The sequence below is a fragment of the Agrobacterium sp. RAC06 genome, assembly GCF_001713475.1.
In the GTDB taxonomy this organism is placed as follows: Bacteria; Pseudomonadota; Alphaproteobacteria; order Rhizobiales; family Rhizobiaceae; genus Allorhizobium.
In genome coordinates, this window is the sequence record NZ_CP016499.1 from 3053094 (window position 1) to 3279306 (window position 226213).

At 61.7% G+C, this 226213-nt stretch carries 210 protein-coding genes, 2 tRNA genes and 1 pseudogene (2 of these 213 only partly in view); 108 read left to right on the forward strand and 105 right to left on the reverse strand.

Going from position 1 to position 226213, the window contains the following annotated elements:
• Positions 1–1183 carry the 3' portion of an ABC transporter ATP-binding protein/permease gene (locus BSY240_RS14700; protein WP_236759259.1) on the forward strand. Its footprint begins 566 nt before the window's first position, so 1183 of the gene's 1749 nt are visible here — the last part of the coding sequence; its start codon lies beyond the left edge, outside the window; it ends in the stop codon at positions 1181–1183.
• 19 nt (positions 1184–1202) lie between these two features.
• On the opposite strand, the gene BSY240_RS14705 is transcribed toward BSY240_RS14700, so the two are convergent.
• The 4 genes from BSY240_RS14705 to BSY240_RS14715 form a co-directional block, all read right to left on the reverse strand.
• Positions 1203–3035 carry an ABC-F family ATP-binding cassette domain-containing protein gene (locus tag BSY240_RS14705; protein ID WP_069042793.1) on the reverse strand — a complete coding sequence of 611 codons (1833 nt, stop codon included), beginning with the start codon at positions 3033–3035 and terminating at the stop codon, positions 1203–1205.
• Positions 3036–3039: 4 nt separating this feature from the next.
• On the reverse strand, positions 3040–3693 hold the full coding sequence (locus tag BSY240_RS14710; RefSeq protein WP_069042794.1) for a thiamine diphosphokinase: 654 nt from the start codon (positions 3691–3693) through the stop codon (positions 3040–3042).
• A 123-nt stretch (positions 3694–3816) separates the two neighbouring features.
• Positions 3817–3954 carry a hypothetical protein gene (locus BSY240_RS24180; protein ID WP_171901578.1) on the reverse strand — a complete coding sequence of 46 codons (138 nt, stop codon included), beginning with the start codon at positions 3952–3954 and terminating at the stop codon, positions 3817–3819.
• Positions 3918–4208, reverse strand: coding sequence for a hypothetical protein (locus BSY240_RS14715; protein WP_054150233.1), 291 nt, complete (start codon positions 4206–4208; stop codon positions 3918–3920). Before BSY240_RS14715 ends, BSY240_RS24180 begins: the two co-directional genes overlap by 37 nt.
• 364 nt (positions 4209–4572) lie before the next feature.
• Between BSY240_RS14715 and BSY240_RS14720 the strand changes: the two genes are divergently transcribed.
• Positions 4573–5412: an AAA family ATPase gene (locus BSY240_RS14720; RefSeq protein WP_069042795.1), complete on the forward strand. Its 840-nt coding sequence runs from the start codon at positions 4573–4575 to the stop codon at positions 5410–5412.
• Between the two features lie 100 nt (positions 5413–5512).
• Here BSY240_RS14720 and bfr read toward each other — a convergent pair whose 3' ends face one another.
• From bfr to BSY240_RS24405, 5 genes and pseudogenes are all read right to left on the reverse strand, one after another.
• Complete coding sequence (bfr, locus tag BSY240_RS14725) at positions 5513–5998, reverse strand: bacterioferritin (protein WP_054150235.1); 486 nt, start codon at positions 5996–5998, stop codon at positions 5513–5515.
• Positions 5999–6223: 225 nt separating this feature from the next.
• A complete protein-coding gene (locus BSY240_RS14730) occupies positions 6224–6547 on the reverse strand; it encodes a (2Fe-2S)-binding protein (RefSeq protein ID WP_054150236.1) in 324 nt (107 codons plus the stop codon).
• 120 nt (positions 6548–6667) lie between these two features.
• A pseudogene (locus BSY240_RS14735) lies at positions 6668–10017 on the reverse strand (error-prone DNA polymerase).
• A gap of 16 nt (positions 10018–10033) precedes the next feature.
• Positions 10034–11452: a Y-family DNA polymerase gene (locus tag BSY240_RS14740; RefSeq protein WP_069042796.1), complete on the reverse strand. Its 1419-nt coding sequence runs from the start codon at positions 11450–11452 to the stop codon at positions 10034–10036.
• Positions 11453–11492: 40 nt separating this feature from the next.
• Complete coding sequence (locus BSY240_RS24405; RefSeq protein ID WP_069042797.1) at positions 11493–12422, reverse strand: hypothetical protein; 930 nt, start codon at positions 12420–12422, stop codon at positions 11493–11495.
• A gap of 159 nt (positions 12423–12581) precedes the next feature.
• On the opposite strand from BSY240_RS24405, the gene BSY240_RS14750 reads away from it, so the two are divergent.
• Together BSY240_RS14750 and BSY240_RS14755 are read left to right on the forward strand one after the other, a co-directional pair.
• Positions 12582–13025, forward strand: coding sequence for a metallopeptidase family protein (locus BSY240_RS14750; protein ID WP_054150240.1), 444 nt, complete (start codon positions 12582–12584; stop codon positions 13023–13025).
• 114 nt (positions 13026–13139) lie between these two features.
• Positions 13140–13889, forward strand: coding sequence for an SDR family oxidoreductase (locus BSY240_RS14755; protein WP_069042798.1), 750 nt, complete (start codon positions 13140–13142; stop codon positions 13887–13889).
• A gap of 28 nt (positions 13890–13917) precedes the next feature.
• Here BSY240_RS14755 and ftrA read toward each other — a convergent pair whose 3' ends face one another.
• Entirely contained in the window at positions 13918–14940 is a 1023-nt protein-coding gene (gene ftrA, locus BSY240_RS14760) for a transcriptional regulator FtrA (protein WP_069042799.1), read from the reverse strand.
• A 69-nt stretch (positions 14941–15009) separates the two neighbouring features.
• Between ftrA and BSY240_RS14765 the strand changes: the two genes are divergently transcribed.
• Positions 15010–15408 carry a rhodanese-like domain-containing protein gene (locus tag BSY240_RS14765; protein WP_069042800.1) on the forward strand — a complete coding sequence of 133 codons (399 nt, stop codon included), beginning with the start codon at positions 15010–15012 and terminating at the stop codon, positions 15406–15408.
• Positions 15409–15426: 18 nt separating this feature from the next.
• Here BSY240_RS14765 and BSY240_RS14770 read toward each other — a convergent pair whose 3' ends face one another.
• From BSY240_RS14770 to obgE, 10 genes are all read right to left on the reverse strand, one after another.
• Positions 15427–15960: an RNA pyrophosphohydrolase gene (locus BSY240_RS14770; protein WP_054150244.1), complete on the reverse strand. Its 534-nt coding sequence runs from the start codon at positions 15958–15960 to the stop codon at positions 15427–15429.
• A gap of 7 nt (positions 15961–15967) precedes the next feature.
• Positions 15968–17149, reverse strand: a complete 1182-nt coding sequence (locus BSY240_RS14775) for a divergent polysaccharide deacetylase family protein (protein ID WP_069042801.1) — start codon at positions 17147–17149, stop codon at positions 15968–15970.
• 83 nt (positions 17150–17232) lie between these two features.
• Complete coding sequence (locus BSY240_RS14780) at positions 17233–18552, reverse strand: S41 family peptidase (RefSeq protein ID WP_054150246.1); 1320 nt, start codon at positions 18550–18552, stop codon at positions 17233–17235.
• Complete coding sequence (locus BSY240_RS14785; protein ID WP_236759260.1) at positions 18542–20029, reverse strand: murein hydrolase activator EnvC family protein; 1488 nt, start codon at positions 20027–20029, stop codon at positions 18542–18544. Before BSY240_RS14785 ends, BSY240_RS14780 begins: the two co-directional genes overlap by 11 nt.
• 71 nt (positions 20030–20100) lie before the next feature.
• Positions 20101–20583, reverse strand: coding sequence for a 23S rRNA (pseudouridine(1915)-N(3))-methyltransferase RlmH (gene rlmH / locus BSY240_RS14790; RefSeq protein ID WP_069042802.1), 483 nt, complete (start codon positions 20581–20583; stop codon positions 20101–20103).
• Between the two features lie 104 nt (positions 20584–20687).
• Positions 20688–21047: a ribosome silencing factor gene (rsfS, locus tag BSY240_RS14795; RefSeq protein WP_236759261.1), complete on the reverse strand. Its 360-nt coding sequence runs from the start codon at positions 21045–21047 to the stop codon at positions 20688–20690.
• Positions 21048–21226: 179 nt separating this feature from the next.
• Complete coding sequence (locus BSY240_RS14800) at positions 21227–21823, reverse strand: nicotinate-nucleotide adenylyltransferase (RefSeq protein WP_054150429.1); 597 nt, start codon at positions 21821–21823, stop codon at positions 21227–21229.
• A gap of 37 nt (positions 21824–21860) precedes the next feature.
• Positions 21861–23144 (reverse strand): glutamate-5-semialdehyde dehydrogenase, encoded by a 1284-nt coding sequence (locus tag BSY240_RS14805; RefSeq protein ID WP_069042804.1) that lies wholly within the window; start codon positions 23142–23144, stop codon positions 21861–21863.
• On the reverse strand, positions 23137–24312 hold the full coding sequence (gene proB, locus BSY240_RS14810) for a glutamate 5-kinase (RefSeq protein WP_054150249.1): 1176 nt from the start codon (positions 24310–24312) through the stop codon (positions 23137–23139). Before proB ends, BSY240_RS14805 begins: the two co-directional genes overlap by 8 nt.
• Positions 24312–25400: a GTPase ObgE gene (obgE, locus tag BSY240_RS14815; protein ID WP_069042805.1), complete on the reverse strand. Its 1089-nt coding sequence runs from the start codon at positions 25398–25400 to the stop codon at positions 24312–24314. Before obgE ends, proB begins: the two co-directional genes overlap by 1 nt.
• An 87-nt stretch (positions 25401–25487) precedes the next feature.
• On the opposite strand from obgE, the gene BSY240_RS14820 reads away from it, so the two are divergent.
• On the forward strand, positions 25488–26351 hold the full coding sequence (locus tag BSY240_RS14820) for an endonuclease/exonuclease/phosphatase family protein (protein ID WP_069042806.1): 864 nt from the start codon (positions 25488–25490) through the stop codon (positions 26349–26351).
• A 33-nt stretch (positions 26352–26384) separates the two neighbouring features.
• Here BSY240_RS14820 and BSY240_RS14825 read toward each other — a convergent pair whose 3' ends face one another.
• The 4 genes from BSY240_RS14825 to rplU all read right to left on the reverse strand — a co-directional run bounded on the left by BSY240_RS14825 (position 26385) and on the right by rplU (position 28349).
• Complete coding sequence (locus BSY240_RS14825) at positions 26385–26972, reverse strand: GNAT family N-acetyltransferase (RefSeq protein ID WP_069042807.1); 588 nt, start codon at positions 26970–26972, stop codon at positions 26385–26387.
• Positions 26969–27607, reverse strand: coding sequence for a GNAT family N-acetyltransferase (locus BSY240_RS14830; protein ID WP_069042808.1), 639 nt, complete (start codon positions 27605–27607; stop codon positions 26969–26971). Before BSY240_RS14830 ends, BSY240_RS14825 begins: the two co-directional genes overlap by 4 nt.
• A gap of 124 nt (positions 27608–27731) precedes the next feature.
• Positions 27732–28001 (reverse strand): 50S ribosomal protein L27, encoded by a 270-nt coding sequence (rpmA, locus tag BSY240_RS14835; RefSeq protein ID WP_006724343.1) that lies wholly within the window; start codon positions 27999–28001, stop codon positions 27732–27734.
• 33 nt (positions 28002–28034) lie between these two features.
• The gene (gene rplU, locus BSY240_RS14840; protein ID WP_054150254.1) at positions 28035–28349 is read right to left on the reverse strand and encodes a 50S ribosomal protein L21; all 315 of its coding nucleotides are present in this window, start codon (positions 28347–28349) and stop codon (positions 28035–28037) included.
• Between the two features lie 274 nt (positions 28350–28623).
• Between rplU and BSY240_RS14845 the strand changes: the two genes are divergently transcribed.
• A tRNA-Ser gene (locus BSY240_RS14845) sits at positions 28624–28710 on the forward strand.
• Here BSY240_RS14845 and phnN read toward each other — a convergent pair.
• The 14 genes from phnN to phnG form a co-directional block, all read right to left on the reverse strand.
• Positions 28704–29297, reverse strand: a complete 594-nt coding sequence (phnN, locus tag BSY240_RS14850) for a phosphonate metabolism protein/1,5-bisphosphokinase (PRPP-forming) PhnN (protein ID WP_082347729.1) — start codon at positions 29295–29297, stop codon at positions 28704–28706. The two genes, BSY240_RS14845 and phnN, sit on opposite strands and share 7 nt — an antisense overlap.
• Positions 29297–30433 (reverse strand): alpha-D-ribose 1-methylphosphonate 5-triphosphate diphosphatase, encoded by a 1137-nt coding sequence (locus BSY240_RS14855; protein ID WP_069042809.1) that lies wholly within the window; start codon positions 30431–30433, stop codon positions 29297–29299. The genes phnN and BSY240_RS14855 overlap by 1 nt, the downstream gene beginning before the upstream one ends.
• A gap of 4 nt (positions 30434–30437) precedes the next feature.
• Positions 30438–31139, reverse strand: a complete 702-nt coding sequence (locus tag BSY240_RS14860) for a DUF1045 domain-containing protein (protein WP_069042810.1) — start codon at positions 31137–31139, stop codon at positions 30438–30440.
• Positions 31140–31191: 52 nt separating this feature from the next.
• Complete coding sequence (phnE, locus tag BSY240_RS14865) at positions 31192–32718, reverse strand: phosphonate ABC transporter, permease protein PhnE (protein ID WP_069042811.1); 1527 nt, start codon at positions 32716–32718, stop codon at positions 31192–31194.
• Between the two features lie 7 nt (positions 32719–32725).
• Complete coding sequence (phnE, locus tag BSY240_RS14870) at positions 32726–33688, reverse strand: phosphonate ABC transporter, permease protein PhnE (RefSeq protein WP_054150287.1); 963 nt, start codon at positions 33686–33688, stop codon at positions 32726–32728.
• 82 nt (positions 33689–33770) lie between these two features.
• A complete protein-coding gene (gene phnD, locus BSY240_RS14875; RefSeq protein ID WP_054150288.1) occupies positions 33771–34676 on the reverse strand; it encodes a phosphonate ABC transporter substrate-binding protein in 906 nt (301 codons plus the stop codon).
• Between the two features lie 78 nt (positions 34677–34754).
• A complete protein-coding gene (gene phnC / locus BSY240_RS14880) occupies positions 34755–35612 on the reverse strand; it encodes a phosphonate ABC transporter ATP-binding protein (RefSeq protein ID WP_069042812.1) in 858 nt (285 codons plus the stop codon).
• A gap of 121 nt (positions 35613–35733) precedes the next feature.
• On the reverse strand, positions 35734–36348 hold the full coding sequence (locus BSY240_RS14885; protein WP_069042813.1) for a DapH/DapD/GlmU-related protein: 615 nt from the start codon (positions 36346–36348) through the stop codon (positions 35734–35736).
• The gene (phnL, locus tag BSY240_RS14890; protein ID WP_069042814.1) at positions 36345–37052 is read right to left on the reverse strand and encodes a phosphonate C-P lyase system protein PhnL; all 708 of its coding nucleotides are present in this window, start codon (positions 37050–37052) and stop codon (positions 36345–36347) included. The genes BSY240_RS14885 and phnL overlap by 4 nt, the downstream gene beginning before the upstream one ends.
• 11 nt (positions 37053–37063) lie before the next feature.
• Positions 37064–37840, reverse strand: coding sequence for a phosphonate C-P lyase system protein PhnK (phnK, locus tag BSY240_RS14895; RefSeq protein ID WP_069042815.1), 777 nt, complete (start codon positions 37838–37840; stop codon positions 37064–37066).
• Positions 37837–38730: an alpha-D-ribose 1-methylphosphonate 5-phosphate C-P-lyase PhnJ gene (locus BSY240_RS14900; protein WP_069042816.1), complete on the reverse strand. Its 894-nt coding sequence runs from the start codon at positions 38728–38730 to the stop codon at positions 37837–37839. Before BSY240_RS14900 ends, phnK begins: the two co-directional genes overlap by 4 nt.
• Positions 38727–39833, reverse strand: a complete 1107-nt coding sequence (locus BSY240_RS14905) for a carbon-phosphorus lyase complex subunit PhnI (RefSeq protein ID WP_069042817.1) — start codon at positions 39831–39833, stop codon at positions 38727–38729. The genes BSY240_RS14900 and BSY240_RS14905 overlap by 4 nt, the downstream gene beginning before the upstream one ends.
• A 3-nt stretch (positions 39834–39836) precedes the next feature.
• Complete coding sequence (phnH, locus tag BSY240_RS14910) at positions 39837–40445, reverse strand: phosphonate C-P lyase system protein PhnH (RefSeq protein WP_054150295.1); 609 nt, start codon at positions 40443–40445, stop codon at positions 39837–39839.
• The gene (gene phnG / locus BSY240_RS14915; RefSeq protein WP_069042818.1) at positions 40445–40915 is read right to left on the reverse strand and encodes a phosphonate C-P lyase system protein PhnG; all 471 of its coding nucleotides are present in this window, start codon (positions 40913–40915) and stop codon (positions 40445–40447) included. Before phnG ends, phnH begins: the two co-directional genes overlap by 1 nt.
• 102 nt (positions 40916–41017) lie before the next feature.
• Here phnG and phnF point away from each other — a divergent pair, with 102 nt between their 5' ends.
• Complete coding sequence (gene phnF, locus BSY240_RS14920; RefSeq protein ID WP_054150297.1) at positions 41018–41737, forward strand: phosphonate metabolism transcriptional regulator PhnF; 720 nt, start codon at positions 41018–41020, stop codon at positions 41735–41737.
• 36 nt (positions 41738–41773) lie between these two features.
• Here the strand turns inward: phnF and BSY240_RS14925 are convergent, their stop codons facing one another.
• Positions 41774–46024: a hypothetical protein gene (locus BSY240_RS14925; protein WP_069042819.1), complete on the reverse strand. Its 4251-nt coding sequence runs from the start codon at positions 46022–46024 to the stop codon at positions 41774–41776.
• Between the two features lie 389 nt (positions 46025–46413).
• Here BSY240_RS14925 and BSY240_RS14930 point away from each other — a divergent pair, with 389 nt between their 5' ends.
• Complete coding sequence (locus BSY240_RS14930) at positions 46414–49119, forward strand: cation-transporting P-type ATPase (RefSeq protein ID WP_069042820.1); 2706 nt, start codon at positions 46414–46416, stop codon at positions 49117–49119.
• 30 nt (positions 49120–49149) lie between these two features.
• On the opposite strand, the gene BSY240_RS14935 is transcribed toward BSY240_RS14930, so the two are convergent.
• Positions 49150–49827, reverse strand: a complete 678-nt coding sequence (locus BSY240_RS14935; protein WP_069042821.1) for a GntR family transcriptional regulator — start codon at positions 49825–49827, stop codon at positions 49150–49152.
• Between the two features lie 157 nt (positions 49828–49984).
• Here BSY240_RS14935 and BSY240_RS14940 point away from each other — a divergent pair, with 157 nt between their 5' ends.
• Positions 49985–50671 carry a type 1 glutamine amidotransferase gene (locus BSY240_RS14940; protein WP_069042822.1) on the forward strand — a complete coding sequence of 229 codons (687 nt, stop codon included), beginning with the start codon at positions 49985–49987 and terminating at the stop codon, positions 50669–50671.
• Between the two features lie 6 nt (positions 50672–50677).
• Here the strand turns inward: BSY240_RS14940 and BSY240_RS14945 are convergent, their stop codons facing one another.
• Complete coding sequence (locus BSY240_RS14945; protein ID WP_069042823.1) at positions 50678–51589, reverse strand: LysR family transcriptional regulator; 912 nt, start codon at positions 51587–51589, stop codon at positions 50678–50680.
• A gap of 123 nt (positions 51590–51712) precedes the next feature.
• On the opposite strand from BSY240_RS14945, the gene BSY240_RS14950 reads away from it, so the two are divergent.
• Together BSY240_RS14950 and BSY240_RS14955 are read left to right on the forward strand one after the other, a co-directional pair.
• Complete coding sequence (locus BSY240_RS14950) at positions 51713–52642, forward strand: ring-cleaving dioxygenase (RefSeq protein ID WP_069042824.1); 930 nt, start codon at positions 51713–51715, stop codon at positions 52640–52642.
• A 61-nt stretch (positions 52643–52703) separates the two neighbouring features.
• Complete coding sequence (locus BSY240_RS14955; RefSeq protein WP_069042825.1) at positions 52704–53312, forward strand: alpha/beta hydrolase; 609 nt, start codon at positions 52704–52706, stop codon at positions 53310–53312.
• Between the two features lie 61 nt (positions 53313–53373).
• On the opposite strand, the gene BSY240_RS14960 is transcribed toward BSY240_RS14955, so the two are convergent.
• The 7 genes from BSY240_RS14960 to BSY240_RS14990 form a co-directional block, all read right to left on the reverse strand.
• Positions 53374–54390 carry a zinc-binding alcohol dehydrogenase family protein gene (locus BSY240_RS14960; RefSeq protein WP_069042826.1) on the reverse strand — a complete coding sequence of 339 codons (1017 nt, stop codon included), beginning with the start codon at positions 54388–54390 and terminating at the stop codon, positions 53374–53376.
• A gap of 81 nt (positions 54391–54471) precedes the next feature.
• The gene (locus tag BSY240_RS14965; RefSeq protein ID WP_054150306.1) at positions 54472–55443 is read right to left on the reverse strand and encodes an ABC transporter permease; all 972 of its coding nucleotides are present in this window, start codon (positions 55441–55443) and stop codon (positions 54472–54474) included.
• Between the two features lie 50 nt (positions 55444–55493).
• Positions 55494–57047 carry a sugar ABC transporter ATP-binding protein gene (locus BSY240_RS14970; protein WP_069042827.1) on the reverse strand — a complete coding sequence of 518 codons (1554 nt, stop codon included), beginning with the start codon at positions 57045–57047 and terminating at the stop codon, positions 55494–55496.
• Between the two features lie 100 nt (positions 57048–57147).
• Positions 57148–58134 (reverse strand): ABC transporter substrate-binding protein, encoded by a 987-nt coding sequence (locus tag BSY240_RS14975; protein WP_054150308.1) that lies wholly within the window; start codon positions 58132–58134, stop codon positions 57148–57150.
• 191 nt (positions 58135–58325) lie between these two features.
• A complete protein-coding gene (locus BSY240_RS14980; RefSeq protein WP_069042828.1) occupies positions 58326–58772 on the reverse strand; it encodes an RbsD/FucU family protein in 447 nt (148 codons plus the stop codon).
• 10 nt (positions 58773–58782) lie between these two features.
• A complete protein-coding gene (locus BSY240_RS14985; RefSeq protein ID WP_069043997.1) occupies positions 58783–59802 on the reverse strand; it encodes an aldo/keto reductase in 1020 nt (339 codons plus the stop codon).
• A gap of 28 nt (positions 59803–59830) precedes the next feature.
• Positions 59831–61336: a UxaA family hydrolase gene (locus BSY240_RS14990; protein WP_069042829.1), complete on the reverse strand. Its 1506-nt coding sequence runs from the start codon at positions 61334–61336 to the stop codon at positions 59831–59833.
• 250 nt (positions 61337–61586) lie between these two features.
• Here BSY240_RS14990 and BSY240_RS14995 point away from each other — a divergent pair, with 250 nt between their 5' ends.
• The gene (locus BSY240_RS14995; protein WP_054150312.1) at positions 61587–62474 is read left to right on the forward strand and encodes a GntR family transcriptional regulator; all 888 of its coding nucleotides are present in this window, start codon (positions 61587–61589) and stop codon (positions 62472–62474) included.
• A 3-nt stretch (positions 62475–62477) separates the two neighbouring features.
• Positions 62478–63566: a D-mannonate oxidoreductase gene (locus tag BSY240_RS15000; protein ID WP_069042830.1), complete on the forward strand. Its 1089-nt coding sequence runs from the start codon at positions 62478–62480 to the stop codon at positions 63564–63566.
• A gap of 12 nt (positions 63567–63578) precedes the next feature.
• On the opposite strand, the gene BSY240_RS15005 is transcribed toward BSY240_RS15000, so the two are convergent.
• The gene (locus tag BSY240_RS15005; protein ID WP_371418496.1) at positions 63579–64358 is read right to left on the reverse strand and encodes a helix-turn-helix domain-containing protein; all 780 of its coding nucleotides are present in this window, start codon (positions 64356–64358) and stop codon (positions 63579–63581) included.
• Between the two features lie 294 nt (positions 64359–64652).
• On the opposite strand from BSY240_RS15005, the gene BSY240_RS15010 reads away from it, so the two are divergent.
• The 10 genes from BSY240_RS15010 (at position 64653) to BSY240_RS15055 (ending at position 76993) form a co-directional block, all read left to right on the forward strand.
• Positions 64653–65885, forward strand: coding sequence for an ABC transporter substrate-binding protein (locus tag BSY240_RS15010; RefSeq protein WP_054150315.1), 1233 nt, complete (start codon positions 64653–64655; stop codon positions 65883–65885).
• 86 nt (positions 65886–65971) lie between these two features.
• Positions 65972–66880, forward strand: a complete 909-nt coding sequence (locus BSY240_RS15015; protein ID WP_054150316.1) for a carbohydrate ABC transporter permease — start codon at positions 65972–65974, stop codon at positions 66878–66880.
• Positions 66880–67731 carry a carbohydrate ABC transporter permease gene (locus BSY240_RS15020; protein ID WP_069042831.1) on the forward strand — a complete coding sequence of 284 codons (852 nt, stop codon included), beginning with the start codon at positions 66880–66882 and terminating at the stop codon, positions 67729–67731. Before BSY240_RS15015 ends, BSY240_RS15020 begins: the two co-directional genes overlap by 1 nt.
• Positions 67728–69833, forward strand: coding sequence for an alpha-galactosidase (locus BSY240_RS15025; protein WP_069042832.1), 2106 nt, complete (start codon positions 67728–67730; stop codon positions 69831–69833). Before BSY240_RS15020 ends, BSY240_RS15025 begins: the two co-directional genes overlap by 4 nt.
• The gene (locus BSY240_RS15030; protein WP_069042833.1) at positions 69826–70917 is read left to right on the forward strand and encodes an ABC transporter ATP-binding protein; all 1092 of its coding nucleotides are present in this window, start codon (positions 69826–69828) and stop codon (positions 70915–70917) included. The genes BSY240_RS15025 and BSY240_RS15030 overlap by 8 nt, the downstream gene beginning before the upstream one ends.
• Positions 70917–72848, forward strand: a complete 1932-nt coding sequence (locus BSY240_RS15035; RefSeq protein ID WP_069042834.1) for a beta-galactosidase — start codon at positions 70917–70919, stop codon at positions 72846–72848. Before BSY240_RS15030 ends, BSY240_RS15035 begins: the two co-directional genes overlap by 1 nt.
• A gap of 120 nt (positions 72849–72968) precedes the next feature.
• Positions 72969–73826, forward strand: coding sequence for an SDR family oxidoreductase (locus tag BSY240_RS15040; RefSeq protein ID WP_069042835.1), 858 nt, complete (start codon positions 72969–72971; stop codon positions 73824–73826).
• 42 nt (positions 73827–73868) lie between these two features.
• Positions 73869–74675, forward strand: a complete 807-nt coding sequence (locus BSY240_RS15045; RefSeq protein WP_069042836.1) for an alkaline phosphatase family protein — start codon at positions 73869–73871, stop codon at positions 74673–74675.
• Positions 74676–74744: 69 nt separating this feature from the next.
• Positions 74745–75461 carry an SDR family oxidoreductase gene (locus BSY240_RS15050; RefSeq protein WP_083229633.1) on the forward strand — a complete coding sequence of 239 codons (717 nt, stop codon included), beginning with the start codon at positions 74745–74747 and terminating at the stop codon, positions 75459–75461.
• On the forward strand, positions 75455–76993 hold the full coding sequence (locus BSY240_RS15055; RefSeq protein WP_083229634.1) for a cryptochrome/photolyase family protein: 1539 nt from the start codon (positions 75455–75457) through the stop codon (positions 76991–76993). The genes BSY240_RS15050 and BSY240_RS15055 overlap by 7 nt, the downstream gene beginning before the upstream one ends.
• 15 nt (positions 76994–77008) lie before the next feature.
• On the opposite strand, the gene BSY240_RS15060 is transcribed toward BSY240_RS15055, so the two are convergent.
• A complete protein-coding gene (locus tag BSY240_RS15060) occupies positions 77009–78754 on the reverse strand; it encodes a glucan ABC transporter ATP-binding protein/ permease (protein ID WP_054150324.1) in 1746 nt (581 codons plus the stop codon).
• A gap of 280 nt (positions 78755–79034) precedes the next feature.
• Here BSY240_RS15060 and BSY240_RS15065 point away from each other — a divergent pair, with 280 nt between their 5' ends.
• Positions 79035–79772, forward strand: coding sequence for a LuxR family transcriptional regulator (locus BSY240_RS15065; protein ID WP_069042838.1), 738 nt, complete (start codon positions 79035–79037; stop codon positions 79770–79772).
• A gap of 117 nt (positions 79773–79889) precedes the next feature.
• Positions 79890–83351, forward strand: coding sequence for a pyruvate carboxylase (gene pyc / locus BSY240_RS15070; RefSeq protein ID WP_069042839.1), 3462 nt, complete (start codon positions 79890–79892; stop codon positions 83349–83351).
• Between the two features lie 77 nt (positions 83352–83428).
• Here the strand turns inward: pyc and BSY240_RS15075 are convergent, their stop codons facing one another.
• On the reverse strand, positions 83429–91936 hold the full coding sequence (locus BSY240_RS15075) for a GH36-type glycosyl hydrolase domain-containing protein (RefSeq protein ID WP_069042840.1): 8508 nt from the start codon (positions 91934–91936) through the stop codon (positions 83429–83431).
• 358 nt (positions 91937–92294) lie between these two features.
• Positions 92295–92930 (reverse strand): TetR family transcriptional regulator C-terminal domain-containing protein, encoded by a 636-nt coding sequence (locus tag BSY240_RS15080; protein ID WP_054150328.1) that lies wholly within the window; start codon positions 92928–92930, stop codon positions 92295–92297.
• Positions 92931–93067: 137 nt separating this feature from the next.
• Between BSY240_RS15080 and BSY240_RS15085 the strand changes: the two genes are divergently transcribed.
• On the forward strand, positions 93068–94231 hold the full coding sequence (locus BSY240_RS15085) for a M20 aminoacylase family protein (RefSeq protein ID WP_171901579.1): 1164 nt from the start codon (positions 93068–93070) through the stop codon (positions 94229–94231).
• Here BSY240_RS15085 and BSY240_RS15090 read toward each other — a convergent pair.
• Positions 94213–95091, reverse strand: coding sequence for a DMT family transporter (locus BSY240_RS15090; RefSeq protein WP_069042841.1), 879 nt, complete (start codon positions 95089–95091; stop codon positions 94213–94215). The two genes, BSY240_RS15085 and BSY240_RS15090, sit on opposite strands and share 19 nt — an antisense overlap.
• A 201-nt stretch (positions 95092–95292) precedes the next feature.
• On the opposite strand from BSY240_RS15090, the gene BSY240_RS15095 reads away from it, so the two are divergent.
• The 3 genes from BSY240_RS15095 to BSY240_RS15105 all read left to right on the forward strand — a co-directional run bounded on the left by BSY240_RS15095 (position 95293) and on the right by BSY240_RS15105 (position 98624).
• On the forward strand, positions 95293–96486 hold the full coding sequence (locus BSY240_RS15095; protein WP_069042842.1) for an MFS transporter: 1194 nt from the start codon (positions 95293–95295) through the stop codon (positions 96484–96486).
• 130 nt (positions 96487–96616) lie between these two features.
• A complete protein-coding gene (gene ispG / locus BSY240_RS15100) occupies positions 96617–97882 on the forward strand; it encodes a flavodoxin-dependent (E)-4-hydroxy-3-methylbut-2-enyl-diphosphate synthase (protein ID WP_054150331.1) in 1266 nt (421 codons plus the stop codon).
• Between the two features lie 76 nt (positions 97883–97958).
• Complete coding sequence (locus BSY240_RS15105; protein ID WP_069042843.1) at positions 97959–98624, forward strand: OmpA family protein; 666 nt, start codon at positions 97959–97961, stop codon at positions 98622–98624.
• A gap of 56 nt (positions 98625–98680) precedes the next feature.
• On the opposite strand, the gene BSY240_RS15110 is transcribed toward BSY240_RS15105, so the two are convergent.
• The 3 genes from BSY240_RS15110 to BSY240_RS15120 all read right to left on the reverse strand — a co-directional run bounded on the left by BSY240_RS15110 (position 98681) and on the right by BSY240_RS15120 (position 101347).
• Positions 98681–99313 (reverse strand): LysE family translocator, encoded by a 633-nt coding sequence (locus BSY240_RS15110; protein WP_069042844.1) that lies wholly within the window; start codon positions 99311–99313, stop codon positions 98681–98683.
• A gap of 62 nt (positions 99314–99375) precedes the next feature.
• Positions 99376–100431 carry a histidinol-phosphate transaminase gene (hisC, locus tag BSY240_RS15115; protein WP_069042845.1) on the reverse strand — a complete coding sequence of 352 codons (1056 nt, stop codon included), beginning with the start codon at positions 100429–100431 and terminating at the stop codon, positions 99376–99378.
• 1 nt (position 100432) lies between these two features.
• Entirely contained in the window at positions 100433–101347 is a 915-nt protein-coding gene (locus BSY240_RS15120; protein WP_069042846.1) for a polyprenyl synthetase family protein, read from the reverse strand.
• A gap of 213 nt (positions 101348–101560) precedes the next feature.
• Between BSY240_RS15120 and mtgA the strand changes: the two genes are divergently transcribed.
• From mtgA to BSY240_RS15140, 4 genes are all read left to right on the forward strand, one after another.
• Positions 101561–102226: a monofunctional biosynthetic peptidoglycan transglycosylase gene (mtgA, locus tag BSY240_RS15125; protein ID WP_236759381.1), complete on the forward strand. Its 666-nt coding sequence runs from the start codon at positions 101561–101563 to the stop codon at positions 102224–102226.
• A gap of 72 nt (positions 102227–102298) precedes the next feature.
• Positions 102299–102946, forward strand: a complete 648-nt coding sequence (locus BSY240_RS15130; protein ID WP_069042848.1) for a glutathione S-transferase family protein — start codon at positions 102299–102301, stop codon at positions 102944–102946.
• A gap of 156 nt (positions 102947–103102) precedes the next feature.
• Positions 103103–103288, forward strand: coding sequence for a 50S ribosomal protein L32 (rpmF, locus tag BSY240_RS15135; protein WP_006724402.1), 186 nt, complete (start codon positions 103103–103105; stop codon positions 103286–103288).
• A gap of 133 nt (positions 103289–103421) precedes the next feature.
• The gene (locus BSY240_RS15140; protein ID WP_054150337.1) at positions 103422–103817 is read left to right on the forward strand and encodes a hypothetical protein; all 396 of its coding nucleotides are present in this window, start codon (positions 103422–103424) and stop codon (positions 103815–103817) included.
• Between the two features lie 39 nt (positions 103818–103856).
• Here the strand turns inward: BSY240_RS15140 and phaR are convergent, their stop codons facing one another.
• Positions 103857–104435 (reverse strand): polyhydroxyalkanoate synthesis repressor PhaR, encoded by a 579-nt coding sequence (gene phaR / locus BSY240_RS15145; protein WP_054150338.1) that lies wholly within the window; start codon positions 104433–104435, stop codon positions 103857–103859.
• Positions 104436–104659: 224 nt separating this feature from the next.
• Between phaR and BSY240_RS15150 the strand changes: the two genes are divergently transcribed.
• From BSY240_RS15150 to BSY240_RS15160, 3 genes are all read left to right on the forward strand, one after another.
• A complete protein-coding gene (locus BSY240_RS15150) occupies positions 104660–105841 on the forward strand; it encodes an acetyl-CoA C-acetyltransferase (protein WP_054150339.1) in 1182 nt (393 codons plus the stop codon).
• A 148-nt stretch (positions 105842–105989) separates the two neighbouring features.
• On the forward strand, positions 105990–106715 hold the full coding sequence (locus BSY240_RS15155; protein WP_069042849.1) for a beta-ketoacyl-ACP reductase: 726 nt from the start codon (positions 105990–105992) through the stop codon (positions 106713–106715).
• 65 nt (positions 106716–106780) lie between these two features.
• On the forward strand, positions 106781–107134 hold the full coding sequence (locus BSY240_RS15160; protein WP_069042850.1) for a YunG family protein: 354 nt from the start codon (positions 106781–106783) through the stop codon (positions 107132–107134).
• A 210-nt stretch (positions 107135–107344) separates the two neighbouring features.
• Here BSY240_RS15160 and BSY240_RS15165 read toward each other — a convergent pair whose 3' ends face one another.
• The 3 genes from BSY240_RS15165 to BSY240_RS15170 are packed head-to-tail and all read right to left on the reverse strand — an operon-like array spanning position 107345 to position 108802.
• On the reverse strand, positions 107345–107599 hold the full coding sequence (locus BSY240_RS15165; RefSeq protein WP_054150342.1) for a glycine zipper domain-containing protein: 255 nt from the start codon (positions 107597–107599) through the stop codon (positions 107345–107347).
• 41 nt (positions 107600–107640) lie between these two features.
• Positions 107641–107793, reverse strand: coding sequence for a DUF3309 family protein (locus tag BSY240_RS23710; RefSeq protein WP_076396891.1), 153 nt, complete (start codon positions 107791–107793; stop codon positions 107641–107643).
• Entirely contained in the window at positions 107726–108802 is a 1077-nt protein-coding gene (locus tag BSY240_RS15170; protein WP_069042851.1) for an alpha/beta fold hydrolase, read from the reverse strand. The genes BSY240_RS23710 and BSY240_RS15170 overlap by 68 nt, the downstream gene beginning before the upstream one ends.
• A gap of 354 nt (positions 108803–109156) precedes the next feature.
• Here BSY240_RS15170 and BSY240_RS15175 point away from each other — a divergent pair, with 354 nt between their 5' ends.
• From BSY240_RS15175 to BSY240_RS15190, 4 genes are all read left to right on the forward strand, one after another.
• Positions 109157–112195: a helicase-related protein gene (locus BSY240_RS15175; protein ID WP_054150344.1), complete on the forward strand. Its 3039-nt coding sequence runs from the start codon at positions 109157–109159 to the stop codon at positions 112193–112195.
• Positions 112195–112605 carry an RNA-binding S4 domain-containing protein gene (locus BSY240_RS15180; protein ID WP_054150345.1) on the forward strand — a complete coding sequence of 137 codons (411 nt, stop codon included), beginning with the start codon at positions 112195–112197 and terminating at the stop codon, positions 112603–112605. The genes BSY240_RS15175 and BSY240_RS15180 overlap by 1 nt, the downstream gene beginning before the upstream one ends.
• A 192-nt stretch (positions 112606–112797) precedes the next feature.
• Positions 112798–113136 (forward strand): ferredoxin FdxA, encoded by a 339-nt coding sequence (fdxA, locus tag BSY240_RS15185; protein ID WP_054150346.1) that lies wholly within the window; start codon positions 112798–112800, stop codon positions 113134–113136.
• Between the two features lie 383 nt (positions 113137–113519).
• Positions 113520–114092 carry a CarD family transcriptional regulator gene (locus tag BSY240_RS15190; RefSeq protein ID WP_054150347.1) on the forward strand — a complete coding sequence of 191 codons (573 nt, stop codon included), beginning with the start codon at positions 113520–113522 and terminating at the stop codon, positions 114090–114092.
• 137 nt (positions 114093–114229) lie between these two features.
• On the opposite strand, the gene BSY240_RS15195 is transcribed toward BSY240_RS15190, so the two are convergent.
• The 3 genes from BSY240_RS15195 to BSY240_RS15205 all read right to left on the reverse strand — a co-directional run bounded on the left by BSY240_RS15195 (position 114230) and on the right by BSY240_RS15205 (position 118400).
• Positions 114230–114967: a Bax inhibitor-1/YccA family protein gene (locus tag BSY240_RS15195; protein WP_054150348.1), complete on the reverse strand. Its 738-nt coding sequence runs from the start codon at positions 114965–114967 to the stop codon at positions 114230–114232.
• A gap of 176 nt (positions 114968–115143) precedes the next feature.
• Positions 115144–117690: an ABC transporter permease gene (locus BSY240_RS15200; protein ID WP_069042852.1), complete on the reverse strand. Its 2547-nt coding sequence runs from the start codon at positions 117688–117690 to the stop codon at positions 115144–115146.
• Positions 117687–118400 carry an ABC transporter ATP-binding protein gene (locus BSY240_RS15205; protein WP_150127478.1) on the reverse strand — a complete coding sequence of 238 codons (714 nt, stop codon included), beginning with the start codon at positions 118398–118400 and terminating at the stop codon, positions 117687–117689. Before BSY240_RS15205 ends, BSY240_RS15200 begins: the two co-directional genes overlap by 4 nt.
• Positions 118401–118474: 74 nt before the next feature.
• Between BSY240_RS15205 and BSY240_RS15210 the strand changes: the two genes are divergently transcribed.
• Together BSY240_RS15210 and thpR are read left to right on the forward strand one after the other, a co-directional pair.
• Entirely contained in the window at positions 118475–119122 is a 648-nt protein-coding gene (locus BSY240_RS15210) for an arylesterase (RefSeq protein ID WP_069042853.1), read from the forward strand.
• Positions 119123–119188: 66 nt separating this feature from the next.
• The gene (gene thpR / locus BSY240_RS15215; RefSeq protein WP_054150352.1) at positions 119189–119782 is read left to right on the forward strand and encodes an RNA 2',3'-cyclic phosphodiesterase; all 594 of its coding nucleotides are present in this window, start codon (positions 119189–119191) and stop codon (positions 119780–119782) included.
• Here the strand turns inward: thpR and BSY240_RS15220 are convergent.
• The gene (locus BSY240_RS15220; protein WP_069044000.1) at positions 119731–120189 is read right to left on the reverse strand and encodes a low molecular weight protein-tyrosine-phosphatase; all 459 of its coding nucleotides are present in this window, start codon (positions 120187–120189) and stop codon (positions 119731–119733) included. The two genes, thpR and BSY240_RS15220, sit on opposite strands and share 52 nt — an antisense overlap.
• A 28-nt stretch (positions 120190–120217) precedes the next feature.
• Here BSY240_RS15220 and BSY240_RS15225 point away from each other — a divergent pair, with 28 nt between their 5' ends.
• From BSY240_RS15225 to rlmN, 4 genes are all read left to right on the forward strand, one after another.
• Complete coding sequence (locus BSY240_RS15225) at positions 120218–120520, forward strand: 4a-hydroxytetrahydrobiopterin dehydratase (RefSeq protein WP_069042854.1); 303 nt, start codon at positions 120218–120220, stop codon at positions 120518–120520.
• A 69-nt stretch (positions 120521–120589) separates the two neighbouring features.
• Positions 120590–120970, forward strand: coding sequence for a YkvA family protein (locus BSY240_RS15230; protein ID WP_054150354.1), 381 nt, complete (start codon positions 120590–120592; stop codon positions 120968–120970).
• 265 nt (positions 120971–121235) lie between these two features.
• Entirely contained in the window at positions 121236–121739 is a 504-nt protein-coding gene (locus tag BSY240_RS15235; protein WP_054150436.1) for an invasion associated locus B family protein, read from the forward strand.
• A gap of 237 nt (positions 121740–121976) precedes the next feature.
• A complete protein-coding gene (gene rlmN / locus BSY240_RS15240) occupies positions 121977–123215 on the forward strand; it encodes a 23S rRNA (adenine(2503)-C(2))-methyltransferase RlmN (protein WP_150127479.1) in 1239 nt (412 codons plus the stop codon).
• Positions 123216–123248: 33 nt separating this feature from the next.
• Here the strand turns inward: rlmN and BSY240_RS15245 are convergent, their stop codons facing one another.
• Both BSY240_RS15245 and BSY240_RS15250 read right to left on the reverse strand, forming a co-directional pair.
• Positions 123249–123890 carry a LysE family translocator gene (locus BSY240_RS15245; RefSeq protein ID WP_054150355.1) on the reverse strand — a complete coding sequence of 214 codons (642 nt, stop codon included), beginning with the start codon at positions 123888–123890 and terminating at the stop codon, positions 123249–123251.
• A 74-nt stretch (positions 123891–123964) separates the two neighbouring features.
• A complete protein-coding gene (locus BSY240_RS15250) occupies positions 123965–124828 on the reverse strand; it encodes an SDR family NAD(P)-dependent oxidoreductase (protein WP_054150356.1) in 864 nt (287 codons plus the stop codon).
• A 101-nt stretch (positions 124829–124929) separates the two neighbouring features.
• On the opposite strand from BSY240_RS15250, the gene BSY240_RS15255 reads away from it, so the two are divergent.
• The 3 genes from BSY240_RS15255 to BSY240_RS15260 all read left to right on the forward strand — a co-directional run bounded on the left by BSY240_RS15255 (position 124930) and on the right by BSY240_RS15260 (position 126795).
• Positions 124930–125178 carry a type II toxin-antitoxin system ParD family antitoxin gene (locus BSY240_RS15255; protein WP_054150438.1) on the forward strand — a complete coding sequence of 83 codons (249 nt, stop codon included), beginning with the start codon at positions 124930–124932 and terminating at the stop codon, positions 125176–125178.
• The gene (locus tag BSY240_RS24610; RefSeq protein ID WP_082347715.1) at positions 125175–125351 is read left to right on the forward strand and encodes a type II toxin-antitoxin system RelE/ParE family toxin; all 177 of its coding nucleotides are present in this window, start codon (positions 125175–125177) and stop codon (positions 125349–125351) included. The genes BSY240_RS15255 and BSY240_RS24610 overlap by 4 nt, the downstream gene beginning before the upstream one ends.
• 220 nt (positions 125352–125571) lie before the next feature.
• A complete protein-coding gene (locus tag BSY240_RS15260; RefSeq protein WP_069042855.1) occupies positions 125572–126795 on the forward strand; it encodes an argininosuccinate synthase in 1224 nt (407 codons plus the stop codon).
• A gap of 54 nt (positions 126796–126849) precedes the next feature.
• On the opposite strand, the gene BSY240_RS15265 is transcribed toward BSY240_RS15260, so the two are convergent.
• Both BSY240_RS15265 and BSY240_RS15270 read right to left on the reverse strand, forming a co-directional pair.
• A complete protein-coding gene (locus tag BSY240_RS15265) occupies positions 126850–128040 on the reverse strand; it encodes a multidrug effflux MFS transporter (protein WP_069042856.1) in 1191 nt (396 codons plus the stop codon).
• A 108-nt stretch (positions 128041–128148) separates the two neighbouring features.
• Complete coding sequence (locus BSY240_RS15270) at positions 128149–128577, reverse strand: hypothetical protein (protein ID WP_069042857.1); 429 nt, start codon at positions 128575–128577, stop codon at positions 128149–128151.
• A 197-nt stretch (positions 128578–128774) separates the two neighbouring features.
• On the opposite strand from BSY240_RS15270, the gene BSY240_RS15275 reads away from it, so the two are divergent.
• The 3 genes from BSY240_RS15275 (at position 128775) to BSY240_RS15285 (ending at position 133507) form a co-directional block, all read left to right on the forward strand.
• Positions 128775–130838: a M3 family metallopeptidase gene (locus BSY240_RS15275; protein WP_069042858.1), complete on the forward strand. Its 2064-nt coding sequence runs from the start codon at positions 128775–128777 to the stop codon at positions 130836–130838.
• A 157-nt stretch (positions 130839–130995) separates the two neighbouring features.
• Positions 130996–132816, forward strand: coding sequence for a translational GTPase TypA (typA, locus tag BSY240_RS15280; RefSeq protein WP_054150361.1), 1821 nt, complete (start codon positions 130996–130998; stop codon positions 132814–132816).
• A gap of 184 nt (positions 132817–133000) precedes the next feature.
• On the forward strand, positions 133001–133507 hold the full coding sequence (locus tag BSY240_RS15285; RefSeq protein WP_069042859.1) for a GNAT family N-acetyltransferase: 507 nt from the start codon (positions 133001–133003) through the stop codon (positions 133505–133507).
• A gap of 11 nt (positions 133508–133518) precedes the next feature.
• Here the strand turns inward: BSY240_RS15285 and BSY240_RS15290 are convergent, their stop codons facing one another.
• Positions 133519–134145 carry a hypothetical protein gene (locus tag BSY240_RS15290; RefSeq protein ID WP_083229636.1) on the reverse strand — a complete coding sequence of 209 codons (627 nt, stop codon included), beginning with the start codon at positions 134143–134145 and terminating at the stop codon, positions 133519–133521.
• Between the two features lie 128 nt (positions 134146–134273).
• On the opposite strand from BSY240_RS15290, the gene ppa reads away from it, so the two are divergent.
• Entirely contained in the window at positions 134274–134810 is a 537-nt protein-coding gene (ppa, locus tag BSY240_RS15295; protein WP_054150364.1) for an inorganic diphosphatase, read from the forward strand.
• 4 nt (positions 134811–134814) lie between these two features.
• Here ppa and BSY240_RS15300 read toward each other — a convergent pair whose 3' ends face one another.
• Together BSY240_RS15300 and BSY240_RS15305 are read right to left on the reverse strand one after the other, a co-directional pair.
• Complete coding sequence (locus BSY240_RS15300) at positions 134815–135129, reverse strand: DUF167 domain-containing protein (RefSeq protein ID WP_069042860.1); 315 nt, start codon at positions 135127–135129, stop codon at positions 134815–134817.
• The gene (locus BSY240_RS15305; RefSeq protein ID WP_054150366.1) at positions 135126–135416 is read right to left on the reverse strand and encodes a YggT family protein; all 291 of its coding nucleotides are present in this window, start codon (positions 135414–135416) and stop codon (positions 135126–135128) included. The genes BSY240_RS15300 and BSY240_RS15305 overlap by 4 nt, the downstream gene beginning before the upstream one ends.
• 124 nt (positions 135417–135540) lie before the next feature.
• Here BSY240_RS15305 and BSY240_RS15310 point away from each other — a divergent pair, with 124 nt between their 5' ends.
• Complete coding sequence (locus BSY240_RS15310) at positions 135541–136776, forward strand: MFS transporter (RefSeq protein ID WP_069042861.1); 1236 nt, start codon at positions 135541–135543, stop codon at positions 136774–136776.
• Here the strand turns inward: BSY240_RS15310 and BSY240_RS15315 are convergent.
• The 6 genes from BSY240_RS15315 to hemC all read right to left on the reverse strand — a co-directional run bounded on the left by BSY240_RS15315 (position 136773) and on the right by hemC (position 142678).
• On the reverse strand, positions 136773–137507 hold the full coding sequence (locus BSY240_RS15315; RefSeq protein WP_069042862.1) for a glutamine amidotransferase: 735 nt from the start codon (positions 137505–137507) through the stop codon (positions 136773–136775). The two genes, BSY240_RS15310 and BSY240_RS15315, sit on opposite strands and share 4 nt — an antisense overlap.
• Positions 137497–137976, reverse strand: a complete 480-nt coding sequence (locus tag BSY240_RS15320; protein ID WP_054150393.1) for a tellurite resistance TerB family protein — start codon at positions 137974–137976, stop codon at positions 137497–137499. The genes BSY240_RS15315 and BSY240_RS15320 overlap by 11 nt, the downstream gene beginning before the upstream one ends.
• A 10-nt stretch (positions 137977–137986) precedes the next feature.
• A complete protein-coding gene (locus BSY240_RS15325) occupies positions 137987–139654 on the reverse strand; it encodes a heme biosynthesis protein HemY (protein ID WP_083229637.1) in 1668 nt (555 codons plus the stop codon).
• A 3-nt stretch (positions 139655–139657) separates the two neighbouring features.
• Positions 139658–140935, reverse strand: a complete 1278-nt coding sequence (locus BSY240_RS15330) for a mitofilin family membrane protein (protein WP_069042863.1) — start codon at positions 140933–140935, stop codon at positions 139658–139660.
• A 90-nt stretch (positions 140936–141025) separates the two neighbouring features.
• Entirely contained in the window at positions 141026–141745 is a 720-nt protein-coding gene (locus BSY240_RS15335; RefSeq protein ID WP_069042864.1) for a uroporphyrinogen-III synthase, read from the reverse strand.
• A gap of 3 nt (positions 141746–141748) precedes the next feature.
• Positions 141749–142678, reverse strand: coding sequence for a hydroxymethylbilane synthase (gene hemC, locus BSY240_RS15340; RefSeq protein WP_069042865.1), 930 nt, complete (start codon positions 142676–142678; stop codon positions 141749–141751).
• 73 nt (positions 142679–142751) lie between these two features.
• On the opposite strand from hemC, the gene tsaD reads away from it, so the two are divergent.
• Genes tsaD through BSY240_RS15365 form a run of 5 tightly spaced genes read left to right on the forward strand, consistent with a single transcriptional unit; the run spans position 142752 to position 146237 of the window.
• The gene (gene tsaD / locus BSY240_RS15345) at positions 142752–143846 is read left to right on the forward strand and encodes a tRNA (adenosine(37)-N6)-threonylcarbamoyltransferase complex transferase subunit TsaD (RefSeq protein WP_069042866.1); all 1095 of its coding nucleotides are present in this window, start codon (positions 142752–142754) and stop codon (positions 143844–143846) included.
• Entirely contained in the window at positions 143843–144832 is a 990-nt protein-coding gene (locus BSY240_RS15350) for an NAD(P)H-dependent glycerol-3-phosphate dehydrogenase (protein ID WP_069042867.1), read from the forward strand. The genes tsaD and BSY240_RS15350 overlap by 4 nt, the downstream gene beginning before the upstream one ends.
• A gap of 22 nt (positions 144833–144854) precedes the next feature.
• Entirely contained in the window at positions 144855–145148 is a 294-nt protein-coding gene (locus BSY240_RS15355) for a YciI-like protein (RefSeq protein ID WP_054150399.1), read from the forward strand.
• A gap of 5 nt (positions 145149–145153) precedes the next feature.
• Positions 145154–145585, forward strand: a complete 432-nt coding sequence (locus tag BSY240_RS15360) for an EVE domain-containing protein (RefSeq protein ID WP_069042868.1) — start codon at positions 145154–145156, stop codon at positions 145583–145585.
• Between the two features lie 7 nt (positions 145586–145592).
• Positions 145593–146237, forward strand: a complete 645-nt coding sequence (locus tag BSY240_RS15365) for a class I SAM-dependent methyltransferase (RefSeq protein WP_069042869.1) — start codon at positions 145593–145595, stop codon at positions 146235–146237.
• Here the strand turns inward: BSY240_RS15365 and BSY240_RS15370 are convergent.
• Positions 146234–146593 carry a hypothetical protein gene (locus BSY240_RS15370; protein WP_054150402.1) on the reverse strand — a complete coding sequence of 120 codons (360 nt, stop codon included), beginning with the start codon at positions 146591–146593 and terminating at the stop codon, positions 146234–146236. The two genes, BSY240_RS15365 and BSY240_RS15370, sit on opposite strands and share 4 nt — an antisense overlap.
• A gap of 286 nt (positions 146594–146879) precedes the next feature.
• On the opposite strand from BSY240_RS15370, the gene sdhC reads away from it, so the two are divergent.
• The 17 genes from sdhC to BSY240_RS15455 all read left to right on the forward strand — a co-directional run bounded on the left by sdhC (position 146880) and on the right by BSY240_RS15455 (position 164229).
• Entirely contained in the window at positions 146880–147275 is a 396-nt protein-coding gene (gene sdhC / locus BSY240_RS15375) for a succinate dehydrogenase, cytochrome b556 subunit (protein WP_069042870.1), read from the forward strand.
• Between the two features lie 11 nt (positions 147276–147286).
• Positions 147287–147667 (forward strand): succinate dehydrogenase, hydrophobic membrane anchor protein, encoded by a 381-nt coding sequence (gene sdhD / locus BSY240_RS15380; protein ID WP_054150404.1) that lies wholly within the window; start codon positions 147287–147289, stop codon positions 147665–147667.
• 6 nt (positions 147668–147673) lie between these two features.
• Positions 147674–149518: a succinate dehydrogenase flavoprotein subunit gene (gene sdhA, locus BSY240_RS15385; protein ID WP_054150405.1), complete on the forward strand. Its 1845-nt coding sequence runs from the start codon at positions 147674–147676 to the stop codon at positions 149516–149518.
• A gap of 15 nt (positions 149519–149533) precedes the next feature.
• Positions 149534–150313: a succinate dehydrogenase iron-sulfur subunit gene (locus tag BSY240_RS15390; protein ID WP_054150406.1), complete on the forward strand. Its 780-nt coding sequence runs from the start codon at positions 149534–149536 to the stop codon at positions 150311–150313.
• Between the two features lie 183 nt (positions 150314–150496).
• Entirely contained in the window at positions 150497–151021 is a 525-nt protein-coding gene (locus tag BSY240_RS15395; RefSeq protein ID WP_054150407.1) for a protease inhibitor Inh/omp19 family protein, read from the forward strand.
• Positions 151022–151082: 61 nt separating this feature from the next.
• Positions 151083–152258 (forward strand): cell division protein ZapE, encoded by a 1176-nt coding sequence (gene zapE / locus BSY240_RS15400; RefSeq protein ID WP_069042871.1) that lies wholly within the window; start codon positions 151083–151085, stop codon positions 152256–152258.
• 162 nt (positions 152259–152420) lie between these two features.
• On the forward strand, positions 152421–153383 hold the full coding sequence (gene mdh / locus BSY240_RS15405) for a malate dehydrogenase (RefSeq protein WP_054150409.1): 963 nt from the start codon (positions 152421–152423) through the stop codon (positions 153381–153383).
• Between the two features lie 31 nt (positions 153384–153414).
• The gene (gene sucC / locus BSY240_RS15410) at positions 153415–154608 is read left to right on the forward strand and encodes an ADP-forming succinate--CoA ligase subunit beta (RefSeq protein ID WP_069042872.1); all 1194 of its coding nucleotides are present in this window, start codon (positions 153415–153417) and stop codon (positions 154606–154608) included.
• A gap of 17 nt (positions 154609–154625) precedes the next feature.
• Positions 154626–155528: a succinate--CoA ligase subunit alpha gene (gene sucD / locus BSY240_RS15415; RefSeq protein ID WP_006724463.1), complete on the forward strand. Its 903-nt coding sequence runs from the start codon at positions 154626–154628 to the stop codon at positions 155526–155528.
• Positions 155529–155691: 163 nt separating this feature from the next.
• Positions 155692–158688 (forward strand): 2-oxoglutarate dehydrogenase E1 component, encoded by a 2997-nt coding sequence (locus BSY240_RS15420; RefSeq protein WP_069042873.1) that lies wholly within the window; start codon positions 155692–155694, stop codon positions 158686–158688.
• A 57-nt stretch (positions 158689–158745) separates the two neighbouring features.
• Positions 158746–159975, forward strand: a complete 1230-nt coding sequence (gene odhB, locus BSY240_RS15425; protein WP_069042874.1) for a 2-oxoglutarate dehydrogenase complex dihydrolipoyllysine-residue succinyltransferase — start codon at positions 158746–158748, stop codon at positions 159973–159975.
• Between the two features lie 12 nt (positions 159976–159987).
• The gene (locus BSY240_RS15430) at positions 159988–160401 is read left to right on the forward strand and encodes an MAPEG family protein (RefSeq protein WP_069042875.1); all 414 of its coding nucleotides are present in this window, start codon (positions 159988–159990) and stop codon (positions 160399–160401) included.
• Between the two features lie 8 nt (positions 160402–160409).
• Positions 160410–160904: a hypothetical protein gene (locus tag BSY240_RS15435; RefSeq protein ID WP_069042876.1), complete on the forward strand. Its 495-nt coding sequence runs from the start codon at positions 160410–160412 to the stop codon at positions 160902–160904.
• Positions 160901–161650 carry an SDR family oxidoreductase gene (locus BSY240_RS15440; RefSeq protein WP_069042877.1) on the forward strand — a complete coding sequence of 250 codons (750 nt, stop codon included), beginning with the start codon at positions 160901–160903 and terminating at the stop codon, positions 161648–161650. Before BSY240_RS15435 ends, BSY240_RS15440 begins: the two co-directional genes overlap by 4 nt.
• A gap of 25 nt (positions 161651–161675) precedes the next feature.
• Positions 161676–163082 carry a dihydrolipoyl dehydrogenase gene (lpdA, locus tag BSY240_RS15445; protein WP_069042878.1) on the forward strand — a complete coding sequence of 469 codons (1407 nt, stop codon included), beginning with the start codon at positions 161676–161678 and terminating at the stop codon, positions 163080–163082.
• Between the two features lie 128 nt (positions 163083–163210).
• The gene (locus BSY240_RS15450; RefSeq protein WP_069042879.1) at positions 163211–163711 is read left to right on the forward strand and encodes a cytochrome b; all 501 of its coding nucleotides are present in this window, start codon (positions 163211–163213) and stop codon (positions 163709–163711) included.
• A gap of 17 nt (positions 163712–163728) precedes the next feature.
• Entirely contained in the window at positions 163729–164229 is a 501-nt protein-coding gene (locus BSY240_RS15455) for a DUF2867 domain-containing protein (protein WP_069042880.1), read from the forward strand.
• On the opposite strand, the gene BSY240_RS15460 is transcribed toward BSY240_RS15455, so the two are convergent.
• Together BSY240_RS15460 and BSY240_RS15465 are read right to left on the reverse strand one after the other, a co-directional pair.
• A complete protein-coding gene (locus BSY240_RS15460) occupies positions 164210–165301 on the reverse strand; it encodes a TraB/GumN family protein (RefSeq protein WP_069042881.1) in 1092 nt (363 codons plus the stop codon). The genes BSY240_RS15455 and BSY240_RS15460 overlap by 20 nt on opposite strands.
• Positions 165302–165391: 90 nt before the next feature.
• A complete protein-coding gene (locus BSY240_RS15465) occupies positions 165392–166315 on the reverse strand; it encodes a tyrosine recombinase XerC (protein WP_069042882.1) in 924 nt (307 codons plus the stop codon).
• Positions 166316–166457: 142 nt separating this feature from the next.
• On the opposite strand from BSY240_RS15465, the gene BSY240_RS15470 reads away from it, so the two are divergent.
• The 8 genes from BSY240_RS15470 to BSY240_RS15505 all read left to right on the forward strand — a co-directional run bounded on the left by BSY240_RS15470 (position 166458) and on the right by BSY240_RS15505 (position 175356).
• Positions 166458–167354 carry a 1-acyl-sn-glycerol-3-phosphate acyltransferase gene (locus BSY240_RS15470; RefSeq protein ID WP_069044004.1) on the forward strand — a complete coding sequence of 299 codons (897 nt, stop codon included), beginning with the start codon at positions 166458–166460 and terminating at the stop codon, positions 167352–167354.
• A 60-nt stretch (positions 167355–167414) separates the two neighbouring features.
• Positions 167415–169628: a primosomal protein N' gene (locus tag BSY240_RS15475; protein WP_069042883.1), complete on the forward strand. Its 2214-nt coding sequence runs from the start codon at positions 167415–167417 to the stop codon at positions 169626–169628.
• A gap of 112 nt (positions 169629–169740) precedes the next feature.
• Entirely contained in the window at positions 169741–170124 is a 384-nt protein-coding gene (locus BSY240_RS15480) for an AGROH133_08824 family phage infection protein (RefSeq protein WP_069042884.1), read from the forward strand.
• A 263-nt stretch (positions 170125–170387) separates the two neighbouring features.
• Positions 170388–170954, forward strand: coding sequence for a F0F1 ATP synthase subunit delta (locus BSY240_RS15485; RefSeq protein ID WP_054150422.1), 567 nt, complete (start codon positions 170388–170390; stop codon positions 170952–170954).
• Positions 170954–172483, forward strand: coding sequence for a F0F1 ATP synthase subunit alpha (gene atpA / locus BSY240_RS15490; RefSeq protein WP_006724478.1), 1530 nt, complete (start codon positions 170954–170956; stop codon positions 172481–172483). The genes BSY240_RS15485 and atpA overlap by 1 nt, the downstream gene beginning before the upstream one ends.
• Positions 172484–172512: 29 nt before the next feature.
• Entirely contained in the window at positions 172513–173391 is an 879-nt protein-coding gene (locus BSY240_RS15495) for a F0F1 ATP synthase subunit gamma (protein WP_006724479.1), read from the forward strand.
• Positions 173392–173415: 24 nt separating this feature from the next.
• A complete protein-coding gene (gene atpD, locus BSY240_RS15500; protein ID WP_054150424.1) occupies positions 173416–174879 on the forward strand; it encodes a F0F1 ATP synthase subunit beta in 1464 nt (487 codons plus the stop codon).
• Positions 174880–174948: 69 nt separating this feature from the next.
• The gene (locus BSY240_RS15505; protein ID WP_069042886.1) at positions 174949–175356 is read left to right on the forward strand and encodes a F0F1 ATP synthase subunit epsilon; all 408 of its coding nucleotides are present in this window, start codon (positions 174949–174951) and stop codon (positions 175354–175356) included.
• Between the two features lie 67 nt (positions 175357–175423).
• On the opposite strand, the gene BSY240_RS15510 is transcribed toward BSY240_RS15505, so the two are convergent.
• The 4 genes from BSY240_RS15510 to BSY240_RS15525 form a co-directional block, all read right to left on the reverse strand.
• Positions 175424–177043: a GMC family oxidoreductase gene (locus tag BSY240_RS15510; RefSeq protein WP_069042887.1), complete on the reverse strand. Its 1620-nt coding sequence runs from the start codon at positions 177041–177043 to the stop codon at positions 175424–175426.
• A 9-nt stretch (positions 177044–177052) separates the two neighbouring features.
• On the reverse strand, positions 177053–178270 hold the full coding sequence (locus BSY240_RS15515) for a mandelate racemase/muconate lactonizing enzyme family protein (protein ID WP_069042888.1): 1218 nt from the start codon (positions 178268–178270) through the stop codon (positions 177053–177055).
• A 42-nt stretch (positions 178271–178312) separates the two neighbouring features.
• Positions 178313–179737 carry an aldehyde dehydrogenase gene (gene aldA / locus BSY240_RS15520; protein WP_069042889.1) on the reverse strand — a complete coding sequence of 475 codons (1425 nt, stop codon included), beginning with the start codon at positions 179735–179737 and terminating at the stop codon, positions 178313–178315.
• 101 nt (positions 179738–179838) lie between these two features.
• Positions 179839–180765 (reverse strand): LysR substrate-binding domain-containing protein, encoded by a 927-nt coding sequence (locus BSY240_RS15525; RefSeq protein ID WP_236759262.1) that lies wholly within the window; start codon positions 180763–180765, stop codon positions 179839–179841.
• 168 nt (positions 180766–180933) lie between these two features.
• Here BSY240_RS15525 and BSY240_RS15530 point away from each other — a divergent pair, with 168 nt between their 5' ends.
• From BSY240_RS15530 to BSY240_RS15565, 8 genes are all read left to right on the forward strand, one after another.
• Positions 180934–181866 (forward strand): L-lactate dehydrogenase, encoded by a 933-nt coding sequence (locus tag BSY240_RS15530; RefSeq protein WP_069042890.1) that lies wholly within the window; start codon positions 180934–180936, stop codon positions 181864–181866.
• Between the two features lie 86 nt (positions 181867–181952).
• The gene (locus BSY240_RS15535) at positions 181953–182318 is read left to right on the forward strand and encodes an ArsR/SmtB family transcription factor (RefSeq protein ID WP_054147618.1); all 366 of its coding nucleotides are present in this window, start codon (positions 181953–181955) and stop codon (positions 182316–182318) included.
• Positions 182319–182346: 28 nt separating this feature from the next.
• The gene (locus tag BSY240_RS15540; RefSeq protein ID WP_069042891.1) at positions 182347–183285 is read left to right on the forward strand and encodes a LysR family transcriptional regulator; all 939 of its coding nucleotides are present in this window, start codon (positions 182347–182349) and stop codon (positions 183283–183285) included.
• Between the two features lie 66 nt (positions 183286–183351).
• Entirely contained in the window at positions 183352–183831 is a 480-nt protein-coding gene (locus tag BSY240_RS15545) for a formate dehydrogenase subunit gamma (RefSeq protein WP_054147620.1), read from the forward strand.
• Positions 183828–185396: a formate dehydrogenase beta subunit gene (locus tag BSY240_RS15550; protein ID WP_069042892.1), complete on the forward strand. Its 1569-nt coding sequence runs from the start codon at positions 183828–183830 to the stop codon at positions 185394–185396. Before BSY240_RS15545 ends, BSY240_RS15550 begins: the two co-directional genes overlap by 4 nt.
• A gap of 225 nt (positions 185397–185621) precedes the next feature.
• The gene (gene fdhF, locus BSY240_RS15555; protein WP_069042893.1) at positions 185622–188504 is read left to right on the forward strand and encodes a formate dehydrogenase subunit alpha; all 2883 of its coding nucleotides are present in this window, start codon (positions 185622–185624) and stop codon (positions 188502–188504) included.
• A complete protein-coding gene (gene fdhD, locus BSY240_RS15560; protein WP_069042894.1) occupies positions 188501–189331 on the forward strand; it encodes a formate dehydrogenase accessory sulfurtransferase FdhD in 831 nt (276 codons plus the stop codon). The genes fdhF and fdhD overlap by 4 nt, the downstream gene beginning before the upstream one ends.
• Positions 189324–189668 (forward strand): formate dehydrogenase subunit delta, encoded by a 345-nt coding sequence (locus BSY240_RS15565; RefSeq protein WP_069042895.1) that lies wholly within the window; start codon positions 189324–189326, stop codon positions 189666–189668. Before fdhD ends, BSY240_RS15565 begins: the two co-directional genes overlap by 8 nt.
• A gap of 18 nt (positions 189669–189686) precedes the next feature.
• Here BSY240_RS15565 and BSY240_RS15570 read toward each other — a convergent pair whose 3' ends face one another.
• The 4 genes from BSY240_RS15570 to rocF form a co-directional block, all read right to left on the reverse strand.
• Positions 189687–190532, reverse strand: coding sequence for an asparaginase domain-containing protein (locus tag BSY240_RS15570; RefSeq protein ID WP_069042896.1), 846 nt, complete (start codon positions 190530–190532; stop codon positions 189687–189689).
• A 128-nt stretch (positions 190533–190660) separates the two neighbouring features.
• Positions 190661–191137 carry a chemotaxis protein CheW gene (locus tag BSY240_RS15575; protein ID WP_006724495.1) on the reverse strand — a complete coding sequence of 159 codons (477 nt, stop codon included), beginning with the start codon at positions 191135–191137 and terminating at the stop codon, positions 190661–190663.
• Positions 191137–192921: a methyl-accepting chemotaxis protein gene (locus BSY240_RS15580; RefSeq protein ID WP_069042897.1), complete on the reverse strand. Its 1785-nt coding sequence runs from the start codon at positions 192919–192921 to the stop codon at positions 191137–191139. Before BSY240_RS15580 ends, BSY240_RS15575 begins: the two co-directional genes overlap by 1 nt.
• A 235-nt stretch (positions 192922–193156) precedes the next feature.
• Positions 193157–194092 carry an arginase gene (gene rocF, locus BSY240_RS15585; RefSeq protein WP_069042898.1) on the reverse strand — a complete coding sequence of 312 codons (936 nt, stop codon included), beginning with the start codon at positions 194090–194092 and terminating at the stop codon, positions 193157–193159.
• 122 nt (positions 194093–194214) lie between these two features.
• Here rocF and BSY240_RS15590 point away from each other — a divergent pair, with 122 nt between their 5' ends.
• Entirely contained in the window at positions 194215–194640 is a 426-nt protein-coding gene (locus BSY240_RS15590) for an Lrp/AsnC family transcriptional regulator (RefSeq protein WP_006724498.1), read from the forward strand.
• A 24-nt stretch (positions 194641–194664) separates the two neighbouring features.
• Here BSY240_RS15590 and BSY240_RS15595 read toward each other — a convergent pair whose 3' ends face one another.
• The 3 genes from BSY240_RS15595 to BSY240_RS15605 form a co-directional block, all read right to left on the reverse strand.
• Positions 194665–198825 carry a translocation/assembly module TamB domain-containing protein gene (locus tag BSY240_RS15595; RefSeq protein WP_069042899.1) on the reverse strand — a complete coding sequence of 1387 codons (4161 nt, stop codon included), beginning with the start codon at positions 198823–198825 and terminating at the stop codon, positions 194665–194667.
• A gap of 26 nt (positions 198826–198851) precedes the next feature.
• Positions 198852–200786 carry an autotransporter assembly complex protein TamA gene (locus tag BSY240_RS15600; RefSeq protein WP_171901580.1) on the reverse strand — a complete coding sequence of 645 codons (1935 nt, stop codon included), beginning with the start codon at positions 200784–200786 and terminating at the stop codon, positions 198852–198854.
• Between the two features lie 147 nt (positions 200787–200933).
• The gene (locus tag BSY240_RS15605) at positions 200934–201197 is read right to left on the reverse strand and encodes a glycine zipper domain-containing protein (protein ID WP_054149957.1); all 264 of its coding nucleotides are present in this window, start codon (positions 201195–201197) and stop codon (positions 200934–200936) included.
• Positions 201198–201515: 318 nt separating this feature from the next.
• On the opposite strand from BSY240_RS15605, the gene BSY240_RS15610 reads away from it, so the two are divergent.
• The 4 genes from BSY240_RS15610 to hemA all read left to right on the forward strand — a co-directional run bounded on the left by BSY240_RS15610 (position 201516) and on the right by hemA (position 206740).
• A complete protein-coding gene (locus tag BSY240_RS15610; protein WP_054149870.1) occupies positions 201516–202004 on the forward strand; it encodes a (2Fe-2S)-binding protein in 489 nt (162 codons plus the stop codon).
• A 118-nt stretch (positions 202005–202122) separates the two neighbouring features.
• Entirely contained in the window at positions 202123–204489 is a 2367-nt protein-coding gene (locus BSY240_RS15615; protein WP_069042900.1) for a xanthine dehydrogenase family protein molybdopterin-binding subunit, read from the forward strand.
• 14 nt (positions 204490–204503) lie between these two features.
• Entirely contained in the window at positions 204504–205304 is an 801-nt protein-coding gene (locus BSY240_RS15620) for an FAD binding domain-containing protein (RefSeq protein WP_069042901.1), read from the forward strand.
• 221 nt (positions 205305–205525) lie between these two features.
• Positions 205526–206740: a 5-aminolevulinate synthase gene (hemA, locus tag BSY240_RS15625; RefSeq protein WP_069042902.1), complete on the forward strand. Its 1215-nt coding sequence runs from the start codon at positions 205526–205528 to the stop codon at positions 206738–206740.
• 72 nt (positions 206741–206812) lie between these two features.
• On the opposite strand, the gene BSY240_RS15630 is transcribed toward hemA, so the two are convergent.
• Complete coding sequence (locus tag BSY240_RS15630) at positions 206813–207802, reverse strand: GlxA family transcriptional regulator (RefSeq protein ID WP_069044007.1); 990 nt, start codon at positions 207800–207802, stop codon at positions 206813–206815.
• Between the two features lie 69 nt (positions 207803–207871).
• On the opposite strand from BSY240_RS15630, the gene BSY240_RS23720 reads away from it, so the two are divergent.
• The gene (locus BSY240_RS23720; protein ID WP_083229639.1) at positions 207872–208186 is read left to right on the forward strand and encodes a DUF1272 domain-containing protein; all 315 of its coding nucleotides are present in this window, start codon (positions 207872–207874) and stop codon (positions 208184–208186) included.
• 190 nt (positions 208187–208376) lie between these two features.
• Here the strand turns inward: BSY240_RS23720 and dxr are convergent, their stop codons facing one another.
• The gene (gene dxr / locus BSY240_RS15635) at positions 208377–209561 is read right to left on the reverse strand and encodes a 1-deoxy-D-xylulose-5-phosphate reductoisomerase (RefSeq protein ID WP_069042903.1); all 1185 of its coding nucleotides are present in this window, start codon (positions 209559–209561) and stop codon (positions 208377–208379) included.
• Between the two features lie 108 nt (positions 209562–209669).
• Here dxr and BSY240_RS15640 point away from each other — a divergent pair, with 108 nt between their 5' ends.
• Positions 209670–211517 carry a heavy metal translocating P-type ATPase gene (locus tag BSY240_RS15640; RefSeq protein ID WP_069042904.1) on the forward strand — a complete coding sequence of 616 codons (1848 nt, stop codon included), beginning with the start codon at positions 209670–209672 and terminating at the stop codon, positions 211515–211517.
• Positions 211518–211524: 7 nt separating this feature from the next.
• Here BSY240_RS15640 and BSY240_RS15645 read toward each other — a convergent pair whose 3' ends face one another.
• Complete coding sequence (locus BSY240_RS15645) at positions 211525–212121, reverse strand: BON domain-containing protein (protein WP_069044008.1); 597 nt, start codon at positions 212119–212121, stop codon at positions 211525–211527.
• Between the two features lie 312 nt (positions 212122–212433).
• Between BSY240_RS15645 and BSY240_RS15650 the strand changes: the two genes are divergently transcribed.
• Positions 212434–212934, forward strand: a complete 501-nt coding sequence (locus BSY240_RS15650) for a YciE/YciF ferroxidase family protein (RefSeq protein WP_054149877.1) — start codon at positions 212434–212436, stop codon at positions 212932–212934.
• Positions 212935–213014: 80 nt separating this feature from the next.
• Here BSY240_RS15650 and BSY240_RS15655 read toward each other — a convergent pair whose 3' ends face one another.
• From BSY240_RS15655 to BSY240_RS15665, 3 genes are all read right to left on the reverse strand, one after another.
• Positions 213015–214112 (reverse strand): DNA topoisomerase IB, encoded by a 1098-nt coding sequence (locus BSY240_RS15655; protein ID WP_150127482.1) that lies wholly within the window; start codon positions 214110–214112, stop codon positions 213015–213017.
• On the reverse strand, positions 214109–214636 hold the full coding sequence (locus BSY240_RS15660) for a sigma-70 family RNA polymerase sigma factor (RefSeq protein WP_069042905.1): 528 nt from the start codon (positions 214634–214636) through the stop codon (positions 214109–214111). The genes BSY240_RS15655 and BSY240_RS15660 overlap by 4 nt, the downstream gene beginning before the upstream one ends.
• 98 nt (positions 214637–214734) lie before the next feature.
• Positions 214735–214998 carry a hypothetical protein gene (locus BSY240_RS15665; RefSeq protein ID WP_069042906.1) on the reverse strand — a complete coding sequence of 88 codons (264 nt, stop codon included), beginning with the start codon at positions 214996–214998 and terminating at the stop codon, positions 214735–214737.
• 156 nt (positions 214999–215154) lie between these two features.
• Between BSY240_RS15665 and BSY240_RS15670 the strand changes: the two genes are divergently transcribed.
• Both BSY240_RS15670 and BSY240_RS15675 read left to right on the forward strand, forming a co-directional pair.
• The gene (locus BSY240_RS15670; protein ID WP_069042907.1) at positions 215155–215487 is read left to right on the forward strand and encodes a hypothetical protein; all 333 of its coding nucleotides are present in this window, start codon (positions 215155–215157) and stop codon (positions 215485–215487) included.
• Positions 215488–215606: 119 nt separating this feature from the next.
• Positions 215607–215795, forward strand: coding sequence for a hypothetical protein (locus BSY240_RS15675; RefSeq protein WP_069042908.1), 189 nt, complete (start codon positions 215607–215609; stop codon positions 215793–215795).
• A 288-nt stretch (positions 215796–216083) separates the two neighbouring features.
• On the opposite strand, the gene BSY240_RS15680 is transcribed toward BSY240_RS15675, so the two are convergent.
• From BSY240_RS15680 to BSY240_RS15690, 3 genes are all read right to left on the reverse strand, one after another.
• The gene (locus tag BSY240_RS15680; protein ID WP_069042909.1) at positions 216084–216311 is read right to left on the reverse strand and encodes a hypothetical protein; all 228 of its coding nucleotides are present in this window, start codon (positions 216309–216311) and stop codon (positions 216084–216086) included.
• A gap of 131 nt (positions 216312–216442) precedes the next feature.
• Positions 216443–216519 (reverse strand) — tRNA-Arg (locus BSY240_RS15685).
• A gap of 66 nt (positions 216520–216585) precedes the next feature.
• Positions 216586–217749, reverse strand: a complete 1164-nt coding sequence (locus tag BSY240_RS15690; protein ID WP_054149884.1) for a M20 aminoacylase family protein — start codon at positions 217747–217749, stop codon at positions 216586–216588.
• 187 nt (positions 217750–217936) lie between these two features.
• Here BSY240_RS15690 and BSY240_RS15695 point away from each other — a divergent pair, with 187 nt between their 5' ends.
• Positions 217937–219028: a D-alanyl-D-alanine carboxypeptidase family protein gene (locus tag BSY240_RS15695; protein ID WP_069042910.1), complete on the forward strand. Its 1092-nt coding sequence runs from the start codon at positions 217937–217939 to the stop codon at positions 219026–219028.
• Positions 219029–219036: 8 nt separating this feature from the next.
• Positions 219037–220182 carry a CobW family GTP-binding protein gene (locus tag BSY240_RS15700; RefSeq protein WP_069042911.1) on the forward strand — a complete coding sequence of 382 codons (1146 nt, stop codon included), beginning with the start codon at positions 219037–219039 and terminating at the stop codon, positions 220180–220182.
• Here BSY240_RS15700 and BSY240_RS15705 read toward each other — a convergent pair.
• The 5 genes from BSY240_RS15705 to BSY240_RS24185 all read right to left on the reverse strand — a co-directional run bounded on the left by BSY240_RS15705 (position 220179) and on the right by BSY240_RS24185 (position 223970).
• The gene (locus tag BSY240_RS15705) at positions 220179–220421 is read right to left on the reverse strand and encodes a sulfurtransferase TusA family protein (RefSeq protein WP_054149887.1); all 243 of its coding nucleotides are present in this window, start codon (positions 220419–220421) and stop codon (positions 220179–220181) included. The two genes, BSY240_RS15700 and BSY240_RS15705, sit on opposite strands and share 4 nt — an antisense overlap.
• A gap of 4 nt (positions 220422–220425) precedes the next feature.
• On the reverse strand, positions 220426–221664 hold the full coding sequence (locus BSY240_RS15710) for a L,D-transpeptidase family protein (protein WP_054149888.1): 1239 nt from the start codon (positions 221662–221664) through the stop codon (positions 220426–220428).
• A gap of 182 nt (positions 221665–221846) precedes the next feature.
• Positions 221847–222800: an acetyl-CoA carboxylase carboxyltransferase subunit alpha gene (locus BSY240_RS15715; protein WP_054149889.1), complete on the reverse strand. Its 954-nt coding sequence runs from the start codon at positions 222798–222800 to the stop codon at positions 221847–221849.
• Positions 222801–222862: 62 nt separating this feature from the next.
• Complete coding sequence (gene xerD, locus BSY240_RS15720; RefSeq protein ID WP_069042912.1) at positions 222863–223804, reverse strand: site-specific tyrosine recombinase XerD; 942 nt, start codon at positions 223802–223804, stop codon at positions 222863–222865.
• Between the two features lie 13 nt (positions 223805–223817).
• Positions 223818–223970 (reverse strand): hypothetical protein, encoded by a 153-nt coding sequence (locus BSY240_RS24185; protein ID WP_006724525.1) that lies wholly within the window; start codon positions 223968–223970, stop codon positions 223818–223820.
• A 144-nt stretch (positions 223971–224114) separates the two neighbouring features.
• On the opposite strand from BSY240_RS24185, the gene BSY240_RS15725 reads away from it, so the two are divergent.
• The 3 genes in view from BSY240_RS15725 to BSY240_RS15735 are tightly spaced (each overlapping or abutting the next) and all read left to right on the forward strand, a layout consistent with a single transcriptional unit that may run on beyond the window.
• Complete coding sequence (locus BSY240_RS15725; RefSeq protein ID WP_069042913.1) at positions 224115–224705, forward strand: shikimate kinase; 591 nt, start codon at positions 224115–224117, stop codon at positions 224703–224705.
• The gene (aroB, locus tag BSY240_RS15730; protein ID WP_054149892.1) at positions 224702–225829 is read left to right on the forward strand and encodes a 3-dehydroquinate synthase; all 1128 of its coding nucleotides are present in this window, start codon (positions 224702–224704) and stop codon (positions 225827–225829) included. Before BSY240_RS15725 ends, aroB begins: the two co-directional genes overlap by 4 nt.
• A protein-coding gene (locus tag BSY240_RS15735) for an HlyC/CorC family transporter (protein WP_054149893.1) crosses the window boundary here: on the forward strand, positions 225826–226213 show its 5' end (the start). 917 nt of this gene lie beyond the right edge of the window; the window shows 388 of its 1305 coding nt (coding positions 1–388); the start codon lies at positions 225826–225828; the stop codon falls past the right edge of the window. The genes aroB and BSY240_RS15735 overlap by 4 nt, the downstream gene beginning before the upstream one ends.

Here is a 226213-nt window from a genome sequence, read left to right on the forward strand (position 1 = left end):
CCCCGGCTACATGGTCTGGGGCGCGCTTATCTACGCGCTTCTCGCATCGCTGCTCAGCCAGGTGGTCGGGCGCAGCCTTTCGAACCTGAATGCCGAACGTTATGCCCGGGAGGCCGATCTGCGTTTCTCGCTGATGCGTGCCAATGAAAACCTGGAGGCGATTGCGCTTGCGCATGGCGATGAGACCGAACGCCGCCACATTCATCAGTCGCTCGACGGGGTCCTCATCTCGATCCGTCACCTGGCTCTGGCCTTGACCAATCTCACCTGGGTGACAGGAGGCTTCGGCTGGCTTGCCATCATCGTGCCGATCCTGATCGCCTCGCCCGCCTATTTCGCCGGCACCATCACGTTCGGCGGTCTGATGATGGCGGCCGCGGCCTTCACGCAAGTCTATTCGGCGCTTCGCTGGTATGTCGACAATTTCGGGGCCATCGCCGACTGGCGGGCGGCGCTGATGCGGGTGACGGTGTTTCGCGCCGCCTTGACCAGCATGGGCGACAGACAGAACAGCGCCGGTGAAGTGGAGCTGACGCGCAGCGAGGATGGCACGCTGAGACTGGAAGACCTGGAAATCCGCACCCGTGTCACCGCAGAAGGCTCCGAAGCGGCGTTTCGTTTTCGTGAGCGCGCGGTGATCATCGCGGCGGGGGACCGCGTGATGATCAATGGCGATCAGGGCGTCAATCGCAAGCTATTGTTCCATGCCATGGCCGGGCTCTGGCCCTTCGGCAAAGGTAGGATCGCCCTTCCGGCCGAGTCGGACATCATCTTCGTGCCGCAATCGGGTTATCTGCCGGAGGGCAGGCTGCGCAGCCTGCTCGCCTATCCCGTCGCCTCGGCGCGTTTCACCGATGCAGACATGACGGGCGTGCTTCAGCTCGTGGGACTGGCCGAGTTGGCCGACCGTCTCGACGAGCGAGCCCGGTGGGAGCGAATCCTGGACAAGGACCAGCAGATGGCGCTGTCCTTTGCCAATATCCTGCTCAGAAAGCCGCGCTGGCTGGTCTTGCATGATGTGCTGGAAGGTTTGGAGCCGGAAACCGAGAGCCGGCTCATGAACATCCTGTCGACGGAACTTGCGGGGACGACCCTGATCTACCTGGGACGTTCCATGGCTTTCGCCACTGCCACCGGTGCGCGGGCGTTGCATCTGGAGAGATCAGGAGAGATGCGGGCCTGAAGCCGAAAGCCGGAGAGCCTCAGCCCTCCAGTTCTTCACGCAGCATTTCGAGCTCCAGCCATTCCTCTTCCATGCGCGTGATGTCGGTACGCAGCTTTTCCATTTCGGCGGCGAGCTTGTTGAACGTCGCCGGGTCCTTGGTGAAGAGGTTGGGATCGGCCATCCTGGCTTCGCGCGCGGTGATCTCCTTCTCGGCCTTTTCCATTTCCTTCGGCAGATTTTCGAGCGCGAATTTCTGCTTGAAGGAAAGCTTGCCCTTGCCCTTCGATCCGCCATCGGCGGACTTGCCGCCCGAGGCTTCCTGCGCCTTGGCTTTTTCGGCCTTTTCAACGCGTTTGCGTTCGTCCTCGACGCCCTTGCGCTGGGCGAGCATGTCGGAATAGCCGCCTGCATATTCGATCCAGCGACCGTCGGGCGCGTCGGGGTTGGCCGGTGCGATGGTCGAGGTCACGGTGCGGTCGAGGAAGTCACGGTCATGGCTGACGAGGATGACCGTACCGGTATAGCCGGCGACAATTTCCTGAAGCAGGTCGAGTGTCTCGATGTCGAGATCGTTGGTCGGTTCGTCGAGGATCAGGAGGTTCGAGGGCTTTGCCATGATCCGCGCTAGCATCAGGCGTGCGCGTTCGCCGCCCGAGAGGTTGCGGATCGGGGTGCGAGCCTGTTCCGGCTGGAACAAAAAGTCCTTCATGTAGCCGGTCACATGCTTCTGCTCACCATTGACCAGAAGGTTGTCACCCCGGCCGTCGGTCAGGTAGTGGGCGAGCGTATCGTCGGGATTGAGATCCTCGCGCTTCTGGTCGAGAACGGCTATCTCCAGATTGGTGCCGAGCTTCACCAGGCCTTCGTCCGGTTCCAGCTGGCCCGTCAGCATCTTCAGAAGCGTCGTCTTGCCCGCGCCGTTCGGGCCGATCAGACCGATGCAATCGCCGCGATGGACACGGATCGAGAAGGGCGCAACGATTGCCCGATCGCCATAGGTCTTGATGATCTTATCGGCCTCGATGACCAGCTTGCCGCTTTCCTTGCCTTCCGTCGCCGATGCCTGAATCGTGCCCTGTGGACCCTTGTGTCCGCGGTAGTTGGCGCGCAGAGCTTGCAGATTGCCAAGGCGGCGCATATTGCGCTTGCGGCGTGCGGTGACGCCGTAGCGTAGCCAGTGTTCTTCGCGCTCGATCTGGCGACCCAGCTTGTGCTGTTCGATCTCTTCCTCTTCGAGTACCTGGTCACGCCATTCCTCGAAATGGGCAAAGCCGCGATTGAGCCTTCGCGACTGGCCGCGATCGAGCCAGACGGTGGCGGTCGAGATCTTTTCGAGGAAACGACGGTCGTGTGAAATCAGGACAAGCGCGCTGCGGCTCTTCGACAATTCGCCTTCCAGCCATTCGATGGTCGGCAGGTCGAGATGGTTGGTCGGCTCGTCGAGCATCAGGATGTCTGGCTCGGGCGCGAGCACGCGGGCAAGGGCTGCGCGGCGGGCTTCCCCACCAGAGAGACGGGTCGGATCTTCCTGGCCGGTCAGGCCGAGATGTTCGAGCAGGTAGGTGACGCGATAGGGATCGTCGCCCGGTCCCAATCCCGCCTCGGCATAGGCCTGGACCGTTGCATAACCCGCAAAATCAGGCGCCTGCTCCAGGTAGCGGATGGTCGAGGACGGATGGCGGAAAACTTCGCCGGACTGTGCTTCGACGAGGCCGGCGGCAATCTTCATCAGCGTTGATTTGCCAGAACCGTTGCGGCCGACGAGGCAGATGCGGTCGCCAGGCTCCACCTGCAGGCCGGCACCGGCAAGCAAAGGCGTTCCGCCGAAGGAGAGTTGGATATCGTCAAGTTTCAGAATGGGAGGCGCCAAGGCTTCAGGCTCCGGAAAGATCGTAGGGGCGGGCAAGCAGGATCGCCCGGCCGCGGGACAGTGAGACCGAGATCGGTCCTTCGGCGATGTTGGATATCGTGCGCGATGAGCCGAAGGGCAAACTGAAGTCCTGCAAAGGATAGCGTGCGTTGCGGATCGTCAGTCCTTCGAGCGTGGTGAAGCCGAGCACCGAGAAAAGCGCGCCTTTGGGCATTTCGAGAGCCAGTTCGCTGTCCTCGGCGAAGGGATAGGCCTCTTCCTCGCCAGAGGTCAGGACCACCTCGTAACCGTCTTCGACCAGGCCGAGGGCGTTCAGATAGTGTTGCAGCGCGTGATCGGACCGTTCGCCGCCGAGTGCGCCGACGAAGATCAGCCGGCTGGCGCCCCGCGCGATCGCTTCCGCGACTGCGATCTCCCCGTCAGTGACGGCCTTTGCCGCCGGATAGCTGCGGCGTTCCACGGTCGGAAAACGGGCGATCAATTCGCTGTCGCTGCTGTCGAAGTCTCCGACCCAGAGCTCTGGAGTGACGCCGAGGTTCACTGCATGGCGCATGCCGCCATCGGCCGCGATCACGCGGCTTCCTTCGGTCAGCGCCCGCAGGCGGTCGGTAACGGCGAGGCTTCCGCCGAGAAGAAGGGTGAAAGAGGTCGAGGTCATGCGCCAGCCCTTAGCGCATCTTCGCCAAAAAGGGAAAGGCGAATGCGTCGCAGACTGCGCTTGGCTGCTTGTCGAACGGCTCCCCGGACCAGCCGTTTCAGGCACGGTCCGGGTCGAGCGATTTCAGCGCTTCTTGGGAGAAGCGGCCTCTGCACTCTTGATCTGCGTGGTGAAGGTCGAAACCGGGGTCGCCGCCGGCTTGGACTTGTCCTGCTTCGGCTTTCTTACTTCGCGGTTCGAACGCTGTTGGCCTTTAGCCATGATGTGCTTTCCTTTTTCGGGGTGTTTGCAGGAGCCGTCGTCCGGGCGGATGCCTTGCTGCGGCTGGGATCAATATCCGTTTCTGCGATGCAGCGATCAAAGCTCTCGCTCTCGAAGCGGACGCGGTACTGGCGGCTTCCCCCGGTCTCGGGAAGGGTCGCGAGCACCTTGCAGGAGCCATTGCTGCGGGCGAGGCGGACGGGGCCATCTTTCAGCGTCACTGTGTCGCCGATGGAATACAGGTGTCTGGTCATGGGGATCTCCTGCAGCTGGGAGGCTGCGGTCGGGACAGACATCCTTGTGACTTGCGGGTCGGACAAAACGTCCCGCCGGTCTAAAGGAGCCTGCCGTTATACGAGGCATTGCGGCCGGACCAATTGGTCCAGACTGCGAATATGGGGTCGAGGAGAAGGTCGGTGATGTCCGGAGCCCGAAATTCCGTCCTTGCGGATGGGGCACTTGCAGACGGACACGCATCAGCGTTCATGGAATACAGCCTGTCAGATTGCCGGGAAAATACAAGCTATTTCTGGTAAACGGGCTAAAGCCGCACCTGTGCTTGCACCCGGTCAGATGCGTCATTACTTTGCCGCCGAAGATGAACGAGGCTCAGATACGATGCAGTTTCAGGGTACCGCAGACTATGTGGCAGACAAGGATCTGATGATTGCGGTCAATGCCGCGATCCGGCTGGAGCGGCCTTTGCTCGTCAAGGGAGAACCGGGAACCGGCAAGACCGAGCTTGCCCGACAGGTGGCTGCGGCGCTCGGGCTCGATATCCTGGAGTGGAACGTCAAATCGACCACCAAGGCGCAGCAGGGGCTCTATGAGTATGATGCCGTCTCGCGCCTGCGTGACAGCCAGCTCGGCGATGAGCGCGTCAATGACGTGAAGAACTATATCCGGAAGGGCAAGCTCTGGCAGGCTTTTGCCACGGACACAAAATGCGTGCTGTTGATCGACGAGATCGACAAGGCGGATATCGAGTTTCCCAACGATCTGCTGCAGGAACTCGACCGGATGGAGTTCCACGTCTACGAGACCGGGGAGACGGTCAGCGCAAAGATCCGACCGATCGTCATCATCACCTCGAACAACGAGAAGGAACTGCCGGACGCCTTCCTGCGGCGCTGCTTCTTCCACTACATCCGCTTCCCCGATGCAGAGACGCTGGAGCGGATCGTCGAGGTTCACTATCCCGGGATCAAGAAGACGTTGCTGCGCAACGCGCTGACCCAGTTTTACGAGATCCGCGAGACCCCTGGGCTGAAGAAGAAGCCGTCTACCTCGGAGGCGCTCGACTGGATCCGGTTGCTCGTCGCCGAGGACGTCGACCCAGCCGATCTGCGCGGTGAGGCGAAGAATGCCTTGCCGAAGCTGCATGGCGCGCTTCTGAAGAACGAGCAGGATGTGCATCTGTTCGAGCGCCTCGCCTTCATGGCCCGCCGGGATCGCTGAGTTCGCGGCTGCGCGGAGACGCTGAGAGCCGCGGTAGTGTAAATTCGCACAAACGAAAAAAGCCCCGCAAGCGGGGCTTTCTGGAAGAGTAGGTGGCGGTTTACTCGGCAGCGTCTGCGGAATCCGCGTTGAGCTGGCCGTATTTTTCTTCGCCGATCTTGGAGAGAAGCTCGAGTTGGGTCTCGAGGAAATCGATATGGCCTTCCTCGTCGATCAACAGCTGTTCGAAGATCTTCATCGAGACATAGTCGCCTGCCTGATAACAGATGTCGCGCGAGGCCTTGTAGGAGGTGCGGGCGTCGTATTCGCCGGCGAGGTCAGCTTCGAGCACTTCCTTGACATTCTGGCCGATGCGCAGCGGTGCAACCGTCTGGAGGTTGGGGTGACCTTCGAGGAAGATGATCCGATCGATGATCTTGTCGGCGTGCTGCATTTCCTCGATCGACTCGGCCCGCTCCTTCTTGGCGAGCTTCGTGTAGCCCCAATCGTTCAGCAGGCGGTAGTGCAGCCAGTACTGATTGACCGCACCGAGCTCGAGGAACAGCGCTTCGTTGAGCCGTTCAATGACCTTCGGATCACCCTTCATGATGTTCGTCCCTTGTATGAATTGAATGACGCAACTCTAGCGCCAGCGCTGTCGCCTGTCGAGCCTTTTTTAGAAGTATTCTAATTCTTGGTGGTGACGCGCAGGTTTCAGCGACCGGATCGACAGGGCAGATTCCCATCTGCATGGTGTCTGAGAACTGGGGCGTGACGGGTAGGGAAATGGTTCTGGCGGCCTAGGTGGGCAGCCGATGCCGATGCATGCGTCTCAGCCGGCAGCGTGTCGGGCCGTCAGTGTTGCCTGGCGCCGTTCGGCCAGCGCTGCCTTCTGCTCCTCGTGGAACTGCTTGAGGCGTTCCATGAAGTTGATGACCTTGGTTTCTTCGGTCTGACGAAGGGCGTGATATTCTTCGGTGGTGCGAATGATCAGGTCGACGACATTCGGAAAACAGCCGCAGCAGCGGCCGCGCTTGTTCATGGCGTGGTAAACCTTGCCCGGAACAATCAACTGCCAACAGTCTTCATCCAGCATCTCGTTGATGACTGACTTGATGTCTTTGTCGGTGATGTAATTGCAGCTGCAGACCAGCATGGACGGGGCACTCGTCAAACATGACATTCACTGTCGCCTTTGTCGTAAACCAGATGGCCTTTGTCAAGAAAAATCGCGGATAGGGCATCAGATGTGATCGCTCCTCGAGGTGTCGTACCGTCAATGGAAGTTGCGTCCTTTCGGCATCAGGTCCGCCATGGCGCTGCGGCGAGGATGGCCGGGCGGAGGGGCGGCCGGCGGAGGGAGACGCGGGACCTTTTCCCGTTTCGCCTGTCGCTGATCGACGCCCGGGCGACGAACTTCATCCGCATGGGCGAGCGTGTCGAAGGTCTTGAGCTCTTCGAGCAGCAGACCGAGCCTGGAGCTTGCGTCGACCAGATGGTCTGCGACCACATGGATGACGCCATGCGCCTTCTGCAGGCGTCCGCGCAGGGCGACCAGCCGCGCGCCCATGACGATCGGCCGGTAACGTTCGAACACCTTCGGCCAGACAATGACATTGGCTGTGCCCGTCTCGTCCTCCAGCGTCATGAAGATGACACCCTTTGCCGAACCCGGCCGTTGGCGGACAAGGACTAGGCCTGCAATCTCAACCTTGGCGCCATGGGGAAGACCTTCGAGATCGGTTGCCGATTTGAGGCCGGCCCGCTGCATGGCATGGCGGAGGAATGAAACGGGATGTGCCTTCAGGGAGAAGGTCAGGCTGCGGTAATCACTCAAGACCTCTTCGCCCGGCAACATGCGGGGGAGGATCATTTCGGCCTCGTGCTGCAGATTTTCCTGTGGGGCTGCCTCGAAGAGCGGCAGGACTTCGACGGCCGCCTCTCCATCCAGGGCCTGAGCCGCCCAGAGTGCCTCGCGACGCGACAAGCCAAGAGAGGAAAAGCAGTCGGCATCGGCGAGTTTCTCGATGACGGGGCGGGCAAGTCGCGTGCGTAGCCATAAGTCGCGAACGGAATCATAACCGGCACCCCGTCTTGCAACGAGGATATCCATGGCCTCCTTCGGTATGCCCTTGATCTGGCGAAATCCGATGCGAACTGCCTTATTCGACCTGATGACGCCGGCCATGGACCGATGACGGCTGGCGATGCGGGCGGGATCGAAATCGTCCGCCTCTTCCCCTTCTAGCAGGCAGTCCCAGGTCGAGTGGTTGATGTCGACCGGGCGGATATCGACGCCGTGATCACGGGCATCGCGCACGAGCTGAGCGGGGGCGTAAAAGCCCATGGGCTGGGAATTCAGGATCGCGGCACAGAAGACATCCGGATAGAAGGCCTTGAACCAGCAGGAGACATAGACGAGCAGGGCGAAGGAGGCGGCATGGCTTTCGGGGAAGCCGTATTCGCCGAAGCCTTCGATCTGGCTGAAGCAGCGGGCGGCGAACTCAGGGTCGTAGCCATTGGTCACCATTCCCTCGATCATGCGTTTCTGGAAGCTGGAGACCTGGCCGGTGCGGCGAAAGGTAGCCATGGCACGGCGCAGCTTGTCGGCTTCTCCCGGGGTGAAGCCGGCAGCGGTAATGGCGATCTGCATCGCCTGTTCCTGGAAAAGGGGCACACCCAGCGTGCGCTCCAGCACGGTGCGCAGTTCATCGCTCGGATAGTCGATCGGCCGGCCGGCCAGCAGGTCTTCGCGCCGCTTCAGGTAAGGATGGACCATGTTGCCCTGGATAGGGCCTGGCCGGACGATCGCCACCTCGATGACCAGATCATAGAACTTGCGCGGCTTCAGCCGCGGCAGCATGCTCATCTGGGCGCGGCTTTCGATCTGGAAGACGCCGATCGTGTCGGCGCGGCAGATCATGTCATAGACCTCCGGACATTGGTCCTGATTGACCGAGGCCAGCGTCTCGTGACGATCATAGTGAATGGCCAGCAGCTTGAAGGCCTTGGCGAGGCAGGTGAGCATGCCGAGTGCGAGAACGTCGATCTTCAGGATCTTCAACGTGTCGAGATCGTCCTTGTCCCATTCGACCATGAAGCGGCCATCGGCCGTGTTCATGATCGGAACGACCTCGTCGAGGCGGTCGCGGGTGATGACGAAGCCGCCGACATGCTGGGAGAGATGGCGGGGAAAGCCCTGCAAGGCCTGAGCGTAATCAAGCACGCGCCGGGTCGTGGCATCCTTGAGGTCGAGGCCGGCAGCCTTTGCCTGCTCCTCGGTGAAATCGCTGGTCCACCAGCCCCAGATCGAACCGGCAAGCGCGGACTGCACATCCTCGGACATGCCGAAGGCCTTTGCCACTTCGCGGCCTGCGGACCGGGCGCGATAGCTGATGACTGCCGCTGTCAGGGCGGCATGCTGGCGACCATAGGTTTCGTAGATGAAGCGGATCACATCCTCCCGCTTCTCATGCTCGAAATCGACATCGATATCCGGCGGCTCGTCGCGTTCCGTCGAGATGAAGCGGTCGAACAGCAACGTCGTCTTCTGCGGGTCGACTTCCGTGATGCCGAGGCAGAAACAGACGGCGGAATTGGCGGCCGAGCCCCGGCCCTGGCAGAGAATGCCTGCCTCCCTGGCGTGGCAGACGATCCGGTAGACGGTCAGGAAGTAGGGTTCGTAGCGCTTCTCCGCGATGAGCTTCAGTTCGTAGTCGAGGAGACCGAGGACCTTTTGTGGAATGCCCTCCGGATAGCGGTTGCGCGCGCCTTCATAGGTCAGCCGCCGGAGGGCCAGAGGCGGGGGTTCTCCGTCGAAGATCTCATCGGGGTACTGGTGCGACAATTCATCGAGAGAAAACTGAAGCCGGCTAAAGAAGTTGATATTGTTGTCCAGGGCCTCCGGCCAGGCCCTCAGCAGCCGGGCCATTTCCTCTGGGCTTTTCAGGTGTCGTTCGGCATGCGCGTGCAGCCGGAGCCCGGCTTCGGCAATCGTCACATGCTCGCGGATGGCGACGACCACATCGGCAACCGGCTTGCGCTCGGGGCGTGGTAAAGGGCGTCGTTGGTGGCGATCAGGGGAAGACCGAGCCGCCTTGCTATTCCGTCAAGCTCAGCGAAGTTCCTCTGGTCGGCGCCATCATGACGGGGAACGAGGGCGAGATACAGACGATCCGCCAGGCGAGAGCGGAGAGAGGCGAGCCGGGTTTCGAAGGTTTCGACATCGGCATGGCTTGCCAGCGGGGGTGGCATGGCGATGAACAGAAGATCCTCGCACCATGCCAGAAGATCCTTTTCCCATAGCGTGCAAACGCCCTTTTTCGAGCGCAGATTTCCCTCGCTCAGCAAACGACAGAGATTTCCCCATCCCTTGCGGTTCAAGGGATAGGCGAGAAGTTCAGGCGTTTCGTCATCGAAGACGAGGCGGGCGCCGGGGCGGAATTCGAGACCATTCAATTTTGCCGCGGCATGCAGACGGACAACACCAGCGACCGTGTTGCGATCGGCGAGGCCAAGGCCCGATAGGCCCAGAAACAGCGCGCGCTCCACCAGTTCCTCGGCATGGGATGCGCCGTCGAGGAAGGAGAAGTTGCTGCGCAATCCGATTTCGTAAAACCTCTGCATCGTCACGGCTCCTGCCTCACGCGAAGAAGCCCTGAAGGAACCAGCTCGGCGTCACGGTCCGCCGCTCATAAAGACCCTCGCGATACAGCCAGAAGCGCTGGCCGTCGCTATCTTCGATACGGAAATAATCGCGTGGCGGAGCATCCTCGCCATCGGACCACCATTCCGGCGCCAGGCGCTCCGGGCCTTCGGCCCTGAGGATACGCCGTTGGACACGGCGCCAGCGAAAGCTGGCCGGTGGACCATCCGGGACCACGGACATGACCTCGACCTCTTCAGGTCGATGGAGGAGGCGCAAGGGACGCGCCGATCTCGCCGCCGTTCGGGATCGAGGCAAAGAAAGATCTGCCGCCTTGAGCGCATCGGCGGCCGGGGCATGTACCGATGCTCTCTCCGGCCAGTGGCTGGCCAGCGGTACGGGCAGACGCAGCGCCCGCTCACCCAGGCGGGCGGCCACCTGATCGAGGAAGCGTGTGAGATCTTCGCCGCTGTCCTCCTCGTCGGCAAGGGCGGACTGGCGGACTTCAAAGGCCTCGCTCAGGAGGACATTGAGACGAACGAGCTCGAAGCCGAAACCGGCATCAAGCTCGTCATGGATGACGGAAAGGCGTTCCTCGAACAAGGCCCGGATGCGGCCTGGGTCACGCAAGGGGGCGGAGGCCCCGACCTCGATCCGAAAGACCTTGCCATCGACCCGAAAAACCAGAAGTTCGAACAGCCGGCCCCCCTCGCCGCGGGCTTCAAGCGAGGTTTTCAAGCCCGCAGCCAGACGACCCGCGAGATCAAGGACCTGATCTTCGGTCATGATCGGTTCTGCGAGACGCCTTTCGGCCGACAAGAGCGGCAGATGGCGTCGCGGCGAAATGGGCTCGCCTTCCCGTCCAAGCGCCTGATCGAGACGCAGGATCGGACCTGCGCCGAAGCGGCGGGTGATCGGCGCGCGCGGGGCTGCGAGCAGATCCGCTATTGTCTTCAAGCCGACCCGTGCGAGGTTCATGACGATCTGCGGTTCGAGCCTGAGGGCCGCGATCGGCAGGGGGGCGAGTGCTGTTGCGGCCTCGCATGATGCGACGCGCCGTGGGCCATCAAAACGGCTGCAGGCACGGGCGAGACCAGGGGTCGGGCCGACCGCGATCTTGACCGCAAGGCCGAAGGCGGTCATGCGGCGATCAACGTCCTCGATCAGCCTTTCCTCGCCGCCGAAGAGATGGGCGCAGCCGGTGATATCCAGCATCAGTCCGTCATCGCCGTCGAGAGCCACCAGCGGCGTGTAGCGGTCACACCAGTCGGCGATGGCATCAAGAAGAGCGCGGTCTGCGGCCGGATCCGCTTCGATCACGTCGAGGTCTGCACAGATGGCGCGGGCTTCCGCCAGTCCTTGTCCGATCCGCAGGCCGTAGCCTTCGGCCATATCATCCAGTGCGGTGATCCGCATGGCATTGGCGGAACGACCGGCGCAGGCCAGTGGCGCCCGATCAGGATGCGCGGTCGAGCCGGGGTGCAAACGCCACGAGAGACCCCAGCGCCGCCGGGCGATGCGATCGGTCGGGAGCCTTGGGAAAAAGAGCGACAGAATGCGGCGATCCGAGGCTTGCGGGTTCGGACTGTTCGAAAAGTTGAAGGCGGCGGTCATCGGAATTCCACTCCAGAATGAGTTCGGGCGAGCCCGGAATGCGGGATTTCTCAGGGGTTATGCGAAAGACTGGTGACCCGATGCTGCCGCCCAGCAGGGACCCGTCGGCGAGAGATCGCGCCGCCGCCGGCGCGGGTTCGACAAACAGGCGAAGAAGGGCGCTTGACGCCTCTTCTTCGCCCGCCTGGCGGAGGATCAATAGCCTGCCACCGGTGGCGCGCGCCTTGAGGCTCAAGCGCCGGCTCTCGGTGAGGCCGAATTTCTTCGGATTGCCCTGTACTTCCAGGAGCACGGTGGAAAAGGCCCGGGAGGCAAGGGCTGCCTCGGCCAGCCAGAGCGCGTCCTCGACCCTGCGAGGCAGGGCATGCACCAAGGCGGTCGACGACAGGCCGAAATCGAGGAGGCCAGGGCCATAGGCGAGACCCGCTTCCCGGACGACCTGGGGATCGGCGATGAAGAGGAGGCGCTGCCTCTGCCTCTGGTTTTTCTCCGCCGCCATCAGAGCAAGCGCCACTCCGAAACCGGTCACGGTTCCCGCCTGTTGCAGCCTCTGTCCCCTCACTTCGATCAACGTTCCCAGGGCGAGGCTGTCACCCACAATGCTGCCGAAGAGATCCTGGTGTTCGAGCCTTTCATTCACAGCCCTCTGTTTCGTTTCCGGGCCCGTAGTCTGGACCGTCAGACGCGCGGCATGGTCGGGCTTTCCCTCGATCCGGGCAATCGCCTCTCGCAAGGCAAAAAGCGTCTCGCGCGCCTGAGGGCTCTCGCCCATGACGATGTCTCCTGATGAATTGTTCTCTATTTGTTCCTATGGATTCCAGAGCTTCATAAAAGAGTCAACCGGATTCAGATGAGAATTTATTCCTTGGTTGAATTCACTCTCGAAATACCGTCGCAAACATCCTATATCTCCGGGCAGTAAGGAGTATTCATGGCCCGCATAGACCAGAGCGAGGATTGGCGCGAACGACACGCCCCGACGATCAGCACATTCGAGTCGCTGGCGATCGAGGCTTATGGGCACCTGCCGCAGGAGTTCCGCGACCTGAGCCGCGATCTCATTATCGAGATCGCCGATTTTCCGACCGATGAAGTGTTCGAGGATATGGCGCTCGAGACGCCCTTCGACCTGCTCGGCCTTTTCGAAGGACGCGGGATTTCCGAGCGTTTTTCGATGGAAACCGGCATGATGCCGAACCGCATCATCCTCTATCGCCGCCCCATCCTCGACTACTGGGCCGAAAACGAGGAAACGCTGGGCGATATCATCACCCATGTGCTGATCCATGAGATCGGCCATCATTTCGGCCTCTCCGATGATGACATGGAGCGGATCGAGGAAAGCGCCGAAGAGGCCGCCGCTGCTGAGCGGTAAAGCCAGGTTTTTGCTTTTGTGACGGAATGAGCCCTGGACGGCCCGGCAAGAAACGGGTGGGCCGGGCATATCCCGATTGCCTATGACCGACCTCCATTCAAGGAGGTTCTCATCATGCAAACACTTCACGGCCAAGTCGCGATCATCACCGGTGCTTCATCGGGTATCGGGCTGGCGACAGCACGTCTTTTCGCTGAACATGGGGCTGCTGTCGTCCTCAATGCACGGGGTGCAGATGCGCTCGAAAATGCCGCCGCCGAGATCCGGCAGGCTGGCGGGACGGTTGTTGCCGTGGCCGGTGACGTCGCTCTTCCAGAAACGCATGCACGGCTCGTGGATACGGCCCTGCAGCGTTTTGGCCGGCTCGATATCGCCATCAACAATGCCGGTACCGTTGGACGGATTGCGCCTCTCGCTTCTCTCGAGCCCAATGACTGGCATGATGTGCTCATGGGCAATCTCACCTCGGCCTTTCTCGCGGCCCGCGCCCAGATCCCAGCCATGCAGGCGCGTGGAGGGGGTGCGTTGGTGTTTGTCTCCAGCTTCGTTGGCACAAGCGTCGGTCTGCCTGGAATGTCTGCCTATGGTGCGGCCAAGGCGGGGCTGATGGGGCTCGTCAAAGGGATTACGGCCGATTATGCCGCCGAAGGCATCCGAGCCAACGCCTTGCTGTCTGGTGGAACGGATACGGCCATGGCTGGCGATCAGGCTCAAAAGGATTGGGCTGCTTCGCTGCATGCGCTGAAGCGGATCGCACGGCCGGAGGAAATCGCGGCTGCAGCTCTTTTCCTTGCTGGTCCCATGGGCAGTTTCGTTGCGGGGTCTGCCCTTTACGCCGATGGCGGCAACGCCGCCGTCAAATAAGCGGTCAGTGCCCCGATTGTGCCATGCCTCACGCGCTTTGCCCGAAGCGGGCCCGGTAGGCGGCGGGGCTGGTTTGCAGTCGGGTGCGGAAATGATGGCGTAGGGTCGCCGGTGTGCCGAAGCCCGATGCGACCGCGATGTCGTCGAGTGACAGGCTTGCCCTGCGCTCCAGCAGGTCGCAGGCATGGCGCAGCCGGCGGGTCAGCACGAATTCGCCGGGGCTGTGACCTGTCAGGTCGCGGAAGCGACGCTGGAAGGTCCGGCTGCTCATCCCGGCCCGTGCTGCCATTTCGGCCAGTGTCACCTCGCGCTGCAGATTGGCCTCGATCCAGTCGATCAGCGGCCCCATCCGCTGTCCTTCGCGTTCCTGCGGTACCGGCCTCTCGATAAACTGCGCCTGTCCGCCTTCCCGATGCGGTGGAACCACAAGGCGGCGGGCAACGCTGTTGGCGGCATCCGCGCCGAAATCGCGGCGGACGACATGCAGGCACAAATCGATGCCCGCAGCACTGCCTGCAGCCGTCAGGATCTGACCCTCGTCGACATAGAGTACATCGGGATCGAGATGGATTTCGGGATGCCTTTGCAAAATTGTGTCGGCATAGCGCCAGTGGGTCGTGGCTTTCCGGCCGTCAAGCAGCCCGGTCGCGGCCAGCACCGCTACGCCGGAGCACAGCGACATCAGACGCGCACCCCGGGCATGGGCCGCCCGCAGCGCCTCGATCAAGGACAGCGGAACAGGCTCATCGATCCCGCGCCAGCCTGGCACGACGATCAGATCTGCTTCCTTGAGGAGTTTCAGTCCACCTGAAGCGCTGACCGTCAGGCCGCCAGCAGCGCGCAGAGGGCCCTGCTCGATCGCCGCCGTTGCGTGACGATACCAGCCCTCTCCCATTTCCGGTCGCGCAAGGCCGAAGACCTCAACGGCAACCCCGAATTCGAAGGTGCAGAGGCCGTCATAGGCGAGGGTTACGACGCGTGGTCCCGTCAGCGGCGAGGATGTGAAAGGCGATGCCGGCGTCATTGGCGTGATCTTTACGCATGTTGTCATTCACGCCAGTTTTCCGAATTCCCGGGAAAAGGCAAGGTCTTGTAATCAACGACCGAACAGGAGCCTGCCATGCCAAGCCTCGTCAGTGAAATTCCCGCCGCCGATCCGGCCCTTGTCGCTCAGCATTATCAGGCGCGGCTCGCCTTCGAGACCGACTGCTGGGATGTGCATGAGGTGATGAGCCGCGGCGAGGCGGACTTCGTGCTTCTCGACGTGCGCGGACCGAAGCTTTACGAAAGGGGGCATGTGCCCGGCGCGATCAACCTGCCGCATGGCAAGATGACCGAGCGGAAGATGGCGGAATGGCCCGAAGATACGCTGTTCGTCGTCTATTGCGCCGGACCGCATTGCAACGGAACCGATCGCGCCGCACTGCGGTTGGCGAGGCTCGGGTGCCGGGTCAAGGTGATGATCGGCGGCATGACCGGCTGGGCGGATGAAGGTTTCGAGATCGAAAGCGGGGCCTGATCCTGGCTACCGGTTCGCTCATCCTGCCAGATGGGCGAATTCGGCGACGACCTCTTCGTAAACCCGGCGCTTGAAGGGCACGATGAGACCCGGCAGGTCCTGCATCGGTTTCCAGTCCCAGGCGTCGAATTCTGCCTCATGGCCACCCGGCGGAGGGTTGATGGCGATTTCGCTTTCGTCGCCTTCGAAGCGGAACGCGAACCAGCGCTGGGTCTGGCCGCGGAACTTGCCGCGCAGGCCAATCCCGATCAGATGCGCCGGCAGGTCGTAATTGATCCAACGGCCGGCTTCGGCGAGCAGGGAGACGGATTTCATGCCGGTCTCCTCATAAAGCTCGCGCATGGCGGCCGGTAGCGGATCTTCGCCCGGATCGATCCCACCCTGCGGCATCTGCCAGAGCTGGGGCGAACCGTCATATTCCGAATTGCCTTCGGAAAGGCGGCGTCCCGCCCAGACGAGACCCTCGCGGTTCAACACCATGATCCCGACACAGGGGCGATAGGGCAGATCTTCAGCCTTCACCTGGGGCTTGGTCGATTGGGGCTCGGTCATGATATCCTCAGGGGCTGTTGTCGTTGGCGAGCACCGAAACGCCGACGAATTCGATGCCGCGGGCGACTGCTTCATTACGCCATTCGGCGACCGCTGCAATGGTCTCGTCAAAAGCCGCACCGACGCCGATCGCCTGGCCGTTGCGCCGCGCAATACGCTCCAGTTCGTCGAGCTTCGCCAGGATCGCCTGGCGATCCACCTGCGCGTCGATCATCACGTCCGCATAGGCATGCGGGAAGCCGATCGCCTTGGCGAAATCACCCGACAGCGAGCGCGCGGTGGAGCCGTCGTCGAGGAACATCAGCCCGCGCTTGCCGATATCGCGCATGACAGGGTCCATGGCCTTGTCGTCGGCGAGGAAGCGGGCGCCCATATAGTTCATGATGCCGGTGTAGTTGGTGATCTGCGCCATGGCCTGGTGCAGGTTGGCGATATTGGTCGCTGCCGTCTTCTCGGCCAGCAACGCGCCGCGCCCCGGATCGTTGGCCGGATAATCGAAGGGCTCCATCGGCACCTGAAGAACGATCTCGTGTCCCTTGCGGCGCGCCTCCTGCATCCAGCGCTGCAGGCTGTTGCCCGTTGCGGCGAAAGCGAGGGTGATGTCCTCGGGCAGTTCGCGGATCGCCTTCTGGCTGCCGGTCTGGCTGAGGCCGATGCCGCCAATGACGATCGCGATCCGTGTGCCGCGTGCGCCGGACCACGGCCTCGCATAGAAATCGACGGGTCGGAGGCCGGAGGCAGACACGACAGGAAGTTCGCCCGCATCGGTGAGTTCGATCAGGTCTTCATTGGGCTGGCCGGCCAGTCGCGGATCCTGGGTCGACGCGGTGCCGATGATTACCGGCCCCTGTCGACCCGTCGGGCTGAAGGTCGTGACGACATTGCCGTCTGCGGTGGTGGTGCGGCGGAGCAGGGCTCCGTCGTTCGGACCGCTCCTGACGATGCCGGCTGCCTCATTCTGCGGTTCACTGCTTGCCGGGGTGTCTGGAGCCTGGGCCGTTTCCGGTGGTGCAGGGGCGAGATTGATCGGCGGGACCATGCGCAGGTTTGCCGGGGACAGGGCCGTCCATGCGGAAAAGCCTGCAAGGGAGACAACGGCAAGAACAGCCGCAAGACTGGACAAAGCAGAACTGCCTTTGCCTGGCTTCTTGTCCTTGCGCTCCTGTCCGAGCGGTGCATGAAGATCCATGCGATACTTCCAGTGATGTCGGCAGTCCGGATACAGAAAGACCGCCCGCGCATCTGTGATACGCGGGCGGTCAGATCAGATGCTTACTGCAGAGCGGCCTTCTGCGGATCGGCGGGGAAGGCCGGATCGGTCTTCACGCCACGCAGCAGATCGAGTGCATGGTTGAGCTGGACGTCGTCCTTGGCTTCCGGCGGCACATAGGCAACCGAGCCGGAGCCTTCCTCGTTCTCGTTCTGGCCCTTGATGTGGCCTGGAAGAGAGGATTCGCCTTCGGTCCGCACCTTGCCCTGAAGCTCTTCCGGAAGCGGCTGCTCGACCTTGATGTCGGGCTCGATGCCGGTTCCCTGGATCGAACTGCCGGAGGGTGTGTAATAGAGTGCCGTTGTCAGGCGCAGTGCGCCCTTGTCGCCCATCGGGATGATGGTCTGCACGGAACCCTTGCCGAAGGAGCGGGTGCCGAGCACGGTCGCACGCTTCAGATCCTGCAGCGCGCCGGCCACGATTTCCGATGCCGATGCCGAACCGCCATTGATCAGTACAACCACTGGCTTGCCGTCGGTCAGATCGCCTGCGGTGGCGTTGAAGCGGCGGGTATCCTGCGGATCGCGCGAACGGGTCGAAACCACCTCGCCACGCTCCAGGAAGGCGTCGGAGACGTAGATTGCCTGATCGAGCAGGCCGCCCGGGTTGAGACGCAGGTCAAGGACATAGCCCTTCAACTTGTCTTCCGGGACTTCCTTCTTGATCTTCTCGATCGCCGCTTCCAGATCGTCATAGGTCTTCTCGGTAAACGAGATGACGCGCAGATAACCGACATCGCCCTCGACGCGCGACTTGACGGCGCGGATCGCAATGATCTCGCGGGTCACGGTGATGTCCAACGGCTTGTCGGCACCCTCGCGCAGGATGGTCAGCTTGATCGGGGTGTTGACCGCCCCACGCATCTTTTCGACAGCTTCCTCGAGCTTGAGGCCGCGCACGCTTTCGCCGTTGATTTCGGAGATGAAGTCGCCAGCGAGAATGCCGGCCTTGGAGCCGGGCGTGTCGTCGATCGGCGTGATGACCTTGACGAGTTCTTCCTCCATCGTGACTTCGATGCCGATGCCGCCGAATTCACCGCGCGTCTGGGTCTGCATGTCGGCCGCATCCTTGGCGTTCATGTAGACGGAGTGCGGATCTAGCGAGGTCAGCATGCCGTTGATGGCACTTTCAACCAGCTTGTTCTCGTCCGGCGGTGTCACGTATTGGGCGCGAATGCGCTCAAAGACATCGCCGAAGATCGACAGTTCACGATAGGTGGAATTGCCCGCAGCCTGCGCCGGAACACCCGCCGAATAAATGACGCTCATCGCGGTTGCGCCCATCAATGCGCCGACGAGGAGAAGAGAGACCCTACGTATCATTCTGTGCCTTTCCAGAATCGCCTCCGACCCACCAGGGACGGGAATCAACCGGTTTACCGTCTTTCCGAAGTTCAATGTAAAGCGTCGGCCGATCGGTTTCCAGCGCCAATACTGTCGCGCTTGCCACTCTTTTCTCACCCATGGTCGCCAGAGGCTCCCCAGAGAGGACGAACTTGCCTTGGCTCGTGCTGATCCGGTCCATGCCAGACAGCACCATATGATAGCCGTCGCCCGTATTCAGAATGATCATCTGGCCGTAGCTTCGGAAATTTCCAGCAAACACTACCCATGCATCGGCCGGTGCGGTTACCAGCGACCCGGGCTGTGAGGCAATGACGATGCCCTGCGCCTGGTGGCCTGTCCCGTCCGGATCGCCGAACTGTCGCAGGGTTTCGCCGGCAACCGGCAAGTCCAGTTTCTGCTTCAGCTCAGAGAACGGATATGCTGGCGCAATGCGGTTTTTATCGGGCAGTCCAGACTGGGCGAGCTCCAGCGCGCGGGCTCTCTGCTCCTCGCTCATCTGGCTGCGCCTTGCCTCTTCGGCGCGGGCAAGTTCGGCCGCCTGGCGCACCGAAGTGATCTCGCTTTCGAGCGACCGGATCAGGGCCTCCATCGTCGAAGCACGTTCGGCAAGTGCCTCCGATTGCTTGCGTTCTGCCTGCAGCTGCAGCGAATTCGTGCGGGCAAGCCGATCGTTTTCGACAAGGAGAAGATCCATCCGCCGCTCTTCTTCCTGGCGGTTGGCGATGGCCGCGACGAGGCTGTCCATCTCCTGCTTCCCGGCATTCCGGAGTGCGATCAACTCTTCGAGATCAGCGGCCAGCTTGTCCGTTTCACGGCGAATACCGGGAACCACAGCTCCCAGCAGAATGGCGGTGCGTACGGAGCCGAGTGCGTCCTCGGGACTGACCAGCAGGGCCGGCGGCGGATTGCGACCCATCCGCTGGAGAGCGGCCAGGACCTCCGCCAGCGTCGCCCGACGCTCCCGGAAGGAGCCGCGGATCTCATCCTCACGCAGGCCGATATCGGCGAGCCGCTTCTCGCCCTGGTTGATCCGATTTTCGATGTCCTTGCGGCGTTTGGCCGATTCGATCAGCGCCGTCTTCAGGCTCTCCGAGGTCTTTTCCAGCTCTGCGATGCTGTTCTCAAGTTCGGTCGCCTTTTCTTCCGACAGCTTCATGCTGGCGGCGATTTCCTGCAACTCCGAGCTCACCTGATCGCGTTTGGAACGCAGTTCGAGGGCTGGATCAGGCGCCGGATCCGGTATGATACGGTCACCCGTTGCTGCCGGCGCCGGCGGCAGCGCGCCAGTGGTGGTATGAGTATCCGCAGGCGTGTTCTGTTGCGCATGGGTCGGAAGCGGGGATGCCGACGCCAGGAGTGCCGCCAGAACAAAGGCCGCCGCCAAGCCAACCTTGCGGCGGCTGCCGTCGATCAGACGTGCATTGTCATTGGCTGCAGTGGGCAAAGGCTTCATCCGGTTCGGCGGGAAAATACGCTGATTTGCGAACAAGGCAAAGGTATGCCGCGCCGATCGTGATCGGCGCCTCAAACGCGGTGATAGGGATGTCCCGTCAGGATGGTCACGGCCCGATAAAGCTGCTCGGCGATCAGGATGCGGACCAGCTGATGTGGCCAGGTCAGTTTGCCAAGATTGAGGACGAGGCGGGCACGATCACGCAGGTCGGGGTCAATGCCATCGGCGCCGCCGATGACCAAGGCCATGTCGCGCTGGCCGTTGTCGGCAGCGTCGCCGACGAATTTCGCAAATTCGGCGCTGTCAAAGGCCTTGCCGCGCTCGTCGAGGACGACGATCAGCGCGCCGTCGGGGATCTGACGGGAAAGCTCCTGGGCTTCCTCGCGCTTTCTCGTGTCGGCATTGCCGGCGCGGCTTTCATTCAGCTCCACGGAGCGCGTGAATTCCAGGCCGCATTGCGGTCCGGCCTTGGCGAAGCGGTCCAGATAGCGGGACGCGAGTTCCTTCTCCGGACCGGCTTTCAGCCGGCCCACGGCATAGATGCCAATTTTCATGCGGGCAGTCCCAGTTTCAGGTCACAAAACCATCTCTATCGGCAGGAAGTGACCCGCCGTGTCAATCCGGCTTCGGGACCGTCCTTGAAGACGGCCGGCCGTTTTCAGTGCAGGCGATCCTCGATATCCGGCGTGGCCCACATCCTTTCCAGGTTGTAGACCTCACGAATTTCGGGTCGGAACACATGCACGATGATGTCTCCCGTGTCGATCAGGACCCAATCTCCATTCTCAAGGCCTTCGACGCGGGCGGAACCCAGGCCTTCGTCCTTCAGGTCGGAAATGAGGTGTTCGCTGATCGCCGAGACATGACGGTTCGAGCGTCCGGATACGACCACCATGTAGTCGCCCAGCGCCGATTTTCCGGCAATGTCGATAGAGACGATGTCTTCTGCTTTCGAGTCCTCGAGGCTTGCGAGGACCAGCTCAAGCGCACGGGCTGCAGCATCGGCGCCACGTTCCATGCTCTTCGGGATAGCGCGGGAGGCGCGTCCCTTGGTGTGTACTGTTGTCAGAGTTCGTCCTTTCCTTGGCAAAACAGAACAGCACGTCTGCGATTCTCATAACTTCGATCGCAGACAAAAGGTGGCATCGATCCATTAAACTTTCAAGGCATGGTCGCAGATGCGGGGGCTTTGCGTCGTCATTGTCGCACGGTGCCGGCGGCCGCTCGGATCGCCGACGAGCTCAGCGTCGAACGTGGCCCATGAATGAAGGTCCAGGCCGGCGCCCGCTTCTGCCACAGCACGCCAGCATCCTCCTCATCGACACGCGCATAGTCGAAGGTGCGGGCCATCTTCGAGGAGAGATAGGCGAGCGTCGAGCCGGGTCGGTCGATCACGGCGATCGGGAAGGTGGTGGCGATCTTCTGCCAGCGCTGCCAGCGATGGAAACCGGCGAGATTGTCGGCCCCCATGATCCAGATGAAATGGGCATGTGGATTGCGAGTGCGGATGAACTCGAGCGTGCGTGCGGTGTAACTCGTGCCGAGCGATTTCTCGAAGGCGGTGACCTTGATGCGCGGATCCGTGGCCAATTGCTCGCACGCCTTCAGGCGCTCTGCGAGAGGCATCAGCTCCGTTCGGCTCTTCAACGGGTTGCCCGGTGTCACAAGCCACCAGAGCTGGTCAAGACCAAGGCGACGCAAAGCGATCTCTGCGACCAGCAGGTGTCCCGGATGCGGCGGGTTGAAGGAACCGCCGAAGAGGCCGATCACCATGCCGCGCTCGACATGCGGCATCACGAGATGGCGATGGGCGAGCGTCGTTTCCGCCACGTCAGGGACGGACCTGGCCGGTGCCGCGGACGCGGTACTTGAAGGATGTCAGCTGCTCGACGCCCACGGGCCCGCGCGCATGCATCTTTCCGGTCGCGATGCCGATCTCGGCGCCCATGCCGAATTCGCCGCCATCAGCGAACTGCGTTGATGCGTTGTGCAGCAGGATGGCGGAATCGATCTCGTTGAAGAAGCGTTCGACGACGGCGGGGTCTTCGGCAATCACGGCTTCGGTGTGGTTCGACGAATAGCGAGCGATATGATCGATCGCACCACCAATGCCGTCGACAATGGCAACGGAAATGATCGCGTCGAGATATTCCGTGCGCCAGTCCTCCTCCGTTGCCGGCTTGAGGCCTGGCATGACCCGGAGCACTGTCGCGGAGGCGCGGACTTCGCAGCCCGCTTCGGTCAGCGCCTCGATCAGGGGCTGCAGATGGGTACCGATTGCGGCGCTGTCGATCAGCAGGGTTTCAGCCGAACCGCAGATGCCGGTGCGGCGCATCTTGGCGTTGACGACGATCTTCTTCGCCATCTCCAGATCGGCGGAGCCGTCGACATAGACGTGGCAGAGACCTTCGAGATGGGCAAAGACCGGGACGCGTGCTTCCTGCTGCACGCGCGCGACGAGGCTTTTTCCTCCGCGCGGCACAATCACGTCGATCGATCCCTCGAGGCCGGAAAGCAGAGCGCCGACGGCGGCACGATCCGTGGTCGGCACAAGCTGGATGGCGTCAGCCGGCAGGTCGGCGGAGAGAAGGCCCTTGACCAGGCAGGCATGGATAGCGCGCGATGAATTGGCCGAATCCGAGCCGCCGCGCAGGATCACGGCATTGCCGGCCTTCAGGCAAAGTGCGCCGGCATCGGCCGTCACGTTGGGGCGGCTTTCGTAGATCACGCCGATGACGCCAAGCGGCGTGCGCACGCGCTCAATATGCAGGCCGTTCGGACGGTCCCATTCGGTGATGACAGTGCCGACGGGGTCGCGCAGTTCGGCGATCTCGCGCATCGACCGGGCGATCGCGGCGATACGATCAGAATTCAAGGTGAGCCGGTCGATGAAGGATGCGGCAAGGCCCGATTCTGCCGCATTCTTCAGGTCAATCGTATTGGCCGCGAGGATGTCGGACTCGGCGGTCATCAAGGCGTCGGCCATTGCGAGAAGTGCCCGGTTCTTCGCTTCGGTCGATGCGATCGCCAGTGGTCTTGCTGCCGCGCGGGCGCGGCGGCCGATGTCGAGCATCAGGCCTTCGACGGAGTTCTGGTTCGACACGGTATCATGCATGGGCGGCATCCTTCCGGTCACCGGCTGCGGCTTCGCGCTGGCCGAGTTCGGTCATGACGAGGTCGTCGCGATGGATCATCGCAGCGCGACCGGCATAACCAAGGATATTCTCGATCTCGTTGGATTTGCGGCCGCAGATGCGGCGCGCCTCATCGGCGTCGTAACCCGCCAGACCGCGGGCGATCTCGCGACCCTCGATCGTGACGATCGAAACCGTATCGCCGCGATGGAAGGCGCCGGAGACGGAGCGGACACCGGCCGGGAGCAGGCTCTTGCCCGAGCGCAGCGCGCCTTCGGCGCCGTTGTCGACCTGAAGCGTGCCCGCCGGCTGGAGCTGACCTGCGATCCAGGTCTTGCGTGCCGTAACGGGCGACTTGGATGCCGCAAACCAGGAATGGCGGGCTCCATTCTCGATCGATGACAGCGGGTTCATCGTCTTGCCGGAAGCGATGATCATGGCGCAGCCAGCGCTGGTTGCGATCTTGCCGGCATCGATCTTGGTGCGCATGCCTCCACGGGAGAGCTCGGAGGCTGCGCCCCCGGCCATGGCTTCGATTGCGGGCGTGATTTCCTCGATCGTATCGAGAAACTGCGCCTCAGGATCGAGGTGCGGCGGGGCGGTATAGAGGCCGTCGATATCGGAGAGCAGCACAAGCAGGTCGGCGCCGGCCATGGTTGCCACTCGGGCTGCCAGGCGGTCGTTATCGCCGTAGCGAATTTCGGTGGTGGCGACCGTGTCGTTCTCGTTGATGATCGGGATGGCGCCGATCTTCAAGAGCTGGCTGAGGGTGGCGCGAGCGTTCAGGTAACGCCGGCGCTCCTCGGTGTCGCCGAGCGTCAGCAGGATCTGTCCAGCGACGATCTGGTGGCGAGACAGGCTTTCCGACCAGTGGCGGGCAAGCGCGATCTGGCCGACGGCAGCACAGGCCTGGCTCTCCTCAAGCTTGAGGGCACCGGAGGGCATGTCGAGCACGGTGCGGCCGAGCGCAATCGCGCCCGAGGAGACGACGAGAACGTCGGTCCCACGGGCTTTCAGAGCTGCGATATCGTCACAGATTGCATCGAGCCATTGCTTGCGGATTCCGGAGCCGCGATCGACCAGAAGGGCGGATCCGATCTTGATGACGACCCGCTTGACGCGGGAGAGCGAGCGGAGCCGGGTGGACATCAATCGTCGCCTTCTCCGTCGAAACCGGTTTCCAGATTTCCGTCGTCATCCCGCTTGCGGCGGTTCTTCTCGCGCTTTTCGGGCAGGGGCTGGTTTCCCTGGGCAGCGACGATGATATCGCGCAGGGCACGCAGCGCATCGGTCATGCCCTTGCCGGTGATGGCCGAAAGCAGAAGCGGTGTCTGGCCGCAGGCCTTCTTCAGTTCCGCCGCTTTCTTCTTCAGTTCCGCTTCGTCGAGGACGTCGATCTGCGAGAGGGCAACGATTTCCGGCTTGTCATCCAGGCCTCCGCCATAGGCATCAAGCTCGTAGCGCACCGTCTTATAAGCCTTGCCGACCTCTTCTTCCTGGGCGGAAACGAGATGCAGGAGGACACGGGTGCGCTCGACATGGCCGAGGAAACGGTCGCCGATGCCGACACCTTCATGGGCGCCTTCGATCAGGCCCGGAATATCGGCGAGGATGAATTCGCGTTCGTCGACGGTGGCCACACCCAGGTTCGGGTGCAAGGTCGTGAATGGGTAATTGGCGATCTTCGGCCGGGCACGGGTGACCGATGCCAGGAATGTCGACTTGCCGGCATTAGGCAGCCCGACGAGACCGGCATCGGCGATCAGCTTCAGCCGCAGCCAGACGGTCTTTTCTTCACCTTCGAGGCCCGGATTGGCCCAGTCCGGTGCCTGGTTGGTCGCGGTCTTGAAATGGGCGTTGCCGAAGCCGCCATTGCCGCCCTTGGCGATGCGGAAACGCTGGCCCTCGACCGTCATGTCGACGATCAGGGTTTCGTTGTCTTCCTCGAAGATCTGGGTGCCGACAGGCACCTTGAGTGTCACGTCTTCGCCGTTTGCGCCCGTGCGGTTACGGCCCATGCCGTGGGTGCCGGTCTTCGCCTTGAAATGCTGCTGGAAGCGAAAGTCGATGAGGGTGTTCAGGCCGTTGACGGCCTCGACCCAGACGTCACCGCCCCGGCCGCCGTCGCCGCCGTCAGGTCCGCCGAATTCGATGAACTTTTCGCGCCGAAATGAGACAGCACCGCCGCCGCCGTCGCCCGAGCGAATATATACCTTAGCCTCGTCGAGAAATTTCATCTTGCTGCCGTCAATTCTTCTGTCAGGTTCTGCGCGGAGAGTTGCGGCCATCGATATAGCCGCTTGGCGCGGAGGTCAAAGAGTATCGTGAAGTTCGTCAGCTACAACATCCAGTATGGCTTCGGCCAGGACGGGCGTTTTGACCCTGATCGGATCGCCGACAGCATCCGCGATGCGGACGTGATTGCGCTGCAGGAGGTGACCCGTGGCTATAGCCGGAACGGTTACGCCGATCTGGTCGAGACCTTTTCCGCATTGTTTCCAGACTACTTTACATCCTTCGGTCCGGCTTGCGACGTACTGGTCGATCACGCGATGACCGATGGTCGCCTCCGTGAGCGGCGTTTCCAGTTCGGCAACATGGTGCTGTCGCGCTTTCCGATCCGGGCCAGCCGCAACCTGCTCCTGCCGCGCAACCGGACCTTCGACAAGCTCAATCTTCAGCGCGGGTCGCTGGAGGCCGTCATCGAGGCACCTGATAGGGCGCTGCGGGTCTATTCCGTCCATTTGGATCATGTTTCCCCGGACGAGCGGCTGGCGCAGATCGCCTATCTCAAGGAACGTGTCTGTGGCTACCTGTCTGAGGGCGGGGCGCTCACTGGCGCCATCGAATTCGCCGTCACTGATCCGCCGTTGCCGGAGGATTTTCTTGTCATGGGTGACTTCAACATGGAGCCGGAAAGCCCTGAATACATCGCCATGGTCGGGCGAAACGACGCCTATTATGGACGTGCGCCGAGAGCGGGCTATCCTGTCGATGTCGAAGCTCAACTCAAATCGCGGCCTGCGGATGGCTATAGCTGGATCAGCGAGGACGGATCGCGGCGCATGCATCTCGATTACTGCTTCGTCAGCGGCGGGCTCGTCGATCGGCTGAGGGGCTGCCATGTGGATCGGTCCGCCGTCGGATCTGACCATTTCCCGGTCTGGGTCGAACTGGCGGAAGGTTGAACTCCGGGCGGCTGGCGCCCGGAGCATTGTTGGCTATACAAGTCTCTTGCGGGCGGCGAAGTCTGGCTGGGCGAGACGGAATTCGACCAGCGGCGCCATGGCGTTGCGCGCCTTGGAGAACACGTCACTCACGCCGACCGTTTGGAAGCCGCGGGCTTCCAGCAATCGGAGCGATGCCGCGTTGTCGGCAAAGGCGCCGCCGAAGATTTCGGCACCGCCCATGCGCCGGAAGAAGCGGTCAAGGGCTGCCTCGACGGCCTCGGACATCAGGCCGCGTCCCCAGTAGAAGCGGTTCAGCCAGTAGCCGATGTGCCAAAGGCCATGGCGGAGCTCCAGGGAGACCACGCCCACATGGACGCCATCGAGCGTGATCGCGAAGTGCCAGTCTGGCTTCAGGCCTGACGTCACCATGTTCAACCAGTCGCGTCCGTCCTCGCGATCGTAGGGAACCGGCACGCGCGTCAGCATGCGGGCGACCGCGAAATCACTCAGCGAATTCGCAATCGCTTCCGCGTCCTGCATGCGATGCGGACGAAGCACCAGGCGATCCGTTTCGATGACCGGGCAGGGTCCGGGCATGGACGTTTCGAGCACCGGTCTTTCTGCAACAAGCGTGCTCATCGCATTTCCCCCCAGCTCTTCAAGGACAGCCAGATCTTGCGGTCAAGCCGGTACCATTCGACCGGGACTGTTCCGCCCATGGCGAGGTTGCCGACCATGCCTGTTCCCTGGAACTGGAAGCCGCACTTCTGGATGACGCGGCGCGAGGCGATGTTCGTCACCCGGCAGCGCGCATCGATGCGGCTCACCCATTCACGGGTGCGGAAGGCCATGTCGATCAGTGCATGGGCCGCTTCCGTAGCGTAACCCTTGTTCCAGTAGGGTTCCCCCAGCCAGTAACCCATTTCCAGGATGGTATCGTCGGCCGGATTGGGCTCCAGCGCGCAGCAACCGAGGAACTCGCCGTTGTCCGCTTTGGTGATGGCATAGACGCACTTGCCGATCTCGCCGATATTCGTGCGTCGCACGAAGTCGGCCGCGTCTTTTGCCGTGTAGGGATGCGGCATGCGCGCCACCATGGTGGCGATGGCGGCGTTGTTGGCGAGATGGGCAAGGGCGTCGATGTCTTCGATGTGGGGTGCGCGCAGGACGAGCCTTTGCGACAATAAGACAGGGCAATCGCTCCTCGGCCGATCGGGCCTTGGCTGCTCTTCGGGTGACCGTGATTGGTCATCCCTCAACATCAGACTTTGCATGGTTCAGTCTCCTTCGTTGGACAAGAAAAAAGGGGAGATGGCGCCCCATCTCCCCTTTTTTCTAGACTGAACCTGATGCGGTCAGCCGGGTCGATGAGACGCCGGCTGTTAAACGCTACCGGCTTTATTCTGCTGCTTCGGCTTTCGGCATTACGGACACGTATACCTTGCCGTTCGCCTTGGTACGGTAGTTCACATTGCCAGCCGTGAGTGCAAAGAGGGTATGGTCCTTGCCCATGCCGACGTTTGCGTCCGGATGCCACTGGGTGCCGCGCTGACGCACGATGATGTTGCCCGGAATGACGACTTCGCCACCGAACTTCTTCACGCCGAGGCGCTTGGAATTGGAATCGCGACCGTTGCGCGAGGAACCGCCAGCTTTTTTGTGTGCCATTGGATTGCTCCTTTAAACCTAGTTATCAGCGTTTCAGGCTGCGACGATGTCGGTGATGCGCACCACGGTGTGGTGCTGACGATGGCCGCGCGAACGCTTGGAGTTCTGACGACGACGCTTCTTGAAGGCGATGACCTTCTTGCCGCGGGTCTGTTCGACCACTTCGGCCGTAACCTTGGCGCCAGCCACGAAGGGCGCGCCGATGGTTGCGGTTTCGCCTTCGCCGACGACGAGGATCTCGGTGAATTCGATGGTTGCGCCAGCTTCGGCTTCCAGCTTTTCGATGGTCAGCACGTCGTTGGCGTTAACGCGGTACTGCTTACCGCCGGTCTTGATGACTGCGAACATTTTTTATCCTTTCATGTTCGTTCCGGCTCTCCCCTTGCGAGGGGCCGTCTTTTTGCCAGTCGGAGGAGCAGGATGTTGATCCCGCCGGTTCACTTCGCAGATAGCGAAGAACGAAAGGCGCACGTCACGCACGCTTTTAGTCGAGCGTCGCATACGTGAGGCCCTGCGGGGTGTCAAGACAAAAGCCGGAAAAACCGTCACATTCGCTCTTGCATGGGGGGTGAGTTGCCGCTATGAGACAGCCCGCGCCATCGAGCGCCGACCAATGTGACCGGAGAGGTGGCTGAGTGGTCGAAAGCACCGCACTCGAAATGCGGCATACTCGCAAGGGTATCGTGGGTTCGAATCCCACCATCACTCACTGTGCAACAATCCCTCGATCAATTGCACAAGCTCGTTGCCAGCCAGTTCCAGATCACCACTGTTGTCGATGTTGATGACTTTCAGATCTGTGGGGAGGGGGGCAGTGGTTCGGGTGAGGCGTGCTTCGATTTCCGTGGTCGTCTCGCGCCCGCGGGCTGCGAGGCGCTTTGCGAGAACGTCGGCGCGTGCGGTCACGTTGACCACCACGAGATTGGGGAAGGCCGCGTGGACGCTTGCAAGGGCGGAGCGGGATCCGTTGACGATCAAGGTGCGTCCTTGAGCGAGGTCCGTACGGACATCGAGCGGAATGCCGTAGCCAAGGCCGTGGGCGTTCCAGCTCACGGCAAATGCTCCGGAGCTGACAAGCCGATCGAAAGTTTCGGGGCTGACAGCGTCATGGACTTCGCCGCCGGTGTCTTCGGGGCGCGTAATGGTCCGTCGCACAAAGCGGACGTCATCCCGGTCGGTGAAGTGTCGGCGGGCAATGTCCAGGAGGCTGTCCTTGCCCACCCCGCTCGGGCCGACGACGACGACGAGAGTTCCGGTGGCTTTCTCCAAAGATGCGTTTGCTACGGCATGCGTCATCATGCGACCCGCCGCCCTTCTCGCCACACGGCGCGGATCACCGGCACGCCTTCGTCACGGCGCACACGCACGAGATCTGCGCGAAGGCCCGTGGCGATCCGCCCCCGGTCGTCAAGGCTCACCGTCCGCGCCGGCGTCGCCGTCACCATGGCGATCGCCTGGGGCAGAGAGATGCCGTCTATCTCATCGGCCAGCACGAAGCTCGCATGCAGCAGGCTCAGCGGCACGTAATCGGACGAGAGGACGTCGAGCACACCGCGCTTGGCAAGATCACGGGCTGCGATGTTGCCGGAATGCGACTTGCCGCGGACGACGTTGGGGGCGCCCATCAGCACGCTCATGCCTGATTGGTGCGAGGCTTCCGCGGCTTCGATGCTGGTCGGGAATTCGGCGAGCTTGACGCCATGACCCTTGGCTTCCTCGACATGGGCGAGCGTCGCGTCGTCATGGCTTGCGACCGTGATTCCGCGCTCGGCGCAGGACCTCGCGAGAGTGTCGCGATGCAGGGCTGAGTAACGCTCGGAGAGCGAAAGCCGGCTTTCGACGAAGCGGGCGAATTGCTCGTCGGTCAGGCCGCGTTTGGTCTTGTAGTACAGCGTGTACTGTTCCATCGTCTGGAACTGACGCTGGCCCGGGGAATGGTCCATCAGCGAGACGAGACGCACATGCGGATCGTTCTCGAAGTCAGCGAAATGCTCGAGCACGTTGTCGGAGGCAACTTCGCAGCGCAGGTGGATCAGGTGCTCCGCCCGCAGCCGGTCGTCGCGTTCGGCCGCCTGTATGGCATCCGCCATGTCGCGCATCTCGCCCTTGTCGAAGCCGCCATCCTCGTCGGAGCCCATGCGCAGGCAATCGAAGACGGTGGTGATGCCCGAGGTGACGATCTGCGCATCATGGGCCTGAATGGCCGAGGTCATGTGCCAGCGCACGCCGGGGCGGGGTGAATAATGCGATTCCAGGTGATCGGTGTGAAGCTCGACCAGGCCGGGGATCAGGTAATCGCCGCCAAAGTCCTCGCCGCTGCGGCTCGAACCTTCGTCGATCGCGGCGATACGACCGTTACGGATCACCACGCTGCCGTCGACAATCCGGTCTTCGAGAACGATGCGGGCATTGGAAAAGATCTGTTCGGACATGGGATCAGCCGTTTTGTTGGGCGGCCTTTAAAGGCAGCCATGAATGGACAAGGAAGGGGGCGCCACGCTCAGGCTCAACAAAGAGCGCGAGGCCATCGATCCGGAGGGGGCGGCCGTTGAATTCGGCGAAGCGGAGGTTGAGCACATTGGCCATGGCAGGCGACTGGGCGTCGGATACAGGCCCGGTCAACGTCATGTGGAAACGGAACTCGTCAAAGACATAAGGATAGCCCCAGCGCATCAGGTTTTCGCGCTGGCGCGGAGGCAGGCCGTCCGGCTTGCGCCTTTCGATATCTGCCTGCGAGAGCGGCGCGCGGAAGGGCTCGAATGCCTCGACGACACTGGCAGCGAACGTCTGCAGAGGCGCATGCTGCCGTTCCGGAACCAGGGCGAAGAATGGCCCAAGCTGGCCGATGATAACGGAGGGGACTTCCAAGGACGCGGTTTTCGCGGCGAACGCGGCAAACTCGGCAAGCAAATCGGCTTCGCTCACGCCTTCGGCCAGGTGAAAGGGCGCCTTGAGCGTCGCGTGAAAGCCGTATCGCCGGGGATCGGCCGTCAGGGCATCCAGGTCTTCCGCCGGAAAATCCGTTTCGGCCGTTCTTGGATGCTCAATCCCGGTGAAGGCATCGCGTCCCAGCCAAGCCGCTGCCGTCTGGCTCAGCGGTGCGTCGGCGCAGGGTGCGAAGTATAGGGCGTAACGCAAGGGTATGTCTTTCGTGTGTAGTGGCGCGGAAACGGACCCCGCGCCCTAAGAATCAGTGGCGGCTCTTTCCCATCAGGCGTGAGCGCAGGCTATTGGAGATGGCATCGAAAATGAACACCACGATCAGGATCAGGAGCACCATGTAGGCGACATTTTCCCAGTCGGAATTGGTGCGCATGGCCTCCCAGAGTTTGAGGCCGATGCCACCTGCGCCGACCGCGCCGATGATGGTTGCCGATCGGGTGTTCGATTCCCAAAAATAGAGGGCCTGGGAGGCGAAAACCGGCATCACCTGCGGCAATACACCGAAGCGCTGGACGGCCGCTGCCGGTGCTCCGACCGACTTCACCCCTTCGCGCTGCTTGTCGTCGATGTTCTCCAGCGCCTCGGCATAAAGCTTGCCGAGCGTGCCGGTGTCGGTGACGAAGATTGCCGAGATGCCGGCAAGCGGCCCAGGGCCAAAGGCGCGGGTGAAGAACAGCGCCCAGATCAGCATGTCGACCGACCGGACGAAGTCGAAGAAGCGCTTGGTGATCTGGTTCACCGGTCGATTGCGGGTGATGTTGCGCGCCGCAATGAAGGACAGCGGGAAGGCGACCAGCATGGCGAGCAGCGTACCCATGAAGGCCATGACGATGGTCTGCAAGAGCTTGGTCCAGACGTCCAGATGCTGCCAGGAGGCATTGTAGAGGATGTTGTTCCAGGCGAGTGCCAGGTTGCTCATCTTCGGATCGATGCGTTCGCCGGATGTTATTGTCTGCCAGACTTCACCCGAAGAGAGACCGAAGAAGGGCGAGTTGGTATCAAAGATGAAATTCTCCCAGCCGAAGAACCGCTTGCGGACGCGGACGCGATCCGAGGAGACGTCGAGCCAGCCGGCCGAGCCGAAATAGGCGATCACGCGGCCGCCTTCGAGGCGCTGCTCCACCCAGTCGGGACGTGCGCCTTCGACCGTCACGGTGTCCCTGGCGGGATCGAGCAACAGGGTCACTGTTTCTTCGCCGCGAACAAGTGTGACGCGATCACCGGCAATGTCGATACGGGCCGTGCCGGAGAGTGCCACCTGTGCTTCGGTGATCACTTCCTCGGAGGTTGCTTGAGCTGCGGCGACATTGGTCTCGATGCTCGCGGCCCCAGTTGATGCCTGCGGCGTGGGAGACGTCATGAAACTGAAGGTCGAGCTCGGCGTGGCGGTCGCCGGGGCCGGCGCCGCGGCTGCAGGGGCCTGCGGCTCGGCCCGGGTGATCGTTTCGCGTTTCGTCTCGATCCAGTCCGGGTTCGGGTTTGGTCCGATGGGATCGAAGCGCGGATAATTGATCGTCAACGCTCCGTCGCGGTCGATTTCGAATTCCGGGCGTATCTCGTAAGAGACCCAGTCGGCAAGGTAGTTGCCGGCGATGCCCCAATTGGCCTCCGACATCGTTTTGCCAATGGCGAAGAACCACCAGCAAAAGAGGAAGTAAAAGGCCAGGATGCCGAGCGAAGCCGGAATGCGATAGCGTTGCCAGAGGCTGCGCTCCAGCACCTGCGGATAGCGTTCGGCCAGACGGTTCAGTTCGGCAGCGTTCATCATGGACATCGAAACCTCACGTGACCGACTGGAAAGACTGCTCGCCGACGAGCTTGCGGCGCAGCCATGCGGAGAACTGGTCGACGGCGATGACTGTCGACAAAAGGAGAAGGATGATTGCGAGGGTCTTTGCCTCGTGGCCCTGACCGATCGACAGGCGCAGGGCTTCGCCGATGCCGCCGCCGCCGACAGCGCCGATGATCGTGGAGGCGCGCACGTTGATTTCTATGCGCAGCAGGAAGTAGCTCATGAAGTTCGGCATGACCTGAGGCGTGATGGCAAACCAGACGCGCTCGAACCAGTTAGCGCCGACGGCACGCAGCCCTTCGTCAGGCCGCATGTCGGCATTCTCTATGACTTCGAAGAACATCTTGCCGAGTGCGCCGATGGTGTGGATCGTCACCGCGATGATCGCAGGGATGGGACCAAGCGAAAGGATGGCCAGGAAGAAGCCTGCGATGACCACTTCCGGAAAGGCGCGCAGGATCTCCATGAAACGACGAACCGGCCAGCGGATCCAGGCGCTCGGCATGGTGTTCTTGGCTGCAAGGAAGGCAAGTGCATAGCCGAAGATCATCGCGATCACAGTGGACAGGAGCGCGATATTCACCGTCTCCAGCATCTTGTGGAAGTATTCGGGGATGTAGAGGCTGTCGGTGATGTAGAACCGACCCTCCGGATAATTGTATTTCAAGCTGCCGTCGTCATAGGGGGAGGGCAGGTCGAACAGGGCCCGCCATATCTCCCAACCGTCGCGGGGGACGAGTTCGCCCACGAAGTCAAAAAGGTAGGGCAGGCGGTCGAAGAACTTGCCGGCATTGGTGTCGTTGGCGAACCAGAGCGAACCGGTCACGGCGAGGAGCAGGATCACGGCGCCAAGGCCGGTATAGATGCGCCGTTTCGCCGCCAGTTCCTGCCAATGGCGCTCGACGACCGCGCCGCGCTCGCTCAGGGTGGGCTGTGTCGCCGTCATGGCCATCACCGCAAATCCTTTGGAAAAGACTTCAAGGAAAGACCGCCGGCGGTGTCCCGGCCGGCGGTCCTATTGGTTTCGTCAGCGATCAGCCGCCGATGGTTGCCTTGCGGGCATCGATGATCGGCTTGTAGAAGTCGACGGTGACGTCGGTGTAGCCCTTGAAATCGCCGCCCTGGACAGCCGAGAAGCAGGCCGGGTCGGAGGTCGGCAGTTCCATCATGAACTGCTTGAACTTCATCTTCATGTCCTCGTTCATCGAGGTGCGAACGACGATCGGGCCGTTCGGGATCAGCGGGGACTTCCAGACTTCGACGAGGTCGTCCATGTTCAGGACGCCCTTGTCGACCATCTTGCGCAGGTTGCCAGAAGAGTAACCGTCCTTGAAATCGCCAACGCCCGAACCCCAGGTGGTGCCGACGTCGAAGGTGCCCTTGACGACTTCGAGAACAAGGTTCTCATGGCCGCCGCCGAAGCCGGTGGAGGCGACGACCTGATCAACCGGAGCGCCGAGGGCTTCCGGCAGGGTGACGAGGGGGACGAGATAGCCGGAGGTCGAGTCCGCATCGGCATAGCCGAGCTTCTTGCCCTTGATGTCTTCGATCTTGGTGATGCCCGAATCCTTGCGGGCAACCATGATCGAGTAGTAGCCGCTGGAACCGTCGGTCTGGACGGTGGTCAGGATCGGCTCGACGGCGTCTTCCTTGGCGAGGTAGACCTTGGCGAAGGCCGAGGCGCCGAGTTCGGCGTAATCGAGCGTGCCGCCGAGCAGGCCCTGAACGACGCCATCATAATCGGCGGCCGGGAAGAGCGAGACCTTCTCGACGCCGAGAGCGGCCGGGAGCTTTTCGGTCATGCACTGGAAATTGCGCAGACGGTCGGCTTCGTTTTCGCCGCCGAGAATACCGATGCGGAATTCCTTGAGGTCTTCGGCATGGACGCCGGAAGCCAGAGCAACGAGAGCCGCCGTGGCGAGCAGGGTCTTCTTCAACATGAGTGCATCTCCTGTTTCGTAGGATGAGGGAGTGTCTTTCGGTATTGCCCTTGTCGCAGGGCCAGCGATCTTCGTGGCTCAGGCCTCGGCTACGGCGAGAGGGCGCAGGCCAGCGGATGGGATCTTGCGTTGTTCGTTGTCCTGATGCGCAATGTTGATGCTCGTCGAGGTCATCGTTTCATCGATGCCGGCACCATGCTGGTCGGCGCCGTAGATTTCGTGCACTGCCTCGGCCGTGAGTTCTGCCGGCGTGCCGTCGAAGACGACGCGGCCCCGCGCCATGCCGATGATGCGCTCGCAGTAGTTGCGGGCCGTATCGAGCGTGTGCAGGTTGGTCATGACGGTGATGCCTTCGCGCTCGTTGATGTCGCGCAGCGCATCCATGACGATCTTGGCGTTCAACGGGTCGAGCGAGGCGATCGGCTCGTCGGCGAGGATCATCTTCGGTGACTGCATCAGGGCGCGGGCGATCGCCACGCGCTGCTGCTGGCCACCGGAAAGCGTTCCGGCTGCCTGCAGGGCTGTCTGCTCGATGCCGAGCCGCTCGAGGGCGGCGATTGCCATCAGGCGCTCTTCGCGGGTGAAGACGTTGAGGATCGAAAGGGTTGTCGACCGATGGTTCAGGCGGCCAAGCAGTACATTCGTCAGCACGTCGAGACGTGGCACGAGGTTGAACTGCTGGAAGATCATGGCGCAGTCGCGCTGCCAGTTGCGCAGGGCCGTGCCATGAAGATTGGAGATCTCGAGATCGTCAAAACGGATGCTGCCCGAGGTTGGGTCGACCAGGCGGTTGATCATGCGCAGCAGTGTCGACTTGCCGGCGCCCGAACGGCCGATCACACCAACCATCTGGCCGGCGGGGATCTCGAGGGTCACCGAGTCCACGGCCTTGGTTGTCCCGAACTGGCGGGTGAGATTGTCCAGCCTGAAGAGCATTATCTTTCCTTCGCCGTCATTGATTGCGGTGCTGGGATTGCAGTAACGCGGGTCCGTGAAGCCGGAATGTCAGATTTGTGTAGGATTTGTTAAACTGTGTAAGTCTCTGAAAAATTTGCGATTAGGCGTATTCTTCGAGGAAAGCTTCAGTGTCCATGTGACGAAAATCGTCGAGTGCGGCGAACAGCCGGTCGTGATCCCAGTCCCACCAGGCGAGCGCCTGCATGCGTTCGGCAACTGACTTTGGAAATCGTTCACGGATGAGCCTGGCCGGGACTCCACCGACGATTGTGTAGGGGGCTACATCGCGTGACACGACGGCGCCGGCGCCAATCACCGCACCGTCGCCAATGGTGACGCCTGGCAAGACGGTTGCCCCGTGACCGATCCAGACGTCATGGCCGATCACGACGCGGTTTTCGCGACGCCAGGCGAAGAAGTCGTGATCGTTCTCGGCGCCGTCGAAATAGTCTCCCGCGCGATAGGTGAAGTGGTGCAGCGTCGGGCGCCAGGTCGGATGGTTGGTGGCGTTGATGCGCACGGCAGCCGCGATGTTGGCGAACTTGCCGACCGTCGCACACCAGACGGCGCCGTCCTGCATGATGTAGGAGTAGTCGCCCATTTCGACTTCATCCAACCGGCAGCGATCGGCGACTTCCGTATAGCGGCCAAGCGTCGAATTCACGACGCGTGCGGTGTCGTGGACGAGGGGTTCGAGCCCGAGCTTCTTCGTCATGCGGCTGCCTTTCGCGGCGAAAACAGCATGACATCGAGGATCCGGTCGGCCACGGCTTCGCGGACTTCCTCATCGTGGAAGATGCCGAGCAGCGCGACGCCTGCCTCTTTCTTGGCGCGGATCATCGAGACGACCACGGCCCGGTTGGCCGCGTCGAGCGAGGCTGTCGGTTCATCGAGCAGCAGCACGGCATGGTCGGTGATGAAGCCGCGGGCGATGTTGACGCGTTGCTGTTCGCCACCGGAAAAGGTGGAGGGTGGCAGCTGCCAGAGATCGCGCGGCAAATTTAGCCGGCTTAGGAGTTCGCTCGCGCGTTCGCGCGCTTCGTCTACAGATATACCGCGTGCAACGAGCGGTTCAGCCACCACGTCGAGTGTCGAGACACGCGGGACGGTGCGCAGGAACTGGCTGACATAACCCAGCGTGCCACGGCGGACTTCAAGCACCGTGCGCGGGTCGGCGCTGGCAAGGTCGACGATGCGGCCGCAGTGATTGACCAGGATCTGGCCCTGGTCGACGGCGTAGTTGCCGTAGAGCATCTTGAGGATCGAGCTCTTGCCGATGCCAGAGGGGCCGCCGAGCACGACACATTCTCCGGATGCGACAGAGAAGGAGACGTTGGAGACGACCGGCAGGACGAGCCCGCCGCGCAGATGCATGGTGAAGCTTTTCGCGACTTCCGAAACGATGAGGGGCGTGGCCATTGATATCTCCGTCAGACCTGCAGGATCGAGGATACGAGCAGCTGAGTGTAGGGTTCGCGCGGGTCGTCGAGGACGCGGTCGGTCAGGCCGTGTTCGATGACATGGCCGTCCTTCATCACCATCATCCGGTGGGACAGCAGGCGGGCGACCGCGAGGTCATGGGTAACGACGACGGCCGAGAGGCCGAGGTCGTTGACGAGGCCGCGGACGAGATCGAGCAGGCGGGCCTGGACCGAGACATCGAGGCCGCCGGTCGGTTCGTCCATAAAGACGAGGCGAGGGCCGGTGACGAGATTGCGGGCGATCTGCAGGCGCTGGCGCATGCCGCCGGAGAAAGCGCGCGGCTGGTCGTCGATGCGATCGGTCGAGATCTCGACGCGCTCCAGCCATTCGCTCGCCGTCTGGCGGATGCGGCCATAGTGGCGATCGCCGACGGCCATCAGGCGTTCACCGACATTGGCGCCGGCAGAGACCGTCATGCGAAGACCATCGGCGGGGTTCTGGTGCACGAAGCCCCAGTCCGTGCGCATCAGGAAGCGGCGTTCGGCTTCACCCATGTGATAGAGCTCGCGGTACTGGCCGTCGCGCATGTGGTAATCGACGCTGCCGGTCGTCGGCATCAGCCGGGTCGAGAGGCAGCTCAAAAGCGTCGTCTTCCCCGAGCCGCTTTCGCCGACGATGGCGAGCACTTCGCCCGGCCAGAGATCAAAGGAGACGTTCGAGCAGCCGATCCGGCTGCCGTAGAACTTGGAGAGGTTGCGAACTTTCAGAAGCGGCTGGTCGCTCATTCGGCGGCCTCCTTATTCTTCGCGAGCATTTCGCCGACATGGCCCTCGGCCTGGCGCGTCTCGCAATGGTCGGTATCGGAGCAGACGAACATCCGGCCGCCCTTGTCGTCGAGTACAACCTCGTCGAGATAGACGTTGTGGGCGCCGCAGAGCGCGCAGGGCTTGTCGAATGTCTGGATCTCGAAGGGGTGATCCTCGAAGTCGAGGCTGACGACTTCAGTGAAGGGCGGGACCGCATAGATGCGTTTCTCGCGGCCGGCGCCGAAGAGCTGAAGCGCCTCCGACATGTGCATCTTGGGATTGTCGAACTTCGGCGTCGGCGACGGGTCCATGACGTAGCGGCCCTCGACCTTCACCGGATAGGCATAGGTCGTTGCGATGCGGCCGTGCCTGGCGATGTCTTCGTAGAGCTTCACATGCATTAGGCCGTATTCTTCCAGCGCATGCATCTTGCGGGTCTCGGTCTCGCGCGGTTCGAGGAAACGCAGCGGTTCCGGGATCGGCACCTGGTAGACCAGCACCTGGCCTTCCCTCAGCTTTTCTTCGGGAATGCGGTGACGAGTCTGGATGATCGTCGCTTCGCTGGTCTTGGTGGTGACGGCGACGTCTGCGACCTTCTGGAAGAAGGCGCGGATGGACACGGCATTTGTCGTGTCGTCAGCGCCCTGATCAATGACCTTCAGCGTGTCGTCGCGGCCAATGATCGAGGCTGTCACCTGCACGCCGCCGGTACCCCAGCCATAGGGCATCGGCATTTCGCGGCTGGCAAACGGCACCTGATAGCCGGGGATGGCGATCGCTTTCAGGATCGCGCGGCGGATCATGCGTTTGGTCTGTTCGTCCAGATAGGCGAAATTATAGGTCGCGAGTTCGGTTGCCGGCGCGCTCATTCTGCGGCCTCCTTCAGGTCGGTCAGATCTGTCTTGTTGGCGTCGTGCTTTGCCCGCATGCGGCGGACGAGATCCAGTTCGGCCTGGAAGTCGACGTAATGCGGCAGCTTCAGGTGTTCGACGAAGCCGGTCGCCTGGACGTTGTCGCAATGGGAAATCACGAATTCCTCGTCCTGGGCGGGGGCGACGACATCCTCGCCGAATTCGTCGGTTCGGAGCGCCCGATCCACCAGTGACATGGACATGGCCTTGCGTTCGCTCTGGCCGAAGACGAGGCCATAGCCGCGGGTGAATTGCGGTGGAGCCTTGGCCGAACCCTTGAACTGGTTGACCATCTGGCATTCGGTGACGCGGATCTCGCCGAGTGAAACCGCAAAGCCGAGTTCCGGCACGTCGAATTCGACTTCGACCAGCCCCATGCGGATTTCGCCGACGAAGGGATGGGTGCGGCCATAGCCGCGCTGGGTCGAATAGCCGAGTGCCAGAAGGAAGCCTTCGTCGCCGCGGGCAAGCGCCTGCAGACGCAGGTCGCGGGGCATCGGAAATTCCATCGGCTCGCGGGTGATGTCGCCGGCGATATGATCCTCGGGCATCTCGCCATCCGGCTCGATCAGGCCTTCGCCATCGAGGATGTCGGAGACCCGCATGACTGGATCGAGACCTTCCTCGCGCTGCTCGCCCATATCCACCGTCTCGTCATCGAGCAGCGAGGGATCGAGCAGGCGATGGGTATAGTCGAAGGTGGGGCCCAGCAGCTGTCCGCCGGGCAGATCCTTGTAGGTGGCGGAGACACGGCGCTCGACGCGCATCTCGGCCGTTTCGATCGGACGAGACGTGCCGAAGCGCGGCAGCGTTGTGCGGTAGGCGCGCAGGAGGAAGATCGCCTCGATCATGTCGCCGCGCGACTGCTTCAGGGCGAGGGCTGCGAGCGTGCAGTCGTAGAGCGAGGCCTCGGCCATGACCCGGTCGACGGCGAGACCGAGCTGGGCCACGATCTGATCGATCGTCACCGACGGCAGCGACCTGTCACCCCGGCGGCGGTCGGCGAGAAGCTTGTGGGCGTTGGCGATGGCTTTTTCGCCACCCTTGACGGCTACATACATGGCTCAGGCCTCCATCTCACGGATCTTGGTCGTGCGCGGCAGCGCGATGAAACGGCGACCCGCGGTCAGCACCATGTCGACACCGCGCGGGAACAGAGCACCATTGTCGGCCCATTGGCGCAGGAAGGTTTCGGGCAGACCTTTCGGAGCGATGACGGCGGTGTCGCGAATTCCAGGGCCTGACAGTTGCAGAGGCTTGCCGCCCTCGAGCGATGGGACCTCGACGACCAGCGTCGTCGAACGATCAGGGTATTCCTGGGTTCCCAGCGCAAATTGTGTCAGCGACGGGACAGGCGCGCCTGCTTCGACGAAGGCGAACTTGGCATCCGTCTTTGTGGACGTCAGGCTGGCGCCGGTGTGGAAGCCGATCCAGCCTGAAAGGGCGGACTTGGCGAGAACAGGCGTGACCCAGATCGGCGTGTCGTGGTCGCACAGAGTCAGCAGCAGGGCGCCAGCCGCGATACCGAGCGGGGCGGGTGGTGCAACTGCCACGTCGACCACACCGACGCTGCCGGGGCGGGCCATGGCGTCCATGATGCTGCGGAAGACCGTCTGGGCATGGGTAACGGCATCCGGGAAACCGCCGTCGAGGCTTTCAGTCACTTCGAGCATCAGTCTTCTCCGCGAACCATGGTGAAGAAATCGACCTTCGTGGCGGCCGTTTCGGTTTCGAGCTTTGCGGCTTCCGCCGCGACGCGTGCTTCGAGCGGTGCCAGGAGGCGTGTTTCAGCCAGGGCTCGGCCGGCTTCGTCCTGCGCCAGCGCGTCGAGCACGGCCGAAAGCTGTGCTGACTTGCGGTCAGTTCCCAGGCGGTAGCCATGACCGATCCGGCCGTCAGAGAGCCGAATGCTCGCGCGGCTGACGGTCGCTTCGCCGAGATTGAAGGGGGCACCGCCGCCGCCGATGCGGCCCTTGACCATCACGAGACCAGTTTCGGGTCCGCGCAGGGCGGTGTAGACCGGTGCCGGGTCGAAGGCGGTGAGGGCGTCTTGAAGTTCGGCGAGCGTGGCCCTGGCAAGCAGATCGACGATCCGCTTCCTGGCGGTCTGGGCGCCGCGATCGATGTCGGTGGCTTTTTCCATTGTCAGTCCTCGAAATGTCTAGTAATATAGACAACCATACAAGTTACTTTATGAGTAACGCGTGGTCGTGACAAGCTTGTGACAGGGGGCGGTGTTTCCGTGATGCAGAGACAGAAGGGCGTGGCCCTTTGGCGCCAGATTTCCGATCGGATCCGCGCCAATATCCTGACAGGTCTCTATGACAAGACGGGCATGGTGCCGGCGGAAACCGCGCTGGCGGAGGAATTCGGCGTCAACCGCCACACGGTGCGCGCGGCACTGGCGGCGCTTGCGCAGGAGGGCATCGTGCGCGCGGCCCAAGGGCGCGGCACGATGATTACCCAGCGCGACAAGTTCGACTTTCCGATCGGGAGGCGTACCCGCTTCAGCGAAGGCATTGGCGAGCAGGCGCGGGATCTCAAGGGGATCCTGCTGTCGTCCGCTCGCGAAATTGCCTCCGCCGATCTCGTCAAGCGCCTGAAACTCAATCCAGGCGACGAGGTCTTGCGGCTCGATGGCATCAGAAAGGCCGACGGTCGTGCCGTCTCACGGTCAACCATGTGGTTTCCGGCAGAGCGGTTTGCTGGCATCGACACGGCATTTGCTGAAACGGGTTCGATCACCCGGGCGCTCTCTCGCTGTGGTGTCGATGACTACGTCCGTGAGGTCACCGAGATCTCGGCCGTCCACGCAGAGCCTGATGACGTCGTTCATCTCGAGTTGACGCCGGGTGCGATCGTACTGGTGACCCGTGCGCTGAATACCGATCCGGCAGGCTGCCCGATTCAGTATGCGGTCACCCGTTTCCCGGCAGATCGCGTTCAGTTCACGATCCGAAACTGAGCTGAGGCCGACCGCTGGCCGACCTCAGCCAGGTCTTCAGGATCCAGCCGCCTGGTAAGCCGCGAGCACGGCGGCTATCTGGTCCGGGCTCAAGTAGTTGGACTGTGTCGTCGTGATCGCCTGAAGCTGCGCCGACGTCATGTTGGAAATCTGACTGACTGTCAGCCCGGGGATCGCCTGCTGACTGATGGCTGCCAGATCCTCGGTCGAGAAGGTCCGCAGGTTGTTCGCACCCATCGCCGTCAATTGTGCCGAACTGAGCCCCGCGACCTGTGCAGGCGTCAAGGCTTCCGCCTGGGCGGCCGTCAGGGCGCTGACCTGGGCCACGCTCAGACCACCAATCGCCTTGGGATCCATGGCCGAGATCTGGTCCGTCGTCAGCCAGCCTACCCTGTCCGTTCCCAGTGTTGCCAGTTGGACGGCGTTCATCGCCCCGATCTGTGCCGTCGTCATGGCACCGATCTGATCCTGGGTCATCGCTCGAAGCTGGTGATAGCTCAGCGCCGCCACCTGACCCGTTGTCAGGGACGCGATCTGCTCTGGCTGCAGGGTGGCAAACACTGTCGGCGAGAGCCCTCCTACCGCGCTCGGCGAGAGGGCCGCAATGTCGGCGGAGGTCAGCGTTTCGAGTGCCGTCGGACTGAATGCCGACAACTGGGTCGCATTCAAGGCACCGAACTGCGCCGAAGTCATCGCGTCGATCTGGCTGGCGGTCAGCGTTGCGATCTGCGCCGTGCTCAAGCCGGCGATGGCCTTGGTTGAAATGGCTGCGATCTGGGTGGCGGACAGACCGGAAATGGTTCCTGCCGAAAGCGAGGCGAGTTGGGTCGCCGTCAGGGCTCCGATCTGGGTCGGGGTCATGACGCCAAGCTGATCCGGACGCAGGGCGTTCAATTGGTCGAAGGTCAAGGCGCCGATCTGGGCGGCGGTAAGAACACCGATCTGCTCCTGGCTGAGGCCCGCGATGTTGGCTGCCGACAGGCCGGGAAACGCTGTGGGGGCAATCGCGGCGAGTTCGGCGTTGGAGAAGGTCGCCAGCTGTGCCGACGAAAGTGCTCCGATCTGCGTCGAGGTGAGCGCGGCAATCTGGGCCTGGCTCATGCTTTCGATCTGCGTGGTCGACATCGAGGCGATCTGTGTCGCCGTCAGGCCAGGGATCGCCTTGACCGTCAGTGCCGCGATCTTTTCGCTCGTCAGAGTGGCCAGGGCGTCGTTGGTCAATGCGGCGACCTGAGTGGCGCTCAATGCTGCGATCTGGGTGTTGGACAGGAGCGTGACCTGCTGGGGCGTCATCGCGCCGATCTGTGCCGGGGTCAGTCCCCCGATCTGTGCGGCCGTCAAGGCGCTGATCTGATCCGCTCCCAGACCGGCGATCTGCTGCGTGGTCAGCCCGGCAATGCCGGTTGCACTGATCGCGGCAAGTTTCGTGGCCGGCAGGTTGCTCAGCTGGGTCGGCGTCAGGGCGGCCACTTGTGTGGCCGTCAGGGCACCTATCTGTGCGGTGGTCAGGGCTTCGATCTGGATTGTCGACAGGGCCGCGATCTGGGTCGTCGAGAGCGCGGCAATCGCGGCCGTGCTGAGGCCTGCGATCTGATCCGGCGTCAGGGCGCCCAAGGCCGCCGTCGTCAACGCTGTCGCCTGCGTTGCGCCGAAGCCTGCCAGCTGTTTTGCACTCATGGCGTCAAGCTGGGTTGGCGTCAGGGCTGCGACCTGGTCCGTGCTCAGGGCGCCCAGTTGTGCCGGGGTCATGGCGGCAATCTGGTCAATGCTGAGGGCCGCGATGGTCTCTGCATCGAGGCTGCTCAACGCAGTCGTGTTGATGGCTGCGATTTCTGCCGGCAGGAAGGCGAGGATGTCTGCCTTGCGCATCGCGCCAAGCTGACTTGCCGTGAGGCCCGAGATTTGGGTCGCCGTCATGGCATCGATCTGATCGGCGGACATGGCCGCGATCTGTTCGTTGCTCAGAGACGCGATGCTGCGCGCGGAGAGGCTGGCAATCTGCTCGCGTGAAAGCGATGCGATGTTGCTCGGTGAAAGGGCCGCGATTTGCGCGGAGGTCACGGCCTGCAGCTGGGTGGAAGTCAATGATGCAAGCTGCGTGGGCGTGAAGGCGACCAGTTGCTCGCTTTTCATGGCGGAAATCTGAGCCGTGGTCAGCCTTGCGATCTGCTCGAGGCTCAAACCGTCGATCTTGTCCGCGGAAATAGATGAGATGGCGCTGGCGGAGATCGACGCAATTTCGGTCGGAAGGAAGGCTGCAAGCTGCTCCTTGGACAGGGCGCCGATCTGCGGCCCGCTCATCCGTGAAATCTGTGCCGCGGTGAGACCATCGATCTGGCTGTCGTTCAGCGCGGTGATCTGATCGGTCGTCAATCCGCTGATCGAGGTCGGTGAGACCGCAGCAAGCTGCGACGGTGACCAGACCTTCACAGCGTCGACCGACAGTGCCGACAGCTGCGCCGCCGTCAAGGCGGTGATCTGACTGTTGGTCATCGATTCGGTCTGGAACGCCGTCAGGCCGGAGACCTGGTCGGCCTTGAGGCCTCTGATCTGGGTGACAGTCAAGGCGGCGATCTGGGCCGGTGCGAGCGACGCCAGATTCTCCGATGTCAGACCGGTGATCGCCTTTGCGCTAATGGCTGCGATCTTCGCCGGGCTCATCGCCTCAATGGCCTCTTGCGGCAATGCTGCGATCTGAGTGGCATTCATCGCGCCGATCTGGCTGGTGCTCAATGCGTCCAGCTGATCCATCGACAGCCCGCCAATCTGCTCGGCCGTCAGACCGGCGATGGCGCGCGTGCTCAAGGCTGCGATCTGTTCGTCCGAAAAGCCCGTGATGACGTTCTCGGGCATCGCAGCGAGCTGTGGACCTGTCAGGCCGCGGATCTGCGTTGGCGTGAGGCCCGCGATCTGGTCTGCCGTGAAGGCTGCGACCTGCGTGGTCTTCAGCGCCGTGATCTGCGCGCTCGACATTGCCCCAATCTGACTAGGGGTCAGGGCGGAGATCTGCGAAGGCGTAAGGCCCGTGACGGCAGACGAACTCAACGCACCGATCTGGGCAGCCGAAAGACCAGCGACCTTGTCGCTCGACAGGCTTCCGATCTGGGTTGCGGTCATGGCCGCGATCTGAGAGGTGCTGAGCCCCTTGAGCTGATCGACACTCATCGCGCCGAGTTGCTCGGCATTCAGGCCAGCGACGGCCTTTGGTGTGAGTGCTGCGATCTGTGTTGCGGTAAAGCCCGCGACGGTCGCTGGCGGCATGGCTGCGATCTGTGTCGCGCTGAGCGCCCTGATCTGGGTTGCGGTGAGTGCAGCCAGCTGCTCTTCGCTGAAGGCTGACATCTGGGTGCGGGTGAGAGCGGCAATCTGAGCGCCGGTGAGGCTCGCCATCTGATCCGGCGACAAAGCCGCGATCTGGTCTACCGAAAGACCCGACATGGCGCGTGGATTGATCGCTGCAATCTGGCTTGTCGAAAAATTGGCCACCTGTTCGGTACTGAACGCGGGCAGTTGCTTCGAGGTCAGCGTTGCCATCTGCGCCGTGGTCAACGCACCGACCTTTTCATTGCCCAGACCTGCAATCTGCGTGGTCGAGAGGCCAGTGATCGCACGCGGCGAAATGGCCGCAACTTGCGTCGCGGAGAGCGCGCCAAGTTGGTCGGAGCTCAGCACTGCAACCTGGGTTGCACTCAGGGCTGCCATCTGCTGGGTCGAGAAGGCGCCGACTTGCGCGGGGGTGAGCGCTGCGATCTGGGTCGGCGTGAGCGTCGCGATCTGGTTCGGCTTCAAGGCCGCGATCTGGGTGGTGCTGAACCCGGCCAGTCTCTCGGCAGATTGCCCGCGCAAGGCAGCCGTGTTGATCGCCGCCATGTCTTCCGGCGAAAACGTCGCGAGGTCTTCCGCGCTGAAAGCGCTCAGTTGCGTTGCGGTCAATCTGGCGACCTGTGCGGGGGTCAAGGCTTCGGACTGCTCGGAAGACAACCCGCCGAGCTGGCTTGCCGACATCGCCGCAATCTGCGAGGCAACCAGACTTGAAACATCTTCGGTCGACAGGGCGGTGATCTGGTCCAGCGTCAGGCCGGTGATCGAACGGGGCGCGATTGCCTTCAACTGCGACGTCGACAGGCCTGCGACGGCTTCCGTCTGCAGCGCCGAGATCTGGGACGACGTCAGGGCGCCTACCTGCGTGCTCGACAGCTGGCTGATTTCGTCGTCTGACCAGGAGCTAACCGTCGAGTTGGGGAGCGCCCGGATCTGGGCTGGGCTGAGCAGGGAAATCGACGTCATCGCTATCGGCCTCTTGTTCTGAAACGAATGTGCTCAAATGTGTTCCACCGGTTGGCATGCAGCCGATCGAGGCAATGCGTCTCAACCTTTTCAACACCTTCCGGCACAAAGTCTTGTCTGGCGGGTCTGAGGACATCGCGCAGGACCACCTGCTTTTAAGCCGCAAGGCTTGCCTGAGCCTGTGCTTCCACACCTCCCGGTTGGTTGTCGCCGACAGGCGTCCGAGGCGCGAAGCCGAGGCCGGCATCGTCCAGAATTGTCATAGATCAAGGCGAGAGGCCTATCATGACGACATTCTCCCGCACGTCAGCAGATGCAGTACCCGCAAGGGCTGCCGAGGCCATTCTTCAGCGGGCCTGTTCGAGAATCGAAATGCGCAGAGGACTGGGATGAACGACAGAACCGCAGATTTTATGCCGCATGCCCTGCCGCCGCAGGTGGTGCTCCAGGCGATGGATACGGATGTCGCGGGGCTCGGGGCAGAGGAGGCCAAGCGAAGGCTGGAGGTCCATGGTGCCAATCGTCTGCCTGTAGCGCCAAAGCGCAGCCCCGTCGTCCGCTTTCTGTCGCAGTTCCACAATGTCCTGATTTATGTCCTGCTGGCTTCCGCAGCGGTCACAGGTTTCATGCAGCACTGGATCGATACGGGCGTCATCCTCGCGGTTGTCTTCGGCAATGCCGTCGTCGGTTATCTGCAGGAAGGTCGTGCCGAAGATGCGATGAATGCGATCAGGGTCATGCTGGCGCCGCATGCCGCGGTGCTGCGTGACGGCCGCCGGACTTCGGTCGATGCCGCCGATCTCGTGCCGGGAGACATCGTGCTGGTCGAGGCCGGCGATCGCGTTCCCGCGGATCTGCGACTGCTGGAAGCGCGAAGCCTGAAGGTCGAGGAGGCGGCCCTGACGGGGGAATCGGTGCCTGTCGACAAGACCCACGAAGCCGTCTCAGCCGATTCCGTTCTGGGTGATCGCAGTTCGATGCTGTTCAGCGGAACGCTGGTTGCCACGGGGACGGGCAAGGGTGTCGTGGTCGCGACTGGCATGGCAACGGAGATCGGCAAGATCAGCGGGATGCTGGAGGCAGTGGAGTCTCTCTCGACGCCGCTCGTTCGGCAGATGGATGTCTTTGCGCGCTGGCTTACCCTCTTCATCCTCATCATATCGGGCATGCTGCTCGCCTACGGGCTGGTTGTCAGGCATCTGCCTTTCGATGAACTGTTCATGACCATTGTCGGTCTTGCCGTCGCAGCGATCCCCGAAGGTCTCCCGGCGGTCATGACGATCACACTTGCCGTCGGTGTCCAGGCGATGGCTGGTCGCCATGCGATCGTCCGACGACTGCCGGCGATCGAGACACTGGGTTCGGTGTCCGTGATCTGCACGGACAAGACTGGTACGCTGACGCGCAATGAAATGGTCGTGGCAAGCCTCGTGGCTGCGCGCCATGTCTATGCCGTTGATGGAGAAGGCTATACACCGGAAGGTGCCGTCCGCTGGAACGACGCCGATGTCGATCCGCAAGACCACGCCGTTCTCTCCGAATTCGCGCGTGCCGCCGGGCTCTGCAATGACGCCGTGCTGCATTCGGCTGATGGCGCCTGGCGCGTGGAAGGCGACCCCATGGAAGGGGCCTTGATGGCGCTTGCGGGCAAGATCACCGGGGGCGGCAGTGATCCCTTCACCGCAGGTTGGCGACGGATCGATGCCATCCCCTTCGATGCCGCGCATCGCTACATGGCCGTTCTTCACGTCGATGACGAGAACAACAGGCATGTCCATGTAAAGGGTGCGCCAGAGGCCGTTCTCGAGCTTTGCGCCACCCAGCGCATGCCGGATGGCTCGTCGGCAGCGCTCGACGCGCCATACTGGGAACACATGGTCGAGGTTCTTGCCTCCGAAGGCCAGCGCGTGCTCGCTGTTGCCGTCGGCGCTCCACCAAGCGGCGGGGCGCATCTTGTCCAGACCGACCTTCCCGGCACGCTGACGCTGATTGGACTGGTGGGCCTGATCGATCCGCCGCGCCCGGAAGCGATTGTCGCTGTGGCCGACTGCCATCAGGCAGGCATCCGGGTGAAGATGATCACCGGCGACCATGCTGCGACGGCCCGGGCGATCGCTGGAATGATCGGGTTGAAGAACACCGATCGGGTGCTGACCGGAGCGGATCTCGACCGCATGGACGATGTCACGCTATCGCTTGCCGCCGCCGAGACCGATATCTTTGCTCGAACCTCGCCGGCTCACAAGTTGCGGCTGGTCACCGCGCTCCAGTCCCAGGGCTTGACGGTCGCGATGACCGGTGACGGTGTCAACGATGCGCCGGCCCTCAAGCGGGCCGATGCAGGGATCGCGATGGGCGTGAAGGGCAGCGAAGCGGCGAAGGAAGCCGCCGAGCTGGTTCTGGCGGACGACAACTTCGCCTCTATTGCCGCCGCCGTTCGTGAGGGGCGCACCGTCTACGACAACATCAAGAAAGTGATCAGTTGGACCCTGCCGACGAATGCTGGCGAAGCGGGAACTATCATCGTCGCGCTCTTTGCCGGCCTGGCGCTCCCGGTCACGGCCGTCCAGATCCTTTGGATCAATCTGGTCACGGCGACTACGCTCGGATTGGCGCTTGCCTTCGAGCCATCGGAAGAGGGTACCATGCGGCGACCACCGCGCCGGCGGGACGAGCCGCTTTTGACCAGCGACCTCATCTGGCATGTTCTGCTCGTTTCCGTGCTCTTTGCCGCTGCGGTTTTCGGAATTTTCTTCTACGCCCTGGACAGGGGTTATCCGATTGAGCTCGCACGCACGATGGCGATGAACACCCTGGTCGTCATGGAAATCTTCCACGTCTTCTTCATCCGCAATATCTACGGAACATCGCTCACCTGGCAGGCCGTGCGCGGGACGAAGGTCGTCTGGATCTGCGTGATCTCCGTATCGGTTGCCCAGTTCGCCGTCACTTATCTGCCCTTCATGCAATCCCTGTTCGGGACGCAGAGCGTTCCCCTGCAGGACGGGTTGCTGATCGTCGGGATCGGGGCCGTGTTCTTCGCTCTGGTGGAAATCGAAAAGCAGATGCGTTTGGCATTCCGCAATCGGGGCTGACGCTCGTCCCGGTGCATCAAGCACGACAGGTCATCGGGCGGCGACAGTTGCTTCGCTTAGGAAGTGCCGCCCGAGGTGGCCGACCCCATCCTGTATGTCTGCTTCGATTGCGGCCGACAGCGCATCAGGATCCCTTGCGCGGATCGCGTCCAGTGCCTCGGCATGCCGGTCAATTCGGTAGCTTTCTTCCAGCTTGGCCGTGGCCAGGCGCATGAACGGGCCGAGACGTAACCAGACGGACTCCGTCAGATCGAGAATGACACCACTCGCTCCGGGCTCGTAAAGCGTGCGATGGAAAAGGAAGTTGAGTTCCGTCGAGCGCAGCAGATCGTTCGCCGCATATGCGTCGTCGATCGCGGTATCGATCACCTGCAGACGTTCGAGCCGTTCGGCGTCGATATGCGGCAAGGCCCTGGTCGCTGCCAGTGTCTCGAGCGCGATGCGGGCGGCAATGATCTCCTCGAATTTGGAAAGCGTCATTTCCGGCACGCGCACGCGGCGATTGTCGAGATATTCCAGGGCTCCGTCGGCCACGAGACGATGCAGCGCTTCGCGCACCGGCATGGCACTGACGGCCAGATCTTCGGCCACACCGTTGATGGTGATCGGCAGGCCTGGAGCGACCGCGCCTGACATCACACGGCTGCGCAAGGTCCGGTAGACCCGCTGCTTCAACGATTTCTCTGCCTTGCCTTCTTCAAATGCCATGGTTCAGATCGAGATCCCGCCTTTTCGCTGCTATCGTGGACAGGGCGCGCCGAATAGCCGTGCACCCTCTTGAAATTTGATCAAACTAGCATTTGGTATAGATGGACGGAGTGCAAGGCCCAAAGGCCGTTCTTTTCGCATGTTTCAGGAAGCCCACATGACCGCCAAGACCATCGGCATTCTCGTTACGGGTCACTCACCCGCCGAACTCGCGACCGAGTACGGCAATTACGCCGATATGTTCGCCGCGCTGCTGGGCTATTTCGACTTCTCGTTCAAGCGCTACTTCGTCGTTGACGGCGAGTTCCCGCAAAGTCCGACCGAGGTCGACGGATGGCTGCTGACCGGCTCCAAGTTCGGCGTCTACGAGGACCATGACTGGATCCGCAAGCTTGAGGACTTCATTCGCCAGGTGCATGCGGCCAAGGTGCCCATGGTCGGGATCTGTTTTGGACATCAGGTGATGGCCAAGGCACTCGGTGGGCATGTCGAGAAGTTCAAGGGGGGCTGGTCTGCCGGTCCGGTGACCTACAAGCGGTCCGATACGGGCGAAGAGCAGGTGCTGCTTGCCTGGCATCAGGACCAGGTCATCAAGGTACCCGAGGGAGCCGAAGTCGTCGGCAAGACCGACACCTGCGAGAACGCCGTCATCCGCTACGGCGATTGGGGTCTCTCCTATCAGCCGCATCCGGAGTTTTCGCCGCGCTTCTTCGAGGGGCTGGCGGAGGCCCGCAAGGCTGCCATCCCCGAGCCGCTCTTCGAGAAGGTGAAGAAGGTCGACGTTCCGATCGCGACGGACCGTATCGCTCAGGAAATCGGCGAGTTTCTCGGACGCGACCGCTGACTGCAGTCACACGGTCTGTCCACCGTCCCAGCTTTCCTTGATGAAGGCTTCGAAGAAATCCGAGAAGGTTGCTACCCTCAGCGGCAGCTGTTCGTAAGGCGGGTAGTAGAGCGTCAGCCAAATTTCCGGTGTGCTCCAGTCGGGGAGCACCTGGACCAGTCGACCGGCATGCAGATCCTCTTCAACGATGAAACGCGGCAGAAGGGCGATGCCCTCGCCTGCGACAGCGAGCCGGCAGAGGAAGTCTCCGTTGTTGATCGAGAAACGGCCCTTGGCTTCGATCGTTCTCGTCTGCCCTGGCCGGCTGAGTGCCCAGGTCTCCGTCTTCAGCTGATCGTGATAGCTCAGGCATTCTAGCCCGCTCAGGTCCTCGGGCATAACAGGCATGCCATGGCGGGCGATGAAGGAGGGCGCGGCGACCAGCAGCCGAGGCACGGGGCGGATCTTGCGCCAGATCGTCGACTTGTCGGTCGGCGGACCGGAAATGCGGATCGCGAGGTCGTAGTTCTCCTCAACGATGTCGATGAAGCGGTCCGAGAGTTCGATCGCCACGCTGGTGCGTGGATGAATGATTGCAAACTGTGACAGGACCGTCGGCAGGACTTTCATGCCGAGCGACATCGGGGCCGAGACGCGAAGCGAACCGGCGGTCACTTTCTGCAGATCCCGGGTTTCCTCCGTGGCGCGGGCGAGGCCCTGGACCAGCGGTGCGACACGCGCGGCATAGGCGGCACCCGCCGAGGTCAGCGATACCTTGCGCGTGGTGCGCAGCAAAAGCTGGACGCCGAGCTGTTCCTCCAAGCTAGAGATCGTGCGCGTGACCGAGGCGGGCGTCATGCCGAGCAGGCGGGCTGCGGCGCTGAAGCTGCTCTGGCTGGCAACCGTCAGGAACGTTCTGATCGCTTCGAGCTCGCCCATCTGATTATTGCTCCCAGTGAAATAATATCCACAACATTACAACGGTTCACATCAGAAAAGCCATGGCCCATATTCCGTTCAACAGAACAAGGCCGGCGCGAGTGCCGGGAAAGGATCAGAGCCATGCTTACCCAGATCAAGGGCCTGCATCACGTTACCTCCATGGCTGCGGATGCCCAGGAAAACAACGACTTTTTCACCAAGACGCTTGGCCTTCGCCGGGTCAAGAAGACCGTCAACTTCGACGCGCCGGATGTCTATCACCTCTACTACGGCGACGAAGTCGGCAATGCCGGATCGGTCATGACCTATTTTCCGTTTGCCAATATGGGCAAAGGTGGTCGCGGTGCCGGCGAAGTGTCGGAGACCGTCTTCTCCGTGCCGAAGGGCACGCTCGGCTTCTGGCAGGAGCGCCTGTCGAAGGAAGGCGTGAAGCAGCTCGGTTCCTATTCGCTGTTCGGTGAAAATCGTCTGCGCTTTGCCGGTCCCGATGGCGATGGCTTTGCTCTTGCCGAAGTCGATGGCGACAGCCGCGTGCCCTTTGCCGGCCCGGTTGCAGTCTCGGAAGGCATTCATGGCTTCCGCGGCGTCACCATGCGGCTGCGCGACGAAGGGGCCACGGGTGAACTCCTGAAGTTCATGGGCTATCAGCCGGTCGACAGCCAAGGTGACTTCGTGCGCTACGCAGTCCCCGGCGGTAATGGGGCCGACTATATCGATCTCGAAGTGCTGCCGGGTGCATCGCATGCCCAGCAGGGCGCCGGATCGGTTCACCATGTTGCCTTTGCCGTTGAAGACCGCGCCGCCCAGCTCGAGGTGCGCAAGGCGCTGCTCGACACGGGATATCAGGTCACGCCGGTCATCGACCGCGATTACTTCTGGGCGATCTATTTCCGCACACCGGGTGGTGTGCTGTTCGAAATTGCCACGAACGAACCTGGCTTCAACCGTGACGAAGATACCGCACATCTCGGTGAGGCGCTGAAGCTGCCGACCCGCTACCAGCAGTATCGTTCGCAGATCGAAGCCCATCTGACCCCGATCCAGGACTGAACGCACAGCGAGGACGGCGCCTGAACTGTCAGGCGTCGTCCCTGTTGCGGAGGAAAGCATCATGGCACTCGATAGCTACATCCACCTCTACCAGGCGCCGCAGGGTGCCGCACCGCTGGTCTTCACATTCCACGGCACCGGCGGCGACGAACATCAGTTTCCCGGGCTCGTGAACCGGATCCTGCCCGAGGCCGGGATCGTCTCGCCACGCGGCGACGTGTCGGAATACGGGGCCGCCCGCTTCTTCAAGCGCACCGGTGAAGGGGTCTATGACATGGCCGATCTCGCAGCGAGAACGGCGAAGATGGCGGCCTTCATCCGCGCTCACAAGGAGAAGAACCCGGATCGACCGATCTACGGGCTCGGTTATTCGAACGGCGCCAATATCTTGGCTTCGGTCCTGTTCGAGGCCCCTGATCTCTTTGAGCGCGTGATCCTGATGCATCCGCTGATCCCCTTCGATCCGCCGTTACAGCCGGGGCTTGGCTCCCTTTCGGCGCTGGTCACGGCAGGACAGCGCGACCCGATCTGCCCGCTGCCGCTCACAGAGCTTCTGGTCTCCTACTTCGAGGCGCAAGGGGTGTCTGTCGAAACCTTCCTGCATCAGGGCGGCCACGAGGTTTCGCAAGGCGAGGTCGATGCGATCGCCGCCTTCCTGCAGAAGGCCTGAGGCCAGGAACACTCAAATGAAAAGCCCGCGTCAGAACCGCGGGCTTCTTCATATCCGGATTTCAGCCAATCCGGATCAGAGCCTTGATCAGGCCGGATTTTTCGCGCGCCCAGCGCGGCAGGTCTTCCGCCAGGTCGCTAAGCGTCGTGCGGTGGGTAATCAGCTGGTCGATCGGCACAAGCCCGTCCGCAATCGACTTGCGGACATGATCGAAATCGACGCGGGTCGCGTTGCGGCTGCCGATCAGCATCATCTCGCGTTTGTGGAATTCGGGGTCGGAGAAGGTGATGTCCTCCTTCACCACGCTGACCAGCACCAGGCTTCCGCCGTGGGCGACAAAGCGGAAGGCGCGTTCCATCGAGGGGCGATAGCCGGTGGCATCAAAGACCACATCGAAGCCGTCTCCCCCGGTCAAGTCCGCGACCGCAGACTCGAGGCTGTCATCGGCGATCAGCCCTGATGTGAAGCCGAGGCGATCGGCTGCCATCCTCAGGCGTTCCTGGCTGGTATCGAGGAGGGTTACCTCGTGGCCAGCGATACGTGCGAAGATCGCCGTGCCGAGGCCGATGGGACCGGCGCCGATAACCAGTGCTTTTGAGCCTGCGGGAGCCATGGAGCGACGCACGGCATGCGCGCCGATGGCCAGAAATTCGACGGTGGCCGCCGCTTCCGGGGAAAGGTCGTCAGCGGGATAAAGGTTGCTCGAGGGTACCGTGATCTCCTCGCACATTGCGCCATCTGTGTGCACACCGAGCACGCGAATGTTGGTGCAGCAATTGGGCTTGTCCTTGCGGCAGGCGATGCAGGTGCCGCAGGCGATGTAGGGATTGACGATGACCTTCGTGCCGGCCGGCAGATCGACCCCCTCTCCAGCCTCCACGACGGTTGCCGAGATCTCGTGGCCCATGACGCGAGGATATTCGAGGAACGGGTGCTTGCCTTCAAAGATGTGGTAGTCGGTCCCGCAGATGCCGACATGGCTGATGGCAATGCGGGCTTCGCCTGCTTTAGGACGTGGCGCCGGATCGTGATCGACGATTTCGAGACGGCCCGGTTCGACACATAATGCGGCCTTCATGCTTGTTCCTCTTGGCTGCCCGGCAAGGTTTGACGAAAAAAAAGGGGATGCCATTCGCGGCACCCCCACCTTGGGAAATTCTCAGCGGCTGCCGCGGCGGCGCAGCTGGTCGAAATAGACGATCAGGATGATCAGGGCGCCGGTGATGATGCGCTGCCAGAAGGAGTTCACGTTCATCAGGTTGGCGCCGTTGTTGATTGTCGCCAGAATGAAGGCGCCGAGCAGCGGGCCCTGGACTGAGCCGACGGCGCCGAAGAGGCTGGTGCCGCCGATGACCGAGGAGGCGATTGCCTGCAGTTCCCAGCCTTCCGCCTGGGTGGCGTTGCCGATCCCGATGCGCGAGGCAAGCAGGATGCCGACGAAGGCCGCACAGGTGGAAGACAGGATATAGGCCATGTAGATCGTGCGGTTGACGTTGACGCCAGACAGGCGTGCCGCCTCGCTGTTTGAGCCGACCGCGAAAAGATAGCGGCCCCAGCGGCTCAGGTGCAGGAAGATATAGGCCGGCACGGCGACGACTATGACCATCCAGAAGAGGCTCGGTACCCCGAGGAAGTCGGCACGGGCGAAGTTGGTGAACGCCTCGTTGGAGATCGAGATCGTCGAGCCGTTGGTGATCAATAGGCCGATACCGCGCAGCGAGGTGAGGGTTGCGAGCGTGATGATGAAGGCGGGAAGACCCATGCGTACGATGCCAAAGGCGTGGAAGCTTCCGATTGCCACACCCATCAGGAGGGTGAGGATGATCGCCAGCCAGACCGGCAGGCCGGCGGCCAGCAGCCAGGCGAGGATGACGCTGGCAAAACCGACGACTGCGCCGACCGAAAGGTCGATGCCGGCGGTGATGATGACGAAGGTCTGACCGACGGCGAGGATTGCTGTCATCGAACCCTGTCGCAGCAGATTGCTGATGTTGTTCGGCGTCCAGAAGCTGTTGGTGGCAAAGCCAAGGAGCAGCCAGAGGAAGAGCAAGAGGCCGAGCAGCGTGAGGCTGAAGAGGATGCTCATGCCCCTCTTCGGTGCGACCTTGGTCTCGGTGGTGTCGGTGCTCATCTTTGTCCTCCCAGTCGTCTTTTCATATCGGTGTTTTCGGGGATCTCGTCTCAGACGCCGATCGCCTCGGTCAGCACGTCTTCATGCGATGCGGTTCGATAGTCATGGCTCGCCACCAGTTTCCCCTGACGGAAGACATGCAGTCGGTCGGCCAGTTCGTAGACCTCGGGCAGGTAGGACGAGATCAGGATGATGCCGGCGCCCTGCTTCAAGAGCTCGGCAAAGAGGCGGTAGATTTCCGCCTTGGTGCCGACGTCGACGCCGACGGTCGGCTCATCAAAGATGAAGAGGCGTGCACCGTGGCTCAGCCACTTGCCGATGACGATCTTCTGCTGGTTACCGCCGGACATGGCAGACGCTAGAACTGCCCGGGTCGGCGTCTTGATCTTCAGGTCGTTGATCTGCTTGTCGGCGTTTCCGGCTTCCAGCTTTGGGCTGATGGTGAGGCCACGGCTCAGGCGGCCAAAGACCGGCAGGTTGATGTTGAGGCCGATCGGCAGATTGAGGCAAAGGCCCTGATCGCGGCGGCTTTCGGGGGCGAGCGCAATGCCTAGGTCCATGGCCTTGCGCTCGGTGTCGATGACGACTTTCTTGCCGTCCCAGAAGACTTCGCCTGCCGTCAGTTTGTGACGGCCATAGAGACCCAGCGCAAATTCGCTCCGACCGGCACCGATCAGGCCATAGAGGCCGACGATTTCGCCCGAGCGGACCGAGAGCGAGACATCCGAGAAACCCGGTCCGGAAAGGCCCTTCGCCTCAAGGATGGTCGCGCCGATCGGCAGCTTTTCCTTGTGGTAGATCTGCTCGATCGAACGGTTGATCATCAGTGAGATAAGTTCGGCGTCGTTGGTCTCGCCGATCAGGCGGGTGCCGACATGGGTGCCGTCGCGCAGGACAGAGACGCGGTCGGCGAGTTCGAAGACCTCTTCCATGCGGTGGCTGATATAGACGATGGTGACGCCTTCCGACTGCAGGCGGCGGATGAGGCGGAAGAGCTGGGCGGATTCCTGACGTGTCAGATAGGCGGTCGGTTCGTCGAAGATTATGAAACGGATACCGCGCATCGCTGCTTTGGCGGTGGCGATCAGCTGCTGTTGACCGATCGTCAGGTTGCCGAGGATCTCGCCGGCGGGAAGATTGAAACCGAGGTCGTCGAGGACGTTTTGCGCAGCCTGCGTCATGGCGCGCTGGCGCATGATTCCACCTGATGACATCTCGTCGCCGAGGAACATGTTGGCTGCGACGGAGAGATGCGAGCAGAGAACGACTTCCTGGTGCACGGCATTGATGCCGCGCTGGATCGCCTCGTTGGGGGTCGCGAGCGCAACCGGCTTGCCGCACCAACGTATTTCGCCCGAAGTGCGTGGAATGACACCGGTCAGAAGCTTGATGAGCGTGGATTTGCCGGCACCGTTTTCGCCGACGATGGCGTGAATTTCTCCAGCGAGGAAGGTGATGGTCGCGGGCTTCAGGGCCTCGACGGCGCCATACTTCTTCTGCAGGCCGATGAGCTCGAGGATCGGCGTTCCCGGCGGGATGCGATCGGTCTCAAGCAGTTCCGGCGCGTCATCGTGCCGGTGGCTCACATCGTGCAGCGAAGTCATATCATTCCTCCCGTAAATCAGTGGAAGCGGCCGACGCCTCCCGCGTCTGCCGTTTCCGGTTCGGCACGCGCGACGAGCGCCGCGCGTGCCGAAGTCTTGATCAGTTGACCTTCGGGTTCAGAAGGGCGTCGATCTTCGGGTCGGCCATATTGGCCTGGGTCACGAGGTTGGCACCGGTATCGACGAAGGTTTCGACCTTCTCGCCCTTGGAGACGGCGAGTGCCGTCTTCACGCCGTCATAGCCCATGCGATAGGGATCCTGGACGACGAGGCCGGCGAGCACGCCTTCCTTGAGGAAGCCGACGGTCTTTTCATCCGAGTCGAAGCCGATGACCTTGATCTTGTCGCCGAGCTTGTTTTCGGCGATCGCCTGACCGACGCCCTGCGCCATGATCAGGTTCGAGGCGAAGACGCCAACGATGTTCGGGTTGGCGGTGATCAGGTCGGTCATCATGTTGAGGCCGGTCGTGGCCTGACCATCAGCAAACCGGTCAACCACCACGGTGATGCCCGGATACTTGGTCTTCATCTGGTCGAGGAAGCCTTCACGGCGCTGGTCGAGCGAACCGACGCCCGGCAGACTGGTGATGATGGCGACTTCGCCTTCTTCCTTGCCGGTCGCGGCCTTGATGGCGGCTGCCAGGCCGTCAGCTGCAATGCGGCCACCCTGGACGTTGTCGGTGGTCAAGAACGATGTGAAGGCCTGGGAATCCGCACCAGAGTCGATGCCGATGATCGGAACCGCCTTGGCGGCTTCATCGATCGGCTTGCCGAGGGCCTTGAACTCGGTCGGCGAGATGACGACTGCGGCCGGGCTTCCAGCGACTGCGTTTTCCAGGATGCTAATCTGACCGTTGATGTCGGATTCCGACTGAGCGCCGAGTTCAGGCACGTTGACGCCGAGGTCCTTGCCGGCCTGACGGGCGCCGGCGAGCACGATCTGCCAGTAGAAGGACGTGGTGTCCTTGACGATGATCGGAATGGTCACGTCCTGTGCAAAGGAAGCGGCCGGCATCATTGAGGTCATCATTGCAGCGCCTGCAATCCCCATCAGGGCGCGGCGAGTCATGCTCTTCAGAATGGTCATTTGGGTTCTCCTCTCAACGCGTCCTGTTCCTCCGGTGAGATCGATCCGCAGAACGCAACCAGATCGATCTTTTATCGATAAAAAACATTTTATCGAGCACGCTACTCCAGCATTCTGGAGAATGCAAGCGGGCAAAAATGAGCTCCTCCAAACTCGATTTTGCCTTGAAATCCAGGGCTTCCGGGGTCTCCTCAGACCCGATGAACCTCTTCCGGATAGACGACACCCTTCTTCAGGATGACGTTGCCGTAGATCCGCAATTCCGTCGTCGCGACGATGTACGCTGCTGTCTGTGCGCGCTGATAGAAGGCGAAGCGCTCAAGGCTTTCCAGCTGGACGTCGCCGGCCAGTCTCGTGATCACCGACTGGAATTCGGCGCAGATTTCCGGAACCGCATGCGGATCGCCGACGACCTGCATGCGCCAGGCCGAATCGTCCACGAACTGATCGAGCGGCATATGGGCGAGGATCGCTTCGAGGATCTCGACGGCACCGACGCCGTCTGCCCGGATCACCGGTGGACCCATGGTCGAGGCCGGGAAATTGCCATCGGCGATGACGATCTCGTCGCCATGACCCATAGTCGCAATGGCGTGCAGCAGGTCAGGTCCCAGCAGAGGATGGATGCCCTTCAGCATAGTGCGCTCCCTATTCCCGCACCGGCGCGTCGCCGAGCGGCGGTGCGACCAGCGTATGCGCTTCGAAGGGAGCAAAGGCGGAAGCCGGCAGTTCCTCTGATGTCAGCGCCATGTTGCGATGAAGGCTTTCCGGCTTTGCCGTGCCGATGATGACAGAGGCAACGGCCGAATGGTGCAGCGGGAACTGCATTGCAAACTGGGCGAGCGGCTTGCCGGCCTGTTTCGCCAGGTCTTCCATCGCGCGCACCTTGCCAAGTACCTCATCCGTTGCGGGGGTGTAGTCGAAATGCGCGCCCGGAACGGCTCCTGTCGCCAGAATGCCCGAATTGAACACACCGCCGGCGGTGATCGAGGTGCCACGCTTTTCGCAGAGCGGCAGCAGTTCCTCGACGGCGGAGCGATCGAGCAGCGAATAGCGCCCGGCCATCAGGATGACGTCGATATCGATGTCCGCCATCATCTCCAGGCAGGCGGGTACCTCGTTGACGCCGAGACCGAAGGCCTTGATGGCGCCTGATGATTTGAGTTCGTCGAGCGCCTTGTAACCGCCATCACGGAGCTGCTTCACATAGCGATCGTTGGCCTCGCGGCCATGTGTGTAAACGCCGATATCGTGGACATAGAGGATGTCGATGCGGTTGAGGCCGAGGCGGGCATAGCTGAAATCGACCGAACGCATGATGCCGTCATAGCTGTAGTCGTAGACCAGCTTGAACGGGAGCGGATCGACGAAGCCGACATTCGGGATCTGGTCCTTCGGTACTGGTGCGAGCAGCCGGCCAACCTTGGTCGAGAGCACGTAACTGTCTTCCGGCTTGTCGCGCAGGAAGTCGCCGACATAACGCTCGGCCTGGCCAAAGCCGTAATGCGGCGCCGTATCGAAATAGCGGATGCCGTGATCCCAGGCCGCCTGCAGCGTGGCGATGCCGACATCACGCGGGCAGGGACGGTAGAGGCCGCCAAGCGGGGCCGTGCCGAAGGAGTATTCGGTCACTTCCAGGGCGGTCTTGCCGATGCGTCTCGTCTTCATGCGGATATCCGGTTCCCAGTTGTCGAGGTCAGAGCGTGGCACCGAGGTGCCACGGCACGAATTCGTTGTCGCCGTAGCCGAAGAGCTCGCTCTTGGTCTTCTGGCCCGAGGCGGTCTCGATGATCAGGTCGAAGATGTCGCGGCCAAGCCCGGAGACGCTGGCATCACCCGTGGCAATGACGCCGCAATCGATGTCCATGTCCTCTTCCATCGACTTGTAGAGCGCGGTGTTGCTCGTCAGCTTGATGGAGGGCACGGGACGCGAGCCGAAGCAGGAGCCGCGGCCGGTGGTGAAGGCAATCACATTGGCGCCGCCTGCCACCTGGCCGGTCGCCGAGACAGGATCGTAGCCGGGCGTGTCCATGAAAACGAGGCCGTGCTCGGTGACGCGTTCCGCGTAATTGTAAACGGCGGTCAGCGGCGAGCGTCCGCCCTTGGCGACCGCACCGAGCGACTTTTCGAGAATGGTGGTGAGGCCGCCCTTCTTGTTGCCGGGCGAGGGATTGTTGTCGAGGGAGGCGCCGTGCTGGGCGACATAAGCCTCCCACCAGGAGATCAGCCCGTCGAGCTTGACTGCGACCTCTTCGTTCACGGCGCGGCTGCGCAGCAGATGTTCGGCGCCATAAATCTCCGAGGTTTCGGAGAGGATCGCCGTACCGCCGGCGCCGGCCAGAATGTCGACAGCGACGCCGAGTGCCGGATTTGCGGTAATTCCGGAAAGGCCATCCGAGCCGCCGCATTGCAGGCCGACGATGATCTCGCTGACGGAGATCGGTTCGCGGCGCATTATGCCGACTTCAGCTGCGATCTCTTTCAGAATCGAAAGGGCGTTCTCGACCGCGCGGCGCGAGCCGCCAGCGTCCTGGATGTTGAAGTGACGCTTGGAGGCGCCGGCGCCGCTCTGGCCATAGAGGGTGAGCTGGTTCACCTCGCAGCCGAGACCAACCATCAGCACGCCGCCGAAATTCACATGCCTCGTGTAGCCGGCTATTGTTCTGTGCAGCGTGCGCATGCCGTCGCCGGTCGAGCTCATGCCGCAGCCCTGATCATGGACGATCGGCACGAAGCCGTCGATGCCCTCGTAATGCGGCAGGATAGTGCGGTTGGCGGCATCCGCGATCGCCCGACAGACGGTGGTGGAACAGTTCACGCTGGCGATGATGCCGATATAGTTGCGGGTGGCAGCGCGTCCGTCGGCGCGGCGATAGCCCATGAAGGTGCGGCCCTTGTCGGCAGCCGTCGCCGTTTCGGGCTGGGCGAGGCCGCTGACCGAGAGGCGATCTTCATCGAAGGCGAGATTGTGGGAATGGACGTGGTCGCCGGCTGCAATGTCCGTGGTCGCGCGGCCGATCGCCTGGGCATATTTGACGACAGGCTCGCCTTTGTGGATGGCACGGACCGCCACCTTGTGGCCAGGATCAATTTTCGCCGCTGCCGGCGCGCCGCCCGGCAGGACATGCCCGGCGTCGATTGCAACAGTGGTCACGGCAACATTGTCGTCCTGCGACAGCAGGATACAGGCTGGTTTCGACACCCGATGTTTCTCCCATGCGTCCGGCGATACCGGATCCTGTGTTTTGTCTTTTATCGGCAATAGACAGTTTCTCGTCAATGGGTATGATATCGATAAAGAACAATTTGCTCCAGCTCGGAGCGGGAGGAACACATACCCTTGTCGAAGGAGAGGAAGCCCGCCGCAATCGGTGGTTTTCATTGCGCGGGTTCGCATCTTGCGCCAAGAGGCAAAAGACCGAAGCGCCAGATAACATCAACCAGGCAGATCCATGGCCAAGCAGAACACCGTCTTCAAGGATGCTTACAACCGCACGCTGAAGCTGATCGAGGAAACAGATACGCTTCCCTCGGAGCCGGAGCTCGGCGGTCTGTTAAGCGTCAGCCGGACCACAGTGCGGGCCGTTCTGACGCGTCTCGGTGAGGTCGGGCTGGTGGCCTGGGACAAGCGGTCGAAGACGGTGTTGCGACGGCCGGTCGAGAACGACTATTTCCCCGACGAGGAGACGAACTCGTTGTCGGAGATCATCGAGCGAAGCTTCATGCGCCGGATCCTGGCAGGGGGCGCACAGCCGGGCATGCAGATCAACGAGCTGGAACTGGCCCGCGAGATCGGCATTGGAACGACCAGCGTGCGGGAATTCCTTATCCGCTTCAGCCGGTTCGGGCTGATCGAGAAACGGCCGAACAGCCATTGGGTGCTGAAGGGCTTTACCCGTGAGTTTGCGCTCGAACTCACCGAAGTCCGCGAGATGTTCGAACTGCGCTCTGCGGCTGCTTTCGTGCATCTGGCGGCGGATCATCCGGCCTGGGCGGAGTTGAAGACCGTCGAGGCACAGCACCATGCATTGTTGGCCGAGATCGACACCCGCTATACGGAGTTTTCGGAGCTCGACGAGCGGTTCCACCTGCTCGTCCAGAAGGCCTCGAGCAACCGCTTCATCATCGATTTTTACGACATCATCGCGATCGTCTTCCACTACCACTACCAGTGGAACAAGACGAATGCGCGGGCGCGCAACCAGCGAGCGCTGGAAGAGCATCTCGACTACATCAGCGCGCTCTTTTCCCGCGATCCGGCGGCGATCCAGAAGGCCTGCCGGCAGCACCTGAAATCGGCGCGCGAAACATTGCTGCAATCCATCCAGGAGCCTGCCTGAGCCATGACGACGCCCATCCTGCAATTCGGCACGAGCCGATTTCTCCAGGCGCATGCCGATCTCTTCGTCAGCGAAGCCATGGAGGCGGATAAGGCGCTGGGACCGATCACCGTGGTGCAGACGTCGGGTGATCCCACCCGAGCCGGACGGATCGGGGCGCTGTCTGCCCCGGATGGCTTTCCGGTGATCATCCGGGGGCTGGAGGAGGGGCAGCCTGTCGAGCGAGAGCTCAGGGTACGATCCGTGACGCGGTCGCTCTCGACGTCCAGTGACTGGGCCGAGGTGAGGCGTGTGTTCATGGAGGAGGCGAGGGTCGTGCTGAGCAATACCGGAGACAAGGGGTACGCCCTCGTCGAGGGGGACAGTGTCGACGGGGTTCCGCGCTCCTTTCCGATGAAGCTACTGGCGCTCCTTCACGCGCGCTTTCGCGGCGGCGCGATGCCGTTGACGATATTGCCCTGCGAGTTGATCTCGCGAAATGGCGAGGTGCTGCGGGACCTGATCGTCGATCTTGCGAGCCGCCATGTTCCCGACGCGACCTTCGTGTCCTGGCTTTCGGAGCGGGTCATCTGGGGCAACACGCTGGTCGATCGCATCGTGTCCGAGCCGATCGAGCCGGCGGGGGCGATCGCGGAGCCGTATGCGATCTGGGCGATCGAACGCCAGGCAGGGCTGACGCTGCCCTGCGAGCATCCCTGCATCAAGCTCGTTGACGACCTGACGCCTTATGAGCGGCTGAAGCTGCATATCCTCAACCTTGGCCATACTGTGTTGGCCGATCGCTGGCTGAAGGACGGTCGCCCCGGCGGGGAATGCGTGAAAGATATTCTTGCCGATCCCGCGATCCGGTCGGAACTCGAGTTGATCTACCGAGAAGAGGTTGTCCCTGGTTTTCGCCGGCATGGTCTTGGCGACGAGGCCGAGGCCTATGTCGCGACCACGCTCGAGCGTTTTCTCAATCCCTATCTGGACCACAGATTGTGCGATATCGCTGGCAACCACGCAGAAAAGACCGTCCGCCGCATCATCGGTTTCAAGGACTGGTGCCCTGACGTCGCCATGCCGAAGCTTTCGGCGATTGCCGCTCGATAACGGCATGGCTGCTCAGGTCGGCGGCGCCCCTTTCGAGCGCATGCGACGACGGAAGGCGGTCGGCTTTTCGACAAAACGCTGGCTGAAGGCCTCGTAGAAGCGAGAGACCGATCCGAAGCCGCTTTCGAAGGCGACGTCGGTGATCGAGAGGTCGGTCGAGATCAGCAGGGACTGTGCGGTGTCGAGGCGGTGGCGCACGATCGCCTGGTTGATCGTGTGGCCCACGGCGCGCTTGAAGATCGACATTGCGTAGTTCGGGTGAAGGCCCACCGCATTGCCCACGTCATCTGCGGAGATGTTTTCGAGCGCATGTTCGGCGATGAAGCGCAGCATGCGCTCGATGTGTTCGACGCGCTCGCTGTCATTGGCGCTGAAGCTGGCAATCGCCGAGCCTTCTTCGCGCAGATCCCGCCAGCCGTCGCGCTCGATCCTGAGAACGCGTGCCGTCAATTCGTTTCGCACGATTTCGGTCAGGTTCTCGTCGCCGGCCAGAAGTTCCTCGCGCCAGCGCTGAAAGATATCACGGTCCCAGGAACGGATCTCGAGCGCTTCAATCATCGCGCCGCGAAACACGGCATCGCGGAAACGGCTCAGATTGGCGAGGCCGAGGAAGACGGACATCGGCACGTAAAGGCAGACGAAGCGTGTGCCTTCCTGTCTGTCGATCACTTGATGCGGGATCATGCCCCAGAAGAGGCAAAGGCGACCCTCGTCCACCGTCAATTCACGGCCATCGAACCAGTAGGTCATGTGGCCCGATAGAACGAAGTTGAGCTCGATCTGGCTGTGCATGTGCGGGCCTGCCATCCGCTGGACCGTCAGATTTTCGCCAGCACAAAACCGGTGATCGCCGAAGATGACGAGCGGGTGTCGCGGGTCATGATCCGGATGGACCGGGACGGACTCGTCCTCCAGAAGCGGCTTCACATGTTCCAAATCTTAGGATCCCGGAAAAGTTCGGTGAAAACTCGGTAGATTATTACGGGTTTGAATCGGATGATCAAGCAGAGCTGAGAAATCCGCTCCGGTGGGATCCGGGGCTAGAGCTCCGGAAATGCCAAGCATAACGGTCATAGGGAGGAAAACATGACCTTTTTCAAAAGCCTGAGCGCGATCGCTCTGGGTGCAGTCCTGCTGTCGTCCACCGCGTTTGCCGGTGAAATCACCCTCAACTCGAACCATTCCGACCCGGCGCCGAAAAAGGCGATCGAGGATCTGATCGCGGATTTCCAGGCGGCCAATCCGGACATCACGGTCAAGTGGAACAATTTCGACCACGAGGGCTACAAGTCCGCGATCCGCAACTTCCTGACCGCCGACGCGCCTGACGTCGTTTCCTGGTTCGCCGGCAACCGCATGGAGCCCTTCGTCAAGGCGGGTCTCTTCGAAGACGTGACCGACGTATGGGAAGCCAATGGCCTCAACGACCAGCTGAAGTCCGCTGCACCTTCGATGACCATCGACGGCAAGAAGTGGGGCGTTCCCTATACCTATTACCAGTGGGGTATCTATTACCGTAAGGATATCTTCGCCGAGCAGGGTATCGAGCCGCCGAAGACCTGGGCCGAGTTCCTGGCGGCCAGCGAAAAGCTGAAGTCGGCCGGCATCACCCCGATCACCATCGGCACCAAGGCACTCTGGCCGACGGGCGGCTGGTTCGACTATCTGAACCTGCGCGTCAATGGCTACGAATTCCACATGGAGCTGACCTCGGGCAAGGTTCCCTACACCGACCCGCGTGTGAAGGCCGTGTTCGAAAAGTGGGGCGAACTGGTCAAGGCCGGCTACTTCAATGAAAACCATGCCGCGATCGACTGGCAGGATGCAATCCCGCAGATGGTCCAGGGCAAGGCTGCGATGTATCTGATGGGCAACTTCGCCGTTGCCACGATGAAGGACGGCGGACTGAAGGAAGAGCAGATCGGCTTCATGCAGTTCCCGGAAATCACTGCCGGCATTCCGATGGCAGAGGAAGCGCCGACCGACACCTTCCACATCCCGTCGGGTGCGAAGAACAAGGAAGATGCGAAGAAGTTCCTCGCCTTCGTTGCTTCGCCGGCTGCGCAGTCGAAGATGAATGCCACGCTCGGCCAGCTGCCGGTGAACAACCAGTCGGAAAAGCCGGCTGATCCGTTCCTGCAGGCCGGTTTCGAGATGCTGTCCAACGCCTATGCGCTGGCGCAGTTCTACGATCGTGACGCCGATGCCGAAATGGCAAAGGCCGGCATGGAAGGCTTCCAGGAATTCATGGTCAAGCCTGAGCGTCTGGACGCCATACTGGAGCGCCTCGAAAAGGTTCGCGCCCGCGTCTACAAGTAAGCCATAGAGCTCCCTGCGCCGGGTGCTGTGGGTCTCCCTGGGCCCATGGCATCCGGTTGCCGTTCCCATTCCTCAGAGGTGCCGCCATGAGCAACACCGTTTCCCCGGCTTCCGGTTTCTGGAAGCGCAATCAGCAGACGCTCGCGCCGCTTCTTTTCCTCGCGCCCGGCATGCTGATGTTCGTGATCTATGTTCTGGTCCCGATCTTTCAGTCGATCTGGATCAGCTTCCACGACTGGGACGGCCTGGGCGCAATGACATGGATCGGCGTGGGCAATTACGTCGAATTGCTCGATGACGATTCCTTCTACGTCTCGCTCGAAAACAATCTCATCTGGCTGGTTCTCTATCTTCTTGCGATCCCGGCGGGTCTGGCGGTCGCGCTGTTCCTCAACCAGACGGTCACCGGCATTCGGCTCTACAAGTCGTTGTTCTTCTTCCCCTTCGTGATCAGCCAGGTGGTTGTCGGCCTGATGTTCACCTGGTTCTACGCGCCCGACTTCGGTCTGTTCTCCAAGCTCTTGGAAATGGTCACCGGCGAACAATTCGCCGTGCTCGCCGACGAGCGCTTCGTGACCTATGGTATCATCGTCGCCGGTCTCTGGCCGCAGACGGCCTACTGCATGATCCTCTACCTGACGGGTCTCAACAACATCAATCCAGAGCAGGTCGAAGCTGCCCGCATGGATGGCGCCAAGGGCCTGAAGCTCCTCTGGTATGTGATCCTGCCGCAGCTTGCGCCTGCAACCTTCATTGCCATGGTGGTGACGGTCATCGGTTCTCTGCGCTCCTTCGACCTCGTGTCGATCATGACCGCCGGCGGCCCTTACGGATCGAGCCAGGTTCTCTCCTACTTCATGTATGAGCAGGCGCTCTCCGAATATGGCTTCCGCATGGGTTACGGTGCATCGATCGCGGTCGTGCTGTTCCTCATCATGATGGTCTTCATCTCGCTCTTCATCGTCCGCATGCTCGCTCAGGAAAGGAACGCCTAATGTTCCCCACTCCGATCCAGAAGGCCTCGCCATTCGCGCAGACGGCCTACAAGATCCTGCTGCCGGTGGCGCTCGTCCTCTGGCTGTTGCCCTTGATCGGCGTTGCGATCACCTCGGTTCGTCCGGCCGGTGACTTGGCTGCCGGCAACTACTTTGGCATTCCTTCGGGCTTTGCCGGTTTCGAGAACTATTCGGCCGTCTTCAACAACTCGCCGATCGGCTACTACATCCTGAATTCGTTCAAGGTCACGATCCCGACGGTGATCGGCGCGGTGGCGCTCTCCTGCCTCACCGGCTTTGCGCTCGCGGTCTACAAGTTCAAGGGCAATCTGATCCTGTTCTTCATGTTCGTCGCCGGCAATTTCATCCCGTTCCAGATCCTTATGGTTCCGGTTCGCGACATGACTCTGCGCGCGGGTCTCTACGACACCACGATGGGCCTCGTACTCTTCCATGTCGCCTTCCAGACCGGATTCTGCACGCTGTTCATGCGCAATTTCATCAAAGGGCTGCCCTTTGCGCTGATCGAATCGGCGCGGGTCGAGGGTGTCTCCGAATGGCGGATTTTCCGCTACATTGTGCTGCCGCTGATGCGGCCGGCGATCGCTGCCTTGTCCGTTCTGATCTTCACCTTCGTCTGGAACGACTACTTCTGGGCAACCGTGCTCGTGCAGGGCCAGCATGCCATGCCGGTGACAGCAGGTCTCTATTCGCTGAACGGCCAGTGGGTTGCCGCCTGGCATCTCGTCTCTGCCGGTTCGATCGTGGCAGCGCTGCCGCCGGTCGCCATGTTCTTCCTCATGCAGCGCCACTTCATTGCCGGCCTCACACTCGGAGCGACCAAGGGATGAGTGAAATCGTCATCATCGATTCAGGCCAGCTGGCGCTGAGCCTCCGCCTGCCGGCGCTTGGCATGCCGGAGATCCTGTCCTTCGGTGCGGAGCCTGTAGACGCTGATCCGCTGTTCGAGATCGAGCGCTCCAGCCGGGTCAACGGCATGGACGTGGCCGTGCCCTCGAACGTGCTCCTGCCGACGGGTGGCATGGGCTTCTTTGGCTGGCCGGCGATTGCAGGTCACCGCGGGGGCCGCGATTTCGTGGCGCAGTTCGGCGGCTGGACGGTCATTCGCGACGGCAATCAGACGGTGCTGAAAGCTGTCGATTCGGTCGCCCGGCTCGGCATTGCCATCACGCTCACCGCGCATAACTCCGGCCTGATCTCGATGGCGCCGGAACTCAGGAATCTGGGCGATGCGGATTACCAGCTTGATCGCTGCATGGCGGCGACCTTCCTCGCGCCTGCCGGGGATTTACAGGTGATGAGCTTCACCGGCATCTGGGGGCGCGAGTTCCAGACGCGGCGGGAGCTTCTCGGTAATGGCGCCTGGATCCAGGAAAACCGTCGCGGTCGCACCTCGCATGACCGTTTCCCGATGCTGTTTATCGAAAGCGAGGCCCAGATCTTTGGCGTCACGCTCGGCTTCAGCGGCAACCACCAGATGGTGATTGACCGGACCGATGACGGACGGCGCCTCGTGCATCTCGGTGAGCTGTTCGAGCCGGGCGAAATCATCCTCGGACCGGGCGAGAGCTATGAAAGCCCGATTGCCTATGCAGGCGCCGACACGGAAGACTTCCATGCCTTCGTGCGCGAAGAACTTACCACCTGGCCAGGCGGTAAGATGAGCCCGCGCCCGGTGACGCTGAACACCTGGGAAGGCAACTACTTCGACCACCGGATGGACAGCCTGAAGGCGCAAGCGACCGCGGCAGCCGAACTTGGCATCGAGCGATTCGTGCTCGACGACGGCTGGTTCGGCAAGCGCGACAACGACACCACGAGCCTCGGCGACTGGGATATCGATGCGCGCAAATATCCCGATGGCCTGAAGCCGCTGGTGGATCACGTGACCGGGCTCGGCATGCAGTTCGGCATCTGGTTCGAGCCTGAGATGGTGAACCCGGTTTCGGAGCTCTACAAGGCGCATCCCGACTGGGCGCTGACGATCGAGGGCCGTCCGGTCCTCGAATCGCGCACCCAGCTGGTGCTGGATCTGACGCGTCCCGAAGTCTCCGACTATCTCTTCGGCAAGATCGACGCGGTGCTGTCCAACCATGCCGTCTCCTACATCAAGTGGGACATGAACCGAGATCTGACGCATGCGGCCGGTCGCGACGGCAAGGCGAAGACTGCCGCCCAGACGCGTGCCGTCTATGCGCTGATGGACCGCATCCGTGCCGCTCATCCCAATGTCGAAATCGAAAGCTGCGCTTCCGGTGGCGGACGTATCGATTACGGCGCCTTGAAGCGCACCCATCGCGTCTGGACGTCCGATTGCACGGATGCGCTGGAACGGCTGGAAATCCAGCGCGGCGCTTCGGTCTTCGTGCCGCCGGAAATTCTCGGCAGTCACATCTCGGCCTCGCCGAACCATCAGACAGGTCGTCGCCACACGCTTGCCTTCCGGGCGCTCGTGGCCATCGCCTATCATCTCGGGGTGGAGCTCAACCCGCTCGAACTCACCGATGAGGAGCGCGACGAACTCAAGGTCTATATCGAGACCTACAAGCGGCTGCGCGATCTCTTCCATGCACCGGGCGCCAGCTTCCGCATGGAGCCGCTCGACGGTCGCTATGTCTGGGGTGCGGCTTCGGCCGAGAAGATCGTGGTCATCGTCGCCCAGGGACCGCAGATGGTGGGCGAACAGCCAGCACCTCTGCGTCTGCCCGATGAGGTCACCCAGTTCGGTGGCCAGTGGCGGATCAAGACCGTGCTGCCGGCAGAACCGCAATTCATCCGTATCTCCGAGGGCCAGAAAGCGCTGCTTTCCGGTGCCGTCACCTTCGCGCTTTCCAGTGCCGGACTTGCCGGCCTGCCGCTGCCGATGCTGACGCCCGAAAGCGCGCTTCTCCTCGAACTCGAACCGATCAAGGGAGGCAAGACCCATGGCTGATGTAAGCCTGCGTGGCGTCAAGAAACAGTTCGGCGCGCTCAGCGTCATCAAGGGGGTGGATCTCGACGTCAAGGACGGTGAGTTCTGCGTCTTCGTCGGCCCCTCCGGCTGCGGCAAGTCCACGCTTCTGCGCATGATCGCCGGCCTTGAAGACATTACCGCCGGTGCTCTGTCGATCGCTGGCCAGGACATGACAAGCATCGGCCCGTCCGAGCGCGGCGTTGCCATGGTTTTCCAGTCCTATGCGCTTTACCCGCACATGACGGTCGAGGAAAACATTGGTTTCGGCTTGAAGATGACCGGTCATCCGAAGGCGATGATTGCGGAACGTACGGCCGTTGCCGCCAAGATGCTGCAGCTTGAGCCGCTTCTGCAGCGCAAGCCCGGACAGCTTTCCGGTGGCCAGCGCCAGCGCGTCGCCATCGGCCGCGCCATTGTCCGCAATCCGGAAGTCTTCCTGTTCGACGAACCGCTGTCGAACCTCGATGCGGCGCTGCGCGTCCAGATGCGCACGGAGCTTTCCAAGCTGCATCAGGACCTCAAGGCGACGATGATCTATGTGACGCATGACCAGGTCGAGGCCATGACCATGGCCGACAAGATCGTCGTGCTGTCGGCGGGCCAGATCGAGCAGGTCGGTTCGCCGCTCGAGCTTTACCATCGCCCGAACAATCTCTTCGTTGCCGGCTTCATCGGCTCGCCGAAGATGAATTTCCTCAAGGTTCAGGCCTCGACTGCCGACGGAGCCGCGGTGGTGCGCCTGCCGGGCGCCGACATCTCGATCCCGACGCATGGTGCGAGCGTTCCGGCCGGGGAGCTGACCTTCGGCCTGCGTCCCGAGCATATCGACGCGACCGGCAAGGGCGATGTCGTGATCGAAGCGACCGTTAAGCTCGCCGAATATCTGGGTTCGGAGACGCTGTTCTTCGTCACACTCGCCGACGGCTCGGAGCTTTCAGTGAAGGCCGACGGCCTGGCCAGCGAGAAGCCCGGCCAGACGCTGCGCCTCGGTATCAATGCCAAGGCCTGCCATCTGTTCGACAAGGACGGCAAGGCCGTCATCAATGGGGATCTGACACGATAATGCTGGGCGTTTGCTACTATCCGGAACACTGGGACGAAAGCCGGTGGCGAACCGACGCGCGCCGGATGCGCGAACTCGGCATTTCCTTCGTGCGTATCGGTGAGTTTGCCTGGTCTCGACTGGAGCCCTCGCGCGGCACTTTCACCTTCGAATGGCTCGATCGGGCGATCGACGTGCTGCACGAAGCGGGCCTCAAGGTCGTTCTCGGCACGCCGACCGCAACCCCGCCCAAGTGGCTGGTGGACGAATGCCCCGATATCATCCCCTATGACGAACAGGGCCGCCCGCGCGGTTTCGGGTCGCGTCGCCATTACACCTTCTCGTCGGAGACCTGGTGGAAGGAAAGCGCCCGGATCGTCGAGATCGTCGCCAAGCGCTACGGGACCCATCCCGGCATCGCCGGCTGGCAGACCGATAACGAATATGGCTGCCATGACACGACGCTGTCCTGGGGGCCTGAGGATCTGAGGAGTTTCAAGCGCTGGCTGCGGCTGCGCTACCAGTCGACCGATCAGCTCAACGAAGCCTGGGGTTCGGTCTTCTGGTCGATGGAGCTGACCAGTTTCGACGACGTCGCCCTGCCGAACCTGACGGTGACCGAGCCGAACCCGGCGACGCGTCTCGATTTCTGGCGCTTCCATTCGGACCAGGTCGCGGCTTACGACAAGATGCAGTGCGAGATCATCCGCAAGCATTCGCCGGATCGCTGGATCACGCATAACTTCATGGGCTTCGTCTCCGATTTCGATCACTTCAAGGTCGGCGACAATCTCGATCTCGCCTCCTGGGACAGCTATCCGATCGGCTTCGTTGAGAAGTTTCCCTTCACGGAAGAAGAGCGCAATCGCTGGGCCGAAACCTCGCATCCCGATATCGCGCCCTATCACCACGATCTCTACCGCGCCGTCGGCAAAGGGCGCTTCTGGGTGATGGAGCAGCAGCCGGGGCCGGTGAACTGGGCGCCGTGGAACCCCGTGCCGAAGCCCGGCATGGTGCGTCTGTGGACCTGGGAGGCGCTCGCGCATGGCGCTGATGTCGTCAGCTATTTCCGCTGGCGTCAGGCACCGTTTGCGCAGGAACAGATGCATGCGGGCCTGAACCTGCCCGGCCTCGACGAATGGTCGCCGGGCGGCAAGGAAGCCATGCAGGTCTCGGACGAGTTGGCTGCGCTCGGCGCGCTTCCCGAAACGAGCCAGGCACCTGTCGCGCTGGTCTTCGACTACCAGAGCTATTGGTCGACGATGATCCAGCCGCAGGGCAAGGATTTCCGCTACGAGGAACTCTGCTTCCGTTGGTACGAGGCCCTTCGCCATCTGGGTCTCAACGTCGATTTCGTCCGTCCGGGTGCCTCGCTCGAGGGCTATCCGCTGGTCGTGGTGCCCTGCATGACGGAAGTGACCGAAGCGGCACGGGCCGAGCTCGAAAAGGCTGGGGGTGTCGTGGTGATCGGCGCCCGTACGGGTTCGCGCGACCGCAATTTCCGCATTCCGGAAAACCTGCCGCCGGGTCCGCTCGGGAGCCTGACGGGCAATCGCGTCACTCAGGTTTCCTCCATGCGGCCGGGGCTCTCGGATGGCGTTTCCGGTGCGGTTTCGGGTCATGCGATCCGTTGGCGCGAATATGTGGAGACCTCGACCTCGGTGCTGGCGACCTTCGAAAACGGCGATCCGGCTCTGACCGAGAAGGGCAATGTACTCTATCTCGCCTGCTGGGCGGATGCTGGTCTCCTGGCCGAGGTGCTCCAGCTTGCAACGAAGAAGGCTGATATTCCGACAATCCGGGTTCCAGATTCGATCCGTATCCGTCGCCGCGGCGATCTCGTCTTCGCCTTCAACTACGGAATGGAAGACTGGGCGCTCCCTGAAGGCGCCGATCCGGTGCTTGGCGAGAGCGTGCTGAAACCGCAGGCTGTCGCCGCCTGGCGCGGGTGATCCCGAATGTTTCAAAGGGCCGGCGTCACGCCGGCCCTGTTCATTTGCCGGTACCGATTTCCGGAACTCATCCATGGCTCACCGGTTTGACCCTCGACATCAGCAACGAGGAGATGACCCATGGCCGATTATCCGACGCCCCCATTTTCGCAGAAGAAAGTCCCGATGCCGGGCCGCACCTCGGACATGGACCCGAGGCCTGATCACGGCGAAGAAAGCTACAAGGGGTCGGGCAAGCTCGAAGGGCTGAAGGCGATCATCACCGGCGGCGACAGCGGGATCGGCCGGGCGGTGGCAATCGCCTATGCGCGCGAAGGCGCCGATGTGCTGCTCTCCTATATCGAGGAGGACGAGGACGCGCAGGATACCGCCCGTTGGGTGGAAAAGGCGGGGCGCAAGGCCGTGCTGGTCCGAGGGGATATCCAAAACGCTGATCATTGCAGAGAGATTGTCGACACAGCGGTTCGTGAACTCGGCGGCGTCGATATTCTTGTCAACAATGCAGCCCATCAGGCCAGCTTCGATGACATCACGGAGATCCCGGACGAGGAGTGGGAACTCACCTTTCGGGTCAACATCCATGCGATGTTCTACCTGACCAAGGCGGCCGTGCCGCATATGAAAAATGGCGGTTCGATCATCAACACGGCGTCGATCAACTCGGATAGCCCCAGCCCGCACCTTCTCGCCTATGCGACCACCAAGGGCGCGATCCAGAATTTTACGGCCGGTCTTGCGCAGATGCTGGCGGAAAAGAACATCCGGGCCAATGCCGTGGCACCCGGCCCGATCTGGACGCCGCTCATCCCCTCGACCATGCCGGAAGAGAAGGTCAAGAACTTCGGCAAACAGGTGCCGATGAAGCGGCCTGGGCAACCGGCGGAATTGCAGACAGCCTATGTGATGCTGGCAGACCCGCTGTCGAGTTACGTGTCCGGCGCGACGATCGCTGTCACAGGCGGGAAGCCTATAATCTAAGTCGGCCTTGCCTTTGGCGCGCGGCGTGGCAAGTTGCGCGCCATGAACAAAGTGATCCTGATCGTTCTCGACGGGCTGCGTTACGATGCGGCCCGTACCTGTCTCGGCTACATGGAAGGTCTCGTGGCTGCGGGCCGCGCCGATGTGCGCAAGCTGACCTGCGAGCTGCCGGCCATGTCACGTCCCCTCTATGAGACGCTGATGACTGGGCGGAAGCCCGTGGACCACGGTGTGGTCAGCAATGGCGTCGTGCGCCGCTCGATAGGGGATAATCTCTTCGCGCGAGTTCGCGCACAGGGTGGAGTGACGGCTGCGGCGGCCTATCACTGGGTGTCGGAGCTCTATGTCTCCTGCCCGTTCGACCGATATCGCGATCGCATTCTTGTCGATGGCACTGGAGATATTGCACACGGCCTGTTCTACTGGGACGACGCTTATCCAGACAGCCATCTCTTCGCCGATGCCGAATGGCTGATCCGCGCCAAGGCACCGGACTTTCTCCTGCTCCATCCGATGAATGTCGACGATGCCGGCCACAAGCATGGGGGTGACAGCATCGGCTATCGCAATGCAGCGCGCCTGCAGGGGGATTTACTTGCGCGACATCTGCCGGGCTGGGTCGAGGCCGGTTACACGGTGATCGTCACCGCCGATCACGGCATGGGTGACGACGGCAATCATGCCGGGCCGACGCCACAGGAGACCGAAGTGCCGTTCTACACGGTCGGTTTCCGGCTTGGTCTCGATGTTGCGCTCAAGCAAACCGAGATTGCGGGGCTGATCTGCTGGTTGATGGAGATCGATCCTGGCGCGATGCCGTCTTTCGACGGCGCCATCGAACGCCCCTGAGACAATCTGTGCCTGATCCGGTCTGGCTGCCTGCCGTATTGGGTAGCACAGACCTGCAGGAGTTTTCAGATGACCGACTTTTCCGGAATGACGTCCCTCAATCCCGGCTACCGTGCGCTCGTGCTTGGGGCAAGTGGCGGTATCGGTGGCGCCTTTGCCGCTGCGATCAAGGCCGATCCGAATTGTGGCAGTGTGATCGAACTGTCGCGCAGCGTTGACGGGTTCGACATCACGGATGATGCGTCCGTCGCCGCTGCGGCTGCGCGACTTTCGGAAGCGGGCTTCAAGTTCGACCTGATCCTCTGCGCAACGGGTGCGCTCGTGATCAACGGCAATGGTCCAGAGAAGACGATCAAGGCGATCCAGGCCGATGTGATGGCAGCGCAGTTTGCCTTGAACGCGATCGGCCCGGCACTTGCGCTCAAACACTTCGCGCCGCTTCTCTCCAATGAAGGCAAGAGCGTTTTTGCGACGCTTTCGGCACGGGTCGGCTCGATCGGCGACAACAAGCTTGGCGGCTGGATCTCCTACCGCTCCGCAAAATCGGCGCTGAACCAGATCACCCGCACATGTGCTATCGAAATCGCTCGTCTTCGACCGAAGAGCGTTGTGGTGGCGCTGCATCCGGGTTCCGTCGATACCGGCTTTTCCGGCGGTTTCTCCAAGACGCATGACAAGATCCAGCCGGCAGACAGTGTCGCCATGATGCTCTCGGTCCTTGATGGGCTGGAGCCGGCACAGACCGGTGGCTTCTTCGCCTATGACGGCCAGCCGATCGAATGGTGATGGCCTCGCGCATCCATCTCGTTCTCGGCGATCAGCTCAGTCACTCGCTGTCAGCGCTTGCCGATGCCGATCCTGAAACCTCGCTCGTGTTGATGGCGGAAGTCATGAGCGAGGCGACTTATGTGAAGCATCACAAGAAGAAGATTGCCTTTCTGTTTTCCGCCATGCGGCACTTTGCCGAGGAGTTGAGAGAAAAGGGTCTTGCCGTCCGTTATGTCACTCTGGACGATCCTCAGAACACGCAGAGCCTGAAAGGCGAACTTGCCCGCACTCTTGCCGACACCGGCGCAGCCTCCGTCGTCGTGACGGAATGCGGGGAGTGGCGTCTGGCGGACGAGATGCGCGGATGGGAAGCGTCCCTCGGTGTGCCGGTCGAGATCCGGGAAGATGATCGCTTTCTCTGTTCGATCGAGGACTTCCGGGAATGGCGCAAAGGGCGCAAGCAGCTGCGCATGGAGTATTTCTATCGCGACATGCGCAGGCGTCACCGGGTGCTGCTGGAGGGCGAGGAGCCTGTCGGCGGCAAGTGGAATCTCGATGCCGAGAACCGCAAGCCACCGGCGGAGGGGTTGAAGGGACCAAAGCGGATCAGCCACCGAAAGGATACGATCACGAAGTCCGTACTGGACTTGGTCGAAGAGCGCTTCACCGGCCACATGGGTTCGCTCGCCAGCTTTCATTTTGCAGTGACTGCTGCCCAGGCGGAGATGGAGCTTCAGCAGTTCATCGAAGAGATCCTGCCCACTTTCGGCGACTATCAGGACGCGATGGTGAAGGGCGAGCCTTATCTCTACCACTCGCTGATCTCATCCTACGTCAATGCCGGCCTGCTTCTTCCGATTGACGTCATCCGGCGAGCGGAAGCGGCGTGGTTCGACGGGCGGGCGCCGCTCAATGCCGTCGAGGGCTTTATCCGGCAGATCCTCGGTTGGCGCGAATATGTGCGCGGTATCTACTGGACCGAGATGCCCGACTATGCCGGCCTCAATCATCTTGTTGCGTCGCGTCCCCTGCCGCAGATGTACTGGACGGCGAAGACCGACATGGCCTGCATGCGGGGTGCGGTCGGCGACACGATCGAGCATGCCTATTCACATCATATCCAGCGGCTGATGGTGACGGGCAACTTCGCGATGCTGGCCGGGATCGATCCGGTGCAAGTCTGCGACTGGTATCTTGCCGTCTATTCCGATGCCTATGAGTGGGTTGAACTGCCGAACACACTCGGCATGGCGCTTTATGGCGATGGCGGGATCATGGCGAGCAAGCCCTATGCGGCGAGCGGCAAATACATCGACCGGATGAGCAATTTCTGCGGCGGCTGTCGCTACGATCCAAAGCTGACGACGGGATCGAAGGCCTGTCCGTTCAATGCGCTTTACTGGGATTTCCTCGACCGCAACACAGAGAAGCTCGCGCGCAATCCGCGGCTTTCCAACATGTATGCGACCTGGCGGCGCATGGATCCCTTCAAGCAGGACGCCATCCGCAAGCACGCCACTGAGGTGCTGGACAGACTCGATAGCCTCTGAACGGCTTCGAAAGCCTCAGATTGCCGGGCTTGGCTCTTCCTTCAGAAGGCCACTGGTGCGCAGGAGTGAGGTGAAGCGACCACCGAGCGCGCTCAGCTGGTCGTAATTGCCCATCTCGATCACCTGGCCATGGTCGAGGAAGACGACAAGGTCGGCTTCGCGAATGGTCGAGAGGCGGTGGGCGATGATGAAGGTGGTGCGGTTCTTTCTGAGCCGGTCGATTGCCTGTTTGACGCGGGCTTCCGTTTCGACGTCAAGCGCGCTGGTGGCTTCGTCTAGCACGAGGATCGGCGCGTTCTTGAGGATCGCACGAGCGATGGCAATGCGCTGGCGTTCGCCGCCGGACAGGCGGTTGCCGCGCTCGCCGACATGGGTGTCGTAGCCGATCATGCGGCTTTCAATGAAGTCTGTAGCGGCGGCTGCTTCGGCCGCCTGGATGATTTCCTCCTCGGTCGCGTCCTCGCGACCAAGGCGGATATTCTCCTTGATCGAACGGTTCAGCAGGCCTGCATCCTGGAAAACAGTCGCGATCGAGTGGCGCAGCGACTTCCTGGTCACCTTGGCGATGTCCTGGCCGTCGATCAGGATCTGACCCGACTGGGGATCATAGACGCGCTGCAGGAGGTTTATGAGCGTGGTCTTGCCGGCGCCCGTTGGACCGACGATGGCAACCGTCTGGCCTGCGCGGGCATGGAAGGAAATATCGCGCACGCCCTGGGTGGTGGAGGCGAAATCGAAGGAAACGTTGCGGAACTCCACATCGCCGCGAACCGGCTCGAGGTCGGCCGAACCTGCGCGCTCCTCGCGTTCCTGCACGGCGTCCTCAAGCTTGTAAAAGTCTTCGAGTTTAGATCGCGCTTCGAAGATCTGGTTCACGAAGGCGATCATCTGATCGAGACGGGAGATCAAGAGGGTGGCAAAGCCTGTGAAGGCGATGATGTCGCCGACCGTCAATTCGCCTCGCTGAACCAGCAGTGTGCCGATTACGAGGATGACGAGCATAGACAGTGTCGAAGCGATGCGGTTCAGGGCGCCTGCCAGCGCCCACCAATCGAGGACCGGATACTGAGCGGAGAGCAGCTTGGTCGTGTATTCTTTCAGCGCGCGCGTCTCCGCCTCGATGCGGTTGTAGCTGTGCAGGACCGAGACGTTGCTGATCGAGTCGCTCACATGGGAAAAGACCGTGTGATAGTGGCTCTCCACCGAGGCCTGGCCTTCCTTGGTCCTGTTCATCACTGTCTTGCCGATGATGACATAAAGGACAGCCAGGATGATCAGGACCGATGTGAGCCGCACGTCCATCGAAAAGGCGGTCGGGATCAACAAGGCCAATGCAACGGCTGTCGCCAGATGGGTTCGCATGAATTCCAGCCATAGCCCGAACAGCGTCTCACCCGCGCGCAACAGCGTATGCAGGGCATTCGAGGTGCCGCGCGTGTGGTGCCAGCTGAGCGGCATGGAAATGATCTTGCCGAATGATTCGGTCAGCAGATCCGCGCGGCGGCCATGGGCCAGTCGATCGGCCTGGCGCGCGACAAGCACATAGGCGACCGTGTTGAATACGCCGAAGCAGCCCCAGGCGATCAGGATTCCCGTGGCGTCCCGCTTTTCCGAGATCGCATCAATGATGCGACCGAAAAGAATGGGCTCGAGGATCGTAATGACAGCGAGAACGACGTTCGCAGCGACGACGAGTGAAACTCTTAACTTGTAACTTGCAAGGTATTTCAGGGCCTTGAAATATACTTGTAGCAGGGACAACTGGGTTCACCTTTGCCTGATGTCGCGAAACTCGCCGAATTTTCCGCTCGCGCAGTCCGCCAGCCAGAAAGGATGCCTAATGCGACAGCCATGCCGCCGCAAGATCCCACCCATGCCAGACAGCGCTTCGTGGTCGGGCGAAGCTAGAATTCCGCACGCCGCCATAGGTTTCCAATAACCCATTTTGACGGTAAACGTTCAAATTGCTTCGCGTGGCCGAAAAAGCCGTCGCTCGTGGCTTTTTAATGGTAATTTTAGTAGCGCATTTTGGAGAGACTTTGTGAATATCAACCAATTGCTGCATTTCCTTGTCATCGTCGATGAATGCCGATCGGCAGCCGAGGTTGTTTCGGAGCTGGAGAAACTGGTTCGAGGCTATGGCTTCGAGTATTACGGGGTTGTTCGCCAGCCGAAGCCGGACGAGAACCCGATGAACCTCGTCCTGACCGGCCACTGGCCCGAGGGTTGGCCGCAGCTCTATATCGCTAAGAAATACGTTCTGATCGATCCGACGATCCGCTATCTCGGACAGGCCCATGCCGGGTTCCGTTGGCGCGACGCGCTGCACGCTTTCCGTGCCGATCCGCATCGCAAGCGGATGGAGCGCATGCTTGGAGACAGCCTGCGTTTCGGCCTGGCGGATGGCTACATCTTCCCCGTTCATGGGCGAACAGGCCTGCTCGGCAATATGACGGTCGGCGGACGTCCTGTCGATCTTTCGCCAACTGAGATCGCGCTTTTCGATGCGGTGGCGAAGAAGGCCTACTGGCGTCTGCTCGAGTTCAAGCATGCGAACGAGACAGAAGCGACGAAGCCGATCGATACGCGGATGACGCGCCGCGAAATGGAAGTGCTGAACTATCTGGCAGATGGGCTGACGTCCAACGAGATCAGCAAGATCCTGAAGATCTCCAACCATACGGTCGACTGGTACATGAACGGTATTCAGGACAAACTGAATGCGAAAAATCGCCAGCATGTCGTGGCCTTGTCGTTCCGTCTCGGCCTGGTGACCTAAGAAGGGACGGAATTTTCTCGAGGTCGACCAAGGCAAATTGAACTTCCTAAAACAACGCGCTATGACTTTTCTTCGCAGGTGCACAATGCCCTGGCATATCGTTTTGGGGAGATCGAATTGCCAATATCCAAGATCCTTGTCGCCAACCGTTCGGAAATCGCGATCCGCGTCTTTCGCGCCGCCAACGAGCTCGGTCTGAAAACGGTCGCCATCTGGGCCGAGGAAGACAAACTCGCGCTGCACCGCTTCAAGGCGGATGAAAGTTACCAGGTTGGCCGCGGTCCGCATCTGGAGAGGGATCTTGGCCCGATCGAAAGCTATCTGGCGATCGATGAGATCATCCGCGTTGCCAAGCTGTCGGGCGCCGATGCCATTCACCCGGGCTACGGCCTCCTGTCGGAAAGTCCCGAGTTCGTGGACGCCTGCAACGATGCCGGTCTGATTTTCATCGGCCCGAAAAGCGATACGATGCGCCAGCTCGGCAACAAGGTTGCCGCCCGCAATCTCGCCATCAGCGTCGGCGTGCCGGTCGTACCCGCCACCAATCCGTTGCCGGACGACGAGGCCGAGATCCATCGGCTTGCCGCGGAGATCGGTTATCCCGTCATGCTCAAGGCCTCCTGGGGCGGTGGCGGTCGTGGCATGCGCGCCATTCGCGATCCGAAGGACCTGCTGCGTGAGGTAACGGAAGGCAAGCGCGAGGCCATGGCCGCGTTCGGCAAGGACGAGGTCTATCTCGAGAAGCTCGTCGAGCGTGCGCGCCACGTCGAGAGCCAGGTGCTCGGCGACACGCATGGCAATGTCGTGCATCTCTTCGAACGTGACTGCTCGATCCAGCGCCGCAACCAGAAGGTCGTCGAGCGGGCGCCAGCGCCCTATCTCAACGAAGTGCAGCGCCAGGAGCTGGCCGACTACTCGCTGCGTATCGCCAAGGCGACCAGCTATATCGGCGCTGGCACAGTCGAATATCTAATGGATGCCAACACCGGAAAATTCTACTTCATCGAGGTCAACCCGCGCATCCAGGTCGAGCACACGGTCACAGAAGTCGTGACCGGCATCGATATCGTCAAGGCACAGATCCACATCCTCGATGGCCACGCGATCGGGACGCCGGAATCGGGCGTGCCCAAGCAGGCTGACATCCGCCTCAACGGCCACGCGCTGCAGTGCCGCATCACCACCGAGGATCCGGAACAGAACTTCATTCCCGACTATGGCCGCATCACCGCCTATCGTTCGGCTGCCGGTTTCGGCATTCGTCTCGATGGTGGTACTGCCTATTCGGGTGCGATCATCACCCGCTACTATGATCCGCTGCTGGTCAAGGTAACGGCGTCGGGCAGCACGCCGCAGGAAGCGATCAGCCGCATGGACCGCGCGCTGCGCGAGTTCCGCATCCGTGGTGTTGCCACCAACTTGACCTTCCTCGAAGCGATCATCGGCCATCCGAGCTTCCGCGACAATTCCTACACGACCCGTTTCATCGATACGACGCCGGAACTCTTCCAGCAGGTGAAGCGTCAGGACCGTGCGACGAAGCTTCTCACCTATCTCGCTGATGTGACCGTCAACGGCCATCCGGAAGTAAAGGGTCGTCCCAAGCCGCCGGCCGATGCCGCCGAGCCGGTCGTTCCCTATATCGACGCCGATATCAAGCCGGGCACAAAGCAGTTGCTCGACGAGCTCGGACCGAAGAAATTCGGCGACTGGATGCGCAACGAAAAGCGCATCCTGATGACCGACACGACCATGCGTGACGGCCACCAGTCGCTGCTGGCGACGCGTGTCCGCACACATGATATCGCGAGGATCGCGGATACCTATGCGCGGGCGCTGCCGAACCTGTTCTCGCTCGAGTGCTGGGGTGGCGCGACCTTCGACGTCTCGATGCGCTTCCTGACCGAAGATCCGTGGGAGCGTCTCGCTCTCGTGCGTGAAGGCGCGCCGAACCTGCTCCTGCAGATGCTGCTGCGCGGCGCGAACGGCGTCGGCTACAAGAACTATCCCGACAACGTGGTGAAGTATTTCGTCCGCCAGGCGGCCCAGGGTGGGATCGACCTCTTCCGCGTCTTCGACTGCCTGAACTGGGTCGACAACATGCGGGTGTCGATGGATGCCGTCATCGAGGAGAACAAGCTCTGCGAGGCGGTGATCTGCTACACCGGCGACCTCCTCAACTCGGCGCGTCCGAAGTATGACCTCAAGTACTATACCGCGCTTGCCGCGGAGCTGGAAAAGGCCGGGGCGCATATCATCGCGGTCAAGGACATGGCGGGCCTGTTGAAGCCTGCCGCCGCCAAGGTGCTGTTCAAGGCCCTGCGCGAAGAGACGGGTCTGCCGATCCATTTCCACACCCATGACACATCCGGCATTGCGGCTGCGACTGTGCTCGCCGCTGTTGAGGCCGGCGTCGATGCGGTCGATGCCGCCATGGACGCCTTCTCGGGCAATACCTCGCAGCCGTGCCTTGGCTCGATCGTCGAGGCCCTGCGCGGCTCTGAACGGGATCCGGGTCTCGATCCGCACTGGATCCGTCGTCTGTCCTTCTACTGGGAAGCCGTGCGCACGCAGTATGCGGCCTTCGAGAGCGACCTCAAGGGGCCGGCTTCGGAAGTCTATCTGCACGAAATGCCGGGTGGCCAGTTCACCAACCTCAAGGAACAGGCCCGTTCGCTCGGTCTTGAGACCCGCTGGCATGAAGTCGCCCAGGCCTATGCCGACGCCAACCAGATGTTCGGCGACATCGTCAAGGTAACGCCGTCGTCCAAGGTCGTCGGTGACATGGCGCTGATGATGGTGAGCCAGGATCTCTCTGTGGCCGAGGTCGAAAACCCGGCCAAGGACATCGCTTTCCCTGATTCGGTTGTCTCGATGCTGAAGGGCGATCTCGGTCAGCCTCCAGGCGGTTGGCCGGAAGCGCTGCAGAAGAAGGTGCTGAAGGGCGAGGAGCCCTATACGGCCGTGCCGGGCTCGCTTCTGCCGCCTGCTGATCTGGACGCCGAGCGCAAGGTGATCGAGGAAAAGCTCGGTCGCGAGGTCAGCGACTTCGAATTTGCCTCGTATCTTATGTATCCGAAGGTCTTCACCGATTACGCGCTCGCGGCCGACATGTATGGTCCGGTCTCGGTCATTCCGACGCCGCAGTATTTCTATGGCCTGCCTGCCGGCGAGGAACTGTTCCTCGACCTCGAAAAGGGCAAGACGCTTGTCATCGTCAATCAGGCGCTTGGCCATACCGACGACAAGGGTATGGTGACCGTGTTCTTCGAACTGAACGGGCAGCCACGCCGTATCAAGGTGCCGGATCGGGCCCATGGAGCTTCAGGCAGCGCCGTCCGCCGCAAGGCGGAAACCGGCAATACCGCGCAGCTCGGTGCGCCGATGCCGGGCGTCATTTCGCAGGTTTCCGTCTCTGCCGGCCAGACGGTCAAGTCTGGCGACGTCTTGCTTTCGATCGAAGCGATGAAGATGGAAACGGCGCTGCATGCCGACCGCGACGGGACGATTGCGGAAGTGCTGGTGCGGATTGGTGACCAGATCGACGCCAAGGATTTGCTGATCGTGTACTCGGCCTGACGGCCGGCACCATTGCGAAACAGCAAAGAGGCCCCGCCAGCGCTGGCGGGGCCTCTTTCGTTTGCTGCATTGGCTGCCTATTCGGCTGCCTTGATCTTCGGCTTGCGCGCCGGTTTCTTGGCCGGCGGCGGTGCAGGCGGTAGATCCTCACTGGTTGCCTGCAGCTTGCCATCGAGGGTCACATCGTAGCCTTCTGCGGTGCGTGTGACGGCGACAGCGACCTTTCGACCATCGACGTCGACCTTGGCCTTGAAGCCTTCCCAATGTTCGGGCAGGGCAGGGTTCACGACAAGCTCGCCGCCCTTGCGACGGATGCCGAGGAAGCCTTCGACCGCGAAACGATAGAGCCAGCCTGCAGATCCCGTGTACCAGGTCCAACCACCGCGTCCGGCATAGCCGTCGCCGCCATAGATATCGGCCGCAACGACGTAAGGCTCGACGCGATAACGCTCTGCCTCGTCTGCCGTTCTTGCATGATTAATCGGGTTCAACATTTCGAAGACGCGCCAGGCATCGGCGAGACGACCGGCCTGGATCAGGGACAGGCCGAGCCAGATCGCCGCATGGGTATACTGACCGCCGTTTTCACGCACGCCAGGCGGATAGGCGCCAATGTAGCCCGGATCGATTTCGGGTTTTTCGAAAGCCGGCGTGAAGAGGCGGACGATGCCATTCTCTGCGTCTACAAGCTTCGAGACGGCGGAATCGAGTGCCTTTCCGGTATGGGCGGGATCTCCCATTCCGGACAGAACGCTCCAGGACTGGGCGATGGAGTCGATCTGGCACTGGCGTGAACCATTCGAACCGAGCGGCGAGCCGTCGTCGAAATAGCCACGACGATAATACTCTCCGTCCCAGCCTGCCGTTTCCAGGGCAGCCTTGAGCTTCGCGACATGCTCGCTCCAGCGGGCACTGCGGTCTCGATCGCCACGCTTGTCCGCCTGCAGCCTGAAGCGTTCCAATGTGGCGGCAAGCAACCAGCCAAGCCAGACACTTTCGCCACGGCCTTCGATCCCGACGCGGTTCATGCCGTCGTTCCAATCGCCACCGAGGATCAAGGGCAGGCCGTGTTCGCCTGTGCGGGCAATGGCGAGGTCGAGCGCGCGAGCCGCGTGCTCATAGAGATCTGCCGTTTCAGCGGCGGTATTGGGCAGGAAGAAGCTGTCATGCTGACCCTGCGTAAGCTGCGGTCCGTCGAGGAACGGGATCTGTTCCGACAGGATCGCTTGGTCACCCGTCGCCGAGACATACTGGTCGACTGCATAGGCGAGCCAGACGACGTCGTCGGAGATCATGGTGCGGACACCCGCGCCTGTCTGCGGCAGCCACCAATGTTGAACGTCCCCTTCTACGAACTGACGCGCAGCGGCATTCAGGATCTGGCGGCGGGCGAGCTTAGGTTCGACGGTCAGGAATGCCAGCGTGTCCTGCAACTGGTCACGGAAGCCGTAAGCGCCGCTTGCCTGGTAGAATCCGGCACGGCCGAAGATGCGGCAGGCGAGCGCCTGATAGGGCAGCCAGCGATTGACGAGGTTGTCGAAGGCCTTGTCGCCGGTCTCCACCGAGAGCTTGCCGGTGAAGCCTGTCCAGAAGTCGCGGTTGGCCTTGAGGACCGTCTCGAACCCTGAGCCGCGAACCGTCTTCACAAGATCGACTGCGGCTTCCGCTGTCTCGGTTTCACCGAGCAGGAAGGTCATGTCGCGCGACTGACCGGGAGCAAGCTCGACATCGAAGGCAATTGCCGCACAAGGGTCGCTTTCGCTCTCGATCGAGCCCGTAAGACCCGAGGCACGGACTACGGCCTGTGGCAGCTTGATCGTGCCGTTGCGACCGATGAATTCGCGCCGGCTGGCCGTATAGCCATCCGGCTGTTCCGGTCCTGCCAGGAAGGCGAAGCGACCGGGATAGTTGATGTCATAGGGGTTCGACGCGAGCAGTGCGCCGGTTTCCTCATCGAAGGTCGACAGAACGAAAGGTGCGGTGCGGGCGGGATTGTTGCCGAGGATCCATTCTGCGTAGCCATAGATGCGGAATTTGCGTGGCTCCGGGCTCGCGTTCTTCAGCCGGATCTTCGTGAGCTTCACCGGGCGCTCGCGATCCACAGTCTGGGTCAGTTCGATCTCGAGATCGCCATGCTGGCTGACGAAGGTTGAGTAACCCATGCCATGGCGTGTCTCGAAGGTGGCCGCAGGATCGGTGTTCAGCGCGCTGACGGTCGCATAGGCGCGTCCGCTGCCAAGATCGGTGACGTAGAAGGCCTCGCCCGGACGGTTTACCACGGGATCGTTGGTCCAGGGCGTTACCTGGTAGTCGCGCGAGTTCTGGCTCCAGGTGAAGCCGGCCCCTTCTGCCGAGACGTGGAAGCCGAAGTTCTCGTTTGCGATGACGTTGATCCACGGCTGCGGCGTTGCCGCAGATCCGTCGAGACGCACGACATACTCCGAACCGTCTTTCGAGAAACCGCCGAAGCCGTTCCAGAAGTCGAGGTCGGAACCGTCGGTCACGCGGCCCGTTTTGGCGGGAGTCGACTGTACGGGCGGCAAGCCTGCCCATTCGAGCTCACCATCGATCGTGCGCGGAGTGGCGAAGAGCGAGACGGCGCGGTTCACCTGGTCGACGATCTTGCCGTTGCGGGTGTGGAGTACAACGCGGGCGGCTGCCAGGACTGCAAGTGTCGAGCCCTCGTCCTGCAGGTCGTCGCGGACCGTGAACACATGCTGGCGACCGCCGGGCAGGCGGTGGCGCAGATTGTCCGCCATCTGGTCGAGCGCATGCTGCATGTCCTGCGCATAGGAGGTCGCGCGCTCGTTAATAATCGCGAGATCGGCCACGACGCCGCGGCGACGCAGATATTCCAGTGCACTCATCGCCTCGCGGGCGATGTCCATGTCCATGTCGTCGTTGATGCGCAGCGCAAAGATCGGGAAGTCGCCCGAAATCGCCATGGGCCACAGCGCCGACTGCGACCTCAGCCCCTTGCGGACCGTTTCGGGATCCGCACGCAGGTGATTGTCGGGATAGGTCAGGTAACGGCCCAGATGCTGGAAGGCAGCCGCCTGCTGCGAGGTGATGCCGATGTGGCGAAGCTCGACCTGGGCACGCGTCCAGGCATGGATGAGCTCGTGGCTGAAGGCATCCGGATGACGGTAGCGTTCGATCGCCTGATCGATTTCCTCGCGGTTCGGGGCTGCCATGGTCCAGAAGATCACCTGGACCTTCTTGCCAGCCGGCACGCGCACCACGCGGCGGAGGCTGAGGATCGGATCGAGCGTAAATCCTTCCGAGCCGGAAAGGTTGGCGCCGGGGTCAAAGGCGGCTGCCTCGCCGAGGCTGCGGCCACGGCCGAGGAACTTGCGGCGGTCGGTTTCGAATTCCGTCGGGCGACCCTGGCCCGCACTGTCGACCACCAGATGGGCAACGCAGATATCCGGGTCGGACGGGCTGCGCTTGTTGCGCTCGGCGCGGATCACGTCGCGGCGACGACCGAATTCGGTCTTGACGAACATGCGCGAGAAGAGCGGATGGGCGTTGTCGCTGTCCTCATAGGCCAGTACCGGCTCGGTGTAGGACGTAACCTCGATGTAGCGGTCTTCCGTGCCGGTGTTCAGGATCGTCAGCCTGCGGCCTTCGGCATCATGCTCGGTGCCGACGATGCATTCGACCGAGGTCGAGATGTCGCCGACGGTCTTGAAGAATTCCGCCTTGTCGTCGCCGAAGATGACCTTGGTCTTTTCGTCTTCTGCGCGGCGCGGCGCCGATGTCGCCGACCACCACTCATTGGTGGCGGTATCGCGCAGGAAGAGGAACGTGCCCCAGCGGTCTTCGGTCGTGTCGGGTTTCCAGCGGGTGACGGACTGACCGTTCCAGCGCGAGAATCCGGAGCCGGTGGCTGTCATCATCACAGAATAGTGGCCATTCGAAAGGAAGACGACTTCGCGGTCCTTGGTCGCGGGATCCTCGATCGTGCGGACTTCGGCGCGCAGAAGGTCCGCCTGGCCCTTGCCCGGGGTCTGTGGCTCGTATTTCGCGCTCATGACCGGGATTTCGCGGGGCGTCTTCTCCTGCAGGAGAAGTTCTGCCGCTTCGATCACCGGATCGGCGTGGAAGAGCGCGCGCAGGCGGCCGTTGAAGGCGACATTGGCGATGGCTGCGATCGACATGCCATGATGGTGGGCATAGTAGTTGTAGACGACAGCGCATTTCTTGCCGTCTGGCAGGCGCGTCGGGGTGAAGTCGACCGCGTCGTGGAAACCGTAAGCCCCGAGCGCGCCGAGCTTGCGCAGGCGTTTGAGGTTCTCAAGCGCTGCCTCGGGGTAATACTGGCTTGCGAGGATCGAGGCATAGGGTGCCACAACGGCGTTCTGGCCGAGGCCGCGTTTCAGGCCGAGTGTCGGCACACCGAAGTTGGTGTACTGATAGTTCATCTCGTGGTCGCGGGCATTGAAGGCTGCTTCCGAAATGCCCCAGGGGATGTTCAGCCGGCGGCCGTGGTTCATCTGTTCGATGACCACGAGATTGTTCGTCTGGTTGAGAATGCCACCCTGTCGCTCCTGCATGACGAGCGGCGGCATCAGATACTCGAACATCGAGCCCGACCAGGAGATCAGCGCAGCGCGGGCACCGATCGGCACGACCTGGCGACCGAGGCGGTACCAGTGTTCCGTCGGCAGATCACCCTTGGCAATCGCAAACAGGCTGGTCAGACGGCATTCCGACGCGAGCAGGTCGTAGCAGGCCTCGTCCAGTTCGCGGGCGTCGACGCGATAACCGATCGACAGCAGGCGACGCTCCGGTCGGAAGAGGAAGGTGAAATCCATCGAGAAGGCGAGGTTGCGGGCGCGCTCGGAGAGCTGGCTCAGGCGCTGGCGCAGCGGATCGATGTTCGAGAGGTCGAATGCGGTGTCGGCAATGTGGGCTTCGCAAACCGACACCAGCGATTCCGTCCAGCGAACGACTTCCGCACTCGCCTCCGAGCGAATTTCGTGGTGGAGATTTGCCGCCAGTTTTTGTGCGTCACGCGCGAGCACGGCAAGATTGATGATGCGGATCGAGGCGAATTCATGCTCGCGCTTGACGGCGGCAAGCGCCGTGTTGAAGCCGATGATGCGTTCCTCAAGACGACGACGGAGCGGACGCACCGTCTTTCGGTCGTCCGGCAGCTCGCCGAGGACTTCGAGCAGGATGCCGCCGACATCGCCGATGCCGTCGAAATTGCCCTGAAGGTGTGCGGACGGCGCCTCCGCCCATTCGCGGCAGGCCGAGGAGATCGCGATCAGATGGCCGGCGAGATTGCCGCTGTCGACCGCCGAAATATACTTCGGGCCAAGCGTGTTGAGCGTGTCCGTGTAGTACCAGTTGTAGAGATGGCCACGATACTTCTCCATCCGTTCGACGGTGGAGATCGTCTGCTCCATGCGCTCAATGGTCTGTTCGAAGCTCAGCCAGCCGAAATGGCGAGCGGAGACGACTGAGAGCAGATAGACGCCGATATTGGTCGGCGAGGTGCGATGGGCGATCAGCGGTTCCGGCGTTTCCTGGAAATTGTCCGGGGGCAGATAGTTGTCGCCGGCGGTCGTGAAGTTCTCGTAGTAGCGCCAGGTGCGGCGAGCGATCTTGCGCAGTTCGTACGAGACGTTTTCTGGAACCTCGAGGCTGTCTTCCGTTTCGGCAGACTGGCTGACATACCAGGCGAGCAGAGGCGACAGTACCCAGAGGAAGGCGAACGGAAGGCCGATCAGATAGCCATAGCCGCCGGGTATGGCCGCGACGCCGACCGAGAGGATGGCGAGGATCGGCGCATGGCGCATGTTCTCGTAATATGAGGCGATCGAGCCCTGGGCTGCCGACTGGACGCTGGCGGCCGTGCGCCATTCGAGCAGCAGCTTGCGGCTCACCAGCATGCGGTAAAGCGAGCGGGCGATGGCATCGGCCATCATGCAGGCATTGTCGGCGATGAAGACGATGCGGAGCGCGACCTGGGCGTTGATCGAGCGGACTTCCGACCACAGCGTTTGGAAATGCGCGGCCGGCACGATATCGGTCTGACGCGGGACGATGCCCGACAAAAGCGATAGGGTCGGGGCGACGAAGAGGCTGAAGATCAGAAGCAGCTGCCAGATGGTGGCGCCCACCGGCTCCATGGTGGCCCAGCCGAGAACCGAGGCGCCATACCAGGCAATCGGGGTCAGCGAGCGGCGCAGGTTGTCGACCATCTTCCAGCGGCCGAGGCTGGTGATGCCGCGGCTGGTATCGCCGATATAGGGGATGAGCTGCCAGTCGCCGCGGGCCCAGCGATGCTGGCGCGAGATCTCGACCTCGTATCGGGTCGGAAAGTCTTCGACCAGCTCGACGTCGGTGACAAGCGCGCAGCGGGCGAAGGAACCTTCGAGCAAGTCGTGGCTGAGAACGCTGTTTTCGTCGATGCGCCCCTTGATCGCCGTCTCGAAGGCGTCGACGTCGTAAAGGCCCTTGCCAGTGAATGTGCCCTCGGCGGTGATGTCCTGATAGACGTCGGAGACCGTGAAGACATAAGGGTCGAGGCCGCGGTTCATCGAGAAGATGCGCTGGAAGACCGAGGCATCCTTGCCCGTGGTCAGAGAGGGCGTGACACGCGGCTGCAGGACGCCGTAGCCGCTGATCACGCGGCCGGTCTTCTCGTCATGCACCGGACGATTGATCGGATGGTGCATCTTGCCGACGAGCTTGGTGACGGCGTCGCGCATCAGGCGCGTGTCGGCATCGAGCGTCATCACGTAACGCACGTTTTCCGGCACCATATTGGCGCCCGGGAGATAGGAGGTGTCGCGATCGCCGCGCAGCAGCAGGTTCAGCTCGTGCAGCTTGCCGCGCTTGCGCTCCCAGCCCATCCAGCAGCCTTCGGCCTCGTTGTAGAGGCGGCGACGATGCAAGAGGTAGAAGCGGTTCCTGCCGCCGAAATCGTAGCGACCATTGAGCTGGGCGAGTTCGCGTTTGGCGTAATCGAGGACCTCCAGATCGGCAGGGGTCTCTTCCGTCTGGCTGTCCTTCCAGTCGCTCAAGAGCGCGAAATAAATCTCGCCATGCGGGTTGGTCAGGTAGTGGACTTCGAGATTGCGGATGAGTTCGTCGACGTCGTCACGCTTGGTGATCATGCAGGGCACGACGACGAGGGTGCGTGCTTCCTCGGGAATGCCCTGCTTGAACTCGTAGCCGGTCAGGCGGAACGGTTTGACGAAGAAGGTGACAAGCGTGTTGAACAGTCCCGTCGCGCCTTCGGAAACCGGCAGCGAGACCAGGACCAGCAGGACCATGATGAGCGAGGTCGGCAGGCCGGCCTGGTTGAGGAAGTAACCGATAACCGCTAGGGCTGCGACGGTGAGCGCAATGACGGGGATTGCGATGGAGAGCCAGTTCAGGCGCTTTATGCCGTCGGTCAGGATCCGGGAGAGAGGCTGGCTGTAGCCGATGGCGTTTTCCAGCTCGGTCCGTCTGTTGCCGACGAGATAGCTTCCAACATCGAGCTGTCCATCGGGTCCCGCCGATTGTGTCGCCAGATCGATCGCCGTCTGGGCAATCTCGATCTCGCTCTGGTCGCAGCGACGCGCCAGCCTTTCGATCGTGTTGCGATAGGCGTTGCGCGAGCCGAAATCGAGTTCGCGGTAATCGGTGTGCTGGCCGAGGACCCGGTCGACATGGCTGACCTCTTCGACCCAGACCGACCATTCCTTGTCGTCGATCTCGCGCAGGCCCCGCACGATGTTGCCCATCGTAACGTTGCCGGAGGAGAGACGGTTGTGTTCGGCGTCCATCGCCTCCTGGGCGGTGCGGCCGGCCGCTTCCAGTCGGCTTTCCAGCCATTCGACGGCAAAGCTCGTGTTCTGCGAGCCATTGCGCAGGCGGTACAGGAACTGTGTCGCGAAGGTGTTGTCGTCGGCCAGCTGCTCGATCTGGCTGAGATAGGTGGCGGCTGCGACCGGGTCGTTCAGGCGGATGATCTCGTCGGCGACCTCGTTGGCCCGGCGACGCATCCGGCGGGAGCGATCGACGCGGGTTGCGATGCGTCGGAGATTTTCGATGAGCACGAAGCGCGCGATCGACGGCAGTGCCCAGAGTTCACCGATCTCCAGCGTCCGGTGCTGCTGGTAGCCCTCGACAAGGGCCGTCATGCTTTCCTGGCTGACGGTCGAGTGGGTATGCGCGACGTAGAGCCATGCCATCGCCATGGTCCGCGGGATTTCACGGCTTCCCACCTTCATCGTCGGCAGCTGGCGATAGAACTTCTTCGGGAAGTCGCGGCGAACTTCCTGGATCGCTTCTTCGATGATGTAGTGGTTGTCGAGCAGCCACTCGGCCGCAGGCGTGATCGTGGCCCCGGCTTCGACGTCAGCCGCCGTCGCGCGATAGACGCGCAGGATCTCGCGCTCGTTTTCCTTGTGCCGGGCGAAGAAGTCGAAGTCCAGCAGGCCGGGTAGTTCATCGACGCCGTTCAGCGCCAGAGAAGCGGCGCTTTCCCGCAATTCCTCGATCGTAAAATAGGCAGATCGTATGGAATCGTTATGGTCGATCTGCTTGGTTTCGAGGTCGCGCGATGGGACATGCAGCGTCATGAAAAATAGGTTCTCGGTTCGATGGTTCAATAGAAAGCCGTTGTGGTCCGACCGTCCGGTCTTCGCCGCCGCGCCTCATTGCACAAAATTGGGTTGTTGACCAACAATCGAGGCAGAAAGAGGCCGTAATACGACGGCTAACAGAGGCGGTTGAACTCTCTTTGCGACTTTCGCATCCTGGCAGGTGAGTTGGCGTTTTTATGCCTTATTTCAAGCGGCTGGCCAAGGGGCTTGATCGCAGCCGCCGAGCATCGATCAAGCAGGTCGAAACTTCGCAGGTCAGCGATCTGTCGGTGCGGTTACCAGATCGCGAACGCGACGCGTACCGGATGCTTGTTTGCGATGCGGGTCTCATCGCTCAGTCCGCACCTCTCAAGGACAATCCGCCCAGCAGAGCCTCGACGGCATCCAGTGCGATCTGCGGCAAACGTCCCTCGTCGAAGAGGTCACTTGCGAGCGAATTCTCAAGCCACAAACCGTCGATGAGGCCGTTGATCGCGACCGCGAGATGCCGGACTTCGGAGAAGGGCGGGTTGTGTCGTCGCGCCGCCAAGACGGCTCCGACAAGGTCTTCGAGTATGCCGATGAAGACCAGATAGTTTTCTCGATGGATGCGGGCGAGTTCCTCGTCCGATCGCACCCGACCGATGAACGCTGCCCAGAGGGACAGTGCTTTCGGATCGGCAATCGGTGGGCTGACATTGGCAACGATGAAGTCGTGCAGGCGCCGCTGCGGGTTCGCCCCGGCTTCCGCCATGGCATCGACGGCGGAGCCGGTCATTCCTGCCAGCATTTCGCGATAGGCCGCCTGGACCATTTCGTCCTTGCCGGAGAAATAATGACGGATCAAACCGCCGGTCACGCCGGCTCTGGCGGCGATGTCGCGGACGGTCGCGCCTTCCAGGCCATGTTCCGAAACGCTGTCCAAGGTCGCCGCGATCAGATCCTTCCGGCGCTCGGCTTCACCGGCACGCTGGAACGTGCGTCGTGTCATGGTGGTCTCTCCGGCACGGATAGGGCAGCAGATTTTCGTCAGCGATGGACGTCTTTTTATACGGTTGAACAACTGGCCGGCAAGTGCCACAGTCTGCGCTTTCATGCTCATGCCCAGACGACCGAAAGGTAATTTCCATGACGATCCACGCGCCCAATGTGATGGCTGAAGTGCTTGCGACGCGGCATCATCTGCATCGGTTTCCGGAGATCGGCCTGTCGGAGTTCAAGACGTCGGATTATGTCGCCGAACAACTCACCGCTTTCGGCTATGAGGTGACGCGCGGGCTTGCCAAGACCGGTATTGTCGCCACCCTCAGAAACGGGTCGAGCGAGCGAAGCATCGGCATTCGAGCCGACTTCGACGCTCTGCCGATCCTCGAAGAGACCGGTCTTCCCTATGCCAGCGAGATACCGGGCGTGATGCATGCCTGTGGCCATGATGGTCATACCGCAATGCTGCTCGGTGCGGCGAAGATCCTCGCCGAACGGCGGAATTTCGATGGTGTCATTCACCTGATTTTCCAGCCAGCCGAAGAGAATTTCGGCGGAGCCCGGATCATGATCGAGGATGGCCTCTTCGATCGCTTCCCCTGCGATGCAGTTTTCGCGCTGCATAACGATCCGGAGATCCCGTTCGGCCATATCGCGCTCCGGGAAGGGCCGATCATGGCTGCCGTCGACGAGTGCAAGATCACCGTCAACGGCCGTGGTGGTCACGGGGCCGAACCGCAATCGACGGCCGATCCCATTGTGTGTGGCGCGTCCATCGTCATGGCGCTGCAGACGATCGTGTCGCGCAACATTCACCCGCTCGATCCGACCGTCATCACCGTCGGCGGATTCCATGCGGGTGCGGCGAGCAATGTCATTCCGGAGCGGGCGGAGATGGTGCTTTCGATCCGCTCCTTCGATCCCAAGGTCCGCGACCAGCTCGAGCAGCGCATTCGGGCGGTGGCCGAAGGTCAGGCGGCGAGTTACGGCATGGGCGTGACCATCGACTATGAGCGGGGATACGACCCGACCATCAACCACAAGGCCGAAACGGATTTCGTCCGCGATCTCGCGGTGAGCTTTGCTGGACAGGACAAGGTCTATGACCTGCCGCGCCCGATGATGGGGAGCGAGGATTTCGCCTACATGCTCGCCAAGCGCCCGGGCAGCTACTTCTTCCTCGGCACGCAACGGACACCCAACGATCCGCCGCTGCACCACCCACGCTATGACTTCAACGACGATATCCTGCCCGTCGGGACCACCCTCTGGGTGGAGCTTGCAGAGCGCTATCTCTCGAGGTCCTGAGCGGGCATTTTGCGCCGCTGGGCAAAGAGAATGATCAGGCCCGCGCCGGCGATCAATACGGCGCCGGCCCAGACATTCGGTCCCGGGATGTCTCCCCATATCGCGTAGCCAAGCGCGAAGGCCCAGACAAGCGCCGTGTATTCCAGGGGCGCAATCACCGAGATCGGCGCGCGGCGCAGCGCCTCGAAAAAGCTCATCTGACCAAGACCGCCGATGAAGCCGACGGCCAGCAACAGGATCTGCGTCGGACCGCTTGGGGTTGTCCAGGAGAGGATGGCCATGGGTGTCGTCAGGGCCAGGAAGAAGACATTCGTCATCGTCATCTGAACCATGCTGCTGGCGCTCTTGCTGGTGGTTCTGAGCAGCGTCGTGGCGATCGCCCAGCAGACGGCGGCGATGAGGGCGAGGTAGACGGGCCAGCCGGTCGCAAGGCCTGTCGGATTGCTGGCGACGACCACACCGACGAAGCCGGTGATGACGGCAATCCAGCTGCTCATGGGAACTCGTTCGCCCAGAATGGGGATGGCGAGCAGAATCGCTGCGATTGGTGCGGCGAAGTAGAGTGTCGTGAGATCGGCGAGCGGCAGATGCTTGGCCGCGTTGAAATAACAGAGCCAGGCGGCGAGCAGGAAAAGACTGCGCAGCATCATCGGGCGAAGCGCCGGCGACGTCACCGTCTCCCGCGCGAGTGAGCGGCCACCGAGGATGTAACAGCCAAGCAGGATCGCAATACTGCGGCAAAACAAGATCTGCCAGACGGTTGTCGTTTCCACGAGCAACTTGATCATGGCGTCGTGCATGGCAAAGAAGAGATAGGCGAGACTGGAGAGCAGGATGCCAGCGCCAACGGCGGTTTTCACGGAAGCGTCTTTCGGGTCGGGCGGCGCAAGCAGATGGCCGCAATGACTATCTGTGTCAGACGCCGGCTCGTCCCTGTCAATCCCCGTTCAGAACTCCCGACAATGTTGTCATGCGAAACAAAAATTTACAGTCGGGACGCGCGGGACATGTTGTCGTTTAAATCGATTTAATTACAGTGCGCCCGACTATGGGAGCAGGACATGAATGACATAGCCCACACCATCACTTCCCCGGCCGAACCAGCGCCGATCGTCACAAGGGAGAGGGCCGCTGTCGCCTTGCTCTTCTTCCTGAATGGCCTCGTCATCGGAGCCTGGGCACCGAAAATTCCGTTCTTCTCAGAGGCGCTCGGATTGTCGGAGTTGATGCTGGGCGTGATGATCTTCGTCTTCGGCGTGGGTTCGCTGGTGCTGATGCCGATCGCCGGCATGCAGATTGCCCGTTACGGCTCGCGGCGCGTCGTGGAAGTGACCACGCTCTTGTTCATCCCGACCATCGTGCTCGTCACGCTGGTTGACAATATCTGGACGGGAGCCATCGCCATCTTCCTGTTCGGTGGCCTGACCGGGGCGATGGACGTGGCGATGAATGCCAATGCGGTCGAGGTCGAGCGCAACATGCGCCGTTCGATCATGTCCTCCTGTCACGCCTTCTGGAGCCTTGGTGGGCTCTGCGGTGCGGCGACCGGCGGTTTTCTGATTGCCGCGCTCGGTGTCACTGGTCACGTGCTGCTTCTGGCAGCCGTCTGCGTCGTTCTCTTTCTTGTCGCCCGCCCGATGATCCTCTCGGACGCGCCGCATCCGAGTGACGAGCCGGCCAAGGCCAAGCTGCCGATGACGCCGCTGCCCTGGCTGATCGGCACGATCGCGCTGTTCTGCATGATCCCTGAGGGCACCGTGCTTGACTGGAGCGCGCTCTACCTGCGCAACGAGCTGAATGCTTCGACCGAGATGTCGGGCTTCGCCTTCGCGGCCTTCTCCCTCACCATGGCGGTCTGCCGCTTTGCGGGCGATTTCATCCGTGACCGCTTCGGTGCCGTGAATACACTGCGCTTCTGCGGTGTGGCTGCGATCATCGGGCTTGTCATGGCGGGCCAGTCTTCCAGCGTGACCTTTGCGCTGATCGGCTTTGCCATCACCGGAATCGGGATCTCGAACATGGTGCCGATCGCGTTTTCGGCGGGCGGCAACATTCCGGGGCTTGCACCCGGTGTTGGCCTCTCGGTCGTCACCACCATGGGCTATTCCGGCATCCTCTTTGCGCCATCGCTGATCGGGTTTGTGGCCGAGCACACGTCGCTGTCGAGTGTCTACACAGCGATCCCAGCGCTGCTGATCGTGGTTCTGGCTCTCTCCAGGCTCGCGCGTCATGCGGACCGGGCGACAGGTCACTGAAAGATGTGGGGACGTCGCTTTGGACAGACTTGCGCACGCGGGCATGTGAACGCGTAAAGGCGTCTTTCAGTTGACAAGCGATCGGCTTTGATCCACCTCCATGGCGATTGAGGCTTGCAGAGAAACAGCCATGACCGCACCCCTGATCCCGCCCGCCGATGCCTTTGACCCCAAACCGCGCCGTTCGTCGGTCGCGGTGGAAGTGGGTGGCGTCATCATCGGTGGTGGAGCTCCTGTCGTCGTTCAGTCGATGACCAATACCGATACCGCAGATGTCGATGCGACCGTTGCCCAGGTTGCTGCCCTCTACAAGGCAGGCTCCGAGGTCGTCCGCATCACCGTCGACCGTGACGAGAGTGCCGCTGCCGTTCCAAAAATCCGCGAGCGCCTGCTCCGGCTCGGCATGGACGTGCCGCTGATCGGCGATTTTCATTACATCGGCCACAAGCTGCTCGCCGATCACCCGGCCTGCGCCGAGGCGCTCGCCAAGTATCGCATCAATCCCGGCAATGTCGGCTTCAAGGACAAGAAGGACAAGCAGTTCGCCGAGATCGTCGAGATGGCGATCCGTTACGACAAGCCTGTCCGCATTGGGGTCAACTGGGGTTCGCTCGATCAGGAGCTCTTGACCCGGCTTATGGACGAGAACGCTGCCAATGGTTCGCCGCTTTCGGCGCGCCAGGTGACGCGTGAGGCGATCGTGCAATCCGCGCTCCTGTCGGCCGAGCTTGCCGAAGAGATTGGCTTGCCCCGTAACCGCATCATTCTCTCGGCCAAGGTCAGCCAGGTGCAGGACCTGATCGCCGTCTATTCGATGCTCGCCGAGCGCTCGAACCATGCTCTGCATTTGGGGCTTACCGAGGCCGGCATGGGCTCGAAGGGCATCGTCGCCTCGTCCGCGGCCATGGGCTACGTGCTGCAGCATGGTATCGGTGATACGGTTCGCGTGTCGCTCACCCCGGAACCGAATGGTGATCGGACCCGTGAAGTCCAGGTTGCCCAGGAACTGCTGCAAGTCATGGGCTTCCGTCAGTTCGTGCCTGTTGTCGCGGCCTGTCCGGGTTGCGGTCGCACGACATCGACGGTCTTCCAGGAACTCGCCCAGAAGATCCAGGACGACCTGCGCAAGAACATGCCGGTCTGGCGTGAAAAGTATCCGGGTGTCGAGGGCCTGAACGTTGCGGTCATGGGCTGCATCGTCAATGGTCCTGGCGAAAGCAAGCATGCCGATATCGGCATCTCGCTTCCGGGCACCGGGGAAAACCCGGCGGCTCCCGTGTTCATCGACGGCGAGAAGGCGATGACTCTGCGCGGCCCGAACATCGCAGCCGATTTCGAGGCGCTGGTGGCAGACTATATCGAGAAGCGTTACGGCCAGAAGTCGGCGGCTGAGTGAGCTTGCTGGCCAACTTTTTGTTGCCGCAATTTCACGGTTGACGGATTATCAGCCGAATCCTGGAGGGACACCGAGCATGATCAAGAAGATCGCCATTCTCGCGCTGTGCGCGACCTATCTGAGTTCCTGCACCACGACCGACCCCTATACGGGGCAGCAGAAGGTGTCCAACACGGCGGGCGGCGCGGCGCTGGGCGCTGCCGTTGGCGCGCTCGGTGGCCTCGCTGTCGGCGGTTCGCCGGAAGGCCGCCGCAACGCAGCCCTCATCGGTGCCGGTATCGGTGCGCTGGCGGGTGGTGCCATTGGCAATTACATGGACCAGCAGGAAGCCGAACTGCGCGCCCAGCTGCAGGGAACCGGGATCTCGGTCACCCGCGTCGGCGATCGCATCATCCTGAACATGCCGTCGAACATCACCTTCAACACCGATCAGGATGCGGTCATGCCGCAGTTCTACCCGACCCTGAACTCTGTCGCGATCGTGCTGCGCAAGTTCGACCGGACGCTGATCGATATCAACGGTCACACCGATTCGACCGGCAGCCAGGCCTATAACCAGGGTCTGTCCGAGCGCCGCGCCATGTCGGTTGCCGGCTATCTCAACAGCCAGGGCGTCGACCCGCGCCGTGTTTCGGCTGTCGGCTTCGGCCCGAACCAGCCGATTGCATCCAACGCGACACCGGACGGCCGTGCGCAGAACCGCCGCGTGGAAATCCAGATCTCGCCGCTTACCCAGGGCTGATCTGCCATTGAAACACTTTCGAGAGGCGCCGCAGCCCATGCGGCGCCTTTTTCGTTTCAGCGGAAGGTCAGCATCTTGACGCCTGCGGTCGCAAACAGGACCGCCAGCGTTCCATCGATGTAACGACGCGCCGCGCGGTAGATGCGCAGTGCCCCGGGCGTTGAGAACAACAATGCGTAGCCCATGAAGACAATGAAGCCGGTCATAAGGCAGCCGCAGACGATGATCGCAACGGCAACCGGTGTGGCATTGGCCGGCAGGCCGAGCGAGATGATGGCGAGCCAGGCAAAGATCGCCTTGGGGTTCGTCAGGTGGATCGCATAGCCCATCAGAAAAGTGCGTTTCAGGCTCGAAGCGGCCTTGGTCAGGGAAAGCGGGTCAATGCTGCTCGCGGCGGAGCGGAATGCGCGCCAGGCGAGATAGAGCAGATAGAGCCCTCCGAGGATCCGCATCAGGATCAGCGCCTGCGCATATTGCGACAGGACCGCGGCCAGCCCTAGGGAGGCGGCAATCGCCCAGGTCATCGATCCGCAAAAGATGCCCGCCGCAATCGTCAGGCCGTGCCTCCGTCCCTGGCCAAGCGAGGCGGAAGCGATCGCCATGGTGGCCGGACCGGGGCTCAAGACTGCCACGAGGTAGACGAGATAGGCGGTCACGACCTGAGGCCAGTGTTGCAGGATTTCAGTCACGGGCACGCTCCGGCTCTCACTAAAGTTGCAGGAGCGTAGCGCTTTCCGGCGCGGACGACACGTCAGATGATTTGATCGATCGCGTCCAGAAACTGATGGCATTCCTCTGTCGTGCCGATTGTCACGCGGAGGAAGTCCGAAATGCGCGGCTTGTTGAAGTGGCGAACTAGGACCGCTCGCTCACGCAGACCTTTTTGCAGAACGGCACCCTGATGCGCCGGATGGCGGGTGAAGACGAAGTTCGTCGATGACGGCAGGACCTCGAAGCCACGGGTCTCTAGCGCCTTTGTCACCATGTCGCGGTTGGCGATGATCTTGCTGCGTGCCTCGTCAAACCACATCTCGTCCTCGATCGCCGCGGTTGCAGCGGCCTGGGCCAGCATGTCGACGGGATAGGAGTTGAAGCTGTCCTTCATCCGCTCCAGCGCCTCGATCAGCGGCCGCTGGCCGAGCGCAAAGCCGACGCGCAGGCCTGCGAGCGAGCGGGATTTCGAGAAGGTCTGGACAACGAGCAGGTTGTCGTAGCGCGGAATCAGCGAAGCTGCCGTCTCTGCGCCGAAATCGACATAGGCCTCGTCGATCACCACGACCTGATCAGGGTGCGAGGCGACCAGCTTTTCGATCTCAGACAGCGGGAGAGCGATGCCGGTCGGGGCGTTGGGATTGGCAAGGATGATTGCACCGCAAGGGCGGTCGTAATCGCCGATACGCACGCGCAGGCCCTCGTCCAGCGGGATCTCCTCGACCTTGACCTCGAAGAGACGGGCATAGGTCTTGTAGAAGCTGTAGGTGATGTCGGGATAGAGGAGCGGCGCGTCGTGCTTCAGCAGGCCTGCGAAGGTGAAGGCCAGCACTTCATCAGAGCCGTTGCCGACGAAAACCTCGTCCATGGTCAGGTCGAAGCGCTTCGCGATGGCCTCGCGCAGGGCCGTGGACGCCGGATCGGGATAAAGGCGCAGACGCTCACCGGACGTGGCTGCGATCGCGTCCAGCACCTTCTGCGAGGGTCCGTATGGGCTCTCATTGGTGTTGAGTTTGACCAGACCCGGGATTTTCGGCTGTTCGCCGGCGACATAGGGTTCCAGTGCGTGGACGGCGGACGACCAGAAACGGCTCATGCTATTTCTTCCTGTATGCGATGAAATGGGCGGCTTCCTTGAGCGGCTCGGCCTGTTCGCCGTAGGGCTCAAGGAGTGCGTTGGCTTCGGCGACCAGCCGGTCGAGTTCGGCGCGGGCCCAGTCGGTGCCCTTGAGGCCGACCAGCGTCGCCTTGCCCTTGGCCGCGTCCTTGCCTGTTGCCTTGCCAAGGGTGGCGGCATCCGAGGTAATGTCGAGCAGATCGTCGGCCAGCTGGAAGGCGCGGCCGATGATTTCGCCAAAGCGGCGCAGGCGATCGCGGTCTTCCGCCAGGCGACCGGCGATGATGGCGCCTGCCTCACAGGCAAACCGCAGTAGCGCGCCCGTCTTCATGGCCTGCAGCGTCACGATGCCTGCTTCGTCGGGCTGATCCGTCTCGGCAGCGAGATCAAGCATCTGGCCACCAGCCATGCCGCCGATTCCGGCTGCTCGTGAGAGCTCGAGGACAAGGGCGAGTTTGGCTGTGTCGGGCAGGGGTGTTTCCGGTGAAGCGATGATGTCGAAGGCGTAGGTCAGCAGACCATCGCCGGCGAGGATCGCGGTTGCTTCGTCATACTGTCTGTGAACCGTCGGCTTGCCGCGGCGCAGGTCGTCGTCGTCCATGGCGGGCAGATCGTCATGGACGAGCGAATAGCTATGCAGGCATTCGAGCGCACAGCCGACCTGAAGGGCTGCCTCTTCGCTTCCGCCGAAAAGGCGTGCCGCCTGCATCACCAGATAAGGCCGAAGGCGCTTGCCACCGTTCAGGGCGCCGTAATGCATGGCCTCGATCAGCCGCCGGGGGCGAGCGACTTCCGCCGGACGCGGCGTTGCGTCCAGCAGGATGTCCAGCCTCGCCTCGACGAGTGTGGCGTGGGCGTTCAGGCTTTTTTCAAAGGCATCGGCGCTCTTGGTCATTCCGGCTATTTGGCACGCTACCCCTGGTCAGGCAACGGGAAATTGAGCCGGGGAAAGAGGCGGAAGCGCGCACCCAGACTGGTCATTTGCCAAGAGGGCGGCTATGAGGGGCCATCATCGATCACGGACCCCACTTCATTGACACTGGAAGTCGAGGCATTGGAGCAAGACGAGAAGTTTGCGCCCGAGAAGAAGCGGCGGCGTCGGCCCCGGATCGTCCGGGCCGTGCTCATTGCACTCTTCATCTTCCTCGCCGCGCCTTACCTTCTCATTCTGCTCTATCGTCTGGAGTTTGTCCGGCCGGTCTCGACGCTGATGCTGGCGGATCTCGCCACCTTGCAAGGCTACGATCGTCGCTGGGTGGAGTTCGAGGATATCTCGCCGAATGTCGTGCGGGCCGTCATGATGTCGGAGGACGGCCAGTACTGCAATCACGGCGGGGTGGACTGGACCCAGCTGCAGTCCGTGATCGACGACGCAATGGCGGGTGAGGCGACGCGCGGCGCCAGCACGATCCCGATGCAGACAGCGAAGAACCTGTTCCTGTGGAACGGTCGCTCTTTCATTCGCAAAGGCCTCGAACTGCCCCTGGCGCTGGCGCTGGATGCTGCCTGGCCGAAGGAGCGGACGATGGAGATTTATCTCAATGTCGCCGAATGGGGTCCGGGTATCTACGGCATCGAAGCGGCTGCGCAGCATCACTTCAAGACGTCGGCCGCGAAGCTCAGTCGCCAGCAGGCGGCCCTTCTCGCCGTCTCCCTCCCCAATCCGATCGATCGTGTCGCGAGCAAGCCGGGGCCGGGTCTGAGGCGTCTGGCCGGGGTCGTCGATCGTCGTGCGCGCGCCTCGGGTGATTACATCACCTGTCTTTATGGCTGAGATCAGAAGCTTTCGTTGGTCGGAACCACTCCCTCGCGTCTAGGATCGGTTCTCGACAACGCGGAGCGCGCCATGGACGACCTGATCCTCTACATCGCCAACAAGAACTACTCCTCCTGGTCGTTTCGGCCCTGGATCGCGATGACGGCCGCCGGCATACCGTTTCGCGAAGAACTGATCCCCTTCGGGCCGGGTGCCACGCATCCTCAGTTCCGTGAGCTTTCGCCGACGGGCAAGGTGCCTGTGCTGCATCACGGCTCTGTCCGGGTCTGGGAATCGCTCGCCATCATCGAATATGTCGCCGAGCTCTATCCCGATGCCGGGCTCTGGCCTGCGGATCGCGAGAGCCGGTCGCTCGCGCGATCCATCTCGATGGAAATGCTATCCGGGTTCCGAGCCTTGCGCAGCGCTTGCCCGATGAACCTGCGGCGGCCCGTGAGGGCGATCCCGTTGCCCGAGGGGGTGGCGGCCGATGTCGCCCGCATCGAGGCGATCTGGCGGGAGATGCGGAAACGGTCGGGCGGGCCCTTCCTGTTCGGCGCCTTTTCCGCGGCGGATGCCATGTTCGCGCCTGTCGTGAATCGCTTTGCAGCCTACGATCTGGTAGGAGATGCAGAGACGGCCGCCTATATGGATGCCATGCGAGCGCATCCGGCCTGGCGTAGCTGGGAGACGGCGGCACTTGCTGAACCCTGGATCGTGCCCGAAGACGAGGCCTGAGCGGGCCTCGGTTAGATTCGAAAAAAGTGGCCCGGGGTCTGGTCAAACCGACTTCGGGCATGTATAAGCCCGCCAAATTCCGAGTTCGAGACGTGTTCTGTCCGGTCTCATAGAGGCCGAATAAACCCGTCTTGCCCGTCACGTGGAGTAACGAAAATGGCTGTACCAAAAAGAAAAACAAGCCCGTCCAAGCGCGGTATGCGCCGCTCTGCTGACGCGCTGAAGGCATCGACTTATGTCGAAGACAAGAACTCCGGCGAACTGCGCCGCCCGCACCATATCGATCTGAAGACCGGTATGTATCGCGGCCGTCAGGTTCTGACGCCGAAGGAAAGCGCATAATTCCTGCGCTTTGACTGACTAGTTTGAAGGGCCGGCGCTTGCGCCGGCCTTTTCATTTGTCATTTGGCATAGTTAAATTGCGCCGCGCCCGCCGCGGAGCCGGACGGGATCGCAGTGCAAGGAAGGATTCCGCATGCTGATTGCCGTGCCGCTGATGATCGTTCCCTTCATCTTCTACAACGCCGTGATGCTCGGAAGCGGGATTGCCGCCTTCTCGACAGTGATCATGACCGTGCCGATGCTGTCGGGTGCCGTCTGGACGATGACGCTCGGCGATCTCGTCATCCTGTCGGCGCTGATCGCCCTGTTTTTCGAGGTGTTGAAAGCGACGCTGAGTACCCGGGGGTCGCTGATGAACCACATGTTTTCCATGGTGGTCTTTATCGGCTTTCTCGTCGAATTCCTGCTCGTGCGCGACGCAGCAACGCAGCTGTTCTTCAGCCTGATGGTCATCGCCTTCATCGATGTCGTTGCAGGCTTCACGATCTCCAATCGGGCCGCCGGACGGGACGTCTCGATCGGGCTCTGATCCCCAATATGAAAAAGGCCCCTTCCGGGGCCTCGCTCTTCAAAGATTGTCGAGTTTGTTCTGCAGGGAGCGCAACTGCTCCTTCAACTCGTCGATATCCTTGGCTTCCGCCTTCTTGGTTTCCTTGGCTGGCTGCTGGCCACCGAGGAAGGGCGAGAACATCTGCATGGCCTGCTGGAACATATCGGTGTTGCGTTTGACCTGCTCCTCCATCAGCTGGATCGGCATCTGCAGGTTCTTGGACAGTGGATGGTCACCGAAGGCCTTGGTCATCTGCTCGCGCATCTGGGTCTGCTGTTCGGTGAAGGCTTTCATCGAATGCTCGAGGAAGCTCGGGACGACCATCTGCATCTGATCGCCATAGTAGCTGATGAGCTGGCGCAGGAAGGAGATCGGCAGCAAGGTATTGCCGGTCTTGGATTCCTGTTCGAAGATGATCTGGGTCAGGACGGAATGCGTGATGTCGTCACCGGACTTGGCATCCTGCACAACGAAATCCTCGCCCTTCTTGACCATCTTGGCGAGGTCCTCAAGGGTGACGTAGGTGCTGGTCCCGGTATTGTAGAGGCGTCGATTGGCGTACTTCTTGATAACGATTTCGCCATCGGCTTTGGCCATTTCTGTCTCCTAACCCGTCGTTTTTCGATTGTTTTTGCTCTTCCCGAAGTCAAGTGTAAGCGCAAATTCAGTCCGGTGACAATCTCTTTGTGCGATGCAGGATCGGCATTTGACGAAAGACAGGAAAGCGCAACCAAAGAACGAGAATGTCGGGCTTATCTTGTTTGACACCGGCGGCAGTCTTTGTCAGTTTCTCCTCAATCACAAAACCCGAGGAGACCTCCATGAGCACCCCGTCCATCGTTATCGCGAGCGCTGCCAGAACCCCGGTCGGATCTTTCAACGGGGCGTTGTCATCCGTCGCAGCACATGATCTCGGCGCCATCGCCATCAAGGCCGTGCTGGAGCGCGCCGGCGTGGAGGCGGGTGAAGTCGACGAAGTCATTCTCGGGCAGATCCTTACCGCAGGGCAGGGCCAGAACCCGGCTCGCCAGGCAGCGATGAAGGCCGGTATTCCGCAGGAGGCGACAGCCTGGGGTCTCAATCAGCTCTGCGGTTCCGGCTTGCGTGCCGTCGCCATCGGCATGCAGCAGATCGCGACAGGCGACGCGAGGATCATCATTGCCGGCGGGCAGGAATCGATGTCGATGGCGCCGCACTGCGCGCACCTGCGCAACGGCACAAAAATGGGCGACCTGAAGATGGTCGACACCATGATCAAGGACGGCCTTACCGATGCCTTCTACGGATATCACATGGGCACGACCGCGGAAAATGTTGCCCGGCAGTGGCAGCTGACCCGTGACGAACAGGACGCCTTTGCGGTCGCTTCGCAGAACAAGGCGGAGGCCGCCCAGGTTGCCGGCCGTTTCAAGGACGAAATCGTTCCTGTCATCGTGCCCGGCCGCAAGGGCGACGTCACTGTCGATCAGGATGAGTACATCCGCATCGGTGCGACGCTCGAAAGCATGCAGAAGCTGAAACCCGCCTTCGACAAGGAAGGCACGGTCACCGCCGGCAACGCATCCGGTATCAATGATGGTGCGGCGGTCGCCCTGCTGATGACCGAGGCCGAGGCTTCGCGTCGTGGTATCGCGCCGCTCGCCCGTGTCGTCTCTTGGGCAACCGCAGGTGTCGATCCGAAGATCATGGGCACTGGCCCAATCCCGGCGTCGCGCAAGGCGCTTGAGAAGGCCGGCTGGAAGATTTCCGATCTCGACCTCGTTGAAGCCAACGAAGCCTTTGCCGCACAGGCCTGCGCCGTGAACAAAGATCTCGGCTGGGATACCTCGATCGTGAACGTCAATGGTGGCGCGATCGCGATCGGCCATCCGGTCGGCGCGTCCGGCGCCCGCATTCTCAACACGCTGCTGTTCGAGATGAAGCGTCGCGGCGCCAAGAAGGGCCTCGCCACGCTGTGCATCGGCGGTGGCATGGGTGTTGCCATGTGCCTCGAGGCATTCTGATCCGGCCTCTTCGAATGGCGGCCGTTCGCCCTTGACCCGACGAATTTCCATCCCGGCTCTTGGCCGGGATGGGCAAGTCATGCCGTTGCGACGGGAACGCGACGGTGATCCAGATGGGAACCCATAGAAGAAGAACGGGGAGGACAGCATGAGCAGAGTGGCTTTGGTAACCGGTGGCACGCGCGGCATTGGTGCTGCGATTTCGGTCGCCTTGAAGAATGCAGGCTACAAGGTCGCGGCGAACTTCGCCGGCAATGAAGAGAAGGCCAAGGCCTTCGAAGCCGAGACCGGCATTCCAGTGCTTAAATGGGATGTCTCCAATTACCAGGCCTGCGTCGACGGTATCGCTGCGGTTGAGGCTGCACTCGGTCCGGTGGAGGTGCTCGTCAACAATGCCGGCATCACCCGCGACGCGATGTTCCACAAGATGACGCCCGAGCAGTGGGGCGAGGTGATCAACACCAACCTCACCGGTCTCTTCAACATGACCCACCCGGTCTGGACCGGCATGCGTGACCGCAGCTTCGGTCGCGTCATCAACATCTCCTCGATCAATGGCCAGAAGGGCCAGATGGGGCAGGCCAACTATTCCGCGGCGAAGGCCGGCGATCTCGGTTTCACCAAGGCGCTCGCCCAGGAAGGAGCCGCCAAGGGCATCACCGTCAATGCCATCTGCCCGGGCTATATCGGGACTGAGATGGTGCGCGCCATCCCGGAAAAGGTGCTGAACGAGCGGATCATTCCACAGATCCCGGTCGGTCGTCTCGGCGAGCCCGAAGAAATCGCCCGTTGTGTCGTGTTCCTTGCCTCCGACGATGCAGGCTTCATCACCGGATCGACGATTTCCGCGAATGGTGGGCAGTTTTTCGTCTGAATTACGATGAGGTTTCGACTTCAAGGCCGGCCTTGCGCCGGCCTTGTTCGTTCCTGGGAAGCGCCATGATCCAATCGGCCGTCGATATGGTGCAATTTGCCGAGCGCCTGACAAAAGCTTGGTCGCGTGAGACCTCCAGCCTTTGGTCATCGGACAATCCGGCAAGTGGCCAGTGTGGTGTCACCAGCCTTGTTGTTCAGGACCTGTTTGGCGGCCAGATCTTAAAGACGCCCCTTCAGCAGGGACCGCACTTCTACAACCTGATTGCCGGTCGCCGCTTCGACTTCACGTCAGTCCAGTTCGCTGAGCCGATCGACTACGATGATCTGCCCTCGGACCGGGAAGAAGCGATGTCCGATACTAATGCGGTACAGTATCGCGCCTCGCGCGGAAGGCTCGGACTTCCTGTTAATGATTGAGCTCAGCAGCTGCGTGCGAAATTCTTAATATCCACCGCTGCATATGGTTAACTGATTGTTATTCCACCATATATAGCAGTGAACAAACCGGGAATACCAATGAGTCCGCGATTCGTCGTCGATTCGTTCCGGCTTTGGTCGACAGGTTAATGCAGGGCACGAAAAAGCCGCCGAACCCTGGGGATCGGCGGCTTTTGTGCAATATGCCTGTTAGCGGCAGCGTGCTTCGTAGGTCTCGCCGTAGCGGTTGCGGTAGACGCAGTAGCCGCGGCGTTCCTGCGAATTGCCGATAAGGGCGCCAGCAACGCCACCTACGCCTGCACCGATGGCTGCGCCACGAACATTGCCGGTCGCCACACCACCGATGACGGCGCCGGAAGCTGCGCCGATGCCGGCACCACGTTCGGTCGCCGTGCAGCCGGCGAGAGGTGCGATCAATGCGAGTGCCAGAAGGGTCTTTTTCATCGTCCTATACCTTTTCTCGTCGAGTTGGAGTTCAGTTCAGGTCAAATGCGACCCATCAACATCAGGATGATGAGGATGAGCAGTACGAGCCCCAGTCCCCCCGACGGACCGTAGCCCCAGCCGCGGCTATAGCCCCAGCTTGGCAGAGCGCCGACAAGAAGCAGAATTAGAATGACGATAAGGATGGTACTCATTTGGACCCTCTCCTGAGCCTGGATGAAAAACAGTTTGTTGTGCCGTCTGAACGCGAGCCGAGACGGTTTGTTCCGTTCGGCGAAGACGGAGACCCATCAGACGGAACAGATCAGCTGCGGGCTTCCCGGCTTGCGAGGTCATGTGGCGCGGCCGCTTCTCCGCGATCGTGGCCATGCCATCAACGAAAGCGCTGATGACCCTTGCCGTCAGGGTCTGGTGCTCGACCATCGGCAGATGACCGCAATTTCTCAGAAGAACCGTCTGCACCTGGGGCAGGAGCTTCGATACCCGCAACTGATGCGCCGAAGGAACGATGGCGTCCTCGGCTCCGACGATATTGAGCACCGGCCGCCGGATCTCGGATAGATCGCTGACCAGGCTTGTTGCCGACATGAAGCGAATGCAGGCTGCGATGTCCTCGGGCCGGGCTTGCTGCAACTGCAGCCGCACTTCTTCCATGGCCGCCACGGCGCGTTCGTTTTGCCAGGGACAACCTTTGTCGAAGACGCATTCTATCGATCCCCAGCGGAATTGCTCGCTGGTGGAGATCCAGCGCCGGAAGAACTGGCGAAACAGGAGAGGGCCTATGCGTGGTACTCGCAACAACTTGGCTGGAAGTCGTTCCTGGCCTTCGAAACGACCGCAGGCAAAGGCGCCGATCAGAACGATGGACTTCACGAGTTCCGGGTAATGCCGGGCGATCAGGAGAGACACGAAGCCGCCGGTCGAATGGCCGATCAGCGTCACCGGCCTGCCGCCGAAGTCTCGCTGGATCGCTTCGGCGTAGGCGGAAGCGACGGCTTCGGGCGTGATCGCCTGGCCTGGCTCCGTTAGTTTCCAGGGATGATGTCCTGGCAGGGCGTAAGCGGCACTGCGCGCCCTTCGCACGACGTCTGGGGAATAGGTGCGCCAGAAGGACGGGGCCATGACCATGCCGTGAATCAGGACAAAGTCCTGCGGCAGGTCGTTAGCTCCAATCCATTCGGCAGGCGGCGGGGACAGTGTCATCAGGTTTCACCTCGGCGGCGCAACGTGAAGCTGTTCGCAATTGTTCCATCTCCGTGTCGTCGTCTCTCGGTGCAGCTCCTTGAGGTCCAGCGTTAACGTAATCCCGCTGCGCTCCTGATTGCGGCTCAAGAACAAAGCCTGAATCTGCCGGAGTCATCGATTCGTCGCTGATTCGTTCCCAGCCTGTTCCGGGTGTGCAAGGCTCTGATCGGACTCAGCTTTCTGCCGAATTCTGGGATGAATGCATCAAGCGCCTTGCCTTTACCCTCCTTCGTCGCCATGTGTTGGCCGAGGGTGCCGGTGTGCGGAAAAGCGCGGTCCCGACTAGCGGAGCGGTCTTTGAATACGCAACCCATGATCCTGAGTGGCCGCGGCGTCAGTGCTGTGCTGGGGCCAACCAATACCGGCAAGACCCATTTTGCCATCGAACGCATGGTCGCGCACGGGTCGGGCATCATTGGTCTGCCGCTGAGATTGCTCGCCCGAGAGGTCTATACGCGCGTGGTCGAGCGTGTCGGCGCACAAAACGTGGCACTCGTGACCGGTGAGGAGAAAATCAGCCCGCCGAAAGCGCGCTTCTCCGTTTGCACGGTCGAGGCGATGCCGCGCGAAACCAAGGCGGCCTTCGTTGCCATCGACGAGATCCAGCTCGCGGGCGATCTGGAGCGCGGGCATATCTTCACCGATCGTCTGCTGCATCTGAGGGGGCGCGAGGAAACCCTGCTTCTCGGTTCGGCGACGATGAAGTCGATCCTCATTCAGCTCTTGCCCGGGATCACCATCGTCGAAAGACCCCGCCTGTCGCAGCTTTTCTATGCAGGCCAGAAGAAGATCACGCGTCTGCCGCAGCGGACAGCCATCGTCGCGTTTTCCGCGGAAGAAGTGTATGCGATTGCCGAGCTGATCCGCCGCCAACGGGGCGGGGCGGCTGTCGTGTTGGGTGCGCTCAGCCCACGGACGCGCAATGCCCAGGTCGGTCTCTACCAGGAAGGCGATGTCGAATACCTCGTGGCGACCGATGCCATCGGCATGGGTCTTAACCTCGACGTCGACCATGTCGCCTTTGCGCAGGATCGAAAGTTCGACGGCTATCAGTTTCGCAACCTCAATCCGGGCGAGCTTGGCCAGATCGCGGGTCGTGCCGGGCGTCACATCAAGGATGGCACGTTCGGTGTGACCGGACGGGTGGCTCCCTTCGATGAAGAGCTGGTCGACCGGCTGCAAACGCATCAATTCGATTCCGTCAAAGTTTTGCAATGGCGGACTGAAAAATTCGATTTCTCGTCGATTGCTGGCCTGCAGAGAAGCCTCGATGCGGTGCCGCGTGTCGAAGGATTGACGCGCGCGCTGCCGGCGACGGATCAGCAGGCGCTGGAGTATCTTTCGCGCTATCCCGAGATTGCCGACATCACCAATCGACCCGAGCGGGTGGAAAAACTCTGGGAAGCCTGCGCGCTGCCCGACTATCGGCGCATTACGCCTGCACAGCATGCTGATCTGATTCAGAGTCTGTATTTTGATTTGGTCAGGCGGGGCACCGTCAACGAGGACTTTCTCGCCGAGCAGGTGCGCCGAGCCGATCGCACCGACGGCGAAATCGATACGCTGTCGGCGCGGATCGCGCAGATCAGAACGTGGACTTATGTGTCGAACCGGCCCGGCTGGCTTGCCGATCCGACACACTGGCAAGAAAAGACGCGGGAAATCGAAGACCGATTGTCCGATGCGTTACATGAACGGTTGACGAAACGCTTTGTTGATCGCAGGACATCTGTGCTCATGAAGCGCTTGAGAGAGAATGCGATGTTGGAAGCTGAAATCAGTGTGAACGGCGATGTCTTCGTGGAAGGCCATGCCATGGGACAACTTGCGGGGTTCCGGTTCACGCCGATCTCCGGCATGGAGGGCCCGGACGCGAAGGCCGTTCAGGCGGCCGCCTACAAGGCGCTGGCGCTGGAATTCGAGGCGCGCGCCGCGCGCCTGCACGCTTCCGGCAATAATGATCTTGCCATCGGCTCGGACGGTCTCGTTCGCTGGCTGGGCGATCCTGTCGCGCGTCTGATCGGGACGGACCACATCCTGCATCCCCGTGTCATACTGCTGGCCGATGAACAGCTGACCGGCATGGCCCGGGATCACGTTGCCGCCCGCATCGAACGTTTCGTCAATCACCATATCTCGACGGTCCTGAAGCCGCTCGACGATCTGTCGCGCGCCGAAGACCTGCAGGGCCTTGCCAAGGGTCTGGCCTTCCAGCTGGTCGAAAACCTGGGCGTTCTGTTCCGCCGTGATGTCGCAGATGACGTCAAGACCCTAGATCAGGATGGCCGCGCATCGATGCGCCGTTATGGTGTGCGCTTCGGTGCCTACCACATCTTCATGCCAGCCCTTCTCAAGCCGGCGCCGGCAGAACTTATCACGCTCCTTTGGGCGCTGAAACATGACGGTCTGGACAAGCCGGGTTACGGCGATCTGATCCCGGTATTGGCTGCCGGCCGCACCTCCGTCGTCACCGATCCGAGCTATGAGCGCATGTTCTACAAGCTCGCCGGCTTCCGGTTCCTCGGCAAGCGTGCAGTGCGTATCGACATCCTCGAGCGTCTCGCCGATCTCATTCGTCCGCTCCTGCAGTGGAAGCCGGGTTCGCCGGCGCGTCCGGACGGTGCATATGATGGTCGTCGCTTCACCACGACGACTGCCATGCTGTCGATCCTCGGTGCGACCCCTGATGATATGGAAGAGATCCTGAAGGGTCTCGGCTACCGTGCGGATAGCGTTTCTGCCGAAGAAGCGGCCGCGTTCCTTGCGGCGCATAGTGGCTCGGCCCCCACGGAGGCCGCAGCTGCCGAAAAGAGCGAAGACGACAGCGTCGACGATGCCGATCAGGCTGGTGAAACGGCAAGCGAAGGCGAAGCCCCTGCGGCCGTTGCCGAAGAGCAGCCCGCAGCAGCAGCGGAAGATGTCGCCTCGGCGGAGCAATCTGCTGAAGCCACCGAGCCGAAGCCGGTACTCCTCTGGCGTCCAGGTGGCCGCAGCGACAACCAGCGTGGGACGGGCCGCCCCGGCGGCGATCGTCGTCCGCAGGGTCAGCGCAACCAGGCGCCGCGTGAAGGCGGCGAGGCTGGTGGCGAGAAGCGTGGCGAAGGTCGTCGTGACGATCGGCGCTCGGACAATCGTGGCGAGCGTCGTGATGACAATCGCGGCAAGTTTGCCGGCAAGGGCGACCGCCAGGATCGTGGCGACCGCAAGGACCGTGGTCCGCGGCCGGAGCGCGACAACAACAAGTCGCAGCCGGCACGCTTCGAGGCGAAGCCACCGCGCAAGGAGAAGCCGCTCGATCCGGATTCACCCTTCGCCAAACTCGCGGCTCTCAAGGAACAGCTGAAGAAGTAATGGACGACAAGCAGCCACCAAGCGGTTCGCGCCAGCGCATCGACAAGTGGCTGTTCTTCGCCCGTGTGGCAAAGTCACGCAGCCTCGCGCAAGAGCGGGTGGCTGCGGGCCATGTCAGCGTAAATGGGCAGAAGGTTCGTCAACCCAGTCATCAGCTCAAGGTCGGCGACCGTCTTGATATCGCCATGCCCGAGCGTGACCTGGTGCTGGTCGTGAAGTTGCCGGGTGAGAGGCGTGGTCCCTACCAGGAAGCGAGGCTCCTCTATGAGGATCTCACGCCGCCGCCCGAGAAGAAGCCCTTCAGTCCATCCGAGCCGGGCGTCCGAGCCCCAGGCGCGGGCCGGCCGACCAAGAAGGAGCGACGGGCGCTGGATGATCTGCGCGGCGAGCCGGATTGGTCTGCTGATTAGAAAATTTCTACAAAGGCGCCCGAATTGAGGGTGTTTATCCTTGCCTTGGCAGGGATTCCGCATTAGCTCACTTGCCGTCCGACAGAAATTTCCGGTAGGGCGCGGGCCGTTCCAAACGGGGTCGTTTTCCCGACGGAACCACCCACGTTCGTCTTTCTCCTGCCGTTCGAGAACGCCATCCTGGAGTGCCGCATGACCTATATCGTCACCGATAACTGCATTCGCTGCAAATACACCGATTGTGTCGAGGTCTGCCCTGTCGATTGCTTCTATGAGGGCGAAAACTTCCTCGTCATTCACCCGGACGAGTGCATCGATTGCGGCGTGTGCGAGCCGGAATGTCCTGCCGAGGCGATCAAGCCCGACACGGAGCCGGGGCTGGACAAATGGCTGAAGATCAATGCGGAATACGCAAAGATCTGGCCGAACATCACGGTCAAGAAGGAACCGATGCCGGAAGCCAAGGAAATGGATGGCGTCGATGGCAAGTTCGAGCAGTTCTTCTCGGACAAGCCGGGCTCCGGCGACTGAGGCCTTTCGGCGCGGCGTCGTGAGATGGAAGCCTGCCCAAAATTCCATCACTTGGCTGCGGATTCGCCGTTGCGTGCGCCATGATTGTGGCGCACTGCACTAAAATATTGATTTCCTCGTCTTTTTGTGATAGCGTCTCGGAACTGTTCCACTTTGCGGCATAGCTATGCCCTGAACCATCACGAAAGCAAACTCACTACCGCGCGATATACGTGACATCGGCGACACTTTTGTGTCGTGTCTCAGTCGCGACGAGGGTGGCGTTTGATTGTGTCGCGGACTGGATCAGGATGACAAGTCTCGCAACCTTGTCGTCTCATCCGGGCCTGACCGACCCGGCGCCGGCATCACGCCGGGAGCAAAACAGGGAGTATTTGAATAGAATGACGACCCAGCAGAAGAAGACTTCCTCGGCACGCCACGGCTTCAAGACCGGCGAGTCGATCGTATACCCGGCCCATGGCGTGGGTACCATCACCACCATCGAAGAGCAAGAAGTCGCCGGCATGAAGCTCGAGCTTTTTGTCATCGATTTCGAAAAGGACAAGATGCGTCTGAAGGTTCCGGTTGCCAAGGCCGTGAGCATCGGAATGCGCAAGCTGTCCGAGACAGATTTTGTCGATCGCGCGCTGAAGGTGGTTCAGGGCAAGGCTCGCGTGAAGCGTACCATGTGGTCGCGTCGCGCTCAGGAATATGATGCCAAGATCAATTCCGGTGACCTGATCTCCATCGCTGAAGTCGTTCGCGACCTCTATCGTGCCGAGAACCAGCCGGAGCAGTCCTACTCCGAGCGTCAGCTCTATGAAGCTGCTCTCGATCGCATGGCACGTGAAATCGCTGCCGTGAACAAGATGTCCGAGACGGAGGCCGTTCGCCTTGTCGAGGTCAACCTTGCCAAGGGTCCCAAGCGCGGCAAGACGATCGAAGAAGACGATACACAGGAAGAAGCGGCGTAAACCGCTTCGACTTTTGGTCATGAAAAAACCTCCGGCGAAATCCGGAGGTTTTTTTGTGCCTGCCGTCGGCCAAAGTCGATTGCCAGGCAAAGAAAAACCCCGCCGAAGCGGGGTTTCCCAGAGCCTGCCTTTAACCGTCAGTTCCGGTTTCCAAGGAAACGCAGGAGGAACAGGAAGAGGTTGATGAAGTCGAGGTAGAGACGCAGAGCGCCCATGATAGCGTTGCGGCCGGCCATCTCGCTCGAATTGCTCTCGTGATAGGACTCCTTGATCGACTGCGTGTCATAGGCGGTAAGACCGGCAAAGATCAGTACGCCGATCACTGAGATCGCGAAGTCGAGGGCCGAGGAGGCCATGAACAGGTTGACCAGCGAGGCGATGATCAGGCCGAAGAGACCCATCATCAGGAACGAGCCCATGGCCGACAGGTCACGCTTGGTGGTGTAGCCATAGAGCGACAGGGCACCGAACGAGGCGGCCGTGACGAAGAAGGTCTGCACGATGCTTGCGCCCGTGTAGATCAGGAAGATCGACGACAGCGACAGGCCCATCATTGCGGCATAGACCCAGAAGGTCGTCTGCGCGGCTGCGACGCTCATCTTGTGGATCCTGAAGCTCAGGAAGAAGACCATGGCGACCGGTGCCAGGATGACCACCCACTTCAGCGGGCTCAGGAAGATCGCCTGGCCGAAAGCCGTGAGTTCGCCGCCGGAAACCGCCAACTGAAAGGTTGCAAAGGCTGCGATACCGGTGATGGCGAGGCCCAATGCCATCAGGTTGTAGACCTTCAGCATATAGGCGCGCAGACCTTCGTCGATCATCGTGGCCGACTGGGTCTGACCCTGACGGCTCTGATAGTTGCGAAGTTCGGACATGTTTTCCTCTCTCAAAGCTTCGATATTGGACAGCAGAGCCCGGATGGCTCCCGCGCCGCTGCGAAGCCCAGCATGCGTGCTTTCAATATGAGAGGTTCCCCCGTCCACGACAAGGGCCACAATCTTAAATCGCGGTAATACTGCGGGCGGCGGGGCCTTGCCCGCCGCATCCGACCTTAAAGCTCGCGAAGGACAGGGGCTGCCTTCTGACCGAGGATGCGCCAGGTTCCGGCCAGACCGATACCGATCGTAACTACCAGCGCGATCACGAGGGTCATCGCTGCGACATCGGGCAGGAAGTTGGACGGCAGCTTCATGATCTGGCTGAGCACGAACCAGGCGATCCCGCCACCGGCTACCAGCGCAAAGAGCGCCGTGGCCGCGCCAAGCAGCATGTATTCGTAGGTGAAGGCGCGGATCAGCATGGCGCGGGTCGCCCCCAGCGTCTTCAGGATGACTGCATCATGGGTGCGTGCCCGGTTGCCGGCTGCCAGTGCACCCGACAGAACCAGGACGGACGCAATCAGCGCGATGGCAGCGGCCGCACGGATCGCCGTTGCCAGCTGTCCGACGAGGCGATCAACGACATCGAGGGCGTCCTTCACCCTGACGGTCGTGATTGTCGGGAACTGTTGTGTGACCGAGCGCAGGATCGAGGCTTCCTCCGCGGAGGTCGCGTCCTGGTCGATCAGCGTCGCCAGCCAGGCATGGGGGGCGCCGGCGAAGGTGTTCGGCGAGAACACCATGACGAAATTCATCGACAGGCTTTCCCATTCGACGGTGCGGAAATTGGCGATCTTCGCCGTGATGTTGCGGCCGAGGACATTGATGGTGATCGTGTCGCCAATCTTCAGGCCGAGCTCGCGCCCTTCCTGCTCTGCAAAGGATACGAGTGGCTCCCCGGTGTAGCCGTCCGCCCACCATTCACCCTCGGTGACGGTGCTGTTTTCCGGTATGTTCTTCGCATAGGTCAGACCACGGTCGCCGCGCAAAACCCAGCGGCCTTCCGGCGGCACCTCGACCTTGGCGACATCGGTGCCGTTGAGCTCGACGATACGGCCGCGCAACATCGGTACCTCGATCAGCTTGCCTTCGGGTGCCATGCCTTCGACGAGATTGCGGAAGCCGTCAATCTCACCGCTCTGGATGTCGACGAAGAAGAAGTTCGGTGCCCGTTCCGGCAGGTTGCCCGTCAGTTCGCGCCGCAGATTGCCATCGATCAGCGCGAGCGCCACGAGCAGGCTGAGACCAAGGCCGAGCGACAGTGTGACTGCAGGGGTCAGGGCGCCGGGGCGGTGGATGTTGCCGACGGCAAGCCTCAAGGCTGCGGAATGGATCGGAGGGCTGCGCTTCGCAAGCCAGGCGATGCCCATGGCAACCACACGGAGCAGCACGAAGCCTGCCGCCATGGCGGCCAGGAAGATCGTCGCGATCCGCTGTTGCTCCGAGGTGAAGATGGCAAGCGCCGCCAGGGCGCCGAGCGCCAACGCCATGGCAAACAGGTATGGCCAGGACGGAAGGCCCGACGCTTCGAAGCCCTGCTCGCGGAACAGTGCTGTCGCCGGCACCTTGCGGGCATGGCCCAGCGGCAGGATGGCAAAGGCAAAGGTGACCAGCATGCCGAAGACGGCCGCCAGAAGAAGTGCGCGCGGATAAAGCGTTGCTTCGGCGGAGATCGGCAGGATGCCGGAGAGATAATTTGCGACGATTGGTGGGGCGATTGCACCGAGCACGAGGCCGGCGAGGATACCCACGGATGCCACCAGAGTGATCTGGATCAGGTAGACCATGACAACGACCGAGGCCGGTGCGCCGACGCATTTCAGAGTGGCGATGACGGTTCGTTTGGAATCGAGGAAGGCGCGAACGGCATTGGCGACGCCGACCCCGCCGACCACGAGCGCCGTGAGGCCGACCAGAGTCAGGAACTGCGAGAAGCGCTCGACATTCTCCGTCAGGGCGGGAGCCGCCCGATCACTGCTGCGGATCGACCATCCTGCCGTCGGATGCTCGGCTTGAGCGCGCTCGCGAATGGCATCTGCCGTCGGTGCGGGCTCGTTATAGCGGATTTTGTAGGCGTGTTCGACGAGGCTGCCGGTCGCCACTAGGCCGCTTGTGAAGAGGCCTTCGCGGCTGGTCAGGAAGCGCGGGGCAAAGCCGAAACCGTCAGAGATCGAATCTGGCTCTGTGACGATCGTGCCGTTGATCCGGAACCGAGCATTGCCGACGAGCAATTCGTCGCCGACCCTCATGTTCATGCGTTCAAGCAGAAGAGGGGCGACAACCGCGCCATAGGCGCCATTGTCCGCAACGAGCAATTCGGAAAGTGGCTGGTCAGGGGCGGCGATCAGTCTGCCATAGAGCGGATAGGCTTCATCAACCGCCTTGATTTCGACCAGTGACTGATCCGATCCGTCCGGCAGGCGGGCCATGGAGCGCAGATTGGTGGTGACGGAGACCGTGCCGAAGCCTTCGAGGAAGGCCAGTTCGTCCGAGGTCGCCTCGCGATTGTCGAGTTCGAAACGAACGTCGCCCGCCAGAAGTGTCCGTCCCTCCGAGGAGATGGCATTTGTGATTGCCGTCGATACGGAGTTCACGGCTGCGATCGCACCGGTTCCCAGCGCAATGCAGGCGAGGAAGATGTAGAAGCCACTTAGGCCGCCACGCAGTTCGCGCAGGGCGATACGGAAGGCAATGGACAGACGCGTGCCGAAGGATGTCATGCGGACACCGAAGCGAGACGGGTCTGCTCGGTTCGGCTGTCTCCGGCGATGCGGCCGGATGCCACCTTGATCTGCCGGGTGCAGCGGGCGGCAAGCGCCGTATCGTGGGTGACGAGGATCAGTGTCATGCCACGTTCCTGCTGCTTGGAAAACAGAAGGTCAGCGATCTGGCGGCCGGTCTCTGTGTCGAGATTGCCGGTCGGCTCGTCTGCGATCAGGACAGCGGGAGACGGCGCGAGCGCTCGGGCGATCGCCACGCGCTGCTGTTCACCACCGGACAATTGGCCGGGATAGTGGCTGAGACGCTCGCCGAGGCCGACGGACTCCAGTTCCTTGCGTGCGATGTCAAAGGCGCCCTTCACATTGGCGAGTTCCAGAGGAACTGCGACGTTCTCGAGCGCCGTCATGTTGGCGATCAGATGGAAGGACTGGAAGACGATGCCGATGTTCTTGCCGCGGAAATCGGCGAGCCGGTCTTCACTCAGGGTGTGAAGCGGCGTGTTGCGAACGTGGATCTCGCCGCTGTCGAGGCGTTCCAGTCCGGCCAGCACCATCAGAAGCGTCGACTTGCCGGAGCCGGATGGCCCGACGATGCCCACGGCTTCACTTTCAGCGATCGAAAGATCGATGCTCTTCAAGACGTGAACGGATGCTGCGGCGTTGCCAAGGGTGAGATCGGCGCTTTTCAGTTCGATGATGCTGTTTCTCACACTCATCCATCCTATATCTGCGGGACTGAAGCTTCGCCGCACTGCGGCATTCTTGCCAATCTAGGGAAGCCACCATGACATTTAAAGCAGTGCTCCTTCATTTCGCCGTGATCCTGCTGGCCACCTTTGCCGGTCCGCGGATTGCTGCGGCCGAACCGCTCCAGCTAGTGGGCCTCGGTGACAGCCTGATGGCAGGCTATCAATTGCCACAGGAAGACGCTTTGCCGGCCCAGCTGCAGCGCGAGCTTGTGGCCAAGGGACATGACGTCGTGATCAGCAATGCCGGCGTTTCTGGCGATACGACCTCCGGCGGGCTGTCACGCGTCGACTGGTCGGTGCCGGAGGGGACCGATGGCGTCATCCTCGAACTGGGCGCCAACGACGCACTGCGCGGTATTCCGCCGGAGCAGACCGAGAAGAACCTGGAGCAGATCATTATCCGGCTGAAAGAGCGGGATATCCCGATCCTGCTCGTGGGTATGCTGGCGCCGCCGAATATGGGTGATGACTACGGCAAGAGGTTCAATGCGATCTATCCACGGCTTGCCGAAAAACATGATCTGCCGCTCTACCCCTTCGTGCTCGACGGCGTGATCACCGAACGCAGCCTGCTGCTCGAGGACGGGATGCACCCGAACACGGAAGGCCTGAAGCTTATGGCAGAACGCATCCTGCCTCTCGCCGAATCTTGGGTGGCAGGCATCAAGGGGCAGTCAAACTAAACGCTTGCGCCTGATGTCATTGCATGATTCGCTGTGAGCACCTGCAAAAGATTCGGGGAGCGCTCCATGCCGAGATTGTTCACTGCCCTCGAAATTCCGCGCAGCGCTGCAATGAGCCTTTCATTGCTGCGCGGTGGTCTCCCCGGGGCTCGCTGGATCGATGTGGAGAATTACCACATCACGCTGCGCTTCATCGGTGATGTAGATGGCCGAACGGCAGACGAAGTCGTCGACAGGCTCGACCGGATCGACCGCCCCGAATTCTCCCTGACCCTGAATGGTATCGGTTCCTTTGGTTCAAAGAAGCCGCATTCGATCTGGGCAGGCGTCTCTCCTGCGCCCGAACTCTTCGCGCTGCAGAGCGAGATCGAGCGCATCTGCCAGCGCATCGGCTTGCCGCCGGACCCGCGCAAGTTCACCCCGCACGTGACACTTGCCCGCTTGAAGGCCTCGCGCGTCGAGGACGTCGTGCACTACCTGAGCGGTCGTGGCAACTTCCACACCATGCCATTTTGCGTTGGACGCTTCGTGCTTCTGTCGTCCCGGGAATCCGTCGGCGGCGGTCCCTATCTCACCGAGGAGATCTTCCCTCTCTACGAGACGGGTGGTTACTCGAATTTCGAGACGACCGCGCAGCAGCCCGAAAAAAGCATGCTGTAGACCCGCTCGAAATCTTCGGTTTCCCCGTAGTAGGGGTCGGGCACATCTTCTTGCCTCCCGAATGCGAGCTCCGCGAAGAGATGCAGGCTGGCTGTCGCGTGCTGCGGCCGAAGCGCCTGCAGGCTTGCCAGATTGCTTCTGTCCATCGCGACCACCAGATCGAACCGGCCGAAGTCCTGGGGCTGCACCTGACGGGCGCGCTGTCGGGAGATGTCGATCCCGTTTGCCGCCGCGGCCTTGATCGACCGGCGATCCGGCGGATTTCCGATGTGCCAGTTGCCAATTCCGGCCGAAGCGATCACGGGCTTTTCGCTGGTCCCTGCGGTAAGGTGGCGGTAGATTCCTTCCGCCAGCGGTGACCGGCAAATGTTGCCCAGGCAGACGAAGAGAATGGATGGTGCCGGCATCGGTTGATCCAGAAGGAGGAGTTTCAGCATGAAATACGAGAAACTGGATACGACGTCCATCGCAGCGCGGTTGGAGGAGTTGCATGGCTGGGCGCTGGGGCGTGATGGTGCCGCGATCGAAAAACACTTCGTCTTCCGCGATTTTCGCCAGGCCTTTGGCTTTATGGCGGAATGTGCGCTGGCTGCGGAAAAGCTCGATCACCACCCGGAATGGTTCAATGTCTATAAAAAGGTCGATGTGACCCTCACCACCCATTCTGCCGGCGGTGTGACGGAACTCGATTTCATGCTCGCCGTTCTCATGGAACTGGCAGCTGCCCGGAACGGATGACGGTGATTGAAATTGCAGGCTGCCATTCACATATGATTGATCGGGTCCGAACGAAAGGATCGATGGGCTATGGATGACGTGAAGATCGGTGAGATCCTGCTTCCCGGCGACGAGGAAACCCAGGAGCGACAGGAAGCGAAGGTTCGTAGCCGTTTTTGGCCGACCTTCAAAAAGGCTGCCCGACAGATACCGTTTTCGCGGGATCTTGTGGCCGCTTACTACTGTGCCACAGATCGCGAAACGCCCTTTCGTGTCAGGGGTATCCTGTTGGCGGCTTTGGGCTATTTCGTCCTGCCAATCGATGTCGTGCCAGATATTCTCGCGGTTGTCGGCTTCACCGATGACATCGCGGTACTCACCACGGCGATCGCCCTGATCAACAGGCATATCAAGGATCGCCACTATGAGGCAGCCGACGTCGTCCTAGCGGACAAGGAGAGGCGGGCCTGAACTTTGCCCCAGGCTGCCTTGATGCCCAAAGCAGCCCAACTCTTGCCTTTTTCTTTCCTTCTACATCATCGGCAGGACCGAGGTCCCAAAACCGTTTTTTGCCGGATTTCGGGGCGCTAGACGGTATGCCGACACCGAATGTGACAACAAGGCGTGCGTCGTTCACCGTTTGGTAAGGTAAATTAAGTCAAACTGAACACAGGTTTTGACGATGAGCGCCCGGTCTTTTGGCTGGGTGATGGATGGAAACAACCGGCAGGAAGACATGTTCGTAAGAAGTAGCGTAACCGCACTGGCAATCCTCCTGGCGAGCAGCGGGCTCGCCAACGCGCAATCGCCCACGCGAATCGAGCAGTTCAGGGCCTGGGGTGCCTACTCCTACAAGTCGAATGGCGGCACCGTGTGCTACGTGCTTTCCGTTCCGACGGCCAAGGAGCCGGCGAGTGTCAATCATGGCGACATCTTCTTTGTCGTCTCGCAGCGCCCGGGTCAGAACATCTCGTATGAGCCACAGGCCATGATGGGGTACCCGATGAAGGGCGACTCCAAGGTGAATGTGACGATCGACAACAAGAATTTCGTGCTGTTCGTCAAGGACAGCTCGGCATGGGTCGAAAACGCAGCCGAAGAACCGGCACTCGTTGCCGCCATGAAGGGCGGCTCGACCATGACCGTCAAGGCGACGTCGGCTCGTGGCACGGCCACAAGCTACACCTACTCGCTTTCGGGGATCTCTGCCGCGCTGCAGAAGATCGAGAACTGCAGGTAAGCCTGCATTGCATGTTTGGTTTGGGGAAGGCCGGCGCAACATCGCCGGCCTCCTTCATTTCTGCATGACCGCCCTTCGTGAGGTCGGGGTGACGGAAGGCAAAAAAGCTGCTATTGGCCGCTGCAAACGAAAGCGATGGGGCCGTTCCCCTGTTCGCAAGGTCCACGAATCCATATCTGCCAGCCGGGAAAGCGCTCCATCCGAGCGTCCTTGTCCTGTGGTCCAGAGGTCCAGACGATGACTGTCACCGTGACGCTTCCAGAGCGTAGCCAGACTGCGGCCCCGCTTCGCCCGGCCGCTTCCCTTGAGAAACCGAGCCTCATCGGCCTCGATCGTGAAGCCTTGGGCGCTGCTCTGCGGGACAAGGGTGTGCCCGAGAAGCAGATCAAGATGCGCGTGGCGCAGATCTGGAACTGGCTCTACGTTCGCGGCATCTCCGACTGCGATCACATGGCGAATGTCTCCAAGGACATGCGTGAAATGCTGAAGACGCATTTCACGATCGCGCGCCCGGAAATTGTCGAGGAGCAGGTGTCCAACGACGGCACGCGCAAGTGGCTGCTGCGCTTTCCTCCGCGCGGTGCCGGCCGTCCGGTCGAGGTGGAAAGCGTCTATATCCCGGAAGAAGGACGCGGTACGCTCTGTATCTCGAGCCAGGTCGGCTGCACGCTGACCTGTTCCTTCTGTCACACCGGCACCCAGAAGCTGGTGCGCAACCTGACGGCCGAGGAAATCCTCTCGCAGCTTCTGCTTGCCCGTGACCGTCTCGGCGATTTCCCGGACCGTGAAATTCCCGTCGGCACGATGATGCCGTCGAGCGATCGCAAGATCACCAACATCGTCATGATGGGCATGGGCGAGCCGCTTTACAATTTCGAAGAGGTGAAGAAGGCGCTGCTGATCGCGACTGATGGCGACGGCCTGTCGCTGTCCAAGCGTCGCGTCACGCTGTCGACTTCCGGCGTCGTACCGGAGATCTACCGGACCGGCGAAGAGATCGGCGTGATGCTGGCGATCTCGCTGCATGCCGTGCGCGATGAGCTCCGCGACATGCTGGTGCCGATCAACAAGAAGTATCCGCTGAAGGAGCTGATCGAAGCCTGTCGCAACTATCCGGGCTTGTCGAATGCCCGCCGCATCACCTTCGAATATGTGATGCTGAAGGACGTCAACGACAGCCTCGAGGATGCCAAGGGGCTGATCCAGTTGCTCAAGGGCGTGCCGGCGAAGATCAATCTCATCCCGTTCAATCCCTGGCCCGGCACCAATTACCAGTGCTCGGACTGGGCGCAGATCGAGAAATTCGCGGACTTCATCAATCAGGCCGGTTTTGCCTCGCCGATCCGCACACCGCGTGGCCGCGATATTCTTGCTGCCTGTGGTCAGCTGAAATCGGAATCGGAGCGCATGCGCAAGACCGAGCGTCTGGCGTTTGAAGCGATGATGATCGCCAATCACGGCGAAGACGACGATTGAGGGTGAGGCGGGACGGTTGTCCCGCTTTCGATCCTACTTGGCCTGCGTCATGAAGATCTTCACCGCGAAGATCGAGAAGACGCCGGCGAAGGTATAGTCGATGCCACGCAGCACCTTGCGGTTCGTCTGCAGCCAGCTCGACATGAAATCCGCTCCATAGACGATGCCGACGCCGATCGGCAGCGACAGGATGATAGACCACATGCCGAGGAAGATCAGCTTGCCCGTCACGTTTGGGTCGGTGGCGGTGACGAATTGCGGCAGGAAGGTCATGAAGAAGATGATGACCTTGGGGTTCAGGAGATTGACCCAGAGCCCGTTCAGGAAGGCGCCCTTCTTCGAGACGACCGCATCACCATCCGCCTTGATGACGAAGTTCGAGCCGTGCCTGACAGCCTGCAGAGCGAGCCAGAGCAGATAGGCAGCTCCCCCGGTCTTCAGGAGCATAAATGCCGTCGGCGAGGCGACAATGAGGGCCGAAATGCCGAAGGCGACCAGCATGGTGTGGATCGAGATCCCGAAGCTGGTTCCGGCGAGCGTCATCAGGCCAATCGTCCGACCGTCGCGTAGGGAGCGGCTGATCCACAGCGTCATGTCGGGACCGGGCGTGATCGCTAGCAGCAGAAGTGCAAGACTGAAGGCAAGAAAGACGGGAAGGCTCGGGATAAAATCCATTGATGTCACCGCATGTCGAAGCACCCGCGACCTGCGGGTGCTTCATCCTTAGCGGCCTTCATCTACCTTGCCAATCAGCCTTTCGGGACGGAGAGATAGGTCTTGAAGGCGTCAGCATAATCGGGATGCCAACGCGACAGCGGCGGCCGGTTCTCGATGATGTCACCGGCAGCCCAGGCGATGCGCTTCTCGTCCAGCGCGCGGTTCACATCGTTATCCGGGCAGAGAATATAGAAGTCGCCACTGACAAGGCTTTCCAGCATGAACTCGACAGTCTCTTCCGGCGTCCATGCGCCGGACGGCTTCTCGGTGCGGCCGTTCGCCGTCAGGCCCGTGAAGACGAAGCCGGGGATCAGCAGGTGGGCGGTAACATTGCAGTCCGGCGTGTTGCGCAGCTCGTGCTGAAGCGCTTCGGTGAAAGCTTTCACGCCGGCCTTCGAGATATTGTAGGCCGGGTCGCCCGGGGGCGTCGTGATGCCCTGCTTGGAGCCTGTGTTGATGATGAGGGCCGCATCCTTGTGGGCGACCATGCCCGGGCCGAAGGTGCGGGTGCCATTGATGACGGCCATCAGGTTGACGCCGAGCACATTGTCCCAGTTGGCTTGCGGACCGAACAGCGCACTGCCCGGCTGGATACCCGCATTGTTCATCAGCACATGCACGCGTCCGAAACGCTGGATGACGGCGCGCTCCAGCGCTTCGAGTTCGTCCAGTTTCGACACATCTGTGCCTATTGCAACGACATCCGTGTCACCACTAGCGGAAAGTGCTGCAACCTCCAGGGCTGCCGCGGCCAGCTGGTCGCCTTCGAGGTCAACCAGAACGACGCAGAGACCCATGCCAGCAAATGCCTTGGCGGTGGCGAGGCCGATGCCCGAGGCGGCGCCGGTGATGACGGCGACATGACCTTTTTCGAGCGCGGGATGCTGGGTCGTCATGGCGAACTCCTTCAGAACCTGTAGTGTTGTGGCTGGTCGCGATATGGTACCCTGCCCTGACATCGTCAACGTGACAGCGCTCGATGGAGGCAATGCTGCCCATGAACAAGTTTACGACCGTCACGGTCTCGGGGGAACTGGCGGAGTTCATCGAAGCCAAAATTTCTGCTGGAGATTATGCCTCGGAAGCCGAGGTCATTGAGGCTGCCCTCGCATTGCTGCGCGATGAGGTGGATGGCCTGGCCGCTATCCAGGCTGCTATCGATGAGGGTGAGGCCTCTGGTCAGCCGCAGCCGTTTGACTTTGATGAGTTCATCGATCGCAAGCCTCGCCGCTCCGCCGCCGAATGAAGCCCCTGATTGTTTCGCCGCGGGCTGCTCACGACCTCGACGCGCTCTTCGACTACACCGAAGAGCGTTGGGGTTTGGATCAGGCGATTGCATACACGCTTGGGATCAGGCGCAACCTTCAAGAAATCTGCGAGGGACGACGCTATGGCCGGAAAATTCCCGGACTTAGGTAAGCCTATCTCAGCGTAGCGTATCAATCCCACTACCTCATCTATCGAGAGACGTCGCATTCCATAGTGCTGATCCGGATCCTTCACCGGCGCATGAATACTGGTCGCCATCTCTGACCCAGTTGCCTCCCGCCCTTGCACACCAGCGGAATCTCGCTAAAAGTGCCGCCATTCTTGATCCAGGCGGGGTTTGAGCCTCGCTCCTTCCAGACGGAACATCGACATGGCACTCCCCAAAGACGTGAAGAAAGTCGTCCTCGCCTATTCCGGCGGTCTCGACACCTCGATCATCCTGAAATGGCTCCAGACCGAACTCGGTGCGGAAGTCGTGACCTTCACCGCCGACCTCGGTCAGGGCGAAGAGCTTGAGCCGGCCCGCAAGAAGGCCGAGATGCTCGGTATCAAGGAGATCTTCATCGAGGACGTGCGCGAAGAGTTCGTGCGTGATTTCGTCTTCCCGATGTTCCGCGCCAATGCCGTCTATGAAGGCGTCTACCTGCTCGGCACTTCGATCGCCCGTCCGCTGATCTCCAAGCACCTGATCGACATCGCCAAGAAGACCGGCGCCGATGCCATCGCCCACGGCGCGACCGGCAAGGGCAATGACCAGGTTCGTTTCGAACTCTCGGCCTATGCGCTGAACCCCGACATCAAGATCATCGCACCCTGGCGCGACTGGGCGTTCAAGAGCCGCACCGATCTGCTCGCCTTCGCCGAGCAGAACCAGATCCCGGTTGCCAAGGACAAGAAGGGCGAAGCGCCGTTCTCGGTTGACGCCAACCTCCTGCACTCCTCGTCCGAGGGCAAGGTTCTCGAAGATCCGTCGGTCGAAGCGCCTGAATACGTGCATATGCGCACCATTTCCCCGGAAGCGGCTCCCGACAAGGCCACGATCATCAAGGTCGGCTTCGAAAAGGGTGATGCCGTCTCGATCAATGGCGTCCGTATGAGCCCGGCCACGCTCTTGGCTGAACTCAACACCTATGGCCGTGACAACGGTATCGGCCGTCTCGACCTCGTCGAGAACCGCTTCGTCGGTATGAAGTCGCGCGGCGTCTACGAGACCCCCGGCGGCACGATCCTTCTTTCGGCACACCGTGCGATCGAATCGATCACGCTCGACCGTGGTGCAGCCCACCTCAAGGACGAGATCATGCCGCGTTACGCCGAGCTGATCTATTACGGCTTCTGGTTCTCGCCGGAGCGCGAAATGCTGCAGGCTCTCATCGACAAGAGCCAGGAGCATGTCGAAGGCGAAGTGACGCTGAAGCTCTACAAGGGCAATGTCATGGTCATCGGCCGTGAATCGGCGAAGTCGCTCTATTCCGACCAGCTCGTTACCTTCGAAGACGACCAGGGCGCCTACGACCAGAAGGACGCCGCCGGCTTCATCAAGCTGAACGCGCTTCGGCTGCGCACGCTCGCCAAGCGCAATCTCGGCAAATAAGCCAGTTCAGGCATTCAAGATCGCCCGTCTCCCCCTCGGGGGAGGCGGGCTTTTTCATGCCTTGCGTTCGAGGTGGCGGAGCCAGAAGAAGCCGGCGACAGCGCTCAGCTCCATGAAGGGTATGATGATGCCGAAGGCGGTCAAGGGATCACCGATCGAGGCGGCTGCCACGCCGCCCGCAAAGCCCGCGCTCATCTGCAGGAAGCCTGTTAATGCAGATGCCGATCCCGCAATATGCGGGAAGGGAGCCATGCTCGTCATCACGACATGGGGGCTCAGGAAGGCCAGACCGAAGGTGCAGATGGCCACCGGGGCCATGACGGAAAGGAAGAAGGGCGGCACGAATGCGACCGAAAGCGCCATGATGACAGCGCCCAGGCCGCAGAGGGCTATGCCGATCCGCGACGCCGTAAGCCCCGAAATCCTTCGGGAGACGAGTTTCAGGGTGAGCGATCCTGCGAGGTATGCGCCTGATTGCATCAGCATGCCCAAACCAAACGCGGTCGGTGTCAGGCCGACCTCGTTGATCAGGACGAAGGGCAACATGGTCGACTGCGCATAGAGCGCGCCGATAGTGCCACTCAGGACGAGCGATGCTGCGAGGAATCGGGCATTGCGGGCGACCTCCAGGTAGTTGCGCAGCAACTGGGCGGGTCGAAGGCGTCCGAGATCCGGAACGATCGTTTCTTTCAGCAGCAGCACGGTAAAGCCTACGGCCATGGCGCCGAACCCCACCATCAGCAGGAACACCGCATTCCAGCCGAAGGCCGCCAACGTCAAGCCGCCAAGGGTCGGCCCCATGGCCGGCCCAACGGCGAGAAAGATACCGATGGTGTTGAGGATCCGGGCGGCATCCGCGCCGGTGTAGAGGTCTCGAACGATCGCGCGCCCGACGACAACGCCGACGGAAGCGCCGATGCCCTGAACGAGGCGCGCGGCGAGGATGAACTCGACGCTGGGGGCCAGCGTCGCGAGAAGTGATCCAACGAGATAGATTGCCAGAAAGATCAACGTCGCCTTCTTGCGTCCGAGCGCATCAGCGAGGGGGCCTGCGACCAGCTGGGCAAGCGCGAATCCGGCAAAGAACATCGAGAGGCTGAGTTTGATTGCTGCATCGGTCGTGCCGAAGGCGCGTACCAGCTCTGGCATGGCCGGTGTGTAGATGGCCATGGAGATTGGGCCGAGCGTGGTCAGGAAAGCACCGAGGAAGGTGGTGCGACGCTCGCTCATGCGCATCGGTGTCATCAGAACTCGTCCGGAATCAAGAAGAAAGGCGCCACTGCGGCGCCTCCTGCTGATGACTTAGTGCGATTGTGGTCCGGGATCGAGTGCCAATTGTCGCTTCCTGCGCGATCAGGTCGATTTCGAAAAGAAATCCAGAACCTTCGAATAGGAGCCCGCCATGTCCATGTCGCCGATCATCTCGGCAAGCGACTGCTGTGTCCGGTAGTATTCCGCATAGTCGAAATGGGAGTCGTCGGTCAGTGTGGACAGATCCATCATCCTGCCGTTGCGATCGACGATCTGCAAGGGCAGCTCCGTCGAGAGTTCGCGATAGGTGTCGGCGTCGATCTCTTCCCGCTGAAAGCTCTCCGACGCAATCTCGCGCAAGCGGCGGGGCGTCATGCTGGCGAAGACCGACAACGCCTCTTCGAAAACCTCGGTTTCTTTCGAGACCGCTACCTTCGGCGAAAGCTCAGGTAGGCCGACATTGGATTGCGGGCTGCTTTCTTTGACGCGAAGGGAGGATGCGCCTACCGGTTGGATCGGAAAGATTTCCATGGCCGTGACCGTCCTTTCATAGGATATATCGATCTATGTTCTTATTCGAAACTACGTCAATCAGCGCCTGAACCCGTGGTGGAAAAATTCTGCCTTGTTCACCGATTTTTGCGTGCTCACCCATATGTTGCCGGGATAACATGGAGGAAAATCAGTGCTTCGCTCCTTTGCAGCGCGAAGCTTCAGGAGGTTTTCGCATGGTCCAGTCGTCTGTTTTCAATCCCGCCGTCACCGAGTGGCAGGGGCCGCATGGCCTGCCGCAGTTCGAGAAGGTTGGCGACGACGACTATGCGCCGGCCTTTGACGCGGCGCTGAAAGAGCATGACGCAGAAATCGATGCGATCGCGAACAATCCTGAACCGGTGACTTTCGCGAACACGATCGTTGCGCTGGAAATCGCGGGCGACGCGCTCTCCCGTGTGTCGGCCCTGTTCTGGAACCGTGCCGGTGCCCATACCAATCCCGACATCCAGGCTCTGGAGCGCGAGATCGCGCCGAAGATGTCGCGCCACTATTCGAAGATCGGCATGAACGCGGCGCTGTTCCGCCGCATCGATGACCTCTGGACACGCCAGGCGGATCTCGGACTGACGGTTGAGCAGACCCGCGTTCTGGAACGCCACTGGAAGGGCTTCGTGAAAGCGGGTGCCAAGTTGCCAAAGGCCGAGCAGGAGCGGCTGGCGGCGATCAACGAAAGGCTCGCGAGCCTCGGTGCCAGTTTCGGCCAGAACGTCCTCGCCGACGAATCGTCGTGGACCCTGCCGCTTGTCGGCGAGGAGGATCTCGCTGGTATCCCCGCCTTCCTGCGCGATGCCATGGCGTCTGCGGCTGCCGCCCATGGCGGCGGACACAGCCATGTGGTGACACTGTCGCGGTCGATCATCGAGCCCTTCCTCACCTTCTCCGAACGTCGCGACCTGCGCGAGATCGCCTTCAAGGCCTGGACCTCGCGCGGCATCAATGGCGGGGCAACGGACAACCGGGAAATCGTCAAGGAAACCCTGGCTCTCAGGGCAGAGAAGGCGGCTCTGCTCGGCTACAAGGACTTTGCCTCCTACAAGCTCGACAACACGATGGCGAAGACACCGGAAGCGGTGAACGGTCTCCTGATGCAGGTCTGGGAAAAGGCAGTCTCTCAGGCGCGCGCCGAAGAGGCCGAGCTTGCCGCCTTGATTGCTGAAGAGGGAAAGAACCACGAGGTCGCGCCGTGGGACTGGCGCCACTTTGCCGAAAAGCTTCGGGCGAAGAAGTTCGATTTTTCCGAAACTGAACTGAAGCCCTATCTGCAGCTCGAAAAGATCATCGAGGCCTGCTTCGACGTCGCGGGCCGCATCTTCGGCATCCGTGCGGTGCCGCTTGCCAATGTCGTTGGCTATCATCCGGATGTGCGGGTCTTCGAGATCCGCGACCGGAACGACAAGCTGGTGGCGCTTTTCCTCGGTGACTATTTCGCCCGTTCATCGAAGCGCTCGGGTGCCTGGATGAGCAGTTTCCAGGCGCAGCACCGGCTGCCGCTGAAGAACGGCCGCCAGGGTGAGCTGCCGATCATCTACAATGTCTGCAATTTCGCCAAGCCCGAAGCCGGCAAACCGGCGCTGCTGTCACTCGACGATGCCCGCACACTCTTCCACGAATTCGGCCACGCCGCGCATGGCATGCTGTCGGATGTCACCTATCCTTCTGTCTCGGGCACGGGCGTATCACGAGACTTCGTCGAACTGCCGTCGCAGCTCTACGAACACTGGCTGACGGTGCCGCAAATCCTGAAGACCTATGCGGTCCACTACCAGACCGGCGAACCGATGCCGCAGGCATTGCTCGACAAGGTGCTCGCCGCCCGAACCTTCAACGCGGGCTTCAACACCGTCGAATTCACCTCGTCGGCGCTGGTCGATATGGCCTTCCACACACGCGGGGCGGTCGAAGACCCGATTGCGGTGCAGGCCGAGGTGCTCGAAAAGATCGGCATGCCTGCTTCGATCGTCATGCGCCACGCCACGCCGCACTTCCAGCATGTGTTTTCCGGTGACGGTTATTCTGCCGGCTACTATTCCTACATGTGGTCGGAAGTCCTCGATGCAGACGCCTTCTCGGCCTTCGAGGAGACCGGCAATCCCTTCGATCCGGAGATGGCGTCGAAGCTCAAGACCCACATTTATGCCTCGGGTGGATCGGTCGATCCGGAGGATGCCTACAAGGCATTCCGCGGCAAGCTGCCAAGCCCGGAGGCGATGCTGAAGAAGAAAGGGCTTGCCGCTTAAGGCTTGCAGTGCACCCGAAATTTGCCGTCGGCGGTAACCATCGCCGGCGCATCGGGCGTTTCCCCCTTTCGCAAATGCAAAAAACAAGGTATGAGCGCGCCAAAGTAAATCGGCGCCACTCTCCCGTATTGCGCCCCAGCTATCAGAGATCACAAACATGAAAATGCGCAACATCGCGATTATCGCGCACGTCGACCATGGAAAAACGACCCTTGTGGACGAGCTTCTGAAGCAGTCGGGCTCTTTCCGTGAGAACCAGCGCACCGCCGAGCGCATGATGGATTCGAACGACCTCGAAAAGGAACGTGGCATCACGATCCTGGCCAAGGCGACTTCGATCGAGTGGAAGGGTCACCGCATCAACATCGTCGATACGCCCGGTCACGCCGACTTCGGCGGTGAAGTAGAGCGTATCCTGTCGATGGTGGACGGCGCGATCGTTCTGGTCGACTCGTCTGAAGGCCCGATGCCGCAGACCAAGTTCGTCGTCGGCAAGGCGCTGAAGGTCGGTCTTCGCCCGATCGTCGCGATCAACAAGATCGACCGCCCGGACGGCCGCCACGAAGAAGTCATCAACGAAGTCTTCGACCTCTTCGCCAATCTCGATGCGACCGACGATCAGCTCGACTTCCCGATCCTGTACGGCTCTGGTCGCGATGGCTGGATGAACGTGAACCCGGAAGGTCCGAAGGATGCCGGTCTCGCGCCGCTTCTCGACCTCGTGCTCGAGCATGTTCCGGAGCCTAACGTCGAAGAAGGCCCGTTCCGCATGATCGGAACGCTTCTCGAAGCCAACCCCTTCCTCGGTCGCATCATCACCGGTCGTATCGCTTCCGGCTCGATCAAGCCGAACCAGGCTGTCAAGGTTCTCGCCCAGGATGGCAAGACCGTTGAAACCGGCCGTATTTCGAAGATCCTCGCGTTCCGCGGCATCGAGCGCCAGCCGATCGAAGAAGCCCATGCTGGTGACATCGTCGCCATCGCCGGCCTTTCGAAGGGCACGGTTGCTGACACGTTCTGCGATCCGTCGATCACCGAAGCCATGACGGCACAGCCGATCGATCCGCCGACCGTCACCATGTCCTTCCTCGTCAATGACAGCCCGCTTGCCGGCACGGAAGGTGACAAGGTCACAAGCCGTGTCATCCGCGATCGCCTGTTCAAGGAAGCTGAAGGCAATGTCGCCCTGAAGATCGAAGAATCCGACGGCAAGGATTCCTTCTTCGTGTCGGGCCGTGGCGAATTGCAGCTCGCCGTTCTCATCGAGACCATGCGTCGCGAAGGCTTCGAGCTTGCCGTTTCGCGTCCGCGCGTTGTCATGCACAAGGACGAGAGCGGCCAGACCATGGAGCCGATCGAAGAAGTCGTGATCGACGTCGATGAAGAGCATTCCGGTGTCGTCGTTCAGAAGATGTCCGAGCGTAAGGCCGAAATGGTCGAGCTTCGCCCGTCCGGCGGCAGCCGCGTTCGTCTGCGCTTCTACGCTCCGACCCGTGGCCTCATCGGCTACCAGTCGGAACTTCTCACCGATACGCGCGGCACGGCGATCATGAACCGCCTGTTCCACGACTATCAGCCTTACAAGGGTGCGATCACCGGTCGCGTCAATGGCGTCCTTCTTTCCAACCAGTCCGGTGAAGCCGTCGCCTATGCGATGTTCAACCTGGAAGATCGCGGCCCGATGATCATCGAGCCGGGTGAGAAGGTCTATGCCGGCATGATCATCGGCATCCACACGCGTGACAACGACCTCGAAGTCAACGTTCTCAAGGGCAAGCAGTTGACCAACATCCGCTCTGCCGGCAAGGACGAAGCCGTCAAGCTGACCCCGCCGATCCGCATGACGCTCGATCGTGCGCTCTCCTGGATCCAGGACGACGAGCTGATGGAAGTCACGCCGAAGTCGATCCGCCTGCGCAAGATGTTCCTCGATGCGAACGATCGCAAGCGCATGGAAAAGTCCAAGGCTGCCATCTGAGGCGCAAGTCTCTGAAAATATGTTTCGTTTTGAAACCCCGGTCCAAAAGGCCGGGGTTTTGTTTGTGCATCCTCCGCCTTCCGCCTTGCGAGTAATCTTAAAAAAGCGTTAAATTTTCTCGTTGGGCCGATGCAGGTCCAGGCTCCGCGTCTCATCAGGGGGCGCGCCAGAGTGGGTTTACGTTATGAAGACGTTGTCGATCGACATGCGCTTGGCAGGCCCCGGTGATGCCGCCGCGATCGCGGATGCTCATCGCAATGCCTGGATGCACGCCTATTCCGGTATCATTCCCTATCGTGCGCTGACCCGTATGGTCGAGCGCCGCGGCGAAAGCTGGTGGCGAAAGGCGACGCGTGGTCCCGCCACGATCCTTGTTGCCGAAGTGGCGGGTCAAGTCGCTGGTTATGCTTCCCTCGGCTACAACAGAGCGCGCGTCTTGCCGCATGAGGGCGAGATCTATGAGTTGTATCTCCGGCCCGAATATCAGGGTATCGGGCTCGGTTACCAGCTGTTCCACGAGGCGCGGCGGATTTTGAACTCGCTGGGCTGCAACGGCATGGTCGTCTGGTGCCTTGAAGACAGCGAGATTGCCGCAAATTTCTTCCGGACGAACGGCGGTACGGATGCCGTCGAGGGGATGGAAGACTTCGACGACGTGCACCTGAAGAAGCTTGGCTTCATCTGGAACTGACCGCGTTTGCCTCAGTCAACGACGTAACCCTCGGGCCAACTGAAGGTGCGCTCACTGGTCAGGTCGCCGCGCTTGCCATACCATTCCGGTGGCTGCATGCCGCAGTCGAAAGTGTCAGCAATATCGTCTGCCACCTGTCTGGCCACCCTGTTGGCGTCGGCGGTCGCCTTCGCATCCACCATCCCGACGAAGCAGGAGCCCGGATAGGCTGCCGTTCCGACGCGAGAAATGACAAGAGCCTGGCCTGTGCTTTCCGGGCTGGGTGATCCGCTGGGTCCCGGGTTTTCGATGAACCAGCGCAGGATTGCCGCCACCGGTGTGCCCGCCCCATTGAGTCGCCACTCGATCTTCGTATTGACCCGGTTGAAGGCAGAAAAGCTCTCGAAGGCGCCCTCGATGAGTTCCCGATCGACCTTGCCGAAGATCACGCTCTGCCGAAGGTCGCCCTCCTTGAAGTAGACGGGAAACTCGCCGTAACCATCGCACTTCAGCGATACGCTCATCGGGTCCTCTGCCAATGTCTCACAGGCATCGAGGTCAAGATCCGTATAGCTGCTGTCGTTTGCGGGAGCGGGGCTCGCAAGTGTCAGGACGGTCAGAAGCGACAGGCCCGACATCACTCCATTCTTCTTGCTCATGCTATCTGCACTCCCCGTCTTTTGGCGTCGTGCCCGGTGACCTGCGACTCAGCCGAAAGCCGTGTTGCATTGCGCCATAATTCGCATTAGGTAGCGCAGGAATTCAACACTCTACGGGGTCCAATAATATGCGTATTGATGCAATTGCCATCGGCAAGAACCCGCCGGAAGACATCAACGTCATCGTCGAAGTTCCTGTCGGCGGCCAGCCGATCAAGTATGAGATGGACAAGGACGCCGGCACGCTGGTCGTCGACCGCTTCCTCTACACCCCGATGACCTATCCGGGCAATTACGGCTTCGTGCCGCACACGCTCTGCAAGGACGGCGACCCGCTCGACGTTCTGATCTGCAACACGCGCCCGCTCGTTCCGGGCTGCGTCATCAATGTTCGCCCGATCGGCGTGATGATGATGGAAGACGATGGCGGCATGGACGAGAAGATCCTCGCCGTGCCGGTACCGAAGCTGACGCGTCGCTATGACAAGATCACCAACTACACGGATCTTCCGGAAATCACGCTGAAGCAGATCCAGCACTTCTTCGAGCACTACAAGGATCTGGAGCCCGGCAAGTGGGTCAAGATCGGCGACTGGATGGATGTCGATGCTGCCAAGCAGATCATTCTGGACTCGATCCAGCGCGCCAAGGACGAAGGCAAGTAAGTTCTCAGGCGGACGCGAGAGCGTCTAACCGCGATTTCAAATCCTCCGGGTCGCCCTCGATCCGGAGGATTTTTTGTCTTGAGGTTTCGCCGGAGACGACTGTTATCGTCGATTTCGGGACCTTCAAGGATTTTGAGAGCAGGGCGATGAGGGCCTTGTTGGCCTTGCCCTTTTCGGGCACGGCGGTCACGCGGGCCTTCAGATGTGACTGGCCGTCGGCGGAAACTTCCACCCCGTCAAACGCATCGCGCCCGCCGTTCGGTGTCAGCCGGACGGCGAGCAGGAGATGGTCATGGCCAAGACGGTAGGGGCTTGTCACGCCACCAGCGGGTAGATGCTGTTCCAGAGGAAGGAACGCAGGAAGAAGATGATCAACAGCAGGACAATCGGCGAAATGTCGATACCGCCGAGATCCGGCATGAAGCGGCGGATCGGGCGGAGGGCCGGTTCGGTGACGTTGTGGAGGAATTGTCCAAGCGTCGCCACGAATCGATTGCTGGAGTTGATCACGTTGAAGGCGTAGAGCCAGGAGAAGATCGCACTGCCGATCAGAATCCAGGTAAAGATGCTCAGGGCAAGGTCGATCGTCTGAAACAGTGCGTACATTCAGGTCTCCATTTCTCGGTTGACAGTGATGTAGACATTGGCGACTTAACGGACAAGTGGATGGGGCCCACGCAATCCGAATCATGTTTAACGGCGGGCCTGTCCGCAGCTTAAGGTCACTTCGATGCACCCGTCCTCGGCCGATGATCGTTTCGCCGCGTTTCGGCATTCCTCCTACACGCGTTTCTTCTTTGCCCGCTTCCTGGGAGCCTTCGCCACCCAGATCCTCAGCGTCTCCGTCGGCTGGCAGATGTATGACATGACGGGCAATGTCTTTTATCTCGGTCTGATCGGTCTGGTGCAATTCCTGCCGTCACTGCTCCTGATCCTCGTCACCGGTTCCGTCGCCGACCGCTATAACCGCCGGGCCATCGTCTCGATCTGCATGATCGTCAGCGCCATCTGCGCCGGAGCGCTGCTTGGGCTGACCATCGCCGATGCCTTCGAGCCGACGATCGTATTTGCCATCCTCGTCGTCTTCGGCATCGAGCGCGCCTTTGCAGCGCCCGCCGTGCAGTCGCTTGCGCCCAACCTGGTGCCGCAGAAGGATCTCTCCAACGCGGTCGCCTGGAATTCGTCCTCCTGGCAGACAGCGTCGATCGTCGGCCCCGTGGCCGGTGGTCTGCTCTACGGAGCGAGCCCTGTTGTTGCTTATTCCGTGTCCTTTGCTTTCTTCGCGGCTGCGGCGATCCTGGTCTTCCTCGTCAAGCGCCCGCCACAGCGGAAGTCGGAGAAGGCCGTCAGTCTCGATACGCTGTTTGCCGGCTTCCGCTTCATCTTCGGCGAGAAGGTGGTGCTGGGTGCGATCTCGCTCGACCTCTTCGCGGTCCTGCTCGGCGGAGCCGTGGCGCTGATGCCGGTCTTTGCGCGTGACATTCTCGATCTCGGCCCCTGGGGGCTCGGTCTCCTGCGCGCCGCACCCGGGATCGGCGCCATCATCGTTGCCATTGCGCTGGCGACCTTCCCGATCCGTCACAATGCCGGGATCTTTATGTTCATCGGTGTTGCGCTGTTCGGGGCCGGCACGATCGTCTTTGGGTTGTCCGAATATGCGTGGCTTTCGATCCTCGCCCTGATGCTGATGGGTGCCGCCGACATGGCGTCCGTCTATGTGCGTGAGACGCTGATCGCTCTCTGGACTCCAGACGAGGTGCGTGGCCGGGTCAATGCCGTCAACATGGTCTTTGTCGGAGCTTCCAACGAGCTCGGCGAATTCCGCGCCGGCACCATGGCGCATTTCATCGGGCCTGTGCCAGCTGTCGTGATCGGTGGTTTCGGCACGCTCGCCGTTGCGGCCGTCTGGGCGCTCGGTTTCCCGCAGCTGCGCAAGATCGACAGTCTCGAAGTGCCGGAGCGTTAGGAGGCGCGCTGATCACGCTCGAAGATCAGGTCGAGGAAATCCGACAGCCAGGCGCGCAAGGGGGCGTCGAAGATCATCCGGCCTTCCAGATGTTCCCGGCCTTGCTGGGCATTCGGTAGCACGAATCGATGTGCACCATGGACGACCCAGCGGTGCATCATGGCGCGGGTCAGTTCGGCATGGAACTGCACGGCCCAGGCGTTTTCGCCATAGCGGAAGGCCTGGTTCGGGTAGAGGTCGCCGGTCGCGAGCAATTTTGCACCATTGGGCAGGCTGAAACCCTCGCGATGGAAGTGATAGACCATCTTCGGCCAATGCATCAGCAGGCGGCCATGCTCCGTCGGCCGGATCGGATACCAGCCGATCTCGGTGCGTTCCTCGCGGTCGGCCTCCACCTTGCCGCCGAGATGGCGGACCAGCATCTGGGCGCCGAGGCAGATGCCGAGGAACGGCTTGTTTTCCTTGAGCGGTACATCGAGCCAGTTGATTTCGGTCTTGATGTAATCGTCGGGATCATTGGCGCTCATTGGCCCGCCGAAGACGACCGCGCCAGCGTGGTTCCTCAGGCTCTTCGGCAAGTCTTCGCCGAGCACCGGGCGGCGGATGTCCAGCGGGTAACCCTTTTCTTCCAGCATCTGGCCGACCCGGCCGGGGCTGGAACGTTCCTGATGCAGGACGATCAGGACAGGCAGCTTGCGATCGCGCGAACGCGACCGTTCCTCACGTGGCATCGTCGATCGCTCCAAGACCCGCACGTTCGGCTGCTTCCTGCCGCTGGACGATGCGTTCACGCCCGGAGACACCGAGCAGATCGGCAACCCGCCAGATCGCGTGGTCTTCCATTTCGCTTCGGGTGCCATCGGCATAGACAATGTCCCAGAGGATGCCCACGAGGTGCTGGCGCTCATCTTCATTCAGCTGGCGCTTCAGTTCCGTGGTGAAGCGGTAGTAGTCGACCGCCTCGCTTTCCGCGTCCTGACCGGCTTCGATCAAGGCGTCGAGGGCGCTATCTTCGAGCCCGTATTCTTCTTTCAGGATTTCCCGCAGTTTCATCCGCTCGGTATCGCGCACGACGCCGTCTGCCTCCATGACCTGGAGACAGAGGGCAGCGACGGCGATCCGGGGATCGTCGGGGGCGAAGACCGCCTTGGGGCGGTCCTGCATCACGGATTGGAAGAAGGCTTGCAAGCGGTCGAGCATGCGGATCCCGTCAGAAGAGTTTCAGGCGCGTTTTGGCTTCGGGTGCGGCGAGCGCCGGATCCTTGACCCCGGGGTCATCGGGCGGCCGGCCGAAGAATGGCTCGACCACAGCTGGCTCCTGCGCAGCGGCAGTGGCCTCTCTGGATGCGATCACCGCAGGTTTCTCCGGCTTTGTCGCTTTGGCCGGAGGTGCCTCCGGTTCGATTGCTTTTGCTTGAGGCTCGGCATCGATCACCCGGGCTTCCGGTTGCACGATTTTCGGCTTTGCCGTCTCGAACTGAGGTTCGGGCTGCGCAGGCGCTTCGGTCCTTGCAACAGGTGGCAGGGAGGCAAGTGCCTTTTCGCCTTCGGAGACGCTGCCTTCTTCGATCGGGCCGGCCAGTTGGTCGAAGGGCGTTTTCCATTCGAAGGCATCGAGACGACCGGTGACCGGCGAGATCGGCATCCAGCGTTCAGAGACATGGCCGTCGGCCACCCAGGCGGGGTCGCGCGGTGCCTTCAGGGCCTGACCCATCCAATGGCGGATACGGCCCTGGTCGCCGGTTTCGGCCTCTTCAATATCCGCAAGGAGCAGATAGACCCGTTCGCGCGAAGCGATACGCGCAGCAGCTTCCGCCTTTGTCCGAGCCTTCTTGAAATCCTGGGCATCGAGCGCTGCCTCGGCGACAACAAGCAACGACTCGTAATTGTTCGGCTTCAGGGCCTCAAGCTTCTCCGCCTTCTTGAGACGGTCCACGGCGCTGTCACCGCTGCGCGCCCGCACATAGGCCCGGGCAATTTCCGGGTGCGGTTCGATCTTCCAGACCTGTTCCAGCGTGTGTGACGCCTTGCGGAGGTTGTCTTCGCGCATATAGGCCTTGGCGGCCACGATCGCAGCCGGGACGAGACCCTTGGCGAGCTTCAGTGCCTTCAACGCGCTGTCGCGTGCGCCCGCCGGTTCGGCTTCGAGCTGGTCCTCGGCCTTTGCGGTCAAAAGCACGGCCTTCAGACGTTCGGCCTCATGGCGTTCCAGGACATGGGCGATCTTCTGCTGGTCGAGCAGTCGGATCGCATCGTCCCAGTGCCCGGCGCGGCAGCGGTGTTCGAGCGTCGCCTTGGCCGCCCAGGGCAGGTAGGGAGCAGCTTCCGCTGCGGTTTCGGCATATTGCCGGGCTGCCTCATGGGCCCCCAGACGATTTGCCTCGACATAAAGGCCGCGTAGGCCCAGCTCTCGGGTCTCCGGATCTTCGGACATCTCCTGGAACAGCCGGCGGGCCTCGTCATGGCGGCCTTCGATCAGAGCGGCCTGGGCATCCAGCACGCGGATCAGGGGCTCCTGATCCGCGCGTATCAGGCTTCTGGCGCGGGCGCTCATCTTGCGGGCCAGGATCGCGTTTCCAGCACCTGCGGCAATCAGACCGGTGGAGAGCGCCTGATAGCCGCGGTCGCGCTTGCGGGCGCGGAAGAAGCGGCGAACAGAGTGAGGCGAAGTCCAGAGCGTGCGCAGCAACCACCAGGTCACCATGATCACGGCGACGAGCCCGACGAGCGCCGTAACAGCCACGATGAGGTCGGTATTGTATAGCTGGCCTTCCCACTCCAGCGAGATGTTGCCGGGACGATCCGCGATCCAGGAGAAGCCGAAGCCGAGCGCCAGGATGAGAGCGAAGAAGAAGAGAACCTTGAGGATGGTTGTCATGCGTCAGCCTCCGTTTCCGGCCACGGTCTGAGACAGCGCCGCGGCTACCCGCTCCTCGGCCTCGATCCGGTTCCTCAGAGTTGTCGCAAACTCCGATGAGGCCGCCTTGCCGGCTTCAGGCAGTGTTTCCCATTCCAGGGCCGCGCCCTTGAGGTCGCCATTCTGCAGCTTGTTTTCAACGCGGGCGACGATGGCCTCCGGCGTATCGCCCTCTACATTGCCGACGGGCCTCACCTTGACCAGCGAGCGGGCGCTCGCCATCAGGCGATCGGTCCAGCCTTCGCCTTGCTCTGGCTGGTGGATGGCGGCGAGGATCTCTTCCGCCACCTGGTTGAACTGCCGTGTCAGATCCGACCGAGACGGTACGCCGTTGCTTGCAAGCGGTGTGAGTGCGGCAACCGCCGGATCCTCGGGCGAAACGCTTTTCAAGGCGTCGAGCTCCGACAGGAACGGGCCGCCGCGATCGATTGCGGTCTTCAAACCGGAAAGGGCGATGGCACGCGCCATTTCAACGTCGCTGCGTGGTTCGTCCAGCTTGCGCTCGGCTTCATCAAGTCGCGTGGCGCTCTGGTCGAGCGCCTGCTTGTTGCTGGCGATTTCCGCACGCAGGGACTCGATCGCCTGTTCAGCAGCGACCAGCTGCGTCTTGAGTGCTTCGACAGTGGCGGCATCGGCGGTCGGCTCGGAGCCCGCATTAGCGACGCTGGTTTCGAGCGCTGTTATCCGCTCGGCAAGTGCAGGGTCGGTGGCGGGCGCCGCGGGTTGTGCCGCCAGGCGCGCGACTTCGGCCTTCAACGCGTCAAGCTCTGCCGTGTCCACGGCTGGAGCCTGGACCGCCTGTTCCGGGCCCAGGCCGGGAACGATCCCGGCATATTGCATGCTGCCGGCCAGAGCGAGTGCCACGAGGCCGCCGAAGATGCCGGAGGCAACCAGGGTCGAGGTCGGAGGGGACTGGCGAACCGGTTCCCGGCTGGTGGTTGTCTCGCTTTTCGCTGCCGTTTCAGCACGCGTTTCCGTGTCATCGACAGGGGCGGTTTCAGCCGTCGGCTCCGGCGTGGGCGTCCAGGGATCTGCTGGCGTTTCAGGGGGAGCGTCGTTCGAAGCCGTGGCACTTGCGGTCGGCTCGTCGGGCACGGCAGACGAGGTAGGTGTATCCGATGGCAGAGCATCGGCCTCGGCATTGCCGGAATCCGCGGCGGACTTGGTTTCCTCAGCGGTCAGGTCGATTGTCACCGGATCATCGGTGGCTTTCGATCGACGGGGTGGCTTTCCGGAAACCATGGCAACCTCTTCATTTCGCGCGTGTGATTAAACCTAGTCAGTCCTCAAGGCGAAGGGAAGGCCCGAGGTTCCATTTCACGCGGCACTGCATCAAAGCAGAAGAAGGAGCAGATCCTCGCGAGGTTCCATAGGCCAACGGCTTCTGGCGTGAAAATCTGCCGGCAGGGTGTCTGCAATCTTTTCACTCAGGCAGAGAAAGCGTGTCCGCGGCCAGTCGAGCACTTCGCTCGTTCGGTCGTGCAGCTCCCCGAGACGCCTTGCCGTTTCGGAGGAGTAGACCAGAATTGCTTCCGGCATCGGGGTGAGCTTGTCGATTACCGCGGTGTCGGGATAGGTGGACGGAACCATCCGGTAACATTCTCGTACGTCCACCATGCGTCCCGCCTCTCGTAGCTTGGCTTCGAAGTCTGGAGAGCGTGGCGTTCCCGTCAAATAGAGGATCGATGCGCCCGGATTCTGGTCCGACTTCGCGATGAGCAGTCCAGCGAGGGAGTGTCCGTCACCGTCGGCAATCGAAACATCCTTGAAACCGGCCTCTCTTGCTGCACGGGCCGTGGCGCGACCGACGGCGAAGAGGGGCGGAGCCAGGAAGGGACGTCTTGCATCGTCCGGCAGCGTTTTCAGCACGCGCATCGCTTCGGCACTGGTCACGGCAAGGAAACCTGCGTCGGGCGCGGGAGGGGAGGCGAGTGCCTCGGGCTGTTGCATCGCCTGCATCAGGGGCAGGAGCACGGGCTCATGACCACGGCGTTCGAGTTCGGCGGCGGTTCTGGCCGAGGCCGGCTCCGGACGCGTCACGAGAACGCGCATGCCTCAATTCCAGCTATCGAAGAAGTCGCTGCCGGCCTTGCTGCGAACTGTGCCGCCGGCTCTCGCGCCGAGTACGGCAGCCTCTGTCCGGCTTCCCTCGATCTCCACGTCATGCCAGCGGCTTCCGTCGGGCGTCAGGATCATGCCGGCAAAGCGGATTGCGTCGCCCTGCACCGTTGCAAGGCCTGCAATCGGCGTTCGGCAGGAGCCATCGAGCGCGCCGAGAAAGGCGCGTTCGCAGCTGACAGCGTCAAAGGTATCGTGGTCATTGATCGCTTCGAGCAGGTCGTTGACCCTTGCATCGCCGATGCGGCTCTCGATGCAAATCGCGCCCTGCGCCGGTGCCGGGGGAAAGTCGCTCGGGTCGAGCAGTTCGGTCGGGATCTCGGGCTTGCCGAGACGGCGCAGGCCGGCATAGGCGAGCAGCGTCGCATCCACTTCGCCATCGGCAAGCTTGCGCAGGCGGGTGTCGACCAGGCCGCGGAAGGTGATCACGTTGATATCTGGGCGGATGCGGCGGATGAGTGCCTGGCGACGAAGCGAAGACGAGCCGACGGTTGCCCCTTGAGGAAGTTCCTTCAGCGTCGGAGCCGTGCGGCCAACGACGGCGTCGCGGACATCCTCGCGCGGCAGGAATGCCGAAAGGAAAAGGCCTTCGGGCAATTTGGTCGGCATGTCCTTCGAGGAATGCACCGCAAAGTCGAGATCGCCCGAGAGAAGTTGATCCTCCAGCTCCTCGGTGAACAGTCCCTTGCCGCCGATTTCGGACAGCGCACGATCTGTGATCCGGTCGCCCTTGGTGGAGAGCACCACGATCTCGAACATCTCCTCCGGCAGTCCATGGGCGACCATGAGGCGCGCGCGTGTCTCCGAAGCCTGGGCGAGAGCGAGCGGGCTGCCCCGCGTGCCGATGCGGAAAGGTTTTGTTTGCATCCGAACTTGTCCGTTGTTACCGACAGATTTCGTAGACCGGTTTCTCGGCGACCGCAATCAATGAACAGGCTCCATGACATCCAAACTGCGCATCCTCGGCATCGAAACGAGCTGTGACGAGACGGCAGCGGCCGTCGTTACGCGGCTTTCTGACGGCTCGGCCGTCACCGAGGCGGATGTCGTATTGAGCCAGCTCGACGAGCACAGCGCCTATGGTGGCGTGGTGCCGGAGATTGCCGCCCGCGCCCATGTCGATGCGTTGGACACGCTGATCGAGGAAGCGCTCACGCGCGCGGGCATCACGCTCGCCGAGGTGGATGCCATTGCCGCCACGTCCGGTCCAGGCCTGATCGGTGGTTTGCTGGTGGGTCTCATGACCGGAAAGGCAATCGCGCGGGCGACGGGCAAGCCGCTTTACGCCGTCAACCATCTCGAAGGCCATGCGCTGACGGCGCGGCTCACCGATGGCGTTCCCTTCCCATACCTCATGCTGCTGGTTTCGGGCGGCCATACACAGCTCGTCCTGGTCAAGGGTGTGGGCGAGTACGAGCGCTGGGGCACGACGATTGACGATGCTCTCGGCGAGGCCTTCGACAAGACAGCGAAGCTGCTCGGTCTTCCCTATCCCGGGGGGCCTGCTGTCGAGCGTGCAGCTGCCACCGGTAATCCCAAGCGCTTTGCCTTTCCCCGGCCTTTGGTCGGCGAGGCGCGTCTCGACTTTTCGTTTTCGGGCCTCAAAACCGCCGTGCGTCAGGCGGCAGAAGGCATCGCGCCTGTCACCGATCAGGACATTGCCGATATCTGCGCCTCCTTCCAGCATGCCATTTCGCGCACGCTGAAGGATCGCATCGGCCGTGGCCTGCAGCGCTTCAAGGAAACATTCCCCGAAGTGGCCGAGCCCGCGCTGGTCGTCGCCGGCGGTGTGGCTGCCAACAAGGAAGTACGCCAGACGCTCGACACGCTCTGCGGCGAGCATCGCTTCCGCTTCGTCGCGCCGCCGCATCATCTGTGTACTGACAATGCCGTCATGATCGCCTGGGCAGGCCTGGAGCGCATGGCGCTCGGCATGCCCTCGGATGATCTTGCAGTCGCCCCCCGCTCGCGCTGGCCGCTGGACCAAGATGCCAAGGCCTTGCTTGCCTACGGCAAGCGGGGAGCCAAGGCATGAGCGGGATGCAGCGTATCGCCGTGATCGGCGCCGGTGCCTTCGGCACGGCGCTTGCGGCCGTGGTGGCGCAGACGGGCAGGGCGGAAGCCCTGTTGGTCGGTCGCGATGCCTCGGTCATGGCTGATCTCGCCGCAAGCCGAATCCATGAGGCTGCATTGCCGGGCATTCAATTGCCTGCATCGCTGTCCTTTTCCGCACGGTCGGAAGATCTCGGCGAGGCCGATATCGTGCTCTTCGCCATGCCGTCCCAGGCGCAGATCGCGGCTGCAGAATCCTTTGGGCCACACCTGAAGCCGGGCGTGCCGGTCGTCATCTGCGCCAAGGGGATCGAGAAGCAGAGCTCACGTCTGCTCACCGACGTGCTGGAAACGGCTCTTCCCGGCCATCCGATCGCCATGCTTTCTGGCCCCGGCTTTGCGGCTGATATCGCCAAAGGCTTGCCGACGGCCATGGCGATCGCTGCAGAGGACCTGTTCCTTGCCGAACAACTCGCCAAGGCGATCTCCGGCCAGACCTTCCGTCTTTATGCATCGGACGACCGGATCGGTGTGCAGCTCGGCGGCGCGCTGAAGAACGTACTCGCCATTGCCTGCGGCATCGTCGAGGGCATGGGGCTTGGTGATTCGGCACGGGCAGCCCTGATCGCCCGTGGCCTTGCTGAGATGTCGAGACTGGTCGATGCGATGGGCGGGCGAGGCGATACGGTGCGGGGTCTGTCAGGCCTCGGTGACCTCGTGCTGACCGCGACCAGCCACCAGTCCCGCAATCTGCGCTTCGGTATTGCGCTCGGCAAGGGCGAACCCATAGGCTCCCAGCAAGGTTCGCTCGTCGAAGGTGCCTTTGCAGCTGCGGTTGCTGCCCGCCTCGCCGAAGGTCACCAGATCGAGATGCCGATCACGGAAGCCGTTGCTGCGATCATCGATGGCAGACTGGACATCCCGACCGCGATCACCCAACTGATGTCGCGACCGATCACCACCGAATAAGAGACCCTTGAGGAGAGAAAAGATGCTGTTTGCCGTCATCTGCGCCGACAAGCCTGGACACCTGAACCTTCGGATGGAAACGCGTCCGCCGCATGTCGAGTGGCTGAACGGGCTCAATGCCGCCGGCCAGTTGAAGATCGCCGGCCCGTTCCTCGACGCGGACGGCAAGCCCTGCGGCTCGATGCTGATCATCGCAGCCGACGACATCGAGGCCGCCAAGGCGCTGGCAGCACAAGACCCCTATGCCAAGGCCGGCCTGTTCGAGACTGTTGAGATCAAGCCCTATAACTGGGTCTTCAACAATCCGGAGGCGTGAACGGCATGGCATTCTGGCTCTACAAGTCCGAACCCTTCAAGTGGTCCTGGGAAATGCAGAAGGCCAAGGGCGATGTCGGGGAAGAGTGGACCGGCGTTCGCAATTATCTCGCGCGCAACAACATGCGGGCGATGAAGATCGGCGACAAGGGCTTCTTCTACCATTCCAACGAGGGTCTGGAAGTCGTCGGGATCGTCGAAGTCTGTGCGCTCTCTCATCCGGATTCGACCGCCGAGGGGGATGCCCGCTGGGACTGCGTCGACATCCGCTCCGTCTGCGACATGCCGAAGCCGGTCAGTCTTAAGGATGTGAAGGCAAACGAGAAACTGTCGAAGATGGCGCTTGTTACCTCTATGCGGCTCTCGGTCCAGCCTGTGACGGACGACGAATATTTCGAGGTCTGCCGCATGGGCGGTCTCGACAATCCGCCCGTCTGATCTCCTCGTGAAGACAGATCCTGATCGATTCATCCTCGAAAACACCAGCGTGTTGTCTCCGCCGCATGTGCCGGAGATACGTCTGCACCTTGCAAGCGAGGTGCATGATCTCTGGATGAAAACCGAGGAGGATCTGGAAGCGATCGGTCTGCCGCCGCCGTTCTGGGCCTTTGCCTGGGCGGGCGGCCAGGGGCTCGCGCGCTACATCCTCGATCATCCGGAAACGGTGAGGGGGAAACGCGTTCTCGATTTTGCCAGCGGTTCGGGAATGGTGGCGATTGCAGCTGCCCTTTCGGGTGCAGCCGCCGTGGTGGCCGCCGATATCGATCCCTGGGTGAAATGTGCGGTGCGGCTGAATGCCGCTCTCAATGGCGTGAGCATCGATTTCACCAATGACGACCTGATCGGCCGATCCGTCGATGTCGACGTGATCCTTGCCGGCGATGTCTTTTATGAGAGCGATTTTGCCAAGGCGCTGGTCGCCTGGTTCAGCGCCACTGCGAAGGATGGATGTCTCGTCCTGGTCGGAGATCCCGGACGCAGCTATCGCCCGATTGATAATCTCGAGCCGCTGGCGACCTATGAGGTGCCTGTCACGCGCGTTCTGGAAGACAGCGAGATCAAGAAGACGACCGTCTGGCAATTTCTCTAGTTTCTTGGCCGGATCACGCAGACACCGGCCTCGAACGAGCAGGCCTCATCCGGATTTTCGGTAGAAATTTCAATGATTTTTGCCTTGGGCGCACGATAGGCAATGACTTGCGGCCTCAAGCCCCTGTCGATGGCGAGGAACACCCCGTTGCCCTTGATGCGCAGCCCCGAGACGCTGCCAACGAAGGTGCCGATGCCGGGGATGACAGACGGAAGACCGTTGCTGCCGATCACCGCCTGGCCCTGGGATTTGTAATGGCCATGGCCTCGGTCATGCCGCTCCCCGGCGAGGCCGACATCGGCGGTGGAGATGAGCGCGATGGCCGCAGCTGTCAAAACGGAACCATACTTTAGCATGCGGCAACCTCCGGGACGCAGTTAACAAATCGTTAACCCAACATGCCGCAACTGGTTGCTAAAGTCATCCATCTCAACGCTTTTTTCGTATGGAAGAATGCGGTTCGCATGGACGCTAAAGGTCTGTTCACGCGAATCGATTAAATTGAAATCGTCAAGCGAATGTGCTTGTCGTCCGGGGTTTCGAGGATTAAACGTCCCCCTGATGCAATGCCACAAACGTTATGACGCATTGCAAACAATATGTCCGGACTCTCGGACCGCATCGAGACGCCGCGAGGTTTAGATGGCGAATGTGACTAAAAACCGGCCTCTGTCGCCGCACCTGCAAATCTACAAGCCTATCCCCACAATGATCATGTCGATCCTGCACCGTATCACCGGTGCGGCGCTTTATTTCGGCACGATCCTCGTGGCTTGGTGGCTTGTGGCAGCCTCAACGGGCGCCGAATACTTCGAGTGGGTCAACTGGTTCATGGGAACCATCATCGGCCGCCTGATCCTGTTCGGCTATACCTGGGCACTCATCCATCACATGCTCGGCGGTCTGCGCCACCTGATGTGGGATGTCGGCTACGGCTTCGACAAGCATTTCTCCACGAAGCTCGCCAAAGCAAACATCATCGCATCCGTCGTCCTGACGATCCTCGTCTGGGTCGTTGCCTATATCATTCGCACCTGAGGCACCATTCCATGGATATGCGCACTCCGCTCGGCAAGGTCCGCGGTCTCGGCTCGGCCAAGGAAGGCACCGAGCATTTCTGGCGCCAGCGCGTCACGGCCGTCGCCAACATTCCTCTGATCCTCTTCTTCGTCGGCTTTCTGGTCATGTACAACGGCCAGCCCTATGCCGAAGTGGTTGGCGCATTGTCGCACCCGCTTGTTGCCGTCGTCATGGCTCTGGTCGTGCTGTCGGCACTGATCCATATGAAGCTGGGCATGCAGGTGATCATCGAGGACTATGTCCATGCCGATATCGCCAAGCTTTTGCTTCTGATGCTGAACACGTTCTTTGCAATCCTGATCGGTGGCCTCTGTCTTTTCGCCATCTTGAAGATCGCATTCGTAGGGTAAATCAACATGGCAACCATTCATAACTTCGCCCAGACCGGCAAGGCCTACACCTATGTTGACCATTCCTACGACGTCGTGGTCGTCGGTGCCGGTGGCGCCGGACTGCGCGCGACGCTCGGCATGGCCGAACAGGGCTTCAAGACGGCTTGCATTACCAAGGTTTTCCCGACCCGTTCGCACACGGTCGCAGCTCAGGGCGGTATCGCCGCCTCGCTGAACAACATGACGCCCGACTGCTGGCAGTGGCACCTTTACGACACCGTCAAGGGTTCCGACTGGCTCGGCGACGTTGACGCCATGCAGTATCTCGCCATGGAAGCGCCGAAGGCGGTCTATGAGCTCGAGCATTACGGCGTGCCCTTCTCACGTAACGAGGAAGGCAAGATCTATCAGCGCCCCTTCGGCGGTCACATGCAGAACTATGGCGAAGGCCCGCCGGTACAGCGCACCTGTGCTGCCGCCGACCGTACCGGCCACGCCATCCTGCACACGCTCTACGGCCAGTCGCTGCGCAACAATGCCGAGTTCTTCATCGAGTATTTCGCGCTCGACCTGATCATGTCTGATGATGGCAGCCGCTGCACCGGCGTCGTTGCCTGGAACCTCGACGACGGCACCATCCATCGCTTCTCAGCGAAGATGGTCGTGCTCGCGACCGGGGGCTACGGCCGTGCCTACTTCTCTGCAACGTCCGCTCACACCTGCACCGGTGACGGCGGCGGCATGATCGCCCGCGCGGGTCTTCCGCTGCAGGACATGGAATTCGTCCAGTTCCACCCGACCGGTATCTACGGCGCTGGCTGTCTGATCACCGAAGGCGCACGCGGCGAAGGCGGCTATCTCGTCAACTCCGAAGGCGAGCGCTTCATGGAGCGTTACGCGCCCTCGGCGAAGGACCTTGCCTCGCGTGACGTTGTCTCGCGCTGCATGACGATGGAAATCCGTGAAGGCCGCGGCGTCGGCAAGAACAAGGACCACATCTTCCTGCATCTCGATCACCTCGATCCGGCCGTCCTGCACGAGCGCCTGCCGGGCATTTCGGAATCGGCGAAGATCTTCGCCGGCGTTGATGTGACCCGCGAGCCGATCCCGGTTCTGCCGACGGTTCACTACAACATGGGCGGCATTCCGACGAATTACTGGGGCGAAGTGCTGAATGCCGACTCCAACAATCCGGAACGCATCATTCCGGGCCTGATGGCTGTCGGTGAAGCCGGTTGCGCCTCGGTGCACGGTGCGAACCGTCTCGGCTCCAACTCGCTGATCGACCTCGTGGTCTTCGGTCGTGCTGCTGCGATCCGGGCTGCTGAGGTCATCGACCGCACGTCGCCGATCCCGGCGCTGAATGTCGCCGCCTGCGACAAGATCATGGACCGCTTCGACAACACGCGTCACGCTTCGGGCCAGACCCCGACCGCTGTGCTGCGCGACAAGATGCAGCGCGCCATGCAGGACGATGCGGCCGTGTTCCGCACGCAGGAATCGCTCGAAAGCGGTTGCAATCGTCTGTCTGCGATCTGGAAGGAACTGCCGGACATCAAGGTCACCGACCGTTCTATGATCTGGAACTCGGACCTGGTCGAGACGCTCGAACTGCACAACCTGATGGCCAATGCGATCACCACGGTCTATGGCGCCGAGGCTCGCAAGGAGAGCCGTGGTTCGCATGCCCGAGAAGACTACACGTCCGGTCCGTATGGCGGTCGCGACGACGAGAACTGGCGCAAGCATACGCTGGCCTGGGTCTCGGAAGCGGGTGACGTCAAGCTCGACTACCGCCCTGTCCATACCGAGCTCATCGCTGAAGGCATCGATCCCAAGAAGATCGCGCCCAAGGCCCGCGTCTACTGATTTGAGGACCTCATCATGGTAGAACTCGCTCTCCCCAAGAATTCCCAGGTCACCGAAGGCAAGGTCTGGCCGAAGCCGGCCGGTGCCAAGAACGTTCGCGAATACCGGGTCTATCGCTGGAGCCCGGATGACGGCGCCAATCCGCGCATCGATACCTATTACATCGATGTCGACGATTGCGGCCCGATGGTTCTGGACGGCCTTCTCTACATCAAGAACAATATCGACCCGACGCTGACGCTGCGTCGTTCCTGTCGTGAAGGCATCTGCGGCTCGTGCGCGATGAACATCGACGGCACGAATACGCTCGCCTGCACCAAGGGCATGGATGAGGTGAATGGGACCGTTAAGGTCTATCCGCTGCCGCATATGCCTGTGGTCAAGGATCTGGTGCCTGATCTCTCGAACTTCTACGCCCAGCATCGTTCGATCGAGCCTTGGCTGCAAACGGTGTCCCCGCCTCCGGCGAAGGAATGGAAGCAGAGCCACGAGGATCGTCAGAAACTAGACGGTCTCTACGAGTGCATTCTCTGCGCCTGCTGCTCGACCTCCTGTCCGAGCTACTGGTGGAACGGGGACCGTTATCTCGGTCCGGCCGTGCTGCTGCAGGCCTATCGCTGGCTGATCGACAGCCGCGATGAAGCGACCGGCGAGCGCCTCGACAATCTCGAGGATCCCTTCCGCCTCTATCGCTGCCACACGATCATGAACTGCGCCCAGGCCTGCCCGAAGGGTCTGAACCCTGCCAAGGCGATTGCCGAGATCAAGAAGATGATGGTCGAGCGTCGCGCCTGAGCCACATTGTCAAAAGAATGAGAGGCCGCCCGGGAACCGTTTCGGGCGGCCTTAATTTATCCTTATAGTGCCGGCTATCGATCGAACGTGATATGGAACTTGATTAACCATATTCGCGTAACATATCTAAAACTCAGTTGTACGGCAGGTTGCGGCAAAGGTCGCGAGAGCGGGAGTATAATGATGAAATTCAGCCATGCAGTCACCGGAGCAGCCATCCTTCTGGCGCTCGCGGGGTGCCAGCGTACATCCTACAGCAACATGAATGCTGCCAACAGCGCCCTGCCTCCGCTGCAGGCGCAGCCGGTTCCATCGGTGCAGTCCGGCCAGCTTCCTCCTCCGGGTGCGACAGATCCCAACCAGTTTCCCGCTGCGCCAGCGACGACTGCTGCGGCCGTGGGAACGGCGGTCGCGCCGGCAACCGCGCTTGACGTCACCAAGGAATCGATGGTCGGCAACTGGCGCGTCCAGAGCGCCGGCGCAAGCTGCGACATGTTCCTGACGCTCACCAATCTCGGCAGCGGCTCGCGTGGCGGCACCCGCGGTTGCGCCGGCGAACTCACGGCGATGGGTTCCTGGGAAGTGTCAGGTAAGTCGGTTGTCCTCAAGGACCGCAACGGCAACACCATCGGCAGCCTCTACAAGACGGCCGACGCCCGGTTCGACGGCAGCACCGCGTCCGGCCAGCCGGTCAGCCTGAGCCGCTGAACCTCCTCTTATACATGCGGTGGCCCGCTCGGGGCCACCCTCCCGGCGGGACATTTTCTCCATGCAGCCAGTTCCTGACTACGGCTTAAGCGTCGTCGAGCAATTGCGCGCGATGACGGAGGCGGGAACACTTCAACCCGACCGCTACCAGTTCGGCGTTGCCGAAAAGCTCGACCGGATCCTGACGGAGCTGAAGGCGCGCAAGCCGGCGGCCAAGAAGAGTGCGCTCGGCTGGATGTTTGCCCGGGCACGCAAGCCAGAGATCCCGATCAAGGGTCTCTATATCCATGGCAGCGTCGGCCGCGGCAAGACCATGCTCATGGACCTGTTCTTCCGGCTTGCACCCATCGAGAAGAAGCGCCGCGCGCATTTTCACGAGTTCATGGCCGATGTGCATGCCCGTATCCATGCCCACCGCCAGAAACTGAAGGCCGGCGAGACCAAGCAGGCCGATCCCGTGCCGCCTGTGGCGGAAGCGCTTCGCGAAGAGGCGCAGCTTCTCTGCTTCGACGAATTCACGGTGACCGACATCGCCGATGCGATGATCCTGGCGCGGCTCTTCACCGAGCTTTTTGCGCGGGGTTGCACGCTTGTGGCGACGTCGAATGTCGAGCCAGACAACCTCTATCGTGATGGGCTGAACCGTGGGCTATTCCTGCCCTTCGTCGATCTGCTGAAAAAGAACGTCGATGTCTCGACGCTCGATTCTCCCACAGACTACCGTCTCGAAAAGATGGAGAGCCTACCGGTTTACATTGCGCCCCTCGATGACGCACCGAAGATGATGGACATCGCCTGGAAGCGTGTGACCGAAGGCGCCCCCGAGGTGCCTACATCAATCGAGATGAAGGGCAGGGCCATCGAGATCCCGCGGGCCGCCGGTCGGGCTGCGCGCTTCAGCTTTCACGATCTCTGCGAGCGACCACTCGGCGCATCCGATTATCTGGCGATCGCCAAGCGTTTCGACATCGTCTTCGTCGAGGGTATCCCGCATCTCGGCCCAGAAAAACGGAATGAGACGAAACGCTTCATCATTCTGATCGATGCGCTCTACGACTCCAGTGTTCGGCTGTTCGCCTCTGCCGTTGCGATGCCGGAAACTTTGCTCACGGAGAAGAAGGGCACCGAAGGCTTTGAATTTGATCGAACAGTTTCGCGTCTCTTCGAAATGCGGAGCGCAGATTATCTGGGGCTGCACCAGTCAAAACGTCAAAATCATGACGGCTCGGTGACATAATATTTGACGTTTACGTAAGAATTTTATGTTCTAACCGATTGAAATTGATACACCGAAAATTATCGTTTGCGGTTTAGACCCTTTGGAGCTATGCGGTTTGTCCACAAGGGCAGGCTAACACTCGCCCTCGGCCTTGGTCGCGGATCCAAAAGGAAGTCTACAATGGCGCGCAAGAAGATCGCTCTTATCGGTTCTGGAATGATTGGTGGAACGCTGGCGCATCTCGCCAGTTTGAAGGAACTGGGCGACATCGTCCTGTTCGACATTGCTGACGGCATCCCCCAGGGCAAGGGTCTCGACATTGCCCAGTCCGGTCCGGTCGAGGGCTTCAATGCCAAGCTTTCCGGCGCGAGCGATTACGCCGCCATCGAAGGTGCTGACGTCTGCATCGTGACTGCCGGTGTTGCCCGCAAGCCGGGCATGAGCCGCGATGACCTGCTCGGTATCAACCTCAAGGTCATGGAACAGGTTGGCGCCGGCATCAAGAAGTATGCCCCGAACGCCTTCGTCATCTGCATCACCAACCCGCTCGACGCGATGGTCTGGGCCCTGCAGAAGTTCTCGGGCCTCCCGACCAACAAGGTCGTCGGCATGGCCGGCGTTCTCGACTCTGGTCGTTTCCGCCACTTCCTGTCTGAAGAATTCAACGTTTCCGTCCAGGACGTCACCGCCTTCGTACTCGGCGGCCACGGCGACACCATGGTGCCGCTCGCTCGTTACTCGACCGTTGGCGGCATCCCGCTGACCGACCTCGTGAAGATGGGCTGGGTCACCAAGGAACGCCTCGAAGAAATCATCCAGCGCACCCGTGACGGTGGCGCCGAAATCGTCGGTCTGCTGAAGACCGGCTCGGCCTACTATGCACCGGCTGCTTCCGCCATCGAAATGGCCGAGTCCTACCTCAAGGACAAGAAGCGCGTTCTGCCCTGCGCCGCCTACCTCACCGGCCAGTACGGCGTGAAGGACATGTATGTCGGCGTACCGGTCGTCATCGGTGAAGGCGGCGTCGAGCGCATCATCGAAATCGACCTGAACAAGGCCGAAGAAGAAGCCTTCCAGAAGTCTGTCGGCGCCGTTGCCGGCCTCTGCGAAGCCTGCATCAACATCGCGCCGGCTCTCAAGTAATTGCCATTTCGCCCAAAACAGGGACACGACAATGAACATTCATGAATATCAGGCCAAGGCTCTTCTGAAGAGCTTTGGTGCACCGGTCGCCGAAGGTGTGGCCATCTTCTCCGCAGAAGAAGCCGAAGCCGCCGCAAAGCAGCTTCCTGGCCCGCTCTACGTGGTCAAGAGCCAGATCCATGCTGGCGGCCGCGGCAAGGGCAAGTTCAAGGAACTGTCGCCGGAAGCCAAGGGCGGCGTACGCCTCGCTTTCTCGATCGACGAAGCCAAGAGCCACGCCAAGGAAATGTTCGGCAACACGCTGGTGACTGCCCAGACCGGCGACGCCGGCAAGCAGGTCAACCGTCTCTACATCGAAGACGGTGCCGACATCGCTCGCGAACTCTACTGCTCGCTGCTCGTCGACCGCTCGGTCGGCCAGGTTGCCTTCGTCGTTTCGACCGAAGGCGGCATGGACATCGAAGCCGTTGCCCATGACACGCCGGAGAAGATCCACACGATCGCCATCGATCCGCTGACGGGCGTGACGGACGCGGATGTTGCTGCCATTTCCAAGGCCCTGGAGCTTTCGGGTGCGGCTGCCGAAGACGCCAAGGCGCTCTTCCCGATCCTCTACAAGGCCTTCGTCGAGAAGGACATGGCCCTGCTCGAAGTCAACCCGCTGATCGTCATGAAGAATGACCATCTGCGCGTGCTCGACGCCAAGATGTCCTTCGACGGCAATGCGCTGTTCCGCCATGACGACGTCAAGGCGCTGCGCGACGAGACCGAAGAAGACGCCAAGGAAATCGAAGCCTCCAAGTGGGACCTCGCTTACGTGGCCCTCGACGGCAATATTGGCTGCATGGTCAATGGTGCCGGTCTCGCCATGGCGACGATGGACATAATCAAGCTGTACGGCAAGGAGCCGGCAAACTTCTGCGACGTCGGCGGTGGCGCCGGCAAGGAGAAGGTCGCGGCCGCCTTCAAGATCATCACGGCTGACCCGAAGGTCGAGGGCATCCTCGTCAACATCTTCGGCGGCATCATGAAGTGCGACGTCATCGCGGAAGGCGTGATCGCCGCCGTGAAGGAAGTCGGCCTGAAGGTTCCGCTCGTTGTTCGCCTCGAAGGCACCAATGTCGAACTTGGCAAGAAGCTCCTGAACGAATCCGGTCTCGCGATCACCGCAGCCGACGATCTGGACGACGCTGCCAAGAAGATCGTCGCGGCGATCAACGGCTAATCTGAGGAACCTATTCGATGTCCATTCTTGTAAACAAGAACACCAAGGTCCTCGTTCAGGGCCTGACCGGCAAGACCGGCACCTTCCACACCGAACAGGCGCTGGCTTACTACGGCACGCAGATGGTCGGCGGTATCCATCCGAAGAAGGGTGGCGAAAACTGGACCGGCTCCAAGGGTGAAACCCTGCCGATCTTCGCGACGGTTGCCGAAGCCAAGGAAAAGACCGGTGCAGATGCATCCGTGATCTACGTCCCGCCGGCAGGGGCTGCTGACGCCATCATCGAGGCGATCGACGCCGAGATCCCGTTCATCACCTGCATCACCGAGGGTATCCCGGTTATGGACATGGTGCGGGTCAAGGCCAAGCTCGACAAGTCGAAGTCGCGCCTGCTCGGCCCGAACTGCCCGGGCATCCTGACGCCGGAAGAGTGCAAGATCGGCATCATGCCGGGCTCGATCTTCCGCAAGGGTTCGGTCGGTATCGTCTCGCGCTCGGGAACATTGACCTATGAAGCCGTGTTCCAGACCTCGAACGAAGGTCTCGGCCAGACGACCGCCGTCGGTATCGGTGGCGACCCGGTCAAGGGTACCGAATTCATCGACGTGCTGGAGATGTTCCTGGCCGACCCGGCTACGACTTCGATCATCATGATCGGCGAAATCGGCGGCTCGGCTGAAGAAGATGCAGCCCAGTTCCTCATCGACGAAGCCAAGAAGGGCCGCAAGAAGCCGATGGCCGGCTTCATCGCCGGTCGTACGGCGCCGAAGGGCCGCACCATGGGTCACGCCGGTGCTGTGGTTTCCGGTGGCAAGGGCGATGCGGAATCGAAGATCGAAGCCATGGAAGCCGCCGGCATCAAGGTTTCGCCTTCGCCGGCACGTCTGGGCAAGACCCTGGTCGAAGTCCTCAAGGGCTGAGATCTGACGAAAATCAAGCCAGGCGAAGGGTTGGTCCGCCAATCCTTCGCCTGGACTTCGCATATCTGAGACGATTTGCAATTTTTGACGATCGCGAGCGGCAGGCCGGGCATCCGGCCATCAATTCTAGTCGGGAGGCGAGCCGAGAGGTTCGCAAAACACCATGGGTAGGCAAGAAGCCAACGAGCAGTTTCTGATCACGTCCTTCCTGGACGGATCGAATGCGGCCTATATCGAGCAGCTTTACGCGCGTTACGAGGAGGATCCCTCGTCGGTTTCCGACGAGTGGCAGGCCTTTTTCAAGGCGCTGGCCGACAATCCGACCGATGTGAAGAAGGCCGCCAAGGGCGCCTCCTGGCAGCGCAAGAACTGGCCGATCGCTGAAGGTGGCGAGCTCGTCAACGCGCTCGACGGCAATTGGGGCGTGGTCGAAAAGGTCATCGAAAAGAAGGTTCAGGCCAAGGCAGAAGCGACCGCCGCTTCGACCGGAAAGTCTGTTTCGGAAGCTGAAGTCCTGCAGGCAACGCGCGATTCCGTCCGCGCCATCATGATGATCCGTGCATACCGCATGCGCGGTCACCTGCATGCCAAGCTCGATCCGCTCGGTCTCGCCGCTCCGGTTGATGACTACAACGAGCTTTCACCGACCGCTTACGGCTTTACCGAAGCCGATTACAGCCGCAAGATCTTCATCGACAACGTGCTGGGTCTGGAATACGCCACGATCCCGCAGATGCTCGACATCCTGCAGCGCACCTATTGCTCGACGCTTGGCGTCGAGTTCATGCACATCTCCAATCCGGAAGAAAAGGCCTGGATCCAGGAGCGCATCGAAGGCCCCGGCAAGGGTGTCGAATTCACGCCGAACGGCAAGAAGGCCATTCTGCAGAAGCTTATCGAGGCCGAGGGCTTCGAGCAGTTCATCGACGTCAAGTACAAGGGCACCAAGCGCTTCGGCCTCGACGGTGGTGAATCGCTGATCCCGGCGCTTGAGCAGATCATCAAGCGCGGTGGCCAGGAAGGTCTCGAGCAGGTTGTTCTCGGCATGGCCCATCGCGGTCGTCTGAACGTCCTAACCAACGTCATGCACAAGCCGCATCGTGCGGTCTTCCACGAATTCAAGGGTGGTTCCTTCAAGCCCGACGAAGTCGAAGGTTCCGGCGACGTGAAGTATCACCTCGGCGCTTCCTCCGACCGCGAGTTCGACGGCAACAAGGTTCACCTGTCGCTGACGGCCAACCCCTCGCACCTGGAAATCGTCAACCCGGTCGTCATGGGCAAGGCCCGCGCCAAGCAGGACCAGCTCGCCAAGATCTGGGAAGGCGATGTCATTCCGCTGAAGGAGCGCGCCAAGGTTCTGCCGCTTCTCCTGCATGGTGATGCAGCTTTTGCCGGCCAGGGTGTGACTGCCGAAATTCTCGGCCTGTCGGGCCTGCGCGGTCACCGCGTGGCCGGCACGCTGCACGTGATCATCAACAACCAGATCGGTTTCACCACCAATCCGGCCTTCTCGCGTTCGTCGCCTTATCCGTCCGACGTCGCCAAGATGATCGAAGCGCCGATCTTCCACGTCAACGGTGACGATCCGGAAGCCGTCGTCTACGCGGCCAAGGTCGCGACCGAATACCGGATGAAGTTCCACAAGCCTGTCGTCGTCGACATGTTCTGCTACCGCCGCTTCGGTCACAACGAAGGCGACGAGCCGAGCTTCACCCAGCCGAAGATGTACAAGGAAATCCGTGCCCACAAGACTGTGGTCAACATCTATGGCGAGCGTCTGATCGCCGAAGGTCTGATCACCGAGGGCGAACTCGAGAAGATGAAGGCCGACTGGCGCGCGCATCTTGAGCAGGAGTTCGAGGCTGGCCAGAGCTACAAGCCGAACAAGGCCGACTGGCTTGATGGTGCATGGTCGGGTCTCAGGACCGCCGACAATGCCGACGAACAGCGCCGCGGCAAGACCGCCGTACCGATGAAGCAGCTCAAGGAGATCGGCCGCAAGCTGTCGACCATTCCGGAAGGCTTCAAGGCACACCGCACGATCCAGCGCTTCATGGAAAACCGCGCGCAGATGATCGAGACCGGCGAAGGCATCGACTGGGCCATGGGCGAAGCACTCGCCTTCGGTTCGCTCTGCCTCGACGGCCACAAGATCCGTCTGTCCGGCCAGGATTGCGAACGCGGCACCTTCAGCCAACGTCATTCGGTACTCTACGATCAGGAGACTGAAGACCGCTACATCCCACTCGCCAATCTGGCGCCGAACCAGGCCCGCTACGAAGTCATCAACTCGATGCTTTCGGAAGAAGCCGTGCTCGGCTTCGAATACGGCTATTCGCTGGCCCGTCCGAATGCGCTGACGCTCTGGGAAGCCCAGTTCGGCGACTTCGCCAACGGTGCGCAGGTCGTGTTCGACCAGTTCATCTCGTCGGGTGAACGCAAGTGGCTGCGCATGTCGGGCCTCGTCTGCCTTCTGCCGCATGGTTACGAAGGTCAGGGTCCGGAACACTCCTCCGCCCGCCTCGAGCGCTGGCTGCAGATGTGCGCCGAAGACAACATGCAGGTCGCAAACGTCACGACGCCGTCGAACTACTTCCACATTCTGCGCCGTCAGATGAAGCGTGACTTCCGCAAGCCGCTGATCATGATGACGCCTAAGTCACTGCTGCGCCACAAGCGTGCCACGTCGAGCCTTGCCGAGATGGCTGGTGAATCTTCGTTCCACCGCCTGCTGTGGGACGATGCCGAAGTCATCAAGGACGGCCCGATCAAGCTTCAGAAGGATGCGAAGATCCGTCGCGTCGTCATGTGTTCCGGCAAGGTCTATTACGATCTTCTGGAAGAGCGCGAAAAGCGCGGCATCGACGACATCTACCTGCTGCGCATCGAACAGCTCTATCCGTTCCCGGCCAAGGCGCTCATCAACGAGCTCTCGCGCTTCCGCAACGCGGAGATGGTCTGGTGCCAGGAAGAGCCGAAGAACATGGGCGCCTGGTCGTTCATCGATCCGTATCTGGAATGGGTGCTCGCCCATATCGACGCCAAGTACCAGCGCGTGCGCTACACCGGTCGTCCGGCTGCCGCCTCGCCGGCAACCGGCCTGATGTCCAAGCACCTTGCCCAGCTCGAAGCCTTCCTCGAGGACGCACTGGGCGGTTGATCCGCCCAGTCACTCCCTCGCAGACCGAAACGTTCTCTGACCAACGGAATTGAGATCATGGCCACTGAAATCCGCGTACCCACCCTCGGCGAATCCGTCAGCGAAGCCACTATTGGCACCTGGTTCAAGAAGGTCGGTGACACCGTCAAGGCCGACGAGCCCCTCGTCGAACTGGAAACCGACAAGGTGACTGTCGAAGTCCCGTCGCCGGTCTCGGGCGTTCTGACTGAAATCGTCGCCCAGAACGGCGAAACCGTCGGTCTCGGCGCGTTGCTCGGCCAGATCGCCGAAGGTGCTACCGGTTCTGCTGGTGCCGGTGCTCCGGCCCCTGCCGCAGCACCGGCTCCCGCTGCAGCGCCCGCTCCGGCCGCCGCTGCTCCGGCTGCTCCCTCGGCCATGCCGGCTGCTCCAGCTGCTGCCAAGCTCGCTGCCGACAACAACATCGCGACCTCTGACGTCGACGGCTCCGGCAAGCGTGGCCAGGTGCTGAAGGGCGACGTGATCGCCGCCATCGCCAAGGGTACGGCTGCTCCGGCTGTTGCCGCGGCCCCTGCTGCTCCGCGTCCGGCTTCGTCCGGCGACGACGCATCGCGCGAAGAGCGCGTGAAGATGACCCGTCTGCGCCAGACAATCGCCAAGCGCCTCAAGGACGCCCAGAACACGGCTGCCATGCTGACCACCTATAACGAGGTGGACATGTCGGCCGTGATGGCCCTGCGCAACCGCTACAAGGACATCTTCGAGAAAAAGCACGGCGTGAAGCTCGGCTTCATGGGCTTCTTCACCAAGGCCGTCACGCATGCGCTGAAGGAACTGCCGGCCGTTAACGCCGAAATCGACGGCACCGACATCATTTACAAGAACTACTGCCACATCGGCGTTGCCGTCGGCACGGACAAGGGTCTGGTCGTGCCGATCGTACGCGATGCCGACCAGATGTCGATCGCCGAGATCGAAAAGGACATCGGCCGTCTCGGCAAGGCTGCCCGTGATGGTCAGCTGTCGATGGCCGACATGCAGGGCGGTACCTTCACCATCTCCAACGGTGGCGTCTACGGTTCGCTGATGTCCTCGCCGATCCTGAATGCACCGCAGTCGGGTATCCTCGGCATGCACAAGATCCAGGAGCGTCCGGTCGTCGTCGGTGGCCAGATCGTCATTCGTCCGATGATGTATCTCGCGCTCTCCTACGATCACCGCATCGTCGACGGCAAGGAAGCGGTCACCTTCCTCGTTCGCGTCAAGGAAAGCCTCGAGGATCCGGAACGTCTGGTTCTCGACCTCTAAGGAAAACGCACGATGGAGCCGGTATCCGCTTCCGCCTCTCCGCTGGTCCTGCTTCTTGCCTGGAGCGTGGTCCTGCTGGTGGCGCATGTCCTCCTTCAGGGCATGCTGGCCACCAAGGAGCTGGGCACGGAGTGGAATGCCGGCCCGCGTGACGACAACAAGCAGCCGGCGAGCAAGCTCGCCGGGCGCGCCGCACGGGCGTCATCGAATTTCCGCGAGACCTATCCCGCCTTCGTGGCCCTTGCCGCTGGGTTGCTGTTCACCGGTGAGACCTCGGGCCTCGGCCTGACCGGTGCCATCGTCTGGTTTGTCGGGCGCATCGTCTATTATCCGCTCTATCTGGCAGGCATTCCCCATATCCGCTCGATCGTCTGGACTGGCGCCATGGCCGGCCTCGGCTTGATGTTCCTCGCACTGGCGTTTTGAGGTGAGGCATGGGCGCGTCGTCGAGAGCAATAGTTCTTCTTGCCGCGCTCGCGCTGTCTGATGCGGCTATGGCCGCCGATTGCCGGATTGAAAAAGCCACCTACCGCGAAGCCGAGACCGGCGTCGAGCTGGTCTTTGCTACTGCCAGCGGCGAGAATACGCCTGTTTCCCACGGGTTCAGCACCGAAATAAGCACTTTTAAGCTCAATGGTCACGTCATGTTCGATCCCGAAATCGAGCGTCCCATCGGCATGCTGATGAACAATTGCCCCGAGGGCGACGTAACCGGGGCAACGATTGCTGCCTGCACCGTCTGGAAGGGCATCGTCTACGGGATCGACGAGGCGACCGGCCATGTCGATCTCCTGCCGCCGGAAGGCGCCGACGCACCCGATGCACTTCTCCTGCCCGGCTTTGGTCCTTCCATCCTTTCGTCTGCTGTCGGCAAGGGGATGAACAGCGCGCCCTGGGATGTCTTCGAGTTTAAGGGCTGCGCCTCATGACCACCCGTCCCATCCTTCTCGTCACCGGCGGCAGTCGTGGCATCGGTGCTGCCGTCTCCCGCAAGGCAGCCGCGCAGGGTTACGACCTCCTAATCAACTATCGTTCGGACAAGCTGGCCGCAGAGGCCGTCGCTGCGGACTGCCGCGCGCTAGGCGCCGGTGCGGAAATCGTCCAGGGTGATACCGCCACCGAAGAAGGCATCGCCGCGATCTTCGCCGCCGCCGATCTCCTTGGACCGCTCCATGGTCTGGTCAACAATGCCGGCGTGGTCGACGTCACGGCGCGGGTCGAGGAATTCGACCGGGCGCGGCTCGACCGGATGTTTGCCGTCAACGTCATCGGCAAGATCCGGTGCGCCACGGAAGCGGTGAAGCGCATGTCGACGAAGCATGGCGGGCAGGGTGGCGTGATCGTCAACATCTCGTCCATGGCCGCCGTGATCGGCAGTTCGGGCCAGTATGTCGACTATGCCGCCGCCAAGGCCGCCGTCGATACCTTTACTGTGGGCTTGTCCCGCGAAGTCGCGACCGAGGGCATCCGGGTCAATGCCATCAGGCCCGGGATCATCGATACCGAAATTCATGCATCCGGCGGATTGCCGGACAGGGCGCGCGATCTCGCACCCATCGTTCCGATGCAAAGGCCCGGAACGGCCGACGAAGTGGCCGACAGCGTTCTTTATCTCCTCTCGCCTCAGGCATCCTATGTCACGGGTGCCCTCTTGAATGTCAGCGGCGGTCGGTAACCGTCGAAAACGAAGGAAGCTTCCCATGTCTTATGATGTCATCGTTATCGGCTCCGGCCCCGGCGGCTATGTCTGCGCCATCAAGGCGGCCCAGCTCGGCATGAAGGTTGCCGTGGTCGAAAAGCGCGCGACCTATGGCGGCACCTGCCTCAACATCGGCTGCATCCCCTCCAAGGCCCTGCTGCACGCCTCGGAAGTCTTCCACCACGCCGCCCATGGCATGGCCGATCTCGGTGTCGAAGTCGGTGCGCCGACATTGAACCTCGGCAAGATGATGGCGCACAAGGACGCGACCGTGAAGTCGAACGTCGAAGGCGTCGCTTTCCTGTTCAAGAAGAACAAGATCGACGGCATCCAGGGCACCGGCAAGATCCTTTCGGCCGGCAAGGTTGAAGTCACCAACGACGCGGGCGAAGTCCAGGTCCTGGAAACCAAGAACATCGTCATCGCCACCGGTTCCGACGTCGCCGGCATTCCGGGTGTTGCCGTCGAAATCGACGAAAAGGTGATCGTGTCCTCGACCGGCGGCATTGCGCTTGAAAAGGTCCCGGCCAAGATGATCGTCGTCGGCGGCGGTGTCATCGGCCTTGAACTCGGCTCGGTCTGGTCGCGCCTCGGCGCCAAGGTCACCGTCATCGAATATCTCGACACGATCCTCGGCGGTATGGATGGCGAAGTCTCCAAGCAGTTCCAGCGCATCCTTGCCAAGCAGGGCATGGAATTCAATCTCGGCGCCAAGGTTACCGGTGTCGTGAAGTCGGGTGAGGGTGCTAAGGTCACGTTCGAGCCGGTCAAGGGCGGCGAAGCCCAGACGCTCGACGCGGACGTGGTGCTCGTCGCCACCGGCCGCAAGCCCTACACGGCGGGTCTCGGCCTCGAAGAAGCGGGCGTTGCCCTCGACAACCGTGGTCGCGTCGAAATCGACGGCCACTATCGCACCAATGTCGCCGGCATCTTTGCGATCGGTGACGTGGTCAAGGGGCCGATGCTTGCTCACAAGGCCGAAGACGAAGGCGTGGCGCTTGCCGAAATCCTCGCCGGCCAGCATGGCCATGTGAACTACGAGGTCATCCCCGGCGTCGTCTACACCCAGCCGGAAGTCGCTTCCGTCGGCAAGACCGAGGAAGAGCTCAAGGCCGCAGGCGTCGCGTACAAGGTCGGCAAGTTCCCGTTCACGGCCAATGGCCGTGCGCGCGCCATGCAGGCCATGGACGGCTTTGTGAAGGTTCTGGCCGACAAGGACACGGACCGCGTTCTCGGCGTTCACATCATCGGCCTCGGCGCTGGCGAGATGATCCACGAAGCTGCCGTGCTCATGGAATTCGGTGGTTCGTCGGAGGATCTCGGCCGCACCTGCCACGCCCACCCGACCATGTCGGAAGCCGTGAAGGAGGCCGCACTCGCGACCTTCTTCAAGCCGCTGCACATGTAAGGCGTCAGACCTAACATAGGTCAATTATTATATTTCGGTAAGGTTGAAGGCCGTCGCTTGTACCCCAGGCGGCGGCCTTTATCATGTGTGGTCAGTGCCTCCCTTTGCTCCTCCCGAAAGGCAAGACCATGGCCCATGTCGCACCCGCCTCCTATTCCATCCCGCAGAAGGCCCTTCACTGGCTGATGGCCCTGCTCATTCTCTTCAATCTCATCTTCTCTGATGCGATGGAGGAGGTGGCTGAAGCCTACGAACGCGGGGAGGTCCCTTCGCCTGAGGACCTGACCTTCGCCAATATCCATGCCTATGTCGGGATTGCCGTTCTGTGTCTCGGGCTTGTGCGCCTGGTGATCCGCTTCACCCGAGGGGCGCCGCCGGCGCCGGCTGAGGAGCCGCCGATCCTGGCAGTCGCTGCGAAGCTGGCGCATGGTACCTTCTATGCCTTGTTCTTCCTTATCCCGCTCAGTGGCATCGGCGCCTACTACTTCGGCAACGAAACCGCAGGCTTCGTGCATGGCGGCCCGCTGAAGAGCCTCATGTGGCTTTTGATCGCAGTGCACATCCTAGCGCTTCTGGTACATCAGTTCTACTGGAAGACGCCGGTTGCCACCCGCATGACGCGGGGGTGATCGCCAAGGGGGACAGTATGGGTGTTGTGGTCGAACAGCGTGTCGTGCTCCCGCATCCTGACCTTGCCAATGCCGATTGGGCCGACAGCTACAGTGTCCGCCTCGATCGAAACGATCTCGTTCCGATGGAGGTTGCGAGCGAGCTTATGGGGCGGGCGCCGCGCTGGGTCGGCGCTCTGCTCAAGATCCGCAATCGGATCGTCGGTCTCTTCGGCTTGAAATCAGCAGAGTTAGAGTTGACCGGTCAGGATCGCATCGGCGGCTTTCCGGTTCTGGCGCAGGATGAACAGCATGTGCTGCTTGGCTTCAACGATAAGCATCTCGACTTCAGGATCATCGTCGCCGTGGAGCCGGAGGGCGCCGGTCATCAGCATGTGTCGCTGACGACGCTCGTCAAGCGGCACAATCTGTTCGGCCGGATCTACATCCTCTTCGTCACGCCGTTCCACAAGCTGATCGTGAAGACCTTCCTGAAGCGCTTTGCCGCTTCGAAAGACCCTAGCCGTCGATCCGCGTAACGGTGTAGCCCTGGCCGCGCAGCAATTCGACCAGACCTTCTTCGCCCGGCAGATGCAGCGCGCCGACGGCGATAAAGGCGTTTCCTTTTTCCAGGTGCTGCTTGCTACCTTCGGCCATGACCAGGTTGCGATCTCGGACGATGCGGGTCTCGAAAGCGGCGTAGGCGCTCTCGTCTTCACCGGCGGCGGTGGGGGCGACGACTTTCAGCAAGGGCATGGTCATGCCGATGTCACCGGCGAGATAGAGCTCCGTCATGGTTTCAATGACGTCCTCCATCTTGTCGCCGAGTTCGATCGTTTCGATCAACGCCTTGAAATGAAAATCGACCGGTAGGTCGGCCATGGCTTCCAGCTGCTCGACCAGCGTTTCAAGGCCGGCAACCGGCTTCTCCGCAGCCACGGCATCTTCGGCGATCTTCTTGTCCAGGAAGGAGGCGCCGGCTGCCTTGCGGGAAAGTTCGCATGCCGGGAGCGCCACGAAGCTCGCCAGGATCCATGGCTTCATCTTGGCGACGGCACCTAGCGCCAGGCCACGCTGCTTCAGCCCGGCTTCCAATCGCTGGAGTTCTTCAGCGTCAAGATGGTCCTTCACCGACTTGCCATCGGTGAACATTGTCAGTTCGGGATGCATGAGCAGCGAAGCGGCGGCCTTCTGCTCGTCGAGGATCTCGTCTGATTCGATGACGACCACATCTGCGGCTGCAGCCGCTTCGCGGGCGCCGTTCGGCATGGTCAGAACGCGGGGATCGGTGACATGCATGGTGCCGAGCAGGTAGGAGGGCTGCAGGCCTGCCTTCTCAACCTTCCAGAAGATCCCCTGGCCATTCGGTATTTTGGCGGCTTCGGCGCGGATCTTCGCGAGCTCTTCCGGCTTTTCCTTTTCCATCGCCACGAGCAGGTTCTCGCCATGGCAGGCGACATCGGAAGCGCGCGCCGGGCTGACTGCAAGGAGGGTGGCGAGCAGGAGGACGACGAGGGCGAGCGGCAGCACGCCTGCGATCCAGAGACCGATTTCAGACGGTGAAAGGCGCGGCAGGTGCGGCCGCAGCGATAAAAGGCGATGCGCGTTCATGTCGTCTCCTGTCAGAAGTCCGGAGAATAGAAGCGATCGCCCTCACGTTCGATTAAGGATCTTGGTTAACGCGGGTGCGATCGAGACACGTCAGGCGCGGGGATGGGCGCGATCGTAGATGTCCAAAAGCCGTGCGCTGTCGACACCGGTGTAGATCTGTGTGGTCGAGAGGCTCGCATGGCCGAGCAGCTCCTGGATCGTCCTCAAGTCGCCGCCGCTGCCGAGAAGATGGGTCGCGAAGGAGTGGCGCAGGGCATGGGGTGTGGCTGAATCCGGCAGGCCAAGTGCCGAGCGCAGCTTCTGCATCTCGCGTTGGATGATTGCTGGCTGAAGCGGGCCGCCCCGGGCGCCTCGGAAAAGCGGAGCGCCGGGTTCCAGATGATAGGGGCAGAGCTTGTAGTAGTTTTCCACGGCCTCCATGACGACGGGAAGCAGCGGCACCAGTCGCATCTTGCCACCTTTACCCGTGATGCGCAGGCTCTTCGGCCTGCCCTCGAATACCTCGGGCGTCAGGCCAAGCGCCTCGGAGATACGCAGACCGCAGCCATAGAGAAGCGAGAGCACCGCTGCATCGCGCGCCGCGATCCAGGGCTCTTCGTTCATCTGCGTGTCCACGGCGACCACTGTGAGCGCCTGGCGGCCGCTGAGTGGCTTGGGCAGGGATTTCGGCTGCTTCGGAGATCGGATCGCGCTTGCACCTGCGGCATTGACGAGGCCCTTGCGCTCCAGATGGCGCAGGAAGGAGCGGAGGCCCGCCAGATGACGGCCAAGCGACCGGGCGCCTGCCCCTTCCTTGCGGCGATGGGCCAGGAAGCCGCGCAGGTCGGCCGGGCGCAGCGCCTTAATATCGTCGATCTTCACGGTGCCGCCGACATGGGCGGACAAAAACTGCAGGAATTGCCGGGTGTCGCGTTCATAGGCATCGAGCGTATTGGCCGACAGCCGGCGCTCAGCGCCCAGGCTCTCCAGCCAGGTGGCACGTTCGCCAAGAAGTTTTTCGTCTGCCGGGATCAATTGGGCGCCTTTTGCGTTTTTGAGTGTTGACCACCCGGCTCACGATGGCGCGGGAGGGTTAACGAAAGACGAATATCGGGGCTGTCATGACCGGATCACAAATCGCTGCCAGAAACCCTCTGGAACTCTGGCGAGGTAAATGCTGATGCGCCGCTCTCCCGTCTCCACTTTCGCGAGCGTCACCGACACCCTGTCGCTCCTGTCTCACGGGCGCCCCGGACATATCGTCGACACGCTGATCGCCGAGCGCGGTCAGAAGCTCGTCGAGCATCCCCTTTGGCCCGTCATGCGACCCTTTCTTTATAGCGTGCTGCGCTATGACAAGGCGATCCAGTTCGCCAATGATGTCGCTAATCTTCCGGGTCCGCAGGTCTTTGACTACCTGAGCGCTGCGCTGCGTCTCGATATCCAGGTGCGGCATGCCGACCGCATGCCCCCATCCGGCGGCTTCATCCTGGTCAGCAACCATCCGACGGGGATCGCCGACGGGGTGGCGATGTATGATCTGCTCAAGGATCGCCGTCCCGACATGACCTTCTTTGCCAACCGCGATGCGGTCAGGGTCAATCCGCGTCTCGCCGAGATCATCATTCCGGTCGAATGGCGCGAGGAGCACAAGTCGAAGCTGAAGGCGCGGGAAACGCTGAAGCTCACCACGCGGGCCGTGGAAGAGGGCAGGGCGACCATCCTCTTTCCCTCGGGCCGCATCGCCTATTGGGACGAAGGCAAGCTGAACGAGCGGCCCTGGAAGACGTCTGCGATTTCGCTTGCGCGCAAATACAATCTGCCGATTCTGCCGGTGAACATGAAGGCGCGCAATTCCGGCCTGTTCTACTGGTTCGCCCGCTGGTCGACAGAACTGCGCGACATGACCGTCTTCTACGAGCTTCTCAACAAGCGCGGCGGTCGCTTCGATTTCACCGTCGGCAATCTGATTCCGGTCGAGGCTCTCGACGGCGATCCCGCCGAGGTGACCAAGGCGCTGGAAGACTTCACGGTCCATCGGCTGCCGGCCGATCCCGACCGCAGTTTCCGCTGATCTCTCCCCTTACATAAAGCCTGTTTTCTTTCCGATCCTCAGGGGGCAAGTTGCAGCCCGATGAAGGACGATTCGAAAAGCCTGTTCGGAGAACTGTTCGAAACACCGCGCCGCAAGGTGGTGCCGGTGCTCGTTCCCATGCCAGCACCAACGGCCTACAGCTACGCGGTGCCCGATGAGCTGACGGTGGAGCCGGGCGCGATCGTGCAGGTGCCGCTTGGGCCGCGACAGGTGATCGGTGTGGTCTGGGACGGCGGCGAGGACACATCAGTTGATCCGAAGAAGCTCAGGGAAATCACCAAGGTCTTCGACTGCCCACCGCTCGACCAGGACATGCGTACCTTCCTCGACTGGGTGGCTGCCTACACGCTCTCTCCACCGGGTTATGTGGCCCGCATGGCGCTTCGGGCGCCTGCCGCCTTCGATCCCGAACCGATGATCGAGGGGCTGCGCTATGCCGGATATGAGCCGGAGCGTCTGACGCCTGCGCGCCAGAAGGTTCTGGAGATGGCGGCCGATGGTCTCTCCTGGACGAAGAGCGGGCTTGCTCATGCGAGCGGCGTCTCGACCAGCGTCATTGACGGTCTCGTCAAACAGGGGGTGTTCGAACAGGTCTTCCTGCCGCCGCCGCCGCTGGTTGCGGCTCCCGATCCTGACTATGCGGAGAACCGTCTCGCCGGTCCGCAGAAGGAAGCGGCGGAAGAGATCCTCGACAGTCTGCGCAAGGGTGGCTTTGCCGTTTCCCTGATCGATGGCGTGACAGGCTCCGGCAAGACGGAGGTCTATTTCGAGGCGATTGCCGAGACGCTGAAACAGGGCAAGCAGGTGCTGATCCTGCTGCCGGAAATCGCGCTCACTGCCAACTTCCTCGAGCGCTTCCAGGATCGCTTCGGCTCCAAGCCCGGGGAATGGCATTCGGATCTCGCGACGCGCACGCGCGAAAAGGTCTGGCGTCAGGTCGCGACCGGCGAGATCCGGGTTGTCGCCGGTGCGCGTTCGGCGCTCTTCCTGCCTTTCGAGAACCTTGGGCTCATCATCGTCGACGAAGAGCATGACCCCGCCTTCAAGCAGGAAGACCGCGTCTTCTATAATGCGCGGGACATGGCCGTTGTGCGGGCGCGCATCGCGAACTTCCCGGTCGTGCTCGTCTCGGCCACGCCGTCGGTTGAAAGTCAGGTCAACTGTATCGCCGGCCGCTATACCCGCATCCATCTGCCGACCCGCTTTGCCGATGCCGCGATGCCGGATCTGCACCTCATCGACATGCGGCGTGCGCCGCCCGAACGGGGCGGCTTTCTGTCGCCGATCCTGTTGCGATCCGTTGGCAAGGCGGTGGAGCGCGGCGAACAGGCGCTGCTCTTCCTCAATCGACGAGGATATGCGCCGCTGACCCTCTGCCGGGTCTGCGGCCATCGCTTCCAGTGCCCGCAATGTTCGAGCTGGCTGGTCGAGCATCGTTTTCGCGGCCAGATCCAGTGCCACCAGTGCGGCTATCATGAGCCGACGCCGAACGCCTGCCCGGAATGCGGGACACTCGATCATCTGGTCGCCTGCGGCCCGGGGGTCGAGCGCATCGCCGAAGAGGTGGAGAAACACTTTCCCGATGCGCGGACGCTGGTGCTCTCGTCGGATATCGGCGGGGTCAAGCGATTGCGGCTCGAACTCGAGGCGATCGCCAATGGCGAGGCCGACATCGTCATTGGTACGCAGCTCGTGGCGAAGGGGCATAATTTCCCGCTGATGACGCTGGTCGGCATCATCGATGCCGATATCGGTCTGTCGAATGGCGATCCGCGTGCTGCCGAACGGACATTCCAGCTGCTCTCGCAGGTGACGGGTCGTGCCGGCCGTACCGGGCGCAAGAGCCTTGGTCTGTTGCAGACGTTCCAGCCTCAGCATCCCGTCATGCAGGCGATCATCTCGGGTGATGCCGCCGCCTTCTATGAGCGCGAAATACTGGAGCGCGAGCGGGCGCAACTGCCGCCTTTCGGTCGTCTCGTTTCGATTATCGTCTCGGCCGATAGCCGCGCCGAGGCCGAGGGGCATGCGCGCGGGCTGCGACAGGCTGCGCCCCATGAAAGCGGCATCATGATCCTCGGTCCCGCCGAAGCGCCACTTGCGCTCATCCGTGGTCGCCATCGCTTCCGACTGCTCGTCCATGGCCGCCGCAACAGCGACATGCAGGCCTTCGTCCGAAGCATGCTTGAGCGCGGGCCGAAAGAACGACGGTCGATCCAGGTGCAGGTGGATGTCGATCCGCAGAGCTTCCTTTGAGCTGATCGGTAAAGATTGCGTCGCATCACCTGCGAATTAGGGCTCGGAGCCATACCGCAGCCGCGCGTTTCGTGGCATAAGCCGCGCGGTTTGTTTCCAAGCGGGTTGATCCATGGAATTCTACTTTCCCATCGAACTCGGCGAGCAGCTCGCCTTTCTTGCGGCTTCTGTCGCAGCGCTCATCGGATGCTTTGTGCTCTTTGCCCCAGGCCTCACCCTGAAGGCGCTTGCGCTTGTTCCAGCAGAAGGCCGCCCGGAAGGGCTCGGAGCCGCGCGATCGATCGGCGGCTTGATCGTCGGCTTTGCCGGGACCGCGCTGCTGCTTGCCCAGCCGACCGTCTACTTGGCTTTCGGCGCCGCCGTCGGGCTTTCGGCCTTCGCCCGGGTCCTGTCCATCATGTCCGACCAGGGCAGCACCTGGCGCAACCTTCTCCTCCTGGTTGTGCAGGCGGTCATCGCTTCCCTCACCCTCGCCTATGTCTTTGGTCTGGCTTGATCTTCGCTTTTCGAACGGGCTCAGCCGATATCTCGTCAATTTGACGCAGTTTCGGACAAAAAAAGCTCCAAGGCCTTGCTCTGAAGGATCAAACCGTTAATACGCGTGTTGCGAGTCTAGACCTGCTATGCTAGACGAACCGCGAAATTCGGAAAACGCAAGTGCAGCATGCTTGTGTTTTTGGGGAAAAACAAAACGATATCAGGAGCTTGAGAGGCCTCAATCGAGGTGTCCGGCCCCCTGGATCAAGATCAGGGAATTTTTTGCCCGTGGCAGACGCATCCCAAGTGATTTCAGGCGTGGCGGAGCGTTACGCATCGTCGCTTTTCGAGCTTGCGCTCGAAGCCGGCGTGCTTGACGCCGTCGCCGCCGATCTCAACCGTTTCCAGGCGATGATCGACGAAAGCGCCGATCTGAAGCGCCTGGTACAGTCGCCCGTCTTCACGGCCGAAGACCAGGTCAAGGCTATCAGCGCGATCGGCGAAAAGGCCGGTTTCAACGCGCTGGTGTTGAACTTCCTGAAGGTCGTTGCAAGCAATCGTCGCCTGTTTGCCGTTCCCGGCATGGTGGCTGCCTATCGCCAGATCCTCGCCCGTCACAAGGGTGAGATGACGGCTGACGTCACGTCTGCTCATGCCCTTTCGGCAGAGCAGGAAACCGAACTGAAAGCGGCGCTGAAGGGCGTTACCGGCAAGGAAGTTTCGATCTCCGTCACGGTCGATCCGTCTTTGCTCGGCGGCCTGATCGTCAAGATCGGCTCCCGCCAGATCGACACGTCCCTTCGCACCAAACTTTCCACCCTTAAGCTTGCACTGAAAGAGGTTGGCTGATGGATATCCGCGCCGCGGAAATTTCCGCAATTCTTAAAGATCAAATCAAGAACTTCGGCAAAGAGGCAGAAGTCTCTGAAGTTGGCCAGGTTCTGTCCGTCGGTGACGGTATCGCCCGCGTCTATGGCCTCGACAACGTTCAGGCCGGCGAAATGGTCGAGTTCCCGGGCGGCATCCGCGGCATGGCGCTCAACCTCGAAGCCGACAACGTCGGTGTGGTTATCTTCGGTGCCGACCGCGGCATCAAGGAAGGCGACATCGTCAAGCGGACCGGCGCCATCGTAGACGTTCCGGTTGGTCCGGAACTGCTCGGCCGCGTCGTTGACGCTCTCGGCAACCCGATCGACGGCAAGGGCCCGATCAACGCGACCCGCCGTTCGCGCGTCGACGTGAAGGCTCCGGGCATCATCCCGCGCAAGTCGGTTCATGAGCCGATGTCGACCGGCCTCAAGGCCATCGACGCCCTCATCCCGGTTGGCCGTGGCCAGCGCGAGCTCGTCATCGGTGACCGTCAGACCGGCAAGACCGCGATCATTCTGGACACCTTCCTGAACCAGAAGCCGATCCACGACAATGGCCCTGATAACGACAAGCTCTACTGCGTCTACGTCGCTGTTGGCCAGAAGCGTTCGACCGTCGCCCAGTTCGTCAAGATCCTCGAAGAGCGCGGCGCCCTCCAGTACTCGATCATCATTGCCGCCACCGCTTCGGACCCGGCTCCGATGCAGTATCTCGCACCGTTCGCCGGCTGCGCCATGGGCGAATACTTCCGCGACAACGGCCAGCACGCCCTGATCGCTTACGACGACCTGTCGAAGCAGGCCGTTGCCTACCGTCAGATGTCGCTCCTGCTGCGTCGCCCTCCGGGCCGCGAAGCTTACCCGGGCGACGTTTTCTATCTCCACTCCCGCCTGCTCGAGCGCGCCGCCAAGATGGGCGACGCTGCCGGTGCCGGCTCGCTGACCGCTCTGCCGGTTATCGAAACCCAGGGTAACGACGTTTCGGCCTTTATCCCGACCAACGTCATCTCGATCACCGACGGTCAGATCTTCCTTGAAACCGACCTGTTCTATCAGGGCATTCGTCCGGCCGTTAACGTCGGTCTGTCGGTTTCGCGCGTTGGTTCTGCCGCGCAGATCAAGGCGATGAAGCAGGTTGCCGGCTCGATCAAGGGTGAGCTCGCCCAGTATCGCGAAATGGCCGCCTTCGCCCAGTTCGGTTCCGACCTCGACGCCGCCACCCAGCGCCTGCTGAACCGTGGTGCCCGTCTGACGGAACTCCTGAAGCAGGCTCAGTTCTCTCCGCTCAAGACGGAAGAGCAGGTTGCTGTGATCTTCGCTGGCGTGAACGGCTACCTCGATAAGGTTCCGGTCAACCAGGTTGGCAAGTTCGAACAGGGTCTCCTCTCCTACCTCCACTCGGAAGGCAAGGCGATCCTGGACGCGATCCGCACCGACAAGGCGATCAGCGACGACACCAAGGGCAAGCTCAAGGCCGCCCTCGATAGCTTCGCGAAGAACTTCGCCTAATTCAGGCTCAAGCCAAGGACGGATAACGGATGCCTTCACTAAAGGATCTGAAAAACCGGATCGCCTCCGTCAAGGCGACGCAGAAGATCACCAAGGCGATGAAAATGGTCGCCGCGGCGAAGCTGCGTCGTGCGCAGGAAGCGGCCGAGGCTGCTCGCCCGTACTCGCAGCGCATGGGTGTCGTCCTGGCCAACATCGCGCAAGCCGTGGGTTCGGACGACAGCGCACCCCGCCTGATGACCGGCACCGGCAAGGACGACGTGCATCTGCTCGTCGTCTGCACTGCCGAGCGTGGTCTGTGCGGCGGTTTCAACTCGTCGATCGCCCGTTTCGCCCGTGACCATGCGCGCAAGCTCCTGGCTCAGGGCAAGACGGTCAAGATTTTCTGCGTCGGCAAGAAGGGCTACGACAGCCTGCGCCGCGAGTTCGCCGGCCTGATCGTCGAACGTACGGATCTGCGCGAAGTGAAGCGTGTCGGCTTCACCAATGCGGATGCCATCGGTCGCAAGGTCATCGGTATGTTCGACCGCGGCGAATTCGATGTCTGCACGCTGTTCTATTCCGAGTTCAAGTCGGTGATCAGCCAGATCCCGACCGCCCAGCAGATCATCCCGGCCGCTCCGGCCGAGGCTGCTCCGCAGGGTGGTGCATCGGCACTCTACGAATACGAGCCGGATGCGGCCGGGATTCTCGAAGATCTCATCCCGCGCAATATCTCGGTTCAGATTTTCCGGGCCCTGCTCGAAAACGTCGCGGGTGAAATGGGCGCCAAGATGAGCGCCATGGACAATGCGACACGCAATGCCGGTGAGATGATCAACAAGCTGACACTTTCCTACAACCGTCAGCGTCAGGCACAGATCACCAAGGAACTCATTGAAATCATTTCGGGCGCGGAAGCGCTCTGAGGTTAAGGAAAGAGGGTAAGATACATGGCTAAGGCAGCTACCCCCAAGTCTAAGGCGGTGAAGTCCGCAGCTGGTGCTCTCGGCAAGGTTACGCAGGTCATCGGCGCCGTCGTCGACGTCGCATTCGAAGGCGAACTGCCCCCGATCCTGAACGCGCTGGAAACCGATAACGGCGGCAACCGCCTCGTTCTCGAAGTCGCGCAGCACCTCGGCGAAAACCAGGTCCGCACGATCGCCATGGACTCGACTGAAGGTCTCGTCCGCGGCCAGCCGGTCAGCGACACGGGCGCTCCGATCACCGTTCCGGTTGGTCCGGAAACGCTCGGCCGCATCATGAACGTCATCGGCGAGCCGGTTGACGAAGCCGGTCCGCTCGTCACCGAAGGCCGTCGTTCGATCCACCAGGAAGCGCCTGCTTACGTCGAACAGTCGACGGAATCGCAGATCCTCGTCACTGGCATCAAGGTCGTCGACCTGCTCGCACCTTACGCCAAGGGCGGCAAGATCGGCCTGTTCGGCGGCGCCGGCGTTGGCAAGACCGTTCTGATCATGGAACTGATCAACAACGTTGCGAAGGCACACGGCGGTTACTCCGTGTTTGCAGGCGTGGGTGAACGTACCCGCGAAGGCAACGACCTTTACCACGAGATGATCGAGTCCGGCGTTAACAAGCACGGCGGCGGCGAAGGCTCCAAGGCTGCGCTCGTATACGGCCAGATGAACGAACCGCCGGGCGCCCGCGCTCGCGTTGCTCTCACCGGTCTGACGATCGCTGAAGACTTCCGCGACAAGGGCCAGGACGTTCTGTTCTTCGTCGACAACATCTTCCGCTTCACCCAGGCAGGTTCCGAAGTGTCGGCTCTGCTCGGCCGTATCCCGTCGGCAGTTGGTTATCAGCCGACGCTTGCTACCGACATGGGTCAGATGCAGGAACGCATCACCACCACGACCAAGGGTTCGATCACCTCGGTTCAGGCCATCTACGTTCCCGCCGACGACTTGACCGACCCGGCTCCGGCCACTTCGTTCGCCCACTTGGACGCAACGACGGTTCTGTCGCGCTCGATCGCCGAAAAGGGTATCTACCCGGCTGTTGACCCGCTCGACTCGACCTCGCGCATGCTTGACCCGCTGGTTGTCGGCGAAGAGCACTACGAGATCGCTCGTAAGGTTCAGACGACTCTGCAGCGCTACAAGTCGCTTCAGGACATCATCGCCATCCTCGGCATGGACGAACTGTCCGAAGAGGACAAGATGACGGTTGCCCGCGCCCGTAAGATCGAGCGCTTCCTGTCCCAGCCGTTCTTTGTTGCTGAAATCTTCACCGGTTCGCCGGGCAAGCTGGTCGCACTCGAAGACACGATCAAGGGCTTCAAGGGCCTCGTCAACGGCGACTACGACCACCTGCCGGAAGCCGCCTTCTACATGGTCGGCTCCATCGAGGAAGCCATCGAGAAGGCCAAGCGCCTGGCTGCCGAAGCTGCCTAAGTACAGGGACTGCCGGCACGCGGGATGACCCGCGTGCCGCTCCATCCTTCATCAGAGAAGTGAACGACCATGGCCGACAATTTCAACTTTGAGCTCGTTTCGCCCGAGCGTCTTCTGCTCTCCGAACAGGTGATCGAAGTCGTCATTCCGGCAACGGAAGGCGAAATGACCGTCATGGCCAATCATGCGCCGACCATGACGACCATCAAGCCGGGCGTGGTGAGCGTCAAGCTCGCTTCCGGTCAGGTGTCCAAGTATGTGGTCTTCGGCGGTTTTGCCGACGTCCTGCCGACCGGCTGCACACTGCTTGCCGAATCCGCCGTTCCGCTTTCGGAAATCTCGCCCGACACGCTGACCAAGCGCATCGACGAAGCCCGCAAGGAACTGGAAGGTGTCGAGCACCACGAGCACCGCACCAAGCTCGAGCAGTATCTCGCCGAGCTCACCAACCTGAACGGCGTTCTTGTTGCCGCCTGATCGGCTGCTGACGGCTGACAAAGATTGAAGCCGGGCCCTTAGGTCCGGCTTTTTTCATGCGCTGATGTCAGGCTGAGACGGCGTCTTCCAGGATCATCGCGGCCCCCTTTTCCGCGACCATCATGGTCGGGGCGTTGATGTTGCCGGCGGTAATGTTGGGGAAGATGGAGGCATCGACGATGCGCAGGCCTGGGACACCATGGACCCTGAGGCGGGCATCCACCACAGCCTCGTATGGATCTGTCCCCATCGCGCAGGTGCCGCACAAGTGGTAGATCGAGCCGCTGTTGAGACGGAAATAGTCGAGTAGTTTCGCATCTGTATCGGCAGCCTTGGATGGTGACACTTCCTCCTCCACCCAGCCGTCCAGCGCGCGCGCGTCCGCGATGCGGCGCATCAGCCGGCTCCCCTGCAGAACTTCATCGATATCCCGTTGCGTTGACAGGTAGTTTGGTCGAATGAGCGGAGCGTCTGAAGCGTCGGGCGAGGCAATGGAAATCGTGCCTTTGCTGGTCGGACGACAGGCATTGAATGCGATCAGAAAGCCTGGGTAGGGCTCCGGTGTCAGGCGGGCTCTAGGACTGTCCGGGATCCTATAGGACAGCGGGTTGAAGTAGACCTGAATGTTTGGCCGTGTCTCCTCAGCTGATCCCCGGAAGAAGCCGCCGGCCTGATTCACGCTCATCGCGAAGGGGCCGCTGCGTTTCAGGAGCCAAGTCAGACCGAAGCGCGCCTGGCCAATGAGGCTTGCGAAATCGCCGTTCAGTGTGGGCTGTTTCGAACGGTAGTAGAAGCTGGCGCAGAGATGATCCTGCAGGTTCTGGCCGACGGCCGGCAGATGTTTGCGGGTCTCGATGGCATGGGCAAACAGGGTTGCTCCGTCGCCGAAGCCTGAAAGCTGCATCAGTTTCGGGGTGTCGACGGCACCAGCTGCCAGGATCACCTCGCGGCGGGCGCTGAAGCTACGCAGCCGGCCATGCTGCATGACCTCGATGCCCGACACCCTGCCATCCGCCTCTACCAGCAAACGCCTTGCATGGGCCTCGCGCTCGATCGTCAGGTTTGGTCGTTTGAGCGCCGGGCGCAGATATTCGGCGCTGGAATGCGAACGCTGGCCGCGCCTTGTATTGACGTCGTAGACGCCGGCCCCTTCAAGCGTCTCGCCGTTGAAATCCTCGTTGAGCGGGATGCCGAGCTCATTACAGGCATCGAGGAAGGCGTCGCTTACCGGATGCGTGGCGCCACGCATCGGTGTCACATGGATCGGGCCGCTTCCGCCATGCCAGCGGCTTTCGCCACGGGCATGGGTTTCCAGCTTCCGGAAGAAAGGCAGCACGTCATCGAAGCCCCAGCCGGGATTGCCGGCGGCCCGCCAGTCGTCGAAATCCTCTGCCGCACCCCGCACGAAAACCATGGCATTGATCGAGCCGGAGCCGCCCTGCACCTTGCCGCGCGGGGCGTAGATCCGCCGCCCACCGAGGTTTGCCTCTGGCTCAGTGCGGTACATCCAGTTGACCTTGGGATTGTAGTAGCTCTTGGCGTAGCCGACCGGGATCTTGAACCAGAAGGACTTGTCCTCGCCACCGGCCTCGATGAGCAGCACGGAATGACGCCCGCTTTCGCTCAGGCGGCTGGCCACGATGCAGCCTGCCGAGCCTGCACCGACCACGATGAAATCGAAGATCATGGGATATCCTCAGCCCTTGGCCGGTGCGAAGGCTTTCACGTCTGCATGCTCCGCCGCCATCTGCAGATGCAGCCGGTCGCCGGTATAGGGCGTGTGCCTCGCGATGACCTCGTGGTTCAGTTCGATGCCGAGACCCGGCTCGCGCGAGGGGATGAGGTAGCCGTCGTCGAAGCCGAGCTTTGTCTTCAGCACCTCGGCGTGGAAGCCGCCGAAATCCATGATCGCCTCATGGATGAGGAAGTTCGGGCAGGTTACCGCAAGCTGGATCGACGCCGCCGCTCCGACCGGGCCGTTGTAGAGATGCGGCGCGATCTGTGCATAAAAGGACTCGGCCATCCCGGCGATCTTTTTCGCCTCCAGCAAGCCGCCGACGCGAGCGACATTCATCTGCAGGATGGAGGCAGAGCCAAGCTGCAATACTCTCTGGAATTCGTATTTCGTGGTCAGCCGCTCACCCGTCGAGACGGGGATCGAGGTGGCGCGGGCGACTTCCGCCATGGCCGCTTCCTGGCCGGGCGGAACGGGCTCCTCGAACCAGAGCGGATCGTATTTCTCCAGCCGCTTCGCCAGGCGGATGGCGGAGGAGGGCACCATCTGGCCGTGGGTGCCGAAGAGGATGTCGGCGCGGTTGCCGATGGCATCACGGATCTTCTGGCAAAACTCCTCGCAACGATCCATGACCGGCAGCGACAGCTGGTGACCGGAATAATTGGTGTAGGGGCCGGCCGGATCGAATTTCAGACCGGTGAAGCCGGCCTCGACCATGCGGATCGCCTCTTCGGCGGCAAGATCCGGATCATTGTAGTCGTATTCTCCGGCTGAATTCTTCGGATAAAGATAGGTATAGGCGCGCAGCTTGTCGTGGACCGGGCCGCCGAGCAGATCGGCGACCGGTCGTCCGGCTGCCTTGCCGATGATGTCCCAGCAGGCGATTTCGAGACCCGAGATGATCCCGACCATGGTCGGATCCGGTCGCTGGGTAAAGCCGCTCGAATAGGCCGCGCGCCAGAAGCGTTCGATCTGGTGCGGATCGTGACCCTCAAGATAGCGGGTGAAGACGTCTTCGACGAGGACCGCGATGCCTGAGGGATGGAAGGCGGTCGAATAGATTTCACCGACGCCTGTGATGCCGCAAGCTGTCTCAAGCTCGATGAAGATCCAGTACATGCCGCCGATATGCGGCGCGGGCGTTGCGACAACATGTGTCTTGAGCGAAGCGACTTTCATGGATGCCTCCGATGAAGAATTCTTGAGCCGGCTAATTGGTGATCAGTGTTTGAGAATGACGAGGCGCGTCTGGGTGAATTCCAGCATGCCGTGTTTGCCGTCGTCGCCGCCGAGGCCGGAGCGCTTCCAGCCGGCGTGGTAGCCCTGGTAGGGATCGGCCGGGAAGCGGTTGATATAGAGTTCACCCGCCTCGATCTCGTTCGCGGCCTTCATCACCTTGCGGTAGTTCTCGGTGAAGACGACCGAGGCGAGGCCGAACTGGTGGTCACTCGCCATGGCAAGCGCATCATCGAAATCGGTATAGGGGATCACCGCCAGCACCGGCCCGAAGACTTCCTCCTGAACGATATCCATGTCCTGGCGGCAGTCGGAGAGAAGCGTCGGCGGATAGAAATAGCCGTCGCCTGCGGGCAGGAAGCCACCCGTCTCGATCACCGCGCCATCGGCCTTGGCCCGTTCGACCATGTGATGGACACGCAGGCGGGCTGCGGCATTGGCAAGCGGTCCCATGAGGGTCGGGTCCTCGGCGCGGTCGCCATAGTGGCGGCGTTCGAAGGCGTCCTTGAGCTTTTCCAGAAGCGTGCCATGCACGGAGGCATGCACGTAAAGCCGCTCGACGGAGGTGCAGACCTGGCCGCAATGGGCCGTCTTGGCGGCCAGCACGCTTTTCGTCACCACGTCGAGATCGGCATCCGGCTCGATGATGACAGGCGTCTTGCCGCCGAGTTCCAGTGAGGGCTTGGCGATGTTGGCCTTGCAGTATTCCAGAACCGTCTGACCGGCGGCAACGCTGCCGGTCAGGGTGATCATGCCGACCTCACGGCGCGTCGCCATCACCTGGGCCACCTCGTGGCTCATGGCCATGATGCTGACGAGGCCTGCGGGAAGGTCTGCTTCCTTGATCGCTTCGGCGAAGACGAAGGCCGATGTCGGCGTGTTGTTGCTCGGGCGCACGACCACGGCATTACCGGTGATCAGAGCCGGCGCGATCTTGCGTACCAGCGTGTAAACAGGGAAGTTGAAGGGGATCAGGCAGGCGACGACGCCGATCGGTGCACGCTTCAGCATCAGCGTTTCATCCGGCGTATCGCTCTCGATCACCTCGCCCTCGACGCGGCGCGCCCATTCGGCATGGTAGCGCATCAGCTCAACACCGTAGCCGGTTTCGGCCACGGCATCGTCAAGGCTCTTGCCGGATTCCTGCGCCAGTGCTGCGCCGATCTTTTGCTGATGGCGCTCGATGGCATCGGCGAGCCGGCGGAGTGCATTGCCGCGCTCGATGGCCGGCAGGCGGCCCCAGGGTTTCTGGGCAACAGCGGCAGCGTCCACCGCCTCGATGACATCGGCTTCGGTCGCCGAGGTGACCGACGCAAAGACCCGACCATTGGCGGGGTTCTTCACCTCGATCGTCTGGCGTGGCCCCGTCTCGCGAAACGATCCGGCAATGAAGTTCTGGAAGGTAGACATGGCAGGCACTCCGACAACGGACAGTCTGCCCAAGTAGGAAGCCGGGCTTGCCTCTTCGCAAGCGACTTATTGTCGGGTTGAGCATTCCAAAAAGGAATGTTTCAGGCGCTCGCTTGCCTCAGCAGGGCCACGGAGCTTCCGTCGATTTCCTGGCTCAGCCAGCGTCTGAACGCTCCGACATGCGGGGATTGTGCGCTGTCGGTTCGAGTCACAAGCCAGTAGGACTCATGCCCCTCGACTTCGACGTCCAGAACCTGGGTGAGGGCACCCGTCTGCATCAGGGGCGCCACCATTGAGCGGTCCGCCACTGCAACGCCCAGTCCATTGCATGCGGCTTCGATGACGAGGTCGAGAAGATCGAATTCCAGTCCGCCCTGCGTGTCGGTTTCCGTCATGCCCGCCGCGTCGAGCCAGCGCTGCCAGGTGAGATAACGCTGGTCGGCGGAGGCCAGAACATGGAGGAATGTGAAGTGGGAAAGGTCGATGGCCTCTCCGTCGCGCAAGTCCGCCAAAAGGTCGGGAGCGCAGACGGCAATATGCCGTTCGGTAAACAGGCGTTCCGACTTGAGGCTTGGCCATTCCCCATCACCGAAGCGGATGGAGCAGTCGAGCATCCCCCGTTCGGAAAGATTGTCTTCGAGGTCTGTGGTGATGCTCAGATCGACGTCGGGCAGGATGGCTCGGAGGCTCGTCAGGCGTGGCATCAGCCAGCGTTTGGCAAATGTCGGCGGCACGTTGATCCGCAGACGGCGCTTGTTGCTCTTCTCGCGAATATTGCGGACCGTCATCTCCACCGTGTGGAAAGCCTGCTGCAGCGAGGCGAGCAATTCTGTACCGGACGGCGTCAGTTCCAGGTGATGGTGCCTGCGGATGACAAGGGGCTCGCCGAGCTGCTCCTCGAGATTGCGCACCTGACGGCTGACGGCGCTCTGGGTGAGGTTCAGCAATTCCGCTGCACGCGTGAAGCTGCGGGTCTGACCGACCACCTCAAATACCTTCATCGCGGATAGCGCCGGCAGTCGTCTCATGATCCCTCGTGATGCTCCTATGAGCCTTTGATGATTAAATCAGAGGCCACAGACCTGCGCCATGCAGTTTTGACGCGAATGTGTCATGCTTTCCGGTATAGCTGATTGAAAGTGTCGGGTGACCGATGAGATAAGGATCCAGAATTTTATGCTTTCGGGGGAATCGGCATGAAGGTCGGTATCGTGGGTGCGGGAATGGTCGGCAGCTCGGCGGGTTATGCGCTGGCGCTGATGGGGCTTGCCAGCGAGATCGTGCTCATCGATCGCAATGAGGCACTCGCCATCGCGCAGGCGGAAGACATTGCCCATGCGGTTCCGTTCATGTCCTCGACCATCGTGAATGCCGGACAGTATCGGGATCTTGAGGGCGCGGGTGTGGTCATCCTCTCCGCCGGTGTGAGCCAGAAACCCGGCGAAACACGCCTCGAGCTTCTGGAGCGCAACGCAGCCGTCTTCCGTTCCGTGCTTGCCGAGGTGTTGCCGGTCGCACCGGATGCGATCCTGCTGATCGCCTCCAACCCTGTCGATATCATGACCCAGATCACCACACGGCTTTCCGGCATCGATCCGCGCCGCGTGATCGGTTCGGGCACCATTCTCGACACCGCGCGTTTCCGCAGTCTCGTCGGCCGCCATCTCGGGATTTCCCCGCAATCGGTGCATGCCTATGTGCTCGGCGAACATGGTGACAGCGAGGTTCTCGCCTGGACGAGTGCCCGTGCAGGCTCCGTCTCTTTGTCCTCTTTCGCCGCCCAGGTCGGCTCGCCGCTGACGGAGGACGTGCGCGCGCAGATCGACGACGGTGTGCGCAACGCTGCCTACAAGATCATCAACGGCAAGGGCTCCACCTATTACGGCATCGGCGCGGGCCTTGCCCGCATCGTCAAGGCGATCGCCCGTGATCAGCGCGACGTGCTGTCCGTTTCCATTGCAACGCCGGAAGTGGCGGGCATTCGGGATGTCGCCCTATCGATCCCGCGCGTGGTTGGCGCAGAAGGTGTCGTCGTCGATCTTTTTCCCGATCTCGACGACGAGGAGTATGCGGCCTTGAACCGCAGCGCGTCGCTTTTGAAGGAACGAGCCGACGCCATTCCTTTATAGGGGGAACTGCCTATATAATGCCAGGATATGCAGGCGCAGAAGCGCCGTGACGATCAGATACTGCGCCCCGATTTCTGGATCACTTGATGAACGAAACGCCGCCACTCACCCCTGAGGCTCTCGATGATTTCCTGCTCAAGGCGCGCGCCGCCAGCGGGCTTTTAAAGGCGCTATCGCACGAGACGCGTCTGTTGATGCTCTGCATGCTCTGCCAGGGCGAGAAGACGGTCACCGAAATCGAACAGTTCCTTGGCATCCAGCAGGCCGTAGTTTCCCAGCAACTCGCGCGACTCAGAGGCGAGAAGGTCGTCCAGACCCGCCGCGAAGGACGCCAGATCTACTATCGGATCGCCGATCCACAACTCGCCGAACTGATCTCCGTGCTCTACAAGATGTATTGCGGCCCGACACCCGTCACGATCAGCCAGGCGGCGGCGCTCAGCGAGGCGTAAGCCCGAGAGGGCATCGAAGGGGCGGTGCATGATCGACAAGCTGGAATTCTTCATCGCGCTTGCCCGCCAGCAGCATTTCGGCCGCGCAGCCGAGGAATGCGGCGTGACGCAGCCGACACTGTCGGCCGGCATCCGGCAACTCGAAGAGCAGCTCGGCGTCATGCTTGTCCAGCGCGGCTCGCGCTTTCTCGGCCTCACCCCGGAAGGCCAGCGGGTGCTCGAATGGGCGCGGCGGATTGTTGGTGATACCCGCACCATGCGCGAAGAAATGCGGGCGGCGCGGCGTGGTCTGGCCGGCCATATCCGGCTTGCGGTCATTCCGACGGCGCTTGCCATGGTGCAGAAGCTCACCGAACCCTTTCAGGCCCGTCATCCGGACGTGACCTTTTCCGTCCTGTCGCGCACCTCGCTGCAGGTTCTGAGCCTGCTCGAAAATCTCGAGATCGACGCCGGCATTACCTATCTCGACAATGAGCCGCTGGGGCGCGTCACCAGCGTGCCCCTCTATTCCGAGCGCTATCACCTGATCACCGGTGTCGGCACGCCGCTTGCCGATCGTGACAGCATCACCTGGAGCGAGGTGGCCGATCTCAGGCTCTGTCTTCTGACCGCCGACATGCAGAACCGGCGGATCATCAACCAGCACATGGCAGAGGCCGGTGTGACGCCGAAGCCGACGCTCGAATCCAATTCGATGATCGTGCTGTTCTCCCATATTCGCACCGGCAAATGGGCGTCGATCATGCCGAAGAACGTCGCTGAGTCCTTCGGTTTCGGCGAGGAGATCCGGATGATCCCGATCACCGCACCCGAGGCCGAGCATCTGGTGGGGCTGGTCGCTACCCACCGCGAGCCTTTTACTCCTTTGGTCTCCGGCCTGTTGCATGAGGCGCGCTTGCTGGCAGCCTCTAATGCCTTCGATAGAAATCTTCTATCGATCGACGGAAGCGCCGTATTGACCTCCTGACATCAGAACCATCATCATCTTCCGATGAACGACCCCACCAGAGCTCGGCGGGTGAGGAGGATTTCGATGAATATTCGTGTGGCTGCGGATGACGTCTCCGCCCGCATTTCGGCTGTGATCGCCGAGTTGCAGCATCTGGAGGGGCCGATGCTGCCGATCCTGCACCGTGTGCAGGAGGAATTCGGCTATATCCCTGAGATCGCCAAGCAGATCATCGCCAGCGCGCTGAACCTGTCGCGCGCCGAGGTGCATGGCGTGATCACCTTCTACCACGATTTCCGCGCTCAACCGGCTGGGCGACACGTTCTAAAGCTCTGTCGCGCCGAGGCTTGCCAGTCGATGGGCTGCGAGCCTCTTGCGGACAAGATCAAGGCCAAGCTCGGCATCGACTGGCACCAGACGACGCCTGACGGTGCCGTCACCCTCGAACCCGTCTTCTGTCTCGGCCTCTGTGCCCAGGCGCCTGCCGCGATGCTCGACGGTGAGCTGCATGCGCGGCTCGACGAACACTGTCTTAGCGACATTCTGGCGGAGGTGCGCTCATGAGCGTCCCAGAAACCGTCGTTGTCTTCGTCCCCCGCGATGCGGCAGCGCTTGCCGTCGGTGCCGACAAGGTGGCGGCTGCCATCGAACGCGAAGCCAGGGTACGCGGCCTTGACGTCACCATCGTGCGCAATGGCTCGCGTGGTATGCTGTGGCTGGAAGTGCTGGTCGAGGTGCGCACCGACAAGGGCCGCATCGCCTATGGTCCGGTCAGGGCCTCCGATGTGCCTTCCCTCTTCGAGGCCGGCTTCCTTGATGGCGGGGAGCATCCGGTTGGCCATGGCCTGACCCAGGACATTCCCTTCCTCAAGGGCCAGACGCGGCTGACCTTCGCCCGCTGCGGCGTCACTGATCCGCTGTCGCTCGATGACTACCGCCATTATCAGGGCCTGAAAGGCCTCGCCAATGCCATCGCGATGGCACCGACCGAGATCGTCAAACAGGTCACTGACAGCGGCCTGCGCGGTCGTGGTGGTGCAGGCTTCCCGACCGGCATCAAGTGGAAGACGGTCGCGGATGCGAAGGCCGACCAGAAATACATCGTCTGCAATGCCGACGAGGGCGATAGCGGTACCTTTGCCGACCGGATGATCATGGAAGGCGATCCCTTCGTGTTGATCGAAGGCATGGCGATTGCCGGGATCGCGGTCGGCGCCACCAAGGGCTATGTCTATACCCGCTCCGAATATCCGCATGCCATTGCCATGATGGAAGAGGCAATCGAGATTGCTAGGGCTGCGGGCATCCTCGGTGCCTCGGTGATGGGCTCGCGCTACGCTTTCGACATGGAAGTGCGCATGGGGGCTGGCGCCTATGTCTGCGGCGAGGAGACCTCGCTGCTCAACAGCCTCGAAGGCAAACGCGGCGTGGTGCGCGCCAAGCCGCCGCTGCCCGCGCTTCAGGGCCTGTTCGGCAAGCCCACCGTCGTCAACAACGTCATGTCGCTCGCCTCCATCCCGGTCATGATGGATCGCGGTGCGCAGTTCTACCGCGACTTCGGCGTTGGCCGTTCGCATGGCACGATCCCGATCCAGCTCGCCGGCAATCTCAAGCATGGCGGCCTCTATGAGACCGCCTTCGGTCTGCCGCTCGGCCAGCTGATCAACGAGATTGGCGGCGGCACGATCTCCGGGCGTCCGGTCAAGGCCGTGCAGGTTGGCGGGCCGCTCGGCGCCTATTTCCCGCCCTCGCTGTTCGACACCATCTTCGACTATGAGGCTTTCACCGCCGCCGGTGGCCTGATCGGCCATGCTGGCGTGGTTGTCTTCGACGATACCGCCGACATGCTGAAACAGGCGCGCTTCGCCATGGAGTTCTGTGCGGTCGAAAGCTGCGGCAAGTGCACGCCCTGCCGCATCGGTTCGACACGCGGCGTCGAGACGGTCGACAAGATCGCCCGCGGCATCGAGCCGGAGAAGAACAAGGTGTTGCTGGAAGACCTTTGCAACACCATGAAGTTCGGCTCGCTCTGTGCGCTGGGAGGGTTCACGCCCTATCCTGTCATGAGCGCCATGACGCATTTCCCGGAAGATTTCGCGCCGGCACCGGTTCGGGAGGCTGCGGAATGAGTTGTTGTCTTCGAGAAACTGACGAGGCTGCCGGATCTGGCTCCCTCTTCTCCCCAGCGGGGAGAAGTGCCGAACGCAGTGAGGCGATGAGGGGGCCGCTTGCGCTGACGCTTAGCCCCTCATCCGGCGCTACGCGCCACCTTCTCCCCGCTGGGGAGAAGAGGTCCCGCCTGCGCTCTGCCCGTCATTGTCATCACGTCATGCACGCTCTCCAGGAGGCCCTCCATGCCCCTCGTTCCTGAAATCGACTACGGCACGCCCGCCTCGCGCTCGGAAAAACTGGTGACGCTCACCATCGACGGACGCGAAATCACGGTGCCCGAGGGCACGTCTATCATGCGCGCCTCGATGGAGGCCGGCATTCAGGTGCCGAAGCTCTGCGCGACTGACATGGTCGATGCCTTCGGCTCCTGCCGCCTCTGTCTGATCGAGGTGGAAGGCCGCAACGGCACGCCCGCCTCCTGCACCACGCCCGTGGCACCCGGCATCGTCGTCCACACCCAGACGGAGCGCCTGAAGGCCATCCGCAAGGGCGTGATGGAGCTCTACATCTCCGACCATCCGCTGGACTGCCTGACCTGCGCGGCCAATGGCGACTGCGAGCTGCAGGACATGGCCGGTGCCGTGGGTCTGCGCGATGTGCGCTACGGCTATGAGGGCGAAAATCATGTGAAGGCGCGGTCTGCCGAGGGTGGCATCAATGCCCAGTGGATGCCGAAGGATGAGAGCAATCCCTATTTCACCTATGATCCGTCGAAATGCATCGTGTGTTCGCGTTGCGTGCGGGCCTGCGAAGAGGTGCAGGGTACGTTTGCGCTGACCATCGAGGGCCGCGGTTTCGACAGCCGTGTGTCACCCGGCGCGCACGAAGCGTTTCTCTCGTCGGAATGCGTCTCCTGTGGCGCCTGCGTTCAGGCCTGTCCGACTGCGACGCTGACGGAAAAGTCCGTCATCGCCATCGGCCAGCCGGAGCATTCGGCCGTCACCACCTGCGCCTATTGCGGCGTCGGGTGTTCCTTCAAGGCCGAAATGCGCGGCGAAGAGCTCGTGCGCATGGTGCCCTGGAAGGATGGCCAGGCCAATCGCGGCCATTCCTGCGTCAAGGGCCGCTTCGCCTATGGCTATGCCAGCCACAAGGACCGCATCCTCAACCCGATGATCCGCGAGAAGATCTCCGATCCCTGGCGGGAAGTGACCTGGGAAGAGGCCTATGCCCATGTCGCCTCCGAGTTCAAGCGCATCCAGTACCAGTATGGCCGTGAAGCCATCGGCGGCATCACCTCGTCGCGCTGCACCAATGAAGAGACCTATCTGGTCCAGAAGCTGATCCGCGCCGGCTTCGGCAACAACAATGTCGATACCTGCGCCCGCGTCTGCCACTCGCCGACCGGTTACGGTCTCGGCCAGGCTTTTGGCACGTCTGCCGGCACGCAGAACTTCGATTCGGTCGAGCATTCCGACGTCGTGGTCGTCATCGGCGCCAATCCGACCGATGGTCACCCCGTCTTCGGTTCGCGGCTGAAGAAGCGTCTCCGCCAGGGGGCGAAGCTGATCGTCATCGACCCGCGCCGCATCGATCTGGTTCGCACCCCGCATGTCGAGGCGGCCCACCATCTGCCTCTGAAGCCCGGCACCAATGTCGCCGTCTTGACGGCACTTGCTCATGTCATCGTCACCGAAGGCCTGTTCGACGAGCGCTTCATCCGCGAGCGCTGCGACTGGTCGGAGTTCGAGGACTGGGCCGGTTTCGTCTCCGACCCAGCACATTCGCCGGAGGAAACGGAAAAGTTCACCGGAGTACCCGCGGCAGAGCTGCGGAGTGCCGCCCGCCTGTTTGCCACCGGCGGCAATGGCGCGATCTATTATGGCCTTGGTGTCACCGAACACAGCCAGGGCTCGACGACCGTCATGGCGATTGCCAACCTTGCGATGGTCACCGGCAATATCGGTCGTCCCGGCGTCGGCGTGAACCCGCTGCGCGGCCAGAACAATGTCCAGGGCTCCTGCGACATGGGCTCCTTCCCGCATGAACTGCCCGGCTATCGCCACGTGTCCGACGATGCGACGCGCGAGACCTTCGAAAAGCTCTGGGGCGTCGAGCTCAGCAACGAGCCGGGCCTGCGCATCCCCAACATGCTGGATGCCGCCGTCGATGGCTCGTTCAAGGGCATCTATATCCAGGGCGAGGACATCCTGCAGTCCGACCCCGACACGAAGCACGTCTCGGCAGGACTTGCCGCCATGGAATGCGTCGTCGTGCACGACCTCTTCCTCAACGAAACGGCGAACTACGCCCATGTCTTCCTGCCGGGCTCGACCTTCCTCGAAAAGGACGGGACCTTCACCAATGCAGAGCGCCGCATCAACCGCGTGCGCAAAGTGATGAGCCCGAAGAATGGCTATGCGGATTGGGAAGTGACACAGAAGCTCGCCCAGGCCATGGGGCTTTCGTGGAACTATAGCCATCCGTCTCAGATCATGGACGAGATCGCCGCAACCACGCCGAGCTTTGCCGGTGTCTCCTACGACTATCTCGAAAAGATGGGTTCGGTGCAGTGGCCCTGCAACGAGAAATTCCCTGTGGGATCGCCGATCATGCATGTCGACGGCTTCGTGCGCGGCAAGGGCAAGTTCATCCGCACGGAATATGTGCCAACGGACGAGCGCACCGGCCCGCGCTTCCCGCTGCTTTTGACCACCGGTCGCGTTCTCTCGCAATACAATGTCGGCGCACAGACGCGGCGCACGGAAAACAGTGTCTGGCATGAGGAAGACCGGCTGGAGATTCATCCGCATGATGCCGAACTGCGCGGCGTCAAGGATGGCGACTGGATCAAGCTCGCCAGCCGCTCCGGCGACACCACGCTGCGCGCCCTGATCACCGATCGCGTGGCCCCGGGCGTGGTCTACACGACCTTCCACCACCCGAACACGCAGGCGAATGTCATCACCACGGACTTCTCCGACTGGGCAACCAATTGCCCGGAATACAAGGTGACCGCCGTGCAGGTCTCGCCGTCGAACGGCCCGACCGAATGGCAGGAGGAGTATGAGGAGCTGAGCCGTCGTTCGCGGCGCATTGCAGGCAAGCTGGAAGCGGCGGAATGAGCGATGTGATCGGCTCCACGGCAAGGATTGTCGGCGGGCTGAAGGCGAGCCACGGGCGCGTCTCGGCCAGCAGCCGGCTCGTGCCGGAGGAGGTGCCGATCGCCTTTTCCTATGCCGGCTCCACCCATGCCGTGATGATGGCGACGCCCGATGATCTCGAGGATTTCGCCGTCGGCTTTTCGCTCGCCGAGGGCATCATCGCGGGGGCCGAGGACGTGGTATCGATCGAGGCCATTGAGGCGGGCGAGGGCATCGACGTCCAGGTGACGCTGAAGGAGATGACTGCGGAAGCGTTGGTTGCCAGGCGTCGGCGCATGGCCGGCCCCGTCGGGTGCGGGCTCTGCGGCATCGAGTCGATCGAGCAGGCAAGCCGTGCGGTGAAGCCTGTCGCTGACGACGGCTTCAGCATGTCTGCCCGTGACGTTTCCCAGGCCATGGCGCAGCTGACGGCGCGGCAGGATCTGAACCGCCAGACACGCGCCGTACATGGCGCCGGCTTCTACAGCCTGAGGCAAGGGCTTGTCGCGATCCGTGAAGATGTCGGTCGCCACAATGCGCTGGACAAGCTCGTCGGTGCCGTTGTCATCGGCGGCTGGGATCCTGCCCAGGGTGCGGTCGTGGTCACGAGCCGTCTGTCCGTCGAGATGGTGCAGAAGACGGCAGCGCTCGGTGCGCCCGTGCTGATTGCCATTTCCGCGCCGACAGCGCTTGCCATTCGCACGGCCGCGCAGGCCGGGATCACCTTGATCGGCATTGCGCGCGACGAGGATTTCGAGATTTTCACCCGGCCCGACCGGGTGGCCGAGGGAGTACCGCTGCATGTCTGAAACCGGCACCGACGCCAAGCTGATCCGCATGGCGAACCAGATCGCCACCTTTTTCCTGTCGCAACCGGAAGAGGTGCGTGCGGAGGGGGTGGCTACGCATATCAACAAGTTCTGGGAGGTCCGCATGCGCCGCCGCTTCCATGAGTTGGTGGCGGTCCCCGATGCCGGTTTTCTGCCGCTGGTGGTCGAGGCCGCCAGCAGCATCAAGCGCCCCGGCGCGTCTGATGCCACCGCCGTCGGTCTTGGTCAGGAGGCTGCTGTTGGTGGACCCTTCGGCAAAGGGGTAGCCGCAGGCGAGTCGCTGTCGGAGCCCAGCATCCCGGAGACGACGGCCTGAGCCCAGACGGAAGTGCCGTCAGTTTAGCCAGAGATGGATGAGTGCTGCTTCCGGCGTCTCGGTGCCGCCGTTTTCGATACCCGTGCTCCAGAGGCCGGTCCCGGCCGCATAGGCGCCGGGTGACAGGCCGCCTGCCTCGCACTGGCTCACCGCCCGCAGCCGCTTTCCACTCTTCACTGCTTCGGCGAGCACCGACAGCAGGACGGTATCGTTCATCGCTGTGCCGGCGCCGAAAATACGCAGCACCGCACCGTCCAGTCTTTCTAGCATCGCCTTCACAGCTTCTGCCGGAATGCCTGGGGAGAGCGTCAGGATCGCGAGCTTTCGGTCCTCAAAAGTCCGACGCTGCGGCACGTCGGGTGTCGCCTGCGGCTGCGCGCGAAACGCATCGGCTTCGTGGCTGTCATGCTTCACCAGGCCGTCAGCCGCGAGAAGTTTGCCGGCGAAGGCAAGGAAAACGCCGGGCTCTTTGCTTGCCGTAGCCGAGATCGCAAGATCGAGATTGCCCTCGGCATCGCCCTGATGCCCGAGTGGCAGCATGGAGCCGCAGAGGATCACGCGGCGGTTCTCCCCCGCCAGAGCCTGGCTCAGCGCTGCACCGGAAAAGGCCATGGTGTCGGTGCCGTGGGTGATGATCACGGCTGCATCCGGATGGCGGCGGATCGTTTCCAGCATTCGGTTCCAGTGGGCAGGACCCACATCGGCGCTGTCGAGCAAGGGATCGAAGACGTCAGCGGTCAAAACCGCGCCGGCGGGCAGGCGTGCCGCAATCGCTTCTTCCACGAGCCCCTTCAGGGGTGCCAGCCCTTCCGGCGTCTCGGCCATCCCGATCGTTCCACCCGTGTGGATCAGCAGCAGTTTCATTGTCTCGCCTCCCGGATTCGTTGCCGTCTGGTAGGGCAGTGCGAAGTGGAGATCAACCGGGTCCTGGAACGCGAAAAGGCAGCGCCTGACAGCGCTGCCCCTTCAAAATCAGTCAACTGTCGCCGTGATCAGGCGGCCAGATCTTCCAGGTCGCTACCCTTGAACATCTTGGCGAGGTTCAGGAAGCAGATCATGCCGTTCTCGTTGGCAATGATGCCTTCAGAGAAGGTCTTGTCGAAGGAAGCGGAAACTTCCGGAACCGGCTGAACCTGGCTCGACGGGATGGTCAGGATGTCCGAAACGCGGTCGACCAGCATGCCGATGACCATGTTGTGGACTTCGGCCACGACGATCGCCGAACGCTCATTGGCAACCGTGCTCTTCATGCCCAGCTTGTAGGCGAGGTCGATGATCGGGATGACCGAGCCGCGCAGGTTCATGACACCGATGACATCGGCCGGCGCATGCGGGATCGGCGTCGACGGGGCCCAGCCGCGGATTTCGCGAATGGTCGTGGTCTTGACGCAGAATTCCTGATCATGAAGCCGGAAGGCGATGATCTCGAGGGTCTCACTGCCGAAGCTGGTGGAGCTGATAGTTGCCATTAGAAATCTTCCCAACCTTCCTGTACCTTGGCAGCGGCTGCGCCACCTGCGGCGCGAGCGACACTCGCCATGAGTTTGCGTGCCGGTGATGCCACAGGTGAAGCATCGGGACGCGCTTCCATGACTTTATGCGAAGAGTGTTGCCCAATTCTAAACTGTGACACCAGTTCGCGCAGGGATGCCGCCTGTTTTGCGAGGCTATGGCTCGCAGCAGTCGATTCTTCGACCATGGCGGCATTCTGCTGGGTGTTCTGGTCCATGGCGTTGACCGCCTTGTTGATCTCCGACAGGCCGGTAGACTGTTCGCGCGAGGCTTCGACGATCGCTGCGACGTTGGTGTTGATGTCCTTGACTTCAATGACGATCTGCTCGAGCGCCTTGCCCGTCTCGCCTACCAGCTGGACACCCGTCTTCACCTGATCCGAGGAGGTGTTGATCAGCGCCTTGATCTCCTTGGCGGCCGTTGCCGAACGCTGCGCCAGTTCACGTACTTCCTGGGCAACCACGGCAAAGCCCTTGCCGGCTTCACCTGCGCGGGCAGCCTCGACACCCGCATTCAGGGCCAGGAGGTTCGTCTGGAAGGCGATGTCGTCGATTACGCCGATGATGTTGGAGATCTCCTTCGAGGAGTTCTCAATCTGGCCCATAGCCTGGATCGCGTTCTTCACCACCAAGCCGGACTTTTCAGCCCCTTCCTTGGTGCGCGCCACAAGCTGCCCTGCTTCGTTTGCTCGCTTCGAGCTGTCGGCGACCGTCTGGGTGATCTGTTCGAGCGCGGCAGCCGTTTCCTCGACGGCCGCTGCCTGCTGTTCGGTGCGCTTGGCGAGATTGTCCGATGCTTCGCGGATCTGCGAGGAGCCGGAGGCAATAGCATCCGTATTGTAGCTGACACCCTGCATCGCGGCTGCGATGCGTGTCATGGCGGCATTGAAGTCGGTGCGGATCTGCTCCAGCGACGGGATGAAGGGCTTATCGATGGTCGCCGTCAGGTCACCATTGGCGAGCGCCGTCAAACCCTTGGCGATTTCGTCGACGGCGTTGACGCGGCCGGTAATGTCGGTTGCGTATTTCACCACCTTGAAGACGCGGCCGCTGGCATCGAGGATCGGATTGTAGGATGCCTGGATCCAGACGATCTTGCCGCCCTTGCCGATGCGCTTGAACTCCTCAGAGACGAATTGTCCAGACGCGAGTTTTTTCCAGAACTCGCGATAGGCGTCGGTGCGCGCGTAATCCGCCTCGCAAAACATGGAATGATGCTTACCGGTGATCTCGCCGAGCGTGTAGCCAAGGGTCGAGAGGAAGTTTTCGTTGGCCGTCAGTATCTCGCCCGTGGGCGTGAATTCGATCGTTGCCTGGACACGGGAGATCGCTTCGAGCTTGCCGGAGTCTTCCGCACTCTTCTGCTTTGCCGCCGTGATGTCGCTGGCGAATTTGACGATCTTCCACAGCTTTCCGTTCTTGAAAACGGGATTGTAGGAGGCCTGGATCCAGATCTCGCTGCCGTCTTTCTTAAGACGCTTGTATTCGCGGCTCTCGAATTTCCCGGAATTGAGCATCGCCCAGAATTCTTGGTAGTCAGCGGTGGCGGTGTAGGCAGGATCACAGAAGATGCGGTGGTGCTTGCCCTTGATCTCTTCAAGGCTATAGCCGAGCGCCCGACAGAAATTTTCGTTCGCTGTGATGATCGTACCGTCGAGCTTGAATTCGATGACTGCCTGTGACCTCCCCAATGACTCAAGGATCGCCTTTGACTCCGCCCCAGGCAACGCTATCAATCCCATCTGTATTCCCCCTCACAAGGATCCCTGCATGCACCGCTGACCAGTGCTACCATGTGAATATTAGCCTTGTGGGTTTAAGCAATCGTCAATGTTCAACGATTTTCTGAGGTGTCAGTGAGCGAAATTCGGTCATTTACCCTAAGAATTTGGGGGCTCTGAATTGACAAAAGGCAATCTTGAATCGAAAAATGCGCATATTATAATGCTATAATGTTGAATGCGTGGCTGGTGGGAGTCATCCGCCACGGGTCGGACGGTCCAGAATGCGGCGGCCGAAGAGGCTCGCAGCCAGTTCCACCATGACGCGGGCGCTGCGGCCTCGGTCATCGAGAAACGGGTTGAGTTCGACGAGGTCGAGGGATGAGACAAGCCCGCTGTCGTGCAAGAGCTCCATGATCAGATGCGCCTCGCGGAAGGTCGCGCCGCCCGGAACCGTGGTGCCAACGCCGGGTGCAACGTCGGGATCGAGGAAGTCGACATCGAGGCTGACATGCAGCAGCGCGTTGGCCTCGCGGACATCGGCCAGGATGCGTTTGACGATGCTGCCCATCCCCTCTTCATCGACGGCGCGCATGTCATAGACATTGACGGCATTCTCCGAGATCAGCCGGCGTTCCTCCTCGTCGACCGAACGGATGCCGACCTGGTAGACATGCCGTGGATCGACGAATGGCCGCTCGCTCGGAAGGATCGGGGCAAATTCAGCCTTGCCGCAGAAGAACGCGACGGGCATGCCATGGATATTGCCGGACGGAGAGGTCTCAGGCGCATTGAAGTCCGAATGGGCATCCAACCAGAGCACGTAGAGCGGTCGACCCACCACACTTGCATAACGCACCATGCCGGAAACGCTGCCCATGGAGAGGCTGTGGTCACCGCCGAGCAGGATCGGGACGGCACCGCTTGCCGCCGCCTCGTAAGTGGCGGCCTCGATCGCACGGGTGAAGGCGCCGACAACAGGCAGGTTCTTGGCGCGTGGCATGTCCGCCAGATCCGATGCCGGCTCCGGCCGAAGATCGCCGCGATCCTCGACGGTATAGCCGAGGTCACGCATGGCCGGACCGATCCCGGCAATGCGATAGGCTGCAGGCCCCATGGCACACCCGCCGCGGCCCGATCCTTCCTCGAGCGGTACCCCGATGAGGGCGACAGTCTTCTGTTGCATGGCCATGTCTCTTCCTTCTCTTTATTGACCCGCATGATCGGGCAAAGCAACGTTCTCAAAAAGGTGGAACTTCGTCACAAAGCGCTATAGTTTGCGCAGATCGCAACCATCATGTGACATTTTGTAAAATGGACGACCTCGATCGCACGATCCTCGGCGCATTACGCCAGAACGCCCGCCTGCCCGTCGCTTCGCTTGCGGCGATGACGGGGGCCTCGCGCGCGACGATTTCGGCCCGTATCGACCGGCTGGTGGCGAACGGAACGATCGCGGCCTTCACCATCCTGACCGGCAGCGAGATCCAGCCCAGCGGTGTCAGGGCGATCATCATGATTGAAGTGGTCGGGAAGTTTCACGACCGGGTGGCCCATCAGCTGCGCGGCATGCCCCAGGTGCGTTCCCTGCACAGCACGAACGGCAAGTGGGACTTCATTGCCGAGCTGGAGGAGCGGGATCTCGCGAGTTTCGACGAAACGCTCAGACGGATCCGGCTGATCGAGGGGATCAACTTCACCGAAACCAATATTCTCCTGAAGACCAGCAAGGTCGCCTGACGGAGTTGGCCATCGGCGACCGGCTCAGTATTCCTTCTCATAGAAGATGCCGCCGCCAGCTCCGGATCCACCTGCCTCGCCCTTCAGTTTCAATCCCCGGCCGATATCCAGGTTGATCGTCGCCTTGGCGCCGCCGTTGCCGCCCTGTTCCAGCTCGATATAGGTCCGGTCGTTGAGATATTTGCCGGCACTGATGCTGGTTCCCCCGGTCTCATCGGTGGAGATGTCGAGATCATCGATGCCGAGCGTGTTGCGCAGCGACTGGAAGAGCGAGGTGCCCTGTCCGCCGGCCAACTGCGCAGCCGCATCGGCAAGCTGGGCGATCTGCAGCGGCGACAGTCGCGACAGGGACTGGCCGAAGATCAACTGGGCCAGAATTTCGTCCTGGGGCAGGGCAGGGGTCGAGCTGAAGGTCACTTGCGGATTGCTGGCGAGCCCTGTCAGCAGGATGACGATTGTGGCGTTGCCGGATGTGGTTGTTGCTTCCAGATCGAGCAATGGCACGAGATCGCCGCCAAAGGTGATGGTGGCGCGAGTGATGTCCAGCCGCTTGGTCAGGATCTGCATGCGACCGCGCCTGAGTTCGAACGCGCCCGAGACCACCGGGGCGGCAGCGTTGCCGGTCAGGTTGATTGTTCCGCCGAGTTCCGCGTCGATACCGCGACCCCGGATGAAGGTCTGGGACGGCGAGGAAATGGTGAGGTCGAGTGCGATGGGGGCGCTTGCAGAGCGGCCCTCCGCCGGCGTCTGATCAGGTTGCTGCCGCAAGATTGCCGGCGGTGCATGGCGGTGTTCTATATCCAACGCCTCGAGGCTGGCAGGGCGGCTCTCGGAGAGGGTGATCGACGTGCGTGAAAGGTTGATCGCGCCGGCGAGTGTCGGGCCGTTCAGCAATTGCCCCGTGAGCGTGAGCCGGCCATCCGCCGTGCTGGTCACCGTATTGCCATCGACATAGACGGCCTGGTCCAGGTTGATCGTCAGGTCTGCCGGCAGCCCCGGGTTTGCGATATCGATGAAACCGCTTGCCGATATCCGTCCGCCGGTCGCGAGGTTTCCGGTGAGGCTCCCGATTTCGGCGCGCGTGCCGGTGAGGTTGACCGTCGTTGCAATCTGCTCGATCGCGAGGTTGCGTCTCACGTCGACGATACGGGCGCCGCTGGTGGACACGGTGCCAGTGATGTTCGGCTGTGCGCCGGTTCCCCCGATCGTCAGGTTGACGCTGGCATTGCCCTCGGCGACGAAACCCTGGGCGGCCAGCTGGCCGTTGGCCGCGGACAGGGGGACATCACCCTGGACCTGGATATCGAGGCCAGGACCGCTCTGCAACGAGACCGCGCCGCCCGCCGTGAGGCCGATGCCAGCGCCATTGATGCGGCTGTCCAGGGTCAGGTTCTGGTTTTCGAACCGGCCGTTTGCCGTGATGCCGAGCGGAGGCACCCCAGCGCCCCGCGTCTGGGCGATTGCCGCGTTCTGCCAGTCGAGGCGATAATCCGCAACGGGCGCCGCTGCCGTGCCACGCACCGTGACCGTGCCGGAAATCGTGCCTTCCGGCGCGATGTCGGGTGCAAGCGCTGCTGCGAGCGAGGCGGGAAGGGCGGTGATGTCGGCTGCGAGATCCAGCCTTTCACCCACGGTTCCAGACACTGCAATCCGGCCTGAACCTGCGGAAATGACGGTCTCGGCGATCGAGACCTGCCCGTCCGCGACGCGAACCGAGGTGGGGGATGCCAACGCGAGCGCAATGCCACGCGGTGCAGCGCTCAGTTCTTCGATCGCGACAGCGAGGCCTGCATCTCCCTGGTTCAGCGCGCCCCGGAGGAGCACAGGGGCATTGTCATAACGTCCGGTGATGTCGAAATCCGTGTCGGTGCCCGATCGCGTGAAGGCTAGTGTCACCGTATCCAGGCGGTTGGCGCCGGATGCAATACTCGCGGCGCGCACCGTGCCCTCGGCCGCAAGGGTCATAACGTCGGACAGCCGAAGATCGATGGTCGGCTCCGCAATCGTCAGCGCACCTTGCCGGATTGCCGCGCCGGAAGCCTGAACGTCAGCCGCGAGCCTGCCCTCGCGAGAGGCGAGCGTCACCTCTCCCTTGAGATCGCCCGCGACGGTCTGGCCGGCAAGTGCGGCAAGCAGGCTCAGATCCGGAAAGTCGAATGCAATGTCGCCGCTTGGCAGCATGTCCGGGCCGAGATCGAGCGCGCCGGTCAGCCGGTTCGGACCGATGGCCAGATCGAGTGCGTCGACCCGCGTCACGCCATCGGCGCTGACGACCTGCGCCTTCGCATCGACCGGCTTCCCATCGATCTGGCCGCTTGCCATGAGGTTGGCGGAGGGCGCCTCGCGGTTTGCCACGCCGTCTATCTGGAGCGTCAGATCGTCAATACGATAACCGGCGGCTTGACCCTCCTCGACCACAAGGGTGACGGATGCCTCGGTCGCATCGAGTGGGCCGGACGCCGACAGGTTGAAGGAAGCAGGCGCTTCAAGTCGTTCGACGAAAAGTCCGATGTCCCGCAGCTGGCCGGTCAGGTCGGTGGCGATCATGCCGTCCTGATCGAGGGAGAGGGAGCCTTCGGCCTGGGCAATGTCACTCGTCAGCACGATCTCCCGCAGCGCCACCGCACTCGGGGCGACGAAATCGACCCGGGCGGACAGATCGACAGGACCGTTGAGCCGGCTTGAAAGTGCGGGAGGCAGCAGGTCGGGTTCGGCCCGAACGGCAAGGCGCCCGGAAAATCCGTTGCTCGCCAGCGTGTATTCGCCGGAGCCTTGCAGATCGAGACCGTTGCTGTCGAAAACCAGTTGCTCGAAGGCGATCGTCTCCGAGCTCACGGTGAGCGGCGCTGTCAGCGTCAGCGGGCCCCTGACATAAGGGCGAATGGACTCGTCGCGGATGTCTGTTTCCTTGACCGATGCCTGGAGGTTGACCGGTCCCGCACGGTTTGCAAGGTCGAAGCTGTCACTGTCAGCCGACAGCGTCAGATCCGAGAAGCTGCCTTGGGGAACGGTGATTTCTGCCAGATCGGCGCGCAACGAAAGACTTGCGGCCGGTGCCTGTCCGGTTACGGCAAGATCGAGGCTCCGCAGCCTCACGCCGCCGGTGAAATCTGATGACTGCGAGGTGATGCCGACCGGCTCACCGGTTGCACGGGCCGCCAGCCTGAGATCGTTTTGACCGTTCGGATCGTAAAGACCGGCGGCCTCGACTTCGGCCGTAGCGGTGGCAAACCGGCCCCGTTCGATGGCAACCGATCCGTCTGCACCCAGTCGGGCCGCGACATCGATCGCCGTTTCCCCGGCCAGGACGTCTCGCAGTTCGGGTGGAACGAGCCCGGCAAAAAGGCCGCCGCCATTTGCGGTCAGCACTCGCGTTCCGTCCTCGGCGAGTTTGTGGCTGACGTCGACTGTAATCGTGCGTTCGCCGTCGAGCGACGCCATGACTTCGCCTGCCCAGTCATCGAGCGGTCCGTCGCCGTCCACCTTGATCGCCAGCGCCGGGAGGCCGGGCAGCTGCAGCCTTTCGCCGAGAAGACCTGCCGCCGGCTCCTGATAGTCCAGGTTGATGCGCAACTGATTGTCGTTCGGCGCATAGAGCAGGTCGACCACGGCATTATTGCCGGGATCGTCCAGCCGTGTTGCGGTCAGTCGGCTTGCGATGGTTTCGCCGATGATCGTCAGTGACCCCAGTGCCGAAAGGTCAAGATCGCGCTCTGCGAGGGCCGCCCCGATTTCAATCGAGGGGAGGTCGATCGAGGCGACATCTATCTCGACCGGCAACGAGAAAGGCTCTTCCGTTTGTGGTGTCTCTGCGGACTGAAGCGGTGCGCGCTCGACAGTCACCTGTCGTGCCGTGATGCGTTCGGCCGTGAAACGCTTGCGGATGAGATCGCGCGGCGTCCAGTCGAGCGAAAGATCATCTATGGTCGCATAGATGCCCTGACTGTCCGCCACCGTAATCTGATCGACGGAAAACTGGCTGCTGAGCAGTGGTCCGGTGCCGGTCAAAGTGATCTGCTGATTGTCGGTCGAGATGAGCCTGGCAATCTGGTCGGCGAGAAACTGGCTTCCCGTGCGCGAGAAGCCGCCGACGAGAATGACCACCACAAAGAGCGCGATCAGCGCGGCCAACAGGCCGCCCAGCAGGCGAATCGTCCAGGTCAGGATGCGCTTCAACCAGATCATGTTCACTATCGTCCTGTCTTGCCCGGTCAGAAGCTCTGGCCGATGCCGGCATAGATTGCATAACGGCTGCCGCCATCATTCGGGTCCAGGGGAACCGCTACATCGAGCCGCAAAGGACCGAAGGGGGTCATGTAGCGCAGGCCGACCCCTGCGCCCATCTTGATATCCGAGAAATCGGGCACTGTGGTGTCGGTGACCGTGCCGATGTCGAGAAAGGGCACGATGCCGATCGTGTCGGTCACACCGATACGGGCTTCGAGATTGGCCGTCACATAGGATCGGCCGCCAGTGCCCTCGTCAGACGCTGTCCGCGGCGTGATCTCCTGGAAGGAATAACCGCGCACCGAGCCACCACCGCCGGCGAAGAAGCGTCGGGTCGCGGGGATAGCAGAGAGATCGCCACCGCCAACCAGCGTGCCTGCGTTCAGACGACCGGCAAGCACGAAGCGGTCCTCCTCGCCGAAGCCGAGATAGGCCGAAATCGAGCCCTCGAGCGAAGTGAAGAAGGTCTGGCCGAAGAAATCGTAGCTCGGTGTCAGCGAGATGGTGCCGTAATGGCCCTCGGTGGCGTTCAGCCGGTTGTCCCGCGTGTCCCTGATGTAGCCGAGCGGTACGCCGAAGGTCAGGTATTCATTACCATCGCCGAATGCGTCGTCGATGCTGTCATAAGCCAGGGATATACCGGCATTGACGATGTCGGTGTCGGTCAGTTCATAGGCATAGGATACCTTGCCCGTCACCGTTGCGGCATCATAGTAATCGGTTTCGAGTGTGCTGCCCTTGATGCTCGCCTCGAGCGTTCCAGAAGGGACGAAGGCGCCCGGCTTGATGAAGGTGATGCCGGCCGTGTAGTCGAGCGAGGTGACGTCGCTGACGTCCTTCAATTCTCCAAGTCCACGCACCGCGCCTTCGATCCTGAGCGATTCCGCCTGGCCGAACAGATTGCGATGGCCCCAATAGCCTTCGATGCCGCCGCCATCGAGCGAAGAGTAACTCGCGCCGATGCCGAAGTAGCGGTGTTTGCCTTCGGAGACGGTGATGCCGATCGGCAGGGATCCGCTCGGGTCCAGCCCGTCCGCTTCGTTGACGGTGACCGAGGAGAAGACGCCGAGTGTGCGCAGTCTCTCGCCTGCCTTTCGCAGCTGCTCGGGCGAATAGGTCTGGCCCGGCCTCAGCCGCGAGTAGTAGGCGATGAAGTCCGAATCGACTGCCCGAGCGCCCTTGACGGTGACGGCGCCGAGCGGCGCGACGGGGCCTGCTTCAACGGCGATGGTCACATCGACAGTATTCGTCTCGTGGTCGGCGACGACTTGACGGCGGGTCACGTTCGTTAGAGGTCTGCCTTCGTCCTTGAGGCGCTCGGCCATCCGTTCCGCTGCGCGCAAGATCACCAGCGAGCCCGCATTGCCGCCCGGGGCAAGATTGAATTCTTCCGGGTCGAGACGCGCCGCATCTCCCTCAAGGCTGATATCGCCGAGTTCAAATGTCGGACCGGGCTGCACGGAGATGGCGACCGGGACGGGGCGTGAGCGGTCGAAGACCGGGTTCGGCGGCAGACTGTCGATGTCGCGACCGTCGATCGTCACGGTGACAATGCCGCCATAGAGCGCGTTTTCATAGAGTGTCGCAATAAGGCGATCACGATCGTCACGCGCCTTGATGACCAGGCCAAGATCGCCGGATACCGGTTGATCTTCGTCAGCAATCAGCAACGATGTACGTTCCAGAGATTTCTTCAGGGCACGATCGGCGTCCCCGGTGTCAAGGGCAATGCTGAAATCGACGGGATCGATGATGTCGCGGTCGGCTTCGTCGCTGCCGAATAGCCGTATTCCAAATAGCTCGAAAGCGTAGGCTTGCGAGGTTATGCCGACGGACAGGGGGCTCGCGACGGTCAGTAACAGCCCGAGCCGGAACGCATGACTAAATTTCGGCAATGTCCATCCACTCGGTCTCGGCATGTCGCTTTCATCGCGATCCGTCAGGCACTCCCCACCCGGCGGACAACTTAGGCGGAAATGCGCCTCATAGCATACCCCCTTTTTAAGCACTCATGAAAAAAGGCGGGAAGTGTTGCTTCCCGCCCTGTCTCGTTTGCGGCAAATGCGTCAGTAGCTGCGCGGGCAGGCGTCGATGTAACGGTTGCCGTAGCGGTCGCGGTAGTAGCACTGGCCCGGCTGTTCCGAGACGCGACCGATCACGGCACCTGCAACGCCGCCGATGGCCGCACCGACAGCGGCACCCCGGACGTTGCCCGTGGCAATGCCACCGATGATGGCGCCAGAGGCAGCGCCGATGCCGGCACCTCGTTCCGTCTGGCTGCAGCCTGCGACCGAAAGGCCGACCAGCATCAGCACAAGAGCTTTCTTCATCTTCATCTCTCCAAGTTCCACGCGTCCGGTCGATCCGGTCTTGTTTTGACACTTTGCCCCGCCGCTCGAGCACTCCCCACGCGGCTTCAGGCTTTCATCAGCATAGCCCCGACTCTTGGAAAGTCCATGGTCGTGGCTCACACCCTCGCGGGTGGTTCCATTACATGAGACACCGAAGATGAACCCAGGATTTACAGTCGGTTTAATGCTGCAATGCGTCACAGAATTTTTCGTTTGCGACCTTCTGGACAGTTGCACATGTCACATAAAACTCACACCATGCTTCCCGTGTCCGGGAGAGACACGAGGAGGAACAACATGGCTAAAGTGACACTGACGGTGAATGGCCGGACAGTGAGCGGAGAGTGCGAGGATCGCACCCTGCTCGTGCATTTCATTCGCGAAAAACTTGGTCTGACGGGAACGCATGTGGGCTGCGATACCACGCAATGCGGCACCTGCGTCGTTCACATGGACGGCAAGTCGATCAAGAGCTGTTCGATCCTGGCTGTTCAGGCGTCGGGATCCTCGATTACCACGATCGAGGGCCTTTCTTCCGGTGGCGAGCTGCATCCGGTGCAGGCTGCCTTCAAGGAGCATCATGGTCTGCAATGCGGCTTCTGTACGCCGGGCATGGTGATGACGGCGCTGGACATGATCTGTCGTCACAACGGCGCGCTCGACGAGGCCACCGTCCGCCATGAGCTTGAAGGCAATATCTGTCGCTGCACGGGCTACCACAACATCGTCAAGGCCGTGCTCTCGGCCAACGAAGCGATGACCGCCGGCCGTCAGGCCGCCGAGTGACGTCCAAGCGAGTAGGGAACAGTGAGTAGCGAAGAGAGCGTCGCGCCGCGACGCTAACTGAACGCACTCCGTACTCTATTCGCCATTCGCTATTCGCTCACTTCTGGAGGAGAAGACAATGGGTGTTGAAGGAATCGGCGCGCGTGTGGCGCGCAAGGAAGACAAACGTTTCCTGACCGGCAAGGGCCGGTATACCGACGACATGGTCGTCCCAGGCATGAAATATGCCTATTTCGTCCGTTCGCCTTATGCACATGCCAAGATCAAGTCGATCGATGTCGCCGCCGCCAAGGCCATGCCCGGTGTCATCGACGTGCTCGACGGCAAGCAGCTGCTCGCCGACGGTATCGGCAACCTGATCTGTGGCTGGATGATCCATTCGAAGGACGGCACGCCGATGAAGATGGGCGCCTGGCGTCCACTGGCACATGAAACCGTTCGCTATGTCGGTGACGCGGTCGCGATCGTCGTGGCCGACAGCATCGGCGAGGCCCGTGATGCCTCGGAGGTCGTTTCGGTCGAGTATGACGAACTGCCGGTCGTGACCGGTGCGGTCGACGCTCTGAAGTCCGGCGCGCCGCAGCTGCATCCGGAAGCCCCTGGCAACCTGATCTTCGACTGGGAGATCGGTGACAGCGCTGCGGCCGATGCCGCGATCGCCAGTGCCGCTCATGTCACGGAAATCGACATCTTCAACAACCGCCTCTCGCCGAACCCGATGGAGCCGCGCGCGACGCTCGGCATCTACGACACGGCGGAAGATCACTTCACCTGCTACACGACCTCGCAGAACCCGCATGTCGCGCGTCTCGTGATGAGCGCCTTCTACAATGTGGCGCCCGAGCACAAGCTGCGTGTGATCGCACCTGACGTCGGCGGTGGCTTCGGCTCGAAGATCTACATCTATCCGGAAGAGGTCGTCTGTCTCTGGGCCTCGAAAAAGACCGGCGTACCGGTCAAGTGGACCTCCGACCGCACCGAGGCCTTCCTCACCGACGCCCATGGCCGTGACCACGTCTCCAAGGTGAAGATGGCCTTCGACAAGGACCACAACATCATCGGGTTGAAGGTCGACACGATCGCCAATCTCGGCGCCTATATGTCGCTCTTCTCGTCCTCGGTGCCGACTTATCTCTACGCGACGCTGCTGTCTGGCCAGTATGCGATCCCGGCGATCCACGCCAATGTCCGCACCGTCTATACCAATACTGTGCCGGTCGATGCCTATCGTGGTGCCGGTCGCCCAGAGGCGACTTATCTCCTCGAACGTACCGTCGAAACGGCAGCCCGCGAACTCGGCATCTCGCCGGCAGAACTGCGCCGCAAGAACTTCGTGCGCACCTTCCCGTACCAGACGCCTGTGATCATGTGCTACGACGCCGGTGACTACGACGCCTCGCTGGAGGCGGCGATGTCTGCAGCCGATTGGAACGGTTTCCCCGCTCGCAAGGCAGAAGCCGCAGGGCGTGGCAAGCTGCGCGGCATCGGCATGAGCTGCTACATCGAGGCCTGCGGCATTGCGCCGTCGGCGGCGGTCGGCTCGCTCGGGGCAGGCGTGGGTCTCTGGGAATCCGCCGAAGTCCGCGTCAATGCGGTCGGCACGGTCGAAGTGCTCACCGGCTCGCATAGCCACGGCCAGGGTCACGAGACCACCTTCGCCCAGCTTGTCTCCGAACGCTTCGGCCTGCCGATCGACAATGTCTCGATCGTGCATGGTGACACCGACAAGGTGCAGATGGGCATGGGCACCTATGGTTCCCGTTCCGGTGCCGTCGGCATGTCGGCCATCGTCAAGGCGCTGGACAAGGTCGAGGCGAAAGCCAAGAAGATCGCGGCACATCTGATGGAAGCTGACGAGAGCGATATCGTCATCGACAATGGCGAGCTCAAGGTCGCCGGCACGGACAAGTCGGTGCCGTGGTTCCAGGTGGCGCTTGCAGCCTATACCGCCCACAACCTGCCGTCGGGCATGGAGCCCGGACTGAAGGAGGGCGCCTTCTACGACCCCTCAAACTTCACCTTCCCCGCCGGCTGCTACATCGCGGAAGTCGAGGTCGATCCGGAAACCGGCAAGACCGAGATCGTGCAGTTCGTCGCTGCCGACGACTTCGGCAATATCATCAATCCGATGATCGTCGAGGGACAGGTGCATGGCGGTATCGCGCAGGGCATTGGCCAGGCGCTGCTGGAAAGCGTGCATTACGATCCGCAGACCGGGCAGCTTCTGACCGCGAGCTACATGGATTATGCCATGCCGCGCGCCGACGACCTGCCGTCGTTCAATGTTTCGCACCAGAACACGCCTTGCCCGGGCAATCCGCTCGGCATCAAGGGCTGCGGCGAGGCAGGCGCCATCGGGTCTCCGCCGGCACTGATCAACGCGATCACCGACGCGATCGGCAATAACGACCTCAACATGCCGGCGACGCCGCTTGCCGTCTGGAGTGCGCTCCAGGCCAATGCGACCCGCCAGGCTGCCGAATAAGGAAGGAGAGAACCATGCAGCTCTATTCCACCAGCTATCACCGCGCCTCGTCGATCGAGGATGCCGGAAAACTTCTTTCCGGTGCCGAAGACGGCAAGTTTATCGCCGGCGGACAGACACTGATCGCGGCGCTCAAGCAGCGTCTCGCGCAGCCGTCGGATCTTGTCGATCTCAGGCACATCGATGCCCTCAAGGGCATCAAGGTGGACGGTCGCCGCGTCACGATCGGCGCTGCCACCACCCATGCGGAGGTCGCCTCTTCGGCGGCCATCCGTGCAGTCTGCCCGGCGATTAATCATCTCGCCTCGCTGATCGGCGATCCGCATGTGCGCCACATGGGCACGATCGGTGGTTCTGTCGCAAATGACGATCCGGCTGCCGACTATCCGTCGGCCGTGCTCGGCCTCGGGGCGACCGTTGTCACCAACACGCGCGAGATCGCGGCTGACGACTTCTTCGTCGGCCTGTTCGAAACAGCGCTTGCCGAAGACGAGATCATCACGGCGATCCGTTTCGACGCTCCGGAAAAGGCAGGCTATGCGAAGTTCGCCAATCCGGCCTCGCGCTATGCGATGACCGGTGTCTTCGTGTCGAAAGGTGCAGGGGGCGTTCGTGTCGCCGTGACCGGTGCCGGATCGTCAGGCGTCTTCCGCCATGCCGGACTTGAAACCGCACTCTCGGCCAACTGGTCACCGGAGGCTGTCGCAGGTGTCGATATTGATTCGTCGGAGCTGATGTCGGACCTGCATTGCACGGCCGAATACCGGGCAAACCTCATCCGGGTCATGGCCAAGCGCGCCGTCCAGGCCTCTTGATGCCTGGCGTCTCATCAAAAACTGAAAAGGACGGCCTCGGTCGTCCTTTTTCTCTGCGGCTTGACGCAGATCAAGTTTCGCCAGCTGCAATCCATTAGGATTTACGTGAGAAGGTTCTGAAATTCGCGCCTTTTGTCGCAGTTTAGAATGAATATACACAAGCAGGGTTGACCGGAACCGCGGACGGACCCAAAAGAGGCTGAAAGACTGGAGTGACAGGCATGGATTTCGAGGCGTTTTTCAAGGATCAGCTAGCGGGGCTTCACGAGGAAGGCCGATACCGCGTCTTCGCTGATTTGGAACGCCAGCGCGGCAACTTCCCGCGCGCGACCCGCTACACCGAAAACGGCACCCAGGAAGTCACCGTCTGGTGTTCCAACGACTATCTCGGTATGGGCCAGAATCAGCTTGTCATCGATGCCATGAAGCAGGCGATCGACGACTGTGGCGCCGGTGCAGGCGGCACCCGCAACATTTCCGGCACCAATCATTACCATGTCCTGCTTGAGCGCGAACTCGCTGATCTGCACGGCAAGGAATCGGCGCTGATCTTCACTTCGGGTTACGTCTCGAACTGGGCAGCGCTTGGGACGCTCGGCGCCAAGATCCCGGGTCTCATCATCTTCTCCGACGCCCTCAACCATGCCTCGATGATCGAAGGCATTCGCCACTCCAAGGCTGAGCGCGTCATCTGGAAGCACAATGACGTCAAGGATCTGGAGGCCAAGCTTGCCGCTGCCGATCCCAAGGCGCCGAAGATGATTGCCTTCGAATCCGTCTACTCGATGGATGGCGATATCGCGCCGATCAAGGAAATCTGTGATCTCGCCGATAAATACGGCGCGATGACCTATCTCGACGAAGTCCATGCAGTCGGCATGTACGGCGCCCATGGCGGCGGTATTGCCGAACGCGAGGGCCTGATGGATCGTGTGACGATCATCGAAGGCACGCTTGGCAAGGCCTTCGGCGTCATGGGTGGCTATATCGCTGCCTCGACCGCGCTTTGCGATTTTGTCCGCTCGTTTGCTTCGGGCTTCATCTTCACGACGGCGCTTCCGCCGGCGCTCGCTGCCGGCGCTGTCGCCTCGATCCGCCATCTGAAGACCAGCCAGGTGGAGCGCTTCGCCCATCAGGAGCGCGTGCGTCGCCTGCGTGCCATGCTCGACAAGGCTGGCATTCCGCATATGCCGAATCCGAGCCATATCGTGCCGGTCATGGTCGGCGATGCCGCCAAGTGCAAGTGGATCTCCGATCTGCTGCTCGATAACTGTTCCATCTATGTGCAGCCGATCAACTATCCAACGGTCCCGAAAAAGACCGAGCGGCTGCGCATCACCCCGACGCCTCTGCATTCGGACGCCGATCTCGAACATCTGGTCGGTTCGCTCCACCAGCTCTGGTCGCGCTGCGCCCTGGCGCGTGCGGTGGCTTGATCGACTAAAATCTCCAAAATGAAGAACGGGCTGCGGTGACGCGGCCCGTCTCCGAGATATCGAAATCCAAACCTATTTGCCAAAGCGGATTCGATAGTCGGATGGAGAAATCCCCTTTTTTCTGTGAAAAGCCCGGCGCATTCGTTCCGCGTTCCCGAAGCCGAAAAGAAAAGGCAGTTCCGATAGTCGGGCTTCTCCCCTTTGAAGGGCTTCGCAAGCTGCATCGACCCGCAAATCTTCTACGAAACGTGCCGGGGCGGTGCCCACCGTGGCCGTGAACTTGCGGGCAAAGCTTCTCTCGCTCATCCGTGCCATGGCGGCGAGACGGGGCACAGACAGGTCGGATGAGAGCTGCGCAAGCATCTTGGCAATGAGGTCGTCAAACTCCCCGCTCTTGCTCTGCATCTGCCTCGTGAGAGCTGCACTGAACTGATGCTGCCCTCCTGTTCGCCTGACATAGAGAACCAGAGACTGAGCCAGCCGTAGTGCTTCTAAGCGACTCAAGTCTTGCTCGATCATCGCCAGCGCCATGTCTATGCCTGCGGTGACGCCGGCAGAGGTCCAGATCCCGCCATCCTCTTCAAAAATGGCGTCACTGCGCACGTCGATTTGTGGAAATTCCTCTCGGAGTTGCGCGCAGTTTTCCCAATGGGTCGTTGCGCGCCGCCCGTTCAGATGGCCGCCATGCGCCAGCGCGAACGCGCCGAGACATACCGAGGCGAGGCGGCGGCATTGCCCCGCCATCTCACCGAGGAAGGATAGCAGCGCGGCCGATCGGGCGGCGCGGGTGGCACTGTCACCACCGGATACGATCACTGTATCAGGCATCCTTGCCCGGCATGCCTCAAACGGCTGGGTTTCCAGTGCAAAGCCCGTGTCAGTCACAACAGAGCCGCCGGCTTCGGAAACGAGCGATACCCAGTAGGCTTTTTCGCCATTAGGCAGCCGAGCGTCGTTGAAAACCTGCAGAGGTCCGGTGACGTCTATCAGCTTGGTGCGGTCGAACAGCACAATGGCGACATGGCGCTGGGACGGAAGGTGTTTGGCGGAAAACGAGGGCATATTGTCATTTCTGCCAAAATCGGTCCGATGTAGCAATATGGGCTGACATTGTTGTTGAAGGAGGCCCCTTTGCTGGAATTGCGCCCCAACTGCGAACTCTGCGACCGTGACTTGCCCCCGGATTCCGCCGATGCTCGCATTTGCACCTATGAATGCACCTACTGCGTGAACTGTGTGGAATCCATCCTGCAAAACGTCTGCCCGACCTGCGGCGGTGGGTTCGCACCACGTCCGATCCGACCCGCCAATGCGTGGCGTCCTGAAAAGCGGCTGGGGCTGCACTATCATCCAGCAAGTACAACCCGTCATTATACCCCCTTCAAGCTCGACGACATAAAGGCGCATGTCGAACGCATCAAAGACTTGCCGCCAGCGGGTCGTTGAGGTCGCCGGCTCACGGTGTGCCGGAAATCCTGATTTCTGAAGCAAAAACTGGGTCACTGAGTTCTGAGCAGAGGTCCGCCACAACAGTCAGATGCAAAAAACCCGAGTTTCGGGTTAGCCAGTACTCCACCTTCAACGCACGGGTTAGGCGGTAACGCGGGCCTTTTGTGTTTGTGTCAGTCGTTTCAGGTCAGGCGGCGCGCCTTTCGACAACCTCAGCCGCCTTGCGCCGCGCCTCGTGATCCGCCGCATAGACGTCGGCGATCGTGTCCGCCGGCACGCCCTCGACCATCGCGTCCATCACCGTCTCGACCACGTCGGCCATGTCGAGGAAGCGGATCTTGTCCTCGACGAAGGCGTTGAAGGCGGTTTCTTCGGCGGCGTTGAGGATCGCGCCCTGCAGGCCGCCACGCTCCAGCGCCGTGCGGGCAAGCCGCAGGGCCGGGAAGCGCGTTTCGTCGGGCGCCTCGAAATCGAGCCTTGCCAACTTGGCAAAATCGAGCCGGTCGACATTCAGTGCCGGGCGCTTCGGATAGGTGAGCGCATAGCCGATGGCGGTGCGCATATCCGGCACGCCAAGCTGGGCGATGACGGAGCCGTCGGTGTAACCCACCATCGAATGGATGATCGACTGGGGATGCACGACAACCTCGATCTGGTCGGGGCGGACATCGAAGAGGTGCTTTGCCTCGATCATCTCCAGCGCCTTGTTGAACATCGAGGCGCTGCCGACGGAGATCTTCAGGCCCATCGACCAGTTGGGATGGGTGCGCGCCGTCTGCACCGTGACATTGGCCATCTGCTCGCGGCTATGGGTGCGGAAGGGGCCACCGGAGGCGGTGAGCACGATCCGCTCCAGGGCGTGGCGCTGGTCAGCTTCCAGGCACTGGAAGATCGCCGAGTGTTCGCTGTCGACCGGGATCAGCCGTCCACCGCCATGTCTCACAGCATTGACGAAGAGGTGGCCGGCAGAGACGAGGCATTCCTTGTTGGCAAGTGCGATATCGGCGCCGCGGGCGGCAGCCTTCAGGGTCGGCGCGAGGCCGGCGGTGCCGACGATGGCTGCCATGACCCAGCCGGCTTCCATGTCGGCGGCTTCTTCAAGCCCGCTTGCGCCCGCGGCGACGTCCGTGCCGGTGCCCGCCAGCAGGTCCTTCAGCGTCCTATACTGGCTTTCGTCGGCGGTGACGGCCAGCTTTGCCCCCGTGCGGCGCGCCTGTTCGGCCAGCAGATCGAGATTGCCGTTGCCGGTCAGCGCCATCACTTCGAAGCTGTCGCGACCGCCGAGCTGCTCTATCACGTCGAGCGTGTTGACGCCGATCGAGCCGGTCGAGCCGAGGACTGAAAGGCGCCGGGGCCGGGCATTGTCGATCATGCTGCTTACGTCCGATTGCTTCATGCTTAGAAGGCTCTACAAGGGAAAGGGAAGACCAGCAAGAGAGGTCGATCCCGACCCCTCGCCAGCCCGCTTGGGAATATGAGAATGCCGGACATTTTGCAGTCGACACGTTTGCGTGAGAGCCTGCCGGTCCTGCTCGCGGCGCTTGCCTTTCTCTGTCTCGCCGGCGGCGGAATTCTCTACCTTGCCGTAAATGCCGATTTCGCCGCCAAGGCCTGGTTCGTCGGTGCCGCCGCTGTACTTGTGGTGCTCGTCATCGATATCTTGCGCGCCCTGCTCAATGGTCGCATGGGCGTCGACGCGATTGCCGTCCTGTCGATCGGCGTCGGTCTCGCGCTCGGAGAGAACCTTGCTGCGGCTATCGTCGCCGTGATGTATGCTGGCGGCCAATTGCTCGAAAGCTTCGCCGAGGGCCGCGCCCGACGCGACATGACGGCGCTGCTCGGTCGTGTCTCGCGTACGGCCATGCTCTATCGTGGCGATGCGCTCGAAAGCGTGCCGATCGAAGCGCTCAAACCGCAGGACCGCATACTCGTGCGCAAGGGTGAGGTCGTGCCGGTCGACGGGCGCCTGCTGGCCGCGACTGCTGTCCTCGATCTTTCGGCGCTCACTGGCGAATCGCTGCCCGTCCCCATCCAGATGGGCCATGAAGTGCCGAGCGGCTGCACGGTGCTTGGCGACGCCTTCGATCTTCTGGTGCTGCGCGAATCCAAAGCAAGCACCTATGCCGGTATCGTCCGCCTCGTCGAACAAGCGCAGGCCAGCCGGGCGCCGATGGCGCGGCTTGCGGATCGTTATGCCCTCGTCTTCCTCGGCATCACGCTTCTGCTCGCCGGTGGCGCCTGGTGGTGGAGCGGAGAGGCAACGCGGGCGCTTGCCGTGCTCGTCGTCGCCACCCCCTGTCCGCTGATCCTTGCCGTGCCGGTTGCCGTCATCGCCGGCATGTCGCGGGCTGCGTCGCTTGGCGTGCTGGTCAAGACGGCCGGCGCGCTCGAGGCGCTGGCTGCGGTGACCACCGTCGTTGTCGACAAGACGGGGACCGTGACATCCGCACGACCCGAAGTGTCCGAGGTCCGGCCGCAACCGGGCTTCACGTCTGATCAGGTGCTGGCGCTGGCTGCCTCTCTCGATCAGGCCTCCGGCCATGTCGCGGCAGAAGCGCTTGTACGCGCCGCCACCGCGCGAGGTCTCGGCCTGACCCTGCCACAGGGCGTCATCGAAGAGGCGGGGCGGGGGCTGTCCGGCTTGGTCGGAGGTGTCAAGGTGGTGCTCGGTGGCAGCGGCTATGTCCGCTCGCAGTTGGTTGCCGGCGAGGATTTCGCCAGAGGCGGCATCGAAGGCGGCACGGCAGTGGTCGCCGTCGGCATTGATGGGCGGGCAGCTGGCCTCATTCTCCTCTCCGATCCGTTGCGTGCGGATGCCGGGGCAGCAATCTCCGCCTTTCGGGCCGGTGGTATCAGTCGGATCGTCATGGCCTCCGGGGACCGCAGCGATGTGGCGGAAAAGGCCTCGGCCAGTCTCAGCCTTGATGCTGTCGCCGGGGATCTCACTCCTGAAGGCAAGGTCGATCTCATTCGCAGGGAACGCGCCGGTGGCGTGGTGATGATGGTGGGAGACGGGGTCAATGATGCCCCGGCGCTGGCGCTTGCCGATGTCGGCGTGGCGATCGGTGCGCGGGGTTCGGCGGCTTCGTCGGAAGCGGCGGATGTCGTGTTGCTGGCGGACGATCTTTCGCGGTTGCCGCTTGCCTGCGGGATCGCCAGACGTTCCCGCAACATTGCCCGGCAAAGTGCGATTGCCGGGCTGCTGCTCTCTTTCGGCGCTATGGTCTTTGCCGCCTTCGGTTATCTGTCGCCCGTTCAGGGCGCGCTGCTTCAAGAGGTCATCGACGTTGCCGTCATCCTCAACGCCTTGCGCTCTCTTCGGGGCTAGCTGCACCTCAGGCCTGCGTCATGACGCTGCCTTCGCCAGAAATCCGCACACGCAGATTGTTCTGCACATGGGTGACGCCGCTGACGCGATCGGCGCAGTCTTCGGCGCGGCGCTTTTCCCAGCGATCCGTCACATGACCGGATAGGGTCACCTCGGCGTCCTTCACCGTCACCTCGATATCGGAGGCATCGACGGCGGGGTCGTCGGCCAAGCGGTCGTTGGTGTCCTCGAGAATGCGCGCATCCGAGCGGCGATAGCCCTTGGGGCCCTTGCCGCGGTGGTTGTCCATCTCGCGACGCCGGGCGGCCTCCTCGTCGCCGAACCAGGATGCAACCTCGTCGCTGGCACGGTGGACAAAGCCACGATCGTCATCATGGTCGCGACTGCTGCGGCCATAACCACCGCGATAGGATGGTTTGTCGGACGGGTGGGAGCCTCGTCCGGCACCCCGGGCATAGCGGCGTTCGTCGTCTCCGTATCCACGGTCGCTCAGGTCGCCGTAGTAGCCCAGATCATCCGTCGTCCAGTCGGAGCGCCCAGTGCGGGGATAACGCGACCCGCTGGCTCTGTCACCGCCGTCCATGCCGTGGTCGCGCTGGCGCATGGCGTCGTAGCGATCAGCGTCCGGTCGATTGTCGCCATAGCCGCCGACGAAGCCGCTGTCGCCGGGGCCGTAGTCACCGGTCGGGCTGCGGCGCGTGTTGCGGTTTCGGCCGTCTCCGGCATCCCAGTTGTCGTTGCGATTGACCATTGTTTCCTCCTTCGGGTCTGGAGGGTGGCGTCCTGCGCCACCTGCGAAACTAACCCTGCGGAGCTCTTGATCGTTCCCGTCGGCGCGGCAAAAACAAGTCAGGAACAAAGCGCCATCCGGCCGGTTCTTTTCTCGCCACAACCGATAACCGAGGAGATACCGACAATGGCTACCAAGACACTCGAAGACCTGTTCCATGAGACCCTCAAGGATATCTACTACGCCGAACGGAAGATCCTGAAGGCACTGCCGAAAATGGCGCGTGGCGCTCAGGACGAGAAGCTGAAGGCTGCCTTCCTGCAGCACAAGGAAGAAACCGAAGGCCAGGTCGAGCGCCTGCAGCAGGTGTTCGAAATCATCGGCAAGCGTCCGCGCGCCAAGACCTGCCCCGCCATTGACGGCATCGTCGAAGAGGGTGAGGAGATCATGGAAGAGTTCAAGGGCTCGCCCGCCCTCGACGCCGGCCTGCTTGCCGCCGCCCAGGCAGTCGAGCACTACGAAATCAGCCGCTATGGCACGCTGCGCGCCTGGGCTCAGCAGCTCGGCTACAAGGATGCGGTCAAGCTGCTCGACGAGACGCTGGCGGAAGAATCCAAGACCGACGAAGCGCTGACCAAGCTTGCCGAAAAGGCGGTCAATGCCGCAGCCCAGAAGAAGGCGGCCTGATAGCAGTTGCTTGCCAATTCAAGGAAGGGGTCGGATCTGTCCGACCCCTTTTTCCGTGCTTTTGTCCTGCCGGGACGCACTCAGTCTTTGTCTTCGTCCTTCCGGGCATAATGAGCCTGGAGAAAGGTCATGAGCCTGTTTTCGTCGGCACGGAGCAGGGCGCGGGCCGGCGCTGCCTGGATGAGTTCGCGGACTTGATCCAGGTCCGTGTTCTTGTCGGCGAGGTTGAGGATCGCCGGATGCACATAGCTCGAGCGGCAGATCGTCGGCGTGTTGTGCAGGCGGTCGGAGGCGATCTCACACATTTGTCGTATCGTCGGTCGTTCCGACGCATCGATGTGCTTCCAGCCTTCGGCGAATGCGGCGACAGATCCGCCCCAGGTGCGGAAGGTCTTGGCCGAGAGCCGCCTACTGGTGATCTCACTGAGATAGGTGTTGAGGCGGCCCGAATCGATGCGATGCAACTGCCCCTCCTGATCCCGCCAGGAAAAAAGATCGCGCCCGGGCAGATCGGCAATCTCTTCGAGGATCTTCTGCAGTTTCGGATGACGAAGCTTTCGGCGCACCCGCTTGCCGCCCTTGGCGATGAAGCTCAGCCGGATGCCATCCGGCTCGAAGGTCAGATGGCGCTTCTGAAGCGTGGTTGCGCCATAGGTCTTGTTTTCCTGCGCATAAGCGCGGTTCCCGACGCGCATGTAGGTCACGTCAAGCAGGCTGATCAGGGCTGAGAGCAGGAAATAACTTGAATCGGCGTGTTCGGCGATGTCGCGGGCGATCCTCCGCCGGATGGTCGGCAGAGCCTCACCGAAGCCGATGAGATCGTCAAACTTCCGCTCGCTGCGCCATGTGGCCCAGTCAACATGGTAGCGATACTGCTTGCGCCCCCTGGCATCGTAGCCCGTCGCCTGCAGGTGACTGCGCGGGTCGAGGCTGATCCAGACGCGTTCATAGGCTGGCGGCAGCGCGAGCCTGCGGATGCGTGTGAGGAGGGGCTGATCAGCGATGACGGTGCCGTCTGGAAGGTGATAGGAAAAGCCCTTGCCGCGGCGGCGGCGACTGATGCCGGGCTCCGCATCGGTGCCGTAGACCAGACCGATCTCGGTCAGTTCAGGCACATCGTCCGTCGAAGGCGGAGGTCCCGCACTCGCGTCTGCATCCCCGCTGTCGGTCTTGCTCATCCGACGGGACTGTCCGTCCCGGTTTCACCGAGTTCACGGCGCAATTGCTGGCGCGCGCGGCTGAGGCGGCTCTTGACCGTGCCCACGGCACAGCCACAGATTTCGGCTGCATCTTCGTAGCGTTCGCCGAGCATGACGATGAGGACCAGCATTTCCCGGTGATGTTCGGGCAATCGGTTCAGAGCCCTGCGGACCTCGTCGGCCTGTACGGTCCACTCCTGGCTCGCCTCGCTGGTCAGTCGCGAGGCTATACCCTCGGGCAAGCCAACGGTCTCGCGGCTGCTCTTCTTGAAGCGCGTGCAGAAAGTGTTGCGCATGATGGTGAAGAGCCAGGACTTCAGGCGTGTTCCAGGCTCGAATTTGTCGAGGTTAGCTAGCGCCTTGGTCAGCGTCTCCTGGACGAGATCATCCGCCTCTTCAGGCTTGTTGCAAAAGGTCCGCGCAAAGGCGCGCAATGCCGGTATCAACTCGACCACTTCAGACTGTGCGGCAAGCTCGGCTCTACGGGTCGTCAAGATCGCCATCCTCCGATGTCTGTGGTACCAGGCAGAACGACGCAGAAACGCGCGTCATTTACCTTGGTTCCCGAAATTGTGAGTGGTCAGCCAGGCCGGCGACCATGTCAGCTACGGCTTACAAACTTGCTGAAGCGGCTCAGTTCGCCGTCGGCGGTTTTGTCCTGGTGGAGAAAGGCGAGGTCGTTCTTTTCAAAGATCTGAAAGAATTCCTCCCACTCAATCTTCTCCAGCGCCTCCTCCGGCTTGCCGAAATCCACCCTCAGAATGCCGCCGTCGCCGCTGTCCTTGACGCGCGTTGGCATGCCATTCCGCTCCTCGATCCAGCGGCGTATCTCGTCATGGTCCGTCGTTTGACGCGCACTGCTCATGGTGTGTCTCGCTCGTTCTCATTCCTCCCCTTGACCCGTTGATTGAACGCCTCTGTCAGCCAGTGGTTCCCGCGTCTGGGCCGCTTTTTCCGACGGAACAGAGAGCGTCTCCGGATGTTCTCTTTTGCGAGAGATCCACAAGCGAGAGTGAGAAACATGACACATGTGCAGAATGTCGACGGCCAGGGACAGTTGCTGATCGGCGATCGCGTCTCGCCCATCACCTACCACGTGGCGGTCGAACGCCGCGGAGAAGGCTATAGCGCCAAGGTCGAGATACAGGCGCCGCGCGACTGGCTGCTGCGGCAGGGCTTCGAGACACGCGCAACACTGGTGTTTGCATCTGGGGCGCAGGCCGAGCTTGAACACGACGGCCGGCTCGACGTATCCGAAAGCATCAGTGTGATCCTTCAGGCCGAGCCGCTTGAATACAAGGATCGCCAGAAGCTGATCGAAGCCTTTCCCGAAGCGGACCGGAGCGTACACTGACCGCGGCAGGTGATGTCTGCAAAAGATGACTGATCCGAGATGGTCCGGATGGCGTAGAAGACGCATCAAGGACAAGTCGAATTCAACATGCCAGCAATGCCGTCAAGTCGGAGGTCCACATGGAAGAACAGAAAACCTCGTCTCCGGAGACGCGACGCGACAGGACGGGCGGAATCGTACGCGACAAGCTGGACCTGCTGATGCACGAGACGCGCCGGGAAGCGGTCCCGGGGCATCTGATCGCCTTGGCCGAAGATCTGCAATCGGCCCTCGACGAGAAGGCCGCACCCTCAAAGAAACCTGCCTGATTCCTCTCGGAACCTTTTCCCTCCGCGGCAAGTTGCAATCCTGAACGTGCACCCAGATTTGAGGAAAGGGTATTTCATGATCAACTATTTATGGTTGTTTGTCGTCATGCTTGGGCCGATCCTGCTCGGCGCTGCCGTTTTTTCTATGCCATCATACGGCAGAGACGGCTCACGGGGCGGGAGCGCGTCAATCAGGATGCGGCCACGCGAGAACTGTATGAAAAAGATGAAAGGGCCGATACCGGCCCTTATGGCGGCCGCCGATAGGCACCGGCGGCGCATTGGCCTTTACAGGAAACTTCCGTTGTTCGGGTCGTAACGCTTCCCGTTCGCAATGCTGGCAAGTTCGACGAGATCGTCTTCGTCACGAATGCCGCTCTTCACAAGATAGCTGACAAGCGCCTCGGCATTTTCCTGCACATGCCTGTCGGCATGCATACGCTCGTACAATCGCCGTACGGCCCGCTCCACGATTGCGTTTTCTTCATTGCTCTTGCCCGGGGGTCTTGGTGCCATGGCATTCCCTCCGTTCGAGGCCGACGATAAAAAGAATAAGCACCCGTCGGCGTGGCACGAAATCATCATGCCGTATAACGGCACGAACGCAACCCTAGATTCGTAATGGCGAGATGTGGGCAGTGAGAGGATGGTGATCCCGACGCGATTCGAACGCGTGACCCTCAGATTAGGAATCTGATGCTCTATCCTGCTGAGCTACGGGACCACTTCCTCCTCCATACAAAAGCAGAGCCTTCAAGCCAAGCGGTTTTGCATGATCGAAATGCCGTGTTCAGCGCGGCAGGCGCTGTTCTGCCAGACGCACCCAATAGGATATCCCCGCCGCGATCGCCTCGTCGTTGAAGTCGTAAGCCGGATTGTGGAGGCCGGCCGTTTCCCCATTGCCGATCATGATGTAGGCGCCGGGGCGCGACTGGAGCATGAAGGCGAAATCCTCGCCGGCCATGCTCGGATCCACTTCGGTGTCGACATTGTCAGGGCCGACCACGTCGATCGCTGCGCGCGCGGCGTAATCCGTCTCGGCGGGATGGTTGACGGTGACGGGGCAGGCGCGCTCGTATTCGTATTCGATGGTCGCGCCATGGGCGGCTGCAATGCCGGTTGCGATCTCGCCGATGCGCCGCTCCGCGAGATCGCGCACGCCTTCGTCCAGCGACCGTACTGTGCCGGAGATGAAGGCTTCTTCGGGAATGATGTTATGGGTCGTGCCGGCATGAAACTGGGTGACGGAGACCACGACCGAGCGTAGCGGATTGGCGTTGCGAGCAGCAATGGTCTGAAGGGCGCCGACGATCTGGGCCCCGATGACGATCGTGTCGGCCGTGTTGTGCGGTTCGGCCGCATGGCCGCCGACGCCGGTCAGCTTGAGCTGGAACTTGTCCGGAGCCGCCATGATGCCGCCCTTGCGGATGGCGAAGGTGCCGACAGGTTTTCCGGGCATGTTATGCATGCCGTAGATCTCGTCGATGCCGAAGCGCTCCATCATTCCGTCTTCGACCATGGCGAGCGCCCCGCGCCCACCTTCTTCGGCCGGCTGGAAGACAACGGCAACGCTGCCGGAAAAATTGCGGGTTTCCGCGAGGTACTTGGCCGCGCCCAGCAACATGGCGGTGTGACCGTCATGGCCGCAGGCATGCATGCGGCCTGCAATGGTCGAAGCCCAGGGCTTGCCCGTGATTTCGTCGAGGGGAAGCGCATCCATGTCGGCGCGAAGGCCGATGGTCCGGCCTTCGCCGCCAGAGCCCTTGATGATGCCGACGACGCCCGTGCGCCCGAGGCCGGTTGCGATCTCGTCAACGCCGAATTCCCGCAGCTTTGCCTCAACAAAGGCTGCAGTGTTTTCAACGTCGTATAGGATTTCCGGATTGGCATGCAGATGGCGGCGCCATTCGGTGGCTTCCGACTGGAGTTCGGAAGCTCGGTTCAGAAGCGGCATTCTCTCGTCCTGCGTTTATTCTTGATCACGGTCGCGGGGATCACGTGATTGTCGGCTTGAATGTGCGCCTTTCAATTGACGTATTCAATGGGCTTTGCCATTCCTTCCCTACATAAGATCTCGTCATGCGTTGACGAGAGCCCAGCCGAACAAGAGGATCGAAGTCGTGTTTGCGAAACGTCCCCGCATGTTGTCTTCAACTGGATCCGTTCGCCGAGTGGCGGTCGCCGTCTCGCTGTTGGCGATGGTTCTGCCGGGTCTGGCTGCCGCCAATCCGATGATGGTGGTCGATGTCGGCAGTGGCCGGGTCATCGCCCATGAAGAAGCCTTCCGCAAATGGTATCCGGCCTCTCTGACCAAGCTGATGACGGCTTACACGACCTTCCGTTCGATGCGCTCAGGCGAGCTTTCGCCCGAGACCGTGGTCGTCATGAGCAAACATGCCGCCGATCAGCCGGCAAGCAAGATGTATTTCAGGCCGGGCTCCAAGCTGACGCTCGACAGTGCCTTGAAACTTCTGATCATCAAGTCTGCCAACGACGTGGCGGTCGCCATCGGGGAGACGGTCAGCGGCAGCGAAGCGGCATTCGTGCAGCGCATGAACCAGGAAGCCGCCCGGCTCGGCATGACGTCGACGCGGTTCGTCAATCCGAATGGTCTGCCGGGCAAGGGGCAGTATACGACTGCCCGCGATATGGCCGTGCTTGCGACGACCATCCGGCGTGAATTCCCTGAATATGCGGGTTATTTCGCGCTGGAAGGCGTGACGACCGGCAAGAAAGACTATCCGAACTTCAACCTGCTCGTCGGCCGTTTCCCTGGCGCTGACGGCATGAAGACGGGTTATGTCTGCGCCTCCGGCTTCAACCAGGTCTCGTCTGCCACGCGCAATGGACGCACCGTGATCTCCGTGGTGCTCGGTTCCGACAGCCTCGGTGCGCGTGCCGATCTTTCGGCCGAGCTGCTGCAGAAGGGGCTGACCACATCGGTGGCCGGCAACCGGCTGGATCAGCTCGCGCCCTATGGCGAAGGGCAGGATCAGGTGACCGACATCAGCGCCGAGATCTGCAATCCGAAGGCGCGCCAGATCCGCAGCGAAGGTCGTGATGAGGCCGGGCGCATGAAGCTGACCTCTCCTTATATCCAGGAAATGGGCCGCCCACCGGCGATGAGCTTTGCCGGCCTCATTCCCGGCAGTGAGCCGGTAGCGACAAAACAGGGCTCCGGCACGGGCGAGATCGCCAATGTGCCGATCCCGAGGCCCCGTCCCACATTCTGAGTATCGCAATGACCCAGTCGCGCATTCCCGTCTCCATCCTCACCGGCTTCCTCGGGGCCGGAAAGTCGACGCTTCTCAACCGCCTGCTCAAGGACCCGGCGATGAAGGATGCGGCCGTCATCATCAACGAGTTCGGCGAAGTGGGTATCGATCATCTGCTGGTCGAGACCTCGAATGATGCGGTGGTGGAACTGGCGGACGGTTGCCTTTGTTGCACCGTGCGCGGTGAGCTCGTCGACACGCTGGCGGAATTGATCGACGGCATGCAGACCGGCAAGGTGAAGCCGCTGTCGCGCGTCGTCATCGAGACGACGGGCCTTGCCGATCCGGCACCCGTGATGCAGTCGGTCATGGGCCATCCGTCGATCGCCCAGCATTTCGATCTCGATGGTGTCGTGACGGTCGTCGATGCGGTCAATGGCCTCTCGACCATCGATGCCTTTCCGGAGGCCTACAAGCAGGTCGCGGTCGCCGACCGGCTGATCCTGACCAAGAAGACGCTCGCCGACGAGGCCGCCGTCTCTGCCATCACGCAGCGCCTGCGCACGCTCAATCCCCGCGCGCCGATCACCGATGGCGATGCTGATGATGCGGGCTCTGCAGCGATGCTGATCAACGGGCTGTACGATGCTTCGAGCAAGATCGCCGATGTCGATCGCTGGCTGAAGGACGAAATGGCGGCGGCCGGCGATCACCATCACCACGATCATCATCATGATCACCACGGCCACTCCCATGGTCACGGCCACCATCACCATCATGATGTGAACCGACATGGTGCTTCGATCCGCTCCTATTCCATCCTGCATGACGAGCCGATCGATCCGATGGCGATCAACATGTTCATCGATCTCCTGCGCTCCACGCACGGGGAGAAGCTTCTTAGGATGAAGGCAATCGTGGCCCTCACCGACCGACCGGACAAGCCGCTGGTGCTGCATGGCGTGCAGTCGATTTTCCATCCGCCCGTGCGCCTGCCGTCCTGGCCTGAAGGGTCCGACCGCAAGACGCGGCTGGTGCTGATCACCAGGGACCTGTCGGAAAGCTACGTGCGGGACCTGTTCGGTGCCTTCACCGGCAAGGTGGCGATCGACCGCCCGGATCGCGCGGCGATGATGGACAATCCGCTGTCGGTTCCCGGCCTCAAGTTCTAGCCTAGCGTCACGCCGCCCTTGCGGATGTGAAAGCGGTGACCGGCGTCGAGCCGTTCCTGCGCGACCAGTTCATGGCCGTCCTCGTTGCAGAAATGCGGAATGTCGATGCCGGCGAGCGGATCGCTGGTCTCCACCACGAGTTCGTCACCGGCCTTCATGTCGGCCATACGCCGACGGGTCTTCAAAACGGGAAGGGGGCATTTCAGCCCCCTCAGATCGTAGATCACCGTCTCGGCCATGCCCTTACCAGAGCTTCCAGAAGGGCTTCTTGTCGGCCGGTGCCGGAGCTGCAATGGCCGCCTCGGCCGTCTGGGGGGCAAGCGGATTGGGCTGCGGCACCGGGACGGCGTTGGTGGCCGGCGCGGCGGGTGCGGCCGTCGTCGTCTGTGCAGCCTGTGCCTGCGGGTCACCGTTCGGGTTGGTCGCCATCTGGTTGACGGCAGCCGTGCCGTTGGCGGCAGGCAGCCTGGCCGGATCGACGTCGTCGAGGTCGAGCAGCCTGCCCGCCTTCAAGGCCGAACCCGTGGGCGCGAAAGCGAGGTCGTGCGAGCGCGACTTGCGCAGATCCGCCACCAGCGCCTTGCGCTCGGCTTCCGTCGGGTCGTACCAAATCTTGCCGTCGTATTTTTTCATCGCCTTGGCATAGGCGGCATCATAGGCCTCGTTGAAGCCGTTAAGCGCGACCGAGAGTGCAGGGGGCGTGCTCATCGGTGGGCACGAGGCCTGCGGATTGAAGCTCGATCCGGCCGGGACCGACTGGTTGAAGACGTATTTCTTCTCGCAGACATTGACTTCGGGTGGTCGCTTGGTGACCTCGAAATTGTCGTAGCCGACCTTCAGCATTTTCCAGAAATCGAAGTGCGGGCTATGGCGATGACGCGCCATGTTTTCAGCGGTCATGCGGAAGGGGAAGGCCTGCAATTGCACCGCCTGCTGGCCGCCCTTGAAGGCGTCCCGGGCAAAGGCGTAGATCTCCAGCATCTGGGCATCGGTCATCGAATAGCAGCCTGACGAAGAGCAGGCGCCGTGGATCATCAGGTGTGAGCCTGTGCGGCCGTTCGCCCGGTCGAACTGGTTCGGAAAGCCGGTGTTGATCGCCAGGAAATACTTGGAATTCGGGTTCAGGTGATACGGCGTCAGCGGGTAGAAGCCTTCCGGCGCCTGGCGGTCACCTTCCTTCACCTTCGGGCCGAGGCGACCCGACCAGGCGCAGATATCGTATTCCACGACCTTGTCGAAGCGGCCGTTGGTCTTGGCCTTCCAGACCTCGAGCTTGCCTTCTTCCTTGAAGATGCGGATCATGATCGGCGAATTGCGATCCATGCCCTTCTTCTGTATTTCGGCAACGAGGCGCGCCGGCAGCGGCTGCTGGACCTTGTTGGAAACCCGCGGCGTGTCATAGGCCGCGCTCTCGAGCGCGTCATTGCAGCCTGCCAGAGCCGCAGCGAAAACCAGAACCAGGGCCGTTGATGTCAAACGCATGCGCGAAGGCTCTTTCCAGAAACACATGTTGGTGGCTCAAACCGAGCCGATCATGCGTAGTTTAGAACTGCTTTCTTCACAAATTATAAACCAATGGCCATCGATTTCGCCATCCGTCTTCCGCCGCTACCGCTGCAAAGCGGCGGAGTGATGGCAAATTGCCGCAGTCGCAACCTTCAATCTCAGAGGTTGCGGCCGATATCGAGGAATTTCTGGCGTCGATCGGCGCGCAGCTTGTCGCCCGGCAGCGGCGTCAGTTCGGCCAGTGCGCTGGCGATCACGTCGCCGGTCATGCCGATGACCCGGTCTGGTGCGCGATGGGCGCCGCCGACGGGCTCGGGGATGATGGCGTCAATGATGCCGAGCCCCTTCAGGTCCTCCGCCGTGATCTTCATGTTGGTCGCGGCTTCCTTGGCGCGGGTGGAATCGCGCCAGAGAATGGAGGCGGCGCCTTCCGGCGAGATCACCGAATAGATCGCATGCTCGAGCATGTAGACGCGGTTGCCGGTGGCAATCGCGATCGCGCCACCCGAGCCGCCTTCGCCGATGACGACGGAGACCATCGGCACCTTGAGGCCGAGGCACATCTCGGTGGAGCGGGCAATGGCTTCCGCCTGGCCGCGTTCTTCTGCTCCAACGCCCGGATAGGCGCCGGCCGTATCGATCAGTGTGATGACTGGCAGGCCGAAGCGGTCGGCCATTTCCATGACGCGGATCGCCTTGCGATAGCCTTCAGGGCGCGGGCTGCCGAAGTTGTGCTTGATGCGCGACTTGGTGTCGTTGCCCTTTTCCTGGCCGATCACGGCGACAGGCTGGCCGCGGAAGCGGGCGAGGCCGGCCTGGATGGCGGCGTCCTCGGCAAACTTGCGGTCACCGGCCAGCGGTGTGAATTCTGTGAACAGCGCTTCGGCATAGTCGACGAAATGCGGACGCTGCGGATGCCGCGCGACCTGCGTCTTCTGCCAGGCGTTGAGCTTCGAATAGATCTCCACCATCGCCTCATCGACGCGGCTTTCCAGCCGGCTGATCTCTTCCGAGGTGTCGATGCTCTCGTCCTCTTCCGCGATCTTCTTCAGTTCGCGGATCTTGGCCTCGAGGTCGGAGATGGGCTTTTCGAAGTCGAGATAGTTGTGCATGAACTCCGTTCCGATCGTTCGTTCCTGGCGCTCGCCGCCCGCAGGAACCGGCTTTGCCGGTCCTAATCGGGGTTTTTGGCCTGTTTTGCAAGGGGGTGATGCGTATGCACCAGTTGCTGCAGGCGCTCGTCGAGCACATGCGTATAGATTTGTGTCGTTGAAATGTCGCTGTGGCCGAGCAGTTCCTGCACGGCGCGAAGGTCCGCACCATTGCCGAGAAGGTGGCTGGCAAAGGCATGTCGCAGAACATGTGGAGACACGGCATTCGCCGATAACCCCGCCCGGATGGCGAGATCCTTGAGGTCGCGCGCAAAGACCTGGCGGGGCAGGTGGCCTTCCTTGCTGGCGGCTGGAAACAGAAAGGGGCTGTCCGCGTGAACAGGATCGGCCCCGCGAATTTTACCGTATCGCGCGAGCGCCTCGATCGCCGTCCGCGACAGGGGAACGAGCCTTTCCTTGTTGCCCTTGCCGCGCACCAGAAGGAAACGGCCCTCCTGCGTCAGCACCTTCACCGGCAAAGAGACGAGTTCGCTGACGCGCATGCCGGTCGCATAGAGAAGCTCGATCAGCGCCAGTCGCCGGATCCGTGCTCCCTGATCCGGTCCTTCGAGGTTTGCTTCGTGCTCGGCGAGCGACAGAAGCCCCGTGACATCCTCGACGGTCAGCACCTTGGGCAGGGGGCGGGTCTTCTTCGGCGCGTCGAGGATCGCGGTCGGATCATCGCCTCGCAGCCCTTCCGCATAGAGAAACTTGTAGAACTGGCGCATCGCCGACAGGCGTCTTGCCTGGGACGTCGGCTGGAAGCCGCGTCGCGCGAGATCGGAGAGATAGGCGGCGAGATCTTCCCGTGTCGCTGCACCCAGGGTCACCTTGCGGCCGGAAAGAAAATCGGCGAGGTCGTCGAGGTCCCGCTCATAGGAGATGAGCGTGTTCTGGGCTGCTCCGCGCTCGGCACTCAGCATTTCCAGAAAGGCTTCGACGCGAGCCCGGCTCAGATCCGACATGTCCTGTTTCCCGCTATTGCTCGACCGGATTGATCCGCTCGGAAGGAATGCGCACCGTCACGTCGCGTTCCCGCGGTTCGACGAAGACGGCAAAGGACCACATGGTGACATAGACCAGACCGACGATGGTCCCGCAGATGAACAGGAAGCGAAACAGAGTGGGCATGGTCGGTCCTTCATCGGTTCCGAGAATAAATAGGTAGAAACATGGAGTTTACCAAGGCCGGGACAGGCCTTGCGGAAATGCTGCCATGGCTTGACGCTAGCCCTCTATATGTCAATAGGTCATGAAACAGTCGTGAACAGGCCGATGACCGATACGATCCTCAACCTTGCTCCCAGTCTGGGTGTGCGTGCCAAGACGGCGCTCGGCAAACGCAATCTTGTTCTCGTTGGTCTGATGGGGGCCGGCAAGTCGGCGATCGGTCGGATTGTCGCGCAGCAACTCGGTCTGCCCTTCGTCGATACCGATACGGAGATCGAGCGGGTGTCGCGGATGACCATCGCCGAACTCTTTGCCGCCTATGGCGAAGAGGAGTTCCGCGCGCTCGAAACCCGTGTCATCAAGCGCCTGTTGCGGACGGGGCCGCGGGTCGTGTCGACCGGCGGCGGCGCCTTCATCAACGAGAGGACCCGCAAGCAGATCGAGCGTGGCGGGCTTTCGGTGTGGCTCAATGCCGATCTCGACGTTCTCTGGGAGCGGGTGAACAAGCGCGATCACCGGCCCCTGCTGAAGACCGAGAACCCGAAGCAGACGCTGAAGGATCTGATGGACAAGCGATATCCGATCTATGCACTGGCGGATATCACTGTCCAGTCGCGTGACGTGCGTAAGGAAGTGATCGCCAATGAGGTCCTGACCTCGGTGATCGAACATTTCGGCAAGGACAAGACGCAATGACGAAGCTCGAGACATCGGAACGCCTGGTGCATGTGCCGCTGGGCGAGCGCTCCTATGACATTCTCATCGGCCCTGGCCTGATGGCGCGTGCCGGCGGCGAAATCTCGACCCGCATCAAGGGTCGTCGTGCGGCCATCGTCACCGACGAGAATGTCGGTGCGCGCTATCTCGACGGCCTGATGGACAGCCTCCAGACCGATGGCATCGAGGCAGTCTCGGTCACGCTTCCCGCCGGCGAGAAGACCAAGAGCTTCGACTATCTCACCAAGGTCTGCGACGTGCTGCTTGAAGCGCGCATCGAGCGCAACGACACGGTGATTGCGCTCGGCGGCGGCGTTATCGGCGATCTCACCGGTTTTGCGGCCGGAATCGTCCGGCGTGGTGTTCGCTTCGTGCAGATCCCGACATCGCTGCTCTCGCAGGTCGACAGTTCGGTCGGCGGCAAGACCGGCATCAATGCGCGGCAGGGCAAGAACCTCGTCGGCATCTTCAATCAGCCGGATCTGGTGCTCGCCGATACCGACGTGCTCGACACGCTGTCGGAGCGAGAATTCCGCGCCGGCTATGCGGAAGTGGCAAAATACGGCCTGATCGACAAGCCAGACTTTTTTGAATGGCTGGAGACGAACTGGCGCGAGGTGTTTGCGGGCGGTGCGGCCCGTATCGAAGCGATCGCCGTCTCCTGTCAGGCCAAGGCCGACGTGGTCGCCGCCGACGAGCGGGAGAACGGCCGTCGTGCTCTGCTCAACCTCGGCCACACCTTCGGGCATGCGCTCGAAGCCGCAACACAGTATGACAGCAGCCGGCTCGTGCATGGCGAGGGGGTCTCGATCGGCATGGTGCTTGCGCATCGCTTCTCGGCGCGCATGAACCTGGTCAGTCCAGATCTCGCGGATCGCGTCGAGGCCCATCTGAAGGCTGTCGGCCTGCCAACGCGCATGGATCAGATCCCCGGCGAATTGCCGCCGACCGGTGTCCTGATGGATGCCATCGCCCAGGACAAGAAGGTCAAGAGCGGTCAGCTCACCTTCATCCTCACCCGTGGTCTCGGCCAATCCTTCGTCGCAGACGATGTGCCGGCATCCGAAGTTCAGCGTTTCATTGAGGAGATGCGCCCATCATGATCGAGCAAATCCTTGCCGGCCTCGCCGAGTATTGGCTGACGCTGGTCGCCATACTGTTGTTGATCTGCTGTTCTGGTTTCTTCTCCGGCTCCGAGACAGCGCTGACCGCAACGTCGCGTGCGCGCATGCACACATTGGAGGTCAATGGCGACGACCGCGCCGGGGTGGTCAACATCCTGATCGAACGGCGCGACCGGCTGATCGGCGCTCTGCTGATCGGCAACAACCTGGTCAACATTCTCGCCTCGTCACTGACGACCAGCCTGTTTCTCGGCCTTTTCGGCGATTCCGGCGTGGCGATCGCCACGCTCTTGATGACCGTTCTGCTCGTCATCTTCTCGGAAGTCCTGCCGAAGAGCTGGGCGATTTCTGCGCCGGAACGTT

Coding starts and splice junctions, on each gene's coding strand:
- BSY240_RS14710 (WP_069042794.1), bottom strand. CDS start 3,693: ATGACCTCGACCTCTTTCACCCTTCTTCTCGGCGGAAGCCTCGCCGTT.
- BSY240_RS24180 (WP_171901578.1), bottom strand. CDS start 3,954: ATGGCTAAAGGCCAACAGCGTTCGAACCGCGAAGTAAGAAAGCCGAAG.
- BSY240_RS14715 (WP_054150233.1), bottom strand. CDS start 4,208: ATGACCAGACACCTGTATTCCATCGGCGACACAGTGACGCTGAAAGAT.
- BSY240_RS14720 (WP_069042795.1), top strand. CDS start 4,573: ATGCAGTTTCAGGGTACCGCAGACTATGTGGCAGACAAGGATCTGATG.
- bfr (WP_054150235.1), bottom strand. CDS start 5,998: ATGAAGGGTGATCCGAAGGTCATTGAACGGCTCAACGAAGCGCTGTTC.
- BSY240_RS14730 (WP_054150236.1), bottom strand. CDS start 6,547: ATGCTGGTCTGCAGCTGCAATTACATCACCGACAAAGACATCAAGTCA.
- BSY240_RS14740 (WP_069042796.1), bottom strand. CDS start 11,452: ATGCGGATCACCGCACTGGATGATATGGCCGAAGGCTACGGCCTGCGG.
- BSY240_RS24405 (WP_069042797.1), bottom strand. CDS start 12,422: ATGGGCGAGAGCCCTCAGGCGCGCGAGACGCTTTTTGCCTTGCGAGAG.
- BSY240_RS14750 (WP_054150240.1), top strand. CDS start 12,582: ATGGCCCGCATAGACCAGAGCGAGGATTGGCGCGAACGACACGCCCCG.
- BSY240_RS14755 (WP_069042798.1), top strand. CDS start 13,140: ATGCAAACACTTCACGGCCAAGTCGCGATCATCACCGGTGCTTCATCG.
- ftrA (WP_069042799.1), bottom strand. CDS start 14,940: ATGACAACATGCGTAAAGATCACGCCAATGACGCCGGCATCGCCTTTC.
- BSY240_RS14765 (WP_069042800.1), top strand. CDS start 15,010: ATGCCAAGCCTCGTCAGTGAAATTCCCGCCGCCGATCCGGCCCTTGTC.
- BSY240_RS14770 (WP_054150244.1), bottom strand. CDS start 15,960: ATGACCGAGCCCCAATCGACCAAGCCCCAGGTGAAGGCTGAAGATCTG.
- BSY240_RS14775 (WP_069042801.1), bottom strand. CDS start 17,149: ATGGATCTTCATGCACCGCTCGGACAGGAGCGCAAGGACAAGAAGCCA.
- BSY240_RS14780 (WP_054150246.1), bottom strand. CDS start 18,552: ATGATACGTAGGGTCTCTCTTCTCCTCGTCGGCGCATTGATGGGCGCA.
- BSY240_RS14785 (WP_236759260.1), bottom strand. CDS start 20,029: ATGAAGCCTTTGCCCACTGCAGCCAATGACAATGCACGTCTGATCGAC.
- rlmH (WP_069042802.1), bottom strand. CDS start 20,583: ATGAAAATTGGCATCTATGCCGTGGGCCGGCTGAAAGCCGGTCCGGAG.
- rsfS (WP_236759261.1), bottom strand. CDS start 21,047: ATGGAACGTGGCGCCGATGCTGCAGCCCGTGCGCTTGAGCTGGTCCTC.
- BSY240_RS14800 (WP_054150429.1), bottom strand. CDS start 21,823: ATGCCGCATGTCGAGCGCGGCATGGTGATCGGCCTCTTCGGCGGTTCC.
- BSY240_RS14805 (WP_069042804.1), bottom strand. CDS start 23,144: ATGCATGATACCGTGTCGAACCAGAACTCCGTCGAAGGCCTGATGCTC.
- proB (WP_054150249.1), bottom strand. CDS start 24,312: ATGTCCACCCGGCTCCGCTCGCTCTCCCGCGTCAAGCGGGTCGTCATC.
- obgE (WP_069042805.1), bottom strand. CDS start 25,400: ATGAAATTTCTCGACGAGGCTAAGGTATATATTCGCTCGGGCGACGGC.
- BSY240_RS14825 (WP_069042807.1), bottom strand. CDS start 26,972: ATGAGCACGCTTGTTGCAGAAAGACCGGTGCTCGAAACGTCCATGCCC.
- BSY240_RS14830 (WP_069042808.1), bottom strand. CDS start 27,607: ATGCAAAGTCTGATGTTGAGGGATGACCAATCACGGTCACCCGAAGAG.
- rpmA (WP_006724343.1), bottom strand. CDS start 28,001: ATGGCACACAAAAAAGCTGGCGGTTCCTCGCGCAACGGTCGCGATTCC.
- rplU (WP_054150254.1), bottom strand. CDS start 28,349: ATGTTCGCAGTCATCAAGACCGGCGGTAAGCAGTACCGCGTTAACGCC.
- phnN (WP_082347729.1), bottom strand. CDS start 29,297: ATGACGCATGCCGTAGCAAACGCATCTTTGGAGAAAGCCACCGGAACT.
- BSY240_RS14855 (WP_069042809.1), bottom strand. CDS start 30,433: ATGTCCGAACAGATCTTTTCCAATGCCCGCATCGTTCTCGAAGACCGG.
- phnE (WP_069042811.1), bottom strand. CDS start 32,718: ATGTCCATGATGAACGCTGCCGAACTGAACCGTCTGGCCGAACGCTAT.
- phnE (WP_054150287.1), bottom strand. CDS start 33,688: ATGGCCATGACGGCGACACAGCCCACCCTGAGCGAGCGCGGCGCGGTC.
- phnD (WP_054150288.1), bottom strand. CDS start 34,676: ATGTTGAAGAAGACCCTGCTCGCCACGGCGGCTCTCGTTGCTCTGGCT.
- phnC (WP_069042812.1), bottom strand. CDS start 35,612: ATGCTCTTCAGGCTGGACAATCTCACCCGCCAGTTCGGGACAACCAAG.
- BSY240_RS14885 (WP_069042813.1), bottom strand. CDS start 36,348: ATGACGAAGAAGCTCGGGCTCGAACCCCTCGTCCACGACACCGCACGC.
- phnL (WP_069042814.1), bottom strand. CDS start 37,052: ATGGCCACGCCCCTCATCGTTTCGGAAGTCGCGAAAAGCTTCACCATG.
- phnK (WP_069042815.1), bottom strand. CDS start 37,840: ATGAGCGACCAGCCGCTTCTGAAAGTTCGCAACCTCTCCAAGTTCTAC.
- BSY240_RS14900 (WP_069042816.1), bottom strand. CDS start 38,730: ATGAGCGCGCCGGCAACCGAACTCGCGACCTATAATTTCGCCTATCTG.
- BSY240_RS14905 (WP_069042817.1), bottom strand. CDS start 39,833: ATGTATGTAGCCGTCAAGGGTGGCGAAAAAGCCATCGCCAACGCCCAC.
- phnH (WP_054150295.1), bottom strand. CDS start 40,445: ATGCTCGAAGTGACTGAAAGCCTCGACGGCGGTTTCCCGGATGCCGTT.
- phnG (WP_069042818.1), bottom strand. CDS start 40,915: ATGGAAAAAGCCACCGACATCGATCGCGGCGCCCAGACCGCCAGGAAG.
- phnF (WP_054150297.1), top strand. CDS start 41,018: ATGCAGAGACAGAAGGGCGTGGCCCTTTGGCGCCAGATTTCCGATCGG.
- BSY240_RS14925 (WP_069042819.1), bottom strand. CDS start 46,024: ATGACGTCGATTTCCCTGCTCAGCCCAGCCCAGATCCGGGCGCTCCCC.
- BSY240_RS14930 (WP_069042820.1), top strand. CDS start 46,414: ATGAACGACAGAACCGCAGATTTTATGCCGCATGCCCTGCCGCCGCAG.
- BSY240_RS14935 (WP_069042821.1), bottom strand. CDS start 49,827: ATGGCATTTGAAGAAGGCAAGGCAGAGAAATCGTTGAAGCAGCGGGTC.
- BSY240_RS14940 (WP_069042822.1), top strand. CDS start 49,985: ATGACCGCCAAGACCATCGGCATTCTCGTTACGGGTCACTCACCCGCC.
- BSY240_RS14945 (WP_069042823.1), bottom strand. CDS start 51,589: ATGGGCGAGCTCGAAGCGATCAGAACGTTCCTGACGGTTGCCAGCCAG.
- BSY240_RS14950 (WP_069042824.1), top strand. CDS start 51,713: ATGCTTACCCAGATCAAGGGCCTGCATCACGTTACCTCCATGGCTGCG.
- BSY240_RS14955 (WP_069042825.1), top strand. CDS start 52,704: ATGGCACTCGATAGCTACATCCACCTCTACCAGGCGCCGCAGGGTGCC.
- BSY240_RS14960 (WP_069042826.1), bottom strand. CDS start 54,390: ATGAAGGCCGCATTATGTGTCGAACCGGGCCGTCTCGAAATCGTCGAT.
- BSY240_RS14965 (WP_054150306.1), bottom strand. CDS start 55,443: ATGAGCACCGACACCACCGAGACCAAGGTCGCACCGAAGAGGGGCATG.
- BSY240_RS14970 (WP_069042827.1), bottom strand. CDS start 57,047: ATGACTTCGCTGCACGATGTGAGCCACCGGCACGATGACGCGCCGGAA.
- BSY240_RS14975 (WP_054150308.1), bottom strand. CDS start 58,134: ATGACCATTCTGAAGAGCATGACTCGCCGCGCCCTGATGGGGATTGCA.
- BSY240_RS14980 (WP_069042828.1), bottom strand. CDS start 58,772: ATGCTGAAGGGCATCCATCCTCTGCTGGGACCTGACCTGCTGCACGCC.
- BSY240_RS14985 (WP_069043997.1), bottom strand. CDS start 59,802: ATGAAGACGAGACGCATCGGCAAGACCGCCCTGGAAGTGACCGAATAC.
- BSY240_RS14995 (WP_054150312.1), top strand. CDS start 61,587: ATGGCCAAGCAGAACACCGTCTTCAAGGATGCTTACAACCGCACGCTG.
- BSY240_RS15000 (WP_069042830.1), top strand. CDS start 62,478: ATGACGACGCCCATCCTGCAATTCGGCACGAGCCGATTTCTCCAGGCG.
- BSY240_RS15005 (WP_371418496.1), bottom strand. CDS start 64,358: ATGCACAGCCAGATCGAGCTCAACTTCGTTCTATCGGGCCACATGACC.
- BSY240_RS15010 (WP_054150315.1), top strand. CDS start 64,653: ATGACCTTTTTCAAAAGCCTGAGCGCGATCGCTCTGGGTGCAGTCCTG.
- BSY240_RS15015 (WP_054150316.1), top strand. CDS start 65,972: ATGAGCAACACCGTTTCCCCGGCTTCCGGTTTCTGGAAGCGCAATCAG.
- BSY240_RS15020 (WP_069042831.1), top strand. CDS start 66,880: ATGTTCCCCACTCCGATCCAGAAGGCCTCGCCATTCGCGCAGACGGCC.
- BSY240_RS15025 (WP_069042832.1), top strand. CDS start 67,728: ATGAGTGAAATCGTCATCATCGATTCAGGCCAGCTGGCGCTGAGCCTC.
- BSY240_RS15030 (WP_069042833.1), top strand. CDS start 69,826: ATGGCTGATGTAAGCCTGCGTGGCGTCAAGAAACAGTTCGGCGCGCTC.
- BSY240_RS15035 (WP_069042834.1), top strand. CDS start 70,917: ATGCTGGGCGTTTGCTACTATCCGGAACACTGGGACGAAAGCCGGTGG.
- BSY240_RS15040 (WP_069042835.1), top strand. CDS start 72,969: ATGGCCGATTATCCGACGCCCCCATTTTCGCAGAAGAAAGTCCCGATG.
- BSY240_RS15045 (WP_069042836.1), top strand. CDS start 73,869: ATGAACAAAGTGATCCTGATCGTTCTCGACGGGCTGCGTTACGATGCG.
- BSY240_RS15050 (WP_083229633.1), top strand. CDS start 74,745: ATGACCGACTTTTCCGGAATGACGTCCCTCAATCCCGGCTACCGTGCG.
- BSY240_RS15055 (WP_083229634.1), top strand. CDS start 75,455: ATGGTGATGGCCTCGCGCATCCATCTCGTTCTCGGCGATCAGCTCAGT.
- BSY240_RS15075 (WP_069042840.1), bottom strand. CDS start 91,936: ATGACGCTGCATGTCCCATCGCGCGACCTCGAAACCAAGCAGATCGAC.
- BSY240_RS15080 (WP_054150328.1), bottom strand. CDS start 92,930: ATGACACGACGCACGTTCCAGCGTGCCGGTGAAGCCGAGCGCCGGAAG.
- BSY240_RS15085 (WP_171901579.1), top strand. CDS start 93,068: ATGACGATCCACGCGCCCAATGTGATGGCTGAAGTGCTTGCGACGCGG.
- BSY240_RS15095 (WP_069042842.1), top strand. CDS start 95,293: ATGAATGACATAGCCCACACCATCACTTCCCCGGCCGAACCAGCGCCG.
- ispG (WP_054150331.1), top strand. CDS start 96,617: ATGACCGCACCCCTGATCCCGCCCGCCGATGCCTTTGACCCCAAACCG.
- BSY240_RS15105 (WP_069042843.1), top strand. CDS start 97,959: ATGATCAAGAAGATCGCCATTCTCGCGCTGTGCGCGACCTATCTGAGT.
- hisC (WP_069042845.1), bottom strand. CDS start 100,431: ATGAGCCGTTTCTGGTCGTCCGCCGTCCACGCACTGGAACCCTATGTC.
- BSY240_RS15120 (WP_069042846.1), bottom strand. CDS start 101,347: ATGACCAAGAGCGCCGATGCCTTTGAAAAAAGCCTGAACGCCCACGCC.
- BSY240_RS15130 (WP_069042848.1), top strand. CDS start 102,299: ATGGACGACCTGATCCTCTACATCGCCAACAAGAACTACTCCTCCTGG.
- rpmF (WP_006724402.1), top strand. CDS start 103,103: ATGGCTGTACCAAAAAGAAAAACAAGCCCGTCCAAGCGCGGTATGCGC.
- BSY240_RS15140 (WP_054150337.1), top strand. CDS start 103,422: ATGCTGATTGCCGTGCCGCTGATGATCGTTCCCTTCATCTTCTACAAC.
- phaR (WP_054150338.1), bottom strand. CDS start 104,435: ATGGCCAAAGCCGATGGCGAAATCGTTATCAAGAAGTACGCCAATCGA.
- BSY240_RS15150 (WP_054150339.1), top strand. CDS start 104,660: ATGAGCACCCCGTCCATCGTTATCGCGAGCGCTGCCAGAACCCCGGTC.
- BSY240_RS15155 (WP_069042849.1), top strand. CDS start 105,990: ATGAGCAGAGTGGCTTTGGTAACCGGTGGCACGCGCGGCATTGGTGCT.
- BSY240_RS15160 (WP_069042850.1), top strand. CDS start 106,781: ATGATCCAATCGGCCGTCGATATGGTGCAATTTGCCGAGCGCCTGACA.
- BSY240_RS15165 (WP_054150342.1), bottom strand. CDS start 107,599: ATGAAAAAGACCCTTCTGGCACTCGCATTGATCGCACCTCTCGCCGGC.
- BSY240_RS23710 (WP_076396891.1), bottom strand. CDS start 107,793: ATGAGTACCATCCTTATCGTCATTCTAATTCTGCTTCTTGTCGGCGCT.
- BSY240_RS15170 (WP_069042851.1), bottom strand. CDS start 108,802: ATGACACTGTCCCCGCCGCCTGCCGAATGGATTGGAGCTAACGACCTG.
- BSY240_RS15175 (WP_054150344.1), top strand. CDS start 109,157: ATGATCCTGAGTGGCCGCGGCGTCAGTGCTGTGCTGGGGCCAACCAAT.
- BSY240_RS15180 (WP_054150345.1), top strand. CDS start 112,195: ATGGACGACAAGCAGCCACCAAGCGGTTCGCGCCAGCGCATCGACAAG.
- fdxA (WP_054150346.1), top strand. CDS start 112,798: ATGACCTATATCGTCACCGATAACTGCATTCGCTGCAAATACACCGAT.
- BSY240_RS15190 (WP_054150347.1), top strand. CDS start 113,520: ATGACGACCCAGCAGAAGAAGACTTCCTCGGCACGCCACGGCTTCAAG.
- BSY240_RS15195 (WP_054150348.1), bottom strand. CDS start 114,967: ATGTCCGAACTTCGCAACTATCAGAGCCGTCAGGGTCAGACCCAGTCG.
- BSY240_RS15200 (WP_069042852.1), bottom strand. CDS start 117,690: ATGACATCCTTCGGCACGCGTCTGTCCATTGCCTTCCGTATCGCCCTG.
- BSY240_RS15210 (WP_069042853.1), top strand. CDS start 118,475: ATGACATTTAAAGCAGTGCTCCTTCATTTCGCCGTGATCCTGCTGGCC.
- thpR (WP_054150352.1), top strand. CDS start 119,189: ATGCCGAGATTGTTCACTGCCCTCGAAATTCCGCGCAGCGCTGCAATG.
- BSY240_RS15220 (WP_069044000.1), bottom strand. CDS start 120,189: ATGCCGGCACCATCCATTCTCTTCGTCTGCCTGGGCAACATTTGCCGG.
- BSY240_RS15225 (WP_069042854.1), top strand. CDS start 120,218: ATGAAATACGAGAAACTGGATACGACGTCCATCGCAGCGCGGTTGGAG.
- BSY240_RS15230 (WP_054150354.1), top strand. CDS start 120,590: ATGGATGACGTGAAGATCGGTGAGATCCTGCTTCCCGGCGACGAGGAA.
- BSY240_RS15235 (WP_054150436.1), top strand. CDS start 121,236: ATGTTCGTAAGAAGTAGCGTAACCGCACTGGCAATCCTCCTGGCGAGC.
- rlmN (WP_150127479.1), top strand. CDS start 121,977: ATGACTGTCACCGTGACGCTTCCAGAGCGTAGCCAGACTGCGGCCCCG.
- BSY240_RS15245 (WP_054150355.1), bottom strand. CDS start 123,890: ATGGATTTTATCCCGAGCCTTCCCGTCTTTCTTGCCTTCAGTCTTGCA.
- BSY240_RS15250 (WP_054150356.1), bottom strand. CDS start 124,828: ATGACGACCCAGCATCCCGCGCTCGAAAAAGGTCATGTCGCCGTCATC.
- BSY240_RS15255 (WP_054150438.1), top strand. CDS start 124,930: ATGAACAAGTTTACGACCGTCACGGTCTCGGGGGAACTGGCGGAGTTC.
- BSY240_RS24610 (WP_082347715.1), top strand. CDS start 125,175: ATGAAGCCCCTGATTGTTTCGCCGCGGGCTGCTCACGACCTCGACGCG.
- BSY240_RS15260 (WP_069042855.1), top strand. CDS start 125,572: ATGGCACTCCCCAAAGACGTGAAGAAAGTCGTCCTCGCCTATTCCGGC.
- BSY240_RS15265 (WP_069042856.1), bottom strand. CDS start 128,040: ATGACACCGATGCGCATGAGCGAGCGTCGCACCACCTTCCTCGGTGCT.
- BSY240_RS15270 (WP_069042857.1), bottom strand. CDS start 128,577: ATGGAAATCTTTCCGATCCAACCGGTAGGCGCATCCTCCCTTCGCGTC.
- BSY240_RS15275 (WP_069042858.1), top strand. CDS start 128,775: ATGGTCCAGTCGTCTGTTTTCAATCCCGCCGTCACCGAGTGGCAGGGG.
- typA (WP_054150361.1), top strand. CDS start 130,996: ATGAAAATGCGCAACATCGCGATTATCGCGCACGTCGACCATGGAAAA.
- BSY240_RS15285 (WP_069042859.1), top strand. CDS start 133,001: ATGAAGACGTTGTCGATCGACATGCGCTTGGCAGGCCCCGGTGATGCC.
- BSY240_RS15290 (WP_083229636.1), bottom strand. CDS start 134,145: ATGAGCAAGAAGAATGGAGTGATGTCGGGCCTGTCGCTTCTGACCGTC.
- ppa (WP_054150364.1), top strand. CDS start 134,274: ATGCGTATTGATGCAATTGCCATCGGCAAGAACCCGCCGGAAGACATC.
- BSY240_RS15305 (WP_054150366.1), bottom strand. CDS start 135,416: ATGTACGCACTGTTTCAGACGATCGACCTTGCCCTGAGCATCTTTACC.
- BSY240_RS15310 (WP_069042861.1), top strand. CDS start 135,541: ATGCACCCGTCCTCGGCCGATGATCGTTTCGCCGCGTTTCGGCATTCC.
- BSY240_RS15315 (WP_069042862.1), bottom strand. CDS start 137,507: ATGCCACGTGAGGAACGGTCGCGTTCGCGCGATCGCAAGCTGCCTGTC.
- BSY240_RS15320 (WP_054150393.1), bottom strand. CDS start 137,976: ATGCTCGACCGCTTGCAAGCCTTCTTCCAATCCGTGATGCAGGACCGC.
- BSY240_RS15325 (WP_083229637.1), bottom strand. CDS start 139,654: ATGACAACCATCCTCAAGGTTCTCTTCTTCTTCGCTCTCATCCTGGCG.
- BSY240_RS15330 (WP_069042863.1), bottom strand. CDS start 140,935: ATGGTTTCCGGAAAGCCACCCCGTCGATCGAAAGCCACCGATGATCCG.
- BSY240_RS15335 (WP_069042864.1), bottom strand. CDS start 141,745: ATGCGCGTTCTCGTGACGCGTCCGGAGCCGGCCTCGGCCAGAACCGCC.
- hemC (WP_069042865.1), bottom strand. CDS start 142,678: ATGCAAACAAAACCTTTCCGCATCGGCACGCGGGGCAGCCCGCTCGCT.
- tsaD (WP_069042866.1), top strand. CDS start 142,752: ATGACATCCAAACTGCGCATCCTCGGCATCGAAACGAGCTGTGACGAG.
- BSY240_RS15350 (WP_069042867.1), top strand. CDS start 143,843: ATGAGCGGGATGCAGCGTATCGCCGTGATCGGCGCCGGTGCCTTCGGC.
- BSY240_RS15355 (WP_054150399.1), top strand. CDS start 144,855: ATGCTGTTTGCCGTCATCTGCGCCGACAAGCCTGGACACCTGAACCTT.
- BSY240_RS15360 (WP_069042868.1), top strand. CDS start 145,154: ATGGCATTCTGGCTCTACAAGTCCGAACCCTTCAAGTGGTCCTGGGAA.
- BSY240_RS15370 (WP_054150402.1), bottom strand. CDS start 146,593: ATGCTAAAGTATGGTTCCGTTTTGACAGCTGCGGCCATCGCGCTCATC.
- sdhC (WP_069042870.1), top strand. CDS start 146,880: ATGGCGAATGTGACTAAAAACCGGCCTCTGTCGCCGCACCTGCAAATC.
- sdhD (WP_054150404.1), top strand. CDS start 147,287: ATGGATATGCGCACTCCGCTCGGCAAGGTCCGCGGTCTCGGCTCGGCC.
- sdhA (WP_054150405.1), top strand. CDS start 147,674: ATGGCAACCATTCATAACTTCGCCCAGACCGGCAAGGCCTACACCTAT.
- BSY240_RS15390 (WP_054150406.1), top strand. CDS start 149,534: ATGGTAGAACTCGCTCTCCCCAAGAATTCCCAGGTCACCGAAGGCAAG.
- BSY240_RS15395 (WP_054150407.1), top strand. CDS start 150,497: ATGAAATTCAGCCATGCAGTCACCGGAGCAGCCATCCTTCTGGCGCTC.
- zapE (WP_069042871.1), top strand. CDS start 151,083: ATGCAGCCAGTTCCTGACTACGGCTTAAGCGTCGTCGAGCAATTGCGC.
- mdh (WP_054150409.1), top strand. CDS start 152,421: ATGGCGCGCAAGAAGATCGCTCTTATCGGTTCTGGAATGATTGGTGGA.
- sucC (WP_069042872.1), top strand. CDS start 153,415: ATGAACATTCATGAATATCAGGCCAAGGCTCTTCTGAAGAGCTTTGGT.
- sucD (WP_006724463.1), top strand. CDS start 154,626: ATGTCCATTCTTGTAAACAAGAACACCAAGGTCCTCGTTCAGGGCCTG.
- BSY240_RS15420 (WP_069042873.1), top strand. CDS start 155,692: ATGGGTAGGCAAGAAGCCAACGAGCAGTTTCTGATCACGTCCTTCCTG.
- odhB (WP_069042874.1), top strand. CDS start 158,746: ATGGCCACTGAAATCCGCGTACCCACCCTCGGCGAATCCGTCAGCGAA.
- BSY240_RS15430 (WP_069042875.1), top strand. CDS start 159,988: ATGGAGCCGGTATCCGCTTCCGCCTCTCCGCTGGTCCTGCTTCTTGCC.
- BSY240_RS15435 (WP_069042876.1), top strand. CDS start 160,410: ATGGGCGCGTCGTCGAGAGCAATAGTTCTTCTTGCCGCGCTCGCGCTG.
- BSY240_RS15440 (WP_069042877.1), top strand. CDS start 160,901: ATGACCACCCGTCCCATCCTTCTCGTCACCGGCGGCAGTCGTGGCATC.
- lpdA (WP_069042878.1), top strand. CDS start 161,676: ATGTCTTATGATGTCATCGTTATCGGCTCCGGCCCCGGCGGCTATGTC.
- BSY240_RS15450 (WP_069042879.1), top strand. CDS start 163,211: ATGGCCCATGTCGCACCCGCCTCCTATTCCATCCCGCAGAAGGCCCTT.
- BSY240_RS15455 (WP_069042880.1), top strand. CDS start 163,729: ATGGGTGTTGTGGTCGAACAGCGTGTCGTGCTCCCGCATCCTGACCTT.
- BSY240_RS15460 (WP_069042881.1), bottom strand. CDS start 165,301: ATGAACGCGCATCGCCTTTTATCGCTGCGGCCGCACCTGCCGCGCCTT.
- BSY240_RS15475 (WP_069042883.1), top strand. CDS start 167,415: ATGAAGGACGATTCGAAAAGCCTGTTCGGAGAACTGTTCGAAACACCG.
- BSY240_RS15480 (WP_069042884.1), top strand. CDS start 169,741: ATGGAATTCTACTTTCCCATCGAACTCGGCGAGCAGCTCGCCTTTCTT.
- atpA (WP_006724478.1), top strand. CDS start 170,954: ATGGATATCCGCGCCGCGGAAATTTCCGCAATTCTTAAAGATCAAATC.
- BSY240_RS15495 (WP_006724479.1), top strand. CDS start 172,513: ATGCCTTCACTAAAGGATCTGAAAAACCGGATCGCCTCCGTCAAGGCG.
- atpD (WP_054150424.1), top strand. CDS start 173,416: ATGGCTAAGGCAGCTACCCCCAAGTCTAAGGCGGTGAAGTCCGCAGCT.
- BSY240_RS15505 (WP_069042886.1), top strand. CDS start 174,949: ATGGCCGACAATTTCAACTTTGAGCTCGTTTCGCCCGAGCGTCTTCTG.
- BSY240_RS15510 (WP_069042887.1), bottom strand. CDS start 177,043: ATGATCTTCGATTTCATCGTGGTCGGTGCAGGCTCGGCAGGCTGCATC.
- BSY240_RS15515 (WP_069042888.1), bottom strand. CDS start 178,270: ATGAAAGTCGCTTCGCTCAAGACACATGTTGTCGCAACGCCCGCGCCG.
- aldA (WP_069042889.1), bottom strand. CDS start 179,737: ATGTCTACCTTCCAGAACTTCATTGCCGGATCGTTTCGCGAGACGGGG.
- BSY240_RS15525 (WP_236759262.1), bottom strand. CDS start 180,765: ATGAGACGACTGCCGGCGCTATCCGCGATGAAGGTATTTGAGGTGGTC.
- BSY240_RS15530 (WP_069042890.1), top strand. CDS start 180,934: ATGAAGGTCGGTATCGTGGGTGCGGGAATGGTCGGCAGCTCGGCGGGT.
- BSY240_RS15535 (WP_054147618.1), top strand. CDS start 181,953: ATGAACGAAACGCCGCCACTCACCCCTGAGGCTCTCGATGATTTCCTG.
- BSY240_RS15540 (WP_069042891.1), top strand. CDS start 182,347: ATGATCGACAAGCTGGAATTCTTCATCGCGCTTGCCCGCCAGCAGCAT.
- BSY240_RS15545 (WP_054147620.1), top strand. CDS start 183,352: ATGAATATTCGTGTGGCTGCGGATGACGTCTCCGCCCGCATTTCGGCT.
- BSY240_RS15550 (WP_069042892.1), top strand. CDS start 183,828: ATGAGCGTCCCAGAAACCGTCGTTGTCTTCGTCCCCCGCGATGCGGCA.
- fdhF (WP_069042893.1), top strand. CDS start 185,622: ATGCCCCTCGTTCCTGAAATCGACTACGGCACGCCCGCCTCGCGCTCG.
- fdhD (WP_069042894.1), top strand. CDS start 188,501: ATGAGCGATGTGATCGGCTCCACGGCAAGGATTGTCGGCGGGCTGAAG.
- BSY240_RS15565 (WP_069042895.1), top strand. CDS start 189,324: ATGTCTGAAACCGGCACCGACGCCAAGCTGATCCGCATGGCGAACCAG.
- BSY240_RS15570 (WP_069042896.1), bottom strand. CDS start 190,532: ATGAAACTGCTGCTGATCCACACGGGTGGAACGATCGGGATGGCCGAG.
- BSY240_RS15575 (WP_006724495.1), bottom strand. CDS start 191,137: ATGGCAACTATCAGCTCCACCAGCTTCGGCAGTGAGACCCTCGAGATC.
- BSY240_RS15580 (WP_069042897.1), bottom strand. CDS start 192,921: ATGGGATTGATAGCGTTGCCTGGGGCGGAGTCAAAGGCGATCCTTGAG.
- rocF (WP_069042898.1), bottom strand. CDS start 194,092: ATGGCCATGCAACAGAAGACTGTCGCCCTCATCGGGGTACCGCTCGAG.
- BSY240_RS15590 (WP_006724498.1), top strand. CDS start 194,215: ATGGACGACCTCGATCGCACGATCCTCGGCGCATTACGCCAGAACGCC.
- BSY240_RS15595 (WP_069042899.1), bottom strand. CDS start 198,825: ATGATCTGGTTGAAGCGCATCCTGACCTGGACGATTCGCCTGCTGGGC.
- BSY240_RS15600 (WP_171901580.1), bottom strand. CDS start 200,786: ATGCCGAGACCGAGTGGATGGACATTGCCGAAATTTAGTCATGCGTTC.
- BSY240_RS15605 (WP_054149957.1), bottom strand. CDS start 201,197: ATGAAGAAAGCTCTTGTGCTGATGCTGGTCGGCCTTTCGGTCGCAGGC.
- BSY240_RS15610 (WP_054149870.1), top strand. CDS start 201,516: ATGGCTAAAGTGACACTGACGGTGAATGGCCGGACAGTGAGCGGAGAG.
- BSY240_RS15615 (WP_069042900.1), top strand. CDS start 202,123: ATGGGTGTTGAAGGAATCGGCGCGCGTGTGGCGCGCAAGGAAGACAAA.
- BSY240_RS15620 (WP_069042901.1), top strand. CDS start 204,504: ATGCAGCTCTATTCCACCAGCTATCACCGCGCCTCGTCGATCGAGGAT.
- hemA (WP_069042902.1), top strand. CDS start 205,526: ATGGATTTCGAGGCGTTTTTCAAGGATCAGCTAGCGGGGCTTCACGAG.
- BSY240_RS15630 (WP_069044007.1), bottom strand. CDS start 207,802: ATGCCCTCGTTTTCCGCCAAACACCTTCCGTCCCAGCGCCATGTCGCC.
- dxr (WP_069042903.1), bottom strand. CDS start 209,561: ATGATCGACAATGCCCGGCCCCGGCGCCTTTCAGTCCTCGGCTCGACC.
- BSY240_RS15640 (WP_069042904.1), top strand. CDS start 209,670: ATGCCGGACATTTTGCAGTCGACACGTTTGCGTGAGAGCCTGCCGGTC.
- BSY240_RS15645 (WP_069044008.1), bottom strand. CDS start 212,121: ATGCGCCAGCGCGACCACGGCATGGACGGCGGTGACAGAGCCAGCGGG.
- BSY240_RS15650 (WP_054149877.1), top strand. CDS start 212,434: ATGGCTACCAAGACACTCGAAGACCTGTTCCATGAGACCCTCAAGGAT.
- BSY240_RS15655 (WP_150127482.1), bottom strand. CDS start 214,112: ATGAGCAAGACCGACAGCGGGGATGCAGACGCGAGTGCGGGACCTCCG.
- BSY240_RS15660 (WP_069042905.1), bottom strand. CDS start 214,636: ATGGCGATCTTGACGACCCGTAGAGCCGAGCTTGCCGCACAGTCTGAA.
- BSY240_RS15665 (WP_069042906.1), bottom strand. CDS start 214,998: ATGAGCAGTGCGCGTCAAACGACGGACCATGACGAGATACGCCGCTGG.
- BSY240_RS15670 (WP_069042907.1), top strand. CDS start 215,155: ATGACACATGTGCAGAATGTCGACGGCCAGGGACAGTTGCTGATCGGC.
- BSY240_RS15675 (WP_069042908.1), top strand. CDS start 215,607: ATGGAAGAACAGAAAACCTCGTCTCCGGAGACGCGACGCGACAGGACG.
- BSY240_RS15680 (WP_069042909.1), bottom strand. CDS start 216,311: ATGGCACCAAGACCCCCGGGCAAGAGCAATGAAGAAAACGCAATCGTG.
- BSY240_RS15690 (WP_054149884.1), bottom strand. CDS start 217,749: ATGCCGCTTCTGAACCGAGCTTCCGAACTCCAGTCGGAAGCCACCGAA.
- BSY240_RS15695 (WP_069042910.1), top strand. CDS start 217,937: ATGTTGTCTTCAACTGGATCCGTTCGCCGAGTGGCGGTCGCCGTCTCG.
- BSY240_RS15700 (WP_069042911.1), top strand. CDS start 219,037: ATGACCCAGTCGCGCATTCCCGTCTCCATCCTCACCGGCTTCCTCGGG.
- BSY240_RS15705 (WP_054149887.1), bottom strand. CDS start 220,421: ATGGCCGAGACGGTGATCTACGATCTGAGGGGGCTGAAATGCCCCCTT.
- BSY240_RS15710 (WP_054149888.1), bottom strand. CDS start 221,664: ATGCGTTTGACATCAACGGCCCTGGTTCTGGTTTTCGCTGCGGCTCTG.
- BSY240_RS15715 (WP_054149889.1), bottom strand. CDS start 222,800: ATGCACAACTATCTCGACTTCGAAAAGCCCATCTCCGACCTCGAGGCC.
- xerD (WP_069042912.1), bottom strand. CDS start 223,804: ATGTCGGATCTGAGCCGGGCTCGCGTCGAAGCCTTTCTGGAAATGCTG.
- BSY240_RS24185 (WP_006724525.1), bottom strand. CDS start 223,970: ATGCCCACTCTGTTTCGCTTCCTGTTCATCTGCGGGACCATCGTCGGT.
- BSY240_RS15725 (WP_069042913.1), top strand. CDS start 224,115: ATGACCGATACGATCCTCAACCTTGCTCCCAGTCTGGGTGTGCGTGCC.
- aroB (WP_054149892.1), top strand. CDS start 224,702: ATGACGAAGCTCGAGACATCGGAACGCCTGGTGCATGTGCCGCTGGGC.